Genomic DNA, 230,686 nt, shown 5'->3' with positions numbered 1-230,686 from the left:
GCCAAATGCGGGCACCATCAACAGCCCGTCGCGGTGGAAGCCGAGATCCGCGGTGTCCAGATGTCGCGCCTGGGCAAACAGCACGGCGGTTCCGATCATCAGCGCGATGGCGGTGGCGAACTGGAGCACGACGAGGGTGGCGCGAAGGCGACGACCCGCACGTCCGCCGCCCGATGCTCCCGCCGCGGCCAGGATCGTTCCCGGCTGGAAGCCGGAAAGTACCAGCGCCGGATAGAAGCCGGCAACGAGTCCCAGCAGCACGATCAGCGCGGCCAGCGGCGGCAGCACGGACTCCGCCCCCAAATAGACCAGCCGGAGGTCGGTGCCGCCGAGGGTGTTGACCAGGGGCAGGGCCAATTCGGCCAGTGCCAGCCCGAGCAACCCGGCGAGCGCGGTGGTCGCGATCGCCTCGGTCAGAAACTGCGCGACGAGCATCGGCCGGCTGGCGCCCAGGACCTTGCGCAGCGCCACTTCGCGGGCGCGCAGGCCGGCGCGGGCGGTGGCGAGGTTCACATAGTTGCCGATTGCCACCAGCAGGACGAGGAGGCCGACCAGCCCGAGTGCCGCGACTACCGCGCGATCCTGCTCCTCGCGCAGGTGCATCGAGGCGAGCGGAAGCAATCGGTGCCGCAGCCGCAGCTTGTCCGCCGGTCCGGTGAAGTCCGGATCGGGGTGGCGGCGGTTGAAGCTGGTGATCTGGGGCAGGAATCGTGCGGCCGCGGCTTCGTCGTCGAACCGCAGGAACGTCACCAGCCCCTTGCCCTTGCGGCCGAACATGGGCGTGTCCGGCATGAGGCGGACGAAGATCGTCTGGCGTTGGGTGATCGACTTTGGCAGATCGCGGATCACGGCGCCGACGCGCACCAGCCGCGGCTTGCCATCGACGGCGAACGTCAGCGTGCGACCGATGGCGCCGCTGCCGGGCAGATAGGTGCGCGCGACGCTTTCGGTGATGACGGCGCCGTCGGGCGACCGTAGCGTTGCGGCGGGATCGCCTGCCACAACCGGCAGCGGGAAGAAGGTGAAGTAATTGGGATCGACAAAGCCGATCGGCTCGGCTGCGCTCCCGTTGCCGATCCGCACCGCGGCCTCGTTCGCGGCCAGCCGGGCCCCCTGCAGGCCGGGATTGTCGGCTTGCAATAGCGGTAGCATCTCCCGCCGCGTCGGGATGTTCACCTCCGGCGCGCCGGAGAACTGCATGCTGCGCTGAACGATCCAGGTCCGGTCCCAGCCGGGCAGCGCATGGTCGAACGTCGTCTCGGTGCGGACGAACAGCGCGAGGATCAGGAACACCGCCACGCCCAGCGCCAGCCCGCCGATATTGACGAGCGTGAACAGCTTGTGCCGCGTGAACGAGCGATAGAGGGCCAGCCAGGCGAGGCGGTGCATGGGGTGCCGGTCCTATTCGTAGCGGAGCGCGCGGGCCGGTTCGGCGCGGGCGACGCGCCACGACTGGCCGATGACGGTGGCCACCGCGATCAGCACCGCGATGGCCGAGGCGAGCAGGAAATAGGCCGGCGACAGCCCGATCCGGTCGTCGAAGGTCGAGAGCCAGCGCTGCATCGCCACCCATGCCAGCGGCCAGGCGATCAGGTTGGCGAGCAGCACCGGCCGCAGGAACTTGGCGACCAGCAGCTGGAGCACGTCGCGGGTGGAGGCGCCGAGCGCCTTGCGGATGCCGATCTCCTTGATCCGCCGTGTCGTGTCGAACGCCGCCAGGCCATACAGCCCGATGCAGCCGATCCCGATCGCCAGCACCGCGCCCATGGTGAACAGCCGGGTGCGCTGGGTGTCCTGCTCGTAATAGGCCTTGTAGAGATTTTCCTCGACGGTTCGGCCGTTGAACGGTTCGGCGGGGGCGATGCGCTTCCAGGTCGCTTCGACTGCATCGGCCATTCTCTGCGGGTCGCCCGCGTACCGGAGGGTGACGAAGGCGTCGTTCAAGGGGCGGCTGTCATAGCGGTAGAAGGTGCCGCTGATTGCCTCGCGCGGGCCGCGGAAGCGCAGATCGTCGACGACGCCGATGATCGTCATCGTACCGTTCCCCTCCACCTGCTTGCCGATCGCCTCCTGCGGGCTGCGAAAACCGAGCAGTCCGACCGCGCTGCGATTGATGATGGTGTTGACCGCGCCGGCGCTACCCTTGGGGTGCAGGGCAAGGTCATCGGCGGGGCGTGCCTTGTCGAACAGGCGGCCGGCGATCAGGTGCGCGCCGAAGGTCTCGAAATAGCCTTCGCCAACGCGGATATCCATCAGCGACGGCGATCGAATGCCTTGCATGCCCGGCCGGTTGATCGAGGAAAAGTTGGTGAGGCTCTGATCCCCGGGGGCGTTCTGCGCCAGGGTGAGATGGCTCACGCCCGGCAAGGCCGCCCAGGCCCGCATCAGCGCCCATTTCTGCTCCGGCAGCAGCGCGCCGGTATTCAGCGACCGCACCACATAGAGCCCGTCGCGGCGGAAGCCGAGGTCGGCGGCGCGGACATGGTTTGCCTGTGCCGTCATCACCGTGGTGCCGATCGCGAAGGCGATGGCGATCGCGAACTGGACGATGACCAATCCTGTCCGGAGTCGCGCACCCGCCTTGCCACCGCCGGGCGCGCGAGCCGATGCCAGCACCGCTGCGGGACGGAAGCCAGCCAGTATTGCCGCAGGATACAGACCGGCGATTCCACCCACCAGCAGCACCAGCAAGACCAGCGGCGGAACGATGCTGTCCGTTCCCCAATACCGGATGCCGAGGTTCAGGCCGCCCAGGCTGTTGAGGAAGGGCACGGCCAGTTCGGCGAGGGCAAGGCCGATGAGCGCGGCGATCGCCACGGTCGCCACTGCCTCGATCAAGAACTGGCGTACCAGGGCGCGGCGGGTACCGCCGAGCACCTTGCGCACCGCCACCTCGCGGGCGCGCAGCCCGGCGCGGGCGGTGGCGAGGTTGATGTAGTTGACAATCGCGATCAGCAGCGTGAGCGCGCCGACCGCGCCCAGGGTGGTCACCACCGCGCGGTCGCCGGCGTTGAACAAATGGTGCGCTGTCAGTGGCCGCAGCGACTGTTCCCACTCTCCCTTTTTCATGTTCTCCCCGAACACCCGGCGCTCGGCGAAGCGATTCAATTCGGTTTGGAACGCTCTCGCCGCGGCCGGATCGGGAAAGTGCAGGAAGGTGATGAGCGAGGTGCTGCCCCAGTGATCGAACCACTCGCTCCCGAAGCGCGCGCGGTTCATCGGCACGTAGATGTCGGCGGTGTAGCTTTGGTCCTTGCGATTGTCTGCGATCACGGCGCCAACGCGATAGGTGTAGCTCGTGCCCTCGATGACGAGAGGCAACATGCGGCCGAGCGGCGACTGCGCGCCGAAATAGGCAGTGGCTATCCGCTGGGTGATCACCATGGTGTTGGCATCGGCGAGCGCGCGACTTGGATCGCCGGCGATCACCGGCAGACCCATCAGCTGGAAGTAATTGGGATCGACCGCGACCAGATCCTCACGATTGTTCGCCGTGCCCTGGCGGACAATGGTGGTGAGCGGCCAGAAGCGCGTGCCGCTCAATTGCGGGTAATCGGCGTGGAGATGGTCGAGCTCCGCGCCCATGGTGTAGGGGCTCGGGGTCTCTGGATATCCCTCCATGTGGTAGGTTTCCTGGATCACGTAGAGCTGGTCCGCCCCCGGGATCCAGCGATCGAACCCGGTCTCGAAGCGGACAAACAGATACAGCACCAGGAACACCGCGATCCCCAGCGCCAGACCACCGATGTTGAGCGCGGCGAACAATTTGTGGCGGATGAGCGAGCGGTAGAAGCTGGTCAGCGCCGATGTCATGGCGTCACTCCCGGTTCGCGGGTGTTCGAGAGATGGCGGAGCAGGGCGACGGCGAGGAGCAGCAGCACCAGCACGGTCAGCGCGCGATCGAGCTTCACGCCGCCCGCCGCACGGCGGAGAGGATCCGCCCGTCGAGCATGTGCACCGTGCGCTTGGCGATATCGGCATGGGCGGGCGAGTGGGTGACCATCACGATCGTCGCGCCGTCCGCGTTCAGCCGGGTGAGGATGTCCATCACTTGGGCGCCGTTCTCGGTATCGAGGTTGCCGGTCGGCTCGTCCGCCAGGATCAGCCTGGGCTCTCCGACGATCGCGCGGGCGATGGCGGCGCGCTGCTGCTGGCCGCCCGAAAGCTGGTGCGGATGGTGGTTGCGGCGATGCGCGATGCCGACCCGGTCCATCGCGGCATCGACGCGCTCGCGCTTCTCGCGCGAGGGCATCGAGCGATAGGCGAGCGCCAGCGCGACATTCTCGGCGATGGTCAGCTCGTCGATCAGGTTGAAGCTCTGGAACACGAAGCCGAGCCGGTCGCGGCGGAGCTTGGCGAGCTGCGCCTCGGGGACCTTGGCGATATCCTCGCCCTCGAACAGATAGGCGCCGCTGGTCGGGCGGTCGATCGTGCCGAGGATGTTGAGCAGCGTCGACTTGCCGCAGCCCGAGGGCCCCATGATGGCGAGGAATTCGCCCGCCGCAACGGTGAGGTCGATCTCGGCGAGTGCGGTCGTTTCGACTTCGTCGGAGCGATAGGCGCGGTGGATGGCGTTCAGCTGGATCATGGCGGGCTCCTAGTGGATCAGCAGGGTCTGGTAGGGGGCGTAGGTGGCGAGCGGCGTGGTCACGATGCGGTCGCCGGGGGCGAGGCCGCTGGTGACTTCGACCTGGTCGGGGTTGCGGCGGCCGGTGGTGATCGCCCGCCGCACGGCGCGGCTGTCGCTGGTCAGGACGAAGGCGGTGGTGCCGCCCGCATCGAGCCAGCCGCCCGACGGCGCGACCACGGCGGGCCGATCGGCGCCAAGGGTCAGGCGCACGTCGAGCGTCTGGCCGCGGTTGAGGCCGGTGGGCGCGGTGCCCTGGAAGCCGAGCTCGACCCGAAATCGCCCTTCGGTGACTTGGGGTAGGACCTTGATGACGGTGAGCGGGAGGCTGCGGCCATCGAGATCGGCGACGGCGGTGAGGCCGGTGCGGACGCGGCCGAGATAGAATTGGTCGACGTCCGCCGTCAGTTTCCAGGCCCGCTCGGAATCGACCTGGCCTACCGTGTCGCCGGGCTTGATCATCTGCCCCGGCTGGAGGGTGAAGGCGGTGAGCCGCCCGGCCACCGGCGCCCGCACCACCAGCGCGGCGAGGCCGGCGCGGGTCATGGCGAGGCTCTCGCGCAGCTCCCCGGCGGTGGCGTCGACGCCCGAGGACTGGTCGGCGAGCATCCGCCCCGCCTCGGCGGCGCTGCGGGTGAGCGCGGTCAGACGCGCGCGCTGGTACGTCACTTCCTCGCGCAGCGGGGTGACCGCGGCGGCGGTGACGATCTGCTTGTCGAACAGGATCTGCTTCTGGCGGAGCAGCGCCTCGGCCTTGGCGAGTTCGTTGCGGGCGGACGCGATGTCGCGCTCGGTCTGCTCACGGCTCTGCTGGATCGACAGGCGCTGGCCGCTGATCGAGCTGAGCTGGCCGGCGATGTTGGCCGAGCGGCTGGCGACGTCGAGCGCCAGCGTCGGGTTGGCGAGCCGGGCGAGCGGGGCGCCGGCGGCGACCGACTGGCCGTCGCTGGCGATCAGCACCTCGACCTGGCCGCCGCTGACCGCGGTTACATAGACGGTCTGGAGCGGGGCGACCTGCGCGCGCAGCGGCACATAATCGGCGAACGGCGCGCGGGTGACCGGCGCTGTGCGGATCGCCGCGGCGTCGACTGCGAGGCTGCCCGAGCTCGGCAGGAACCACCAGAGCACGAGCGCGGCGGTGGCGGCGGCGATGCCGAGGCCGATGCGCACGAGCAGCTTGCGGCGGCGCGCATGCGGGCGCTCGATCCGCCGATCCATCGCGGCGCCGTTGGTGTGAAGGGGCGTAACGTCCATGTCCGCCAGTGTACGGCAGTCGAATGTCCGCACCTAAAGTACTGATATTACTGGCCGGATTGGAAAGTGCTGGCGCTTGAACCGAACAGTGTCCAAGCTAGTGTTCGATTCCGAACACTGAACCGGAGCGGTCAAGCCTGTGCCAGCCGAATCGCCGACCATCCTGGTGATTGACGACGATCCCGACATCGTCCGCGCCGCCACCCTGCTGCTGGAGCGCAGCGGCATGCGGGTGCTCGGCGCGGCCGATCCCGACGCCGCCTGGGTGCGCCTGGCCGAGGGGCCGGTCGACGCGATCCTGCTCGACCTCAATTTCGCGCGCGGGCGGACGACGGGCGAGGAGGGCTTCCGGATGCTCGATCGGCTGATCGCGGCTGATCGCAACGCGGTGGTGGTGGTGGTCACCGGCCATAGCGGCATCGCGGTGGCGGTGCAGGCGATGCGCGGTGGGGCCAGCGACTTCGTGATCAAGCCGTGGAGCAACGAGCGGCTGCTTGCCACCGTCGAGCGGGCGGTGGCGCTGCGCCGGGCAAAGCTGGCGGCCGCCCCGGCGCCTTCGGGCGAGGAGGCGCTGCTGCTGCTCGGCGAGGCGCCAGCGATCGAGGCGGCGCGGGGCATCATCGCGCGGGTGGGGCCGACCGATGCGCCTGTGCTGCTCACCGGTCCGGCCGGCAGCGGCAAGACGCTGGCGGCGCAGTTGCTCCACCGCGCCTCGTTGCGTGCCGAACGGCCCTTGGTGGTGCTCGACGCCGCGGTGGCGGACCTTGCGGCGATCGAGGCCCGCGTGGCGGCCGCCGAAGCCGCGACGCTGCTGGTCGAGGCCGTCGACGCGCTTACGCCTGCGCTCCAGCCCGAGCTGGCGCGGCGGCTGGGCGGGCTGCGCGTGCTGGCGACCAGCCGCCTCGACCGGGCGGCGACCCGCGCCGCGCTCACCGATGACCTCCGTTTCCGGCTGAACACGGTGGAGATCGACCTGCCGCCCTTAGCCGAACGCGGCGGCGATGCGCTGCTGCTCGCGCGGCATTTCTGCGCGCTGTACGCCGGACGCCATGCCCAGCCGCTGCGGCCGCTTACCGACGAGGCTGCGCGGGCGATCGCTGCCGATTCCTGGCCCGACGGGGTCCACGGGCTGCGCCAGGCGATCGAGCGGGCGGTCCTGCTCGGCGGCGGCGAGGCGATCGATGTCCCCGCGCTGGGACTGAGCCTGCCCGAGGACACGCTGGAACCGCGGGCGATCAAGGCGGACCTCCATCTGGGGCGGAGCGAAGCGACGTTGGTCGCGGCGGCGCTCAAGCGCCATGCCTTCAACGTCAGCCGCGCGGCGGCCGAACTGGGCCTGACGCGCGCGGCGCTCTACCGGCGGATGGCGAAATATGGGCTGTGAGGCACGGTTATCGCCTGTCGCAGGGGCGAGGCGCCTTTGCAGGGGATGGCGGTCGTGAGCGCGCGGGGCTGGGCGGCGCTGCTCCGTGGCATGTTGCTGCTGCTGGCCGGCGGTGCGTTCGCCGCGGCGTGGAGCGCGGGGCTCTATGCCAGCGCGCTGGTATCGGCACTGGCGGGCCTTTGGGGACTGGTGACGGGGATCGCCGAGGCACAGCGGCCCAAGCTGGTGCCGGTCGCCGCGCCGATGCCGGCGCCCGACCCCGCGCATCGCGAGCGGCGGCTGACTGCACTGCTCGACCTGTCGCCTGCACCGATCGTGACGCTGGACGAGGAGGGCCGGCTCCACGCAATCAACCGCGCCGCGCGGCGGCTGTTCGGGGCGGCCGATCTGATCGCCGATCCGCCGGAGCTGCTCGCCGAGGCGATCGCCGGCGAGGCGTCCGGCCGGGCGGCGACGGTGGCGATCGGCGGGCGCAGCTACGCGCTCACCACCAGCGAGTTCGCGCTGGGCGGCGCGCGCAGCAGGCTCGCCGCGCTGATCGATATCGACGCGGAACTGAAGGCCGCCGAAGCGGCGACGCTGCGCGACCTGGTGCAGGTGCTCAGCCACGAGATCGTCAATGCGCTGACGCCGATCGCCTCGCTCAGCCGTACCGCCGCCGACATGCTGGCGGACGAGGCCCCGGCGCTGCCCGCGATCCGCGATGCGGTGGGCACGGTGGCGCGGCGGTCGGCGGGATTGCAGCGTTTCGGCGAGGCCTATCGCTCGCTGGCGCGGCTGCCGGCGCCGGCCTTTGCGCCGCTCGACCTGCGCGAGCTGGGCGACGATCTGTCGCGGCTGTTCGCGACGCGCTGGCCCGATCTGCCGCTGGTCGTCGACGCGGCGGCGCCGATTCGGCTCCACGGCGATGCCGATCAGCTGAGCGCCGCACTCTGGGCCCTGCTGCAGAACGCTGCCGAGGCGGTGGCGGGACAGACGGGCGGGCAGGTGGAGCTCGCACTGTGGCGGGACGCGCGGTCCGCCTTCTGGCGGGTATCGGACACGGGCCCCGGCGTGGCGGCGGCCGATGTCGCGGCGATCTTCCGGCCGTTCTTCACCACCAAGCCGCAGGGCAGCGGCGTGGGGCTGGCGCTCGCCCGGCAGATCCTGCTCGCGCATGGCGGCGATCTTGCGCTGGGGGAGAGCGATCGCGGCGCGTGCTTCGAGGGTCGGCTGCCGATCGATCCGCGCGGGTGAGCGATGCCGGGGCGGCGGGGCCGCCCCGGCACGCCGGCATCAGAAGTTCACGCGGCCGGTGAGGCGCACGGTGCGGCCATAATCGGTATAGCCGCCGAGCAGGTTGTTCGCGACATATTGCACCTGGGCGCGATCGAGGATGTTGATCCCCTGTAGCGACACCTGGGCGTTGCGGGCGACGCGCAGGCTGATGCTGCCGTCGACCGTGCCGAACGGCTTCTCGTTGATCGCGAGGAAGTCGTTGGTGCCCACCGCCTGCAGCACCTTGCCGCGCCAGCTATAGCTCACCCACGCCTCGAACGGCCCCATCTCGTAGAAGCCGGTGAGGTTGAAGCTGTGCCGCGCAACATTCTCCAGCTGGTCCTTCAGCGTCGGGCTGTAGCTCGCCTTGGTGTCGGTGAGGGTATAGTTGGCCTGGACGCCGAGGCCCTTGAGCGGGCCGGGCAGGAAGGTGAAGGGCTGCTGATAGGCGAGCTCGATGCCCCACACCTTGGCGTTGCCGCCATTGGTGGGCGCGGTGAGCTTGTAGGTGGTGCCGTCGAGGACGAAGTCGGTCACCTGGTTGTACACGAAGGTGCCGATGTCCTTGTAGAACACGCCGGCGATCACCGCGCTTTTCGGCGCGAAGTAATATTCGGCCGTCGCGTCGTACTGCCACGCCTGGTAGCGCTTGAGGTTCGGGTTGCCGCCCACCGCCGTCAGGATCGTGCCCGAGGAGTTGAGCGTCAGCCGCGGCGCGAGCTGGGCGAGCGAGGGCCGGGTGATCACCTTGGCGGCGGCCAGGCGGATCAGCAGGTCCTTCTGCGGCTCGAACACGAGGTTGGCCGAGGGCATTACGTCGTCATAGCTGGTGACGTAGCGCACCGGCAGCGCCGCCTTGCCGTTGTCGGCATAGCCAGAGGACGTCTGGCGGGTATGGGCATAGCGCAGGCCGATATTGCCGCGCACGCCGATGCTGCCGAGCGCCGTCTCCAGCGAGGTCATCGCATAGCCGGTCGTGATGTCTTCGCCGATCTTGTACGAGTTGCGCTGGTCGGCGCGGGTCGGCGTCGGGTTCAGCGTGCCGCTGGTGTCCGACGCGATCCAGAACGGATCGGGATCGGGCTGGAGCCAGGTCTTGGGCAGCGTGCCCGTGGTGCCGCCGAGAAAGTCGTTGAACGGGAAGGCGTTGAAATAGCTCGCGTCGAAATATTTGCCGGTCAGCGTCGTGATGTTGAGGTCGCGGCGACGATAGTCGCGGTCGCGGCTGCGATACTTGCCGCCGAACTCGATCTTGGTGAGCGGGCCGAAAACGAGCGGGCGCTCGATCGAAAGGGCCGCCGCCTTCTCCTTGTCCACCGAGCGCAGTGGACGCCACTCGATGCGGCGGAAGGGCAGCGTGCCGGGCTTGTTGAGATCGGCGTCGTACATGGTGACGTCGGGCATGCGGTCGCCATCGGCGGTCGGCATGACGAGCTTTACCCGGCCGACATCGCCGAGCAGGCGCGTGCGGGTGATCGGGCCGTTGGTGTTGCTGGTCGCCTTGGTGGTGTAGGCGCTCGGGTGGAAGGTCCAGTCGCCGGCGACCAGATCGCCCTTGAAGCCGAGGAACCAGTTCTCGTGCTTCATGTCCGAGATGTCGCGGCTGATCTGGGTACCGGTCGGGCTGATGCCGCCGAACAGCACGCCGTCGCGGATGATCGCGCTGCCGGGGACGAGCTTGGTGTAATCGAGGCCGACCGAGTAGGTCAGCTCGTCATAGCGGTCGTCGAGCCGGGTGTAGAAGCCTTCGAACTCGAGGTTGATCGCGCTGGACGGGCGAAACTGCAGCGCGGCGTTGACCGCGTAGCGCTCGCGATCCTCCTGCTCCAGCGTCGGGCGCACGCCGGTCGCGGCGATCACCGGGCCGCTGTCCTTCTTGCCATCGCCATCGGTGTCGACACCGCCGGGCACGTTGGCCCAGCCGATCTCGGTCAGGCGATCCTGGCGCACGCTGCGCTTGGTATAGGCGGCGGCGATAAGCGCGCCGAAGGTGCCGTCGGCGTTCTTCCAGCTGGCGAGCCCGGAGAAATTCGGATCGACCTTGTTGGCCTTCTCCGAATAGCTGCCCGAGGCCGAGGCGACGACTTTGCCCGCTTCCAGAGCGAGCGGCTTGAAGGTGCGGATGTTGACGGTGCCGCCCATCGCGCCTTCCTCGATATTGGCGGAGGGGCTCTTGATCACGTCGACGCCGGCGATCAGTTCCGACGGGATGGTGTCGAAGCGGAACTGGCGGCCGAACTGGCCGCTGTCGCGGATGTTCTCGTTCACCGCGATCGACTGGCCGTTGAGCGTCGTCACCTGGAACTGCGCGCCGAGGCCGCGGACCTTGACGAACAGGCCCTCGCCGCGATCGCGATCGATCGTCACGCCGGGCACGCGCTGCAGCGCCTCGGCCAGATTCTGGGTGGGGAATTGCGCGATGTCGACCGCCTCGATCGAATCGACGACATTGTCGGCCTTGCGCTTGCGCTGGAGGGCGTTGGCGATCGAATCCGAATAGCTGCCGGTGACGACGATCGCAGTCTCTTCCTGCTGGCCGGGTACCGCATCGGTATCCGTCACCGCCTGCAGGTTTGCCGGCTCGGCGGCAGGCTGGGGCTGGGGTGCGACCGGGCCCCTGACCAGCATTGCGGCGCCGCCGTCATAGCGAACCGCGATCGGCGCGCCGGCGATCAGCCGCTCCAGCGCCGCACGCGGGGTGAGCCGGCCGCGCACCGCCGGCGCCCGGCGTCCGGCGACCAGCGCGGGATCGAACATCACTTCGGCGCCGGTCTGGCGCGACAGGGCACGCAGTGCGTCCGACAGCGGCTGGGCGGGCAGGTTGATAGTGTGCGCGGCCTCGAACGGCTGGGCGCCCGCCACTGCGGGCAGCGCCAGCGCCGACGCGGGCAGCGCTGCGCACATGCAAGACGCGAGCAAGATGGTACGCAGACGATGACGCATTAGGATCCCCCGGTGGTGTGTGGTTGTTTCACCGCTTAGGACACGCGACCACCGCCGGACCGGACTCACAAATTAATATTAATTATCCGGGACAGATGTATGTCGAAATTGTTGCATTTTACTTCGGCATGACGCGGATGACGTCGTCTTCGAACTGGACGCGGACCGGGTAGACCAGCGCAAGACGTTTCAGCGCTGCATCGGGTTCGGTGATACGAAAGCGCCCGGACACCGATAGATGCGCGACCCGCGGGTCGAGCGCGACATGCCGGCCGGTCCGCTCGCGGATCATCGCCACGAGCTCGCCGAGCGGGAGCGCGTCTTCGTCGACCCAGCCTTCGCTCCAGTCGATCGCCGAGCGTGCGCCGAGCTTTTCGAGGATCAGCTCGCTGCCGACCGAGACGCGCGAACCCCGGCTCGCGCGGACGGCGTTGGCGTCGCCGATGCCGCTGGGGTCGATCTCGACGGTGCCGCGGAACACATCGACGGTGGTGCGGCTGCTCCGGTCGCTGATCAGGAACTGGGTGCCGAGCACGCGCACCGTCGCGCGCGGCGCGGTCACGTCGAACGGGCGGTGCGTATCGTGGGCGACATCGAACAGCGCGTTGCCGCGGCGAAGCGTGACATGGCGCCGCCGGGCCTCGAACGCCACGTCGAGCTCGGTGTCCCCGTCCAGGTACAATTTGGTGCCGTCGGGCAAATGGGAGACGAGTCGCTCGCCGGGGCGGGTGACCAGCCGATCGTGGCGCAGCCCTGCGGGCTGGGGGAACAGCGTGGCGAGCAGCTCGGGCGCGATCTGCTGCAAGGCCACCAGCCCGAGCACCAGCGCCATGGCGAAGGCGAGGGCGGGGCGACCGATCGCGCCAATCCCGGCGAGCAAGGGCCGCAAGCGATCGGCCAGCGTCGTCCGCACCGCCGGGGCAGGGGCATGGCGGGGCGCGAGCGCCAGCGCCGCCTCCAGCTCGTCCGAGGCGTAAAGATGGTCGAGCAACTGATATTCAAGCTCGTGCGCCGGGCTGCGGGCGAGCCATTCGCGCAGCGCGATCCGCTCCGCCTCGCGCATTCGACCCGATTGCTCGCGCGCGACCCAATAGGCCGCCTGCGCCTGGATTTCCTCCAGCCGCTCCTCATAGCTGCGGAAGGTGCCGAGCTGGATCACCATGGCGTGTCCCCCTCGATCTTGTGGCGTTCCTGATAGGCCCGCAGATCGGCCAGCGCGCGCACGACATGTTTCTCGACGGCGGCACTCGACAGGTTCAGCGCCGCGCCGATCTCGCGATAGCTCTGGCCTTCCAGCCGGCGGCGGATCAGCACTTCGCGGCGGAGCGGCGGCAGCGCGTCGATCGCCTGTCGGAGCTGGTCGAGCCGATCGGCATCGACCGCCGCGCGTTCCTGGCAGGGGCGCTCATCGACCGGATCGTCGGCCAGCCCGGCGATCAGCCGCGCCTCGCGCCGATGGTGATTGATCAACAGATTGGTGGCGATGCGGGCGAGCAGCGCTTGCGGATGGTCCACCCGCTCGCGGCGGGCGAAATCCACCAGGCGGACGATCGCGTCCTGGGCGATGTCCTCGGCGAGCGCCGGATTGCCGCAGCGGCGACGCAGAAAGGCGACGAGGTGCGCGCGCTCGCTGGCGCCGATCGGTGGCTCGGTGCGGGCTGCCAGCGTCACCGGCATGCGTCTCGTTTCGATCTTCGCCCGTGCCGCACGCCGTTCGCCCCTTGTCGCCCCGGATCGGGCCATAGACAAAGACACGCGGCGGCGTCGAACCCGGACAGGGGCGCGGATGATTTTCCCGCGTCCGAGCCCGGAACGTCCCGCACTACACCGGCAGCGCGGGGCGCAGGTTTCAGATCAGGCCATCAGCACCTTGTCGACGGCGATGCGGAACTTCTCCATGTCCGCCGCCGAGCCGACGGTGACGCGCGACATGCTCGGATAGGCGGTCCAGGAGCGACCGATCTGGACGTTCTGGGCGAGCAGCGCCGCCATCATCTCCTTCGGCGCCTTGCCCTTCCAATCGGTCATGAACATGTTGGCGTTGCTGCCCGGCAGCACCTTGAGTCCGCGGCTCTGGAGATGCGCGATGGTCTTCTCGCGGACCGCGATCATCTCGTCGCGCCGCGCCTTGATCTCGCTGGCGAGCGGGATCGAGGCGGTGCCGCATGCCACCGCCGTCATCGGCAGCATGTTGGTCACCTGGAAACCGTCATAGCGCATCATCTTGTCGTGCAGCGCCGGCGACGCGAAGGTGAGGCCCAGCCGCATGCCCGCCATGCCGAACAGCTTGGAGAAGGTGCGCATCACCAGCACGTCGTCGCGGGCGGCGACCAGCTTGGCGGCATTGGGCGCGTCGGCGAAGTGGATATAGGCCTCGTCGACGACCAGCACCGCGTCCTTGGGCTTGTTCTCCGCCAGCCACACAATGTCGGCGATCGGGGTTAGCGTGCCGGTCGGGTTGTTGGGCGAGCAGACATAATAGAGTCCGGCATTGGGATCGGCCGCCAGCATCGCCTTGACGTCGTGCTGGTATTGCGGCCCGAGCGGTGCCTTGCTCACCTTGGCGCCGATCCAGGCCGCGGTGCGCCAGATCTGCTCGTAGGTGGGATCGGCGGTAACGATGCCGCGCGTCGGCGAGGCGAAGGTGACCGCGGCGCGGTTGAGCGGGTCGCTCGAGCCGGGCCAGGCGCGGATATGGCTGGCGGGCAGCCCTTCCACCGCCGAGACGGCGGCGAACAGCTGCTCGTGCTCGCCATTGGGCTCGTAGCGATTGCCCTCGGTGACGATCTTCATCGCCGCCGCCGCGCCGGCTGGCAGCGGGCCGGTCCAGCATTCGTTCGAGCCGATGCGGACGGCGCCGATCACCGCCTTGGCCGATTGCTGGGCGAAGGCAGGCGCGGCGCGGCTCAGCGCGACGCTGCCACCGAGCAGCGCGGCGATGCGCCCCATGTCGCGGCGCGAATAGCCGCGGCCGCGCAGGTCTTCGGCGATTTCGGGCTTCTTGAGCGTTTCGAGGATGGTCATGTCGTGGGTCTCCCTGTTTTCGATCGAGACGCGCGTCAGAACTTCAGCGCATTGTGGAACATCACCAGCGCGATGACGATGAGGTAAATGCCGAATACCCGTTTCAGCATGGCTGGTTGTAAGGCGTGGGCGGCTGCGACCCCGAGCGGGGCGGTGAGCATCGACATCGAGGCGATGGCCACGGTCGCCGGCAGGTTGACGAAGCCGAGCGAGCCCCAGGGCAGCCCCGGCTCGCGCAGGCCGATGATCGCGAAGCCGATCGCACTGGGCACGGCGATCAGCGTGCCGATGCCGCTGGCGGTGCCCACTGCGCGGTGGATCGAGCGGCCGCACAGGGTCATCACCATGATCGCGATGGTGCCGCCGCCGATGCCGAGCAGCGAGGAGAAGGTGCCGAGCCCCCCGGCGATGGCGACGCGGGTGACGCCCCCCGGCATCTGATCGCTGATCACCCGGTTGCCGAGCTTGGGCACCAGGAAGTTGACCGACATCAGCAGCACGCCGGTGGCGAAGACCATGGTCAGCACGCGGCCGTCGACATGGCTGGCAAGCAGCACGCCGATGCCGTCGCCCAGCACCACCCAGGGCGCCCAGGTCTTGAGGATCTCGAAATCGACCGATCCGCGCTTGTGGTGGCTCAGCACCGATCGGATCGAGGTGATGATGATCGTCGCGGCCGAGGTGCCGATCGCGACATGGGCGTACTGGCTATGCTCGCCGCCGAGCAGCGGCAGCATCAGCAGCAGGGCGGGGACGACGACGAAGCCACCGCCAATGCCGAACACGCCACCGGCGAAACCGGCAGCGAGCCCGGCGACCAGCAGGCCCAGCAAGGGGATCAGCCAGTCCATGGAAGAAATAAGCAAAGGACATCACTCCCGAGTTTTGTTCTCGCACGCAACACGAACCGGCCGGGGCGCGCCGCCCCGGCCGGCAACACGTCAAAATTTCAGGCTGATCCGGCCGTAATAATAGCCGCCGTTGATCCCGTAGGGCGAAATCGAGGGGTAGAGGTTCGACGAATAGCCGCGCGACCCCGCGGCGAGCTGCGCCGAGCGGATGTTCTCGAACGAGCGCTGGGTCGGGTAATGGTTGAACAGGTTGTTGGCGCCGACGGAGAGCTTGAGACCGGCGACGATCTTCACGCTGCCTTCGAGATCGGTGATGAAGGCCGAATTGACCGGAACCTGGAGATCGGCGCCCTTGAGCGGGCTGTTGCCCGGGGTCGATTCCAGCGCATAGACCTTCGAGTAGAAGCTCTCGCGGAAGTTCAGGCTGAACCGACCATATTCCCAGAACGCAGCCAGCGTCGCGCGGAACTTCGGCGTGCTGTTCTCCAGCTCGACGATCGAATAGTTGTTGATCAGCGCTGATTGTGCCGGATTGGCCTTGTTGACGTAGAGCGCCGAGGGCAGCGCGGCGATGTTCTTGACCTTGTTGTCGTTGTAATTGGCCGAAAGTGTCCAGTTCACCTTGCCGACCGGGATGTCCATGTCGTAGCTGGCGACGAAGTCCACGCCGCGCGTGCGCATCTTGGCGCCGTTGACGAAGGTCTGGATCGACACGGTGCCGTCGATGTTGCGCTCGCCATTGACGTCGGTGAGCACATAGCTGGGGATGGTGCCGCCCAGCGCGGTGGCGACGGCGTTGTAGACCGCCTGCTGGTTGTTGGTGTTGAAGGTGTCGGCATTGTAGGCGACGCAGTTGGCCTTGTTCGATCCGGCATAGCCCTGCGGGCAGTATTTGCCGTTGAAGCCGTAGAAGGTGCTCGAGATCAGGATGCGGTTGCGGATCTCGATCCAATAGGCGTCGAGCGTCACGTTGACGCGCGGGCTGGGCGTGAACACGAAGCCGGCGCTGAAGTTGGTCGATTTCTCGGGCTTGAGGCCGCCGAAGCCGAGCGACTTGGCACCGGCCGAGTTGGCGGGGAGCACGCCCGACACGCTGTTCGGGCCGACATTGATCCCCGAATAAAAACCCTCGGCCAGCGTCGGCGCGCGGAAGCCGGTGGAGACCGTGCCGCGGACGGCAATCGCCTTGGTGATGTCGTAGCGGCTGGTGAGCTTGAAGACCGTGGTGTCACCGAAGTCGCTGTAATGCTCGTGGCGGACCGCGCCGTCGACCAGCCAGGCGGCGACCGGCTTCACGCTGATGTCGAGATATTGCGAGAAGTTGGTGCGCGAATGCTGCCCGGCGTCGTTCGGGCTGTACCCGAAGAAGGATTGCGCGCCGCTGCCGTAATAGGAGGCCGGATCGCCCGAGACGATGCCGTAGGTCTCGCGACGATATTCGAGGCCGCCGGCGACGTTGAGCGGATCGGCCAGGCCGATGTCGAACGCGTGGGTCAGATCGAGCGTGTTGCTCCACTGGCTGGCCTTGAAGTCGCCATTGTGGAACTCGGTCGGCGTGAAGCCGGTGTCCTTGTAGAGCGCGGCATTGGCGGAATGCTGCACATAGACCCCGACGAAATCGTCGCCATAGGTGGAGGCGACGTCGAAGGTGGTGCTACCGATCGTGCCGCGGAAGCCGCCGGTGACGGCATAATCGGTTTCGGAGATTGCCTCGAGCGGCTGGAAGCCCATCGGGTAGAAGGGCGTGCCCGCCTTGCTGACGACCACGTCCGGCGTGCGGACATTCTCATAGGCGCGGGCATTCTTGTGGCCGTAGCTGCCGAAGCTGTAGAATTCGAAGCCGCCGAAATCATAGCCAGCATTCACCATCACCGAGCTCTGATCGACCTCGGGATCGCCCAGGATGCGGTTGGTGTATGGGTAATAGGGCAGGTTCTTGATTGCCGGGTAGAGCGTCAGATATTTGGTCGCGTTGGCGTTGCTCCCGAAGACCTGGGGGTTGACGTCGCCGCGGAAACTGAAGCCCTTGTGCTTCTTCTCGGCGGTGATGTTCACCCAGGCATTCTCGATCGGCGCAAAGCCGATATTGCCCGAGAAGGCGTAGGTCTTGCCGCCCTGATCGTAATAGCGGCCGCCGGTTACGTCGAGGACGCCGCCGTGATCGGCCTTTTTCTGGATGATGTTGACGACGCCGGCGATCGCATCGGTGCCGTATTGCGCGGCGGCGCCGTCCTGCAGCACTTCGATATGGTCGATCGAGTCCGGCAGGATGAAGCTGATGTCGGGCGCGGCGCTGCCGCCATAGGGGCCGCCGGCGACCGAGACGTTGGCGGTGCCGTGGCGGCGCTTGCCGTTGAGCAGGATCAGCGTGTGGTTGGGGCTGAGGCCGCGCAGCTTCATCTGCAGGTTGTGCGCCTGAAGATCGCTGCCGAACGCCTGGACCTGGACGCTCGGCAGGTTCTGGGCGAGCGCCTGGATGAGGTCGGGCTGGCCGGTGCGGGAGAGGTCATCGGCGCTCAGCAACTGGATGGGTGCCGGGCTGTCCGCTGCGCGGATGCCGGTAACGCGGGTGCCGGTGACGATGATGTCGCCGCCTTCCTGCGCCGGGCCCCCGCTGTCCTGCGCGAAGGCCGGCGTGGCGGCGAGCGCCAGTGTGATGGCCAGAACCGTGAACGAAGCCGTTTCGCGAAATTGCATTAGCTCATGCCCCCCGAAGGCTGATGGTTGTCGTTTGTCTCGTTCCTCGATGCGGTCTCGTTTTGTCGGTCGTTTTCTGGAGCCCGGTGCCCGCGGACATGGCTTTCCGTTCCCGAAAGCGCGGCAGCGCGAACGGGGAGATGGGTCGACACCGGGGTACGCTTTCAGCCGTGCCCGGAGGCGCGGCCACACGGCATCAGGCCGTGCCGGGGATCAGGCAGCGGCGGCGATGCCAACAACTGGAGCGAACTGGGCCCCTTGGGAGCCGGAAGCATAACGGCGATGTGCACAGGGCATGCCGCCGATCTTTACCGTGCAAATCGATGCGCGAAGTTCCTGTCCGCGATCGCGCTGGATCCCGGATGCGCGCTATCGATTAGTCGAAGAGTCTCGCGCGCCTGCCAGCACAGCGTTGCGCGTCTGCTGGCGAATGTTTGCGCGTCATCGGCGCCCTATCGGCGAAGTGTAAGCGATGGCCGGTCATTTGATCACCCTGTTTCTGATCAATGCACCGATTCGGACATCCAGCCCCTGGTATTTTTTTATGGCTTGTCTGAGGGATGCTATCGGTCGGGCAGGTGATGTCAATGCGCGAACGACGTATGTTGTAACCGATTTGTCGTCGTTATGACACACGGCCCGCTCCATCGCTGGAACGGGCCGTGGCGTAGCTGACGTCGCGTGCGGGATCAGTGCGCGGCGCTGATATCCACCTTGCCGCGCGGCCGCGGCGTGAACCAGATGATGCCGGCCGCGAACACGAAGATGATCGCCGACAGCAGGAAGACATGGGTGGTTGCCAGCGTCAGGCTCTCTTGGCTCACCACGCGTTCCACCGCGGCGCGCACCTGGCCGATCGAGAAACCCTGCGCCGTCAGCGCGCTCATCGTCGGGTCGGTGTTCAGCCGCGAGACGATCTCGCTGCGGGCGATCCGCGAACTGTCGTCCCAGATGCTGGTCGAGACTGAGGTGCCGATCGCGCCCGCCATCGTGCGCAGGAAGCTCATCACGCCTGCCGCCGAGGCGGTCTCCTCCGGCAACACCGATCCCAGCGCCAGCGTGGTCAGCGGGATGAAGAAGAACGGCATGCCGAAGCCCTGCAGGAACTGCGGGAAGGCGAAGGTCCAGAACCCGGCCTGGCTGTTCCAGTAGACGCGCAGCAGCGCGGACAGGCCGAGCCAGAGGATGCCGAACGACACCAGCAACCGCGGATCGACCTTGTTCGAGAGCTTGGCGACCACCGGCGACATGAACACCGCCGCCACGCCCGAAAAGGCGGTGGCATAGCCGGCATAGGTCGCCGTGTAGCCCTGGCTCGACTGGAGCCATTGCGGGATGATCACGGCTGAGGCGAAGAAGGTTGCGAAGGCGAAGGACAACGAGATCACCGACACGGTGAAGCCGCGGTGGCGGAACACCCGCAGATCGACGACCGGATCCTTCGCGGTGATCTCCCAGGCAAGGAAGACGAGAAAGCCGATCCCGGCGATCACGCCCAACCACACGATCGTCGGATCGTTGAACCAGTCATGCTCGCGGCCGAGATCGAGCATGATCTGCAGCGCCGCGATCCACAGCACCAGCAGCCCGAGCCCGCCCTTGTCGACCGAAAGCTTCTCGGTGGGCGTCTCGGCCTTGGTGAGCAGCCGCATCGCGCCGAAGGTGCACAGCGCGGCGACGGGAATGTTGATGAAGAAGATCCAGTGCCACGACCAGTTGTCGCTGATCGTGCCGCCGGCGATCGGCCCCAGGATCGGCGCGACGACGGTGGTCATCGCCCACAGCCCCATCGCCTGGGCATGCTGTTCGGGCTTGAAGATGCGCAGCAGCAGCGTCTGGGTGAGCGGCATCAGCGGGCCGCCGCACAGCCCCTGGCCGATGCGGCAGGCGACCAGCATGCCGAGCGTCGTCGACATGCCGCACAGCACCGAGAAGATGCCGAAGCCGATCATGCCGAAGATGTAGGTACGCACCACGCCGAACCGGCCCGCAAGCCAGCCGGTCAGCGGCACGCACACCGCCTCGGCAACCGCATAGGAGGTGATGATCCAGGTGCCCTGGCTCGACGAAATGCCCAGGCTGCCGGCGATGTGCGGCACCGAAACGTTGGCGATGGTGGTGTCGAGCACCACCATGAAGTTGGTCAACGCCAGCACCACGCCGGCGAGGATCAGCGACGGCCCCTCCAGGAAGCCCCCGCGCTGCGTCTGGCCGTTCATGGCAGGCGTTCCTTACTTCGCCGAGGTATCGATCTCGGCATCCATCGACAGGCCGACGCGCAGCGGGTGCGCCTGCAGTTCCTTCGGATCGAGCGCGACGCGCACCGGCAGGCGCTGGACCACCTTGATCCAGTTGCCGGTCGCGTTCTGCGCCGGGATCAGCGCGAAGGACGAGCCGGTGCCGCCCGAGAAGCCGACGACACGGCCGTGATACTTCACGTCGCCGCCATAGAGGTCGGACTTCAGCTCGACCGGCTGGCCGACCTTGACCTTGGTCAGCTGGCCTTCCTTGAAGTTGGCGTCGACATAGAGCTGGTTGAGCGGCACGATCAGCATCAACTGGGCGCCCGGGGCGACGCGCTGCCCGACCTGCACGTTGCGGCGCGTGACCACACCGTCGAACGGTGCACGGATCACGGTGCGGGCGAGGTCGAGCTTGGCCTGCTCCACCTTGGCGCGCGCGGCGAGCACTTCGGGGGCGGTGTTGGCGTTGGTGCCGCGTACCAGCGCCTCGTTCGCCACCAGCTGGCCGCTCGCCGCCACGCGGGTCGAACTGGCCTGGGCAAGCCCTGCCTTGGCGAGTTCGAGGTTCGCGCGTGCCGCCTGGAAGGCGTTGGTCGCCGAGGTCAGCTCTTCGCCCGAGACCGCGCCGTTGGGCGCGAGCTTCTGGCGACGGGCCAGATCGATGCGGGCCTTCTCGAAATCGGATTGCGCCGCGGCTACCTGCGCCCGGGCACGGGCGATGTCCGCCTCGCGGGCCTGGACCTGCGCGGCCAGCGCTTCGCTCGTCGCCGAGGTCTGGCCGAACTGGCGGGTGGCGCGGGCGAGATCGGCCTCGGCCTGGGCCAGCGCGATGCGGGCGTCGGCGTCGTCGATCTGGACGAGCACGTCGCCCTTCTTCACCGCCTGGGTGTCGGCCACGGCGACGCGCAGCACCTGGCCGCCGGTCATCGGCGTGATGCTAGCGCTGTCGGCGCCGACATAGGCGTTGTCGGTACTCACATAATGGCTGCCGACGGCCATGTAATAGCCGCCATAGCCGAGGCCGGCGAGCAGCACGAGGCCGCCGACGCCGAGCATCAGCCGCTTGCGCAGCGTCTTGCGGTTGCTGTCGTCCGAGGCAACCGCAGCCGGGCCGGGGGAGGGTTCCTTGCGATCGGCGGCGTCGCCGCGCGCAGCGTGGATGGCGGGTTCAGCGTCAGCCATGGGTCTTGACCTCGGAAGCGGCAACCGCCGCATTGTTGGGGGAAAAGCCTCCGCCAAGCGCGCGGACGAGCTGGACGTCGAGCGTGAACGCGCGCGCTTCCAATTCGGCTACGATCTGGCGGTTCTGCAACACCCTCTCCTCGGCGGTCAGAACATCAAGAAACCGCGACAGCCCGCCTTGATAGCGTTGCTGCGCGATGGAATAGGCCTGTTCGGAATCGTCCAGTGCCTGCCGGCTCTGGGCGAGGCGCGTGGCCAGCGCTTTCTGGCTGGTCACCGCATCGGCGACCTGATGATAGGCGGCGGTGACGTTGTTGTCGTAATTGGCGACGGCCTCGTCATAGGTCGCACGGGCGCCGGCATATTGGCCGCGCAGCTCGCCGCCGTGGAAGATCGGCAGGCTGATCGCCGGGCCGGCCTGGAACACGGCTGCGCCATTGCCCTTGACGAGATTGTCGAGCCCGAGCGCACCATAGCCGGCGAGCGCGCTGAGGCGGATCGACGGATAGAAGTTGGCGCGGGCGACCTTGATGCGGCTGGCGGCGGCTTCGACCCGCGCGCGGGCAGCGGCGATGTCCGGGCGGCGGCCGATCAGATCGGTGGTGACATCGGCGGGGATGCCGCGCGCCTCGGTCGGCGCCGTCGGCAGGGCGATGCTGAGCCCGCGATCGGGGCCCTGGCCGAGCAAGGCGGCGATGCGGTTGCGGGTGAGGCCGATATCCTCGTCGATCGCGGCGAGCTGCGCGCGGGCGGCGGGCACGGCGGAGGCGGCCTGCTTCTCCTCGGCGCGCGTCTCGAGCCCATTGGTCACCCGATCGGTGACCAGCTTCTGCGTCGCCAGGCGAACTTCGAGCGCGCGCTCCTGCACGCGGCGATCGGCCGCGAGGCGCGCGAGATCGGCATAGGCGGCGGCGATATTGGTCGACAGCGCAAGGCGCGCCTGCTCCAGCTCGAGGCGCGCGGCCTCGGCCTCGGACGTGGCGGCGGCGAGCTGGGCGCGGGTCTTGCCCCAGATGTCGAGATCGAAGCTCAGGTTCAGCGTGCCATAGCCGATCGTCTGCACGTTCGAGGGAACATTGATCGGCAGGCTGTCGCCGGTGTTGATCTGGTTCGCCGCGGCGGATGCGCTGGCATCGACGCGCGGGAGACGGGCCGCGCCCACCTGCACCGCATAGGCCTGGGCCGAACGCAGGCGCGCGGCGGCGACCGCGAGATCGGGCGCGCCACGGAAAGCCTCATCCATCAACGTGTTGAGCTGCGGATCGTTATAGGCGGTCCACCAGTTGGTGACGGGCCATTGCGCCTGCGCATCGCCGGCCAGCGACTGGCCGGCGGCATAGCTTTTGGCCGCGCGCATTTCGGGTCGCGCGCCCAGGTTGGGCACCGGGGCGCACGCAGCCAGCGCCGAGGCAGCAGCCGCGGACAGCAACAAGGGCGTTGTTGGGAAACGACTCGTCATGGTCAGGAAAAACCGTACTATTGGGTACGAGTTCCAGATGGAGAGCGCTTCCGGCCTTGTCAATAGAAAATCGTACCCTATAGTACGGTTATGGAAATCGTAACCCCCAAATGTGTGGGCAAGCGCGAGGCGCGGAAGCAGGATCGGCGTGCCGCCATTCTCGCCATCGCCAAGCGCCACTTCATGGAGCAGGGCTATGCCGGCGTCTCCATGTCGGCGATCGCCGCCGAACTGGGCGGATCCAAGGGCACATTGTGGAGCTATTTCGCGTCGAAGGAAGAGCTGTTCGATGCGTGCGTGGACGAGGCGACGCGCGATTATCGCGAGCAGGTGATGCAGCTGCTGATCCCTTCGGACAATCTGAAGGCGACCTTATGCGCGTTCATCCGCAGCCTATTGCTGAAGGTTACGTCGCGGGATGCGATCCGGCTGCACCGGGTGATCCATGCCGAGGTCGAGCGCTCGCCGGAGATGGGCGAGATCTTCTTCCGTCGCGGTCCGCAGCGCACCCGCGAGCTGCTGGCCGCGTATCTGCAGGATGCGATGCACAAGGGGCAGCTGCGTACCTCCGACTCGCTTAAGGCCGCGGTCGCGCTGACCAGCCTGTGCATGGGCTCGCAGCAGCGCGCGATGCTCGGGTACCAGTTCAGCGAAGCCGAAATGGAAGAGGAGGCGGATTATATCGTCGATCTCTTCCTGAGGGCCTTTGCACCGGAACCGTCGACCGCTTAGGATTCCCGTGAGGGGAGAAGGGCATGCTGGCAGTGGTTCGGGCGGAACGCCGATCGCGCGGTGCGCTGGCCGCGGCGCTGGCAGCAGCGCTCGCCGGCTGCAGCGCCGAACCGCCCGTGCCGCCGCCGCCGCCGCTCGCCTATGCGGGCCTGCCCGTCAGCGGCAGCCTGGCGGATGCCAAGCGCGGCGGGTTCGACAATTGCATCGAGATGGACGGCGGCCACCTGCGCTGCCGCCGCTCGGGCGTGATGCTGCTCGGCGAGGGGCCGTATGAGGCGGCGCTCGATCTGTCCGGCGGCGACGGGAGCGGCGGGTTCCGCCAGATCACGCTGTGGCATGATCGCGACCAGTCGGCGGTGCTCAAGGTGAGCGAAGCGCTGAAGAAGCAAGGCTGGTCGTTCAGCTACACGGGCGAGGGCGCGCGCGGCGACCAGATGATCCTCGTACGAAAGGGCGAACCGGTGCATTTCTCGATCGACCTCAGCTATTGGGGCAAGCGGCGCGTACGAATCCTGCCGGAATAGAATGATCCAGCCGCCGCGCGCAGCGTGTCACTTCGGCGCGAAACGATTGTCGCTTGGTCGGCAGCGTAATAACCGGTGCGCATGAAGATATCCTGCTTCCGCATCGCCTCGCTCGCCGCGCTGTTGCCGGCGTCCGCCTTTGCTGCGCCTGTCCAGGAGGACGAGGTCGATCCGACCAAGATCGACGTGCGGGACGCGATCGCGTGCCGCCTCGATGCTCCGACCTACAACGGCTTCGCCATGGCCGTGGCCGGCGACGACAAGCTTGCCGCCAAGCTCGGCTGGAAGCCGGTGAAGTCCGGCAATTTCCTGATGAAGGAATATGATTTGCCGGCCCCGATCGTCGTCGCAGGGGCGTACAGCACGCGTCGGATCGCGTTTACCTCCAGCGGCATCTTGGCAATCCTCGACGAGCCTGACCCGCAAGTCGTTGCCCGCAAGGAGAAGATCGAGAATGCGATGGGGTCCGACGGGCTGGTCGATGCGCTGGTCGCCTCGGGCAAGGTGACGCGCGCCCAGGCGGAGGCCGAGATCAAGTTCCGCAAGTTCCTCGGCGAGCGGGTGATCAGCGACATCACCGATCCCGCCGATGGCGATCACTTCCGCGCGCGCACCCGCATTGCGCTCAACGTTTCCAACGTCACCTCGCATCCGGGCAAGACGCTGTACGGCTGCTCGTACAAGATCGACCTGCTCGACAAGGAGGGCAATCCGCTATGATCGGCATGCTGATCGCGCTCGCCGCCGCGGCGATGCCGGCGCAGGAGGGCGCGGATGTGTTCATCGGCACGGTGGAGCGGGAAGGCGGCGCCCTCGTCCTGCGGCGCTGCGACCTCGCCGAGAACCGCTATGCGCTGGTCGAGGCGCCGGGCGGCCATGTGCTGGACGCGCTCCGCAAGGCCAGGCTGCCCGCCTATGGCGAGGTGATCGGGCGCTATGTCGAGGGCAAGGATGGCGGCTCGATCCTGCAGGTCGCGCGGGTCGAGGCGTTGACGCCGGGCAAGAACTGCCATCTGTCGGACGTGCTCGGCGGCTAGCGTCGTACCCCGCCCGCCCACAGTGCCCACCAGCAGAGCAGCGGCTGCAGGAACAGCCGCGGGGCATGATAGGCCCAGCCGAGCCCGGTGCCGGTCGACAGGTCCTGCACCGCGTGCTGGAGGTTCGCCGGGAACACGCACAGCGCGTAGAGTGCCAGCATCACGCCCGCGAGCTTGCGCAGCCGCACGGTCAGCAACGCGAGCGCCCCGGCAATCTCGCATAGCCCGGTGCCCGCGATCACCAGCGCGGGGTAGGGCACCCAGGGTGGCGTGATGTGCAGGAACGGGCGCGGCACCATCAGGTGCAGCACGCCCGCCAGCAGATAGAGGCACGCCAGCGTGATCCGCGCGCGGCGGCGCGATCGTGTCTCGTCTGGCGTGCCCATGCCCTTACGCCTGCTGGAGCAGCCGCTCCTTGGCGATCTTCTCGCGCCACACCAGCGGGCCGGTGTGGTGGACGCTCTCGCCGGTCGCATCCACCGCGACGGTGACCGGCATGTCCTTCACGTCAAACTCGTAGATTGCTTCCATACCGAGATCCGCGAAGCCGACGACGCGCGCGCCCTTGATCGCGCGGGCGACGAGATAGGCCGCACCCCCCACCGCCATCAGATAGGCGGCCTTGTGGTTGCGGATCGCCTCGATCGCCACCGGGCCGCGCTCCGCCTTGCCGACCATCGCGATCAGCCCGGTCTGGGCGAGCATCATCTCGGTGAACTTGTCCATGCGGGTCGCGGTGGTGGGGCCAGCGGGGCCGACCACCTCGTCGCGCACCGGGTCAACCGGGCCGACATAATAGATCACCCGGCCCTTGAAATCGACCGGCAGCTCCTCGCCCCTGGCGAGCATGTCCTGGATGCGCTTGTGCGCGGCGTCGCGGCCGGTGAGCATCTTGCCGTTGAGCAGCAGCCGGTCGCCCGGCTTCCAGCTCGCCACCACCTCGGGGGTGAGCGTGTCGAGATCGACGCGGATCGATTCCTTCGACGGCGCCCACTCCACCTTCGGCCATTCGTCGAGGCTCGGCGGGTCGAGATAGACCGGGCCGCTGCCGTCGAGGCTGAAATGGGCGTGGCGCGTGGCGGCGCAGTTGGGGATCATCGCGATCGGCTTGGAGGCGGCGTGGGTCGGATAGTCGAGGATCTTGACGTCGAGGATCGTCGCCAGCCCGCCCAGGCCCTGCGCGCCGATGCCGAGCGCGTTGACCTTGTCGAAGATCTCGATGCGGAGCTGCTCGATGTCGTTCTGGGGCCCGCGCTGCTTGAGCTGCGCCATGTCGATGTCGCCCATCAGCGACTTCTTGGCGAGCGTCACTGCCTTTTCGGCGGTGCCGCCGATGCCGATGCCGAGCATGCCCGGCGGGCACCAGCCGGCGCCCATCTTCGGGACCATCTCGAGCACCCAGTCGACGATCGAATCGCTCGGGTTGAGCATCGCGAACTTGGACTTGTTCTCGGAGCCGCCGCCCTTGGCCGCGAGCTCGACATGGACATGGTCGCCGGGGACCATCTCGACGTTGAGCACGCACGGGGTATTGTCCTTGGTGTTGACGCGGCTGAATGCCGGATCGCGCAGGATCGAGGCGCGCAGGCGGTTCTCCGGGTGGAGATAGGCGCGGCGTACGCCTTCATCGACCACGTCCTGCAGCGAGCGCTCGCTGTCCAGCACGCACTTCTGGCCCCACTGGATGAAGACGGTGACGATGCCGGTATCCTGGCAGATCGGGCGATGGCCTTCGGCGCACATCCGGCTGTTGGTGAGGATCTGGGCAATGGCGTCCTTGGCGGCAGGCGACTGCTCGGCCTCGTACGCGTCGCCCAGCGCGCGGATATAATCCATCGGGTGGTAGTAGGAGATGTACTGGAGTGCGTCGGCGACGCTCTCGATGAGATCGGCTTCCTTGATGAGGACGGTCATGGATCCTGCCTGCGAACAATGGTGCCCGATGCCGGGCTCGTCGTTCCTCTATAGGCCATTGCCGCGCGGTGCCAGCACGGGCGGGAGATTGCGCGCGATGCGTTGCGGATCGGCAACGAAAAGAAGGCGGGGGATGAAAAAGTGGCGGGCCGCCGATCCCCCAGCGACCCGCCGAGTCGGGGCTCGTCAGGCGTAAGCAGGCTGGAGCGGCATCGCCCTGCGACGACGGGCGGCGGCCCCCACGCCGCCGAAGCCGAGGATCAGCAATGCCCAGCTCGCAGGCTCGGGGACGCCCGACGGCACCGCGTGCGCGCCCTTCGCATCGTACAGCGTGCCCGATGTCGAATGGACGGTGAAGTCGATCGGCCGCCCCTGCGCGTCGACCACCGAGATCGAGGTCAGCTTTACCGTCGAGCCGAATAGGCTCTGCGCATAGGATCCATAGGTACCGGAGAAGGCGGACGTGAACAACGCATAGGTGAAATCGACCCCCTGGCCGAAGGTGACCGGGATCGCATCCGAATAGACCGTGCCGTCGATCGTGAAATCATGTTCGGTGCGGGTGAAGTCGGTAAAACCCGGCGTGTAGGTGGCGTAGAAGCGGCCGGAGTTCGGTCCGCTCAGCTTCGCCGACATCATCGCGTAGACATGGTCGTTGCCAACCTTGTACGACAGCTCCGAAAACGCCTCTGCGGTGCCGGCGGTGTGCATGGCGCCGTCGAGTGCGAAGCCGATCCGGACGAACCCCTTGTCGGCATTCGCCAGGAAGGTCAGCGTGTCGCGAACGAAGGTGGTGCTTTCCGCTTGGTGAAAGTCGAAGTTGTACGGGCCGCCGGTGAGGTTGCTCGAGGACGAAGCGCCTGCGCCGGTATAGCTGGCATGGGCGCTGGCGTCCGCTGTCGCGGTGTTGCCGCTGATCGTCTGGCTGGCGCTGGAAACTGCCGAGGTGGCACCTGCGCCGCTGTTGTTGATCGTTGCACCTTGCAGATGGCACGCTGCATAGCCTTCGGTCGGCAAACCGGCGGTCTTCGAACCGAACCACGCGCCGATATCGGCCTGCGGACCGGAGGTAGCGCAGCCGAACTGCCCCTGGCCGCCCTGGGCGTGGCCGACCACAGTACGCACATGCGATGTCGTACCCGCTTGCGCGGTTGCGGGAAGCAGCGCTGCCACCAGCGCCGGCGCCGCGAAACGACGAAGATCACGCATTAAAACCCCCATTTCAACGAAAGATGTAGCGCGCGCGCAGAGATGATGTCGGCGCGGTGCGGCGCAGTGTTGCGCCCGCAGCCCCGAAGCCGAGGATCAGCAGCGCCCAGCTACCGGGCTCGGGGACGCCGGTGGGCAGGGCATGCGCGCCCTGCGCGTCGTATCTAGTGCCCGACGCCGAGCTGATCGAGAAATCGATCGGCTTGCCCTTCGCGTCCGTCACCGCAATCGAGGTAAGGCGCACCGTCGACCCGAAAGCGCTCTCCGCACCGGACCCGTAGAGGCCGGAAGCGGCAGAGGCGAAGAGGCCGTAGGTCACGTCGACGGACTGCCCGAACGTCACCGGCAGCACCCGTGTGAAGACCGTGCCGTCGATCGAGAAGTCGCTGTTCGACTGGCTGTAGTCCTTGAAGCCCGGGGTATAGTCGGCCCGGAAGTTTGTGCCGCCCTGCTGGCTGATGGTTGCGGACATAGCCGACCAGATGGGACCATTGCCGAACTGGAAGGCGAAGTCGACGAAGGCCTGGCCGGACGGCCCGACATGCATCGTGCCGTCGATCGCAAAGCCGAGCTTGATAAAGCCCTGGTTGCCGCTGGCGTCGACGTTCAGCGTGTCGCTGACGAACGCCACGCCTTCGGCGGTGTGATAGTTGAACTCATAGGGGCCGCCGGTGACGCTGCTCGATGCGGCTGCCCCCATCCTCGTATAATCCGCATGGGCCGAGGCCGCGGCGGTCGCGGTGTTGCCCTTGTCGGTCGAGATGGCGCTGGAGGTGGCGGTGGTCGCCGCCGGGCCGCTGTTGTTGATCGTCGATCCCTGAAGGTGGCAGGTCGCATAGCCTTCGGTAGGAAGGAAGACCGCGGCCGAGAACCAGTTGCGGATGTCGTTTTGCGGACCGGACGTGGCGCAGCCGAAAGGCCCCACGCCGCCGGTGGCGCGCCCGGTTACGGTGCGCACATGCGAGGTCGTGCCGGCCTCGGCCGACGTGGAAAGCAACAATGCGCCAAGCAATGCTGGCGCGACGCGGCGAGGTGTAAGCTGCACCCGGAACCCCCATTCCGATACCGGATGCTCCCCCGCATCCGTTAACCATCTGGTATCGGACTACGACCAGAGGGGCTCCAGAGTCAATCCATAACCAATCCAAAAATCAGGGCGATGCGAAAACGTTCGTCTGCACGAGACCGTCACGCTGTGCGCGGGTCGGCAGGGCGGCCAGCACGCCGTGGCGGGTGGCGGCCAGCGCACCACAGGCAGCGGCGAGACGCAGCGCCTCGGCCGGTGGCGTGCCTTCTGCCAGCGCCGCGACAAGGCCGGCCAGAAAGGCATCGCCGGCGCCGATTCCGTCGATCGCCGCAACCGCGAAACTGGGCTGGAGGATCGGTGCGAGGCCCGGCTGCCACAGCCGTGCATCGCGTTCCCCGGCGGTGACCACCAGCATCTGCACGCCGGCCTGGAAGAGCGCGGTCGCCAATGCCCTTCGATCGGGATCCGGGTCGATGCCGAGGCTCTGCGCCAGCGCATCGGCTTCGGTCTCGTTGACGACCAGCAGATCGGTATCGGCGAGAATCGCCGGCAGGATCGGGCGAAAGGGGGAGGGGTTGAGCACGCGGGTTGCCTGGGGGGCAGCGGCAAAGGCGGCGGCGATCGGGGCATCGCCGATCTCGAACTGGGCGACGACGTAGCGGGCGCGCGCGATCTGCCCGGCGCAGCGGACGACATCCTCGGCGGCGAGGCTGGCGTTCGCCCCCGGATAAACGGCGATCACGGTATCCCCGGCGCGATCGATCAACCCGACGCCGGCACCGCTCCGCCCCGGCATCCGGCACAGCATTGCGGCCGGCAGGTCGTTCGTGGCGAGCACGCCGGCCGCAAGGCCGCCGAACCAGTCGGCGCCGACCGCGAGGAGGCCGTCGACCGCGACGCCCAACCGGCGCAGTGCCACCGCGACGTTCAGCCCCTTGCCGCCAGCCTCGAGCAGAAAGTCGTCGGCCGCCAGCGTCTCGCCCCGCGCCGGCAGGCGGTCGACGCGCACCGAACAGGCGGCGACGAAGCTGGCCAGAACGAAAACCGGACAATCATCGGTTGACCGCGCGTGCCAATCCGGATCAGTGATCATTTTTCATCCCCCCGGCCGGTGACTATATCCGATCGGGCATGGCCACGCGATTCAGGAACGTCTTGCAACAGGGATCAAGCGAAACGTCGGACGCGCACCGTCTCGATATCCCTTCGCTGGCGACATTGCTGCGCATCAGCCGGGAAACCGCGATGCCGGCCTATCGCCAGATCGAGGAACAGGTCGCCGGGCTGATCCAGCGCGGGCGGCTTGCCCCGGGATTCACGCTGCCAGCGGAACGCCAACTGGCCGAGGCCATGGGGTTGAGCCGCGCCACCGTGCAGCAGGCCTATGGCCAGTTGCGGTCGCGCGGGCTGATATCGGGCCATGGCCGCCGCGGCTCGATCGTCGAGGCGGTTCGCCCGGGCAAGCTGGTACCCGGGATGGACCGGCTGCGCGGCTTCACCCAGGAAATGGCGGAGGCGAACCGGGTGCCGTCGACGCGGGTGCTGACCCGCCAGGTGGTCACCGACCGCTCCATGGCATCGCTGTTCGGCTTGTCCTCGCAGGCCAAGTTCCTCCGCCTGGTGCGCGTGCGCCTGGGCGACGACATCCCGATGTCGGTGGAATCGGCGTGGTACAGCCTCGACGCCGCGCCGGTGCTGGCCGACGCCGATGGCAGCGGATCAATCTATCGCGCGATCGCCGAGTCCGGGCTCGAACTAGCCTATTGCGACCAGACGGTGGAGGCGACCTTGCCCTCGGCGCAGGAGCAGGAGATTTTCGGGCTGGGCGGGGCGCAGCCCTGCCTGCTGATCAAGCGGCGCACCCATTTGCGGGGCGGCGCGATGGTGGAATATGTCGAAGGCATGTTCCGCGGCGATCTCTACACCTACCGCCTGCGGCTCGACGCCTGATCAGACGCGCTTCATGGCCTCGGCGGTGATCGCGGGGAGCATACCGAGCGCCGGCCGCGCATACCAATAGCCCTGGTGATAGCGCACGCCCAGCCGCCGCAGCGTCGCGGCCTCGGCGGCGGTCTCGATGCCTTCGGCGATCAGCAGCGTGTCGAGCTCGGCGCACAGCCCGACCATCGCCCGGACGATCGCCTGGCGGCGCGGATCGTCCTCCACCCCGCGGACCAGCTCCATGTCGAGCTTCACTTCGTCGGGCGCAAAGCGCGCGAACCGGTCCAGCCCCGAATGCCCGGCGCCGAAATCGTCGATCGCGACCTTGAAGCCGATCTGCTTGTACGATTCGATGATCGTCGCGACATGCTCGGGTGCGCCCATCTGCTCGTTCTCGGTGAACTCGAAGATCAGCCGGTCGAGCGGCAGGTTCGCCTTGCGCGCGGTCATCAGGGTGAGCTGGATGCAGGCGACCGGCGAATAGACCGCGTTGGGCAGGAAGTTGATCGAGAGACGGGCGCCGGTCGCCATCAGCCCCGCTGCCATCGCGCGTTCGATCGCCTTGACCCGGCAGGCCTGGTCGAAGGCGTAGCGGTTGGTGTCGGTCACCTGCGACAGCACGCCCGCTGCGCCCGATCCGTCGACGCCGCGCACCAGCGCTTCATAGGCGAACGCCGTGCCCGTCTCCGTGTCGACGATCGGCTGGAACGCCATGTCGAACGGGATGTCGAAATCGCTGCCGTCACGGCAGCCGGTACAGATCTTCCGCATCTCCATCCGCTCGCTGGTAGTAGATCGATACTAATATTCCACGAATTCAGGCACGTGCATCTTTGCAGTCGTGCGCAGAATGACATTCTTTCCCGGCTGCGACAAAGCGTTGCTGACGGAAACAACGGAGTCGATGCCGCGACATGATTGCGGCAAGATGCAGCCATATGGATATGCATGCGACGACGAGCGGCTTCGAGCAGCAGGTAAGCCTGCGCCAGCTGCGCTATCTGGTGGCGCTTGCGGAGGAGGCGAGCTTCACCCGCGCGGCGGCGACGGCGGGGGTGAGCCAGCCCTCGCTGTCCCAATCCGTACGGCAGCTGGAAACGGCATTGGGGGCGCCGCTGGTCGAGCGCGGTGCCAGGGTGCTGCTGACGCCGCTCGGGCGTGAGGTGGTAGACCGTGCGCGCCGCATCCTGCTCGAGGTCCGCGATCTCGCCGATCTGCGCGCCGTGGGCGAGGCTGGGCTGCTCGGCACCATAAGGCTTGGGGTCACCCCGACGCTGGGCGCCTATCTGCTGCCCCGGCTCGTGGCGCGGCTGCACCAGCAATTCCACGACCTGCGAGTGCATGTCCGCGAAAACACGCCCGGCCTGCTGGTCGAGGCGCTGGCGGCCGGCCAGCATGACGTGATCCTCGCCCAGCTGCCGCTGCCGGCACCGGGCACCCATGTCGAGCGGCTGTTCCGCGAGCCGCTGCACCTTGCCATGACAGCCGACCATCCACTTGCCGCGCAAGACGCGATCGGCCGCGAGCATCTCGCCGGCCAGGATCTGCTGACGCTGCAGCGCGGCTACCGGCTCGCCGAGCAGACGATCGCCATCGCCGAGGAGGCCGGGGCCCGGGTGCGCACCGACTATGAAGGCACCAGCCTCGACGCGATCCGGCAGATGGCGGGGATGGGCATGGGGCTGGCAGTGCTGCCCGAGCTCTATGTGCGGCAGGAGATCCGTCCGGGCGATGATGTCGTGTCCAGGCCCTTTCGCGGCGGCCGCCACTATCGCGAACTCGGCCTGGTATGGCGCAGCAGCGCGGCGCGGAGCGGCGCCTATCAGCGGCTGGCGCGCGAACTGGTCGCCTGTGTCGAGGCCATAGGGATTTCCTATCGATGATATAGCCGTGCTGCCATTGCTCCAATGACGCGGCGCACGCAGATCAGCGGTTCCAAAGGAGACGCAGCAGCGATGGCGAAGCAGAGGATCGGTTGGGCCCAGGTGCGCGGCTGGCTGGGCGAGGTGATCGGCCCCGATGGCGGCTATCTGCGGCTGGCGATGGTCTATGGCGGCGCGATCAGCCTCTTGTCGCTGGCGACTCCGATTTCGGTACAGTTGCTGATCAACAGCGTCGCCAACCTCGCGCTGCCCGCGCCGCTGTTCACGCTCTCGGCGCTGCTGTTCACGCTGATGCTGATCGTCGTGATCCTCAGCGCATTGCGCGTCCACATCATGGCACTGTTCGAACGGCGGATCTTCGCGCGGACGGTCGCCGAGATCACGATCCGCGCGGTGCATGCCCGCAATCCGTTCTTCGCCGATGCCCGCCGCGCCGACCTGTTCAATCGCTATTTCGATCTGATGACGGTCCAGAAGAGCGTGCCGAGCCTGGTGATCGGCGGCTTCACCATCCTGCTCCAGTCGGCGGTGGGGCTGGTGGTGACGAGCTTCTACCACCCGTTCTTCCTCGCCTTCAACGTCATCCTCATCGCGCTGGTGCTGCTGATCTGGCAGATCTGGTCGCCCGGTGCGATCCGCTCGGCGGTGGCGCTGAGCCATGCCAAGCACGAGGCGGCGCGCTGGCTGGAGGGGCTCGGCACCTCGAACGGCTTCTACAAATCGGCCCGCCACCTCGATTTCGCGATGGATCAGTCGGAGGAGCGCACCGCCGCGTACGTCGCCGCGCATCGCCGCCACTTCCGCTTCAGCTTCGCCCAGACCTGCGCCTATCTGCTGCTCTACGCCACCGCGAGCGCGGCGCTGCTCGCGCTGGGCGGCTGGCTGATCCTGCAGGGGCAGCTGTCGATCGGGCAGCTGGTCGCGGCCGAGCTCATCCTCTCGGGCGTGTTCTACGGCATCGGCCAGCTCGGCACCTATCTGGATGCCTTTTACGACATGGTTGCGGCGTCCGAGGAAGTGTCGCTGCTCTACGCGATCCCGCACGAGACCCATGCGCGCAGCAGCGAGGGACTGGGCAGCGGCGAGGTCCATCTGCGCGGCGTCGAGGCGGGCGACGCGCGCTTCGACCTGACCATCCCGGCCGGCGCGCAACTGGTGGCGGTTGCCGCGCCGACGATGGACCAGCGGCTGGCGCTGCTGCTCAAGCGCAACCAGCAGCCCGATAGGGGGCTGGTGATGGTCGGCGGCGTCGATCTCGAGGGGCTCGACGTCTATCGGCTGCGCTCCGACGTGATCGTGCTCGATCGGCCGACCATCGTCGAGATCAGCATCCGCGGCTATCTGGGGCTGGCCGGCGCGGGCATCCCCGCCGCGCAGGTGCTCGACGTGCTGGCACTGGTCGGCCTCGATCGCCGCATCGGTGAACTTCCCGAAGGACTGGACACGCCGCTTGCTGCCTCGGGCTATCCGCTGTCGATCGGCGAGCTGATGGCGCTGAAGCTGGCCAATGCGCTGCTCGCGCGGCCGCGGGTGCTGCTGCTTGGCACGCTCTACGACCTGATGCCGCCCGAGCGGCTGACGGCGGCGCTCGACGCACTGCGGGCGGCGGGGACGACGGTGCTGCTGTTCACCGGTCGGCCGGAGGCGATCCGCCGCGACGGCTATCTGTGGCTGGGCAAGACCGCCCAGACCCGCTTCGAAACGCTCGATCAACTCGCCGCGGCGCTGCGCGATCAGGAGGCACGCAATGCCCTTCCGGCCTGACCATATCGGCCATTTCCCGACCCTCGCCGCGATGCGCCCGCCGCGGATCGCCCGGGCCATCGCCTGGATGATCGTGATCCTGGTGGTGCTGGCGACGCTCGGCATGGTCTATGTGCCCTGGGTGCAGACCGCGCCCGGGCGCGGGCAGGTGGTGGCACTGGATCCGCATGACCGCGTCCAGTCGATCACCGCGCTGGTGCCCGGAAGGGTCGAGCGCTGGTTCGTCACCGACGGCCAGGCGGTGAAGCGCGGCGACCCGATCGCCAAGGTCTCCGACAACGACCCCGAGCTGCTCTCGCGCCTGGCCGCCGAGCGCGACCAGGTGCTCGCCGAGATCGAGTCGATCCAAAGCGCACGCGCCGTCGCGTCGATCGACGTGAACCGCGCCCGGACGCTGTTCAACGAAGGGCTCGCCGCGCGGCGCGACTATGAACAGGCGCAGATCCGCGTTGCCGATCAGGGCGCCAAGCTTGCGGAATCGCGGGCGAAGCTGAACCGCATCGAAGTGTCGCTCAACCGCCAGGCGACGCAGATCGTCCGGGCGCCGCGCGACGGCCGCATCCAGGGCCTCAACGCCGCCGCGGGCGCCACGTTGGTCAGCGCCGGCACCGAGCTCGCGACGCTCACGCCCGAGGGTACCACCGAACGCGTCGTCGAGCTGATGGTCGATGGCCGCGACATCGCGCTGGTCCGGCCCGGCCGGCGGGTGCGGCTCGAGTTCGAAGGCTGGCCGGCGATCCAGTTCAGCGGCTGGCCCTCGGTGGCCTGGGGCCTGTTCGACGGTCGCGTCCGTTCGGTCGATCCCTCGGCGATGCCCACCGGGCTGTTCCGCGTGCTGGTCGAGCCGATGCCGGGGCGCCCCGCCTGGCCCAGCGACCGCTTTGTGCGGCTGGGCGCGAAGGCGCGCGGCTGGGTGCAGGGCGAGACGGTCTCGGTCGGCTATGAACTGTGGCGCCAGCTCAATGACTTCCCGCTCGAATTCGGCACCGCCGTGAAGGGCGAGGAGAAGAGCATGGATATCTACAAGAAGAAGAGCAAATGATCCGCCTGCTTCTCGGCTGCTGTGCGGCGATGCTGGCTGCGCTCCCGCTTCCCGCCGTCGCGCAATCGGTGCTGACGATGGAGCAGGTGTTGCGGTCCTCGGCCCGGAACGCGCCGCAGATCATCGAGGCGATGGCCAAGCAGCGCCAGGCCGAGGGCAAGGCGCTGAGCGCGGAAGGCGCGTTCGACGTGGTGTTCGACGTCGACGCGCAGGCGCGGCCGTTCGGCTATTATGACGGATCGGTGGTCGAGGCGAAGGCGAGCCGGGCGCTCGATAATAATGGCGGCGGGCTTTATGCCGGCTACCGGCTCTCGCGCGGCAAGTTCCCGGTCTATGAGGACAAGGCCTACACCAACCAGCTCGGCGAGTTTAAAGTCGGCGCGGTGTTCGCGCTGCTGCGGGATCGCGTCACCGACGAGCGTCGGACCAAGCTGCGCCTCGCCGATCAGGATGTCGATATCGCCCGGCTGGAGCGCGAGATGGTGGCGATCGGTGTCCAGCGGCGCGCGATGAGCGCCTATCAGGGCTGGGCCGTCGCGGGTCTGCGGTTGAAGGCCTATCGTGAACTGCTCGCGCTCTCGGAGAAGCGGCGGGCGCAATTGGCCCGCCAGGTCCAGCTTGGGGCGCGGCCGCAGATCCTGATCACCGAGAACGACCAGAATCTCGCGCGCCGTCGCTCGCTGGTGGCGCAGGCCGAGCAGAAACTCGCCGAGGCGGCCAACGCGCTGTCCTTCTTCTGGCGGGACGAGGCCGGCACGCCGCTGGTCCCGGTCGCCGAGCAGCTGCCGGAGGCGCTGCCGGTCCTCGCCGATGCGGCGGCGCGGGCGGGCCCGGTCGTGCGTCCCGATTTGAAGACCGTGCTGGTGCGGATCGACCAGTCGCTCGCGCGGCTGACCCTCGCGCAGAACGACCTCAAGCCCCGGCTCGACGCGCGGGCGGAGCTCGGCAAGGATGTCGGCGCGATCGGGCTGGGCGGACCGTCGCGCACCCCGGCGGAAGCGGTGGTCGGCGTGAAGCTCAGCGTGCCGCTCGAGCGCCGCGCGGCGCGGGGACGCATTGCCGAGGCGCAGGCGGAAATCGACGGCCTGCGCACCCGGCGCCGGATGATCGAGGAGCAGATCGCGATCGAGATCAAGGGGATCGCGATCGGCATCGACGGCGCCGACCGGGTCGCCGACCTTGCCGCGCAGGAGGCCGAACTCGCCGGCAAGATGGCGGCTGCCGAGCAGCGCCGCTTCGACATGGGGGCGAGCGACTTCTTCCTGATCAACCAGCGCGAGGAGAGCGCCACCGATGCGCGGCTGCGCGCGCTGGATGCGCGCTATCAGGCGCTGGTCGCGCGCGCCGATCTGGCGGCGGCAACCGCCGACCGGGCGCTGCTGGGGCTCTAACCCCCGCACACTGTTATGTCTGGAGCGATGCGGGTTTGTTACGGCCGCGACGTCATGTTGCCGAACCGTTAACGAAAGAAGCCCCTTGTACCGTCGGCCGCGTAACTCCGTTTCTGCCTTTCATTCAAAGGCGATCCGTCGATGATCGGGATGATCCTGTTCGTGCCGCCGGTGGCGCCGGCGCTGGCCGGCGCGGTCTGGACCCTGCAGGTGCAGCAGACGGGGCCCGGCACCGCGCAGAGCACGACCCAGGGTGCCGGCGCCGCTACGCCCGGCGAGGAACCGGCGGAGGTGCAGGAAATCGTCGTGTCCGGCCGCCACCATGGCACGCCCAGCGATCCCCTCGAACGGGTGAACGCAATTTCGTTCTCGGCGACACGCCAGATCGACGACGCGGTGACCGCGCCGGCCGCACACGCCTATGGCAAGGTGGTCCCCAAGCCCGTGCGGATGGGCCTGCGCAACTTCTTCAGCAACCTGCGCGAGCCGGTGGTGTTTGCCAATTATCTGCTCCAGCTGAAGCCGGGCAAGGCGATGGAGACGGTGGGGCGCTTCGCCGTCAACACCACGCTGGGCATCGGGGGCACGATCGACGTCGCCAAGCGCTGCCCGTTCAACCTGCCGCTGCGGGACAATCGCTTCTCCGACACGCTCGGCTATTACGGCGTCAAGCCGGGTCCGTTCCTGTTCGTCCCCGTCGCCGGGCCGACGACGGTGCGCGACGTGGTTGGCGGCATGGTCGACTTCTTCGCCTCGCCATTCATGATCGGCGGGCCGTTCCGATCGCGCCCCTATGTGATCAGCGCCGCCGCTATCCGCATCCTCGATCGCCGTGACCAGAAGGAAGCGATGCTCGACACGGTGCACGGCAGCGAGGATCCCTATGCCGCCCGCCGCGACCTGTATCTGGAGCGGCAGCGCGAGCGGGTGCAGGCCCTCCATGGCGAGGGGCCGATGGTGCTCCCGCCGCACCACTGCCGACGAAAGCGGGAAGCGACCACCGGCTAGCCGGTGATCTCCTTGGCGATCTGCCGCACCGTCGCCTGGATCACCCCGCCGCGCTGCGCATCGCCTTTTGCCATCGCAAACCAGGCCGATCGGAGTGGGCCGGCGTGGCGTCGATCGCGTAGCGGGCCGCCTTGCACGATGCGTGCGCGCATACCATCCCCGCCTTCGCGGCGATAACAGGGTGCGTTGGCAGGGTTGCGACGAGGGGTTAAAGCCGGGTACCTGCTTGCCCATCTATCCCTTTGAGATTGCTTATGTCGCCCAGCCAGCGCAGTCGAAAGCCGTCGCTTCCCCTCTATGCGGGGCTCGCCGCCCTGCTGGTGTTGCCGTTCGGCGCCGACACGGTGCTGCCGCTCGGCACCGCAACCTGGGCGGGCTATATCCTGCCGACGGTGATCGCCTATGTCGCCGGGCGGCCGGTGGTGCCGCTGGTCGTCGCGGCGCTGGCGACCTTGCTCAACTTCGCCGGGTTCACATTGGCGCCGCCGGGCGTCGATCCGCAGGTGGTGCTGGTCAACCGCATCCTGGGCAGCTCCGTCATCTGGATCCTGGCCGGAATCGGCTTTGCCTTCGTGCGCAACCGGCTGGCAATCCGGCGCGAGGAGTGGCTGCAATCGGGGCAGGTGGGGCTCGCCCGGGCCGTCGCCGGCGAACTGCCGCTCGACGAACTCGCCACCGCCGCGCTGCGCTTCCTCGCCGACTATAGCGGTGCACAGGCCGGTGCGATCTTCGTGCGCGATCCGAGCGGCGCGGGCTTCCGCCGCCGCGGCACCTATGCGGTGCCCGCTGACGCGCCGCTGCCGGAATGGGTCAAGCCGGGTGAGGGGCTGCTCGGCCAGGCGATCGCCGATCGCCGCCAGTTCGTGCTGGAGCAGGTACCGGAGGGCTATCTCTATTACGGCTCGGGGCTCGGCCAGGCGCAGCCGCGCACGCTGCTGATCGGCGTGACCGAGGCGGACGGCGAGATCAACGGCGTGCTCGAACTCGGCTTTCCCGGCGCGGTCGACCCGCAGGTCCAGGCGCTGCTGGCGCGGATCAGCGGGCAGCTCGGCGTGTCGATCCGTTCGGGCAAGTACCGCGCCCGGCTGCGCGCGCTGCTCGAGGAGACGCAGAAACAGGCCGAGGAACTGCAGGTCCAGAGCGAGGAGCTGCGCGTCAACAATGACGAGCTGGAAGCGCAGAGCCGCCAGCTGCAGGATACCGCCGCACGGCTGGAGGCGCAGCAGACCGCACTCGAGCAGAGCAATGCCGAGCTGGAGGCGCAGACCCGCGCGCTGGAACTGCAGCGCGACGAACTCGCCCGCGCGCAGGGCTCGCTGGAACAGCAGGCCGCCGATCTGGAGCAGGCGAGCCGCTACAAGTCCGAATTCCTCGCCAATATGAGCCACGAGCTGCGCACCCCGCTCAACTCGCTGCTGATCATGGCGCGGCTGCTGGCCGAGAATCGCGCCGGCAACCTCAGCGCCGACCAGGTCCGCCATGCCGAGACGATCGAAACGTCGGGCAACGATCTGCTCACGCTGATCAACGACATTCTCGACATCTCGAAGATCGAGGCGGGCAAGCTGGAACTGCAGCCGCGGCGGATCCGCGTCGCACCGGTGCTCGACAAGCTGAAGGCGGTGTTCGCCGCCTCCGCCACGGCCAAGGGGCTGGCGTTCCGCACCGAGCAGGCGGGCGATGCGCCCGGCGAAATCGAGACCGATCCGCAGCGCCTGGAGCAGGTGCTCAAGAATTTCCTGTCGAACGCGATCAAGTTCACCGCCAAGGGCGAAGTGTCGCTCGGCGTGTCGCGCGGGCCGGACGGCCGGGTCGCGTTCTCGGTGCGCGACACCGGCGTCGGTATTCCGGCCGAGCAGCAGCAGGTGATCTTCGAGGCGTTCCGCCAGGCCGACGGCACCGTCAGCCGCAAGTACGGCGGCACCGGCCTCGGCCTGTCGATCTCGCGCGAGCTGGCGCGGCTGCTCGGCGGCGAGGTGGCGGTGGAGAGCACGCTTGGCGAAGGGAGTGCCTTCACGCTGGTGCTGCCCGAGCGCTATGATCCGGCGATGGTGCAGGCGCCCGCGCCGCTGCCGAGCCCCGCGCCGGTCAAGCCGCAGCCGTCCAACCCCAAGCCGGGCCGGCGCCGAAGCGCCGAGCCGACCGAAGACGATCGCGAGACGCTGTCGGGCGATTCGCGCGTGATCCTGATCGTCGAGGACGATCCGGTGTTCGCGCGCATCCTGTGCGAGATCGCACACGACCAGGGCTTCCAGTGCCTGATCGCGGGCACCGCCGACGAAGGCGCGCTGCTCGCCCGGCAATATGTACCCAACGCGGTAATCCTCGACATGAACCTGCCGGACCATACCGGCCTGTCGGTGCTCGATCGGATCAAGCGCGATGTGCGCACGCGCCACATTCCGGTGCACGTCGTCTCGGTCGACGACGACAGCCAGGCGGCGCTGTCGAGCGGGGCGGTGGGCTATCTGTTCAAGCCGGTGAAGCGCGAGCAGCTGGTCGACATGCTGGAGGGGCTCGAGGCCAGGATGGCGCAGCGGATGCGTCGCGTGCTGGTCGTCGAGGACGACGCGCAGCAGGCGGAGAGCGTCAAGGCACTGCTCGCGTCGCGCGACGTGGAGACGGTGGAGGCGCATTCGGCCGCGCAGACGTTCGAGCTGCTCGGCCGCGACACCTTCGACTGCATGGTGCTCGATCTCAACCTGCCCGACGCCTCCGGCCTCGACCTGCTCGACCGGCTGAGCGAGGACGACAGTGTCGGCTTCCCGCCGGTGATCGTCTATACCGGCCGCGACCTCAGCCAGGACGAGGAATTGCGCCTGCGCAAATATTCCAAGTCGATCATCGTCAAGGGCGCCAAGTCGCCCGAGCGGCTGCTCGACGAGGTGACCTTGTTCCTCCACCAGGTGGTCTCCGAGCTGCCCGAGCCGCAGCAGCAGCTGATCGCCAAGTCGCTCGGCCGCGACGCGGCGCTGGAAGGCCGCGCGATCCTGGTGGTCGAGGATGACATCCGGAACGTTTATGCACTGACGAGCATTTTCGAGCCCCATGGGGTCAAGGTTCGCATCGCCCGCAACGGACGCGAGGCGCTGCACGCGCTGGAGGAGGCCGCGCACAAGCGCGCCGATCCGGTGGATCTGGTGCTGATGGACGTGATGATGCCCGAGATGGACGGCCTCACCGCCACCCGCGAGATCCGCAAGCAGGCCTGGGGCAAGACGCTGCCGATCCTGATGCTCACCGCCAAGGCGATGGCACGCGACCAGCAGGAATGCCTGGACGCAGGCGCCAATGATTATCTCGCCAAGCCGCTCGACATCGATAAGCTGCTCAGCCTGGTGCGGGTGTGGATGCCGCGGTGATCGAAGCGCTTGTCCCGCCGCACGAGGAGATCGAGCTCGACCTGCTGCTCGAAGCGATCTGGCGGCACTATCAGTACGATTTTCGCGGCTATGCACGCGGTTCGCTGCACCGGCGGGTGGAGCGGGCGTGCCAGCGCTTCGGCTGCGCGAGCTTCTCGGCGCTCCAGCACCGGCTGCTGCGCGAGCCGCCGCTGTTCGCGGAACTGATGGGCTTCCTCACCATCCAGGTCAGTGAGATGTTCCGGGACCCTGCCTATTTCCGGGCGCTGCGCGAGCAGGTGGTGCCGCACCTGCGCACCTGGCCCTCGCTCAAGGTGTGGATCGCCGGCTGCGCCAATGGCGAGGAATTCTATTCGCTGGCGATCCTCTTCCGCGAGGAGGGACTGGAGGACCGGACGATCTTCTACTGTACCGACATCAGCCCGGCGGCGCTCGCCAAGGCCGAGGCGGGGATCTTCGACCTGGAACGCGTACCGCAATTTACCGAGAATCACCGGCTATCCGGCGGACGCAGCTCACTTTCCGATTACTATATGGCGGCCTATGGTGGCGCGGTGTTCGACAAGAGTCTCCGTGCCCGCGCCGTGTTCGCGGAACACAGCCTCGCCACCGACCAGGTGTTTGCCGAGGTCCAACTGGTGTCGAGCCGGAACGTGCTGATCTATTTCGATCGTGAGCTGCAGGACCGCGCGCTCGGCCTGTTCGGCGAATCGCTGGTGCGCGGTGGATTCCTTGGCTTGGGCGCGCGGGAGACGCTGCGCTTCTCCCGCTGTTCGGAGGGCTTCGCCGATTTCGACGCCGGCGAGCGCATCTATCGCCGCAACACCGCCGATCTGGTGATGGCCGATGCTTGACCCGGTAAAGGTCCTCGCCGTCGACGACGTGCCCGAAAACCTGATCGCGCTGCAGGCGCTGCTCGCGCAGGAAGGGCTGGAGCTGCTCACCGCCGCCTCGGGCATGGAGGCGCTGGAGCTGCTGCTCGTCCACGACGTCGCGCTGGCGCTGCTCGACGTGCAGATGCCGGGCATGGACGGGTTCGAACTCGCCGAGCTGATGCGCGGGACCGAGCGCACGCGGCGCGTGCCGATCATCTTCCTCACCGCCGTCGCGACCGACGAGCGCCGTCGCTTCCGTGGTTTCGAAACCGGTGCGGTCGATTATCTGCTCAAGCCGGTCGATCCGCAGGTGGTGCGGAACAAGGTGGAGATCTTCGTCGAGCTGGCGCGCCAGCGGCAGGAGATCGCCCGGCAGCGCGATCGCCACGCCGCGGCGCTCGCGCGGCTGAACGCCCATCGCGACAATTCGCCGCTGGCGATCGTCGAGTTCGATGCCGAGCAGCGAATCATCGCCTGGTCGGCGGGGGCCGAGCGGATGTTCGGCTGGCGGATGGCGGAGGTCTCCGGGCTGCGGCCCTCCGAGCTCGAATGGCTCGATGCCGAACCTGCCGCGCTGTTCGACACGATGATGTGCGGGATGATCGACGGCGCGCAGGTGCGCGACATGCGCCAGCTGCGGATGCGCACGGCCGTGGGCGTGACGCTGGACTGCGAAGTCTATGGATCGGCGCTGCTCGGGGCGGACGGCACGCTGCTGTCGGTCAACACCCAGATCCTCGATGTCACCGATCGGGTACGGGCCGAGGAGACGCAGCGCCTGCTGATCGGCGAGCTGAACCACCGGGTGAAGAACACGCTCGCCTCGGTGCAGGCGATCGCCACCCAGACGCTGCGGCACTCCTCCGGCCCCTCGGATTTCGCGCCGACGTTCATCGGACGGATCCATGCACTCGCTCGCGCGCACTCGCTGCTGAGCAGCACCACCTGGCAGGGCGCGAGCCTGGAGGAACTGGTCGAAGGCCAGCTGCAGACGGGCACGATCGATCCCGAACGGTTTGATACCGGTGGACCCGATGTCGAACTGGCGCCGGAGCCGGCGCTGCACCTTGCGCTGGTGCTGCACGAACTCGCGACGAACGCCCACAAATATGGCGCATTGTCGGTGCCGCAGGGCAGGGTGCGGCTGCGCTGGGCGGTGCGCGACGGCGTGCTCGCGCTCGACTGGCAGGAAAGCGGTGGCCCTGCGGTTGCGGCACCCACCCGGCGGGGCTTCGGCACCGCGCTGATCGAGCGCAGCCTGAAGGCCGAAGGCGGCAGCGCGGTGCCAAGCTATGCCGCGGAGGGCGTCGCCTGGACGCTGTCGATCCCCTATGCGAGCGCGGTGCGCCTGCGCGGGGAAGCGGCTTCCACCCGCAAGAGCGTGCCGGTGCTGCGGCCCGGGGACAGCGCGGCGCTGGCCGGCAAGCGCGTGCTGATCATCGAGGACGAGCCGCTGGTCGCGCTCGAGCTAGCGACGATCCTCGCCGATCTCGGCATGGTGGTGGCCGGCATGGCGGCGACGGCGGCCGAGGCGCGGACCCTGATCCTGGCGACGCCCGCCGATGCCGTGCTGCTCGACGGCAACCTGCAAGGTGCGCTGGTCGACGACGTCGCGGCGCTGTTGCAGCAGCAGGAGGTGCCGTTCCTGTTCGTCAGCGGCTATGGCCGCGACCATCTGCCGATCGGGCTCGACGCAGTGACCGTGATCGACAAGCCGTTCGATGCGCGCACGCTCGCCGCCGCGCTGCACCGGTTGCTGATGGCGCCGGCCGCGCCGGCCTAGGCGGAATCGCGGACGATCAGTTCGGGCAGCATCGCGACCGATCCCACTTTCTGCCCGGCGATGCGGGCGAGCAGCAGTTCGACCAGCAGGTCCGCGCCATAGACCACGTCCTGCCGCACCGTGGTGAGCGCGGGCGAGGTGTAGCCAGCGAGCAGGATGTCGTCATAGCCTACCACCGCGACATCGGCCGGCACGCGCAGGCCGCGATCGGCAAAGGCGCGAATCGCGCTCATCGCGATCACGTCGGAGGCGGCAAACACCCCGTCCGGCGCAGGATTGGCGGCGAGATAGGCACCAATCTCGCGATAGGCATTCTCCACCGCCAAGTGGATCGGCACCACCGTTTCCGCGACTTCGCCGAAGTCTCGCACCGCAGCCTGGAAGCCCCGATAGCGATCGGCGAACTCGGGCACCTCCGTCGTGCCCAGAAAGGCCAGCCGCTTGCAGCCGCGCTTGATCAGATGCCGGGCGGCGAGTTCGCCGCCGGTAACATTGTCGGTGCCGACGGTGACCTGGTGCGACTCGAGGCGGGCCGCTCCCCACACCACCATGCGCTCATAGCTTTCGGCGACCCGCTCGATTGCGTCGAACTGGTCCGACTGGCCGATCAGGATGATGCCGTCGACCCGGCCGGACGCGATGATGTCGTCGAGCCAGCGTGGCCCCTGCGGCACCACGCGGGACAGGAACAGATCGTAGCTGCGCTTGGCAAGCGCGTCGGCAAGGCCGCCGAGCAGCCCCATGAAGAACGGGTCGGACAGCGCTTGGTCCACTTCATGGCCCATCGGTACCACCACGCCGATCGCGCCGGTGCGCTGTTTGCGCAGCGCACTGGCGGTCTGGTTCAGGCGAAAGCCGTGCTCCTGCGCGAGCGCGACGATCCGTTCACGCGTGCCACGGGCAACGCGGGGATGGTTGGACAAGGCCCGCGACGCGGTGGAAACCGACACGCCCGCGATCTTTGCCAGTTCGACCAATCCCACTGACTTCAAGTGCTCGCCCCCTGCTCAACTTGTATTGTCAGCGCTGACAGTATCGCGTCTAATCGATTTGGGAAACCTTTACATTGGTTAAGGGCGGTTCCGACCAGCCATCGGTACCATTTTCGATCCTTCCGGCCAGCCTGCGGCGGTAACCGGGCGCATCGGGATCGGTCAGCACGAGGTCGTACCAGCCACCGGTCGCGGTGAGCGCAACCCGGGTCTCGCCCTGGCCGAGCGGGTGCAGCGCGGGGTGGCGGGGCCATGCCGATATCAGCCCCGCCGGCGCCTGCACCACCAGCGCCGGCGCGCCGATGCGGCGCAGCTGCCAGTCTACCTCTCCGGCATGCGCCGGTCCCTGGCCGGCGAAATGGCGGTGGAAGCCATTGGGGCCGAGCAGCCAGAGATCGTAGCGGCCGTCCGCATCCAGCGGCCATTCGGCCTCGATCGTGCCGCCCTGCTTCAGCGTGTAGCGGCGCGGCACCGCGTCCAGCCGAAGCCGATCATAGACCTGCACCACCACCGGCGCACCGGGACATTCGAGCCGAAGCGCGATGCGCTGGGCGTCGAGCGCGGCCTCGTGCACGTCGAGCGCATAGGGCAGGGCGCGGGCGCGGCGAATGCCGGGCTCCTGCGCGGGTGCCTGTCCGGCGGCGTCGGGGGCGCTGGGTTCGGGCTGGCTGGGCAGTGCGGCGGCGCGGGCGGCGAGCGGTCGCGGATCGGGCAGCGCCGGCGCGGCGGGCTTGTTCGGCCTGCGGAAATCGAAGGCGGTGGTGAGGTCGCCGCACACCGCGCGCCGCCAGGCCGAGATATTGGGTTCCTGCACCCCGAATCGCTGCTCGAGTAAGCGGATGACCGAGGTGTGGTCGAACACCTGCGAATTGACCCACCCGCCGCGGCTCCACGGCGAGACGACATAGCAAGGGACGCGCGGACCCAGACCATAGGGGCGGCCGATCAGCTCGGGCCGCTCCGACTTCTCGTCGGCGACGCTCGGGATCTGGTGATAATCGTTGGCGGTATCGATCTGCGACGCGCCGACAAAGGCGCCGGGCGCGTTCGGATCGCGCGACGGCGGCGCGGGCGGGGGGACATGGTCGAAAAAGCCGTCATTCTCGTCGAAATTGACGATCAGCACGGTGCGGGCCCAGACCTTGGGATTGGCGGTCAGCGCATCGATCACCGCGGCGGTATAGGCGGCGCCCTGGGCCGGGCTGGAGGGCCCGGGATGTTCGCTGCTCTTGGCGTCGGCGATGATCCAGGAAACCTGGGGCAGCGTCCCCGCGACGACGTCGGCACGCAGCTGATCGAGCCCATGCGTGGTCAGCGCGCGGTCGTACAGCGGCGATCCCGGCTGCGCCTCGCGATAGGCGGCGAAGCCGACCAGCGGGTTGTCGGTGAAATTGTCCGCCATGTCCTGGTAGATGCGCCAGTCGATCCCGGCGGCCTGCAGGCGCTCGGGATAGGTCGTCCAGCGATAGGAATCGGGATGGCCGCCCTTGGTCGCGAGCTCGTCGTGCGAATTGCCGATCGACGGGCCGCCCAGCGTGCCGGTCGGATCGTTGGTGCCGGTCCACAGGAACAGGCGGTTGGTGTTGGTGCCGGTATGGACCGCGCAGTGATAGGCGTCGCAGATCGTGAAGTTCTCGGCCAGCGCGAACTGGAATTCGAGATCCTCGCGGGTGAAATGGCCCATCGCGCGTTCGGTCTTGGCCGCGGCCCAGCGCTGCATGCGGCCCTGGTCCCAGGCGGCCTGTGCGTCGGGCCAGCTATGCGGCGTGCCTGCCACTCGCATCAGCTCGAAATGCGCCTGGGTCGACAGATGGAAGGGGGCGACCAGTCGCCCGTCGGCGGCTTCCTGCGCCCAGACGCTGCGGCCGCCGGGCAGCGGCACGGTCACCGGATCACCGAACCCGCGCACGCCTTTCATGGTGCCGAAATAATGGTCGAAGCTGCGGTTCTCCTGCATCAGGATCACGACATGCGCGACGTCGGCGATCGTGCCGCTGCGAACATCGGCGGGGATTGCCGCCGCCCGTGCGATCGACGCCGGTAGCGCCGAGGCCGCTGCTGCCTGCGCACCCGCTGCCAGGAAACGCCGCCGTGTCGTCCCGCTCGTCATCTTCGTTCCAGCTCCGTCCCGTGCTTCGATAGGTTCGGGCGGGTGCAGCAGCGGGATGACGGAGCAAATTTTGCCAAATGCGAAAGCCCTGCCGTGCAGGGGGGGGCGATCTGGCCGCCTAGCGCGCGGCCGCCGTCCTGCTCGGCAAGACGCGGGCTGGCACTGCGGCAGAAGAGGACGCTTCGGGCTTTCCGGCGGCTCGTTTGAGGCGCACGGTTCCGCCACGCCATTCCAGCACGCCGTCGCGCCGCATCGCCTGCAGCGTGCGGTTCACGTGCACGCTGGTGAGGCCGAGCGCATCCGCCAGCGTCTCCTGGGTGAGCGGCATCGTGAAACTATCCTGCCCGGCGCACCCGGCCAGGGATAGGCGCTCGTACATCTCGCTCAGCCAGTCGTGGATGCGCTCATAGGCGCTCATCCGGCCGAGGCGGGCGATCTGGCGCAGCAGATATGCCTCGTCCATCGCCGCGCTGGCGGCATAGGCGTCGCGAAGGCCGGCATCCTCGGCGGCAGGCGCGGGGCAGATCACGGAATCGCACAGGGCGGTGACGGTGCTGGAGGCAACCGGTTCGAGGGTACGCGGCTCCTGGAATACATCGCCTGGCACGAGGAAGCTCAGGATCTGTCGACGTCCGTCGCTGAACAGCCGCACGCGCCCCAGCCATCCCGCCAGCACGAGCAGCGGTCCCGTCGTCCGCTGCCCGGCCCGTATCAGGTCACGCGACCCGCGGAGGTGCTGGGACTGCTCCGCTGCCATGCTGACGGCGCGGCGTTCCTCCTCCGACAGCGCAGCGAGCGCGCGAAGACGACGGAGCGCATGCGCGTCTGTTGCGGATAGCAAAGTTGTGAGCATAACCTGAGAGCAACGCCTCATCGGCGCCCAAGTTCAAAACAATGATGCTAATGGAAGTTAGGATCGCAAGATTCGCCTGGGAGTAGAAGCGCGCACTGCACTCCACCGGGAAGTAATGCGAATCTGCTCTGCACATCGAACCGCAGTGGCAACAGGGTCTCGATCAGATATTGCCCAAATCCCGGACGGCGCGTGCCGGCTAGCGCGAGAATGGGGATGCCGCGTTCCTGCCAGAGGAATTGCACCCTGGCGCCGATTTTCTGCCATGCGACGTGCAAGATTTGGTCGGGTCGCGGTTCGCCCAGCACGCCGAACTTGATCGCGTTTGTCGTCAGTTCGTGCAGCACGAGCGCCAGCAGTCGCGCGGCGGCCGGTCGCAGCGACAGCGTGGGCCCCTCTATGACAATACCGGGTGCATTGCCGAACTGGAATGCGCGCAGGTGGTCGCGAACCAGCAGCTCAAGATCCATGGCCCGGCTGCTGCCAGGGGCAACGGCCTGCAATGCCTCCAGGCGACCGGCGCGGTGCGCGCGCGCGTCCTCCGCATTGCCTCCGATCGCATCATGGGCGAGATGATGGTCTTCCACCAGCATGTGCAGCGTCGCGAGCATTTCGCCCGGCTGCAGCGGGGCGGGAGCCTCAGGCGAGGGCCGAGACCACGCGAACGGATCGGGATCGGTCGCGCGAGATCGATATTGTCGGGATCGCGTCAACCGCCACCTTCCTGTCACCGCCGCAAATATCCCCGGATGCCGCGTCCCCGAGGGATGCGGCAGGGAGGGGACGCGACACAGGGAGTGTACCGCGCTTGCTAGTGCTGGAAACTACGGCCCGAGGGTCAGGGTAGATGCAACTCCGGCGAATACCGGGGGGCTTTATTCTGCGGCGGCTTCCAGCAGTGCCCGATCTGTACCTTGTGCGCCCAGGGCGCGGGCGAACCAGGCGAAGCTGCGTTCCAGTCCCACCGCGAGCGGCACGCTGGGTTCCCAGCCGAGCACCGCACGGGCGCGCGAAATGTCCGGCTTGCGGCGCCGCGGGTCGTCGGTAGGCAGCGGATGATATTCAATAGCAGTTTCGGCGCCCGTTAGCCTGGCCACCTGCTCGGCCAAGTCGCCGACCGTGATTTCGTGGGGATTACCGAGGTTTATCGGCTCCATACCAGTGATATCGCTATTCATTAGCAGCGTTAGGCCCCGTACCAGATCGGAGACGTAGCAGAAGCTGCGGGTCTGGTTGCCGTCGCCGTAGAGCGTCAGCGGCTTGCCCGAGAGCGCCTGGACGATGAGGTTGGACACGACCCGCCCGTCGTCGAAATGCATGTGGGGGCCATAGGTGTTGAAGATCCGCGCGACGCGCACTTCCGCGCGCCCGGTGCGGCAGAAGTCGTAGGTGAGCGCCTCGGCGGCCCGTTTTCCTTCGTCGTAACAGGCGCGCGGGCCGGTGCAGTTCACCCAGCCGCGATACTCCTCGCGCTGCGGGTGCATCTCGGGATCGCCATAGACCTCGGAGGTGGAGGTCAGCAGAAACCGCGCGCCTGCCTCGGATGCGAGCCGCAACAGCCGGTCGGTACCAACCACATTGGTTAGCATGGTGTGCTCGGGATCAACCTGATATTGGGGTGGAGACGCCGCGCAGGCGAGGTTGTAGATCTGCTTGAAGCGGTGCGCCCGCTCGCGGATCGTCGCCGGCAGTTCCTCGACGATGTCGCCCAGCACGAACTCGAAGCCGGCGCGCCCCTGCAGCGCCTCCAGATTGGCGAGATTGGAGGTCTGGAGATTGTCCAGGCACACCACCTGCTCGCCGCGGTCGAGCAGTTCGGCGCAGAGATGCGAGCCGATGAAGCCGGCGCCGCCGGCGACGAGGATCAGTGTCTTTTCGTCCTTGGTCTGCATGGGGGCATTGCTCTCCTGGCGCGTGTCGCGGGGCCGCGCTTGTGCTTCGTTCAGATGGGCTTCGAGTTCGGCGGCGCGATGCGTGGCGTCATGGCCTTCGAACAGACGTCGCCGCGCTGCCGTGCCGATCGCTTCCGCATCGCGGTGGAGCGCGGCGATCGCCTCCTCGCTAGTCTCGGCGAGGAGGATCTCGTCGCCGGGCACGAACAGGCTGTCGATGCCCTCCCAGCGGTCCGACAGGATCGGCGTGCCGCACGCCGCTGCCTCGAACAGCCGCACCGAGGGCGACCAGCCAGTCGCGATCATGTCCGCGCGCGTCACGTTCAGCGTCATTCGCGAGGCCGAGTAGAAGCCGGGGTGCTCGGCAGGCGGCAGATGCTCGATCCGCTCGACATTGGCCGGCCAGTCGATCGTCTCGGGATATTGCGGGCCGGCGACCGCGAAGCGCTTGTCCGGGCAGCGGCGCGCGGGTTCGAGCAGGAGCTTTTCCAGCGTCGGCTGGCGATCGGGACTGTAGGTGCCGAGATAGGTGAGGTCCCAGCGCTTCGGCACGTCGAGCGGGCGATAGGCATCGGTGTCGACCGAGCAGTAGAGTGCGCGCGCGGCCGGGCTGCCCAAGTCGCGCTCGAGCCGATCGAGCGTCGGGCCGCCGGTGAAGCTGAGATAGACGTCATAGCCGGGGATCAGCGCGTGCGTCAGATAGTCGCAGTCGCCGCGGCCAAGCTTGGCGAGGGTGACGGGCGTGTCGATGTCGTAAAAGGCGGTGACCCCCTGGGCCGTGGCCTGGACGAACTGTCCCACCGCGATGCCGTCCGGCACATAGGAACCGACCATCACCGCATCGGCCTCGGCGATCGCATCGCGCCACGCGTCGAGGTCGGCGAGCGTGCGATAATATTCCAGCCGGCAGAAATCGGGATCGATCAGGTCGCGGTGCGCGCCGGCGTACCAGGGCACCTCGCGTTCGAGGAACAGCACGTCATGTCCGCGTGCGGCGAACGCCCGGAGCAGCGCGCGGAAGGTGGTGGCATGGCCGTTGCCCCAGGAGGAGCCGAGGCTGAGGCCGAGGACGATCAGCTTCATGCGGCTTTCCTTTCGCGGGGCTTGCGGGACTTGAGGATCGTGTCGACCTGCGCGCCGCGCAGATCATAGCTGTGTTCGGCGAGCACGCGGGCCTTCGCGGCTTCGCCGATCGCGCGGGCGCGCTCGGGGGTGAGCGTGGCGAGATGCTCGGCCACATCCTGCCCGTCGCGCGCGACGAGCACTTCGGCATCGGGCTTGAGGAACAGCTCGATTCCTTCCCAGGCATCGGTGATCAGGCAGGCGGCGGCGCCGGCGGCTTCGAACACGCGGGTGGCGGGGGAGAAGCCGATCGCCGCCATCGAATCGCGCGCGACGTTGAGCACCGCCTGCGGCGTGCAGTTGAAGGCGTTGTGATCGGCGGTACCGACATGGCCGATCGCGCGGACGTTCGCCGGCATCGCCTTGTCGTGCCAGCCATTGCCGCCGAGCAGGAAGCGGCGCTCGGGCGTCAGCGACGCGGCGCGGAGGAAGAATTGCTCGATCCGCGCCTCGCGATCGGGCAGCCGGTTGGCGAGCAGCGCGAGATCGGCGGTGAAGCGCGGGTCGGCGGGCGCGGGGTGGTGCGTCTCAGGATCGAGCGCATTGTAGACGGGGATGCATTCGCGCGCGCCCATTGCGGTGTACGCATCGATCACCGGCGGGCCGCCGCCATAGGTGAGCACCAGATCGATTTCCGGCAGGGTGGCGCGGACCGGATGGGCGGAGTCGTCGCGCATCTCTTCGAGCGTGGCGGCGGCATCGACGTCCCAGAAGATGCGCAGCGCATCGGGGCGGGGGGCGGTGCGCAGTGCCTCGACCAATTCGCGATCGAACACGCCGACGCCGCTCGCCTTCACCACCACATCGGCGTGGTGTGCCTCCGCCAGCACGCTGCGCAGGCCTTGCTCGGTTGCCGGGTAGACTAGCACTTTCGCCCAGGCCGGCGGATCGATGTCCCGGTGCTGCTGGCGTTCGAAGGCATCGGGTTCGTAGAAGGTGATGTCATAGCCGCGCGCGGCCAGCGCCTTGAGGATGCCGCGATAATAGGTCGCGGCACCATTCCAGTAGGAAGAGAGCAGGCTCGATCCGTAGAATGCGATCTTCATGCGGCGTCCTTGGCAAGTTGGGGGCGGGCGAGACCGGCGACGATGGCGAGCAGTTCGTCGACGCGGTGTGCGCAGCTGTGGCGGGTGCGGATCGTCTCGAGGCCGTGTGCGACCAGCGACGCGCGCAGATCGGCATCGTCGCGGAGTGCGGTGAGGTGGCGGCCCATCTCGGCGCCGTCGCGGGCGACCAGATAGTCGGTGCCGGGGCAGAAGAGGTGCTCGGTATCGTCCCAGGGTGCGGAGACGAGCGGGATGCCGCAGGCGAGCGCCTCGAACACGCGGATCGTCGGGATGCCCGGCAGGATCGTCGCATAATAGCGCCGCGGCACATGGACGGTCGCGAGGTGCCGGGCGAAGATCTCCGGCGCGCGGGCATTGGGTGCCCAGCCATGATAGCGTGCACGGTGGCGGGCGAGCATCGCCTTGGCTTCTTCCGGATAGCGGACGCCATAGATGTCGAGCGGCAGGTCGGCCTCGGCAGCGGGGCGGAACAGAAAACGCTCCAGCTCCTCGGTGCGCTCGCCATCGCCCCAATTGCCGATCCAAACCAGACCATCGCGCGCGCCCTCCTGCGCGGGCGGCTGGAAACGGCGCAGGTCGGCGGCCTCGTGCCAGACCCAGACCCGATTGCCCCAGCCCCAGCCGCGATAGACCTCGGCCAGCGTCTCGCCAAAGGCGAGCACGCCGTCATAGTCGTTGAGGTCATAGGCCTGCATCGCCGCGGGTTCGCTGACGGCGCGGTGGTGGGTATCGTGGAACAGCAGGGTGAACTGGCCGCCCATCGCCCGGGCATGGCCGATGCGGGAAACCAATTTGGCATCATTCCATTCGTGGACGATCACCAGATCGGCATCCTCGATCATCTCCGCCGGGGTGCACATCGGGGTGTAGGTGGAGGAGCGGAGCTCCGGATAGGCGGTGCGATAGGCGGCGAGACCGTCCTCGCCATGGTCGCCGAGCAGATTGGCGAGGCTCCAGGCGCCTTCGGGCTCCCACACCTTCACGTCATGGCCGCGGGCGATCAACTCGCTGAGCACCCCGCGCAGGAAATGCGCGTTGCCGTGGTTCCAGCACGAGGAGAGCGAATGGGTGAAATAAACGATCTTCATGCCGCGGCCTTTCCGGCGGGCGCGCGCTCGGCGAGGAGCTGGCGATAAAGGGGGAGCATGGCGTCGGCCATGCGGGTGGGCGTGTAGCGGTGGGCGCGCTCGGCAGCGGCGTCGCCCAGGTTGCGGCGCAGCGCGAGATCGCCGATCAGCCGCTCGATCGCATCGGTATAGGCGGCGGCATCGCGCGGCGGCACGAACAGCGCGACGCCGTCCCAAAGCTCGCGGAGCACCCGGATATCGGCCAGCACCAGCGCGCAGCCGGCCGCGGCGGCTTCGAGCACCGCGAGCCCGAACGGCTCGAAGCTCGCGGCCGAGACGAACACGGGGCGAGCGGCGAGCCGGTGCGCCAGTGCCGAAGGATCCAGTTGGCCGAGCAGATGCAGGTTTTCGAGCTGCACCGTCTCGCCGTGCGGGCCGACGGCGGCGCCGGCGGCGTGGAACGGCACCGAGAGCCTTGCCGCGACCTGATCGAGCAGGGCGGCGCCCTTCACCGAGTCCCACAGCCGCCCGACGGTGAGCACGCAATCCTGGACTGGTTCGTGCTTCGGCGTCACCAGCGGCGCGCGGCCATTGTGCACGACGGTCGGCAGGCGCGGCAGCGCATAGGTGGCGTGGACCACCTCGGCATAGCCGGCGGACGGCGCAACGACGCGATCGGCAGCAAGCAGTCCCTGCTCGGTCAGCGCGCGGTGCCAGGCGAAGTTTGGGTCGAGCGGCACGCCGGCCCGACCATGCTGCCACCAGGTCGAAACGCAGCCATGCGTTACCGCCAGCACTGGCGCGCCGGGATCCGCCGAGGCCGCGAGCGTCGGCATGTTGAGCTGCACCAGATCGACGCCGTGCAGCCGTGCGAGACGGCCAACCTCCGTCCCTGCGGCAAGGACAGGCGCAGGGCCAAGGCTTAGCCAGTCGAGCGGCAGCCCGGTTTCGAGGAAGGTCAGGCCAGGGATCGCCGAGGCTTCTGCCCGTTGGGCGTCGCTCGGGGCCGGGCCGAGCTGGGTGAGCACCGTCTCGACACCGCGATCGGCCAGCGCGCCCGCCAGATCGATGCTGTACTGCCAGACGCCGCCCACCGTGTCGGTGGTGAGCAGCAGCCGCAGCGGCGTGGCGCGCGTCACGAAGCGGCCGCCGCCATGCGTTCGCGCTCCCCCCTGCTGCCCAGCGTCAGGCCGCGCTCTTCGCCGAGCCAGCGGGCAAGCGCGGTCACGCCGTCCTGCCACCCCGTCGGCGTGCCGAGCCCGAGCGCCGCGCGCGCCTTGCGGGTATCGGCGACAAAATAGCGCTGGTCGCCCGCGCGCCAGTCGTCGAAGTGCAGGTCGAGCGGGCGGCCGGTGATCGCCTCGACATGCGCCAGCAGCGTGCGCAGGCTGACCGCATTCGCGGGACCGCCGCCGAGGTTGAACGCCTGGCCCGATACCCGATCGATCTGCCGCCAGGCGGCGATATAGGCGTCGACCGCATCCGATACGTCGAGAATGTCGCGCACCTGGTGGCCGTCGCCATAGAGCGTGATCGGCGCGCCTTCGAGCGCGCGGATCAGGAAATGGGCGACCCAGCCCTGGTCCTCGGTGCCCATCTGGCGCTGGCCATAGATGCAGCTCATCCGCAGCACCGCGGTCGGCAGGCCGTAGCTGCGGGCATAGTCGAGCACATATTGGTCCGCCGCGCCCTTGGAGCAGCCATAGGGCGTGTGGAAATCGAGCGGCCGCGCCTCGCCGATGCCGCGCGCGTGCACCGCGTGGTCGACCGGCTGGTACCCGTTGACGCCCAGCGCGAAGTCGAGATCGGCGAGATCGCCATAGACCTTGTTGGTCGAGGCGAAGATCACCGGCGGCGGGGTCGCCGCGGTGCGCGCGGCCTCCAGCAGCGCAAAGGTGGCGGCGATGTTGACTTCGAAATCGCCGATCGGATCGGTGAGGCTGGTGGTCACCGCCACCTGTGCGGCGAAGTGGAACACCGCGCGGGCAGCGCGCACGGCGTCGGCCAGCTTCGGCGTGTCGCGGATGTCGGCGATGACCGGACGGATGCGGTCGCCGTGGCGCACCTGCAGCCAGGCGAGGTTGCGCTCGACGCCGGGGCGGCGCAGCGCGTCGTAGATCACCACCGTCTCGCCCTGGCGCGCCAGCCGGTCGGCGAGGTTCGAGCCGATAAAGCCGGCGCCCCCGGTGATCAGGATCGGCCGCTCGTCACTGCCGTTCATGCGACCAGGCCCCGCTTCTCGAGTTCGGCGCGCGCTTGGCCCACGCGGTCCTCGGCGGTCTGCTGCTGCACCCAGTCGGCAAGCTCGGCGAGACCGGCCTCGAAATCCTGCCGCGCCTCGAAGCCGAGCTTCTCGCGGGCCATGCTGGTGTCGCAGAAGCAGTGGCGGATATCGCCGACGCGCGACTTGCCGACGATCTCGGGCGTCGCATCGTTGCGGCCCATGGCGCGGGCGAGTGCTTCGGCGACCTGGGTGATCGAGCGATCATTGCCCGATCCGATGTTGAAGGTCTGGCCCGCGGCCTGGGGCAGGGTGAGCGCATCGGCGAAGGCGCGGGCGACGTCGCTGACATGCACGAAGTCGCGGCGCTGCTCGCCATCCTCGAAGATCATCGGGCGCTGGCCGTTGAGCAGTCGCGAGGCGAAGATCGCCAGCACGCCGGTATAGGGGTTCGACAGCGCCTGGCCGGGGCCGTAGACGTTGAACAGCCGCAGGCACGCGGTCTCGATGCCATAGGGCGCGCCCATGATGTGGGTGGTGCGCTCCTGCACATATTTGTTGAGCGCATAGATCGAGGCGAGGCTCGGTCGCTTCCATTCGGGTGTTGCAACCGGTTGCAGCGGGCGACCCTGCGTGTCGAGCGGATTCCACTGCGCCTGACCGTCACGAACGGCGCCGCGCTCGGCATTTTCGACGAGCGCACCGTCCGCGTCGCGGTACAGGCCTTCGCCATAGATGCTCATCGACGACGCGGTGACGACGCGGCGGACGGGCTGGTCGATCAGCCGTTCGAACAGCACCGCGGTGCCGACATCGTTGGCCGAGGTGTAGCGTTCGACTTCGTACATCGACTGGCCGACGCCGACTTCGGCGGCGAGGTGAATCACGCTGTCGACGCCCTGCAGCGCCTGGGCGACCGCATCGCCGTCGCGCACATCGGCGCGGATCAACTCGACATCGGCGGCAAGTGCTTCAGGGCGGGCGCGATCGCCATGGACCTGTTCCAGCATGGAGTCGAGGACGCGAACCTGGTGTCCTCTGCGAAGAAGCTCGGCTGAAACCTGGCACCCGATGAACCCTGCGCCGCCCGTTACGAGCACCTTTTCCGCCATGCCGATCGCTTTCCTGACCTGAAACTAACCTGGGTAAGTCGTTACACATTGATGACTTGCTAGGGACATCGTCTTCCAGTGAAAATAACAGCTTCTTCTTCATCTTGTTCCCGGTGATCGTGACGTAACGACCACATTGATCTAGTTGAATGTTTGAAGATGATGTAGGTTAATTGGAACATTTGTAGCATGGTGGTTGTTACGGAAGCATCTAAGTTGATGCTGATGGGCTGCAAACCTTCTGATGACTGCAAAAGTACATCTGATCCGGCACGGCGCGCATGAGGAAGTCGGCCGGGTGTTGAGCGGGCGTAGTGTGCGATCGCCGCTTTCGGTGGCGGGGCATGCGCAGGCGCAGTGGCTGGCGGCGCATTTCGCGCGCGAGAGCCCGATCGCCGCGATCCATTGCAGCCCGCGCGAGCGGACGCGCGCTACCGCCGAGATCATCGGCAGCCGCATCGGCGTGCGCGCGCAGGTGGTGGAGGCGCTGGACGAAGTCGATTTCGGCGCCTGGACCGGTCGCAGCTTCGATGACCTCGAGCGCGAGCCCGGCTGGCGCGAATGGAACCGGCAGCGCTCCGCGGTCCGGCCGCCCAATGGCGAGCGCATGGCGGAGGCCACCGCCCGCGCCGTCGGCCATCTCGATGCGCTGGTGCAGCGCGGCTGGAACGGCACGCTCCTCTGCGTCAGCCACTGCGACATCATTCGGGGCGTGGTCGCTCATTATCTCGGGCTGGGCCTCGATCGCCTGCTCGCCTTCGACGTCGATCCCGGATCGGTCAGCACGCTGCTGATCGGCACTTGGGGAGCGCGTCTGCTCAAGCTCAACGGGGGACAGGAATGAGAAACCTAGCCACGGCGCACGCTGCGCCGGCGGACGACCTGCGTGCGCGCATCGATGCGCTGGGCCCGTGGTTCCAGAACATCCGTATCCAGGGGCTGGAAACCGCGCCGGACCATTTCCTGGGCGACTATCCCGCGTTCAAGTTCGCGCGCTTCGCCGACGCGCTGCCGGAGGATCTGGAAGGGCGCTCGGTGCTCGATATCGGCTGCAATGCGGGCTTCTATGCCTTCGAGATGAAGCGGCGCGGGGCGGGTGAGGTGCTCGGCATCGACAGCGACGAACGCTATCTGGCGCAGGCCCGCTTCGCCGCCGAGGCGTTGGGCTACGAAGACGTCCGCTTCGAGCAGCGCTCGGTGTACGACGTGGCGGCGCTCGGACGCCGGTTCGACATCGTGATCTTCATGGGCGTGCTCTACCATCTGCGCCATCCCCTGCTGGCGCTGGACCTGATCCGCGAACATGTCGCAGGCGAGTTCATGCTGTTCCAGACGATGCAACAGGGATCGGACGCGGTTGCCGAGGTGCCGGAGGATCATCCCTTCCATATGCCCGGCACCTTCGATCCGCCGGCCTATTTCAACGATGCAGGCTATCCCAAGCTGCACTTCATCGAACGCCAGTTCGCGCATGACTGGACCAACTGGTGGGCGCCCAATGCCGCTGCCAGCCAGGCGATGCTGCGCGCCGCGGGCTTCACGATCGAGGCGAACCCGGAGTCCGAAGTCTATTGGTGCCGCGTCGCCGACGTGCCCTACGCACAATATGGCCCGACCGCCGTCTATCCGGCGAAGGGAGACGTCGCATGATCGAAGCGGCGATGCTCTGGAACGAGCCCAACAACAAGTCGCACTGGGACCCGGTGATCGATCCGGATTGGTCCCTGTTCGCGCAGCATGTCATCGCGGCGGGCAACGCGATCCGCGGGGTGAACCCCAAGCTGCCCCGCGTGCTCGGCGGCATGTCCCCGATCGACCCGCACTGGTTGCAGCGGATGGAGGGGCATGGCGCGCTGGATGCGGTTGACGTGGTGGCGGTGCACGGCTTCCCGCTCGACTGGAACCTGTGGCCGCTCTCCGCCTGGCCGGACAAGATCGCCGAGATCCAGGCGGTCACCGATAAGCCGGTGTGGGTTACCGAGGTGGGCGTCAGCTCGTTCGGTGCCGAGGAAGTGCAGGAGTTCGGACTGCGCCGCACGGTGGAACTGCTGCGCGACAAGGCGGAGCGCGTCTTCTGGTATTCGCTGTTCGACCTGCCGACCAGCTGGGGTGCCGAAACGCGCCATCGCGAGGCGGAAGGCTCGTCCTATTACCGCCATTTCTATCTTGGCCTGATCCGCGAGGATGGCACCCCCAAGCCCGCGCTCGACGTCTATGCCGAGCATGCCGCCGAGGTGGGGCTGATGCAGTGGTTCCACTTCCACGATCCCCGGCTCGACGAGGCGGTGGCGTGGATGAGGCGGCTCGGCACACGCCGCATCCGCACCGGGCTCAGCTGGGCAGACAGCTTCCGAGAGAATGCGGTCGACTGGTTCGATCGACAGATGGAGGCGCTGGCGGATTTCGACGTCACCGTCACCTTCTGCTTTACCCCCGAGCATCTCGGCATCGCGCCGCACCACACCAGCCCCGCGCGCGATCCGCAGGCCTTTGCCGATTTCTGCGCCTGGATGATCGATCGCTATGCCGGCACCGCGACGGTGTCGGCGCCGGTCGCCCCCGTGGCGCTGGCGACCAGCCAGCCTGAGCTCAACCCCTTGCTGTTCAACCGCGACGAGCGTCTCGCCGCCGAGAGGAGGTCCGCCTGATGCTGTCCCCAGACCGCCATGCCATCAATGTCGCGCTCGTGGGGGTCGGCAATTGCGCCAGCTCGCTCGTCCAGGGCATCGAGCATTACCGCGCCGGCGCCAACGACATGGTCGGGCTGATGCACCCGGAACTGGGCGGCTATGCCCCCAGCGACATCCGGGTGGTCGCCGCCTGGGATGTCGACAGCCGCAAGGTGGGGCATGATGTCGCCGAGGCGATCTTCGCCAAGCCGAACTGCACGGCGGTGTTCTGTGACGAGGTGCGACATACCGGCGCCAAGGTGCGGATGGGTAGGGTGCTCGACGGCGTCGCCGATCACATGGCGGACTATGCGCCCGAGCGCACCTTCCTGCTCGGGGACGGCGCGGAGCCCAGCAAGGACGAGATTATCCAGGCGCTGCGCGAGACCAACACGCATGTGCTGATGAACTATCTGCCGGTCGGCTCGCAGGCGGCGACCGAGTTCTATGCGGAGTGCGCCCTCGAGGCCGGGGTGGCGTTCGTCAACAACATCCCCGTGTTCATCGCCAGCAACCCCGAATGGGCGGCGCGGTTCGCGGCCGCGGGGGTGCCGATTATCGGCGACGACATCAAGGCGCAGCTCGGCGCGACCATCGTCCACCGCGTGCTGACCGACCTGTTCCGCAAGCGCGGCGTCAAGCTGGAGCGGACGTATCAGCTCAACACCGGCGGCAACACCGATTTCCTCAACATGCTCAACCGCTCGCGGCTGGCGTCGAAGAAGGAATCGAAGACCGAGGCGGTGCAGTCGGTCGCCGAGGCCCGGCTGGAGGACGCGAACATCCATGTCGGCCCCAGCGACTATGTGGCGTGGCAGAACGACAACAAGATCTGCTTCCTGCGCATGGAAGGCCAGATGTTCGGCGGCGTGCCGATGAACCTGGAACTGCGCCTGTCAGTGGAGGACAGCCCGAACAGCGCCGGGGTCGCGATCGACATGATCCGCTGCGCCAAGTTGGCGCAGGACCGCGGGCTGGGCGGGGCGATCCTTCCGGCAGCGGCGTGGTTCTGCAAGCACCCGCCCGAGCAGATGCCGGACGACGATGCGTACGCGGCGGTGGAAGCGTTCATCGCGGGGGAGTGATTGTGGAAGCCTTGCAAATTCCTCCCCGGTACGGGGAGGGGGACCGCGCTTCGCAGCAGCGTGGTGGAGGGGCCGCCGCGTCAGCGGCGGAACACCCTGCGGTTTCAGCCCGACCGCGCCTGCGGCGCGGCCCCTCCACCATCCGCTACGCGGATGGTCCCCCTCCCCGTACCGGGGAGGAATTTGAGGGACTAGTCGATCCCCTTTTCCTTCCGGCTCTCGTCGAGCGCGTCGAGCACCTGGCCCGGCTCTACATCCGCGTGGATCTCGGCGAAGGCGGGATCGTCCGGCCGGATGTCGAGCTTGTCGGCGATCCGCTCCACCAGCCCGGCCAGCTTGGTCAGCTCATGCTCGGTGAGCAGGCTGACATGCAGGTCAAGGTCGGCGCGGCGATCGGCGACCGCCGCCATGCGGTTCTGGCTGATCAGCACGAAGGTCGAGAGGAAGATCGCCTCCACCGACGCGACCATCGCCAGCGCCACGAAAGTCGGATCGAAGCGCGGCAGCACCGGTAGCACCCCCAGATTCACCGAAATCCAAAGCCCGAAGAGGACCAGATGCAGCACCACGAACGTCATCGATCCCGTGAAGCGGGTGATCCGATCCGCCACCTTGTCACTGAGCGGTGCGCGCAGGGCATCCTCGCGCTGCCGCGCCGTGAGGTCTTCAATGTTCTGGCGGAGCGTGGCGCCCATGCCCTGGCGTGGTTCGATCATCGTTCGACAACATCGCGTCAAATCAATTGGTTGCACGGAGAAAGCGCATGATGCGCGCGGCCATCCTCGAAGGTCCGGAGCAGATCCGGATCGAGACGGCGACGCTCCCCGCGCCGGGCCCGGGCGAGGTGCGCATCCGGCTGGAGGGCTGTGGCGTCTGCGCCTCCAATGTCGAGCCGTGGCAGGGCCAGCCCTGGAGCCAGTTCCCCGGCGATCCCGGCGGGCTCGGCCATGAGGGCTGGGGCGAGATTGACGTGGTGGGCGAGGGCGTCGAGGGGCTGATACCGGGCGACCGGGTCGCCTCGCTCTCCTTCCGCAGCTTCGCCGACTATGACGTCGCCAAGGCCGACATGGTGGTGAAGCTGCCCGACAGCCTCTCCGGCCAGCCCTTTCCCGGCGAGCCTCTGGGCTGCGCCTTCAACATCTTCCGTCGCAGCGACATTCGCGCCGGCCAGACTGTCGCGATCATCGGCATCGGCTTTCTTGGCGCGGTGCTCACGAAATTGGCCAGCGATGCCGGCGCGCGGGTGATCGCGATCTCGCGGCGGCAGGAGTCGCTCGACCTCGCCAAGCACTATGGCGCGGCCGAGACGATCCCGATGGACGACCATTATGCGATCATCGATGCGGTCAAGGCGCTCACCGAAGAGGCCATGTGTGCGCGGGTGATCGAGGCGGTGGGCAAGCAATGGCCGCTCGATCTGGCGGGCGAGTTGGTCGGCTTCGGCGGCAAGCTGGTGGTGGCGGGCTATCATCAGGACGGGCCGCGCCAGGTCAACCTGCAGGGCTGGAACTGGAAGGGCATCGACGTGATCAACGCCCATGAGCGCGACCCCGCGGTGCAGATGCAGGGCCTGCGCGAGGCCGTGGACGCGGTGGCGAACGGGCGGCTCGACCCGGCGCCGCTCTACACGCATCGCTACCCACTGGAAGAACTTGGCGAGGCGCTGGCGGCAACCCGCGACAAGCCCGAGCATTTCGTCAAGGCGCTGGTGATGCTGCGATGAGCCCGCGCGTCGGATTTCTCGGCACCGGCTGGATCGGTCGCCATCGGATGGAGGCGATGCTCGCCACCGGCGCGATCGAGGCCGCCGCCTTTGCCGACCCGTCGCCCGAGGGCGCCGAGCAGGCGCGGGCGCTGGCACCGGATGCGCAGGCGGTCGAGGGGCTGGAGGCGATGCTGGGACTGGGCCTGGACGGCATCGTCATCGCCACGCCCAGCGCGCTCCATGCCGAGCAGAGCATCCGCGCGCTGGAAGCGGGCGTCGCGGTGTTCTGCCAGAAGCCGCTGGGCCGCACCGCCGCCGAGGTGGAGGCGGTGATCGCCGCCGCGCGCACTGCCGACCGGCTGCTCGGGGTGGATCTTTCGTATCGGCATACCGAAGGCATGCGCGCGATCGCCGCGCTGGTGCAGGGCGGGGCGCTCGGCCATGTCTTCGCGGTCGATCTGGTGTTCCACAATGCCTATGGGCCGGACAAGCCGTGGTTTTACGACCCCGCGCAGTCCGGCGGTGGCTGCGTGATCGATCTCGGCGTGCATCTGGTGGACCTGGCCCTGTGGACGCTGGGCTTTCCGGCAGTGGACGGGGTGACGGCGTCGCTGCGCGCGCAGGGGCAGCCGCTCGGCGCGATGCAGGTGGAGGACTATGCTACCGCCGCGTTCCGGGCGGGCGACGCCGATGTGCGGCTCGCCTGTTCGTGGCGGGTGCATGCCGGCACCGATGCGGAGATTTCCGCCGTGTTCTACGGCGCCGAAGGCGGGGCGGCGCTGCGCAACATCGGCGGTAGCTTCTACGACTTCGTGGCGGAGCGGTTCACCGGCACGTCCAAGACTCTGCTGGCCGAGCCCCCGGACGCATGGGGCGGGCGGGCGGCGGCGGCATGGGCGGAGCAACTGGCCCGCTCACCGCGCTTCGATGCGGAAGCCGAGCATTTCGCGCGCTCGGCCGAGGTGCTGGATCGGATCTACGGACGGTAACCTCATTCCCCCTCCCGCTTCTTAAATCCCCCTCCCGCCTGCGGGAGGGGTTAGGGGAGGGTGCGACGTGGAGATTCTTTCTTCACCGGTGCACCCGCTCCACTCACACACCCTCCCCCAGCCCCTCCCGCAAGCGGGAGGGGAGTTGCTGCGCCTAACCCACGTTACTTCAAACAAAAATTGCAACCCGCGCTCGCCCCGGTGGTTACCTTCTGCACCTCCCCAAGTGCAGGAGACTGGATCATGGCCACCCCGCCGAACGATCCCGAGGTGCGCGACGAACAGCGCGACCCCGGCTCGACCGAGACCAACCCCGCCGCCACGTCGACCCCGGCACCCGCCGAGGGCGATGACGATCTTCCCCCGAAACTGCCCGGCTCGCCCCAGGGCTGACCCGCGAACGGAGGCTTTATGGCCGATACGATGAACCCCGTGTCGCAGGACGACGCGCCGCTGAGCACTGCCAACAACCAACGCCAGGCGATTGACGCGGCGACCGATGGCCTGATCGTCCAGCGCGGCGACAAGCTCGTCGCGCGCGCGGTGACGATCAACCGCCCGCGCGCCGAGCTCTACGCCTTCTGGCGCGATTTCAACAACCTGCCCGCGGTGCTGGACAATGTCGTGCGCATCGAGGTGCTCGACCGCGAGCGCAGCCACTGGGTGGTGAAGTCGCCCGGCGGCGGTATCGTGGAATGGGACTCGCGCATTACCGAGGATCGCGACGGCGAACTGATCGCCTGGGCGTCCGAAGAGGGCGCCGACATCCCCAATAGCGGCCGCATCGAGTTTCGCGATGCCGGCAGTCGCGGCACCGTGGTGGTGGCGACGATCAACTATGACCAGCCGTTCGGCACGCTGCACCGCGTGATCTCTCGGATCTTCCAGCGCGAGCCGAAGATGCAGGCGCAGCGCGACCTGCGCCGCTTCAAGCAGCTGATGGAAACCGGCGAAATCGCGACCTCGTCGCGCACCTACAAGCAACTCGAAGAGGAGCGGGGCTGATGCGCGCACTCACTTGGCACGGCAAGCATGACGTCCGCGTCGACACGGTCGACGATCCCGAGATCCTCAACCCGCGCGACGCGATCATCAAGATCACCTCGACCGCGATCTGCGGCTCCGATCTCCATCTGTATGACGGCTTCATCCCCACGATGATGGCCGGCGACATCCTCGGCCATGAATTCATGGGCGAGGTGGTCGAGGTCGGCGCCGGCTCGACGCTCAAGAAGGGGCAGCGCGTGGTGGTGCCGTTCACCATCTCGTGCGGCTCCTGCTACCATTGCGGCAAGCACCAATATTCCGCCTGCGAGAACGGCCTGCCCGCTGACAACCAGGACATCGCGCAGGAGATGTACGGCCAGCCCATGGCCGGGCTGTTCGGCTACAGCCATATGACCGGCGGCTATGCCGGCGGCCAGGCGGAATATGTCCGCGTGCCGTTCAGCGATGTCGGCCCGATCGTGATCCCCGACGGGATCGAGGACGACAAGGTACTGTTCCTGTCGGACATCCTGCCCACCGGCTGGATGGCGGCGGAGAATGCCGAAATCGAGCCAGGCGATACGGTTGCCGTGTGGGGCTGCGGCCCGGTCGGCCTGTTCGCGGTGCAGTCGGCCTTCCTGATGGGCGCCGAGCGCGTCATCGCGATCGACCATTTCCCCCGCCGCCTCGAACTCGCCCGCCGCTTCGGCGCGGAGACGATCAACTTCGAGGAGACTGACACTGCGGCCGCGCTGTTCGAGATGACCGGCGGCATCGGCCCCGATGCGGTGATCGACAGCGTCGGGCTGGAGGCGCACGGCTTCTTCGCCGACAATGTGCTCGACCAGATCAAGAAGTCGACCTTCCTCGGCACCGACCGCATCCACTCGATCCGCCAGGCGATCCTCGCCTGCCGCAAGGGTGGGCGTGTCTCGATGCCGGCCGTGTATGGCGGCTTCGTCGACAAGTTCCCACTCGGCGCGCTGATGGAGAAGGGGCTGACGCTCAAGACCGGCCAGACCCATGTTCAGCACTATATGCCCGCGCTGCTCAACGCGATCCTGGAAGAGAAGATCGATACGACCTTCCTGATCAGCCACATCCTGCCGCTGGAGCAGGCGCCGCAGGGCTACAAGATGTTCCACGACAACCAGAACGAGGTGACCAAGGTCGTGCTGAAGCCCGGCATGGCGCTGGCGGCCGAATAAGCGGAGACACGGAAATGGCAGACAAATTCGCGATCGTGACCGGTGCCTCGAGCGGCATCGGTCTGGAACTTGCGCGGCTCGCGGCCCGCGACGGCTATGACCTGCTGGTGGTGGCGGACACCCCGCTGGTCGACGCCGCAGCCGCGCTGAAGGGCGAGGGCGTCGAGGTGCAATCGGTCGAGACCGACCTGTCGACCATCGAGGGCGTCGACCGGCTGCTGGATGCGGCCGGCGGGCGCCGGGTCGACCTGCTCTGCGCCAATGCCGGCCACGGGCTGGGCGGCGGCTTTCTCGAGCAGGACGTCGCCGAATGGCGCCACGTGATCGACACCAACATCACCGGCACCGCCTATCTGCTGCAGAAGGTGCTGCGTCAGATGCGCGATGCGGGTGAGGGCAAGGTGCTGATCACCGGCTCGATCGCGGGCTGGATCCCCGGCAGCTTCCAGGCGGTGTACAACGGCTCCAAGGCGTTCGTGGACAATTTCGCCGCGGCGATCCGCAACGAACTCAAGGAGGTGAAGGGCATCACCATCACCACCTTGCTCCCGGGCCCGGTCGAGACCGAATTCTTCGAACGCGCCGGCATGATGGACACCAAGGTCGGCCAGAGCGAGAGCAAGTCCGATCCGGCCGATGTCGCCAAGGATGGCTGGACGGCGCTGATGAAGGGCACCGACAACATCGTCTCCGGCCTGTCCAACAAGCTGCAGGTCGCCGGGGCCGGCGTGCTGCCGCAGTCAGTGACCGCCGAACAGCACCGCAAGATTGCCGAGCCCGGCAGCGGGGAAGGCTGACATGCTGTTCCCCTCCCGCTTGCGGGAGGGGAACATATGCTGCGCGGGAGGGGCTACACCGTACCGAGACCTGAAGTTCCGGAAACCGGCCGCTGCGGTGCAGAACGCATCTTGTCGGCCGACCCGCATCCTCCTCTCCAGATTGGCGCTGACCCGAGCAGCGCGGCGGCGGCGCGCGATTGGCAAGCCGCCGGGTTGCTGCCATGGAAATGGCGAACAGGGGAGGAAAAAGGTCATGCGGCTGCGATCGCTTCTTTTTGTACCCGGCGACCGGCCGGAGCGGTTCGACAAGGCGGCGCAGAGCGGCGCCGACGCGCTGATCCTCGACCTCGAGGACTCGGTGGTCGCCGACCGCAAGCCGCTGGCGCGCGATGCGATCGCCGAATGGCTCGCCGCGACGCCGGACACGCCCAGCTTCGTCCGCGTCAACCCGCTCGAAACCCCGGCGCTGGCGGAGGATCTGGCGGCGCTCGCGCCGCTCCGGCCAACCGGGCTGGTGCTGCCCAAGGCGAGCGGCGCCGCCACGATCCGGGCGCTGGTGGCGGCGGTCGCCCAGGCGGGGGCGGTCTGCCCGCCGATCCTGCCGATCGCGACCGAAACCCCGGCCGCGTTGTTCCAGCTCGGCAGCTATGGCGAAGTCGCTGCGCACCTTGCGGGGCTCACCTGGGGCGCCGAGGATCTGCCCGCGGCGATCGGTGCCGCCGGCGCGCGTCAGGCGGACGGCGACTATACCGCGCCCTTCGCGATGGTCCGGTCGCTCGCCCTGTTCGGCGCGCATGCCGCCGGCGTCGCCGCGATCGAGACCGTCTATCCCGACATTGCCGATCGCGAGGGGCTGGAGCGGTACGTCGCCCGCGGGCGCCGCGATGGCTTTACCGGCATGATGGCGATCCATCCGGCGCAGATCGAGGCGATCAACGCCGGGTTTACGCCGAGCGATGAGGAGATCGCCGCCGCACAGGCGATCGTCGCTGCCTTTGCCGCCAATCCGGAAGCGGGGGCGCTGAAGCTGGACGGGCGGATGATCGATCGCCCGCATTTGGAACAGGCGCGGCGCCTGCTCGCCCGCGCCGGCTGAGCCCGTGCGCCCACGGCGCCCCTGCAATCCTTTTCAGTTAGACAAATTGCAGCGCCGCAACGACCTCTTTTGGGGTGTGGCGGTCCAATACAAGTCCATTGCAGGCTGTAACATCGAAAACACACCAGATTACAAAATCAAACCTGTCTAACAGATTTTTGCAACAAACATTGACAATGTTGCGCGCGATGGTAGCGATACCTTCGCGGCGTATGCATCGGGTGTGCGCAGCGAAGAACGTTCCCGGCGAAGGAACGCCGGCAGAGGAGGGGACATGAAGAACGTATCGCGTTCGGCTCTATGGTCGCGCTCAGCATCAATGATGGCTGTCGCTGCTTGCATGGTCATGCCAACGATTGCACAAGCGCAGACCGACAACGTTGCCAGTACGGCGGCGCCCACGCAGGATTCGGGGCAAGGCGAAGAAATCGTCGTCACCGGCATCCGGGCATCCTTGGAGCGGTCCATCGCGATCAAGCGCGAGTCGCCAGGCATCGTCGACGCCATCTCGGCGGAAGACATCGGCAAGTTCCCGGATACCAATCTGGCGGAATCGCTGCAGCGCGTGCCGGGTGTGTCGATCAACCGCACCAACGGCGAAGGTTCGCTGGTCACCGTCCGCGGCTTCGGGCCCGCGTTCAACCTCGTCACGTTGAACGGCCGCCAGCTCGCATCCGCCAACATCTCCGTGGTCGGCGGTGACCAGACCTCCGACCAGGCGCAGGGCACCACGCGCTCGTTCGACTTCTCGAACCTCGCGACCGAAGGCGTGCGTACGCTGGAAGTCTACAAGACGGGCCGCGCCGCGGTGCCGTCGGGCGGCATCGGCGCGACGATCAACGTCGTCACCCGCCGTCCGCTCGACAACGGCAAGCCTGGCCTGAGCGGCAGCCTCGGCGCCAAGGCGGTGTACGACACCAGCGTCGATGGCTGCCTCGATTGCGGATCGAAGGTCACCCCGGAATTCTCGGGCGTGCTGACCTGGAGCGATCCGGAGCAGCGCTTCGGCGTCAACCTGTTCGGCAGCTACCAGAAGCGCAACTTCACGTCGATCGCGGCAACGTCGAACGACTGGAACATCATCCCGTACAGCACCTTCCTGACCGGCGGCTTCGCGCGCAGCGGTGGTGCCTGCACCGGCGCCGCGACGCCGACCTGCACCGTCGTCAAGAACGCGCCGAGCAATCCCAACCAGCTCGTCGCGATTCCGAACGACAGCCGCTACCACTATGCCGAGGGCAGCCGTGAGCGCATCAACGGACAGGCCACGGTGCAGTTCAAGCCGACCGACACGCTGACGCTGACCGCCGATGCGCTGTACGCGCAGAACAAGCAGCGCGAGGAGCGTTCGGACCTGTCGAACTGGTTCAACCGTCCGTTCGACCAGGTCACCTTCGACAGCAACCCGACCGTCGCCACGGCGACCTATCTGCATGAGAGCGGCCTGAAGGACGAGGGATTCGAGGCCCAGTCGCGCGGGCAGAAGAGCCGGATCCAGGACTATGGCCTCAACGCCAAGTGGGAGATCACGCCCACCTTCACACTGAATCTCGACGGCCACATCAGCAAGGCGACAAGCCGTCCGGACAACCCCAATGGCTACAGCTCGACGCTGATGGGCATGGGTGCCAACGTCGTTGCGGACCATTCGGTCACCTATCTGTCGAAGATACCGCAGCAGGACATCACGATCACCTCGGCCGCGCCGCTCAACCTCAACACCGTCGGTTCGTCGATCGGCCGTACGCGCTCCTCGAACCAGGATCAGACGGTCAAGGAAGTTCGGGCGGACTTCGGCTGGGATCTCGGTTCCGGTAGCCGGTTCGATTTCGGCGGCAACTATCGCAAGGTCGAAACCAACCAGAGCTATGTCGAACAGCAGCAGACGCTGGGCGACTGGGGCCTCGCCAATCCGGGCGACGTGCAGCGCCAGGCTCCGGGCGCGCTTCAGGCCTTCTGCCTGATCTGCAAGTTCAAGCAGTTCAATCCGGGATCGGATCCGGACTCGCAGGTGGCCTATCGCGGCAACGCGGCGCAGATCTTCCCGATCATGTCGTCCTATTATGCCGGCCGCGGCAATGCGCTTACGGTCAACAGCCGGCAAGACAACCACGTCAAGGAGGAAATCTGGGCAGCTTATGGCCAGCTGACCTGGAAGGGCGAGATCGGCAACGCACCGGCGCGCCTGGTCGGCGGTCTGCGCTACGAGCACACCAAGTCGCACACGACTTCGCTCACGGCGATTCCGGCCGGGATCGAGTGGGATTCGGATAACGACTTTGTTGTCGTCCTCTCGAACCAGTCCCAGTATCTCAGCGACGGCGGCAGCTACGACAATATCCTGCCGCAGGTCGACTTCCAGGTCGAAGTCCAGCGCAACCTGCTGGCCCGCATCTCGTACAGCAAGACGATCGCGCGGCCGAACTACAACGACCTGTACACCTCGGTGACCGTGTTCGGTCCGCCGCGTCCGACCATCAACGGCGGTATCCCGACGGCGAATACCGGCAACGCACGTCTCCGTCCGCTCGAATCGGACAATTTCGATGCTTCGCTCGAGTGGTATTTCAAGCCGGACAGTTATGTCTCGGCGGCGTTCTTCGACAAGCGCGTGCGCAACTTCCTGGGCAACGGCCAGTACAACTCCACCCTGTTCGGCCTGCGCGACCCCACCTCGGCGGTGGCGGGCAGCCGTTCGGGGGTGGCGCGCGCCGCGCTGCAGGGCATCGGGGCCGACACCAGCGACGAAAATCTGTACGCGATGACGTCGCTGCTGATCGCTGCGAACGGATCGACGTCGACGGCGGTTTCGCAGTTCAGCGCAAACTACAACACCACGACCCGGCAGCTCGATCGCGCCTTCCTGCAGACCCTCAACAACGGTCCGCGGGTCCAGGCCAATGGCGCGGACGCGCTGTGGAATTTCCAGGTTACCCAGCCGATCAACAACAAGGACGCCGAGATCTACGGCGTCGAGCTGGCGGGTGAGTATTTCCTTGGAAAGACCGGCTTCGGCGTTGCTGCGCAGTACACGCTGGTGCGCGGTACCGTCGGCTTCAACATCGGTGCCGATCCGTCGGAGAACCAGTTCGCGCTGGTGGGCCTCAGCGACACCGCCAGCGGTACGCTGATCTACGACAAGAACGGCATCTCGGCGCGCCTCGCCTATAACTGGCGCGGCAAGTCGCTGTCGGGGGTGAACCGCGGGAATTCGCGTAACCCGGAATATACCGCACCGTTCGGCCAGCTCGACTTCAACGTCAGCTACGACATTACGCCGCAGATCGCCGTCAGCTTCGAAGGGATCAACCTTACCAAGGAAAGCGTCCGGACCTATGCCCGCGACGAGAAGCAGCTGTGGTTCGCGCAGGAACTGAATCGCCGCTTCCTGCTCGGCGCACGCTTCAAGTTCTGAGCTACCGCGCATCCGCGCGCGTGGGAGGGGGAGGGTCGCTGCCTTGTGCAGCGGCCCTTTCGCTTGCAGTTGAGGCGGCGGCGGCTTTCCGCCATGTTCCGCCAGGGCGGGCCGCAAGGTCCGGCAATATGGGTGATAGTTGAATGACAAGACCGGTCGCGCTGGACAATGTGCGCCATCAGGACCTGCGTGTGGCGTTTCGCTACGGCACCGAATTCGGCGACAGCGCCAACCAGGTCCTGATCTTCCCGACCGAGTTCGAGGCGGCGCAGCGCGAATTCCCGATCCTGTTCCGCGAGGAGCCGAGCGAGGGCCTGCAGGCGGTGGTGCTCACCGGCCTCGACCGCGACGAGAACCTGTTCTTCGATGGCGAGCGCTGGACCAGCCGCTACGTGCCCGCGCTGCAGCAGCGCGGGCCCTTCTCGATCGGCATTCCCGGCGACGGTGCCGATCCCGACGAGGGGCCGACCGTGCATGTCGACCTCGACGATCCGCGGGTCGGCACGGCGGAGGGCGAATTGCTGTTCCTGCCGCAGGGCGGGGCCAGCCGCTATCTCGAGCATGTGTCGCGCGTGCTCGGCCGCATTCATGCCGGCCTCGGCGCGGCCACGCCGGTCTATGCGATCTTCCAGGAACTGGGGCTGCTCGAGGCCAACGCCATCGAAGTGACGCTGCACGACGAGCAGCGCTACCGGATCGATGGTTTCCAGATGCTGTCGGGCGAGCGGCTGGAGGCGCTGGACATGGCCGGGGTCGAGCGGCTGCATCGCGCCAACCTGCTGGGCCTCGCCCATTTCGCCGCATCCTCGCTCGGCAATATCAGCGCGCTGATCGAGCGTCGGAACACCGCGCGATGAACGTGCTTGCCGGATCGGCGCCGGCGGTGCGGGTGGTGGAGGGAAGCGACCCCAACGCGATCCCGTTCGACCAGTTGCTCGCCGATCAGGCGCCGGTGATCCTGAAGGGTGTCGCATCGGGCTGGCCGCTGGTGCAGGCCGGCCTGCAGTCGGCGGATGCGGCGATGGACCTGCTCCAGCGTTTCGATGCGGGTCGCCCGGTGGTGACCTTTACCGGCGCGCCCGAGATTGCCGGCCGCTTCTTCTATGACGAGACCGTCACCGGCCTCAATTTCCGCAGCCGGCGCGAGCCGCTGGGCGCCTTGCTCGACGCGATGCGGCCGCAGATCGGCAGCGCGGACGCGCCGAGCTTCTATGTCGGCTCGACCGATCTCGACGAGTATCTGCCGGGGTTCCGCGCGGAGAACGACCTGCGGCTCGATCACCCGATGTTCGCGCGGCATCTCGCCAGCATCTGGATCGGCAACCGCACGACCGCGACCTGCCATTACGACATGTCGCACAACCTCGCGGTATGCGCGGTGGGGCGCCGACGTTTCACGCTGTTCCCGCCCGACCAGATCGCCAACCTCTATCCCGGGCCGCTGGAGCCGACGCCGGGCGGGCAGGTGGTCAGCATGGTCGACTTCGCCGCGCCGGATTTCACCCGGCATCCCGGCTTTCGCGAGGCGATGGCCGTTGCGCAGGTGGCCGAGCTGGAGGCCGGCGACCTGCTCTTCTACCCCGCGATGTGGTGGCACCATGTCGAGGCACTGGCCCCGTTCAACGTGCTGGTGAACTATTGGTGGAATACCAGCCCGGCCTGGCTCGACACCCCGCAGCTGACGCTGCTCCACGCGCTGCTCAGCCTGCGCGACCGGCCGGCGCCGGAAAAGGCAGCGTGGAAGGCCCTGTTTGACTATTATGTGTTCGGCGAGGCCGATCGCGCCGCCGCGCATCTGCCGCCGGCGGCGCGGGGGGCGCTGGATCCGATCGATGCCGTGCAGGCGCGGCGGCTGCGCGCGCAGTTGCTCCACAGGCTCAATCGCTAAGGGTTCAACGCCGCGTCGCAGGCGGTCGATGCTGCAGGGCAGCTCGCCGCGATATGGTTAATTCGCCCGACAAGTCGAAGGAATAGCAGGGCAATCCCCCGGAACTTGCTGCGCCGCCGCATGGTTCGACGGCTGCCAGGATGCGCGTCCGCACAATGCGGACGCGCCTGGCGTGTAGTACCCTGTTCAGGAGGAATTGCGGATGATTAAAGGCGCTTTGAGCGCGGCGGCCCTGGTTGCGGGCCTGTCGCTTTCTCCGGTTGCGGCCTCGGCTGCCCCGATCCTCGGCGGCGCGACCGCCATCGACCTTACCGCCACCAGCACCTTCCAGTCGCTCGGCTACGGTATCACCACCTATGGCACGGCAAGCGCGTTCACCGTGGGCAATGATATCGTTGCGACCTTCCTCGTTACCGGCGGCACGCGCGACGATGCGACCAAGGCGCTCGTTGTCGAGCACGCCGGATCCGGTCTGAACTTCACCTCGGGCGCGAACACGCTGAGCATCGGCAATTTCGTGATCGATAGCGCCGCCGGCGTGGTGCGCGGCAGCGCCTCGGCCAACGGGTTCACGCTCGGCAGCAACCTCTCGCTGTTCACGCTGGGCGCCAATTCGGCCCTGGCACTGACCGGCGAGGCGGCCGCCGCGTTCACCACGACGCTGGGCACCCCGGCGCTTGCCGGTGTCACCATCGGCACGGCAAACCCGACCATCGTGTTCGGCCCGAGCGGCGTGCCGGAGCCGGCGAGCTGGGGCCTGATGATCGCAGGGGTCGGCTTTGTCGGCGCTTCGCTGCGTCGGCGCCACGCCCGCTCGGTGCGCCTCGCTGCCGCCTGACCGCATAGCCTCGAAATAAAGAAACGGCCGGGGACCCGCGTTCCCGGCCGTTTTTTGTGGCCGGCGTGTAGCTCTGCCTCTTGCTGCGTGGTCGCAACGGCTCCCGTTGACGCCGCATTTTGACACCGGTATCACGACGCGAGTGCCTGCCGCGCCGGGAGCGGATGGAGGGGCGACGAGCGGAGGCGTGGAAGCGCGGCGTGGGATGCCGCCGTGGGATCGAAAGGGTGCGCGGCGGCCCGTCGCGACGCGGGGAGCATCGGGGGTATCCCGGCAGATCGTCTGTACCCGACTGTACCCTCGCAGCGAGATCAAGATACAGCCGGGCGCCGCTGGGACGACCGGAGGAGAAGGGACGAAGCATTGACGGAACAAGCGACGGCGGATCGGATCGCCAAGGCCTTTGTAGCGGCGCGACGGGCGCGCGAGGGATTCGCCGACTATCCGGGCGCGATGCCCGAGACGCTGGAGGACGCCTATGCCATCCAGGCAAAGGCGATCGCCCTGTACGATGCCCCGATCGCCGGCTGGAAGGTCGGCCGCGTGCCGGATCCGCTTGTCGCGCGCTATGGGGCCAACCGTCTCGCCGGGCCGATCTTTGCCGACAGCGTGGTCTGGGCGCAGGCGGGCGGACCCGCGGAAATGTCGATCTTCCGCAACGGCTTCGGCGCGGCGGAGGCGGAATATCTCGTCCGTCTTGGCGCCTTGCCCTCAGACTTCGACCGTCCTTGGCGCAACGCCGACATCTTGCCCTATGTCGCCGAGATGCGCGTCGGCATCGAAATCGCCAGTTCGCCCTTCGCCGGCATCAACGCGCATGGCCCGGCGGTGACGATTTCCGACTTTGGTAACAACAATGGCCTGCTGATCGGATACGGTATATCTTCTGAAGAGGATTTCCTAAACTGGCCGGTGTCGCTAACGGTCGACGGCGCAGTGGTGGGAACCGGCACCGCGGGTGGCATGCTCGATGGTCCGATCGGTGCCGTGCGATTCCTGTTCGAACGCGCGGCGCAGGGCTTGCCGCTGGCGGAAGGGCAGTGGATCTCTACCGGCGCGGTGACCGGCGTGCACCCGGTTCGGCCGGGCGCGATGGTGGCAGCGGCGTTCGGGGCCGGGCTGCGAGTGGCGTGTACGATCGGGATCGCCTGATCCCGATCGGCGGTTTGGAATGGGAGAGGTGATGGCGAGCAAGGGCGAAGCCGTAGTCAGCGGCGCCGTGGAACGGGTGGGGCGGTATCGCTGGGTGATCTGCGGGCTGCTGTTCGCCGCCACCATCATCAATTACATCGATCGCCAGATGATCGGCGTGCTCAAACCCACGCTGATGGCCGACCTGCACTGGACCGAGCAGGACTTTGCCGGCGTCATCATCTGGTTCCAGTTCGCCTATGCCGTCGGCTATATCCTGTTCGGCAAGATCGTCGACCAGGTCGGCGCGCGGGTCGGCTACACCATCGCCTTCATCGTCTGGCAGGTGGCGCACATCTTCCACGGCGCGGCCCACAACATCACCCAGTTCGCCATTGCCCGCTTCGCGCTGGGCATCGGCGAATCCGGCAACTTCCCTGCCGGCATCAAGGCGGTGACCGAGTGGTTTCCGGCCAAGGAACGCGCCTTCGCGATCGGCGTGTTCAATGCCGGTGCGAACATCGGCGCGGTGCTCACCCCGCTGGTCATTCCGTACATGGTGCTGGCCTGGGGCTGGCGCTCGGCCTTCGTCATCACCGGCGTGGTCAGCTTCGTCTGGTTGATCGCCTGGTGGATGCTCTACCGCACCCCGCGCGAGCACCCCAAGGTCACCGAGGGGGAACTCGCCTGGATCGAGCAGGACCCGGCCGACAAGGTCCAGAAGCTCGGCTATGGCGCGGTGCTCATGAAGCGCGAGACCTGGGCCTATGCGCTCGGCAAGTTCTTCATCGATCCGGTCTGGTGGTTCTTCCTGTTCTGGCTGCCGGGCTATTTGTTCGAGCGCTATCACCTCGATCTCAAGACGTTCGGCCTGCCGCTCGCCGCGATCTACCTGGTGTCGGACATGGGCAGCGTCGCCGGCGGCTGGCTTTCCTCGCGGCTGATGCGCGCTGGCTATAGCGCCAATGTCGCGCGCAAGCTGACGATGCTGGTCTGTGCCTTCGCGGTGCTGCCGGTGCTGTTCGCGGAGTCGCTGACCAGCGTGTGGATGGCGGTCGCCGTGATCGGCATCGCGACTGCGGCCCATCAGGCCTTCTCGGCGAACCTCTATGCCCTGCCGGCCGACATGTTCCCGCGCGGCGCGGTCGGCTCGGTGATCGGCATCGGCGGCACCGTCGGCGCGGTGGGCGGCATCCTGATGTCTTTCTATGCCGGCGAAGTGCTGGCGCGGATCGGCAGCTACTGGCCGCTGTTCGCGGTCGCCGGCAGCGCCTATTTCGTCGCGCTCGCCTGCGTGCATTTCCTGTCGCCGCGGCTCGCCCGAGTCGACATGAGCGCCTGATTTTCCTCTGACGTACCCGGAGTATCCCATGGCCAAGCCGCTGAAGCTCGATCCCGACCGGTTGTTGCCGGCCGAAGAGCGCACCCGCGCGATCGCGCGCGACCTGTACCGGGAGGTGGCGGGCCTGCCGATCATCAGCCCGCACGGCCATACCGATCCGACCTGGTTCTCGACCAATGCCAATTGGTCGAACGCCACCGAGCTGCTGCTCTCGCCGGATCACTATATCTACCGCATGCTCTATTCGCAGGGCGTGTCGCTCGATGCGCTGTGCGTGCCGAGCAAGGCGGGGATGCCCGCCACCGATCCGCGCGCGGCGTGGCGTACCTTTGCCGAGCATCTCTACCTGTTCCGCGGCACGCCCTCGGCGATGTGGCTGGGCCATGTGTTCGGCGAGGTGTTCGGCTTCGACGTCACGCTCGACGGCGAGACCGCCGATTTCTACTACGACACGATCAACGCCAAGCTGGCGAGCGACGATTTCCGCCCGCGCGCGCTGTTCGATCGCTTCAACATCGAGTTCCTCGCCACCACCGAGGGGCCGCAGGACGACCTCTCGCCGCACCATGCGATCCGGGAATCGGGCTGGGGCGGCCGTGTCGTCACCACCTATCGCCCCGATGCGGTGATCGACGTCGAGCACGAGCAGTTCCACGGCGCGCTCAAGATCTTCGCCGAGAAGACCGGCGAGGACGTGTACAGCTGGGAAGGCTATCTCGCCGCGCACCGCAAGCGCCGCGCCGACTTCCGCGCCGCCGGGGCGACCGCGACCGACCATGGCCATCCGACCGCGCGCACCGCGAACCTCAGCAAGGCCGAGGCGGCGGCGCTGTTCGGCAAGATCCTCGGCAGCGACTGGACCCCGGCCGATGCCGAGCTGTTCCGCGCGCAGATGCTGACCGAAATGGCGGCGATGAGCGTCGAGGACGGGATGGTGATGCAGATCCATCCGGGCAGCTTTCGCAACCATAATGGCGGCCTGTTCGCCAGCCATGGCCGCGACAAGGGCGCCGACATCCCGATGGCGACCGATTATGTGCATGGCCTCAAGCCGCTGCTCGATCGCTTCGGCACCTCGACCGAGCTGTCGATCATCCTCTTCACGCTGGACGAGACGGTCTATGCGCGCGAGCTGGCGCCGCTGGCCGGCCATTATCCGTGCCTCAAGCTGGGCCCGGCCTGGTGGTTCCACGACAGCCCCGAGGGCATGCGCCGTTTCCGCGAGCAGGTGACCGAGACGGCGGGCTTCTACAACACCGTCGGCTTCAACGACGATACCCGCGCCTTCCTCTCGATCCCCTCGCGCCACGATGTCGCGCGGCGGATCGACTGCGGCTTCCTCGCCCGGCTGGTCGTCGAAGGGCGGCTGCTCGACTGGGAAGCGGCGGAACTCGCCTTCGAGCTGACGAACGGGCTTGTGCGCAAGGCGTACAAGCTGGATACGGGCGTATAGACACCGGTGGCATAAGCCGCTCGGGACGCCCCAGACGGAGAGAGACTGATGTTCGACCGGACCTATTACGCCACGCATCCGGACATGATGGAGTGCGTGTCGAACGAGGAATTGCGCGATCGCTATCTGATCTCTGGCCTGTTCCGCGAAGGCGAATGCGTGCTCAACTACACCCATGCCGATCGCTTCGTGATCGGCGGGGTGCAGGTGGGCGCCGCGCCGGTGGAACTTCCCGCACAGACCGAGCCGGCATCGGCTGCCGGTCACCCGTTCCTCGAACGGCGCGAGCTGGCGATCGTCAATGTCGGCACGGTCGACGGCACGGTGACGGTCGATGGCGAGGTCTTCACGCTGGGCAACAAGGATTGCCTGTACGTGACGATGGGCGCTCGGGACGTGACCTTTGCGGGCGCGGGCGCGCGCTACTATCTGGCCTCGTGCCCGGCGCACAAGGCGTTCACCACCCGGAAGCTCGGCATCGCCGACGCCAATGCGCTGGAGCGCGGCAGCCTCGAGGAGTCGAACGAGCGGACGATCTACCAGCTCGTCATCCCCGGCGTGTGCGACAGCGCGCAGCTGGTGATGGGCCTTACCGTGCTCAAGCCGGGCAGCGTGTGGAACACCATGCCGCCGCACGTCCATGAACGCCGCAGCGAGATTTATTTCTATTTCGAGCTCGACGATCTCGAAAAGGATCGGGTGATGCACTTCATGGGCGAAGGTGAGGCGACCCGCCACATCGTGATGGCCAATGAGGACGCGGTGATCAGCCCGCCCTGGTCGATCCATATGGGCGCGGGCACCAAGTCCTATGCCTTCATCTGGGCGATGGCCGGCGAGAACCAGGATTATACCGACATGCAGGTGCTGGATATCTGCCAGCTGGCGTGAGCCATCGTTGAGGCCCTCCCGCTTCCTCCTGCGCTCCCCTCCCGCTTGCGGGAGGGGCTGGTGGGAGGGGAGGGTGAAGTTCGGCCTTACATTTTCGGGCCCTCCCCCGACCCCTCCCGCAAGCGGGAGGGGAGCGCAAGGGGCGGGGGCTGGAGAACCTATCATGACCAATCCGTTCGACCTTACCGGCCAGGTGGCCGTCATCACCGGTGCGAATACCGGCATCGGCCAGGGCATCGCGCTCGCGCTTGCCGCGGCCGGCGCGGACATCGCCGCCGTCGGCCGTACGCCCGCCGAGGAAACCGTTCGCAAGGTGCGCGATCTCGGCCGCCGCGCCGAGATAATTTCCGCCGACTTCTCCACGATCGAGCCTGTGCAAAGGGTTGTGGACGAGGCTGTGGATAAGCTGGGGAAAATCGACATCCTGGTCAACAATGCCGGAATCATCCGCCGTGCCGACAGCCTCGATTTTACCGAGGAGGATTGGGACGCGGTGGTCGATACCAATCTGAAGTCGGTATTCTTCCTCTGCCAGACCGCGGGCAGGTTCATGGTCCGTCGCTACGGCGAGACCGGCGAGCGCGGGCGGATCATCAACATCGCCTCGATGCTCACCTTCCAGGGCGGCATCCGCGTTCCGAGCTACACCGCGTCCAAGTCCGGCATCGGCGGCCTCACCAAGCTGCTGGCGAACGAATGGGCGGCCAAGGGCGTGAACGTCAACGCGATCGCGCCGGGCTATATCGCCACCAACAACACCGCGGCCTTGCAGGGCGACGAGACCCGCAACCGCCAGATCCTCGAGCGCATCCCGGCGGGGCGCTGGGGCGATCCGGAGGATCTGGGCGGCGCCGCGGTCTTCCTTGCCTCGCGCGCTTCGGACTATGTGCAGGGCCATGTTCTCGCCGTTGACGGAGGCTGGCTGGCACGATGACGTTCGCTTTCTTTGGGGAAATGATGCTGCGGCTGTCGCCGCCGGGCCGCGAGCTGCTGTTGCAGACGCCGAAGCTCGACGTGGCGATTGCCGGCGCCGAGGCCAATGTCGCGACCGGGCTGGCGTGCCTCGGCCATGACGTGGCGATGATCAGCGCGGTGGCGGCCAATCCGCTGGGCGCGGCGGCGGTGGGCGAGCTTCGCCGGCGCGGCGTCGATACCCGCCATGTGGTGGCCGAAGCCGGGCGGATGGGCCTGTATTTCCTCACGCCCGGGGCGGGGCTGCGCGCGTCCGAGATCGTCTATGATCGCGCCCATTCGGTGTTCGCCGATCGCCCGGCCGAGGCGTGGGACTGGGATGCGCTGCTGGACGGCGTCACCCGGCTGCACCTGTCCGGCATCACGCCGGCGCTGGGGCCGAACACGGCCTCGGCCGCCATTGCCGCGGCCGAAGCGGCAAGCGCGCGCGGCATTTCCGTGTCGTTCGACGGCAATTACCGCGCCAAGCTGTGGGAAGCCTGGGACAGCGATCCGCGCGGCGTGCTCACCCAGCTGATCGGCCATGCCGAGATTCTGTTCGGCAACCACCGCGACATCTCGCTGCTGCTCGGCGAGCAGTTTTCCGGCGACGGCCCCGATCGGCGGCGCGAAGCGGCGGAGGCGGCGTTCGCAGCCTTTCCCAAGCTCCAGCTGATCGCCTCGACCGCGCGGCATGTCGATGATGTCGACAGCCACCGCATCGCGGCGCGCGTCGATACCCGCAACGGCAGCCACCAGACCGAGGAACTGCGCGTCAGCGGCATCGTCGATCGGATCGGCGGCGGCGATGCCTTCGCGGCGGGCGTGCTGCACGGCCTGCTCGAGGGCGGCGATGCCCGCGCCATGGCCGAGGCGGGCCTGGCGCTGACCGCGCTGAAGCACTCGTTGCCCGGCGATGCGAGCCTGTTCACCCGCGCCGACCTCGCCGCCTTCGCCGAGGGCGGGCTGGACGTGCGGCGGTGATCCGCCGGCGCGCGGTGCTGGCGGGCGGACTTGCGCTCACCCTGCCACCGCGCGCCTGGGCGGCCGGCGATCCGGTGGTGGAGGCGCCCGCCGGGCGCTTCACGGGGGGGCGGGACGGGGGCGTCGCCCGCTTTCTTGGCATTCGCTACGGCCGCGCCGAGCGGTTCCGCGCGCCGGTGGCGGTGCCGCGCGCGGCGGCGGCGGCACAGGCCTTCGGGCCGATCTGCCCGCAGCGCGGTCTCAAGGACGAGCCGCAGTCGGAGGACTGCCTGTTCCTCAACATCTGGACGCCCGGCACCGAGCCCGCCGCGCGGCGGCCGGTCATGGTCTATTTCCATGGCGGCGCCTATTCGAACGGCAGCGTCACCGATCCGCTGAACGACGGGGCGACGCTGGCGCGGGCCGAGGATGTGGTGGTGGTGACGGTCAACCACCGGCTCAACGCCTTCGGCTATCTGTATCTTGCCCGGCTCGACCCGCGCTTTCCCGACAGCGGCAATGCGGGCCAGCTCGACCTGGTCCTCGCGCTGCGCTGGGTGCGCGACAACATCGCGGCGTTCGGCGGGGATCCGGCGCGCGTCTTCCTGTTCGGCCAGTCGGGCGGCGGCGCCAAGATCGCCACGCTGATGGGCATGCCCGCCGCCAAGGGCCTGTTCCACAGCGCCGCGACGATGAGCGGCCAGCAAGTCACCGCTTCGGGGCCGCTCAACGCCACCGCCCGGGCGCAGGCGTTCCTGGAGCGGGTCGGGGGCGGGGTGGCGGCCGCCGTCACCGCACCGGTCGACAAACTGGTCGCAGCACAGGATGCGCGCGATCCGATCCTGGGCGGCGGCGTCTATTTCGGGCCGGTGCTCGACATGGCATGGCTGGTGCGCCACCCGTTCTGGCCCGATGCCAATCCGCAATCGCTGGCGATCCCGATGATCCTCGGCAACACCCATGACGAAACCCGCGCCTTCATCGATCCCGCTTCCGAGCGCATCGCCACGCTGACCTGGGACAATCTCGCCGCGCGGATGGCGCCGGACCTCAAGATCGACATCCTGCCCGAATGGGTGGTGGCCCAGTATCGCGCGCACTTCCCGTCGGATACGCCGCAGGCGATCTTCTACCGCGCCACCACCGCCGCGCGCAGCTGGCGGGGGCAGGTGATCGAGGCGGATGCGCGCGCCGCTGCCGGGGCCGGGGCGACCTGGGTCTATCAGGTCGATTTCGCCTCGCCGACACGGCCCGAGCGTGGCGCGCCGCACACCATGGACATCGCGCTTGCCTTCGGCACGCTGGGGGCGCCGGGATCCTTCACGGGCACGGGGCCGGCGGTCCAGCGGCTGAGCCGCCAGGTGATGGGCAGCTTTGCCGCGCTTGCCCGCACCGGCAGGCCCGCGGCGCCGGGGCTGCCGGCATGGGCGCCCTATATGCTGCCCACCCGCGCGACGATGCTGTTCGACGCGACCAGCCGGCTGGTGCACGATCCCCGTGGCTGGGAACGCGCGCTGTTCGCCCGCGTCCCCTATCTCCAGCCGGGGAGCTGAAACATGGCCTTGCCCAGCCCGCTACCCGCCGAGCGCGCGCCTATCGCAATCGTTCGCCGCGCCGTATAGCATCGCGCCATGGAGAAGACGGGAAAGCCCACCATCAACGACGTCGCGCGGCTCGCCGGCGTCTCCAAAAAGACCGTCAGCCGCGTCATCAACCGCTCTCCATTGCTAAACGACGATACCCGCGCCAAGGTGGAGGCAGTGATCGCCGACCTTGGCTATGTGCCGAACGTGCAGGCCCGCGCATTGGCGCTGCGGCGCAATTTCCTGCTCGGGCTGATTCACGACAATCCGAACGCCCAGATGGTGATGAACGTACAGGCGGGCATCCTCGAGGCGATCCGCGACACCGAGTTCGAACTGATCGTGCGGCCGATTGACCGTGGCTCCTCGACCATGCTCGCGGATGTCCGTGCCTTTCTGGAGCGGCAGCGCCTGTACGGCGTGCTGATCCTGCCGCCGGTGTCCGAAAACGACATGCTGGCCGAAGTCTGCCGCGATCTCGGCACCCGCTATGTTCGGATGGGATCGAGCGCGCTCGATGCGCCCGAACATCTCGTCGCCTCCAATGATTGCGACGTGGTGATTGAGGCGGTCAGCCACCTGATCGCGCTCGGGCATCGCCGGATCGGGCTGATCGCGGGGCCGCATGGCTTCCTGTCGGCGCGCGAGCGGCGTCGCGGTTTCGAGCAGGCGCTGGCGCAGGCCGGGATCAAGCTGCCACGCAGCATGATGGCCGACGGGCAATATACCTTCGAAAGCGGGCTGGCCGCGGCCGACCGGCTGCTCGACCTGTCGCCGCGCCCCACGGCAATCTTCGCGTCGAACGACGAAATGGCGGCGGCGACGCTGCATGCGGCGCGCCGGCGGGGGATGAACGTGCCCGAAGATCTTTCGATCATCGGCTTCGACGATACCGCGATCGCCTCGCATATCTGGCCGCCGATGACGACGGTGCACTGGCCGATCATCTCGATGGGCCGATCGGCGGCACTGAAGCTGCTTGCCGACTTCTTCGGGGACGAGCAGGCGGTGGAGGAGCCATCGCTGTTTCCCTCCACGCTGATCCACCGCGCCTCCGTCGCTCCCCCGCGCGCCGACGACTGACCGCCTGTTGCGGGCGTGCCGCATCCGCGCAGATTGTTCGTTTTGCGTCGATGACACCGGTTGACATAGCGGCCAAGCGTGCAACAAATAGCGACAACCAAGCGTGACGCAGCGCTTGTGCCAAGGCGAGCGCAAGATTCGCCAAAGGCGCGGGAGAGGAAGTCGCGACCGAAAGCCTGAATCGAGCCGCGGACATCCTCTGCGCTTCGAGATGCGGTCGCGCATGCACTTTCCCGATCCTTGGTACAGCCGCTGCGGCAGCGCGAGCAACGATACAGGGGAGGGCCAGATGGCAAATTGCGACAATTCGGCGGCGGTGGCGCGGTGCCGCGTGCGGTTCGGTGCATCGCTGGGCGCGATCGGGATGTCGCTCTGGCTGGCGGCCCCCGCCCATGCCCAGGCGCAGCAAGGCAATGCGGTGGCGCGGGCCGATGCCACGCGCGACGCGAGCGTCCAGGAAGAGCCGTCGCCGATCGATCCGCAGACCGGCGAGGAGATCATTGTTACCGGTTTCCGCGCCTCGCTGCAGAACGCGCTCAACCTCAAGCGCCGCTCGAACCAGATCGTCGACGCGATCACTGCCGAGGACATCGCCGATTTCCCCGACGCCAATCTGGCCGAATCGATCCAGCGGCTGCCGGGCATTTCGATCGACCGCGACAATGGCGAGGGCCGGTCAATCACCGTGCGGGGTCTGGGTGGCGATTTCCAGGCGGTGCGGCTGAATGGCGCCGATGCGCAGAATGTTGCCGGCGGCAACCAGTCCGATGCCGGCGCCAACCGCAGCCGCGGCTTCGATTTCAATACCTTCGCCTCCGAGCTGTTCGGCGGGGTGAAGATCACCAAGTCCACCGCGGCGCAGGATGACGAAGGCTCGCTCGGCGCGATCATCGACCTCACCACCGGCCGGCCGCTCGCCTATTCGGGCAATCGCTTCGCGCTGGGCGGCGAGGGCGAGTATCGCGAGAGCGGCAAGACCTGGAACCCGCGCTTCACCGGGCTCGCCTCGGTCAAGCTGACCGACAATTTCGGCGTGCTCGTCTCGGGCGCGTACCAGAAGCAGGAACAGCAGATCGATTCCTACCGCCGCAGCATCGGCGTGTTCGACTATCTGTACCGCAATTCGCAGATCAACGGCGTGACGCCGCCGGTCTATGGCTTCGCCCGGCCGGGCGGCACCGGCGCCACCTTCGGCTCCGATCCGGCCGCCTATGCGCTGCTGGCGCCGAACACGATCATCCCCGGCCTGCCGTCGATCAACCGGCAGAAGCTGAAATACGAGCGGCTGGGCCTGACTGGCACCGCCCAGTGGCAGCCGAGCGAGCGCACCGAGATCATCCTCGACGGCGTCTATTCGAAATACGACCAAGACAGCGAGCTGGCCGGCATCACCCCGATCGGCCTCAACCGCAACGGCACCAACACCCGGGTCACCCAGAACACGCTGCGCGCGGCGGGCACGACCAACGGCTATGCGGATCGCGTCGCCCTCTATCCCAATTGCGTGCAGAGCGCGATCGTCGATTGTGGCCAGCAGCTCAACGGCAGCAGCGTCCTGCCGGGCTATTTCAACAGCTATAATCCCAACAATCTCAGCGCGTTCGACTATTACAACAACACGCGTTCGCCTGGCTATGTCGCCACCACCAACCAGACCGGCTTCTACAACCAGCTGATCGGGCGCCCGAACACGGTGGTACGCGCGGCCAATGTGAACGCCGCTGGGCAGGCCGATTATCTCCAGCTCGACCGGGTCGACTGGCGCAGCTCGATCGACACGCAGAGCGGTTCGACCGAGTTCAAGCAGGCGACGCTCAACCTGCGCCAGGATTTCGGCGACCGCCTGACCATGGAGGGCACGCTCGGCTGGTCCAAGTCGGTGTTCGACGCGACCGGCTATCTCGCCGAGGTCAACGCGATCGACCAGAACGGCTTCGTGTTCGACGAGCGCGGCGGCGGCAAGATGCCGGTGTTCAACCCCGGCTTCAATGTCGCCGATCCCGCCGCCTGGACGCTGGTGAAGGGGCTCTCCACCATCCGCGTGTTCAAGAACCAGGTGACCAACGAATATCGCGTCGGCCGGCTGAACTTCGCGTTCGAGGCCCTGCCGGAGATGACGCTCCGCTTCGGCGGCACCTACAAGAAGTTCAAATATTTCGCCGACCAGCAGCGCCGCGCCCAGTCGATCGAGGCGCTCAACCCGACGCTGGCCGAAGCCAAGCTGAACATCACCGATCTCGGCAGCGTTTATGGCTTCGGCCAGGGGCTGAACGTGCCCGCCGGCACGCCGAGCAGCTTCTTCGCGCCCGAACTCGGCAAGTTCGTGAACGCCTTCGGCATCGACTGCAACTGCGTGAACAAATGGGGCGATTTCCGCGTCGTTCCGGACGGTCGCCAGGGCGGCGGCGTCAACGAGCGCGACGTGTCGGGCTTCTTCCAGGTCGATTATGACCTGACGCTGCTCGGCGGCCCCTTGCGCGGCAATGTCGGCCTGCGCATCGCCAACACCAAGGTCAACGGGCGCGGCAATGTCGGCGGTGCGGATGGCATTCCCGGGGTCGCGGTGGTTGCCAGCAACGAATATTGGGACTGGCTGCCCTCGACCAACATCAACTGGGAAGCGAAGCCCGGCCTGCTGATCCGCTTCGCCGCGGCGAAGGTGATGTCGCGCCCGCAGCTCGCCAGCCTGACACCGGGCACCACCGCCTTCTCGAGCACGCTGGCGGTCAACGGCTCGGCGCCCTCGCTCACCGTGGGCAACCCCTATCTCAACCCGTTCCGGGCGACCAATCTCGATCTCAGCGTCGAGAAATACTTCCGGAACAACGGCCTGATCGCGGTGGCGCTGTTCAAGAAGAATCTCGACAGCTTCCCGCAGCAACTCGCCGGCGAAGCGCCGCTGTCGACCGTGTTCGAACCGGCGATCTACAACCAGATCCTCGCCACGCTCACCGATCCGCTGCTGCGCGACTATACCCAGCGCGGCGGCACCTGGGCGGTGCGCCAGTTCAAGGACGCGCCGGGCGGATCGATCAAGGGCATCGAGGTGAATGTGCAGACCGATTTCTGGTTCCTGCCCGCGCCGTTCGACAAGATGGGCGTCACCGCCAACTACACGCACATCGAATCGAGCCTGAGCTACCTCACCGGCACGGTGCTCGCGACCACCCAGGCCGGCGGCACCGGCACCGCGCAGAACAGCTATGCGAACGCGCCCTTCCTCAACACCTCGCCGGATTCGTTCAACGCGACGCTCTATTACGAGAACGAGCTCTGGTCGCTGCGCTTCTCGGGCGCGTATCGGACGCGCTACGTCAACCGCTTCCCGCTGGCGACCGGCACCTGCTCGGTGGGGACGACCACCAATGCCGGTGCCGCCTGCAATTCGCCCGTGTTCGCGGACTTCGGCTATAACGAGAACCAGTTCAATCTCGACGCGGCGTTCGCGATCAACCTGACCAAGTTCGCCCGTTTCACCCTGGAGGGCCGCAACCTGACCAACCAGCCGCAATACCGGACGATGTATGCCGCCAATCCGGTGTCGCAGATCTATGGCAGCACCGGCCGCATCGTCACTACCGGCGTGCGGCTGAGCTTCTGATGCGCCGCGCCGCCTTGCTCGCGCTGCTGCTGGGAACTGCCGCGCCGGCGGTTGCCCAGCAGCGGCCGGTCCTCGCCTTTCCGGGTGCCGAAGGGGCAGGGGCGCTCTCGCTGGGCGGGCGCGGCGGGAAGGTGCTGTTCGTCACCACACTCAACGACGCCGGACCCGGCAGCCTGCGCGAGGCCGTGGAGACGCCGGGCCCGCGCACCATCCTGTTCCGCGTCTCCGGCACGATCCGGCTGGTCAAGCCGCTGCGCATCCGCGAGGGGCGGGTGACGATCGCCGGCCAGTCGGCGCCGGGCGACGGCATCACGCTGCGCGACCAGCCGCTCGAAGTGGCCGCCGACAATGTGGTGATCCGCTACATCCGCTCGCGGCTGGGTGACGAGAGCCGCACCGAGTCCGATGCGATCTGGATCCTGGCCGGGCATCGCATCATCCTCGACCATGTCTCGGCCAGCTGGTCGGTGGACGAGACGCTGTCCGCCTCGGCCAATTACCGCGAGGCGGGGCAGGGCTTCTGGGATCTGACCGTGCAATGGTCGATCGTCGCGGAGTCGCTCACCCACTCGCTGCACGCCAAGGGGGAACATGGCTATGGCAGCCTGATCCGCGGCGGACGCGGCGCGCGGATCAGCTTCCACCATAATCTCTGGGCCAATCACGAGGCGCGGATGCCGCGACCGGGCAATTACAGCGGGCCGGATGTGGATCCCGAAGGCGCCTTTTTCGACTTCCGCTCCAACGTCTTCTACAATTGGGGCAAGGGCTGGTCGGGCTACAATGCCGACAAGGCGACGCTCGCCCGCTACAACTTTGTCGACAATGCCTATGTGATGGGGCCGCAATCGCAAAAGCCGATCGCCTTACATGAATCGAACACGCTGGCCAAGGCCTGGTTCGCCGGCAACAGCATGAACGGCACTATCCCCGCCGATCCGTGGAGCCTGGTCGACGGCATTTCGCCCGAGGGGTACCATCTCGACGCCCCGGTGCCGATGCCGCCGGTCACCCGCGATCCCGCGCCGCTAGCCTATGATCGCGTGCTGGCCAGTGCAGGTGCTTCCCGGGTGCGCGACAGCGTCGATGCCCGGATCGTCGCAGGCGTTCGCGACCGGAGCGGCCGCCAGATCGACAGCCAGCGCGAGGTCGGCGGCTGGCCCGCGCTCAAGTCCGCGCCCGCGCCCAGGGACAGCGACCATGACGGCATCCCCGATGCCTGGGAGCTGGCGCATGGCCTGAACCCCCATGATCACCGCGACGGCAATGCCGATCGCAACGGCGACGGCTGGACGAACCTGGAGGAATGGCTCGCGGACGCTGCCGCCGGCCGCGGCTAGCGCGCGTCGGGCAATGCACCCGTTTTGAACGGGGACTCAGCGGAAAACGGGCATGTGCGGCAGACACTGCGGAAAAAGAGCGGGGCGGCCGCGAAGGGCCGCCCCGTTATCGCGCATCAGAAGCTGCCGCGCAGGCCGACCAGGAACTGGCGGCCGGGCTTGTACTGGGTGAACGTCGCGTTCGGGAACTGGAAGTAGGAACGCAGTGTCGCGTTGGTGAAGTTGGAGACGTTCACCGTCAGCTGCGGCGCCTTCTTGACCCCGAAGATCTTGTCGAGATCGAAGGCCGAGGAGAAGTCCCAGCTGGTATAGTCGGCATTGAACAGCGCCGCTGCGGGGATGCCGTTCTGCGTATCGCCGCTGCTCTGCGATCCTTCGCGCGAGGTGACCGCGACCCGCAGCATCACCCCGTGGCGCTCATAATAGCCGGTGATGTTGTAGGTGAACGGCGCCACGCCGAAGGCCTTGGCCGGGCCGTCGCTGGTCTGGTCGACGATCGTGGCGTTGGCGTTGAAGCCGAAGCCGCGCACGCCGAACTTCTCGGTGAGGAAGTCGAGCGGCTGCACCCACTGGAATTCCAGCCCGTTGATCTTGAGCTTGTTCGGCACGTTGCTCTGGCTGGTGACCAGCACGCGCGCCGCGCTCGGGCCACCGCGGGAGTCCAATGCGATCCGCTGGGTCGGGTTCAGCGTGTCGTAGGTGATTCCGTACTGCGCCAGCGCCGAGAACGGCACGTCGGTGTTCTGGTTTTGAGTAAAGCCCTCGATCGACTTGCGGAACGCGTTGAAGCTGACCACGCCCTCGCGGCCGATATAATATTCGAAACCGAGATCGATATTGGTCGAGAGATAGGGCTTCAGCGCCGGGTTGCCGATCGTCGCCTGGTCGGCCGAAGGCGCACCGAAGCTGACGCCCGGCAGCTGCGCCGCCGGATCTGGGCGCGTCATCGTCTTCGACGCGGCGAGGCGGACGACCGCATGCGGACTCACGTCATAGGCAAGAGTCGCCGCTGGCAGCCACTGGGTGTAGTTGTTCCGCGTCGATACGATGTTGACGATGTTCGGATAGCGGCTGCCGTCCGGGATCTGGGTGCCGGTTGCCGTGGCATTGCGCGGATCGGCGAGCGAGACGCGGCCTTCGATCGTCTGGATCGTGTTGACGTAGCGGACGCCGAGATTGAAGCGCAGCATGTTGCCGCCAATCAGTTGCTCGCCGTTCACCGTGGCGAAGGCGCTCTTGACCACTTCGCGGATCAGGCCGCCGCTGGCGCCGGTGTTGGAACCGCCGCTTTCCGGCTCATTAGCATGGTAGAGATCGTAGTTGCTGGCCTTGCGGAACGCATCCCAGTCGACCGTCACGAAGCCGGCGGGGCCGGGCTTCAGATAGCTCGGGAACGATGCGTTGGGGATCAGCGAGCCGGCATAGGTGACCGGGCCGCTCATGCCGGTCGTATAGCCGGTGCCAAGGCCGGGATAGGTGGGATAGGCGGACCCGGGCGCCGCGCCCTTCACGTTCAGGCCCTCGCAGGGCGGCTGCAAGTTCGGGCTGGGCAGGTACACGCTGGGGCTGTCGCCGCAGGCGGCGTTCTGCCACGGGCCGGTATTGTCATAGCCACGGATCCGGCGCGACACATCGTCCCAGGCGCCGCCGACCTGCAGGTTCAGCGCGCGATCGCCCCAGGTCAGGTCGCCGCGTACGCCCTTGTTCTTGTTGAGCCGGCGCTCGTCCTGCATGTTGAGGCGGCTGCCGGTGTACCAGCCGAAATTGGCCGGGTTGTTGAGGTCCAGGCTGCTCTTGATGTCCGGGATGCCGCCATTGTTGGTGTAGGTGACGGTGGCACCCTGGCCGAGCGGCGTGGTGGCGCCGACCGTCGGGCTCTCGCGGTGGAAGGTCGAGCGGGCGTAATTGCCCTGGAGGTTCAGCTTCAGCTTGTCGTTGATCGTCCATTCGGCTCCCGGATTGACGCTCCACAGCTCGGTGGTCTCGTAATAGGGGCGGAATTCGTCGAAGAACTGGGTGTTGGCGAAGGTGCCGCTGGTGACGGTGCAGCCCGCGCTGCAATCCGACTTGTCGAACTTCAGGTTGAGCGGGATCGCGGCGCCGTTGCGGCCGATCCAGGCCATGTCCTCGCGGATCAGCTCGTTGTGCTTATAGCCATAGAGACCGTCGATGTAGAAATGCAGCGTGTCCGACGGGCGCCATTCGGCGCTGGCGATCGCGTTGATGCGGTCGCGCGGGCCACGGATATCGGCGATGCGGCCCAGGCGCGGGATCAGGCCGTTGTCGATCTGCTGGGTCGTCGCGCCGGGGTTCTTGGAAAGCAGGAAGGCATTGTCGATCACCGTGCCGGCGACCAGGCCGGCGCCGGCATTGGCGGGCACGGTCGACGGGATCGTCCAGTTGTTGCCGCCATATTGGGTATTGCACGTGTTGCCCGCGCCGCACTGCGCGGCGGTGAGCGATGGGTTGGTATAGCCGATCGTCTCGAAGCCCTTGGTGCGGGTATAGAGTCGCTGGGCGGAGACACCGGCCAGGATGCCGATCGTGTCGTTGTGCCAGCTGCCGATCAGCGAGCCGCGGCCGCCGATCCGCTTCTCGGGCTCCTGGTTCGAGCCCTGCAGGCTATAGGCGATGAACGAATCCGGCCGGTCGAACGGCCGGGCCGAGCGCAGGTCGACATTGCCCGCCGCGCCGCCTTCCAGCAGGTTGGCGGTGTAGCTCTTGTTCACGGTCAGCTTGGTGAACAGGTCGGTCGGGAAGAAGCTGAGGTCGACCGAGCGATCGGTGCCCTGCGCATCGGTGGCGCCCGACGAGGCGACGGCGATCGGCGCGCCGTTCAGGGTGACGTTGGTGAAGTTCGAGCCGAGGCCGCGGATCGCGACATTCACGCCTTCGCCGGTCACGTCGCGGGTGATCGTGATGCCGGGGATGCGATTGAACGATTCGGCGATGTTGGTGTCCGGGAACTTGCCGATGTCCTCGGCGAAGATCGAGTCGGTGAAACCGGTGGCATCGCGCTTGGCGTTGACCGCCTTGGCAAGGCTCTGCCGGTATCCGGTGACGACGATTTCCTGCTCGCCGGTGTTGGGTGCTTCCGTGGCTTGCGGCGCCTGCGGTGCCGTGGTCTGCGCCCAGGCGGCCGGTGCGCAGGCGGCGCTCAACATGGTGGCGCACAGCAAGGTGGCGCGGGCGGCGTGGAAGTTGCGGTGGTGCATGCTCATGGTCAGGTCCCCTCAAATCTCCGGCCCCCGGCCGGTTGTCTTCCTGTTGCAGGCGATACGCGCGCGTCGGGGCATCGCCGCCCTTCCGTGAAGCGCAACGTGCAGGTTCCGATACGTCGTTGGTTCAATATGCTTGGTTCAGGGCGGATCGGCGTGGCAGGCAACGCACGCCCTTGCAGTGGCTATGCCCTGGGTCCGATGCTTGCGTACGCCCATCGCTCCTCTTCCCGCTGCGCGCCGACTTATCCTGCCGGCGTCATGTTAGCGGTATCTTTCACAGGTTGGTCTGGCCGTCAACGGACTTTGGTCAGGCAATGCAGTTTGGCCACGCAGCGCGTTGTTGCGGCAACACTTGGCGCTTTGCTGGAGTCAATTGCCTGCCAATGGACTCCATGTCAGACTGTCCCGCATCCAGTTGGGGGACTGTCATGCGCCACCTTCGCCTTGCGCTTCTACTTGCCGCCGCTGTCGTGCCGCCCGCTGCGGCGCAGACCCAGAAAGCCGATCTGCTCACCCCGCCAAGCGACGCGCGGCACTTCACGATCAGTTCGACGGCCGGCAAGCATGGCGATGTCTGGTCGTGGACGCTGCCGGATGGGCGGATCGCCTATCGCATGTCGATGTCGCTGCGCGGCTGGGTCACCGAAACGGACGAAGTGGTCAGGCTCGGGCCAGACCAGCGGCCGACCGAGCTTGCCGTGCGCGGTTTCACCGACAGCGGCGATGCGACCGAGAATTTCAGCGTCGATCCTGGCGGTATCGCGCACTGGAAAACGGTGGTCGATTCCGGCGAGAAGCCGTTCGGCAGCGCGCGCTACAATAGCTATGGCGGGCCCTGGCTTGCCGGCGAACTCGACATCAATGCGCTGGTTGCGGCGGGTCCCGCAGGGCTCGACCTGCTGCCGAGCGGCCATGCCAGCATCGCCATCGGCGCGCCGGTGGAAATCGATGGACCCGGCGGCAAGAAGGTCGTGAAACTCGCCCAGATCTCGGGCCTCGGCTTTTCGCCGTCGCCGGTCTGGCTCGATGCGCAGAACCATTATTTCGGGTCGGCGGGTGTGCTCGCGCTGCTGCCCGCTGGTTTCGAAGCGGCGGGCCCGAAGCTGAAGGAAATCCAGGACAAGGCGGCGGCGGACATGGTGCGCGAGGTGGCGCATAGCTTCCTCGCGCCGGCCAATCGGACGCCGACGCTGATCGCCCATGTGCTGGTGTTCGACTCGGTCGGCGGGCGTTACTTACCGGATCAGTCGGTACTGATCGCCGACGGCAAGGTCGCCAAGCTCGGCCCCGCGAGCAGCATCCGTGCCGCGAAGGACGTGACCGTGATCGACGGGCATGGCCGGACGCTGCTTCCCGGCCTGTGGGATTCGCACCAGCATGTCGGCGACGACTGGAACCTGCTGCAGAATGTCGCGACCGGCATTACCAATTATCGCAGCCCGGGTTCGTCGATCGAGGATGCACAGAGCATTTTTAAGCGCCGCGCCGCTGGCGATCTGCTGGCGCCCGACGGCAAGGTGTCGGTGATCATCGACAAGAAGGATCCGCTCGCTGCCCAGATGGCCTTGACCGTGTCGTCCGAGGCGGAGGCGATCGCGGCGGTTCGCAAGGTCAAGGCGGCCGGCATGTGGGGGGTGAAGTTCTACACCTCGATGGACCCGGCGTGGATCGCGCCTGCGGCGGCCGAGGCGCACCGGCTGGGGATGCACGTGCATGGCCATGTGCCTGCGCATATGCGGCCGCTCGACGCCGTGCGCGCGGGCTATGACGAGGTCACCCACATCAATTTCATCCTGATGCAGGGGATGCCGCAGGCGGTGGTCGACAAGGCCAATACCGCCGCGCGGCTCGAAGGTCCGGCCCAGTACGGCAAGGACCTGAACCTCGATGCGCCCGAGTGGCGCGCCTTCTATGCCGAGCTCGCCAGGCGCAAGACGATCATCGACCCGACCCTGTCGACCTGGGAGCCGCTGATGACCTCGGACGGCAGCGCGGTGCCGCTCGATTATGCCGCCTATGCGGATATCGCGCCGCCGGCGGTTGCGCGCGGCTGGAAGATCGGCGGTTATCCGCTGTTCGGCGGCCTGACCCGCGATGATTTCCGCAAGAGCTTCGACAAGATGGTCGAGGTGGTTGGGCGGCTGCACCAGGCCGGGGTGCCGATCGTTGCCGGCACCGACGGCTATGGCCTCGAAATCGTTCGCGAGCTCGAGCTGTACGAGAAAGCCGGCCTGACCAATGTCGAGGCGCTGCAGACCGCGACGATCGTTCCCGCGCGGATGGTGGGCATGGCCGATCGGGTCGGGGCGATCGCGCCGGGCAAGACCGCCGATATCCTCCTGGTGGAAGGCGATGTCTCGAAGGACATCGGCAATCTTCGCCATGTCCGCACCGTGTTCCTCGACGGTTATCGGCTCGACGGCGATGCGCTGCGCAAGGCGAGCGGCTTGAGCGGCATGCCGAAGTAACATTTCGTTACGGCACCATTGCGCGATCGGAGCGTTGATCGTGGGATGGCCCATGCTTTCCCCCGCTTGCCCGATCGCGGCATCCGATGGCGCGTTCCGCTGCCGGCGGCGGTCTGGGCCCTCGTGGTGGCGCTGCTGTTTGGCGCGGTGGCGCCCCTCGGCCCGCCGGATACGCTGGTCCATGGCCCGGCCTTCAACCCCGCGACGACCAGCGTGGCGATTGCTGCCAAGCGCGGCGATCAGGGCGTCGGCCTCTGGCAGAGCGCCCGCGGCGGGCGGCAGGATGGCGCTGCGGGTAGCGGCGCCGTGCTCGCCCTGGCGCCGGCGCTCGCCTCGATCCTCGTCCTTCTCGTTCTGCTCCCCGCGTGCACACCGGCCAAGGTGCTGCGCCCGGTCCGCTGCGGCGCGCGCGGCGCACGCTCGCCACCGGGAAGGAGCCGCTAGGCGCCACGTGCGCCTTCAAGCCTGAACTTCGTCTTCGCCGCCACTGCGGCGGTAGAGGAGGGCCTTATGCGTAGAAGAAGAGGCAAGCGGCCGCCCAAGTGGTTTGCCATCGCCGTCTGGTCCGGCATCGCCGGTGCCGCGGCGCTGTTGGCAGCTGCGATCGGCGCGGCCCAGGCCTGACCTGCATCGACACCGGTCGCCTTCAGGCGCGGCCGGTGTCGAACCAGTTTTCCATGTCAAGGAGGATCGATGCCGCATCATGCGCCCCTGATCGCCACCATCGTCGCCGGACTTGTCGTCGCCTTCATTTTCGGCGCGATCGCGCACCGGATCAAAGTTTCGCCCATCGCCGGCTATCTGCTCGCGGGTGTGGCCGTCGGGCCGTTTACGCCCGGCTTCGTCGCCAATTCGGGGCTCGCCAACGAGCTGGCCGAGATCGGCGTGATCCTGCTGATGTTCGGCGTCGGCCTGCACTTCTCGCTGCGCGACCTGATGTCGGTGCGCCGTATCGCCGTGCCCGGCGCGGTGGTGCAGATCGCTGCGGCGACGGCGATGGGCATCGGCCTTGCCACTGTCGCCGGCTGGGGATTGCAGGCCGGCATCGTCTTCGGCCTCTCGTTATCGGTTGCCAGTACGGTGGTACTGCTGCGCGCGCTGCAGGGGCACGATATCGTCCAGACCGAGCGCGGGCGGATCGCGGTCGGCTGGCTGATCGTCGAGGACCTGGCGATGGTGGTGGCGCTGGTGCTGCTGCCGGTGCTGGGCGAAGTGATGAGCGGCGAGGGCGGCGGGTCGCTGCTCCAGCCCTTGCTGTCCACTTTCCTCAAGGTGGCCGGCTTCGTCGCGCTGATGCTGGTGGTCGGCAGGCGGGTGATCCCGTGGACGCTGCAATGGGTGGTCGGCACCGGCTCGCAGGAGCTTTTCCGGCTGGCGGTGCTGGCGATCGCGCTCGGGGTGGCATTCGGCGCGGCGCTGGCGTTCGACGTGTCGTTCGCGCTCGGCGCTTTCTTCGCCGGCATGATCCTCGGCGAAACCTCGCTCAGCCGCCGCGCGACCGAGGAGACGCTGCCGCTGCGTGACGCCTTCGCGGTGCTGTTCTTCGTCTCGGTGGGGATGTTGTTCAATCCCTCGGTGCTGGTCGAGCAGCCGCTGGTGCTGCTGGCGGCGGTGGCGGTCATCCTTATCGGCAAGTCGCTGGCGGCGTACGGGATCGTGCGGCTGTTCGGCTATTCGAACCATACCGGCCTTACGGTGGCAGTGAGCCTCGCCCAGATCGGCGAGTTCTCGTTCATCCTGGCGGGCCTCGGCACCGATCTCGGCTTGATGCCGGCGGCGGCGCGCGATGTGGTGCTGGCGGCGGCGATGCTGTCGATCTTCCTCAACCCGTTCCTGTTCGCCTGGGTCGCCAAGCGCTACGAGGCCGCCGAAGCGGGACGGGAGGCAGTGGCCCCGATCGACCTGCCCAAGGGCCATGTCATCCTGATCGGCTATGGCCGGGTGGGCAAGATGATCGCCGAGGATCTCCAGCAGCACGGCAAGGCCTTCGCGCTGATCGAGGACCAGAACGACATGGCCGAGCAGGCGCGCAAGGCCGGCATCACCGTGGTGGCGGGCAATGCCGTCGATGTGCGCACCCTCGTCGCGGCGCAGATCGGTCAGGCGAGCAAGCTGCTGATCGCCATCCCCGCCGGGTTCGAGGGCGGGGCGATCCTCCAGCATGCCCGCCAGCTGGCGCCGGGCGTGCCGGTGGTGGTCCGGGCCCATTCGGCCGACGAGGTCGCGCACCTCGAAGGCCTGGGGGCCGACGAGGTGGTGATGGGCGAGCGCGAGACCGCCAACCGGATGATCGAGCTCGCCCGCGGGATGCCGGCGGGATCGGATCAGCCGGCGATGAGTGCGGCGTAAGCTGGCAGGCGATGGAGCGTGGCGCCGTTCAGCGCCTCCACCACTGCCAGCCCGTCGAACAGCGCGGGCGGCAGGTCGACCGGCGCCGCCGAGAGGTTGAAGGCGCAGACCAGGCGCGCGTCGCCGGTGCTGCGCGCGAAGACCAGCAGCGCTTCGTCGGCGTGGAGCACCGTCATCGCCCCTTCGACCAGCGCTGCGTGCTGCTTGCGCAGGTCTATCAGCCGGCGGGTCAGCCGGAGCAACGAGGCGGGGTCGCCCTCCTGCACGTCTACCGCGCGGCCGAGATGGTCCGCGCCCAGCGGCAGCCAGGGGCGGGCGACCGAGAAGCCGGCATTGGGGGCATCGGCCACCCATGGCATCGGCGTCCGCGCGCCGTCGCGGCTGAGGGTGAGCGGCCAGTTGGCGATCGCCTCGGGATCCTGCAGGTCCTCGAACCCGATCTCGACCTGGGTGAGGCCCAGTTCCTCGCCATAGTACAGGATCGCATTGCCGCGTAAGGAGAGCAGCAGCAGCATCTTGAGCGCGGCGAAGGCGGCGCGGTGCTCGGGCGCGACCCAGCGCGAGATGGCGCGGGGGGCGTCGTGGTTCTCGAACGCCCAGCTCGGCCAGCCCACGCCCGGCGCCTCGGGCCACTCTGCGACAGCATCGCGGACAAGCGCGGGGGTCAGGCGATCGGCGTAGAGGAAGTTGAAGCCATAGGCGCTGTTCAGGCGGGTCTCGCCGGCGGTGAACAGGTGCATCTCGGCTTCGGGCGCAGGCCCGCCGACTTCGGCGACGGTGAAGCGGCCGGGATAGCGGTCCGCCAGCGCGCGTAGCTTCTCCAGCAGCAGCGGGATGTCGGCATGGCTCTGGTTGTAGAGATGCTGCTGGAAGTCGAACGGGCGGGTGCGCGGGAGCCCCGTGTCCGGCGCGGGCGGGTTATCGCGCAGCTCCGGATCGTGCATGGTGAAGTTGATCGCATCGAGGCGGAAGCCGTCGACGCCGCGATCGAGCCAGAACTTGGCGGTGGCAAGGGTGGCGGCCTGTACTTCGGGATTGTGGAAGTTGAGGTCGGGCTGCTCGCGCAGGAAATTGTGGAGATAATATTGGCCGCGGCGGGCATCCCAGGTCCAGGCCGGGCCGCCGAACACCGATTGCCAGTTGTTGGGCGGGCTGCCGTCGGGCTTGGCATCGGCCCAGACATACCAGTCGGCGCGTGCGTTGGTGCGGCTGGTGCGGCTCTCCCGGAACCAGGCGTGCTGGTCCGAGCTATGCGAATAAACCTGGTCGATCAGAACCTTGAGGCCCAGCGCATGGGCGCGGGCGACCAGCGCGTCGAAGTCGGCGAGGGTACCGAACACGGGATCGACATCGCAGAAATCGGCGATGTCATAGCCGAAGTCCCGCATCGGTGACGTGAAGAAGGGCGAGATCCACACCGCATCCACGCCGAGCGCCGCGACATGATCGAGCCGCGCGGTGATGCCGGGTAGGTCGCCGACGCCGTCGCCGTTCGAGTCTGCGAAGCTGCGCGGATAGATCTGGTAGATCACCGCGCCGCGCCACCAGGGCCGGGTTTCGGTGGAAAGCGCGCGCATTGTCATCAGGTTCACTTGGAGGCTCCGGCCGCGCAGACCGTATAGCCGAACGCGGGAAGGGAAAGGGTGAGGCTGCCGGGGGCAGCGGCATTGGCTGGGCAGGCGCCCGCAAGGGTGCGGAAGGCGGTGGAGCCGGTTTCGACCTGGATGTTGCCGTTCCACGGCGCGGGGCTGGTGTTGAAGGCGATAACGGTCTCGGCGCCGGTCTTGGGGTCGAAGCGCGAGACGGCGAACAGGCCGGGCTTGTCGCTGGCGAAGCGGGTGACCTGGTGGCCGCGGGTGAGCGCCGCGTGGCTGGTGCGAAGCCGAGCAAGCGTGGCGATTTCGCGGAACAGCGGGTGGCTGGGGTTGAAGCTGGGCGTGGCGGTGGTCGCGGCGGTGCCGAGCAGATGGTTGTCGTTGTAGCTGGCCACCTTGCTGCCGAACATGTCCTCGCGGGCATCCTGGTCGTTGCCGTCGCTGACGAAGCCCTGCTCGTCGCCCGAATAGATGGTCGGCACGCCGCGGAGCAGCAGCAGCATCGCCTGAGCCAGTTGTACGCGCTGGAGCAATTCGGCCTGGCTGATCTTCGGATTGGCCTGCTTGAGGAAGGTGGCGACGCGGCCAGCGTCATGGTTGCTGACGAAGGTGGGCAGGCGGTGCGCGGTCTTCTCCCCGCCCTCGTACAGCGCATCTGCTGCGAAGACTTTGGCGAGGCGATCGGTACCCTTGCCGCCCGCAACGTCGATCACCGCTTGGTTGAAGGCGAAGTCGAGCACCGCCGGGAACTTGTCGACGCGGGTGTGCTGGGCGAGCGCAGCCACGTCGGGATCGGCGACCTCGCCGAAGATGTGGAAGTTCGGGATGCCCCTGGCCTTGGCGCGGGCGAGCATCGCGGGGATAAAAACCTGCCAGAATGTCGGGTCCACATGGCGCGCGGTGTCGATGCGGAAGCCGTCGATGCCGAAGCGATCGATCCACTCGCCGAAGATGTCGATCATGCCGGCGACAACGCGCGGATGCTCGGTCATCAGGTCGTCGAGCCCGACGAAATCGCCCATGGTCGAGCTCTCGCCGGCGAAGGTCGAGTTGCCGCGATTGTGGTAATAGATCGGGTCGTTCAGCCAAGCCGGGACCTTCACCTTCTTTTCCGCCTCGGGGACGAAGGGCGTGTAGGCGTAATCGGGCCGGGTCAGCTTGGCGAAATTCGCTACGCTGTGATCGTCGTCGCCGGCGAAGCCGGGGTTGATCGCGGCGCCGGTAACGCCGCCCTTGCGGCTGTAGGGATAGTCGGCGCGGCTGCGATAGCTGCAGTCGCCGCACTCGCGATACTGGATCACGTCCGCGGTGTGGTTCACCACGATGTCCATGTAGACCTTGATGCCGCGCTTGTGGGCGGCGTCGACCAGCGCCTTGAACTCGGTATTGGTGCCGAAATGCGGATCGACCTGGGTAAAATCGGTGATCCAATAGCCGTGATAGCCGGCCGTTTCCTGCCCCTTCGACCCCTGTACCGGCTTGTTCTTGAAGATAGGGCCGACCCAGATCGCGGTGGCACCCAGCGCCCGGATATAGTCGAGCCGGTTCAGCACACCCTTGAGGTCACCGCCATGATAGAAGCCCTTGGACGCGGGATCGAAGCCGGTGACAAGCCGATCACCGGCCAGGCCGCCGCGATCATTGGCGGGATCGCCATTGTCGAAACGGTCCGGGAGGAGGAAGTAGAGTATTTCGTCCTCCGGCAGCCGATCGCGATAGGTCTGCGCCATGGCAGGCGTCGCTGCCAGCGCAGCGGCGAGCAGGGCGAGGGCGGTCTTGCGGATCACGCGGCAATCTCCGTGTCGGCGGCGCCATGCGCGCGGACGAAATCAGGGTGGCTGGGCATCTGCGCGACTTCGCGCGCGTTCAGCTTGGCGATGAGGTCGAGATATTCGGCGATCTGTTCGCGTGGCGGCTGATCGGCGAGCGGGTGGTGTCCCCGTGCAGCGATGCCCTGGCCGACAAGCACTTGCAGCCAGGCGACGGCGCTGAACAGATCGCCCTCGTCGGGCAGGATATCGCCGCTCTCGCGCCACAACGCGATCTTTTCGGCGAGGCCATCGGGGAGCGGAGTCTCGCGGCGTTCGCGCCAGAAGGGCTCGTCGCGATCATTGGCCCAATAATGGAGGATCAGGAAGTCGCGGATCCGCTCCATCTCGTGTGCGGCCTGGCGATTATAGCGGTCGCGCAGCGGGGCGAGGGGGCGGCGGCCGGGCAGCAGCTGGAGCACGCGCTCGATCGCCGACTGGATGAGGTGGATGCTGGTCGATTCGAGCGGTTCGAGGAAACCGCTGGCAAGGCCCAGGGCGATGACATTGCCCGCCCAGCAGACCTCTCGCCGGCCCGCCAGGAAGCGGAGTGGGCGGGGATCGGCCAGCGCGGGCTCGTCCAGCCCTGCGAGCAGCCGGGCAGCGGCTTCGTCGTCCGAGAGATGCCGGCTCGCATAGACGATGCCGTTGCCGGTGCGATGCTGGAGCGGGATGCGCCATTGCCAGCCCGCGCCGTGCGCCGTCGCGCGGGTGTACGGGGGAAAGTCCCGCGCCCGGGCGCTCGGCACCGCCAGCGCGCGGTCGCAGGGTAGCCAACGCGACCAGTCCTGATAGCCGACCCCCATCGCCTCGCCGATCAGCCGCGCGTGGAAGCCGGTGCAATCGAGGAACAGGTCGCCCTCTATCCGGCGGTCGCCCTCAAGGTGCAGCGCCTCGACATGGCCGTCCTCGCCCGCGCGCGCGACGGCTTCGATCCGCCCCTCCTGCCGGACCACGCCGCGCGCCTCGGCGTAGCGGCGCAGAAAGCGGGCGTAGAGGCCGGCGTCGAAATGGAACGCATAGGGCATCTCCGGCAGCATGCGGGCGGTGCGCGCCGGTCCGCGCTGCATCCGGCCGGCAAGCGCGGCGACATTGTTGAGCGCATAGGCGGCGAGCGGCCCGGCCACGCCTTCGGCACGTCCGCGCAGCCAGGTGTGGCGAAAGGCGAGCAGGCCGTTATCGCGCCCGACATCGCCAAAGGCGTGCGTGTAGCGGCCGCTCTTGGTCCAGCCGACGAATTCGATGCCGAGCTTGTAGCTGGCCTGGGTGGCGGCGACGAACGCATCCTCGTCGATGCCGAGGCTCGCGTTGAACATCTGGATCTGCGGGATCGTCGCTTCGCCGACGCCGACCGTGCCGATCGCATCGGATTCGACCAGCGTCACGGTGAAGCCCGGCCCGAGAAAGCGGGCAAGCGCCGCCGCGGCCATCCACCCGGCCGTGCCGCCGCCGGCGACGACGATGCGATATGGTGCTGCGGTTGCCATGGCTCACCCCCTCCGGTGCCGATGGAACGGCCCGGTCCCCGCGCTGAGGACCGGGTCGCCTGACGTCAGAACTTGTACGTGATGCCGAGATAATAATCGCGGCCGTAGCGCTGATATTCGCGCACGAGGCGGGTATCGCCCGCCTCGGTGGTGATGAACGGCGCGTCGGTCAGGTTCTTGGCCTGTGCCAGGATCGCCAGGCCGTGGAGTGGCCCGGACTGGAACTCATAGCCGATCTGGGCATCGAGCACGCCTTCGGACTTGCCGGTGCGGAACTCCGGACTGGCCGAAAGCCCCGCCAGCTCCGCCAGGAAGCTGTCGCGCCAGCGATAGGTCGCGCGCGCCTGGAAGCCGTTCTTCTCGAAATAGGCGGTGCCGGTGGCGATCCACTTGGACTGGCCGGGCAGGGTGACCGGCTGGTTCGGGTTGCTGCCATAGACGACGCGGCTGTCGACATAGGACCCGCTGGCGAACACGCCGAACCCGTCGAGCGCCTTGGCGAACATGCTGAACGGCACCGATGCGGTGGCTTCGACGCCGAGAATGTCGCCGCGGCCGGTATTGTCCGGCGTCTTCACCAGGCCGAACTGCGCGTTCTGCGACCGCACGATCGCCTGCGCCGCTGGGGGCAGGGCGTTGAGCAGCGCCGAGAAGTCGTACAGCGTGCTGTTGTTCGGATCGACGAAGTCGGTGAGGTGCTTGTAGAAGCCCGCCACCGAGAGATAGCCGCCGCCACGCAGATATTTCTCGATCGAGATGTCGATATTGGTCGACTGGTACGGCCGCAGGCGGAAGTTGCCGCCGTCAGAGCTGAACGGGCTGTTCTGCGGCAGGCTGCCCTGGCCAAGCTTCGACAGGTCGACATTCACCGCCTGGGTGATGCGTTCCTGGTCGAGGCGCGGGCGCACCATCGTCTGCGCGGCGCCCATCTTCACATAGAAGGCGGGCATCAGCTCGAGGCTGAACGTCGCGGAGGGCAGGAAGTTGGTGTATTTGGTGTTGTCGCGCACCGGTGCGGTGGTCACCACGCCGCCCTGCAGCGCTGCGATCGCGCCCGACGAGCCCTGGTCGGTATGCACCACCTGCAGGCCCAGCGTGCCCTTGAGCGACTTGCCGCCGACCATGCCGTCGATCGTCAGCTTGGCATAGCCGGTATAGACCTTCTCGGTGACGATATTGTCGCGCACCAGCGAGCCGGGGCGGTTGTCGAACACCGGCCGCAACAGCCCGTAGACCTTGAGCGGATCATAGGTCAGCATCTTCGGCACGCCGAGATAGGCGAGCGCGACCTGCTCGCCGAGCACGGCGTCGGCCGGCACCGCGAAGCTGGTCGGCGTGCCGCTGGCGATCGTGCAGCCGGTGCCCGCGCCCGGCGGGCAGAGGAAATAGGAGGTGTAGCGGCTCTGCTTCTCGCGCCGGCTGAAATTGCCGCCGATTTCCCAGCTCTTGACGATGCTGCCGCTGAACTCGCCGTTAAAGCTGGCACGTAGCGACTTGAGGTCGTCCTCGAAATCCGGGCGGTTGAGGAAGCCCGCCTGCACCACCGACTGGGTGCCGTTATAGCCCCAGCCGCGCGGGTCGGTCAGCTTGATGACGCTGGTGTTGGTATAGTCGAGCGTCGGCACGATGCTGTAGGTGCCGTTCGCCGTCTGGCTGATCTTGATCGTGTCCTTGGCGCCGGTGGTGTTGTAGCCGGTGCCGGAATAGGTCTCGAGCAGGAAGTCGGTGCGGGTGGCGTGGCTCCAGCTGGCGTCGACGACGAAGTGGATGCTGTCGCTCAGCTTGACGTCGTTGTTCCAGCCGAGCGAGATGTTCTCGGCCTTGCGCTGGTTATAGTCGTTGCGCTGAACGGCGACGACGTTGCTCAGCGTGGCGCTGGTCACCAGGCCGTTGGTGACGGTGTAGCCCGGCTGGATGACCGCGCCCGAGCCCCATTGCGGCGCGATCGGGAATTCGATGCCGCGCAGGCGCTGGGTTTCCTCGAAGTGCGAATAGAGTCCGTCGAAGGTCGAGTGGAAATTCTCGCTCGGCTGCCATTCCACCGTCGCCACGCCGCCATAGCGCTTGAGCAGGTTCGACTGCACATAGGGCTTGGCGCCGCCGAGGAACAGGTTGTTGCCGGCGGCGGATTCGTTGGGGAAGCCCCAGGCGGCATAGCGCTCGATCTGGGTCGGCGTGTTCTGCGCGGAGACGCCGATCGCCAAGCCCAGCGTGTCGTTCGCGAACTTGTCGACATAGGTCGCCGAGGCGCGATAGCCGTAGCGGGTGCCGTCCGGATTGAGCTTCTTCTGCTCGTTCATCTGCCCGCGCGCGGCGACGACGAAGGTGCGCTTCGATTGCGCAAGCGGGCGGAGCATGCGCAGGTCCACCGTGCCGGCGATGCCGGCGGCGATCAGCGAGGCATCGGCCGACTTGTAGACGTTGACGTTCTTGAAGAATTCCGAGGGGTACTGGTCGAACTCGACGCCGCGATTGTCGCCCACCGTCACCTGCTCGCGGCCGTTGAGCAGCGTGGTGGAGAAATCGGGGCCGAGGCCGCGGATCGACAGGCGCTGGTCACGGCCTTCGAGGCGCTGCGCGGTGACGCCCGGGATGCGCGCCAGCGAGTCCGCGATCGAGACGTCGGGCAGCTTGCCGATGTCTTCGGAGGAGACCGAGTCGACGATCATCGTGTTGTTGCGCTTGATGTTCGCCGAGCTGGCGAGCGCAGCGCGGAAGCCGGTGACGACGATCGTCTCGCCCGGTCCGCTGTCCTGCGCATCGGCGGCGGGGGTGCCGCTGTCCTGTGCGAAGGCGGTGGTGGCGATGCTGAACGCGATCGCGGCGGCACTGGCGCCAAGCGCGATGCGGGCGGCGCGACGGCCGCGGAAATGGCTGAGCAACGTGTCTCTCCCCAATCTGTCTCTACTGCCGGCTCTTGGTGGCCGGATGGTGCCCGCCCCATGCGGGATGCGCCGGTTCTGCGCAGCGCTGCATTCAATCTTGCAAAAGGGGGTATGGAGGCCAGTCGCTCACATACGTATTCAGGGCCGATCCGGACCCGCCATGGCCATTTGGCACCCCCGCGGCGATTGACGCGACGGTCGTCCTGCGCCCATGCATAATATGCGAAACGGCGACCACGGCCGTACGCCGGGAGGAAGCAGGATGGGCATGCAGCGCAAGCCTACATCATTCGATATCGCGCAACTGGCGGGCGTGTCCCAGCCAACCGTGTCCCGTGCGCTCCGTGGCGAGGCCGGCGTGAATCCGGCGACGCGACTGCGTATCGAGGCGGTGGCGAAGCAGTTGAACTACCGCGTCGACAAGGCTGCTTCCAATCTCCGTACCCGCCATTCCCAGACGCTGGCGCTGCTGTTCTTCGAGGATCCGACCTCGGACGATTCGCTGATCAATCCCTTCTTTCACTCGATGCTCGGGTCCATCATTCGTACCTGTGCCGAGCATAATCATGATCTGCTGATCAGCTTTCAGCAGCTGTCGAGCGACTGGCACACCGATTATGAGGATGCCCGCAAGGCCGACGGGCTGATCCTGCTCGGCTATGGCGATTTCGAGCTGTACCGCACCCGGCTCCAGGCGCTGCAGGATGCGGGGACGCATTTCGTCCGCTGGGGATCGGTGCTGTCCGATGGCGCGGGACTGACCATCGGCTGCGACAATCGCGGCGGCGGCGGCGAGGCGACGCGGCACCTGCTCGGGCTCGGCCGGACGCGAATTGGATTTTTGGGTACGGCCTCGAGCCACTATCCCGAGTTTCACGAGCGCTATTGCGGCCATGCCGCGGCGCTGACGGCGGCCGGCGTGGCGGTCGATCCGGATCTGCAGATCGACGCGATCACGACCGAAGATTCCGGGGCGGCCGCAGCCCAGGCGCTGCTGGACAGCGGCGCGGATTTCGACGCGATCCTCGCGGCGAGCGACCTGATCGCGATCGGCGCGATGCGGGTGCTCCAGGCCGCGGGCAAGCGCATTCCAGAGGATGTTTCGGTGATCGGTTTCGACGATATTCCAGCAGCCAGCTCGGCCAGCCCGCCGCTCACCACCGTGATGCAGGATGCGCGCCTTGCGGGCCGAACGCTGGTCGAGACGCTGATAGGGCGGATCCGCGAAAGGCCCGTCGGCCCGGCATTGCTCCCCACCAGGCTGGTCGTGCGCAAGTCGTGCGGGGCGTGAGGGTGGAGAAGCCGCGCCAGTCCTTCGCGGGGCTGTGGAACATCAGCTTCGGCTTTTTCGGCATCCAGGTCGGCTTCGCGCTGCAGAACGCGAACATGACGCGGATCTTCCAGTCGCTCGGCTCCCGGCTCGACGACGTGCCGGCGCTGTGGGTGGCGGCGCCGCTCACCGGGCTGCTGATGCAGCCGATCATCGGCCATCTCAGCGACAGGACCTGGCTCGGCCGGCTCGGGCGGCGACGGCCCTATTTCCTCGGTGGCGCGATCCTCGCCGCCTGCGCGCTGCTGGTTATGCCTTCGAGTCCGGCCCTGTGGTTCGCCGCCGGGCTCCTGTGGGTGCTCGATGCCTCGCTCAACATCTCGATGGAGCCGTTTCGCGCCTTTGTCGGCGACATGCTGCGCAAGGACCAGCACAGCGCCGGCTATGCGGTGCAGACCGCCTTCATCGGCGCGGGCGCGGTGCTGGGCTCGCTCTTCCCCTGGGCGCTGGAGCATCTCGGCGTCTCCAACGCGGCGGTGGCGCATGGCCCGCCGGATACGGTGCGCTATGCCTTCTGGTTCGGCGGCGCGGCACTGTTCTGCTCGGTGCTTTGGACGGTGCTGACCACGCGCGAATACAGCCCCGCGGAAATGGCGGCGTTCGACGGTCCTCCCGGGGATGACGACGGCGCGGCGGTGCGGCTGCTCGCGGCGCGGCATCCCGCGGCCGGGGTGCCCTGGGTCGTCGCGGGGGCGCTGGTGGTGCTTGCGGTTGCCCGGTTCGCGCTGGAGAAGGAAGTCTATTTGCTGGGCGCGCTGCTGATTGCCTATGGCGTCGCGCAGGCGGTCGCGATCATGCGGGCGCGGGCAGGCAAGGCCAGCATGCTCGGTCATATCGTCGGCGATTTTGCGGGCATGCCGCCGCTGATGAAGCGGCTCGCGCTGGCGCAGTTCTTCAGCTGGTCGGCGCTGTTCATCATGTGGGTCAACACCACGCCGATCGTCGCCGGCGCCTTTTACGGCGCGCCCGATCCGAAGAGCGCCGGCTATCAGCAAGGCGCCAACTGGGTCGACGTGCTGTTCGCCACCTATAACGGTGTCGCGGCAGTGGCGGCGCTCACCCTGCTGCCACTGCTCTCGGCGCGGTTCGGCAAGGCGCGCACGCATATCTTCGGGCTGCTCTGCGGGGCGGCGGGCTTTGCCAGCTTCTTCGTGGTGCGCGATCCCGCGTGGCTGCTCGCCAGCGAGATCGGCATCGGTATCGCCTGGGCCTCGATCCTCGCCATGCCCTATGCGATCCTCGCCTCCAGCCTGCCCCAGGCCAAGCTCGGCATCTATATGGGGCTGTTCAATGTCTTCGTTGTGGTGCCGCAGCTGCTGGTCGCAACGGTGATGGGCTCGATCATGAACCACCTCTTCCCGGGCGAGCCGATCTGGACGATGGCGTTCGCCGCCGCCACGCTGCTGCTCGCTGCGCTGGCGATGCTGCGGGTGGCGGCGCTTTCGCGCGACTGACCTAGCGCTGCGCCTCCAGCGCGCGGCGCAGCGTATCGCGGGCGCGCTGGACCTGTTCGGGGGTGGGTTCGCCCAGCACGCCGCGCGCCGCTTCGGGGATATGCGCGGCGGGGTCGCCGTGGAGCTGGAACACCAGGTGATCGAACATCGCCCGCCAGCCGCGCCGCTGGTCCTCCGGCAGCATCCGCAGCGAGAACAGCGCGTGGAGCAGCGCGTCGTGCGGATTGAGCATGTCGCGCTGCGCCGGGGTCCACCAGTAATTGGCGAACAGGTTCACCGGCTCGAGCGAATCGACCGCGTGCCACCATTGGAACGGGATGTAGATCGCATCGCCCGGGCCGAGCTCGGCCACCTGCGCATGTTCCGCCGCAGCGGCAAAGCGCGGGAAGCGCGCCAGATCGGGTTCGGCGATGTCTACGAAGCTCGTCGGCGTGCCCGCAGGGGTGAGTTCGAGCGGGCTCATATAGAGGTTCGAGACCTGCTCGGGCGGGAACAGCGTGAAGCGCCGGCGCCCTGCGACGACGATGCCGACATTCTCCATCAGGTCGTAGTGCAGCGCCACGCGCAGCGCGTTGCCCAGCCACAGGCGCGGCGCGACATCGGCGTCGACGAGCGCGATCGCATTCTCGTCGGTAAAGCCGGGGAGCAGTTCGGGCGCCGGGATCGACTGCACCGCCATCGCATAGCCGGTCGGCCGCTCCAGCTCGCGCAACAGCCGGTCGAGGAACGGGTCGAGCGGGGAGACGCCGCGCACGAAGTTCATCCCGGTCACGTCGTCGTTGTAAAAGAAGCGCCCCTTGATCGACGGATCGCCGACGATCGCGCCGACCGGCGCGTCATGACTGAAGCGCTTGCAATAGTCGACGATCGCCGTCGGCCCGGTACGCCCCGCCTGCACTGCGGGCCACGCCGCGCCGAGGCCGCGCAGCACCACCGGTTCGCGCGCCGGGCGGATCTCGGCGTCGAAGCGCGCGCGGGTCATCGCGTCCAGTTCGCGCACCGGTTTCGGTGCGGGGAGCGGGCTCACGAAGCTTGCCGTGCGGGCGTCAGGTCGCAGCCGATCTGGCGCAGATAATCGTCCTGCAAGGGCATGGCGTTGGCCGTCTGTTCAATCACTTGAGCGATATGCTTGAGACGCTGGAGCGCCTCCTCGTCTGATAGCAGATCGGCGATCGGATGATAGCCCTGCGGCTCGATGCCCTGGCCGCTCATCACCGAGAGCCAGCTGGTCTCCGTGAACAGCTCCTGATGCTCGCGGAAGATCCGGCCGCTGCTGCGGAACATGGCGAGCTTGTCGCGCAGCCCCTCGGGCGGCGCCAGCATGCGGCAATAGTTCCAGAAGGCGCTGTCGTCGCGCTCGGTGGCCTTGTAGTGCAGCACCAGGAAATCGCGGATGTCGAGATATTCCTGCGCGGTATCGCGGTTGAACCGCTCGATCGCGGTCTGGTCGAAGCTGCGCGTCGGGAACAGCGCCATCAACCGGGCGATGCCCGACTGGACGAGATGGATGCTGGTCGATTCGAGCGGCTCGAGGAAGCCGCCGGCCAGCCCGAGCGCGACGACATTGCCGATCCAGGCGCGGTCGCGGTGCCCGGCGCGGAAGCGGAGTTGGCGCGGCTCGGCCAGCGGCGCACCGTCCAGATTGGCGAGCAGCGTCGCGGCTGCCTCGTCGTCCGAGAGATGTGCGCTCGAATAGACATAGCCGTTGCCGATGCGGTGCTGGAGCGGGATCCGCCACTGCCAGCCGGCGCTGCGCGCGGTGGAGCGGGTGAGCGGCACCCGGTCGCCGCCCAGCGTGCAGGGTACCGCTACCGCGCGGTCGCAGGGGAGCCAGTCGGTCCAGTCGGTGAAGCCGCTGCCCATGGCCCCTTCGATCAGCAGGCCGCGAAAGCCCGAGCAATCGATGAACAGATCGCCGGCGATCTCGGCGCCGGACTCCAGTCTCACCGCAGTGACATGGCCGTTGCCATCGTCCTGCGCGACCGAGACGATCCGCCCTTCGGTACGGCGCACGCCCGAGGCTTCGGCCAGCTTGCGCAGATAGCGGGCATAGAGCGCGGCATCGAACTGGAAGGCATAGCCGATCTTCGACAGCGGCGAATTGGGCTGGTCCGGTCGCGGATGGGCAAAGCGGCCGCGCTGCGCGCCGACAATGCCCAGCGAATAGGCGTCGAGCGGCGTCGGATCGCCGAGCGCGCGCGCCTTCAGCCAGAAATGGTGGAACTCCACCCCCAGCATGTCCAGGCCGTAGAATCCGAACGGGTGGACATAGCGATGCCCGATCCGCGTCCAGTCGACGAATTCGATGCCCAGCTTGTAGGTGGCGTTGGTCTCGCGGACGAATTCGGCCTCGTCGATGCCGAGCATCGTGTTGAACAGCACGATCTGCGGGATCGTCGCCTCCCCGACGCCGACGGTGCCGATCTCGTCCGATTCGACCAGCTCGATCGACAGGCCCGGCAGGCGCCCGGCGATCTTGCCGATCGCGGCGGCTGCCATCCATCCGGCGGTGCCGCCACCGACGATGACGATGCGCTGCAGGCGATCATCGATCATACCGGCGACCCCGGCTGGGCGAAGGGCGCTTCTTCGGTGAAGGAGAAGACCGGCAATGCCTCGGCGGCCGGCGCAGGGGCCGGGGCGGGGCGGGCACCGGGAGCACAATGGGCGAGGAACTCGGCGTGGCTCGGCAGCTTCTGCGCGGTTTCCCAATAGCCGCGGCGCATCTGCTCCAGCGCCTCCGCCACCAGATTCTCGTCGAGCGCATCGGCGGCGGGCTCGTGCGTGCGCGGCACGATATGTTGCCCCAGGCACACCGCTACCCAGCTGGTGTTTGAGAACAGCTCATGGCCGTCGCGGAACAGCCGGCCCTTGCTCTGAAACAGCGCGATCTTGGTCGCGAGGCTCTCCGGTACGTCCATCGTCCGCACCTGGTTCCAGAACGGCGTGTCGGTGCGCGTCGTCGCCTTGTAGTGGAGGATGATGAAGTCGCGAATGTCCTCGTACAGGTCGCGCATCTGGCGGTTATATTCGTTCCGCTCGATCGGATCGAAGCGCTTGTCGGGGAACAGCGCGATCAGCCGGGCGATCCCGCTCTGGATCAGGTGGATGCTGGTCGATTCGAGCGGTTCGAGAAAGCCGCTCGACAGCCCGAGGGCGACGACGTTGCGCGACCAGCTCTCGCGCCGCCGCCCGGTGGTGAAGCGCAGCCGCCGCGGATCGGCCAGCGCCGGTCCTTCCAGCGATGCCATCAGCTGCCGCTCGGCGGTGTCGTCATCGATGAAGTCGCTGCAATAGACATGGCCATTGCCCATCCGGTGCTGCAGCGGGATACGCCATTGCCAGCCGGCGGTGCGCGCCGTGGAACGGGTGAAGGGATCGGGTTCGCGGACGTTTGCGCAGGGCACCGCCACCGCGCGGTCGCACGGCAGCCAGTGCCGCCAGTCCTCATAGCCGGCCTCCAGCGCCTCCTCGATCAGCAGCCCGCGAAAGCCGGAGCAGTCGATGAACAGGTCGCCGGCGACGGTGCGGCCGTCCGCCAGCGTCACCGACTGGACGAAGCCATCCTCGGGGCGCAGCGTGACGCCGTCGATCTTGCCTTCGATGCGGGTGATGCCGCGCGATTCCGCCAGGCGCCGCAGCAGCTTGGCATAAAGTCCCGCATCGAAATGATAAGCGTAGAACAGCTCCCGGATCGGCGACTGGGCGGTTGCCGACGGGCGGGCGAACTTGCCCATCGACGCGGCCACCGCGCTCATCGACCAGGCGGAGATGTCCGGCATCGTCCGCCGGGCGCGCTCGCGCAGGTAGAGCTGGTGGAAATGCACCCCCTGCAGATCCTGCGCGTAATTGCCGAAGGGGTGGAAGTAGCGCTCGCCCAAGCCGCCCCAGTCGACGAACTCGATGCCCAGCTTGAAGGTGCCGCCGGTCTCGGCGAGGAACAGGTTCTCGTCCAGCCCGATCATCTGGTTGAAGCGCAGGATCGGCGGGATCGTCGCCTCGCCGACGCCGACCGTGCCGATCTCGTCGGATTCGATGAGCGTGATGCGGGTGTAGCCGTTGTTGAGAAAGCGGGAAAACGCCGCGGCCGCCATCCAGCCGGCGGTGCCGCCGCCGACGATGACGACGTCGCGGATATTATGCTCGTTCATACAGATGCCTTGCTTGCGCCGCGCGGAAACCGGCGGGCGTGGGGAGGGGGTGGATCGCCTGCGCGATCGCGGTCTGGAATGCGGCCATCGCGCGCGCTGCCTCGGCCGGCGGCACGCTATCGACCAGCGGATCGAGATGCCGCGGCAGCACGCCCTGGCCGAGCAGCACCGCCAGCCAGCTGTCGCGATCGAACGTCTCTTCTTCGTAGAAGGGCAAGCGGCCGCGCGCGCGGAACAGGCGCAGCGTGTGGGCGAGCGAGTCCGGCAGCGGCATTTCGGCCATGTCGCGCCAGAAGGGCTCGTCTCGCCGTGCGGTGACATAGTGGAGGAGCACAAAATCGCGCACCCGCCGTGCCTCGGCGAGCGCCTGGCGATTATATTCGGCGCGTTCGAGCGGGTGGGGTGCGCCGGCAGGCAGCATCGCGATCAGGCGGTCGATCGCGCTATGGGCGAGGTGGAGGTTGCTCCACTCCAGCGGCTCGATGGTCACCGCCGCGTCGCCGATCGCGACGACATTGTGCCGCCAGGGCTCGATCGAGGCGCCGGCGTCGAAGGCGATCGCACCGCCGCGCGCGTTGCCCTCTGCCTCCCGATAGACCGCGCCGCGCTGCATCGCGCCGGTCCATTGCCAGCCCCGCGCGGTGGCGGTCACCTGTTCGAGCACGGGCAGATCGGCGGGGGGCGGCACCAGGTCTTCCAGCACCAGCCGGTCGCAGCGAAGCCAGCCGCGCCAGTCCTCGCGCGGCGCGTCGAGCAAACCATGCAGCAGCGCCGCCGGGCCGGAGCAGTCGGCATAGAGATCCGCCGTCAGCCGGGTGCCGTCGCCGAGCACCACGGCGGCGATACTGCCCACGGCGTCCCGCTCGACGCCCGCCAGCGCGCCTTCCTGGCTGCGCACGCCGACATGGCGCGCGAACGCCACGAGCATCGCGGTGTAGCGCGGCAGGTCGAGGGTGAGCCCTACGCCATGGGCCCCGAACGGCCCATCGCCGTTCGGCAGCACGAAGCGGCCGGCGCGCGCCATCGCCGCAGCTGCGGAGAAGGTGTCGAACGGTGGCGCCGTACCCGCCAGTGCGGCGCGGATCCAGAGCTGGTGGAAGGGGGCGCTGCCCATTCCCTCGCCGTGGCGCGCATAGGCGTGGACATAGTCGGGCTGGCCTTGCACCCAGTCGCGGAACAGCGTGCCGAGCCGATAGGCGCTGCCAGTTCGCAGCACCGTGTCGTCGAGGCCGAGGCCGAGATCGTCGTGAAAGCCGAAGATCGAGGGCAGGGTGGTGGCGATTCGGTCTGCCAGCGCCTCCGCCGGCGGGGCGAGCGGCAGGATCGTCACGTCGAGCAGCGGCACGCGCCGCTTGAGCGCGGCCGCGGTCGACCAGCCGGTCACGCCGCCGCCGACCACCACCACGCGTCGCGGTGCGCTCATGCGGCTGCGGCCATCGCGCAATAGCGGTCGATATAGTGCAGATGCTCGGGCACCTGCGCCACCGTCGCTGCGATCTCGCCGTGCAGCGCTTGCATGCTGCGGGTGAGCATGGTCGCATCGGGCAGGTCGGCGCGCGGGTCATAGCCTTCGGGCTCGATCCCCTGGCCGATATAGACCGCGATCCAGCTCGCATCGAGGAACACGCCCTCGCGATACTTCACCACCCGGCCGGCGCGGCGGAACAGTTCGATCTTCTCGGCGAGGCTGTCCGGCACTGTCATGGTGCGGACATAGTTCCAGAAGTCCGTGTCGGTACGGGTGGTGGCGTGGTAGTGAAGGATCAGGAAGTCGCGGATGCGATCATATTCCATGTCGATCAGCCGATTGAATTCGTCGCGCTCGATCGCGCACTTGGCCGAGTCCGGGAACAGCTCGATCAGCGCGGTGATCGCCTGCTGGACCAGATAGATGCTGGTCGATTCGAGCGGTTCGAGAAAGCCGCTCGCCAGGCCGATCGCGACGCAATTATGGGCCCAGCTGCGCCGCCGCCGGCCGGCGCGGAAGCGCAGCGGGCGTGGATCGGCGAGCGGCGCCCCCTCCACCGCGCCGGTGAGCGCGCGTGCGGCGTCCTCGTCCGTGGTGAAGGCGCTGGCATAGACATAGCCGTTGCCCGTGCGGTGCTGCAGCGGGATCCGCCAGCGCCAGCCCGCCGGCATCGCGATCGCGCTGGTGTAGGGCGTGACCGCGGTCTCCGTCCGGCACGGCATTGCCACCGCGCGATCGGCCGGCAGCCAGTGGTTCCAGTCCTCGAACGGCTCGGCCAGCGCCTCGCCGAGCAGCAACGAGCGGAAGCCCGAGCAGTCGATGAACAGATCGCCCTGGATGGCCTGGCCATCCTCCAGTCGGACGGCCGTGATGTTCCCGCTGGCCCCGTCGCGCAGCACTTCGACGACCTTGCCCTCGGTGCGGCGGGCGCCAAGCCCCTCGGCGATCCGGCGCAGATACGGCGCGAACAGCAGCGCATCGAACTGATAGGCATAGCCATAGGTGGAGGCGAGCTTGTCGGGGTCGGTCGCCGGCAGGTCGAACCGGTTGCCGCGCGCGAGCATGCAGGCATAGGAGAAATGTTCGAGCGGCGGCACCGCCACGCCGGCGCGCCGCAGCCGCGTCCAGTAATGGTGGAAATCGACGTCGCCCTTACCGCGGCCAAAGGTGCCGAACGGGTGGACATAGCTGTCGCCGATCTTCCCCCAGTCGCGAAATTCGATACCCAATTTGAACGTACCGCGGGTCCAGGCCATGAAATCGGCTTCGCGGATGCCGAGCCTTTCGACGAAGCCGCGAATGTGCGGCAACGTTGCCTCTCCGACACCGATCACGCCGATCGCCTCGGACTCGATGAGGTGCAGACTGCAACGCCCCGGCAACAATCGGGCGAGCGCCGCCGCTGCCATCCAGCCCGACGTACCCCCGCCGACGATCACCACGCGTAGACTCGGTCGCCCGGCCATGGCCCATCCTCTCCCTCTCCGCCTTAGGCTTACCAGCATTCCCTGCCGGTCTGTCAAACCCGATCCGTGGGGCTGCCCCAGCGGCCATATGACGCAGCGTTGCAAACGGGTTACACTCGTTTCAGAAAAATTTCTGATCCTGTTAGCGGTCGCATTGCCAAGCTGCGTCCGATCTGGTGTACAAGGCCTGACAACATTGTCGTGACCAACGAGTCACATGCAACTTTGGAGGAGGGGGTCTATGCGATCGGCGTCGCACGCGCGTTTCCGCGATATCAGCAAAATCGGATCTTTCTTGCGCGGGGCCTCGGTCACCGCGCTCTGCGTCGCGGGCATGATGGGCACGGCCCATGCCCAGTCCGCCGCACCGGACCAGCAGGCCCAGGACGGCCAGGGCGCGCAGGATGCGCAGGGTGATCAGGCGGCGATTATCGTCACCGGCATCCGCGCCAGTCTTGCCAATGCGCAGACGATCAAGAAGAATTCGGACACGGTGGTCGACGCGATCACCTCGCAGGACATCGGCGCCCTGCCGGACCGTTCGGTCACCGAGGCGCTGCAGCGCGTGCCGGGCGTCTCGATCAATCGCTTTGCCGGCACCAACGATCCCGATCACTTCTCGGTCGAAGGCTCGGGCGTCGTGGTCCGCGGCCTCAACTTCGTGCGCTCGGAATTCAACGGCCGCGACGCGTTCTCCGCGGGCGTGGGCGGTCAGGCGCTGAACTTCGCCGATGTGCCGGCCGAACTGCTCGGCTCGGTCGAGGTCTACAAGAACGTCACCGCGGCGATGATCGAAGGCGGCCTTGCCGGCACGGTCAACCTCAACACCCGCAAGCCGTTCGACAACAAGGGCTTCCATGTCGCGTTCAGCGGCGAGGCGAATTACGGCGACTTCATCAAGAAGTGGTCGCCGACCGGCTCGTTCCTGATCAGCAACACCTGGGACACGGCCAAGGGCACCTTCGGCCTGCTGGGCAGCGTTTCCTACTCGCGCGTCCGCAGCCGCGCCGACGGCATCCAGATCACCAACTTCCAGACCCGCGACAACACGCTGGTGCCGTTCCAGAACGGAGGCGGCCAGCTCGTCTGCCGCACCCCGCTGCCGGGCAGCACCGATACCACGACGCTGCCCGGCCAGCGGCCGGACGCCGCGGGCAACAATGTCAACGCTCCCTGCGGCGCAGCCTCGACGCCCGGCGCGGACGGCTTCGCCGACCCGCGTTCGATCGCCTATGCGCCGATCGGCGGTCAGTTCCGCACCCAGGATTTCGATCGCAAGCGTGACGGCATCGCCGTCGCCGGACAGTGGGAGTCGACGGACCGCTCGGTGCTGGCGACCGCACAGTTCCTGCGTTCGCACACCACCAATGCCTGGGGCGAGCACACCTTCGAATCCGCGCCGGACCTTTCCGAATATAATACGTTCCCGAAGGGCTGCGTGCAGAACGGCGATGGTCCGCTCTACAACGGCAACACCACGACGCGCGCCGAATGTCCGGTGGGTCAGTTCACCGACTATCAGTATGACAGCACCGGCCTGTTCCAGAAGGGCTACATCACCCTTCCGGGCAGCGGCTGGCGCAACGCCTCCAGCGGCAATGCCGATACCTTCGTGCCGACGGGCGGCGTCCAGCAATCGCTGTCGCGGCGCCAGGTGTATGAGGAGAACACGGTCAACGACTTCGGGTTCAACCTCCAGATCCATCCGAGCGATCGCTGGGACATCAACCTCGACGCCGATTACACGCGCGCCGAGCGGAGCAACCTCGACGTCAGCCTGTTCGGCTCGACCTTCGCCGACGAGGAGGTCGACCTCACCGGCAGCCTGCCCAAGGTTGTGCCGCACAAGCCGCTGACGCTCGCGGCGACCTGGGCTACGCCGAACCCGGCGCTCGTCTCCGCCACCGATTCGCAGTATTTCGCCGACAAGCGCGTGCAGTTCTGGCGGGCGGGTATGGACCATGCCGAAGACAGCGTCGGCCGCGAATATGCCTTCAAGGGCGATTTCAGCTATGCGCTGGGCGACGAAGGCTTCTTTAAGAAGATCAAGTTCGGCGGCCGCTACGCCGATCGCGACCAGACGGTGCGGTACACGACCTATAACTGGGGCGTGATGAGCGAAATCTGGAGCGGCACGGCGCCCGTTTCTATCGCGCAGGCGGGCACCAATCAGGCCAGCTTCTACAACTTCCCGAATTTCTTCCGCGGTCAGACCCCGGGGCCGTCGGGCGCATATTATTACAATGGCGATCTGATCAACGGCTATGATCAGGCGAGCAAGTTCATGCAGGGCATCGCGGCGACCTGGCATTCCGCCAACGGCGCCGGCTCCGCCAATGACTGGCGGCCGCTGGCACAGCGCGCGGACGTGGTGCCGGGCACGATGTATCGGCCGAACGAAATCCAGCGGGTGAAGCAGCAGGATTTCAACGCCTATCTGATGGCGACCTTCGGTGGCGAGGATACCCGGATCGGCCGTATCAGCATTTCGGGTAATGCCGGCGTGCGCTTCGTACGCTCGTATCTCGGCTCCTTCGGCGCATCGCGCATTCCGACCCAGACCGATCTGGGCGTGACCGCGCCGTATCTGACGACGACCGTCAATGGGCAGACGGTCGCCGGCCGCTGCGATCCGGCGGTGCCGGCCGGTTCCCCGCCGGGTACGCCGGCGCGCACCGCGGGCGGCGTCTGCAACCTCGGTGCCGCGGGCTACGCCCAGCTGCAGCAGTTTGCGGGCACGAACGCGACGATCTTCCCGACCCAGGCGAACTTCAGCTACGATTACTTCCTGCCGAGCCTGAACCTCAAGTTCGGCGTCGCCAACGGGCTGCAGCTGCGACTCGCCGCATCCAAGGTGCTGACGCGTCCGGAATCGTCCTATGTCCGCAGCTATCTCGACCTCAGCGTCGACGGGAACGGCAACCTCACCGCCAATGTCGGCAACCCGTTCCTGAAGCCGGCGACGGCGTGGCAGTTCGACGTCACTGCGGAATGGTATTTCTCCAAGGTGGGCTCGCTGACGGCGGACGTGTTCTACAAGGACGTGCAGAACTTCTTCTACCAGTCGACCGGCACGCTGCAGTTCACCAACAACGGCGTGACCTTCCCGGCGCAGACGCGCGGTCCGGCGAACTATAACGGCCACGGCAAGATCAAGGGCTTCGAGGTCGCCTACCAGCAGACCCTCGACTTCCTGCCGAGCTTCCTCTCGGGCCTCGGCGTCAACGCGAACTATTCCTATGTGGATAGCTCGGGCCTGCCCAACACCTTCCTGAACACGGGCAGCGCAGTGAACGTCGGCAGCATCAAGCCGGGCAACCTGCCGCTGGAAGGCCTGTCGAAGCACAATGTCAACGGCACGATCTTCTACGAAAAGGGGCCGATTTCGCTCCGCGCCGCGTATAACTGGCGCTCGAAGTTCCTGCTGACGGCGGCGGACGTGATCTTCCCATACACCTCGATCTACCAGGATGCGTTCGGGCAACTCGATGCCTCGGCGTTCCTCAGCCTGAACAAATATGTGAAGATCGGTGTCCAGGGCGTGAACCTCACCAATTCGGTGACCAAGACGCTCCAGGCCTATCGCGGCGATCCGGCGTACCTCGCGCCGCGCTCGTACTTCATGAACGACCGACGCTTCTCGTTCATCATCCGCGGCAATTTCTAACGATCTGCCCGAATGAAAGCGAAAGGGGGTTCCGACGGTTGCCGCCGGGGCCCCTTTTTTTTCGTGCGGCCGGTTCATCGGCCCCGACGGATCGGTCAAACGGCAGCGTGGATCCGGTTGAGCAGCTGGAGCAGGGTCGCGCGCTCGGCATCGTCCAGGTCGGCGAGCACCGGCAGTTCGGATTCGTGCAGGCGCGCGATCATTTGCGGCAGCTGCGTCTCGCCTTCGGGTGTCAGGTGGAGGGCATGGCTGCGCAGGTCGCGGCCCGGCCGACGCTCGACCAGCCCGCGCTCGACCAGCAGGTTGACCAGCTTCATCGCGCTCGCCCGATTGATCGACAGCGCCCGGCCCAGTGCCGACTGGTCCAGCCCCGGCTGCGCCCGGATCAGCGCCAGCGCCGTCACGCGGGCAGGGGAGATGCCATAGGGCGCCAACGCAGCATGCGCCGCCTCCATCAACCGCAGGCGCGCCATCTGCAGCTGATAGCCGATCAGCGTTTCGAGAGCGTCATCCTGGGAAGCGGCGTGGGTCATCTTGTCCAATCGGTATGCCTGGGATACATTTGCGCAAAATAGGGGATATGCCGCGGCGAGTCGCCGCCTGTTTTAGGAGATTGGCCTTGGAACGCACCTTCAAGCTGTTGATCAATGGCGAGGCCGTGGACGGCGCGTCGCAGTTCGACGTGATCAATCCTGCGACTGCGGAGCCGTTCGCGCGCTGTCCCAAGGCCGATGCCGAACAGCTGAACGCCGCCGTCGCCGCCGCCAAGGCCGCGTTCCCGGCCTGGGCCGCTACGCCGATCGAGGAGCGCGCGGCCAAGGTCGAGGCGGTCGCCGGGCGGCTGCAGGAGCGGCTGAGCGAGTTTGCCAGCCTGCTCACCACCGAGCAGGGCAAGCCGCTCGACCAGGCCACCGGCGAGGTGATGGGCACGGTGTTCACGCTGCGCGCTTTCACCGAGATGCGCCCCGAGACCAAGATGCTGCGCGACGAAGGCGGCAACCGCGTCGTCGAGCATCGCACGCCGCTGGGCGTGGTCGCGGCGATCACGCCGTGGAACTTCCCGATGGTGCTGGCGGCGAACAAGATTGGCCCGGCGCTGGTCGCGGGCAACACCATGGTGCTCAAGCCCGCGCCGACCACGCCGCTCACCACGCTGCTGCTGGGCGAGATCTTCGCCGAGCTGCTGCCGCCGGGCGTGATCAACATCATCTGCGACCAGAACGATCTGGGCGCGCTGCTCACCACCCATCCGGACGTCGCCAAGATCGCCTTCACCGGCTCCACCGCCACCGGCAAGAAGGTGATGGCGAGCGCCGCCGACGGCGTGAAGCGCGTGACGCTGGAGCTGGGCGGCAACGACGCGGCGATCGTGCTCGACGATGTCGAGCCGGCGCTGGCGGCCAAGAAGGTGTTCCAGGGCGCGATGTACAATGCCGGGCAGATCTGCGTGGCGGTGAAGCGTGCCTATGTGCCCGAGGGCATGTATGAGGCATTCTGCGCGGAAATTGCCGAGCTGGCCCGCAACACCGTGGTCGACGACGGCGCCAAGCAGGGTGCCAAGGTGGGCCCCGTGCAGAACGCGATGCAGTTCGAGAAGGTCAAGGCGCTGATCGAGGACGCCAAGCAGCGCGGCACCGTGCTGGCCGGCGGCGACGCGCTCGATCGTCCCGGCTATTTCATCCCGCCGACGATCGTCCGCGATCTCGACGACGATGCCCCCCTGGTGCGCGAGGAGCAGTTCGGCCCGGTGCTGCCGGTGCTGAAATATCGCGATATCGACGAGGTGATCGCCCGCGCCAATGACTCCGAGTACGGCCTGGGCGGCACGATCTGGGGCCGCGACGTGGCGCGCGCGACGGAAGTGGCGATGAAGATCGACAGCGGCACGGTATGGGTGAACCAGCACCTCGCGATCGATCCGCGCATCCCCTTCCGCGGATCGAAGCAGTCGGGGCTGGGCGGCGAGCTCGGCCAGGCGGGGCTGCACGAATATACCCAGGCGCATATCGTAAACGCGGTCGAACTGGAGCCGGCCGCCTGAGCGCGGTAGAGCATTTCACCACCCAGGCGGTGCCGCCCCAGCGGCGGCACCTCTTCTGGCGCGACATCGTCGCCGAGGCCTTTCCGGGCATGACCGCCATCGCCCCGGAAGGCATCCGCGCCGATCTCGCCCGGTGGCACCTGGGGCCGGTGGGCCTCGCCCGGGCGCGGAGTGCGCGGGCGCAGGTGCGGCGCGCGGGCAATCGCGACGGGCATAATCTGCTGCTGCACCTCCAGCGGCGCGGGCGGCTGACGATGCTGCACGGCGACACGGCGGTGTCGGGGGGCATGGGCGACATCCTCGTCGCCGACGACAGCCGGCCCTACGCGATCGACATTTCCGACACCAACGAATGCCTGATCCTGCAGGTGCCGGCCGCGTCGCTCGGCGACGGGATCGGGCTCGGCAATCTGCACGGCCGGCTGTTGTCGGGGCAGGATCCGCATGTCGCCTTCCTCAACCACATGCTGCTCGGGCTGTGGGACCAGCGGGCGATGCTCGGGGATGTCGACGACGGGGTTGGCGAGCTGCTGGTCGATGCCACGCGGCTGGTCTGCCGCCAGCAGCGCGGCGCGCCGTTCGTCGCGGCGGGGGCGGAAACGCCGGTCACCTATGCGCTGCGCCATCTCGATGATCCCGAACTCGGCACCGCCAGCCTGTGCGCCGCGACCGGGCTCAGCCCGCGCGCGGTGCAGAAGGCGTTCCTGCGCGAAACCGGCCTTACGCCCACCGCGTTTATCGCCGACCGGAGACTTTCCCGTGCGGCGGAACTGCTCGTGGCGGAGCCCGGCCGCAGCGTCACCGACATCGCCTTCTCGCTCGGCTTCAGCGACGCGGCCTTTTTCAGCCGCTGCTTTCGTCGGCGCTTCGCCACCAGCCCGCGCGAATGGCGGTGCAGGGGTGCGCGTCCGTCCTGATCGCGGTGCGCACCCGTCCAAGACGGGGCGCCATCCGCGCGCTAGCCTTCTCCGATAAGCGCCGAAATGGCGCGCATCAGGAGAGGAAAATGCGCATTGGTCTCGCCACGGCCCTGCTTGCTTCGGCGGCATGGGCGGCGCCCGTCTGGGCCCAAAGCACCGAACAACCTGCCCAGCCCGAAGCGAAGCAGCAGGACAGCGGCATCGCCGAAATCGTCGTCACCGCGCAGAAGCGGGCGGAAAACGTCCAGGACGTGCCGATCGCCATCTCCGCCTTCGGCGCGGACACGCTGAAGGAGCGCGCGGTCGGCAGCGTCGCCCAGCTCTCGGCGATCGCGCCCAACGTCAATCTGGATGCTGGCACGCCCTTCTCGGGCTCGCCCGCCGTGCTTTCCGCCTATATTCGCGGCATCGGCTCGGATGATTTCGCCTTCAACATCGATCCCGGCGTCGGCCTCTATCTCGACGGCGTCTATCTCGCCCGCACGGTGGGCGCGAACCAGGACCTGATGGATGTCGCCCGGGTCGAGGTGCTGAAGGGACCGCAGGGTACCTTGTTCGGCCGCAACACGATCGGCGGCGCGATCTCGATCGTCACCCGCGATCCCGGCAAGGAATTCCGCGTCCAGGGCGATGTGACCACGGGCAGCTACAAGCGGCTGGGCGCGCGCGGATCGGTCGACATTCCGATCACCGACGGGCTCGGCGCGATCCTCAGCTTCGGGGTGCAGTCGCGCGACGGCTTCCTCGAACGCATTCCCTATCCCGACCAGCGCGCCAACAACACGCCCTCTTACACCGCCTTCTCGGCCGCCGGATACGGCAACTCGACGCGCGAAGGCGGCAACGACAATTGGAACCTGCGCGGCAAGCTGAAATGGGCGCAGGGCGGGCCGCTCACGCTCACCCTGTCCGGCGACTATAGCCGCGACAAGGGCACCAGCGCCAACAAGCTGCTGGGCACCGCCGAGAATGTCCCCGGCAATTTCGCCGGCACGGCCAACCTGCCGGGCACCGGCTTCGATCCCACCGGCACCACCGGGTTCAACTTCGCCGGGCTCTACAATTTCTGCATCGGCGCGACCTCGGCGCAGATCGCCGCCCGGGGCGCCCAGGCACTTTGCGGCACCTCCGGTACGCAGTTCAACCCGCGCTTCCAGGTGCCGAGCTATGCCGGCGTCAATGTCGACGGCAACCCGGCCAACAACCGCCTGCCCTGGGACAGCCGCTATGTCCTTGCCGATCCGGACAAGAGCTATGCCACCGGCAACAGCTTCTCCGACCTCAAGAACTGGGGCTTTTCCGGCGTCATCGACTATGACCTGAGCGACACCATCGCGCTCAAGTCGATCACCGCCTATCGCCAGCTCGACTGGGCCGCCGGGCTCGATGCCGACGGCTCGCCGCTCAACTTCCTCCAGCTCAGCTTCACCATGCACCAGTGGCAGTTCAGCCAGGAAGTGCAGCTGCTCGGCAAGGCGCTCGACAACAAGCTGAACTATGTGCTCGGCGGCTATTATTTCAAGGAAGCCGGCAACCTCCACGATTACGTCACCTTCGCCGAGGGCCAGGTGCAGGTGGACGGCCCCAACCGGCTGGAGACCGCCAACTATGCCGCGTTCGGCCAGGTCGACTATCGCCCGACCGCATGGCTCGGCCTCACCATCGGCGGCCGCTACACCAACGAGAAGAAGCGCTTCGAAGGCGGCCAGCAGGAACTGAACGGCTTCAACTACAAGCTGTTCGGCTGCTCGGATGCCAATGGCAACATCACCCCGAACGGCCCGTTCCCGCTGGCGCCGGTGACCTGCCAGACGGGTCTCGGCTATCCCGATCCCAGCAATCCGGTGCGCGTCTATGTGCCGGGGGTGAACCGCAAGAAGTTCAGCGATTTCTCGCCCAAGTTCGGCGTGCAGCTGCACCCGAACGACAATGTGATGGTCTATGGCAGCTGGTCGCGCGGCTACAAGACCGGCGGCTGGACCACGCGCCTCACCAACCCGCAGGGCAATGTCGCGCCCGACTTCAACGAGGAGACCGCGACGACGACCGAGATCGGCGTGAAGTCGACGCTGCTCGATCGCAAGCTCCAGCTCAACGCCGCCGCCTTCAACACCGAATACAAGGGCATCCAGCTCAACATCCAGATCGGCACCTCGCCGACCATCGCCAATGCCGGCAATGCCCGGATCCGCGGCTTCGAGCTGGAAGCGATCGCGGCGCCGGTGCGCGGCCTCACCGTCAACGCGTCGCTCGGCTATATCGACGCCTATTACACCAGTGTCTCGCCCGCGGCGGCGGCGGTGGGCGGCCCCAACCCGTTCCAGGCCGGTACCGTGGTCGGCGCATCGCTGCCCAAGACGCCGAACTGGAAGACCAACATCGCGCCGCGCTACGAAACCCGCATCGGCAACGGCGCGTCGCTGATCTTCCTCGCCGACTGGAGCCATGCCAGCAGCGTGTGGAACGATACCCAGCGCACCTACATCCTGCGCCGCGGTGCGATCGATCTGGTCAATGCCAGCATCGCCTATCAGGAGCCGCACGACCATTGGACGCTCACCGTCGGCGGCACCAACCTGACCGACAATCGCTATCTGACTTCCGGCGGCTCCAACATCGCCGACGGCACCTTCTTCGGCACCTATAGCCGCCCGCGCGAATGGTATGCGCGCTTCGGCTTCAAGTTCTAACGGGAGCGCATCCATGGACATCCAGGCAGCTGTCACCGAGGCGGCGGGCGGCACCTTCAGCATTGAGACGCTGCGGATCGATGCGCCGGGGCCCAGTCAGGTGCTGGTGCGGATCGTCGCCTGCGGCGTGTGCCATACCGACATGGTGATGCGCGACGGCGCGCTGCCGGTGCCGTTCCCCGCGGTGTTCGGGCATGAGGGCGCGGGCGTGGTCGAGGCGGTGGGGCCGGGGGTGACCGGCCTCGCCCCCGGCGACCATGTGTTGCTCAGCTTCGACAGCTGCGGCGCCTGCTCCGCCTGCCACGATCATCAGCCCGGCTATTGTCCCGAATTCTTCCCGCGCAACTTTCTCGGCGCACTCGGGCCGGATCAGGGCGGATTGTGGCGCGGCGCGGACCGGATCGGCAGCAACATCTTCGGCCAATCCGCCTTCGCCACCCACGCGCTTGCGCATCCGCGCAACGTGGTGAAGGTCGATGCCGACCTGCCGCTCCACCTGCTCGCCCCGCTCGGCTGCGGGATCCAGACCGGTGCGGGGACGGTGCTGGAGACGCTCAAGGTGGCGGCGGGCCAGTCGATCGCGATCTTCGGTGCCGGCGCGGTCGGGCTGGCCGCGGTGATGGCCGCCGCGATCGCCGGTGCCGGCAGGATCGCGCTGCTGGATCGCCACGCGCACCGGCTCGATCTCGGTCGCGAACTGGGGGCGACCGACACCGCTACCAGCCTGGACGCGCTCTCGGCCCCGTTCGACCATATCGTCGACACCACGGGCGTGCCGGCGCTGCTGGGGCAGGCGGTCGACCTGCTCGCGCCGCGCGGTACGCTGGCGCTGGTCGGCGCCTATCCGTCCGATCCCAAGCTTTCCATCGACGCCTCCGCGATCATGAGTGTCGGGCGCAGGATCATCGGCGTGGTGGAAGGCGGCATCGATCCGCAGCGCTTCGTCCCCGAGCTGATCGCGCAGTATCGCGCCGGCCGGCTGCCGATGGAAAAGCTGGTGCGCACCTATCCGTTCGCGGCGATCGATCAGGCGGTCCACGATTCCGAAACCGGCGCCGTCATCAAGCCGGTGCTGCTGATGGAGCAGGGCGCATGACCGACGCCCCGCCGCGGCCCGACGTCGTCGCGCTCCTCGCCTATCTCGCCGAGCACGTCGCCCCGCCGGTCTCGGCGCTGCCGGTGGAGGCGGCGCGGCTGATGATGCGGGCGAACTGCACGGTGGCCGATCTGCCCCCGGTCCCGCTCGCGCGGGTGCAGGACTGGACGGTGCCGGGCCCCGCCGGCCCCCTTGCCGCGCGCCTCTATGATCGCCGGCTTGATCGCATGGCGGGGCCTCTCGTGCTGTTCTTCCACGGCGGCGGCTTCGTGATCGGCGATCTCGGCACCCATCACAGCTTCTGCACCTGGCTTGCCGACGCGCTGGACCTGCCGGTGCTGGCGATCGACTATCGCCTCGCGCCCGAACATCCCTTTCCCGCAGCGGTCGACGATGCGGAGGCCGCGGCACGCTGGATCGCCGATGCACCGGACGTGTTCGGCTTCCGGGTGACCGGCCTGATCCCCTGCGGCGACAGCGCCGGAGGCAATCTGGCGATCGTCACCTCGCAGCAGCTGGCGCTGCGCCCCGCCGCGGTCCCGGTGCAGGCATGCTGGGCGCTGTACCCCTTTGTCGGCGGCGGCAAGGACTGGCCGTCGCACCGGGCGTACGGCAACGGCTATTTCCTCTCTGCCGACGACATGGCCTGGTTCGACGCCCAATATCGGGCGACCAGCGGCGATCCCCGCCACGATTGTCTCAATGGCCCGATTCCGCCGGTGCCGCTGCTCATCCACACCGCCGGCCTCGATCCGCTTCGCGACGCGGGCCGCGCCTATGCCGATCGGGTCGAGCGCGCCGGCGTGCCGGTGCACCGGATCGAGGCGGCCGGCATGATCCATGGCTTCGTCCATTTCCGCCAGGCGCTGCCCTCGGCCCAGCAGGATTGTGCGGCCTTCGCCGCCGCGGCCAAAGCGATGCTGGCCCGTGATCCTCTGCACGGGGACTGAAACCCGCCTCTACCGCCTTCCTTCACCGCTTTCGATCCGGTCGGCGCGTTCGCTATCCTTGCGGGCGCCCTTCGCATTGCCGCGGCTCGCGCGGATTTCGCTGCGGATGCGGTAGGCGCGGGCGGAGCGCTCGTAGCGAAGCGCCTGATCGATATCGGCTTCCGCGCGGGCGAGGTCGCCGCGCATGCGATAGGCAAGCGCGCGGTTGAGATAGGCGGGGGCGAGCGTCGGACGCACGGCGAGCGCGCGATCGAAGGTTGCGATCGCGAGGCGCGTGTCGCCCTTCTCCAGCGCTGCGAGACCGTCGTGTAGCGCGAGGTCGGCCGGGTCTTCTGGGTCGGGCGTGCAGCCCTGGTTCTCCGGACAGGTCGTGCGTGCCCTGGTGTCGCGGCTGGCGACCCGCGCGCCCGTGACGACGATGTCGCTCGTCGCCATCGGCGGGGCGGCTGCCATCGCTACCGGGGGAGGTGCCACGGGTGCTGGGGGCGGTGGTGGGGGTGGTGGCGGCGGCGGCGGCGGTGCAGCTTCGGCCACCGATGCGGGTGCGGCGGGCGGCGCAGAGACCGCTGGTGGCGCGCTTGCAGGGCCAGCGGGGCGGGCCGGGGCAGGCGGCGGCGCCGCCACCGGGGCAGGGGCGGAGCGCCGGCTCGGCGCTTCCGGTCGCGGCATCTCGCTGGGAACCCCGCGCGTCGGCTGCGTGGCCGGTGCTGGCGGCCGGTGTGCGACCCCGCCCGGCACGTCGCGATGGTGCAGCGCCATCGGGATACTGACCACCGCGACGAGCGCAATCGAGGCAGCCGTGCCGACGAATCCGGGGCGCAGCCAGCGGCTGCGCTTTGGCGGCGCGCGCTGCGGCGCGGGTGTTGCCGCTACCCCCTCGAAGCGCGCCATCGCCGCCGTCAGCGCCGCGCGCCGTGCGGCCGGGCGCGGCGGCGGCGGATCGGGCAGATGGCGCTTGAGATCGTCGTCCATCGCGAACTCAGCCAGCCGGGTGCGGGGAGGGTGGGCGTGCCATCCTCCCCGCTATAGCGGCATCGACGCCTCCATCGGAAGCGGCAATGCCATGCGCCGCGCGGTCAGCGTACCAGGGGCGGCAGGGCCTGTGCGCGTTCCGCCTTGCCGACAAGGGCCAGGAATTCGGCGCGATAGCCGAACGGATCACGCCCCTGTGCCCCCGCGGCAATCCGTGCGACGTCGCCATAGCCAAAGTGCCCCGCATAGGTGCCGCCGCGCAGCAGCTCGGCAAAGCCCGCCACCGCGGTGGCAAAGCGCGCATCCTCCGGCGCATCCTCGAACCGGGGCGCGATGCCGCGGGCCGAGATCGGCTGCGCGATCAGCCGGCTCGTGGAAGCCTTGGGCAGCTTGTAGCGGATCTTGACGAAGCCCAGTTCCGCCGGGCTTGCCGCCTGTCGCGGCGCGGCCTCCGGCTTGCCATAGCGCAGCGGATCGGCCGTTTGCGGGCCGCCGACGGGGACCACCTCGTAGAGCGCGGTCACGGTCCGCCCTGCGCCGACGTCGCCGGCATCGACCGCGTCGTTGTTGAAGTCCTCGCGCGCCAGCATCCGCGTCTCATAGCCGATGAGCCGATATTCGGCGATCGCGGCGGGGTTGAACTCCACCTGCACCTTCACGTCGTTGGCGATCGGGAACAGCGACGAACTCGCCTCCGTGACGAGTGTCTTGCGCGCCTCGTTCAACGTGTCGATATACGCGGCGACGCCATTGCCGTTCTGCGCCAGCGTCTGCATCAGCGCGTCGTTATAGTTGCCCATGCCGAAGCCGAGTACCGACAGGTAGATGCCCTTGGTCCGCTCCCGCGCGATATAGCCCTTCAGTTCGTCCTGGCTGGTGATGCCGACGTTGAAATCGCCGTCGGTCGCCAGGATCACGCGGTTGACGCCCTTGGAATCGAAGTCGCGCTCGGCGAGCGCATAGGCCTGCCGGATGCCCTCCGCGCCTGCCGTGCTGCCGCCGGCCTCCAGCTGGTCGAGCGCGCCGAGGATGCGGCCCCGATCGCTGGCCGGCGTCGGTTCGAGCACGGTGCCCGCCTGCCCGGCATAGGCGACGATCGCGACCCGATCGTCCTCGCCGAGGCTGTCGAGCAGCAGGCGCAGCGACTGCTTCACCAGCGGCAGCTTGTTGGGCATCTGCATCGAGCCCGAGGTGTCGATGAGGAACACGAGGTTGGCGCGCGGCCGGCTGGTCCGGGTAAGCTCGTAGCCGCGCACGCCGATGCGGACGATCAGCCTTCCGGGCGCCCAGGGGCTGGGGAAGACGGCGAGGTTGGTGCTGAAGGGCTCCGCCGTGCTGCGGGCGGGCGCGTAGTCGTACGGGAAGTAATTGACCATCTCCTCCGTCCGCACCGAATCGCGCGGCGGCAGCACGCCGCGGTCGAGCGAGGCGCGCAGGAAGGCGTAGGACGCGGTGTCGACGTCGAGCGAGAAGGTGGAGACGGGCGCATCGGCGACGCGCTCGAACGCGTTCTGCTGTACGGCGGTGAAGCGGTCACGACCCGCGACGGCGAACGGCGGCAGTTCGGCGAGCACCGGCGCGCGGTTCCGCGACATCGCCATTGCGATCGGTGCCGGCGGCGGGGGCGGCGGTGCCGGCATTGCCGACGGTGCGGCGATGCGATTGCCGCTCACGACGATGTCCGTCACCGGCGGTGGGGCCGGGTGCGCTTCGGTGCCTGCTGGGCGCGTCGTGTCGGCGCAGGACGCGACGAGCAGGGCGGGAAGGCCGATCGCGGTGAGGACGAAGGGAACGGGGGCAGGGCGGGCGCGGGGCATGGCAATCTCCTCCAAGGACGGGCGGCACATCGGCCACCTGTTCCTTGGACGCCGCATCGCGTGCGATCCTTGGGCGCCCTTGCGCTTTTTTTCAGGTCTTGCCCGACAGGCGCCGGCGTGCCTCATGCATTCGCCACGAAACCGTCGCTTCGGCCACGCCCAGTATCGCCGCGGCTTCGGCATGGGTCAGCTCCTGTCCGGCAACCAGCACCACCGCGTCGCGATAGGCTGCGGGCAGTTTCATCACGGCGCTGCGCACCCACATCGCATCGTGCACGTCGCCATGGTCCGCGCCGCGCCCGATCCCGGCGAGGATCGCAAGCCGCTCGGTCATCCCGCGAAAGGCGCGTCCGCGCCGTCGCGCGTCGCGGCACGCGTTGAAGGTGATCCCGATCAGCCAGGTCGAAAAGCGCGACTCGCCGCGGAAGCTGCCAATCCGGCCGACCAGCGTGCAGCACACGTCCTGCGCGATATCCTCCGCGTCGCTGCGCGAACCGGTGAGTTGCCAGGCGAGCGCGTGGATCCGGTCATAGTGCCGCTCGAGCAGTGTCCCGAGCGCCGCCCGATCTCCCGCGACTGCCGCGCCGACCAGATCGGCATCCGGATCCTCGCCCCGCGCTGCCACGCTTCAGATCGCGCACAGAAAATGCAGGGCACGGCTGAACGTGCTCGCCCGCTCCCGCAAAGATCGTCCCCACGCCATCGCCCGCTGTCTGCCCGATCCCCGCGCGAGACGCCATGGCCTGCGTGCGCGTTCAGCAGGCGACCGACGAGCCGGTCGATGAGGATGTCGGGAATGGCGGCCTCGCTGGAGAGGGCGGCGGTGCGTGCACGGCCGCAGCCGGCACCAAGACGGAACGACGGGGCGACGGTTCCGCGGTCAGGCCATGGCCCCGATCGTGCTGCGGAACCGGGTGAGCGCGATCGCGAAGAACAGGCTGCCGATCGCGATGATCGCCAGGAACTGCGGCCACACCACGTCCAGTCCGGCACCGCGATAGAGGATCGCCTGGGCCATGCGGACGAAATGCGTGGTCGGCGCGATCAGCATCAACGTCTGCACCAGCTCGGGCATGCTCTCGCGCGGGGTCAGCCCGCCGGAGAGCAGCTCGAGCGGCAGCAGCACCAGCATCATCAGCAATCCGAATTGCGGCATCGAACGCGCGATCGTGCCCATGAAGATGCCCATCGAGGTGGTGGCGAACAGGTGCAGCCCGGCACCGGCAAGAAACAGCACGATCGATCCCTGGATCGGCATCTGCAGCACGCCCTGCACCATCACCGTCAGCGAAAAGGCACAGGCGACCAGCACCACCGTCCCCATCGACCAGACCTTGCTCGCCATGATCTCGAACGGCGTCACCGGCATCACCAGCAGATGCTCGACGGTGCCGTGCTCGCGTTCGCGGATCAGCGCCGCGCCGGTCAGGATGATCGACAGCATGGTGACGTTGTTGATCACCTCCATCACCGCGCCGAACCAGCTGCGCGCCAGCGTGGGATTGAAGCGCACCCGCAACGCCAGGTCGACCGGCGGGGGCGGGGTGGCGCGGGTGCCCGTCATGAACTCCTGCGCCTCGGCCTGAACGATCTGCTGGATATAGCCACCGCCGGTGAAGGCCTGAGTCATGCTGGTCGCGTCGATATTGAGCTGCACCGTCGGTCGGCGCCCGGCGAGCAGGTCGCGCTCGAAGTCGGGCGGCAGGTCGAGCGCGAAGGTGTAGCGGCCGATGTCCATGCCATGGTCGACCGCATCGAGCCCGACCATCGCCGGCGGCGTAAAATGCGGCGGGTAGAAGGCTGAGGCGATACGGTTCGACAGCTGCGACTGATCTTCGTCGACGATGGCGATCGGCGCGCGGTAGAGCGTTTCCGGCAGGCCGGTCGCCGCGACCCAGATGCCGAGCGAAAAGGCGTAGAGGATCAGCACCAGCATCATCGGATCGCGCACCAGGCTGCGCAGTTCCTTGATGCCCAGGCGATAGATGTTGGCGAGGTGCCGCATCTCAACGCTCCTGCTTCTTGAGCAGCACGACGCACAGGCCGAGCAGCACCGGCACCGCCGCCGCCAGCGCCAGCAGGTCCTGGGTAAGATCGGCAAAGCCCAGACCCTTGGAAAAGACGCCCCGGCAGATGGTGACGAAATAGGTGGTGGGGAACACATGCCCGATCGCGGCGCCCGCCCCGACCAGCGAGGAGACCGGGTTGATCAGTCCGGAAAACTGGGTGGCGGGGAGGATCGTGCCGATGGCGGTGGCGAAGATCGCCGCGATCTGGCTGCGCATGAAGATCGAGAAGAGCAGCCCGATCGCGGTGGCCGACAGTGCATAGAGCAGGGCGGCCAGCGTCAGCGCGAGCAGGTTGCCGGTCAGCGGCACCCGGAAGATCGTGACCGCCACCCCCACCATCAGCGCATAGTTGAGCATCGCCAGCCCGACATAGGGCAGCTGCTTGCCGAGCAGGAATTCGAGCCGCCCCACCGGGGTGACATAGAAATTGATGATCGATCCCAGTTCCTTCTCGCGCACCACGCTGAGCGCGGTGAGCATCGCCGGGAACAGCAGCAGCAGCACCGGGATCACCGCCGGCGCGATCGCCACCAGGCTGCGCACATCGGGATTGTAGCGGTAGCGCAGCTCGATATCGACCAGCCCGGCGGCGGGGCGCTGGCCCAGCTTGCGCAGCGCGGTCTCCGCCAGCCACTGGGCGTGGAGCGACTGGATATAGCCCTGCGCCGTCTCGCCCCGCTGCGGCATGGCGCCGTCGATCCACACGCCGACCTGCACCGGGATGCCATGTTCGATCCGCTGCGCGAAACCGGGCGGGATCTCCACCGCGACGGTGACGTCGCCGTCGCGCATCCGGTGATCGAGCTGGGCATAGTCGGTGATCGGCGGCCGTTCGACGAAATAGCGCGAGCCGGACAGGTTGAGCGCGTAATTCTGGCTGAGCGCGGTGCCGTCGCGATCGAGCACGGCAAAGGGCAGATGCTCGACATCGAGGCTGATGCCATAGCCCATGATGAACAGCAGCAGCACGCTGCCGACCAGCGCCAGCGTCGCGCGGATCGGATCGCGGCGCAGCTCCAGCGCCTCGCGGCGGACATAGCTCATCATCCGCCGCAGGCTGAAACGGGATGTACCGGCACCGTTTCCGGCCGCGCTTGGCTGGGGGGCGGCAACCGGCGGGGGCGGCGCCGCTTCGCTGTCGGCGCCGGCGGCTTCGCGCAGATAGCCGATGAACGCCGCTTCCAGGCTGGCACTGCCGCGCGCGGCGGCGATGGCCGCCGGCGTGTCGCTCACCAGCACGCGGCCGGCGTGCATCAGCGAGATGCGGTCGCAGCGCTCCGCCTCGTTCATGAAATGGGTGGAGATGAAGATCGTCACGCGATCGTTGCGCGAAAGATCGGCCATGATCTGCCAGAACTGGTCGCGCGCGATCGGATCGACGCCCGAGGTCGGTTCGTCGAGGATCAGCATCTCCGGCTTGTGGATCATCGCCACGGCGAGGCTGAGCCGCTGGCGCTGGCCCAGCGCTAGGGCATCGGGCAGCATGTCGATGATCGCATCCAGCCCGAAGCGCGTCGCGACTTCGGCCACCCGGCCGTCCACCTCGGCATCGGGGACGTGGAACAGCCGGGCGTGCAGATCGAGATTTTGCCGCACGGTCAGTTCGGAATAGAGCGAGAAGGCCTGGCTCATATAGCCGACGCGTTGGCGGGTGGCGATGTCGTTATGGCCGAGGGGGCGGCCGAACAGCCAGGCCTCGCCGGCATCGGCGTCGAGCAACCCGGTCAGCATCTTCATCGTCGTCGACTTGCCGCAGCCGTTCGAGCCGAGAAAGCCGAAGATCTCGCCCCGTTCGATGCGGAAATCGACCTGGTCGACCGCAGTGAAGTCGCCGAACCGCTTGGTCAGCCCGCGTGCCTCGATTGCGACCTCGGCCGCCTCGGTGCTGCGCGGCGGGATCACTACCGGCTGATGGCCGCGTCGCCGCGCCTCGGGCAGCAGCGCGATGAAGGCACGCTCGAGGTCGTGGGTACCGGTGCGGGCATAGAGGTCCGTGGGGGTGCCGGTGGCGAGGATGCGCCCGGCATCCATCGCGACCAGCCAGTCAAAGCGCGACGCCTCTTCCATATAGGCGGTGGCGACCAGCACGCTCATCTGCGGCCGCTCGGCCCGGATGCGATCGATCAGGTCCCAGAACTGCGCACGCGACAGCGGGTCGACGCCGGTAGTCGGTTCGTCGAGCAGGAGAAAATCGGGATCGTGGATCAGCGCGCAGCACAGCCCCAGCTTCTGCTTCATGCCGCCCGAGAGCTTGCCCGCCGGGCGGCTGCGGAACGGCGCGAGGCCGGTGCTTTCGGTCAGTTCGGCGATGCGCCGTTCGCGCTCGGCCGCGTCCTGGCCGAACAGCCGGCCGAAAAAGGCGAGGTTCTCGTCGATCGACAGGGTGGGGTAGAGGTTCTTGCCGAGCCCCTGCGGCATATAGGCGATGCGCGGACAGGTGGCCTGGCGGTGCCGGGGATCTGCCATGTCGCCGCCCAGCACTTCCACCCGGCCCTGCTGGATCGCGCGGGCCCCGGCGACCAGCGAGAACAGGGTCGACTTGCCCACCCCGTCGGGGCCGATCAGCCCGACCATGCCGCCGGCCGGAATGTCCAGGCTGATATCGTCGAGCGCGACCGTGTCGCCATAGCAGAGGCGAACCCCGGTGAGCCGGGCGGCCAGGGCGGCGGTCATTGGCCGACCCGCACCGCGAGCTTGGCCGGCCATGCGGCGTTGGAGTCGATCCGCACATAGGCCATGCCCGGCAGGCCGGTCTTCACCTGGGTGATGTGCTTGTCGAGCAGCTGCGGATCGATCCTCGCCTTCACCCGGAACATCAACTTGCGGCGCTCGCTATCGGTTTCCACCGTCTTCGGCGTGAACTGCGCGACATCGGCGACGAACGAGACCTTCGCCGGGATGACATATTCGGGGGCGGCATCGAGGACGATGCGCACGTCGCTGCCCAGCGCCACCCGCCCGGCCGCCGTCTCCGGCAGGAAGAAGGTCATGTAGACATCGCCGAGATTGACGAGGTTGAGCACGCGGCCGCCGCCGGCGACGACTTCGCCCGCCTGGGCGACGCGATACTGGACACGGCCGCCGGTGGGCGCGCGCAGATCGCTGTCGCGGATATCGGCTTCGATCCGGGCGATGGCAGCGCGCACCGCATCGACATTGGCGCGAGCGCCGACCACCTGGCTGCGCGCCGTGCCGATCGCCGCATCGACCGCCGCCACCTGGGCGCGGGCGGCTTCGACCGCGGCATTGGCGCCTTCGGTCCGGGCGACATCGTCGTCGCGTTCCTGTACCGGCGTGGCGCCTTCACGAGCCAGCGTTTCCGAGCGCCCGAGCCGCTTGCGCGCGGCGACCGCATCCGCCTCGCGCTGGCGGAGCGAGGCCACCGCCGCGGCGCGTTCGCTCTGCCGCTGGGCGACCTGGCTTTGCGCGGTTTCGATCGCGGTGAGCGCCTGGGCGAGCTGGGCATTGGCCTGGTCGCGCTGGGCGATCAGCGTGTCGACATCCATATGGGCGACGACCTGGCCCGCCTTCACGAACGCGCCTTCGTCGACCAGGATGTCGCGGATGCGGCCGGGCGCCTTGGCGGCGACGTCGATCTCGGTGGCTTCGATCCGGCCATTGCCGGCGATGATGCCCGGCGGCAGGTCGGCCGGGCGCAGCCACAGCCACCAGATCAACGCGGCGCCGCCGAGCAACGCGGCGATGCTGCCGATCATGGGCAGGTTGCGGGGCATCTTCATCGTGCTTCCCCTTGCGATTGCGGGTTGTGCTGGGCGGGCAGGGCGGGGGCGAAGCCACCGCCGAGCGCGGCGTAGAGCGCCACGCCGCTGGCGAGATGGGCGCGGCGCAGCTGCACCAGCGCCTGGTCGGTGTCGAACAGCGCGCGCTGCGCATCGAGCACTTCGAGATAGGCCGATCGGCCATTGTCGAAGCGTAGCTGTGCCAGCCGCGCGCGTTCGCGCAGCGTGTCGCGCACGGCTTCGGTCGCGCTGATCTGGCGGGCGAGCTGCTGGCGGCGCACCAGCGCGTCGGAAACGTCGCGGAACGCGCCCTGGATCGCCTTTTCATACTGGGCGACCGCGCCGATCTGGCGCGCGCGCGTGACATCCAGATTGGCCTTCAGCCGGCCGGCATTGAACAGCGGCAGCCGGATCTGCGGCGAGAAGCTCCACACCTGGCTGCCATGATCGAACAGCCCTTCCAGATCGGTACTGGCCCAGCCGAACGCGCCGGTGAGCGCGATATTGGGCAGGAAGGCCGCCCGCGCCGCGCCGATATTCGCCTCGGCGGCGCGCAGCCGATATTCGGCGGCAACGATATCCGGCCGGTCGACGAGGAGCTCCGAGGGCAGCCCCACCGGCAGATCGACCGGCGCGGCGGTGGCGGCCAGCGCCAGCGGGCCTTCGGCGATCGTCACCGGCTGGCCGACCAGCAGCGCCAGCGCGTTGCGATTGACCGCGCGGTCCTGCACCAGCGCTTCCATCGCGACCTGGGCCTGGCCGAGCAATGTTTCGGCCTGGGTGACCTCCAGCCGCGAGCCCGAGCCGACGTCATAGCGCCGTTGCAGGATGTGGAGCGATTGCTCGCGCGTCTCGATCGTGCGGGCGGCAAGCGCGACCCGTTCGCCATATTCGCGTTCGAGCAGATAGCCGTTGGCGACCTGGGCGACCAGATCCGTCGCCACGGCGCGGCGTGCCGCCTCGGTGGCGAGATAGGTGTCGCGGGCGGCTTGGTTGAGCGCGTGCAGCCGGCCCCAGAAATCGATCTCCCAGCCAGCGCTGAGCTGGGCGGTTACCTGCTTCACGTCATAGTCGAGCGTACCCAGCTTCGGCAGGTCCAGTCGTGCCCGGCCGCGGGTGCCGCCGGCGGCGGCATCGAGGCTCGGGTAGAGCGGCGCGCCTTCGATGCGCCACGCGCCGCGCGCTTCGTCCACCCGCGCGGCGGCGCTGCGCAGGTCGCGATTCTGATCGAGGGCGGTGGCGATCAGCCGCCGCAGCTCGGGATCGCGGAAGAAATCCTGCCAGCCGATCCGGGCGATCGACGGCGCGTCGGCATCGGTCCCGGCATACTGCGCCGGGACCGGCGGCACCGGGTGGACCGGCGCGGGGGTGAACGAACAGCCGGCGGCGAGGATCGGCAGCGCGGCGACGCAGGCCAAGGCCCATCGCCTTGGGGCAGCAATGTCATGCTGGGCCATGATTGCCCTTTCCGCTGGAGGGCGGGAGACCCGTCATCGGGGCGGGTCGAGGTGGGGATGTGTCAGGCCGGCTTGGCCGGCGCGGCAGGGGCGGCCGGGGGAATAGTCACGGCGCGTTCGAGCATGGAGAGCCAGGCATCGGGCGCGAAGGCTTCCCGCCACGCCGCCTGCCATTCCGCCAGCGCCTCGCGGGTCTCGGCGGCATGCTGTTCGGCCTTGGCACGCAAGGTATCGGTGACTGCGGTCAGGTGGGCGTGCGCGGAAGCGGTCTTGCCCGCAGCCGCGTCGCCCTGGGGGGTGGTGGCCTGCCCGAATGCGGATTGGCCCGCCTCGGTGGTCGCCGCGATCCAGTCGTGGCCGGCGGCGCGGGTGATCTCCGCGAGGCGCAGTGCGAGCTGGCCATGGGCTCGGGCAAGCGCGACGAATGGATCGATCGGATAGGACATGGACAAACCCCTTGTTCTTGCCTGCCACCGGCACATCCGCGACGGGCAGGCTGCGGCGCGAGATACGCCGCGCCGCAGACCGTACGCTCAAGGTCGGATAGGCTCCTCTGACTGGCCTGGGGATGACGCACCGCAGCGGAAGCGACCATGCGGAACTATACTTACCGGGGTCGTTATTCGCGGCGGTGCTGGCCATGGCGTTCAGCGGTCTGGCCAATTATGATGGCGCGATGACACAGGATTCCAGGGCCGGCGTGGAATGCGCGCTGGCACCGCGCGGCCCCAAGGGAGGACGCCCGACACGCGAAGTCGCCGCCCAGCTCGGCGGCCATATCCTCGAGGTGGCCTTTCGGCAGTTCACCGCCAACGGCGTGGATGGTACCAGCATGGAGGACATCGCCGCCGCGGCGGGTGTTTCCAAGCGCACGCTCTATGCTCGGTTCGGATCGAAGCTGGCGCTGGTGCAGGCGGTGATCGCGCTGGGCGTCGATCGGCAACGGCGACGGATCGTCTCGAGCATTCCTGCCGGGGGTGTCCGCATGCGGCTGGCGGCGGCGCTGCGCAAGCTTCTCGATGCGTCATTGCAGCCGGAGGTGATCGGCCTCACCGAACTGATCCATTGGTTCAACCTGAACACGCGCGATCTGCCCGCGCAGCACCGTTCCTCCGGAGTCGAGCACGCGTTTGAGATGATCGAGGCGATCCTGCTCGAATCGCCGCGTGCCCGCGCGCTTCCGGCCGAGGCGCTACGTTCGGTATCGACGCTGCTGCTCGATCTTGCGGTGACGATTCCGCGCGAACGTATCCTGCGCCGGTACGACATGGAGAACACCCCGGCGGCCAAGGCAGCCTTTATCGAACAGACGCTGGCGCTGCTCGGCGCGGGGATGCCGTATCTCGACGACTGAGCGGTAGAAAGTAAACCGCCTAGTGTCATTACGTAGTGCGAATCCCGCTCTGGCGGGCGAAGCGTGCGGCCTCGATGGCAAGGGAGCACGCGATGACGACGACCGTTGCGACGAAAACCATGGGAGACCCGCTCGACGGGATCGGCGAGACGCTGGACCGCGCGGCGGCGGCCACCATCGCGCAGGCGACGCACGGCCTATCGCCGGGCACGCTGGCCCAGGGCTGGTTCGACTGGGCGTTCCATCTCGCAGTGGCGCCGGGGAAGCAGTTGCAGCTGGGCGCCAAGCTCGCCCGCAAATATACCCGGTTGCTCGACTATGCGGTTCGCCGCGCGCAGGACCCACAGGCGGCGCCGGCGATCGAACCGTTGCCGCAGGACCGCCGCTTCGCCGATCCGGCATGGCGCGAGGCACCGTTCGACCTGCTGGCGCAGGGCTTTCTGCTCAACCAGCAATGGTGGTCCGCCGCCACCACCGGCGTGCGCGGCGTGTCGCGCCACCATGAGGAGATGGTGGAATTCGCCACCCGCCAGATTCTCGACATGGCGGCGCCGACCAACTTCCTGGCGACCAACCCGGTGCTGCAGCGCCGGATCCTCGAGACCGGCGGCCAGTGCCTGGTCGACGGGATGCGGAACCTGATCGAGGATGTGCAGCAGCTCGTCCGCGGCCAGCCGGCGGCGGGACGCGAGCGCTTCCGTCCGGGCCACGAGGTGGCAGTGACGCCGGGCAAGATCGTCTTCCGCAACGCGCTCGCCGAACTGATCCAATATGTCCCGACCACCGAGACGGTGCGGCCGGAGCCGATCCTGATCGTGCCGGCCTGGATCATGAAATACTACATCCTCGACCTGTCGCCGGAAAACTCGCTGGTCCGCTGGCTCACCGGCCAGGGGTTCACCGTGTTCATGCTGTCGTGGCACAATCCCGACGGCGCCGACCGCAATCTCGACATGGATGCCTATCGCCGGATGGGGCCGATGGCGGCGCTCGATGCGATCCAAGCGATCACCGGCGCGGAGAAGGTCCACGCCGCCGGCTATTGCCTGGGCGGTACGCTGCTGTCGATCGCTGCAGCGGCGATGGCGCGCGACGGCGACACGCGGCTGGCGAGCATCAGCCTGTTCGCCGCGCAGACCGAGTTCACCGAGCCCGGCGAGCTGGGCATGTTCATCGACGAGGGCCAGCTCAACCTGCTCGAGAACATGATGTGGAGCCAGGGCTTTCTCGATAGCAGCCAGATGGGCGGGGCGTTCCAGCTGTTGCGATCGAACGACCTGGTCTGGTCGCGGGTGCTCGGCACCTATCTGATGGGCGAGCGCGAGCCGGTGAACGACCTCATGGCGTGGAATGCCGACGGCACGCGCATGCCCTATGCGATGCACACCGAATATCTGCGCCGCCTGTTCCTCGACGACGAACTGGCACGCGGCAAATATTGCGTGGACGGACGGATGGTGACGCTGGCGGCGGTGCACGCGCCGATGTTCGTCGTCGGCACCGAGCGCGACCATGTCGCGCCCTGGCGTTCGGTCCACAAGATCCACCTGCTGAGCCCGGCGGAGATCTGCTTCGTGCTGACCAGCGGCGGCCATAATGCCGGCATCGTCTCCGAACCCGGCCACAAGGGACGGCATTACCGCATGCGCACCCGGCCGCAGGACGGCGGCTATGTCGAGCCCGACGCCTGGGAAGGCATGGCCGAGCCGCACACCGGCTCGTGGTGGACCGCCTGGGGCGAATGGCTGGCGGCGCGATCGGGCGCGCCGGTGCCGCCACCGCCGCTCGGCGCCGCCGACAAGGGCTTCCCCGCGCTGGCCGATGCGCCTGGCGCCTATGTGCTGGAGCAGTGACATGACCGATCCCGCGATGATCGAGAACCGCACCTTCGACGAAATCCGGGTAGGGGACACGGCCAGCATCACCCGCACGCTGACCGAACAGGACATCCAGTTGTTCGCACTGGTTTCCGGCGATGTGAACCCGGCCCATCTCGACGCCGATTTCGCTGCGACCGACATGTTCCACCGAGTGATCGCGCACGGCATGTGGGGCGGCGGGCTGATCTCCGCCGTGCTCGGCACCGAGCTGCCGGGGCCGGGGGCGATCTATCTCGGCCAGTCGCTGCGCTTCTGCCGCCCGGTCGGACTCGGCGACACGATCACCGCTTCGGTGACGGTGACCGAGAAGCGCGATGCCCATCATGGCATCACGCTCGATTGCCGCTGCATCAACCAGGCGGGCGAGGAGGTGATCACCGGCGTGGCCGAGGTCAAGGCGCCGAGCGAGAAGATCCGCCGGCCGCGGGTGGCGCTGCCCGAGGTGCGGCTCCGCGACCATGACGGCTATCGCCGGCTGATCGAGATGACCGCGGGCAGCACCCCCGAGCCGACCGCCGTGGCACATCCCTGCACCGCGGCGGCGCTGATCGCGGCGGTGGAGGCGGCCGAGGCCGGGCTGATCGCGCCGATCCTGGTCGGGCCGCCGGAGAAGATCGCCCATGCCGCGCAGGAAGCGGGCAAGGACATCAGCGGTTACCGGCTCGTCGCGGCCGAGCACAGCCATGATGCCGCCGCCAAGGCCGTGGCGCTGGTCCATGCGGGCGAGGCGCGGCTGCTGATGAAGGGCTCGCTCCACACCGACGAACTGATGGGCGCGGTGGTCCGATCGGCGAGCGGGCTGCGCACCGAGCGGCGGATCAGCCATGCCTATGTGATGGACGTGCCCGGCCATCCGACGCCGCTGATCATCACCGACGCGGCGATCAACATCGCGCCGTCGCTGGAGGAAAAGGCCGATATCGTCCGCAACGCGATCGATCTGGCGCACGGCATCGGCATCGCCTGTCCGCGCGTCGCGATCCTCTGCGCGGTCGAGACGGTGAACCCGGCGATGCCCTCCACGCTCGATGCCGCCGCGCTCTGCAAGATGGCCGATCGCGGCCAGATCAGCGGCGGCGTGCTCGACGGGCCGCTGGCGTTTGACAATGCGATCAGCGAGGCGGCCGCCGCCGAAAAGGGCATCGGCTCGCCGGTGGCCGGCAAGGCCGAGATTTTGCTGGTCCCCGATCTGGAGGCGGGCAACATGCTGGCCAAGCAGCTCACCTTCCTCGGCAGCGCGGATGCGGCCGGGATCGTGCTGGGCGCGCGGGTGCCGATCATCCTCACCAGCCGTGCCGACAGCCTGCGCACCCGGCTCGCGTCGTGCGCGCTGGCGGTGCTGATGGCGCGCGGCGGCAGCGGCGCAGCGCCGGGCGTGCCGCAGGTGCGGCCATGAAGGCGATCGTCAGCCTCAACGCCGGCTCGTCGAGCATAAAGTTCGCGCTCTACGCGCTGACCGGAAACGGCCCGCTCGCGCTGGCGGCGAGCGGCAAGATCGAGAAGATCGGCATCGCCCCGCGGCTGGTGGCGCGGACCAGCGACGGCACGGTGCTGCTCGAACGCGACTGGCCCGATGGCGCGGCGATGACCCATGCCGATCTGCTCGGCGCGCTGTTCGCCTGGTCGGCCGCGTACCCGCTGGAGGGGCGCGAGGTGATCGCGGTCGGCCACCGGGTGGTCCATGGCGGCACCGCTTTCGCCGCGCCGATGCGGGTGGATGCGGCGCTGCTCGACGCGCTGGAGGCGCTGTGCCCGCTGGCGCCGCTGCACCAGCCGCACAATCTCGCTGCGATCCGGGCGATCGCCGCACTCGATCCCGCGCTGCCGCAGGTCGCCTGTTTCGATACCGGCTTCCACCAGGGGCGCCCCGAACTCGCCACGCGGCTGGCCCTGCCGCGCGCGCTGCACGATCAGGGCGTGCGGCGTTACGGCTTTCACGGCCTCTCCTACGAATATGTCGCGCGGCGGCTGGCCGAACTCGACCCTGCACTCGCCGCCGGCCGGGTGATCGTCGCCCATCTCGGCAATGGCGCGAGCCTGTGCGCGATGACCGGCGGGCGCAGCGTCGACACGACGATGGGCTTCACCGCCCTCGACGGTCTGATGATGGGCACGCGCTGCGGCAGCATCGATCCCGGCGTGGTGCTGCATCTGCAGACGCAGCTCGGCATGTCGGCGGCGGCGGTGGAGGCGATGCTCTACCACGACTCCGGGCTGCTCGGCGTCTCCGGCATCTCCAGCGACATGCGCACGCTGGCGGCGAGCCGCGATCCGCGTGCCGAGGAAGCGATCGCGCTGTTCGTATGGCGCGCGGTGCGCGAGATCGGCGCGTTGGCGGCGGTGCTGGGCGGACTGGACGGCATCGTCTTCACCGCCGGCATCGGCGAGAACGACGCCGAGGTGCGCCGCCGGATCTGCGCCGGGATTGCCTGGCTGGGAGTGACGCTCGACGAGGGGGGCAATGTGGCCCACGCGCCGCGGATCAGCCGCCCCGACAGCCGCATCGCCGTCCATATCATCCCGACCGACGAGGAACGCATGATTGCCCTGCACACCCGCGCCGCGCTGGAGGCCTCCGCATGACACCGCTCGTCGATCTGCGCGGCAAGCGCGGGCTCGTTATCGGCATCGCCAATGGCGACAGCATCGCTGCCGGCTGTGCGCGCGCCTTTGCCCGTTGTGGCGCGCGGCTGGGCGCCAGCTATCTCAACGAAAAGGCTAGGCCGTTCGTCGCGCCGGTCGCCGAGGCACTGGGGGTGGAGTGGCTCGCCCCGTGCGACGTGCGCGTGCCGGGCCAGATCGAGGCGCTGTTCGGCGAAGCGGAGCGGCACTGGGGCGGGCTCGACTTCGTGCTCCATTCGATCGCCTTCGCGCCGCGCGACGATCTCCACGGCCGCGTCGTCGATTGCTCCGCCGAGGGCTTCGGGCTGGCGATGGACGTGTCGTGCCACAGCTTCCTGCGCATGGCGAAACTGGCCGAGCCGCTGATGGGGCAGGGCGGCTGCCTGCTCTGCGTGACCTTTTACGGTTCGGAACGGGTGGTCGAGCACTACAACCTGATGGGGCCGGTCAAGGCAGCGCTGGAAAGCGCGACCCGCTATGTCGCCGCCGAACTCGGCCCCAAGGGCATTCGCGCCCATGCGATTTCGCCGGGCCCGATCGCGACGCGCGCGGCGAGCGGAATCGACCGGTTCGACGCGCTGCTCGATCGCGCCGCCGCGCTGGCACCCGAGCACCATCGGGTCGATGTCGATGACGTCGGCGCGCTCGCGGCCTTTCTGGCCAGCGATGCGGCCCGACGGATCACCGGCACAATTGTGCCGGTCGATGGCGGTCAGCATCTGATGGCGTGAGGTCAGGCGGGCTGCAGGATGGACGCAAGAGCAGGTCGCCGATCGGGGCCCAGCGTCGCAACATCCGGCTGCCGGTCCCACAACCAAGATCCACGTCGTACCGCATCACCGCCATCACTTGCTCCGCGTCTCGACACGGATCCCTATGAATCGCCGATCAACTCCTTTGGCAATCCCGAATGTCGATCCGCGCTAGCGAATGGAGCGCAGCCGCCTCACCCGATCGTACCCGTCGCATGGAGCGCCAGCCCGGCCAGCGAGGTGCCCAGCAAGGTCGTGATGACTCCCGCGCGCATCCTGAAGATCGCATAGGCCGCGCCCAAGGCGAGCGCGAGCGCCGCGGGATCGATGCTGTGCAGCACCGGCGCGTCGAACCGGATCGGTCCGAAGGATAGGGGCATGGTCGCGCGAAACAGCGTGTGCAGCGCGAACCAGATCGCGAGATTGAGCACGACGCCGACCACGGCCGCCGTGATCGCCGAGAGGGCGCCCGCGACCGCGACATTGCCGCGCAGCCGCTCGATGAACGGCGCGCCCAGAAAGATCCACAGGAAGCAGGGCACGAACGTCACCCAGGTGGCGAGCAGGCCGCCCAGCGTCCCGGCGAGCAGCGGCGACAGCCCGCCGGCGTCGCGATAGGCGCCCAGGAAGCCCACGAACTGCAGCACCATGATCAGCGGCCCCGGGGTCGTTTCCGCCATGCCGAGGCCGTCGAGCATCTCCTTGGGGCCCAGCCAGTGATAGCCCTGGACCGCCTGTTGCGCGACATAGGCGAGCACGGCATAGGCACCACCGAAGGTGACCGTCGCCATGGTCGAGAAGAAGGTGGCGATCCGGCTGAACACGTTCCCCGGCCCCAGCGCGCCGACCAGCGCAGCGACCGGCACCAGCCATAGCGCCAGCCAGACCAGTGCGGTGCGGAGCGTTTCCCGCCAGCTCGGGCGCGCATGGTCCGGCAGTGCCTCGCCCAGCAGCGTATCCGCATCGGCGACGACATTGTCCTTGGCCCCGCCGTGCCCGCCGCCGCGAAAGGCGGTGCTGCCTCGCCGCGTCGACCCCCAGCCGATCAGACCTGCCCCGAGGATGATGGCGGGGAAGGGGGCACCGACGAAGAAGATCAGCACGAAGGCCGCAGCCGCCAGCAGCCGGGCCGGGCCGCTGCGGAGCGCACGGCTGCCGATCCGAACGACGGCCTGGAGAACCACGGCCAGCACCGCCGCCTTCAGCCCGAAGAACAGTGCCGACACCGCGCCGATCCGCCCATACAGCACGTAGATCCAGCTCAGCGCCATGATCGCCACGGCGCCGGGAAGAACGAACAGCACGCCGGCGACGATGCCGCCCCTGGTCCGGTGCATCAGCCAGCCGATATAGGTGGCGAGCTGCTGCGCCTCCGGGCCGGGCAGCAGCATGCAATAGTTGAGCGCGTGGAGGAAGCGCTGCTCGCCGATCCAGCGCTTCTCGTCGACCAGGATGCGGTGCATCACCGCGATCTGCCCGGCCGGGCCGCCGAACGACAGCATCGCGATCCGCAGCCAGACCCAGAAGGCCTGGTGCAACGTCACCGGCTCCGGCCGAGTGGGAGATACGACCTCGCCCGCTGCCGAGGTCGCGGTCATGCCGGCACCTTCGCGTGCGCGGGCTGGTGCGAGGACCAGTTGTGTTTTTCCTCCTGCGCGTCGCGGCACCAGCGATAGAGCGCGTCATAGACCAGCATGCCGGCCTCCAGTTGCGCATGATCATCGGCATGCGTGCGGGACAGGCCGAGCGAGATCGCCAGCAGGCCTGCGGCCTCGGGGGCGAGATCGAGCCGATCGGTGTCCGCGCCCCGCACGATCGCGGCGAGCCGGGCCAGCGGCGCCTGACCTTCAAGGCCGAACGCCTCCACCATCACGTCGAAGGTGCAGCGTTCGCCGCGATGGCTCCAGAAGACGCGCTCGTCGGCGATGTCGAAGGGCTCGGCCCCGCTCTCGGTGGCGACCCGCAATACGTCTGCGGGCGCCACGAACAGAAAGCGCGCGTCGGGATCGACGAAGCGGCGGATCAGCCAGGGGCAGGCGATGCGATCGACCTTGGGCCGGGCGCGGGTGACCCACCAGGTGCGGCCGTCCGCGTGCCGCGGCGGCAGATGGGCAAGCGACACGGTGGGCCATCCCCCCGCCAGCCACGCCGCGAAGCCGCCTTCGAGCACCTCGGCTGCCAATCCGTCGCTGCGGAGAACGGCCGCCCTGGTTGCGGCCGCACCGCTGCCGTCTTCATCGACGACGACGATGGAAGGTGCGTCGGACCGGCCGTCAGGGTCGTGCGGCAGTGAGAAGGTCGCGCCCGGGATGGTCTCGGAGGGCGCATCGCGCAGGTCGAGGATGCGGGGCGATCCGTGCAGCCCGACCAGGCGTGCGAGCTTTTCCGGAGCGATGGCGTTCGGTGCAGGCATGACGCGTCCCTTGCGTAGTGGTGCCGGACGCGATTCTCTGGCTGACGCCTCGTGGGGAAATCGCCATCCCCATGCGGACCATCAGCCATGTCGCCAAGCCGTTGTCAATCGCCGGTGTCGATCCCGAACGACCGAGCGCCGCGCACCACGCCATCATCGAAGAACATGGCAGCGGGAGGCAATGGCACGCGCGCCCGGCCCCGTCCCCGAACGGCGTGGGAAGGGATGCGTTTCGATCCGTGGCGGTGTTTCGCGAGCAGGTCCGCCGCCAGGCGGCTCAACTGGTTGCGATCGCGCGTCCCGCCGATCAGGAGCGGCAACAGCGCCTGCCCTTCCTCCCATTCGGCAATGTCGGAGTCGGCGTTGATGTGGCCGAGATCGCCGGCATCGAGGAACGCCGCGCCCCTTTGATCGGCGATCTCGCGCGAGCGGTCGATCGTCGCATAGGGATCGTCGCGGCTGGCGACGACGAGCGCCGGAAAGGCGAAGGCGACATCCGGATTGGGGGCAAACCGATCGAGCCGGCGATCGACGTCCTGCTGGTCGACATCGGGCGGCGCCACCAGCAGCGCGCCGCGCACCGAAGGAACCGCGCTCGCCCCCAGCAGCCGGGCCCACCAGGCGACCGCCTGACATCCCAGGCTGTGCGCGACGAGCACGACATCACCGCCGGCCTCATGAACGGCCTGGTCCAGCCGGCTGATCCAGACGTTGCGGATGGGATCGTCCCAGCACCCCAGCTCGACGCGGTAGCAATCTTCCAGGTCGCGTTCCCATTCCGTCTGCCAATGCCGGGCCCCCGAACCATCGATGCCGGGGACGATGAGCAGCTTGATCGGATCTTGTTCGGCGAGCGTCATCATTTGGGCTCCTTGCTTCGCCACCAAGTCGATCCAGCTGAATCGCGAGTCGGCGAAATCTCAGAGTCCTACCATGCCATAAATCCTATCATTGCGATGGGAATTATAGCATGCGTGCAGTGACGGCGTTCGGCGGTTATCCCGCACGATGCATGGACGGCCGCTGCGGTGGACGGGCTTCGCGTAGCGATGCGCACCGGTCGGGTGCATCCATGCGTTCGGGCTGTTCGCGCAGCACCGCATGGCTGCTGGCCCTGATGAAGTTCCGCTCCTCGCTTTAGTGGAATCAGAGTCGCTCGATCACCATGGCGATTCCCTGGCCGCCGCCGATGCACATCGTGATCAGGCCGAGCCTGCCGCCGCTGCGCTCCAGTTCATAGAGCGTCTTGACGGTCAGGATGGCGCCGGTCGCCCCCACGGGATGGCCGAGCGCGATGCCCGAGCCGTTGATGTTGGTACGGGCCTGATCGAAGCCGAGCTGGGACGCGACCGCGCAGGCCTGGGCTGCGAAGGCTTCGTTGGATTCGATCACGTCGATGGCGTCGAGCGCCACGCCCGCCCGTGCCAGGGCGACCGGCACCGCCTGCACCGGCCCCAGCCCCATGACGCCGGGCTCGACGCCGGCATGGCCCCAGCCGAGAATGCGCGCCCAGGGCTTGAGGCCCAGCCGATCGGCCGCAGCGCGCGAGGCGAGCACGACGGCGGCTGCGCCATCGTTGATGCCGGAGGCGTTGCCGGCAGTCACGCTGCCGTCCTTCCGGAACACCGGGCGGAGCCGGGCGAGATCCTCCAGCGAGGTGTCGCCGCGGACATGCTCGTCCGTATCGAACAGCGTCGTCTCGCCGCGCCGGCGGACCGGGACCGGCACGATCTGCGTGGCGAAGCGCCCCTCGGCGATGGCGCGTGCGGCGCGCCGGTGGCTCTCGATCGCCAGCGCATCCTGCGCCTCGCGCGCGATGCCGCATTGCACGGCGACATTTTCCGCCGTCACGCCCATGTGCGATCCTTCGAACGGGTCCGAGAGCGAGCGCGTCAGTGCGTCGAGCATCGCCGCGTCGCCCATTTTGCGGCCGAACCGCAGGTCCGTCACATAAAAGGGCGCCTGGCTCATATTCTCCGCGCCGCCGCCGACCGCGACTTCATATTCGCCCAGCAGGATTCCCTGGGCCGCGGAGACGATCGCCTGCAGGCCCGAGCCGCACAGGCGATTTACCGTCAGCGCGGGGGTGGTTACCGGCACGCCGGCGTTTACCGCGGCGACCCGCGCGATATAGGCGTCGGCGGGCGTGGAGGGAATGACGTTGCCCAGCACGACGTGCCCGACCGTTTCCGGCGCGAGACTGGCGCGCGCCAGCGCTTCGCGGATGACGATTTCGCCGAGCGTGGCGGCCGAGACGTCCTTCAGCGATCCGCCGAAGCTTCCTACCGCAGTCCGCGCACCAGAAATCAAGAAAACATCGCTCATCGTCACGAACTCCCGCATCTGCCGATCGCGCCGAACTGCGCCCGTCGGCCTGGTCCTGCTCGGCACGAGGTCCGCACGCAGGGAGAGCGAGGTCGATGCGCAGCACCGGGCTGTCCTGCCCGGCTATTCCTTCCAAGGGAGGTTCCGGCAATGGAAGCACCTGCGCCATCACGCTTGTGAAGGATCTGCCGCGAGCCGGGTCCGTACGGGTAATCCCGGCTTTCCGGATCGCCCGGGGCGACTCATGGAAGGGGCCGATCGGGGGCGCGATCGGGCGTCTCTGCTGGCGGGGCTTGGCACGCGCAGCGCGCATCACATATGTGGTGACGGCGATGCTGTTGTCCCCGGGGCCGCATAGGGATGTGCATCGCCTGCAGCAAAAGGGACGTAATAGATGGAAGCCAGATCGAAATTGCGATCGGGGCGCATAGATACGGAAGAGGCGCAGCGCCGCCGCGCCCTTTTGCTGGAAACATCCTATGCCGAGTTTCTTCAGCATGGATTTACCGGTGCCAATCTTGACCGGATTGCATCCCGGTGCGGGATCAGCAAGATGACGATCTATCGCCAGATCGGCGACAAGGAGGCGCTGTTCAACCTAGCCTTGTCTGACTCCGTTGTTCAGATCACTTCCAGCTACCAGAAAATCATCGAGGAGGGTGGCAGTCCGCAAGAAACGATTCGCAAGATCGCTCAGATTGGCCGCGAGACCTCCTCTGGAGAGGCAATGGAGATGCTGCGGCTCGGAATCGCTGAGGCTCGCCGGTTTCCGGGGTTGCCAACAAGGATGCTGGAGCGGGTGGAGGAGGTGATGCAGCCACTCGCACTGTACTTGCAGAATATTCTCCCTGGGTCGATTTCATACGAGCATGCGATGCGGCATGCGAAGCTATTCATGACGATGACTACCGGCGGATTTCTGAAATTGCTGGGGTCGCCCGAGGCGGATACGTTCGAATGGGCCGATGATGCGGCCAGTTTGTTCCTCGCGGGCGCTGGAATCGCGAGCGCGCCCGCAAGCTGATGCGCACCGGCACGATGCCCGACCCTTGCCTCGCGCGCTAATTGATACTAACAAGTATCGTAACAAGAAATCGAACCGTAAGGCGAGGGTGTGATGGGCGTTGTCCAGGACCGGGTGCATGTGCCGGCCATCGTGCCAGCGAATGAAAGCGTAGTGCGCAAGACATTTGCGTGCCCGTGTATCTGCGCTTCTTCTTCTCCAATTCCTTTGACGCTGCCCGGCGAGCGAACCGCATATTCTTGATTGCATGATGCAGCTGCCGGAGAACCGCGTTTCGTCTGCGCCGTGCAGCCGCGACTAGGGCCGATGCGACTCCCGCGCTGACGGCACGACGGGCGAGGAAGAAGGCGGAAGCGCCTCCTTTTGGCGACGTCGCGCGACACGCCTCGAGCCGAGCAGCGGCAATCCAACCAATTTTCCGAACCTGAACCGCCTGGTCAGCGCGTGGCTGGGCAGATGGGAGTATGCATGCCTGATTTTCCGATGCTGATCGACGGCGCCCTGGTTGCCGGGGCCGCCGAGCTTCCCGTGCTGAACCCGGCGACCGAACAGGTGGTGGCGGTGGCGGCGCGGGCGGATGCCGCACAGATCGACGCCGCGGTCGCCGCCGCGAAGCGGGCGTTCCCGGCATGGGCCGCCCGTTCCTTTGCCGAACGCGCGGCCGTGATCACCGCGATTGCGGATGCGATCGAGGCCGGCCGCGACGAACTGGCGAGGCTGCTCACGCTCGAGCAGGGCAAGCCGATCCCGCAGGCGCAATGGGAAGTCGCGGGTGCGGTCGGCATGCTGCGCTATTACGCCAGCGTGGAATTGCCCGTGGAGGAAATCGAGGACGGGCCGCAGCGCCGCGTCGAGATTCACCGGCGCCCGCTCGGTGTGGTCGCGGCGATCGTCCCGTGGAACTTCCCGCTGGTGATGGTCGCCACCAAGATCGGCGCGGCGCTGATCACCGGCAACACCGTGGTCGCCAAGCCCGCCGCGACGACGCCGCTGACGACGCTGCGGCTGGGGGCGCTGGTGCGGGATCTGGTGCCCGCCGGCGTGCTCAACATCGTGGCCGATGCCAATGACCTGGGCAATGTGCTGACCGGCCATCCAGACGTGCGCAAAATCTCCTTCACCGGCTCTTCGGCAACCGGCCGCAAGGTCATGGCGACCGCCGCCGACGACCTGAAGCGGATCACCCTGGAACTGGGCGGCAACGACGCCGCGATCGTGTTGAACGATGTCGAGCCCGAAAAGGTCGTGCCGGCGCTGTTCCAGAGCGCGTTCATCAACAGCGGCCAGGTGTGCAGCGCGATCAAGCGGGTTTACGTGGAAAGCGAAGCGTATGACGCGATCGTCGATGGCCTGGCGGCGCTTGCCCGCGACGCGGTGGTCGGCAATGGGCTCGAACAGGGCGTCCAGTTCGGGCCGGTGCAGAATCGGGATCAGTATCGCCGCGTGCGCGCGCTGCTCGACGACGCGCGCGCGCAGGGCACCGTGGTCGCCGGCGGTGACGTTCCCGAAGGGCCTGGCTATTTCATCCCTCTGACGGTGGTTCGCGACATCGAGGATGGCGCGCGCCTCGTCGACGAGGAGCAGTTCGGCCCGGTGCTGCCGGTCATCCGGGTACAGGATGCAGAAGACGCGCTGCGCCGCGCCAACGCCTCGCCCTACGGCTTGGGCGGATCGGTCTGGTCCTCCGATGCCAAGCGGGCGGCCGCCATCGCGGCGCGGCTGGATAGCGGCACCGCCTGGGTCAACAAGCATCTCGATTATGGCCCCACCGTCCAGTTCGGCGGCGCCAAGGCCTCGGGGATCGGCGTCGAATTCGGCGTCGAGGGGCTGCGCGAATTCACCCAGGCCCATGTCGTGAACATCGCGAAATGACGATCGATCCCACTTATCAGGAGGCTGCTGCCATGACCCTTTCTCCCACGCCGACCGCGGAGACCGCCCGATGAAGGCCGCTGTCCTGCGCGAAATCGGCAAGCCGCTGTCAATCGAGGATGTCACCCTCGCCGATGTCGGACCGCGTGAAGTCCGCATCGCCAATCGTGCCGTCGGCGTCTGCCACTCCGATCTGCACTTCGCCGAGGGGGCGGTTCCCTATCCGCTGCCCGCCGTCCTCGGCCATGAGGCGGCCGGCATCGTGCTGGCTGTCGGCTCGGAGGTTCGCTCGGTGAAGCCGGGCGACCATGTCGTCACCTGCCTGTCCGCCTTTTGCGGGCATTGCCCGAATTGCGTCACCGGGCGGCTGGTGAACTGCAATACGGGCGAAACGCTGCGACCGCCCGAGGCGCCGCCGCGGCTCTCGCAGGGCGGGGAAGTGATCCACCAGTTCGTCAACCTGTCCTCCTTCGCCGAGGAGTCGCTGGTGCACGAGAATGCGTGCGTCGCCATCTCGCGTGACATGCCCTTCGATCGCGCCGCGGTGCTCGGCTGCGCGGTGACGACGGGGGCGGGGGCCGCGATCAACACTGCGGGCATCCGGCCCGGGCAGACGGTGGCGGTGATCGGCTGCGGCGGCGTCGGACTGTCGGCGGTCAACGGTGCCGCGCTGGCGGGTGCGGGCCGGATCATCGCGATCGATCGGCAGCCGGCCAAGTGCGAACTCGCGCGCCGGTTCGGCGCCACCGATATCGTCGTCGCATCGGACAATATGGTCGGCGAAGTGCTGGAGATGACCGCCGGCGGCGTGGATCACGCGATCGAGGCGATCGGCTTGCCGCAGACGGTCGCGGCCGCCTTCTACATGCTCCGCGCCGGCGGCACGGCCACCGTGTGCGGGATGATGCCGATGGGCGCCAAGGTCGAGATCGACGGGCTGGCGCTGTTGCAGGAACGCCGCCTGCAGGGTTCGAACATGGGGTCCAACCACTTCCCGGTCGATATCCCGCGCTATGTGCAGTTCTATCTGCAGGGGCGGCTCAAGCTCGACGAGCTCGTCTCGCATCACATCCGGCTCGACGAGATCGAGACCGCCTTCGACGAACTGCGGGGCGGCGCGAGCGCACGATCGGTGATCCTGATGGACTGAGTGGAACGCGCCGGCGCCGGATCAACGACGACAAGCAATCAACAACAAACGATAATATTTGGAGAGTGGGATGCAGAAATGGCTAGGGATGGCCGGCGTCGCGGCCATCGGTATCGCGGGGCCTGCCTTCGGGCAGGACAGCCCGCCGACGCGTGACCCCATCAAGGCGCAGGATGCCGGCCAGGCGTCTGCCGCCCCCCAGAGCGATGGCATCGCCGACATCATCGTCACTGCGCGCAAGACCGAGGAGAAGCTGCAACGGGTGCCGATCACGGTGACGGCGCTCAGTTCGGAAGGAATCCGGCAGCAGACGATCCAGACCACCAACGACGTCCAGTTTCACGTCGCCGGGCTGGTGCAATCGCCGGAGCCGCAGGGCGGGCAGCCGGATTTCGCGATCCGCGGGACCCGCCAGCAGGGCGCCATCGGCAGCCAGGGCGGCGTCGCGGTGTACATGGACTATACCCCGCTGCTGTCCACCAACGCGATCGCCTATTCGACCTATGACATGCAGTCGATCCAGGTGCTGAAGGGGCCGCAAGGCACGCTGTTCGGCAAGAATACCACCGGCGGCGCGATCATCTTCGCGCCGAACAAGCCGACGCAGCAATTCGAAGGCTTTGTTACCGGCAGCTACGGCAACTACAACCGCACCGAACTGACCGGCATGCTGAACGTGCCGCTTACCGAAACGCTGGTCGCGCGCGTCTCCGGCAGCTTTGTCCGCCGCGATGGCTATACCGAGAATGTGGCGACCACCGGAAACGGCCCCTCCAGCCTCGACAACGAGCGCCACGAATCCGGGCGTGCGATCCTGCGCTGGTCGCCGACCGACCGGCTCACCAACGATCTGGTCGCCGAATATACCCATATCCACAACAATCCGATCAAGGGCATCACCGTCGCGGTCGCTGCGCCGTGCACGCTGCTCTATGCCAATTGCGCGTCGGCGCTTGCCGAGCAGCAGAGCCTTGGCGCCAGAAAGGTCGATTTCGTCATCCCGCAGTTCGAACGCTCGCAGAACTGGGGCATCTCCGACACCGCAACCTATGATCTGGGCGCGCTGACGATCCGCAACATCTTCAGCTATCAGCGCAACAAGAACGACGATCTGGAAGACAATGACGGGTTGTCGACGGTACCGGTGCTGAGCGGGGAGAACCATACCCGTGGCCGATCCGTCACCAACGAGCTGGATTTCATCGGCAAGCTGTTCGACGACAAGCTCGATTACACGCTTGGCTTCTATTATTCGGACAGCCGGTTCGACCAGCACTTCAATGTCGGCGTCTTCGATCTGCAGTTCAATGCCGCCGGCGCGGTGACGGGCGGGCTGCCCTCCTATTTCGGCGCTTCGCCATCGATCGCAAACAACACCTTCTACACCCAGCAAAAGGCGGTGTTCGGCCAGCTCAACTACCATGTGACCGACCGGTTCACGATCACCGCGGGCACGCGCTACACGCACGAGCACCAGCGCGCGATCACGCAGCAGTTCATGGGCACGATCTCGCCGACCAACAACGCACTGCGCTGCCAGACGTCGGAATTCTTTGCGAACAATCCGGGGCTCGACAGCGCCGCCTGCGTCGTCCGGCGTGAGCAGGATTTCGATCCCATCACCTGGAACGTCAGCCTCAACTACCAGCTGCAGCCCATGACGCTGCTCTATGCCAGCGTCGGCCGCGGATTCCAGGCGGGCGGCTTCAACACGCAGATTCCGATGTCGCAGTACCAGTCCTACGCGGCCGAGACGGTGACGAGCTACGAGACCGGCCTGAAGTCCGACTGGCATCTCGGCGGGCGGCCGATCCGCACCAACCTCTCGGTGTTCCTGTCCAAATATGACAACCAGCAGCGCGTCATCAACGATACGCTGCCGGGCGGCAGGACGTTTATCGCGACGTTCAACGCGGCGAAATCGACCATTTACGGCGCCGAGTTGGAGGTGAACTATCTGCCGACGCCCGCGCTCGAGCTGTCGGGCTTCTACTCCTATATCCACGCCAAGTACGACAATTTCCTCAGCCCACCGATCGGCGTGAACGGCGGCCAGAACCTTTCCGATTCGGCCATTTCCTCCACGCCCAAGCAGACGCTCAGCGGCACGATCGCGTACAGCCTGGGCGTCGGAGCCGAGGGCAAGATCCGGGGGGCGCTGACCGGCTATTATCGATCGAGCACCTATACCAACGATCTTGTCCAGACTTCCTACACCCGGCTGCCGGGCTACACGCTGCTCAACGCCCGGATCGACGTGCTGAAGCTGGCCCCGGTCGATATCGGGCTGTGGATGAACAACGTCACCAACAAGCTGTACAAGGTGTTCGGCTTCGACACGCTGACCAATGCGCTCGGCTACGCCACCGCCCAATATGGCGCGCCCCGCACGTTCGGCGCGGACGTCACGTTCAAGTTCTGACGGCGTAGGATCCAACACCGAAACGCCGTCCTTGCCCTCCGGGGGGAAGGACGGCGTGGTCGTTCAATCCGCTGCCGCGCCGTCCAGCATCGCCGCGACATCGTCGGGCGAGTCGATCATCAGATCATGTCCGCCCTGCATGCCGACGCACTGCCACGAGGGATCGCGGGCGGTTTCTTCGGCGAATTTGCGGAACAGGCGCGAGTCATAGCCCGAGGCATAGACGTAGATCTTCCGGGCGATCGACTCCCGTCCGCGGACGGACGGCAGACTCTCGGTGAAGGTCAACGGCGGATGCGGCGTCATCTTCGCATCGACCCAGGCCAGGTCCGCTTCGTTGACGTTGAAGGCGGTGGCGGGCAGCGGGCGCAGCGGGCCGGTGCGCATCGCCGCCTCCATATGGGGCCGCGCCGCCGGGTCGGCATAGTCGAGCAGACACTGCCCCGCTTCGGGTTTCAGCGCATCCAGATAGACGATGCTGCGGATGCGCTGCGCCAATTGCTCGGCAACGCCGGTGATCACCATGCCGCCATAGGAGTGCCCGCACAGCACCACGTCCTCCAGATCCTCCCACAGGAGGAGGTTCGCCACGTCCTGGACATGGGTGGAAAGCGTGATGTCCGGGCGCAGCAGGTGCGCGCGATCGGCCAGGCCGGTCAGCGTCGGCGTGAAGACGCGATGGCCGCGCCGTTGCAGCCGATCCGCCACGCGCCGCCAGCACCAGCCGCCATGATAGGCCCCGTGCACGAGCACGATATTGCCAGGTTGCGCCGTCATAGGATTGCTCTCTCCCCCAATATTTCGGAAATCGTCCGGGCCGTGCTCAGAATTTGAAGGAGACGTCGGCGCCGAAGGTTCGCGGTGCGCCATAGACATAGGTGGCGTATCCCGTCGATGTCAGGTTGTCCTGGCCAAGCAGCTTGTACTGCTTGTTCAAGGCATTGTTCATCCAGAAGCCGATGTTGACCGGCAGCACGCCGATCAGATCGATTCGTGCATTGAGCAGCGCATATTGCGGGATGTAGGTATTGTTGTTCTGGAGGATGTCCTGGGTATAGGCCCCGGACCGGTAGTAGCCCGTGGCCGAAAATCTTGCCGATCCGCGGTCGACCGGTGCGGTGTAGCTCGCGGTGATGTTCGCGGTATGTGCGGGCGTCGCTGCGATCGCCAGGCCGGAAAGGTCTTCGCCCGTCTGGAAACCGATCGCGTTGAGCTGGGGCGACCGGAAGCGATCGTAGCGCGCGTGGATATAGGAATAGAATCCGGACAGTTCGACGCGCGTCGCGGGGCGGTAGGTGATCTCCGCCTCGGCGCCATAGTTGGTCGAGGAGGCTGCGTTGAAGGTGGCGATGAAGGTCTGCCCCTGCGGGACGATATAGGTCCCGTTCTCCACGCGCTGCTGATTTTCATATTTGGCGTAGAACAGCGTGAGATTGGTTCGGATCGGGCGTCCGAAAAGCTTCCAGTCCACCTTCGCGCCGGCCTCGTAGTTGTTCACCCGCTCCGGCTTGTACACCTGATAGGCGGGCTCGATCACGCGCAGGTTGATGCCGCCCGCCTGCGCGCCCCGCCCCGCATTGGCGAAGATCAGCGCGGCCGGCGTGATCTGGAAACTGAGCGCGGCATTGTAGGTGAAGAGGTTCGACTGGGTGGCGCCGCGTAGCGTGCAGGTCGCCGGGTCGAACGTCTGGGTTGCGGGGTTGTAGAACAGCGCATTCGCGCAGGCGGGGCTGTTGTCCGTGGGCGAAACCGTGCCGCTATAGGTCTGCCCGGTCACGCGCAGCTTGGCGGAGGAATAGCGGGCGCCTGCGGTGAGGGTCAGGCGATCGGTGAAGTGGTAATTGGCTTGCCCGAACACCGCTTCCTCGCGGGTGCGGAAGGTGTTCCGGATGTTGCTCGGGCTGATGCGCAGGAAGGGCGGCAGACCGCCCGTCGGCGTCAGCGCGAGAACATCGATATGGCTGCCCTGGAAGAAGTTGTTCTGCGAATAAAAGAGTCCGATCGTGTAATCGATCCGGTCAAACAGGCGCTTCCCCTGCAGCGTCAGTTCGTTCGTGTACTGGTGGGTGCGATTGAAATTCGCGATGTTGAGCAGGGGAAGGGGCAGCCCGGCATAGTTCGCATTGTCATTGAACTGGTCGTGGCGATAGCCGAAGACGTTGCGGAGCGTGGGGCCGCCGAGATCGATCGTCGTGGTATTGGTGATGCCCAGATTCCTGGCGTTCTGGTACAGATTTTCGGGCAAATAGGTCTCGCGCGAACCGAGCGCCAATTCGCGCGTGCCCAGCGTCGTGCAATTCGAATAGAGATAGCAGCCGCCGCCAAAGGCGACCAGCTTGCCGGTGTTCGGCGTCTGGTAGACTTTGACATAGTCGACCATCGTCGTGTTGGTGATCGCGTCGACGGGCGACCAGCGGACAATACCGCGTGCCGACCAATGGCGCTCGGCATCGAGGTCCGGCCCTACCAGATTCCTGGTGAAGCCGTCACGATCTACCCAGTTGCCGGAAATCCGCACCGCGAGCCGGTCCGATACCGGCACGTTCAGAAAGCCTTCCATTTCGCTGCGATGATAGTTGCCATAGCCCGCCTTGAGGCCGCCCGCGAGAACGTCCGTGGGGTCATTGGGCAGGAAGATGACGGCGCCGCCGGTGGTGTTCTTTCCGAACAACGTGCCTTGCGGCCCCTTCAGGACCTGCACGTTCTGAAGGTCATAGGCGGCATAGGCGACGGAATAGGTCGACGGGATGGGAACATAGCCGAGATAGGTGGCCACCCCGCCCTGGGAACTGACGACGCCGTTCTGCCGCGCGCCGCGAATGGAGAAATCGGGGGCGCCGCCCTGCGCTTCGGGATTGATCACCACGCCGGGGGCGTAGAACTGGATGTCGGTGACCGTCTGGACTCGCTTCTTCTCCAGATCGTCCCCGGAAATGGCGTTGATGGTGATGGGCACCGTCTGGAGCCGCTCGTCGCTCTTGCGCGCGGTGACGACGATGTCGGTGATGCCGGTATCCGCGGCCGGGCTGTCGGGCTTCTCCGCCGTTTGCGCGGCAGCCGGGGCGGGCAACAGCGCCACGCCGAGGGCATTCAGCGAAATGCCGATGATCCAGTTTTTCATGCTATCCTTCCCAACGATGCGGCTCTTTGCGGCCGCCACCGATCGACCTTGCGGCAGGACGCCGATGGTATCTTGCCCATTTGCGATGGCGATTGTCCGAAACTGCAAGGCCAGCGGCGACGCGGCGGGAGCCTTGTATCGGCGGCGATTTGGAGCATGATCGCGCGTGTGCCTGCGCGAACGGGACCGGCCTGCGCACAGCTGCCGGGCGTGGGACAACGGCACGCGATCCACGACAGGGGGGGAGAGGAAAGGACAATGACCGCACCGTCGCCCCTCGATTCCTGGCTGGCCGCCGCGACGCGAGCAGGCCGCGTGCATGATGTGTTTCGCTGGAGCGAGTCGGTGGTCGCGCTGCAGGCGGACTTTTGGGACGGGCCGACCTTCGTCGCGCCGGCGCCCTCGTTCTTGGTCGTGGGGCATGCGATCCAGGGCGAAGGCGCCGCTCGCGCCACCCGGATACGACCCCGCGAGATCCACGCCTCGGGCTATGACGTGGAATGGGGCGGTTCGCGCGTCAGCGGGCGTTGGACGGCGCAGTTTCTCGCGATCGACAAACACTTTCTCTCGCAGGCGATCGACATCCATTCGGCGGGCCTGATGGCCGACATCCGCATTGCCGAACTGGCCGACGAAAGGCTGCTCGCGTGTCTCGATGCGCTCGCACCGGCGTCTGCCATGGTGCGCGACCCGATCTATGCGGATCATGTTGCGTTCGCGATTTGCCGGCGCCTTGCCGCGCTGTATGGGGCGCCGCGCGAGGAGCAAGGGCGCTACCCGCTCGACCGTGCCAGGGTCGAGGCGTTCATCGAATCGAAGTTGACCGAGCCCGTCTCGACGATCGCAATGGCCGCCGCGCTCGATGTGCCGATCCGCGCGCTGTTTCTATATTTCGAAAGCGTATTCGGCACCTCGCCCAGCCGGTATCTGCGCTCCAGGCGACTTGCCCGCGCGCGTGCCGTTCTGGAGGCGTCGGACATGTCGATCGCGGACATCGCGACGCTCTACTGCTTCTACGATCAGGCCAAGTTCACCCATGCCTTTCGCGAGGTCTACAAGACCACGCCGGCGCGCTATCGCCGGGAGCGACGACCCGACGGGTACCGGGCGGCCCACGATGAATCCGTGCCGTCGCGCATTTCACAACCGCGATAACCCACGCGCCGTCCGATCGGAGGATTGCTCCGGCCGCGACACGCGGCAATGACGAGCGCATGCAGGAATGCGGCGCCGCAGGTGCGCCATTGCGAAGTGAGAAGGAATCCCGATGAAGGTGCTGGTGGCGGTCAAGCGGGTGCTGGATTACAATGTGAAGCCCCGGGTGAAGACCGACGGCAGCGGCGTCGATCTCGCCAACGTCAAGATGAGCATGAACCCCTTTGACGAGATTGCCGTCGAAGAGGCGATCCGGCTGAAGGACAAGGGCGTCACCGAGATCGTGGTGGTGTCGGTGGGCGACGCCAAGGCGCAGGAAACGCTGCGCACGGCGCTGGCAATGGGGGCCGACCGGGCCATCTTGGTGACGAGCGAGGAGGCGGTCGAGCCGCTCGGTGTCGCCAAGATCCTCAAGGCCGTTGCCGAGGAAGAGAAGCCCGACCTGATCATCCTGGGCAAGCAGGCGATCGACGGCGACAACAACCAGACCGGACAGATGCTGGCGGGGCTGCTCGGCGTCGGCCAGGGGACCTTCGCCTCCAAGGTCGAACTGGCGGACGGCAGCGTCACCGTGACCCGCGAAGTCGATGGCGGGCTCGAAACGGAAAAGCTGGTGCTCCCGGCGATCATCACCACCGACCTGCGGCTCAACGAACCGCGCTATGCCTCGCTGCCCAACATCATGAAGGCGAAGTCCAAGCCGCTCGCCCAGAAGACGGCGGCGGACTATGGCGTCGACGTGTCGCCGCGGCTCACCACCCTCGAGGTGCGCGAACCCGCCAAGCGCCAGGCGGGGATCCGGGTCGCGGACGTAGACGCGCTGGTCGGCAAGCTGAAGGCGATGGGCGTCGCCAACTAATCCCGGCCGACTTGGAGAACGAAACAGATGAAGACACTGGTTTGGGTCGAACATGACGGCAGCGCCGTCAAGGACGCCACGCTCGCGGCGGTTGCCGCAGCCGCGCAAATGGGGGCGGTGGACCTCCTGGTGGCCGGGAGCGACGTCCAGGGCGTCGCGCAGCGCGCGGCAGGAATCGTCGGCGTCGGCACGGTGCATGTGGCGGACGATGCCGCCTATGCGCATGCGCTCGCCGAGAACGTAGCGCCGCTCGTCGTCAAGCTGATGGCCGACCACGACGCCTTTGTCGCGCCGGCAACCACCACCGGCAAGAACGTCGCCCCTCGCGTCGCCGCGCTGCTCGACGTCATGCAGATCAGCGACATCCTGTCGGTGGAAGGCGAAGACACGTTCACCCGCCCGATCTACGCCGGCAACGCGATCGCCAAGGTGCGGACCCGCGATGCCAAGAAGGTCATCACCGTGCGCGGTACCGCGTTCGAAAAGGCGGCGGGCGAGGGCGGTACCGCCGTGATCGCGCCCGTCGAGTCGACCGGCGATCAGGGGCTGTCGGTGTTCGAGGGCGCCGAGATCGCCAAGAGCGCGCGGCCCGAACTCACCAGCGCGAAGGTGGTCGTATCGGGCGGCCGGGCGCTCGGTTCGTCCGAACAGTTCCATGCGGTGATCGATCCGCTGGCCGACAAGCTTGGCGCAGGCGTCGGCGCGAGCCGCGCGGCGGTGGACGCCGGCTATGCGCCCAACGACTATCAGGTCGGCCAGACCGGCAAGATCGTCGCACCCGAAGTCTATGTCGCGGTCGGCATCTCCGGCGCGATCCAGCACCTTGCCGGCATGAAGGATTCCAAGACGATCGTCGCGATCAACAAGGACGAGGACGCGCCGATCTTCCAGGTGGCGGACATCGGCCTGGTGGGCGACCTCTTCAAGGTCGTTCCCGAACTCACCGAAAAGCTTTGAAGGATCCAATAGCATGATCACGATCAACGTCGTCCGGCGCGATGGAACGACTGTGCCGGTCCAAGCGAACGAGGACGGGTCGCTGATGGAGGCGATCCGCAATGCGGGCATCGACGAGTTGCTCGCGCTGTGTGGCGGCTGCTGCTCGTGCGCGACCTGCCATGTCCATGTCGAGCCGGGGTTCGAAGCGGCGCTCCCGCCGCTCGGCGACGACGAGAGCGACCTGCTGGACAGCTCGGGGGACCGCGACGAACACTCGCGGCTTTCCTGTCAGATCCCGATCACGGCTGCACTGGACGGCCTGACGGTGCGCGTCGCCGCCGAAGACTGACGCGCCAAAGGCCTCATACCAGGCTGCGTTGATACCGTCTCCTCCAGCCTCTACCCGTCATCCCGGCGAAAGCCGGGATCCATTCGCCTCTCGGTCTCAGCAAGCGCCGATAGCGAGACCGCAATGGACCCCGGCTTTCGCCGGGGTGACGATGTGGAGGACGAAGATAGGTTCTTCTCCGTGCAGGTTGGTATCAGGCCGGTGCCGCGAAATGCGCTGCGGCGCATTTCCGAACAGACTCTCAGGCCTATGGCGCGCCGTCGCGCGCTTCGGCCTGCAGCCCGCGGATCAGCGTTTCGGTCATGCCCCGGGCGACCAGACGAAAGTCGCGGATCGGCCCGTCGATATAATAGCGCGTGATCGCCTGCAGGATCGACGCGGTGGCAAGGCTGGCCTGGCGCGCGTCGAGCGTGGCGTGGAGTTCGCCCGCTGCACGCGCTTCCTCGAACATGCGGTCCAGCAGGCGCCGTATCCGGCGGCTTTCATGATCGATCGTCTCGCGCTGTTCGGCGCTCAGATGCTCGCGCTGTTCGTAATAGGCGTGGCGGTAATCGGCGCGCCGTTCGAGGTCGGTGATGTTCGCCTCGACGAAAAGGCGAATGCGCGCGGCCATCGCGGCCGGGGAGGCGAGGATCCCGTCCAGCCGCTCCGCTGAATCGCGAATGCCGGTCAGGCACACTTCCAGCAGTGCGTCTTCCTTCGACCGGAAGTAATGATAGAGGCTCGCCGGGTTGACTCCGGCGCGCTCCGCCAGCGCCCGCATGCTCGTGCCGTGATAGCCTTCGCGTGCGAACATGGCGGCGGCGACGTCCAGCAGCTCGATACGGCGGGTGGCGGACGGGGGGCGTCCCCGCCCGCGCACCGGCGCCGGTTCAGCGCCGGGGGGCGCCATGGCGTTCATGTCCCGTCAGCTCCATGCCTGCGCGCTCGCACAAGGCGCGCCGCCGATCAAGCTGCGGCGGAGGAGATGCTCCGCCCGGCCGCCGCGGCTGCCTCGCGTGCCACGACGTCGCGCTCCATCAGGCCCGCCAGCCTGCCGAAGCTTTCCTCTGCCTCAGCGACCACCCGTTCGATCACCTCGGCGATCGACGGGATGTCGTGGACCAGCCCGACCGACATGCCCGCGCCGCACTGGCCGTGTTCCAGGTCGCCGGTGTCGCGCGCGAGCGTGCCCATCTTGAGCATCCGCGCCATCCGCATCATCGCGAAGGTCTCCTTGGGGCCCTTGCGCAAGACGTCGGAGAACATCTTGAGATATGGCTGCTCGAGCTCGCGGGCGATCCCGAAGGACTGCAGAAAGATCGAGACCGGGTTCAGCGACTGCTTGCCGTTGTAGATCCGCTCCGGCCCCGGCGTGTTGAGCACGCGGCACATATGCCCGTCGAACTTGTTCGAATAGAGCGTCCGGTCGACGTCGGATTCGACGGCGCGCTGCTTGAAATTGTCGTGGACGACGCCTTCGTTGGTCAGCAGCATCCGCGTGCCCATCGACACGCCCTCCGCACCGAGCGCGAGCGCCCCCACCAGGCCCGCGCCGTTGGCGACGCCGCCCGCCGCGATGATCGGAATGTCGAGCAGCTCGGCGAGCCGCGGGACCAGCACGAACGTCGTGATGTCACCGGCATGGCCGGCGGCCTCGTGTCCGGCGGCGATCACCGCATCGGCGCCGTGTTTCTGCGCGCTGACCGCCAGCTTCACGCTGTTGACCGACGCCATGACCTTGCCGCCATAGGTGCGCGCCCGCTTCACGATCCAGTCGCCGCGGCCCATCGAATAGTTGATGACCGGCACCTCTTCTTCCAGCGCGATCTTCACATTCTCCATCGCGTTCGGCAGCGCAAGCGGCGCGTTGATGCCGAACGGGCGGTCGGTCGCGGCGCGGATGCGGCGAATATCCTCGCGCACCCGCTCGGGCGGGTTCGAGCCGGCGCCGTACACGCCCAGCCCGCCGGCGTTGCACACGGCGATCACCATTTCAGGATAGGCGATGCGGCCCATGCCGGCGTTCAGGATCGGGTGCTGGATGTCGAACAGTTCGGTAATCGCGGTCTTCATGATCCACCTCTCTCGCGGAGCGTTCCGGCGATGCTAGATGACGGACGGAGTCAGCCGTACACCGGCTCCTCCCACCAGGGATAGAAATCGGGCATGTCGCTCGAGACCTTGCACTCGAATTCCGGCAGGCGGCGCTCGATGAAGGACTTCACGCCTTCCTTTGCGTCCGGCGTCCGCCCGCGGGTCGAAATGCCGCGGCTTTCGATCCGGTGCGCGTCCATCGGATCGGGCATGCCCAGCCCCCGCCACAGCATCTGCCGCATCAGCGCGATCGACACCGGCGCGGTGTTCTCGGCGATCTCGCGGCCAATGGCATAGGCCGCCGGCAGCAATTCTTCCGGCGGCACGACCTGGCTGAGCAGCCCCGCCGCCTTGAGCTCGTCGGCCGGGATGATCCGCCCGCTGAAGCTCCACTCCAGCGCCTTGTTGATGCCGACGGCGCGGGGGAGGAACCAGGAGGAGCAGCATTCATGGACGATGCCGCGCCGTGCGTAGACGAAGCCCATCCGCGCCTTCTCGCTGCCGATGCGGATGTCCATCGGCAGCGTCATCGACGCGCCGACGCCGGCGGCCGCGCCGTTGATGGCGGCGATCACTGGTTTCAGGCTGCGGAAGATGCGGAGCGCCACCAGGCCGCCCCCGTCGCGCGACAGGGGATTGCTATAGTCGATGCTGCCGTCCGGGCGGACCGGGCTATGGGCGGGATCCCGGTTCTTGTCGAACACGGCGGCGCCCTTCGAAAAGTCGGCGCCCCCGCAAAACGCCTTGCCCGCTCCGGTAACGACGACGGCGCGGACATCGTCGTCACCGTCGGTCAGGTCGAACGCCGCGATCAGCTCTTCGCGCATCCCGCCGCCCATGGCGTTCAGCACCTCGGGGCGGTTCAGCGTGATCGTCGCGATGTTGTCGTTCACCTCATACAGGATCGTCTCGAAACCCATGCGTATCCGCTCCTCATGCGCTTCTCGCGAATGCGTTCCGCAGCGCCGTTTCCGAGCGATATAGCATTATCCAAACGATCGTTAAAGAAATTATTCGCCCGTTGCCTGGGTGCCCTTCTGTGCGAGGCGCGCGGCGACCACCGTGTCCATTTCCTCCAGGCCGCTGCGCGGCATGTCGAAGCGCGTGCAGTCGTCGATGGCGGCGAGATGGTCGAGGATGTCCTCGCTGGTCGGGGCTTCGCTTCCCGGCTGGCACCAGCCCTGGGTGAGGCCGATGAAGATCCGGGCGAACTTCCCGCCGAGCACCGAGTACATGTTCTGCGACGTGGTGCAGGCGTTGCTGACGAGGTAGCAGGCCATCGCCGCGACCGACTCGGGCGTCATCGCGTCGGCATAGTGCCGGCTCCGCTCGCCCGCCGCCTTCAGGAACGCGCCGTCCGGGCGCTCGGCCAGCGGTGTTCCCCCCAGCCGGCCGCCGCGCGCATTGGGGAAGAGGCAATTGACCGCGATTCCGGCCGGGGCCTCCTGCGCGATGACGTTCATCAGCCCGATCATCGCCGTCTTCGCCGCACCGTAATTGGCCCGGAAGGGATTGCCGAACACGCCGGACTGCGATCCGATCAGCAGCAAGCGGCCATATCCCTGCCGCAGCATCGCGCGGTAGGCGGGCTGGCACACGAAGAACGCGCCCTTCACATGCACGGCCAGCACGGCGTCGATGTCGTCGGCCGAAAGCGCACCGAAGCCCGCATTGCGCTGGTTGCCGGCATTGCTGATGACCGCATCGACGCGCCCGAAGCGCGAAAGCGCGGCATCGATGATGGCCTCGCCGCCGGCCTCGGTCGCGACCGTATCATAGTTGGCGAGGGCGCGGCCGCCGGCCGCCTCGATTTCGCGCACGACGACATCGGCATAATCGGCGGCGGAACCCTGACCGGTCGTGTCGCCGCCCAGATCGTTCACGACCACGGCCGCGCCGCGCCGCGCGAGCTCTTTCGAGAAGGCCGCACCGAGCGCACCGCCGCCGCCGGTGACGACGACGACACGATCGCGGAAGTCGATCGGCGCATGCCCTGCCGCGCCGATCACAGCACGCCCCGCTCTTCCGGAGTTTGAACCGAAGGGTCGAGCCCGAGTTCGCGCAGGACTTCGATCACCGGGCCCTGGGCGGAGGCGACCGCCGGAAAGCCGAGATAGGGCACGCACTGGATCAGCGCTTCCTCGATCTCGCGCGCGGTCAGGCCGTTGCGGATGCCGATGCGCACATGGTTCTTCAGCTCGGAATATTGGCGCGTGGCGATCAGGATCGCGATGACGATAAGGCTGCGCTGTTTCATCTCCAGCCCGGGCCGCGACCAGACGCCGCCGAACGCGAAATCCAGTGCCAGCGCCGAACTCCCGGAAAGAAATCCGCCGGCATCGGCCTGGCTGGCCAGCCGCTGCGCGATCTCTTCGCCCAACATCGCGGTGAAGGTTGCCAGTCCGCTGGCGCGATAGTCCGTCATTCTGCTTCTCTCTCCTGGGTGCACCGGTCACCGTGCCGGCCCTATGTGGCGAAGGACGACGCGCATGCGCAATGCACGCGGCACTCATCAGGCTTGTGATGCCGGAATCGATACGGGCACGACCGCTCCTATGTGATGGCATGGTCGCGGCGGCGAGGGTGCGGCGAACAGGATCCAAGGAGGCAGCATATGACGGCGGAAACCATGCGGGCGATCGTGTTCGACGGTTACGGCGATGCCTCGGTCCTGCGCGAGGCGCGGTTGCCTTGCCCGGTGCCGCAACCCGGGCAGATGCTCGTGCGGGTGTGCGCGATCGGGGTGAACCCGGCCGACGGCAAATGGCGTTCGGGGATGTTCGCCCGCACCCGTCCGCTGCAATTCCCGCAGGTTCCGGGCTACGACGTCGCCGGCGAGGTCGTGTACTCGGAAGACGCGGCGATGCCGCCGGGTACGCGGGTGGCCGCGATGCTCGATGCGCTGGTGCAGGGCGCCTATGCCGAATATGCCGCTGTCGCGCCTAGGTCCGCCGCGCCGATCGCCGATACGCTGTCGTTCGAGGCGGCGGCCACATTGCCGACGCCCGGGCTCACCGGGGTGCAGCTGATCGAGGAGCAGCTCGATGTCCAGCCGGGCGAGACGGTGTTGCTGACGGGCGCAACCGGCGCCGTCGGCCGCTTCGCGCTCCACGCGGCGCGGGCGCGGGGTGCCAGGGTCGTGGCGGCGGTCCGTGCGAAGCATGTCGATACCGCGATTGCGCTGGGCGCAGCGCAGGCGATCGTGCTGGGCGAGCAGCAATGGACCGGCGCGCCGTTCGATCATGTCGCCGATACCGTGGGCGGCGCGCTGGTTGCCGATCTCTGCCGGCACGTGCGGGCCGGCGGGCGGATCCGCACCGTCTCCACCACGCCCATCCCGGCGGAGGGGCTGCCGTGCACGCCCGGCTTTTTCGGCGTGCACGCGGATGCCGATCGGCTCGCCCGGCTGGCCCAGGCAGCGGGTGCCGGCGCGTTGGAGGTGGCGATCGCGGCGCGCTTTCCCTTGGTGCAGGCTGCCGATGCCCAGCGGCTGGTGGATGCCGGATCCGCGGGCGGGAAGGTCGTGCTGATACCCTGATCGGCGCACGCATCAAGAATATGAAATGCGCGGCCGCGCCGGTGCGGTGCGGGCGGCGCATGGTATCACCGGCGCCTGACCCGTTTCCGGAGCATGTGATGACCGATCGTTACGCAAAATACGAACGACTTAGTTTCGACCGCCCGCACCCCAAGGTGCTGCGCATCCGCCTCGACAATGGCAAGATGAATACCGCCGATCATCGGATGCACTGGGAACTGGCGGAGATATGGAACGATCTCGACGCCGATCCCGACGTCAACGCCGCGATCATCACGGGCAACGACCGGTTTTTCTCCGCCGGCGGCGATTTCGCGATGGTGGAAGATCTGATGAACGACCCCGAGGCGCGTGCGCGCGGCTGGAAGGAAGCGCGGGCGATCGTCTACAACCTGATCAACTGCAACAAGCCGGTCGTCAGCGCCATGCGCGGCGTGGCGGTAGGGGCGGGGCTCGTCACCGGCATCCTCGCCGACATTTCGGTGGCGACGAAGGATTGCCGGATCATCGACGGCCATACCCGCCTGGGCGTCGCGGCCGGCGATCATGCGGCGATCATCTGGCCGCTCCTCTGCGGGATGGCGCGCGCCAAATACTGGCTGCTGCTGTGCGATACGCTGCTCGGCGAGCAGGCCGCGGACATCGGTCTGATCTCGCTGGCGGTCGAGGACAGCGAGCTGGACGACAAGGCGGTAGAACTGGCGACGCGGCTCGCCACCGGCGCGCAATCCGCCATCCGCTGGACCAAGCATTCGCTCAACAACTGGCTGCGCCAGATGGGGCCGACCTTCGACGCCAGCCTGGCGCTCGAATTCCTCGGATTTGCAGGCTTCGAGCCGCAGGAGGGGGTGCGTTCCCACCGAGAGAAGCGCAGCCCGGCCTGGCCCGAAACCAGCGCCGTCTGACCTCCCTTAGCAGGAACAAGCCCATGACCTTCAAAACCCCTGCCCAGAAATATCCCGTGCCCGCGCACGTTCCGCCCGAACTGGTCGTCGATTTCGACGCCTACCGTCCGATCACGGGTGACGAGCAATATCATGAGGCATTTCTCGCCGTGCGCGCCAAGGCGCCCGACATCTTCTGGTCGCCGTATAATGGCGGCCATTGGATCCTGACGCGCCGGGATCATCTTTCCGAAGCCTTTGGCGACTATCAGCGGTTTACCTCGACCAAGGGCGCCAGCCTCAACCCGAACCGCCCTCCCGAGGCGCCGAAGCTCGCGCCGATCGAACTCGACCCGCCGGTTCAGCAAAGCTTTCGGAAGCTGTTCGCCTCCGCCTTCATCGTCTCGGCATTGAAGGAGCGCGAGAAGGAGGCGAGGGCGCTGGCGATCGAGCTGATCGACGGCATGAAGCCGCGCGGCGGCTGCGAATTCATCAAGGATTTCGCACAACACCTGCCGATCAAGATCTTCATGCGCATGGTCGATCTCCCCGAAGAGGATCGCCTGACGCTGCTGCCGCTCGCCAATGCGCAGGTCGTCGCCGATGGCCCCAAGGAAGAGACGATCAAGCTGCTGTTCGAATATACCGGACGCCACGTGATGGAACGTGCGGCCCGCCCGGGCCAGGATCTGATCAGCAGGATCGCGACGGCCGAGATCGATGGCCGGCCGATCACGCAGCACGAGGCGATTGGTCTGTCGACGCTGTTGCTGATCGGCGGGCTCGATACGGTCGCATCGATGATGGGGCACATCATGCAGTTCCTTGCCTGCTCGCCGGAGCATCGCCGCCAGCTGATCGAGCAGCCCGCGTTGATCCAGCCGGCTGTCGAGGAATTTCTCCGCCGCTTCGCGCTTACCAACCCGGCACGGGGCGTGGTCGAAGACATCGACTTTCACGGGGTGGAGATGCGCGCAGGCGACCGGGTGCTCCTGTCCACACCCCTTGGTGCGGTCGATCCGGCCGAGTATGTGGATCCGCTGACGGTCGATTTTACCCGCAAGTCGGGCAGCAAGACCACCTTCGGCGCAGGGCCGCATGTCTGCCCCGGCTCGATGCTGGCGCGTCTCGAGCTCAAGATCCTGCTCGAGGAATGGCTGACGCGCATTCCTGACTTCGCGCTCGATCCCGCCGATGCGCCGCGGCTCAAGACCGGCGTCAACGGCAGTTTCGAGCACCTGCCGCTGGTCTGGTGACCGGATAGGAAAGGAGGGCGGGATCGTCTGATCCCGCCCTCTTTCTGTTCTCCGGCCGTCCCAGTTCGCGTCAGCCCGTGGTGCGCGCCTTCACCATGCGGAGCGGGGTGTAGGTCAGCACATGGCTGCCATCCTGCTTGAACACGCGGTTCAGGGTGCGGACCAGGCCACGGTTCGGGCGGCTGCTGCTGCGCCGGCTCTCGATCACCTCGCATTCGGCGTGGATCGTGTCCCCGACAAAGGTGGGGCCCTCGATCTTGAAGTCCATGCCGAGGAACGCAAACCCCGTGTGCTGCATCGTCGACTGGACCAGCAGCCCTTCGATGAAGGTGAACACCATCGCGCCGGGGATCACCTGGCGCTTGATGTCGCTTTCCGCCTTCAGGAATTCGAGGTTGGTGAACAGCACTTCGGTCATGCCGGTGCAGGTCGTGAAGGCCACCAGATCGGCTTCGAACAAGGTCCGGCCGATCGTGCGGAATTTCCGTCCCAGCGGCAGATCCTCATAGGCGCAGCCGAGGCCGATCACCGGATAGTCGTCGTTCGTGTCGTTCATGATCGTGCTTCCTGCTCGCGTCCCAGAATCGTGCGCGCAATCAGGTTGCGCTGGATCTGGTTGGTGCCTTCGATGATCTGCAAGACCTTGGCGTCGCGGAAATACCGTCCGATCGGATATTCCGCCGAGATGCCGGCGGCCCCGAACAGCTGGACGGCGTCCGTCGCGACCTTCATCGCGGTGTCGCTGGAGAAGGTCTTGGCGATCGCCGCGGCCTTGGCCATGGCCTGGCCGGTGATCCCGGCGTCGACCATCGTCGCGGCGCGATAGGTGAGCTGGCGCGCTGCCTCCGTCTGGATCTCCATATCGGCGATCATCCAGCGAATGCCCTGGAAATCGGAGACCGTGCGTCCGAACGCCCGACGCGTGCTGATGAAGTCGGTGGCATGGTCGATGGCGCCCTGGGCCAGTCCGACGCCGCGTGCAGCGACGATCGGGCGCGAACTGTTCAGCGCCTCGACGACGCAGCGGAAGCCATCCCCCTCGGGCCCGATCCGCTGCTCCTCCCCGACGACGACGTTGTCGAGAAACAGCGGGTTCGACGGCACGCCGCGTGCACCGCTCTTGTCTTCCTTGCGGCCGATCTCGAACCCCGGGGTGTCGGTGGGCACGATGAAGAAGTTGATCCCCGCCTTGTCCGCACCGTCGACCTTCGCCGCGACCAGCACGAAGTCCGACTTGGCGGCGTTGGTGCACCAGATCTTGTTGCCGCTGATCCGGTACCCCGCGCCGTCGCGAACGGCGCGGGTCTTGATGCCGGACACGTCCGATCCGGACTGCGATTCGGTCAGCGAGAAGGCGCCGCGCGTCCGACCCGCCGCCAGATCGGGCAGGTAGCGATCCTTCTGCTCCGCCGTGCCGCCGCCGATGATCGCACCGATCGGCAGCCATTGCATGAAGAGGATATAGGCGGTGTTGTAGCAGACCCGCCCCAGTTCCTCGACGGCGACGCAGCCGGACAGCAGGTCGTCCGCCCCGCCATAGCTTTCGGGGAAGGGCAGCAGGAACAGGCCGAGTTCGTTCAGCAGGTCGAACATGTCCTGCGGGTATTCCGCGGTCGCGTCGATTTCGGCAGCCCGGGGGGCCACCTTTTCGCGCGCAACGCGGCGAACGAGATCACGTACCGCGATCTGCTGCTCGCCCAACGCGAACAGGGCATTCATCTGTGTCATGGGAACCGCCCATCAGGCCATTGTGAGACCACCGGAAATACTGATGGTTTGCCCCGTGATGAAGGCCGCGTCGTCGGATAACAGAAATGCGATCATTCCGGCATAATCGTCCGGGCGACCCAGGCGGCGCAGCGGAATCGCCTTGGCGAGACCTTCGGCCAGTCGATCGCCCCCCGGCATGTCCTTGGTGAAGTCGCTGAACAGCGGGGTGTCGGTCGGCCCCGGGCACAGAATGTTCAGGGTCACGCCGTTGCGTGCCAGCTCGCGCGCGAGCGTCTTGGTGAAGGCGATGATGCCGCCCTTGCACGCGGCATAGACCGATTCGCCGGAGGAGCCGACGCGGCCCGCATCGGACGAAATGTTGACGACCCGCCCGAAACCACGCTCGGCCATGCCGCGCACGACGACGTGATGCATCACCAGCGGACCATAGAGGTTGATGCGGATCACCTTGTCCCAGACGGCGGGATCGGTGTCCATGAACAGGCGCGCCGAGTCCCAGCCTGCGACATTGGCGAGGCCCTGAGTCGGCCCGAAGTGCGATTCGAATGCCGCCATGGCGGCTGCGACCTGCTCGCGATCGCTGATGTCGACGCGATAGGCGGCGGCACGATCCGCGCCGATGCTGTCGACGACTTCCTGCGCGCCTGCTTCGTTAAGGTCGAAAATGCCGACCTTCGCGCCCTCTTCCGCGAGACGGATGGCCGCGTCGCGACCGATGCCGCTCGCTCCGCCCGTCAGGATGATCGCCTTCCCTTCCAAACCGCGCATATGCCTTGCTCTCCAAATCGGACGTTGACACCGTCCCTCGGCGGTGTTCATATACATGAACGCTGTTCTGTAAACAGAATTGTGGCCGCGCAGCGGATCCACTGGAACCAGCGTTAGGAGACGGAGGAAACGACATGGACGTTGCCACCCCACGGGTCGCCACTCGCAAGCACCGCATGCCGGAGGTCGTGAAATCGGCCGTCCGCGTGCTCGAGATTCTGGAATATTTCGATCGTCGCCGCGGGGCGGCAACCGTCGGAGACGTGGCGAACGATCTCGGCTATCCGCAGTCGAGCACCTCGGCACTGATGCGCAGCCTGGTGGCCGTCGGCTATCTCAGCTACGATGCGCACGAGCGGGCATTCCTGCCGACCCACCGTCTGCCGCTGCTCGGCTGCTGGCTGGGTGAGCCCTTCTTCCAGGAGGGGCCGGTATTAACGGTCGCGCGCGAGATCGCGGACCGGACCAATTTCGCGGTCGGGATCGCACGGCGCAATGCCAACAAGCTGCAATGGATGACCGCGTGCACGACCACCGACATGTCGGTGGACGACGTGTTCGCCAGCGCGACGTCGCTGCTGCATTCCGCGGTGGGGCTGAGCCTGATGGCATCGCTCGACGACCGGCAGGTCCGTGCCTTGATCCACCGGCTGAATGCGGAAGTTGCCGATCTCGCCGATGTGGTGCCGCCCGCCGAACTGATCGCGCGGATCGCCGACATCCGTCGCGATCGCCACGTGTTCTCGGATGAGGGCGGGACTGCCATGCTGGCGATGACCACCCCGTCCAGCGACGGTGTCGAAAGCGTGTCGATCGCCATCGTCGACCGGTCCGGCCTGCTTGCCGAGCATCTGACCGAAACGATCAGCATCGCGCGTGACTGTATCGCGCGTCTGAACGGCGCTTATCCGCCGCCGGGCACGCTGGCGTTCCGCAATCAGGCCAACCGGCACCGCGCCGTGCTGCCGGTGCTCCACCAGTTGCAGGCCGTCGCCGGCTGAACGGCCCGCGACGGACTCGACCGGCATTCTCAACGCCCGCTGAAGTTCGGCGGGCGCCGCTCGGTCCATGCACTGCGTGCTTCGAGATGGTCCTCCGTCATTGCGCATCGGCTCTGATTGGCTGCTTCCAGATCGAGGGTCGCTGCCAGGTCGTTGCTCTCGGCAAAGTTCAGGTTTCGCTTCATCATGCTCCAAGCGATCAGCGGACCCGCCGCCAGCGTGGATGCGAAGGCCGCTGCTTCCTCCGCCAGGCGCTCGGGCTCGACCAGGCGTGTGACCAGTCCGAGCCGGTCGGCCTCCTCGGCCTTCAGGCGGGGATTGAGGATCAGAAGTTCGCGCGCCTTGGCAGGCCCAACCAGCCGCGCCAGCGTCCAGCTGATTCCGAAATCGCCCGAGAAGCCCACGGCGGCGAAGGCGGTGCCGAACGTCGCCGAGGCTGCGACGATGCGGAAATCGGCCGCCAGCGCCATGCTCATGCCGGCGCCCATCGCAGCACCATTGACGGCTGCCACGATCAACTTCGGGCAACGATGCATCGCCAGCGCAACATGCTGCTTGTGCCGAAGATCCTCGATGCGCTTCTCCAGCGTCCGCTCGGCGCGGCCCGAAAGGTCCTTCACGTCGCCGCCGGCGCAAAATGCCTTGCCGGCGCCGGTCAGGACAATGACGCCGACGTCCGGGTCGCGTCCGAGACGATGGAAGGCCTCGATCAGTTGATCGATCAGCCCATCCGTCAGTGCGTTCATCGAGTCGGGCCGATTCAGCATCAGGGTCACGACCCGGCCGTCCCGCGTCTCGATCAGTTCCGACATATTCGCTCCCGCACCTTCTTGCCGTTTCCTGCGATGTGCCTAGGGGACGTGCACAAGGGCAAGAACCATCTGTCCGTCATCGCGTATGTGCTTTCCGACGTCTTCATATCCGCGATGGCGTGAGAAGCGCGGCTTGCGCATCGAATGTGACATCGTAGAGTTTGGCAACAGAAATCCCGGAGGAATAGGTGCCCCTGGCCGAGCTTCCAGTGCAGGACCATCGTCGGCCGATACAGGACCCACCCCGCAGCGTAGGCAGGGTGCTCAGCGTGCTGGAGACCGTGGCGGATCGCCGCGACGGCATATCGCTGTCGGAACTGGCGCTGCTGGTCGACACGCCCAAGAGCAGCCTGCTCAACATGCTGAAGGGGCTGGTCGCGTCGCAGCATCTGACCGTGCTCAACCAGCGCTATCGCCTAGGCGGGGCAGCCTATCGCATGGCGCACGCGATGCTCGCATCGCGGCCCAGCATGTCGCCGGTGCTGCACGAGGCGATCGAGGAATTGCTGGAGCGCACCGGCGAAACGGCGGTGCTGACCCGTCTCGATCCGGAATCGATGACCGTGACCTATATCGAAGGCGTCGATAGTCGCCAGACGGTGCGGTACAGCGTGTCGCTGGGGTCGAGCCGGCCGCTCTATTGCACCGCCGCGGGCCAGGCGATCCTCGCCTATGAGGAGCCCGCCACGCAGGAACGCTATATCGCGCAGACCGAGTTCCTGCAGCTTACCCCCAATACCCTCACCGATCCGGACCGGTTGCGAGCGAAGCTGGCACGCATCCGCAGCGACGGCTATGCCGTCAGCATCCAGGAGGGCATTTTCGGCGCGGTCGGCATCGCCGCCGCGCTGCCCGGCAACGATGATCTCGACCGGCGCCGCATTGCGCTGCTCGTGGCCGGCCCGACAGGCCGCCTCGACAAGCGGATCGAGGAGGTCTCCCGCGTTCTGACGGAGGTCGCGGAAAAGACTGCCGGGATGCTGCGTTTCGCGCGCTAGGAATCCCTTCGTCTCACCGCGTTTCGCTCTCCACCGGCATCGCCGTCAGCGTCGCGATCTCGGCGTCGGGAACCTGCGCCCAGAAGCGGCTCCAGCTCGGAAAGGCGGCCGGCAGGCGAGGAGCGTTGCGGTCGTGCCCGGGCCAGCCGCGGAACGGTGCGGTGGGGCGTTCGAGCAGGTCCGCCGCATACCAATGGCGTTCGCGGCGGCGGGTGAAGAACCACTCACCGTCGCGGCGCGCATACTCGTCGAAATAGCAGATCGCCATCACGTACCAGCCGCCGCGATCCTCATGCTCCGCGCGGCAATAGACGCGGCCTGCGGCGTGATCGGCATCGACAAAGTCGATGGCGTGGCCGCAGATCTGATGAATCGAGCGGTAGAAGGTGCGGACGCCCGGCTCGATCGTGGTACGTAGTGCCTCTCGGCCCTTGCCTGCCGCGCCGCAGTCGACATCGGCAATGAACAGCGCCAGCCATGCATCGATGTCGCGCGCGTCGATCGCCAGTGCGTAGCGGATCGGCAGTTGCTGGATGGCGAGCTGCGATTCGATCCGGTCGATGCGGGCGGCGAGGTCGGCACCGCTCACGCCAGGCGCTCCAGATTGGCGGGATCGAACGGCAGGAAGTCCCGTTGCTCGATCGCGCGGCGCAGCCATTCCGGATCGTTCAGCAGCGACCGTCCGACTGCCACCAGGTCGAATTCGTCCCGATCGAACCGCTCGACGAGGCTGGGCAGGTTGTTGTCCGACGGCTGGCCGCGATCGATATGCGCGGCGGGCTTGCCGCTTTTGCCCAGGCCGATGCCGCCGACGGTCATCGTTCGGGTGCCGGTCAACGCCTTCACCCAGCCGGCGAGGTTCAGCGGCGATCCCTCGAACAACGGCGTATCGAAGAAGCGCTGGCTGCAATCGAACAGGTCCACGCCGGCATCGGCCAGCGGGCCGAGCAGTTCGGCCAGTTCCGCTGGCGTATCGGCCAGGCGCGCCCGGTAATCCTGCATCTTGAACTGCGAGATCCGCAGCGCGATCGGCACCGATTCGCCTACCGCTGCACGGATCGCGCGGATCACCTCCGCGCCGAACCGGGCCCGCGCCGCCGGGGTGCCTCCCCAGTGATCGGCACGCCGGTTGGTATATTGCCACAGGAAGCTGTCGATCAGATAGCCATGGGCGCCGTGGACGGCGATACCGTCAAAGCCCACCGCCACCGCATTGCGCGCCGACGCCGCATAGGCGGCGATGGCGTCGGCGATCTCCTCCTCGCGCATCGGCGCGGTTTCGGGCAGCGATTGCAGGCGTCGCTCGGGATGGACGGAGATCACGCCGTCGGGCGGACCCCAGATGCCGGACGGGCGCAGGGCTGCCGTGTCCGTCGCATGCGCGCCGGCGAATTCGACGTTCCACATCGGCCCTTGATGCCAGAGCTGGGGCCAGATCGGGCAGCCGGCGGCATGGACCGAATCGACCACGTAGCGCCAGCCGGCGAGCGCGTCCTCTCCGTGCAGGCGCGGGATGCCCGGATTGTCGACCGCGCGGGGATGGTCGACGGAAACGCCCTCGGTGATGATCAGGCCCAGGCCGCCGTCGGCGCGGCGGCGGTAATAGTCGGCAACGTCGCGCGTCGGCACGCCTCCGGCGCAGAAGTAGCGCGACATGGGCGACATCACGACGCGGTTGGCGAGCGTCACGCCGCGAAGCTGCAAGGGGGTCAGCAAGGATTTCAGCATGATATCACCCTATGGGCGGGCGCTCCGCATGGCGAGGCGCGGCGCGTCGATCGGAACGCTCGGGCGCGAAGCATCGCATATCGGATGTCCGAAAGTATCTATGCCGCGGTCGACGGCCGCAGCGGGAGCGCGACTCAAGGCGTTTCCGTGAGAATCGCTTCGAGCGGCACGACGCGCCTGCGGGCCTGCAGCGTGATCGCCAGCGCCGCGCCGATGATGATCGCCGCCCCGACCAATGTGGCGCCGCCGGGGACCTCGCCGAAAAAGGCGAAGCCGAACAGCGACGCGAAGACGATCCGGGTATAATCGATCGGCGCCATGGCGGTGGCCTCGCCCATCGACATGCCCTTGATGTAGCAGGCCTGTGTCACCGTCGACAGCGCCCCCATCAGGCCGAGCAGCACCAGTTCCACGCCGTGCGGCGTCTTCCATTCCAGCGCGGCCGCGGGCGCGGTGAAGAGCACCCCCAGAATCGCCGACCAGGCGAGCAGGGTAAGCTGGCTGTGGTCGCGCGTCATCGACTTGACGCCGATCAGCGCCCAGGCCGCGAGCAGCGCCGCGCCGATCCCCGCTGCAGCGCCCCAGCCGAGGATGGAGTGCGCACTCCAGGGCTGCAGGACAACAACGACGCCGCCAAATCCGACGAGGGTACTGAGCATGCGGCCCGGCGCGACATGCTCGCGCAGGATGAGCATCGCCAGCGGCACCATGAACAGGATGCGCGTGAACGACAACGCGTTCGCCTGCGCCAGCCCAAGCTGCTGGTACGATGTATAGGCGAGGATCAGTGCGAGGCTGCTCGCTGCAGAGCGGCTGAGCATATAGGCTGGGCGCGCCGTGCGCAGCACGCGTCCGGGCGCCGCGAGGATGAAGGGGAGCAGCACCACCAGGCTCACGACCTGGCGACAAAAGGTCTGGACGGCGGGGGGATAGCTGTTCCCCAGGAACTTCACCAGCGACATGGCGAGCGTGAAGGTGATCGCCGCGGCCAGCATCCACATCGCGCCGCGCAGCGTATGGTCCCGCTGCGCAGCTGCCGGCCCGGATGCTGCTTGTGGCGCGGGGGCGCTCACGCGGCCAACAGCGTGCCGTAGCGCTTGCGGTGCCAGCCGGGGCTTCCCCCCTGGTTCACCAGCACCATGGCGCGGCGGAGATACAGGCCGATATCGCTTTCGTCGGCGAAGCCGATGCCGCCGTGGAGCTGGATGCCCTGCCGTGTCACCAGCATCGCCATGTCTCCGGCGCGGGCCTTCGCTCGGGAGACTGCCTGCCGTATCGCATCGCGTTCGCGTCCCGAGTCGAAAGCACGGGCGGCGGCATCCACTGCGGCGCGTGCCAGTTCGATCTGCACGAGCAGATCCGCACAGCGATGCTGCAATGCCTGGAAGCTGCCGATCGCGCGGCCGAATTGCTGGCGCGTTCGCAGATGGTCGAGCGTGATGTCGAACGCGCGCTGGCCGATGCCCAGCAATTCGGCTGCGATGCCCAGACGCAGACGTTCGGCGGTCAATCCGTCGCCCGTCGCCGGGCGCGCCGGCGAGTCGGACATGGCAATGGTGGCGATACTGCGCCCGTCCTGTGCGCCGACGCTGGTCAGTGTGACGTCGCCGGCCTCGACGACCCAGAAGCCGGTATCCGCCAAAATCAGGAACCCGTCGGCGTGGCGCGCCGACAGGACGCCCGTGCAGCGACCGGACAGCCTTCCGCCACGCACCGCGATGTTCCCGCCCAGCGCCGGCAGGTAGAGGCTGTGGCCGGCCAGCACCGCGTCGCGCGCCGCGTCCGGCAGCGCGGCGACGGCGGGAACCGCGGCGACGAAGGGCTCGGGAACCAGGCCGCGCCCCATGATCTCGGCGAGCGCGCAATATTCGCCCATGCCGAGCCCGGCGCCGCCGGCGTCTTCGGGCACCAGCAACGGGATCCAGCCGAGCGCGAGCATTTCCTGCCAGGTCGCCGCATCGAAATCGCGATCACCGAAGCGGAGGCCGCGTATGCGCGACACGTCACCATCGGCGGAAACCACCGCCGAGGCGCTGTCGCGAATCATCTCGATACGGTCGGTACGTTCCTGGTCCATCGCTACTACTCTCCCGCGCTCGCTTCCCTGTTATCGGCATCGCGTGCCGGCGCCACCGGCGCGCGCGCTCGATCACATATGTGCAGTGCGTGCGGGATCGGTTGCCCGGCTCCTGCGAGCGCCATAGCTTGTGACCAAAGGGACGCCCCAGGCGAAGGACCTATTGACCATGCTTACCGCCGTATCCGCCACCTCTCCCGTTCGCGACGATTTCGTGCCGGCGAGCGACTATATCTCGCCGGATTTCGCGCGCCTCGAGCGCGAGCGGCTCTGGACTCGCGCCTGGCAGATGGCCGGGCGCGAGGAGGAGCTCGAAGCGCCAGGCGACTTCATCACCTATGAGATCGCGCACGAGTCGATCACGATCGTGCGGACCGCCGCGGGAGAGCTGAAGGCGTTCTTCAATGTCTGCCCGCACCGGGGGCGCAAGCTGACCAGCGGCTGTGGCCGGATGGGACGGTTCCATTGCAAATATCATGGCTGGAAATGGGACCTGGACGGTCGTTCGGTCGATGTGATCGATCGGGCGGACTGGGACGGCACGCTCGACGATGCGGAGATCGCGCTGGAGCCGGTCCGCGTCGATACGTGGAACGGCTGGGTATTCGTGTGCCCCGACGCGGAGACGCCGCCGCTGCTCGAGTGGCTCGACCCCGCGCCCGAATATCTCGACATGTTCGAGATCGGCAAGATGCGCTATAAATGGCGGCGCCAGGCGGTGCTTCCGGCCAACTGGAAGGTGGCGCTGGAAGCCTTTTCGGAAGGCTATCACGTCCAGACGACGCATCGCCAGTTGCTCGCCTTCACCTCGGATTACACGATCAGCCGCAAGCACGGCCTGCACGGCATGTTCGGCTATGGCCCTGGCCGGCCGCTTGGCCTGCCGTCGCCGCGGCTGGGCGATCCGCCGGCGGATCTGGATGTCCGCGACGCCGTGGTCCGCGTGTTTGAGGAGCTGCTCGAGACGCTCGACACGACGATGACGGAGCACACGCTGCGTGCCGCCAAGCGCCTGCGCGCGGAAATGCCTGCGGACGCCGAGCCGATGGAGGTTGTCCGCGCCTTCATGCGTTTCAACCGCGAGGAGCATGAGGCGGGGGGCGCAGGCTGGCCCGCGGACCTGACCCCGGAGGCGATGGGCAAGGCCGGCACGTCGTGGCACATCTTCCCCAACATGGTCTTCCTCCATGGTCCCTGCCATCTGCTCGGCTATCGCGCACGGCCGAACGGGGATGATCCCGACAGCTGCATCTTCGATGTCTATGCGCTGGAGCGCTATCCGGAGGGCAAGGAGCCCCGCCCGACGCTTTCGGTCCGGCCCGATATCACCAGCATCGCCGACTGGGGCCTGATCCTCACCCAGGACTTCCAGAACATGGCCGATCTCCAGCAGGGCATGAAGAGCCGAGGATTCAAGGGATCGCGGACCAACCCGAAGCAGGAACTGGCGGTTTCCAACTTTCACCGCGCCCTGCACGAGTTCATGGCGTGAAGCAGATGTTCGACGAGGAGGTCGACTTCCTGATCGTGGGCTCCGGCGGCGGCTCGTTCGCCGCGGCGCTGGCGGTCAAGGATGCCGGGAAGACGCCGCTGATACTGGAGAAGACCGACAAGGTCGGCGGCTCGACCGCCATGTCGGGCGGCGTGCTGTGGATCCCGAACAATCCATTGCTGCGGCGTGAGGGGATTCAGGACAGCTTCGAGCGCGGACTGGAATATCTGGCGCAAACCGTCGGCGACGGCGGCAAGGGCGTAACCCCGGCCCGTACCGAGGCCTATCTGCGAACCGGCCCCGAGATGGTCGAGTATCTCGAAGAGAAGGGCGTTCGATTCCGCCGCTTCGACGGCTGGTCCGACTATTATGACGACCGTCCCGGCGGCGCGCCGCGCGGCAGATCGATCGGCATGACGCTGTTCGATACGCGCAAGCTCGGCGAATGGGAGGGGCGGCTGCGCAAGGGGCCGTTCCCGGTCCCCTTCAAGCGGCGCGAAATGCACCGTGTGTCGCTCGCGAAACGGACCTGGGAAGGGCGCCTTGCCGCGCTGGCGCTGGCGTTCCGCATGATGCGGATGCGGATCACCGGCAAGCATCTGGTCAGTGCCGGGACCGCGATTCAGGCGCAGATGCTTTATGCCGCGCTACAGAACGATGTCGACATCCGCACCGAAGCCGGCGTGCAGGAATTCATCCTGTCCGAGGACGGCGGCGTGATCGGTGTCGTCGCTGTGATCGATGGCCAGAGCCGGCGGATCCGTGCACGCGACGGCGTGTTGCTGAACATTGGCGGCTTTGCGCGCAACCAGGCGATGCGCGATCGCTACCACCGCACGCCGACCTCGACCAGCTGGACCAATGCCAATCCCGGCGACACCGGGGAAATGCTGGAACAGGCGATCGCGCTGGGCGCCGACACCGACAATCTCGACAAGGCCGTGTGGATTCCCGGATCCCTGCCGCCCGGTGCCAGCGTGCCGCTGATGCACCCCCAGGATCTGGCCAAGCCGTACATGATGCTGGTGGACGCCAAGGGGGAGCGTTTCTGCAACGAGGCCGGCAGCTACATGGAAACCGGCGAGCGCATGCACGATGTCGTCGAGCGCACCGGCAAGCCGGTCTGGGCCATTCTGGATAGCCGCCACCGCAACAATTACGTCTGGGGCAAGTTCCCGCCGCTGTTGACCCCGCCGAGCTGGTTCGAAAAGGGCTATATGGTCAAAGCGGACAGCCTGGAGGCCCTCGCCGGCAAGATCGGCGTCGATGCCGCTGGCTTGGTCCGCAGTGCGGAACGCATGACCCGCTTCGCCGAGCGCGGCGTGGACGAGGATTTCGCCAAGGGTGCGCGCCATTATGATCGGTTCGGCGGCGACGCCTCGGTGAAGCCCAATCCCTGCCTCGGCGCGATCGATCGTCCACCCTTTTACGCGGTGCAGATGTTTCCTGGCGACGTCGGGACCTATGGCGGTCTCGTGACCGACGAGGACGGCCGCGTGCTCAGGCCCGACGGCACCGCCATTCCGGGTCTCTATGCGACAGGCAATTGCACCGCCTCGGTGACGGGTGGGGTATATCCCGGCGCAGGCGCGTCGATCGCGGCGTCGTTCATCTTCGGCCTGCGTGCGGCACGGCGGGCGATGCGCTTGAATCTATACTAGAATTGCTGATGCTTCCGGCAAATGCCGGGGGCCGTGTGATCGGTCGATCCGCGATGGATGGGCCCAAGGTGACAAGGAACTTCGATGGCTCAACGCCCGCTTTCCGGCATCCGTGTGCTGGATCTCACCCGCGTGCTCGCCGGCCCCCTGACCGCACAGATGCTCGGCGACCTGGGGGCCGAGGTGACCAAGGTCGAGCGTCCCGGCAGCGGCGATGACTCCCGCATTTATGGCGGCCCCTATCTGACCGACGCGGACGGCGCGCAGACGCGGGAGAATGCCTTTTATCTCTCGGCCAATCGCAACAAGAAGTCGGTCACGATCAATATCGCCAAGCACGAGGGGCAGGAACTGATCCGCCGGCTGGCGGCCGATTCCGATGTCCTGCTCGAGAACTACAAGGTCGGCGACCTGAAACGCTACGGGCTAGACTATGAAAGCCTGAAGGCGATCAACCCGCGGCTGATCTATTGCTCGATCACCGGCTATGGCCAGGATGGTCCCTATGCCAAGCGACCGGGCTATGATGCGATCTTCCAGGGCATGGGGGGGCTGATGAGCGTCACCGGGCTGCCCGATGGGGAGGTGGGCGGCGGCCCGATGAAGATGGGGCCGTCGATCGCCGACGTGCTGGCGTCGATGAACGCGCTCTCCGCGGTGCTCGGCGCGCTATACTATCGCGACGGGCAGGGGGGCAGCGGCCAGTATATCGATATCGCGCTGCTCGATTCCGTTGTCGCCGCGATGTCGCATTATGCGCAGATCCACCTCGTCTCCGGCGAGATTCCGGTGCGGCGGGGGACGCAGGGCAATGGCGGCATGCCGGCGGCGATGTTCCCGACGGCGGATCGGCCGATCATGCTGACCGCCGGCAACGAGACGCAATATGTCCGCCTGTGCCACGCCGTCGAGCACCCCGAACTGATCGAGGACGAGCGGTTCCGCACCAATGCCGATCGGGTCCGCAACCGCAACGCGCTGACCGAGGTGTTCAACGCGATCTTCATGGCCCGGCCGCGCGCGGAATGGCTGCAGCGGCTCGACGCGGCCGGCGTGCCGAGCGGGCCGGTAAACGATCTCGGCGAGGTGTTCCAGGACGAACAGGTTCGCCATCGCGGCCTGCGGGTCGATGTCGACCATCCGCTCAGCCCGGCGCTGGGCCTCATCCGCAGCCCGATGCGCTTCTCCGAAACGCCGATTACCGACTATGCGCCGCCACCGATGTTCGGTCAGCACACCGACGAGGTGCTGGAAGCGAAGCTCGGCATCAACGCCGAGCGGCGCGAAGCCCTGCGGGCGGCTGGCGTCATCTGAAGGTGCGCGGCCGGTCAGCGCGCCGATGAGCTTCAACGGCTTTGCCTTGCCGGAGGATCTGGCGATGCTTGCGGATGCCGTCGAGCGCTTCGTTCGCGACGAGATCCGGCCCGTCGAAGCGGCATTGCCGACGGAAGCGCGGCAGATCCCGCACGACCAGCTCGTCGCGTTGCAGCGCCGCGCGCGCGAGGCGGGCTATTGGTGTTTCGACGCGCCGGAGCGCTTCGGCGGCGCGGGGCTGTCGTCGTTCGCCTTTGTCGTGGTGGCGGAACAGGCGAGCAAGCATAAATTCTGCTTTCCGCAGCCGGGCGGCGGCGTCTTCGGGCATCCGCCACCCATCGTGATGTATCAGGCCAATGCGGATCAGATCGCGCGTTGGGTCGTGCCTTCGATCGAGCAGGGCTGGTACGGCTTCACCGGCATCGCCGAGGCGACCGGCGGAAGCGATCCGGTCCGCGCCATTCGGACGAGAGCGGTGCGCGATGGCGAGAGCTGGGTGCTGACCGGCACCAAGATGTGGATCACCCATGCCCAATATGCCCGCTATGGCGTGGTCTATGCCCGCACGGAAGCGGGCATCAGCGCGTTCCTGGTAGAAGCGGGCATGCCGGGACTGGAGGTCGTGCGCGACCTTCCCGTGCTGCGCGACCACTGGCCGTGCGAGCTACGGCTGGAGCAGGTGCGCGTTCCCGGGGAGAATCTGATCGGGACCGATGGCGGCGGCCTTGCGCTCGCCGGCGCCTGGGTGTTGCGGGCGCGGCTGCTCTATGCCGCGCGTGCGATCGGCGTGGCCGAAGAGGCGCTGCGGCTCGGCACCGAATGGGCGCGTGTGCGTGAGGTGTTCGGCAAACCGCTCGCCGCCCAGCAGGCGACCCAGTTCGCGATCGCGGACAGCCGCGCCGCCATCAACGCGGCGCGCTGGCTTACCTGGGAAGCGGCCTGGAAGCACGATCAGGGGGAGGATGCCCGCACCGCCGCCAACATCGCCAAGCTGAAGGCCGTCGAGGCGGCCGGCGCGACGGTCGATCGCATGATCCAGATCATGGGCGCGATGGGGTTGTCGAAGGAACTGCCGCTCGAGGCGTGGCTGCGCGACCTGCGCGTCGCGCGCATCCTGGAAGGTTCGGACGAAATCCTGCGGACCTTCATCGGCAAGGCGGAGATCGGGCTGTTCCGAAAGGGCGTCTGACGGTCGCGGGCGATCGGGTGCTCCGCTGCCGGACGATCCGACCGCGGTCGTCCACATTCATGATGAGGGTGGGGCGGAAGCGGTGTCGCGGTTTTCTTCGCTCCTGTGCCGGGGCATCCCATGCGCGATCTCGTTTTCAAGCAGGAGCATTCCAATGTCCGGTCGTTTCGCAGGCAAGGTGGCCGTGGTCACAGGTGCAGGCCGCAATATCGGGCGCGCACAGGCACTGCTGTTCGCCCGGGAAGGCGCGCGTGTGGTCGTCAACGACCTGGGGGGCGGCCCGAACGGCGACGAATCGGGCGATGCCGGGATCGCGCAGCAGGTTGTCGACGAGATCGTTGCGGCCGGCGGCGAGGCGATGGCGGAAGGCTCGAGCGTCGCCAGCATGGACGGAGGCGCGGCTATCGTCGCCAAGGCGGTGGATACCTGGGGGCGGATCGACATTCTGGTGAACAATGCCGGCATCGTCCGCGCCGGCCGGATCGACCAGCTGACCGAGCAGGACTGGGACCTGGTGCTCGACGTCAGCCTGAAGGGCAGCTTCGCGACGATCCGGGCCGCGGCGCCCGTGTTCATCGCCCAGAAGGGCGGAGTGATCGTCAATACCGGCTCGACCTCCGGCTATGGCCATTACGGGATGAGCAACTATTCCGCCGCCAAGGAAGGGGTGGCGGGGCTGACGCGCACGGTGGCGCGCGACCTCGGCGAATTCGGCGTCCGCTGCAACATGATCCGGCCGATCTCGGCGCAGACGACGACCCGGACCGAAGGCGTGATGTGGACGATCGAGCGTTCGCGCGCGCTGGGGCAGACGTTCAACTGGAACCGCCCCCTCGCCCTGCGCCGCACCATGCCGATGCCCGAGAGCGTCGCCGCGCTCGCCGTGTGGCTGTGCAGCGATGCCGCGGCGCATGTATCCGGGCGCGACTTCTTCGTGCAGGGGGACGAGATCGGCGTCTTTCCGGAGCCGGAGCTGCATCGCGCGATCTTCGCCGCCGACGGCTTCACGCTCGACGCGTTGGATGCGCCCGGCGTCGCCGACTATCTGGTCGGCGATATCGTCAACCGCTTCCTGCCAGGGGCTCGCTGAGCGGCATCCGGCCGCTACATTGGTTTCGAATATCGATCACAGGAGAGAAGCATGACGTCGACGGCCAAGTGGCTCAAGAGCAGCGAAACGCTGCGCTTCGACGTGCGTGACCGCGTGGCATGGATCACGCTGAACCGCCCCGACAAGCGCAACACGCTGAATGCCCAGATGCTCGGCGAACTCCACCAGGCCCTGCTGGAGGCGGACGACCTCGCGGAGGTGAACGTGATCGTCCTCGGTGGCGAGGGCCGCGATTTCTGCGCCGGCTATGACCTGACCGGCAGCTATGGCGGCGGCAAGGATGCCGAGCCCGAATTCGATGCCGACCGCTATCGCGGCCGCTCGACGACGATCGACAATGACTGCTGGCACCTCGAGCGCCAGCAGGCGCTCACCGCGATCCTGCTCGACCTGCACAAGCCGGTCCTCTGCAAGGTGCAGGGCTATTGCCTTGCCGGCGGCACCGATCTCGCGCTCAGCTGCGACCTGGTGATGGCGGCCGACGACGCGAAGATCGGCTTTCCCGCCGCACGGGCCAACGGCACCCCGCCGACCAACATGTGGCTGTACCATCTCGGCCCGCAATGGACGAAGCGCATGCTCTTCACCGGCGACACGCTGCTGGGGCGCGACGCTGCCCGCATCGGCCTGGTGCTCGATTCCTGGCCGGCCGACGAACTCGACGCGGCGGTGGCCGAAATGGCGCGCCGTATCTCCAACGTCGACGCCGAGATCCTTTCGACGCACAAGCGCGCCGTCAATCTCCAGATGGAGCTGATGGGTGCCAAGACGGCGATGCGGCTGACGGCGGAACTCGATGCCCGCGCCCATCTCGCGCAGGGGCCGCGGCGGGTGCAGTTTCGCAAGGATGTCGGCGAAGTCGGGCTGAAGCAGGCGCTGAAGAATCGCGACGAGCCGTTCGGCGACAGCATCGTGACCCTCAACGCCCGGGGGTGAGGGGCGGGGCCCGGCCTAGGAAGCCCCGCGGGCCTCGCGACCGCCGAGGATCGCCATCCCCTCCAGCATCAGCCCATAGCCCAGGCTCCGCCCCATCTCGGCGCGGAGTCGCTCGGTCAGCGCGATGCGCGTGTAGCGCATCGCCTGCGGGGGCAGCGCCGCGAGCCGGCGGGCATGCTCCCACGCCCGCGGCAGCAGCGCATCCGGCGACAGGACCTCGCCGACGATGCCGAGGCGCAGCGCTTCCTGCGCATCGATCTCCTCGCCGGTGAGCAGGAAGTAGCGGCCGCGATTGGGGCCCAGCAGCATCGGCCAGACGCTGTGGACGCCATCGCCGGGCACGACGCCGGCGATCGCATGGGCCTTGTCCGCGAAGCGGGCGGTCTGGGAGGCGAGGACGATATCCGAGAGGACCGCCAGCTCGGCATGGATCAGCGCCGGGCCGTTGACGGCGGCGATCACCGGGACCTCGATCGCCAGCAGATTGTGCAGCATCCGACGCCCTTCGTTGAACAGCGCGTCCCATACCGCCGGCCCCATTTTGGGCATTGCCTCGCCCTGATCGTCATAGCCCTGGCAGAAGCTGTCGCCGGTCCCGGTGAGGATGATCGCTCGCACCTCGCGATCCTGTGCGATGTCGTGGAAGGCGGGGCCCAGCTGGCGGTGCAGGCCGCCCCATGCCGCCCATCGGGCAGGTCCGCCGCGGGTGTGCAGACGCACTTCCAGCACCCCGTCCTCGCGGCGGAAGGCGATGTTGTCATAGCGTTCGAGATAGCCCGTGGTCATACCATGTCTCCGCTGGATCAGGGGTGGGCGGGCGGCACGGCCACCCGCAGCCCATCGAGTGCGCGCGTCAGGTGGATCTGGCAGGACAGCCGCGACGTGGGCGCGACCTGGCGCGCGAAATCGAGCAGTTCGCGTTCCTCGTCGCCGGGCGGGCCGACGCGCGCGAACCAGTCGGGATCGACGATGACATGGCAGGTCGCGCAGCTGCACGCCCCCCCGCATTCCGCCTCGATCCCGGCGATGCCGACCCGCTTGGCCGTCTCCATGACGGTAAGCCCCTCGCGTCCGTCGATGGTGCGGACGGTACCGTCGGGCTCGACGAATGCTATGCTCACCATGCCGTCACGCTGCTCCACTTCCTCCGCTGCTTGCAACCGAGATGGTTCGCCAATGCAAGCCGTGCGTGGCCTGCCGCATGCTCATCAAATATGTGCTAAGGCGCGGAACGCCGCCGTCGCGCGTTAACGCAGCAACGCTCTTCTGCCATCAATCGCGCGATCTAGAGTGTAGCGATGAGGCGATACCGGTATGGCATTGAGGACGCGGATCACGGAGTTGCTCGGCATCGAGCATCCGATCGTGCAGGGCGGCATGCAATCGGTGGGGCTGGCCGAGATGGCAAGCGCGGTATCGAACGCGGGTGCGCTCGGCATGCTGACCGCGCTGACGCAACCCAGCCCTGACGCACTGCGCGACGAGATCGAGCGCTGCCGCAGCATGACCGACCGTCCCTTCGGCGTGAACCTCACCGTGTTTCCGACGATGAACTCGCCCGATTATCGCGGCTATGCCCAGGCGATCATCGATGCCGGTATTCGCGTGGTCGAGACGGCCGGTACGTCCGCCGTTGCCGAACTGTGGGAAATGTTCAAGGCGGCCGACATCCGCATCCTCCACAAGTGCACCTCGGTTCGCCACGCCGTGTCGGCCGAGCGCAAGGGGGTGGACGTCATTTCGATCGACGGTTTCGAATGCGCCGGGCACCCGGGCGAAGACGATGTTCCGGGCCTTGTGCTGATCCCGGCGGCGGCGGATCAGGTGAAGATCCCCATGCTGGCCAGCGGCGGGATCGGCGATGGCCGCGGGCTGGTGGCGGCGCTCGCGCTGGGCGCCGACGGGGTCAATATGGGCACCCGGTTCTGTGCGACGGTGGAAGCGCCGATCCATGACAAGGTGAAGCAGGCGATCCTGGCGAACGACGAACGCGGCACCAACCTGATCCTGCGCAAGTTTCACAACACCGCGCGCGTGGCCAAGAGCGCGGTGTCGGACGAAGTCGTGCGGCGGCTGGCCGCGCCGGAATCGACGTTCCAGGACGTCGCGCCGCTCGTCGCCGGGGCGGCGGGCCGGGTGGTGCTCAAGACCGGCGATCTCGAAGCCGGCGTCTTCTGGGCGAGCATGGTGCAGGGCCTGATCCACGATGTGCCGACCTGCAGCGAACTGGTTGCGCGCATGGTCGCCGAGGCGGAGGCGATCATCGCCGCTCGGCTGGGCCGGTTCATCGGGCAGCCCGTGCCGGCGGCTGTTCGGTGAGCACCGCGCCTGCCGCGGCGCCGCGCCGCGCCGCATCGGTGCTGGTGCTCCGCGACGATCCGTTCGAGGTGCTGATGGTGCGGCGCAACGCACGCCAGTCCTTCGCGTCGGCACTCGTCTTTCCCGGCGGCGCGGTGGAACCCACGGATGCATCGGAGGCGTGGCGCACGCTGGTTGCGCCGGACGACCTCGCCGCCGAGGAGCGGGCCCTGCGGATCGCCGCGCTGCGCGAGGTGCATGAGGAGTGCGGCGTGTTTCTGGGGCCGTTGCCCAAGGCGGCGCCGGCATCGGTGGACTTTCGCGCGCTGGCAGCACAAGCCGGTGCCCCGCTGGCGCTCGATCGGCTGGTAGCTTTCGGCCACTGGATCACGCCCGCGCATCGCGCCAAGCGGTTCGACACGCATTTCTTCCTCGCGCGCATGCCTGCCGGGCAGCAGGCGCGTGCCGATGGGAGCGAGACGGTCGCGCTCGAATGGGTGTCGCCCGCGGCGCTGCTCGATCAGGTCGCGCGGGGCGAGAGCCAGCTGCTGTTTCCGACGCTGATGAACCTGAAGCGCCTGGCCGAGAGCGATTCGGTAGCGGATGCCGTGGACCGTGCGCGGATGCGCAAGCCGTTCACGGTGGAGCCGGTGCTGGTGCCGACCGAGGACGGGATCGAGATCACGATCCCCGAGGAGGCCGGCTATGGCGAAACGCGATTCCGCGTCCCGCCCAGCACGCTCTAATACCAAGGTGCATTGAGGCGGACTCACCATGCCGCACACCGTCATCCCGGCGAAAGCCGGGATCCATTCGCCTCCCGGTCACCGTGAAAGCCGACAGCGAGACCCCAATGGACCCCGGCTTTCGCCGGGGTGACGATATGGGGCAGCGATGGGTCCTCAGCCGCCCTGGGAAGGCCAGCGCAGCGGCAGCGCCTCCACGCCGTTGACGGCACCCGACGCCATGCGCGCGGGTCCCGCCAGCTCGAAGTCCGGAATGCGGCGCAGCCATTCGCGCAGAAACACTTCGATCTCGCGCCGGGCGAGCACGGCACCGGGGCAGGTGTGCGGACCGTTCCCGAACGCGGCATGGGGAATCGGAAACTTGCGGGAGAAGTCGACCGTCAGCGGGTTCGGGACCACCCGGTCGTCCAGCCCGGCGAACAGGTTGGGCGCCTGCACGATGTCGCCCTCGCGCAGCAGCACGTCCTTGTACGCATAGTCCATCGTCACGACGCGACTGGTGTTGGCGACGCCGTGGCGGCGGATCAACTCCTCCACCGCATGCCGGATGAACGGTACATCGTCGATCCGTTCGGCGAGCTGGCGCCGATGATCGGGATTCATCGCGAGGAAGCGCGCGATAAAGCCCAGCATCGAGGCGACGGTGTCCAGGCCGCCGAACAGCAGCAGCAGGCAGATGCTCATCAGATCGGCGCGGGTGATCGGAGCGCCATCGACCTCCGCCTTGATGATCTGCCCGAACAGGTCGTCGCCGGGAGCGGCGATGCGTTCGTCGAGCCTTGCGCTGAGATAGGCGGCCATCTGGCGGTGGGCGTTCGCCCGCTCTTCCTGGGTGCCGCGCGTGGCCTGGTCCGCATAGGGCTGGATCTGGTCGCGATCCGACATCGGCAGGTCGATCAGCCCGAGAAAGACGGTGACGGGCAGGATCTTGGCGAAATCGGTGATGAACTCGCAGTGCCCGGCGTCGGCAAAGCCTTCGATCAGCTCGATCGCGGTCTGGCGGGCGACGCCTTCCAGGCGATCGACCTGCTTGGGCAGGAAGTGCGGCATGATCAGCCGGCGATAGGGCGCATGCTCGGGCGGATCGAGATTGAGCGGCTTGAAATTGGTGGGGGAATAGGGCGCGCCGATGCTCCGCATCGAGAAATGGGCATGGTCGGTCTGCGCGGCCTTGATGTCTTCGAAGCGCGTGAAGATCCAGTGGCCGCCATTGTGCGGGGTCCACACGATGTCGGGCCCGTCCTGCAGGCGTTTCCAGGCGAGGTGCACGTCCTCGTCGCCGTGGACCAGGTTGTAATAGTCAATGTCCACGACGCGATCGGCCGGCACGTTTTCCGGCCTGGGGACGGTGATACGATCCATTACGGGGGTGCGGGTCACGGATCTCTCCTAACAGTTTCGTCGGTAATTTTCGCTGCGCGCTTCAGCGAGGCGGCGGCGATCCGTTCGGCTCGAAGCGCACATGGATATGGTCGGGCACGCGCATCATCGCGCCGCGAAGCTGGGGCGGCGGCATGTCCGGATCGAGCCGGAGACCGGCCAGGCGGTCGAGCACGGCATGCAGCGCCCGTGTCATCTCCACGCGGGCCAGATGCTGGCCGACGCACATGTGCGGCCCGCGGGCGAACGAGAAGTGCGGCTTCTTCGCGCGGAAGATGTCGAACCGGTCCGGTTCGGGCCAGATCGCGGGATCGCGGTTGACGGCGGCGGCGAGCACGAAGACCATCGAACCGGCAGGTACGAACGTGCCGCCGAGTTCCAGGTCGTTGACCGCGGTCCGCATCAGCATGCCTACCGGGCCGTCCCAGCGCAGCGCTTCCTCGATCGCGGCCGGGATCAGTGCGCGGTCCTGGCGGATGGCTTCCAGCTGCTCGGGATTCTGAAGCAGAGCGGTCAGCAGCACGCTGGTGCCGCGATAGGTGGTGTCGCCGGCGGCGTTCATCAGCTGGCGCAGGAACGAGATCAGCACCTCTTCGGGGAGAAACTGGCCCTCAACCTCGGTCAGCGCCAGGCGGGTGATCAGATCGTCGCCCGGTTCCGCGCGGCGCTGATCGACGATCGCCTTGAAATATTCGCCCAGCTTTTCGCCGGCCTCCACCGCCTTGTCCATGTTGACATAGTCGGTCTGCGCGATCGCCAGCTTGTGGAACAGGTCGATATCGTCCTTGGGCAGGGCGAGCTGCTCGTAGATCACGTGGAACGGGTAGAGGTGGGTGAACTGCGCGACGAGGTCGGCGCGGCCGGTCGGCTGGAAGGCGGACATCAGCTGGTCCACCACCGGATCGACGATGGTGTCGCCCCATTGGGTCACATATTGCGGCAGGAAGATCTTCTGGAAGATCCGCCGCCACGGCGTATGGTCGGGCGGGTCCATGATCGTGATCGACTGGCCGAAGGCGCGGCCGAGATTCTCGCCATAGGCCTTGTTCGAGAAGTTGACCGGATCGACCAGGATCTTGCTGGCTTCCTCGAACCCGACCACGCAGAACGACCGCCGGCCGCCAAAGACCTTGTCCGGCAGGCCCACCGCCTCGCGGAAGCTGATCGGATGGACCGGGCCTTCGGCACGCATGCGATGGTAGAGCGGATAGGGATCCTCGTGCCGCCCGAACGACAGGGCGTCGAGCTCCATCGGATTATAGGCCGGATCGTCGAAGTCGCGGATTTTCGGTAGTGTTGCCATGATTTCCTCGCAACGCAGTGCGTTGCCGGGCAACCTACGCCCCGGCGCCGGGCGGCTCAAACGCGGGCGGGTGATATCCCGTCTGTGATAAGGCGCCGGGGACGCAGGTCAGGCGATCTCGAACACCGCGGCGGCGCCCATGCCCCCGCCGACGCACATCGTCGTCACCACGCGCTTGGCGCCGCGCCGCTTGCCCTCGATGAGCGCATGGCCGGCAAGGCGCGAGCCCGACATGCCATAGGGGTGGCCGATCGAAATGGCACCGCCGTCGACGTTGAACCGGTCCTGCGGCAGGCCCAGCGTGTCGCGACAGTAGAGCACCTGGCTGGCGAATGCCTCGTTCAGTTCCCACAGGTCGATATCGGCGATGGTGAGGCCCAGGCGCTCGAGCAGCCTGGGCACCGCCAGCACCGGGCCGATCCCCATCTCGTCGGGCGCGCAGCCTACCGCCTCGAAGCCGCGATAGAGGCCCAGGATCGGCAGGCCGCGCCGGCTCGCCTCGTCCGCGTCCATGACGACGCAGACGCTGGCGCCGTCGGAGAGCTGGCTGGCGTTGCCGGCGGTGACGAAGCCGTTCTCGCGGATCGGCTTCAGCCGCGCGAGATCCTCGATCGTCGTGCCGGGGCGGTTGCCCTCGTCGCGGGTGAGCGTGACTTCTTCCTGGCCGATGATCTGCCCGCTCTTGTCGACCACGTTCTTCACCGCGGTGATGGGGACGATTTCCTCGCTGAGCCGGCCGGCTTCCTGCGCGGCGGCGGTGCGCCGCTGGCTTTCGACGGCATAAGCGTCCTGCGCCTCGCGGGTGATGCCATAGCGACGCGCGACGATGTCGGCCGTGTCGATCATCGGAAGATAGACGTCGGGGCGTTCCGCGGCGAGCCATTCGTCCTCGAAGCGGAAGACGTTCCGGTGCGGCTCGACCAGCGATACCGAGTCGAGGCCGCCGGCGATCATGATGCCGCCTTCGCCGGCGCGGATGCGCTGCGCCGCCATGGCGATCGTCTGCAGGCCCGAGGAGCATTTCCGATCGAGCGACACGCCCGGCACGCTGTCCGGCAGGCCGGCGCGGATGGCGGCCTGGCGCGCGACATTGTTCCCCACCGCACCTTCGATCCGGGCCGCACCCAGCAGCACGTCGCTCACCTCGGCAGGATCGAGCCGCGCCCGTTCGACCGCCGCCTTGATGACATGCGCGGCGAGGGTGGCGCCATGGACGTTGTTCAATGCGCCCCGGAATGCCTTGCCGATGGGCGTGCGGGCGGTAGCGACGATCGCGGCTTCTTTCATGGTCAGATCATCCTGGTGAATGCGTACACCATGCGACTAGGGTCGGCGTGCGCCGCGTGCCAGCCCCGGCGGCGCCCGAACCCGGCCTCGGGCCCGGAGATCGCACTCATGATGATGCCGGCCCCGCCTTTGACGTCGCCCGCGCTGCGGTGAAGGAACGTCCGCGATCGGATCACCCATGTCGAAGGAAAGCGCTGCGAATGAGCGAGGATCTGCGACCGGTACAGGAATGGCAGGCACATCTGGCGGTGGGCAGGCTGATGCTGCAGCGCAGCCGGTCGACCGGGCAATTCGTCTTCTATCCGCGCGTGGCGGCACCCGGCACCGGTGCGCAGGACCTCGACTGGGTGGAAGCATCGGGCCGCGGCACCGTCCACGCGACGACGGTGGTGCGCCGCAAGCCGCCGGAGCCCAGCTACAGCGTGGCGCTGATCGACCTGGCCGAAGGCGTCCGCCTGATGAGCGAGGTGGTCGATATCGCACCCGAGACGGTGACGATCGGCATGCCGGTGCGGGCAAGGATCGATCATGGCGAGGCCGGGTCGCGGCTGGTTTTCGTGGCGGAGTGAAACGATGACGAATGGCTTTCCGCGCGGGCGTGCCGCGATCGTCGGCGCCGCCACTTATGGGATCGGCCGCTGCCCGGGCGTTTCCGCTGTCGACATGGCGGCGCGGGCGTCGCTGATGGCGCTCGACGATGCCGGTCTCACGCTGGCCGACGTCGATGCGATCTACACCTCCGCCCCCTATGAGGTGCTTGGCGGGCTGGAACTGGCCGAATATCTCGGCATCCAGCCGCGGGTGACGGACTGCAACCGCACCGGCGGCTCCGCCTTCGAGATCTATGCGCAGCAGGCGGCACTCGCGCTCGACGCCGGGCTGATCGACTGCGCGCTGATCACCTATGGATCGAACCCCGCGAGCAACCCGCCCGGCGCGGTGGGCATGTCGCGGCAGAGCGTGTGGGAGGCGCCCTATCGCCCGATCGCGCCCGCTTCCTCCTATGCGCTTGCCGCCAGCCGCCACATGCACCTCTATGGCACGACGCGGCGCGATCTCGCGGAGGTCGCGGTGGCGGCGCGGCGCTGGGCGCAGTTGAACCCCGAGGCGGCCGTGCGCGATCCGCTGACGATCGAGGACGTGCTCGGCGCGCGAATGCTCTCCGATCCGCTCAGCGTGCGCGATGCGTGCCTGTTCAACGACGGGGCCGCCGCGATCGTGATGACCCGCGCCGATCGCGCGAAGGACTGCGCGAAGCCGCCGGTCTTCGTGCTCGGCGCCGCCAGCGTCGTCACCCATCGCGAGATCAGTGCGATGCCGGACCTGACGGTCACCGGGGCGGCGATCACCGGTCCGCAGGCCTTCGCGCAGGCGGGCATCGGCATCAGCGACATCGATGTGGTGATGCTCTACGATGCCTTCACGATCACGCCGATCCTGTTCCTGGAAGATCTGGGCTTCTGCGCCAAGGGCGAGGGCGGCCCGTTCGTCGCGAACGGCGCCATCGCGCCCGGCGGGCGGCTGGCGGTCAACACCAATGGCGGCGGCCTGTCCTGCGTCCACCCGGGCATGTACGGCCTGTTCCTGCTGGTGGAGGCGACGCGGCAGCTGCGGGGCGAAGCGGGCGATCGGCAGATCGGCGCGAACATCGCGGTCGCGCACGGCAATGGCGGTGTTCTGTCGAGCCAGGCGACGGTGGTGCTGGGGACGCGGGCGACGCTGTAGCGCGCCCGCGCCCAGATCACCTCATTCGGCCTTGCCGAGAATGGCCTCGACGCGGTTGGTGATGCCGGGGCTCTGCAGCAGCGCGATCTGGCGATCGACCGCGGCTTCGAGATGGGCTTCCAAGCCCGCGCGCAGGTCGGCGCGGTGGAGGTCGACATAGCCTTCGAGCGGGCGGCGCCCCATGGCGGCCAGCTTCTCGACCCGGACCAGCGCGCGGGCCAAGGCACCGTCTTCGCCGGCAACCTCGGCGAGGCCGAGTGCCGCCGCCGCATCGGCGTAGATCCGTTCCTGCTCCTCGAGCATCTTCCACAGCAGGCCGGGCGCCTTCAGCCGCAGCAGCCATTCGCCGCCGGTGCCCGGGATCAGCCCGACCCGGCCCCAGCCCTGGATGCACCAGCCCTTCGGACCGAAGAAACGGCTGTCGCAGGCGAGTGCGATGTCCAGTCCCATCCCCACGCATGCACCGTCCACCGCCGCCACCGTCGGCACGGGAATGGCGATGACCGAGCGGATCATGCCCTGATAGGCGGCATAGACGATCGACTTGCGCTCCTCGGGCGACATTTCCCGACGCGCCACCGCGCCCCGGATGTTGCCGCCGGCGCAGAAGGCGCCGTTGCCGGTGATCACGACCCCGTGGATATCGGGATCGTCCGCGATGTTCGTCAGTGCCGCGGTCAGCTCCCGGCATTCGTCGGGGCCCATCGCGTTGCGCTGCTCCGGCCAGTCCAGGGTTGCCACCACGGCATGCCCGTTGCGTTCGATCCGCACGCCCATCTTCAATATCCTTTGAACTGTGGTGTCCGCTTTTCGCGAAAGGCGCTGGTTCCCTCGGCATAATCCTCGGTGAAGCGCATCTGGGGCGCAATCAGCGCCTCATAATCCATGAAGTCTGCGAGGGAGGGGTCGGACGCGCGATGGAGCAGCCGCTTCATCATGCCCAGGCCGAAGGTCGGGCCGGCGGCGAGTTCCTGCGCGACCACCTCCGCCCGCGCGGCGAGTTGCTCGTCCTCGATCACCTCGCTGACGAGGCCCAGCGACAGCGCTTCCGCCGCGCCGACGAAGCGGCTGGAGAACAGCAGCGATTTCGCGCGCAGCAACCCCATCTGCCGCGTCAGCAGATAGGCCGCGCCGGTATCAGGCACGAGCCCGACCCGCGCATAGGTGAAGGCATAGCGCGCGGTGGAATCGGCAAGCACCTGATCGCAGGCGAGCGCGATGGCGGCACCCAGCCCGATCGCCGCACCGCGGACGAGCGCTACCACCGGCTTTTCCATCTCCCAAAGCCCGCGCACCAGCCGCAGGCCGCCATGCTGCATGCGGCGGCGCGAGGACGGAATGGATTCGCCCTTGAACTGCCCGAGATCGGCACCCGAGCAGAAATGCGCGCCTGTGGCTTCTATCATCAGCACGCGGACGGCCGGATCTGCGGCGGCCTGGTCGACGCGGTCCGCCATCTCCACGCGCATCGTGGCATCGAGCGCATTGCGCCGTTCCGGCCGGTTCATGACGAGCCGCGCAACGCCGCCTTCAACCGAGTATTCGATGGTCATCGCCTATTTCCTGTCCCTGCCGGTTGGCCGTTGGTGGTTCTGCTGCCGATCGGCGGAGCGTAGCAAGCGTCAGGCGGCCGGTTTGGCGACATGGCGAAGCGGGCGGTGATAGGAAGGGTCCTGGCGATCGCGGCTCGGCGGCCCCAGCGCGATGCGGGCCCGGACCGCTTCGGGCACGCGCGTCTCGCCGAAATAGCCCGAATATTCGATGATGCACACGCGGTGCGCGATGCGCCATTCCTCGCCGCGCTTCTCGAACCGGTCGACATAGCGGCCATAGGACAGGGTCGGCGGGCCTTCGCGATTGTCGCCCAGGAACAGATAATAGGTCTCGACGTGCGCGGTGTCCCCGTCGAGGTCGATCGTCGTGTTCGAGATGCAATGGTGGTGGCTGTGCTGCGCATCGCCGTGCCAGCCGATCGCCCAGCGGCAGAAGCTGTCGGGGTCGCCCGCGGCGACGCCGTGCTCGTCCCAGGCATCGTCGTGATAGGCAGAACGCATCAGCGCGACATCGAACCGGTCGACGCCGCGGGTGTAGCGGAGCAGGCATTGTTCGATCTCGAACCGGTCCTTCTGCGCGCGCACGAAGGCAGCGAGGTCGTGCGGTAGCGTCAGGTCGCGCAACGAAACTCTCCCATCAATCGGACGGCATCGTCGGCCTTTGCAGCGGCCGCCGCAATTGCCGCCCCCCGCTTTTCACGAATACGATGAAGTGGGCGGCGCCATGGATTTCGCTGCCCGGCAGGGGCAGAGCGTTCGCCATGGATCTGAGCTTCACCGAGGAAGAGCGCGCCTTCCGCGCCGAAGTCCGGGCGTTTTTCGCATCGGCACTCACGCCGGAACTGCGCGCCAAGATGATCGATCGCGGCCACCTGACCCGCGACGACTATGTCGCCTGGCAGCGCATTCTCTATGCCCAGGGCTGGGCGACGATCAACTGGCCGGTCGAATATGGCGGCATGGGCTGGTCGCCGGCCCAGCGCTACATCTTCCAGGAAGAGATGGCGCTGGCCCATGCGCCCGAGTGGCTGCCGTTCAACATCAACATGATCGGGCCGATCCTGTGCCGCTTCGGCAGCGAGTCGCAGAAGGCGAAGTTCCTGAAGCCGACGGCGAACCTCGACATCTGGTGGTGCCAGGGCTTTTCGGAACCGGGCTCCGGATCCGATCTTGCCAGCCTGAAGACCCGCGCGGTGCGCGAGGGCGACCACTATGTGCTAAACGGGCAGAAGATCTGGACCACCCAGGCGCAATATGCCGACTGGATGTTCCTCCTCGCCCGCACCAATCCCGACGTGAAGAAGCAGCAGGGCATCTCGTTCCTGCTGCTCGACATGAAGACGCCGGGGATCACGGTGCGTCCGATCGGCTCGATCGACGGCGTCGAGGATCTCAACGAGGTGTTCTTCGACGATGTGCGGCTACCGACCGAGAACCTGATCGGCGAGGAGGGCAAGGGCTGGGACTATGCCAAGTTCCTCCTCGGCAACGAGCGCAGCGGCATCGCCCGGATCGGCCTGTCGAAGGAGCGCTTGCTCCAACTGCGGCACCTCCAGGCCGACTTGACCGCCCGCGGCATGCTCGACGCGGCGGAACAGCAGCGGCTGGCGTGGAAACTGGCCGAGGTGGAGGTGGAGCTTCGCGCGCTGGAGCTGACGCAGCTTCGCGTGGTCGCGGCCGATGCGCAGGGGGGCGGGGCCGCCGCGGCGGCGTCGATCCTCAAGATCCGGGGCAGCGAGCTCCAGCAACGCATGACCGAACTGCTGCTGGAATTGGCAGGCCCGGCCGGGCTGGCGGTGCCGTCCGGCTATGGCGAAGGCGATCACCGCGCGGGCGCGCCCGACAGCTGGATCGGCACGGCCGCACCCTTCTATTTCTCCAAGCGCGCGGTTTCGATCTACGGCGGCGCGAACGAGATCCAGAAGAACATTATCGCCAAGAGCGTGTTGGGACTCTGAGAGCATGAACTTCGATCTGAACGACGACCAGCGGCTGCTGGCGGATAGCGTCGGGCGGCTGCTGGCCGAACGCGCCAATTTCGAGACGCGCTCCGCCCTTCTGCGCGACGGTCGTGGCTGGAACCGCGCATTGTGGCGCGACATGGCGGAACTGGGCCTGCTGGGCCTCGGCTTTTCGGCGGAGGACGGCGGACTGGACGGCGGCGGCGTCGAGACGATGATCGTGGCCGAGGCGCTCGGCCGTGCCCTGTCGCTCGAACCCTGGCTGGCGACCACCGTGCTCGCCGGCGGGGCGCTCCGGCGCGGGGCGGATGCGGAGCAGCGCGCCGCGCGCATTCCGGCGATCATCGCAGGGGAACGGACCATGGCGCTCGCCCATGCCGAACCCGGTGCGCCGCGCCACACCCTCGATGCCATCGGTACGGTGGCGCGGGAGGGGGCTGCCGGCTGGACCTTGACCGGCACGAAGATCGCCGTGTTGCACGGCGGCGATGCCGACGAACTGGTCGTCAGCGCCCGGACCGATGCGGGCACGCGCCTGTTCCTGGTCGACGGTGCGGCGGCGGGCGTGTCGCGCGACAGCGTCACTGGATATGACGGCATCCCGGTCGCCACCGTGCGGTTCGACGCGGCGGCGGCCGAGCCGCTCGCAGGCGATGCGGCGAGCGGCGACGTGCTGGCCGCGGTGATCGACGACGCAGTTGCGGCGCTGTGCGCCGAGGCGGTGGGTGCCATGGCCGAGATCATCGATCTGACCAGCGAGTATCTCAAGACGCGGCAGCAGTTCGGCACGCCGCTCGCCGCGTTCCAGGCGCTGCAGCATCGGCTGGTCGACATGCTGATCCAGGTCGAGCTGTCCCGCTCGATGGCGGTGCATGCGGCGCTGTCGGTCGATAGTGCTCCGGCCGCCGAGCGTGCGCTGAACCTGTCCGCCGCGAAGGCCCAGATCGGGCGTGCCGGGCGCATGGTCGGCCAGAACGCCGTGCAACTGCACGGCGCGATCGGCTTCACGGCGGAATACAAGGTTGGCCACCTGTTCAAGCGACTGACCGCGATCGACGCGCTGTTCGGCGATGCCGACCATCATCTGGGGCGCATCGCCGCCGCAGGCAGGCTGCCCGAACTTTCCTGATCCTTTGCGGCATGCGCGGCTTCGCCCCATGGTGAAGCCGCCAGACGAGTGGGGCGGTCCCATGCCGGGGCCGCCCCTTTTTCGTCAGCCCTGTTTCGCCCGGTCCTGCTGCCATTCGGCAAAGCTCGACCCGCTGGCCGCCAGCGTCCTGAGCAGTGCGGCGGGCCGCAGCGACGGGTCTTCCGGCGTGTCCGCGGCAAAGGCGTCCAGCCGCGCGACGATCGCCGCCAGCCCGACCTCGTCGGCCCAGAACATCGGGCCGCCGCCGTGCCGCGGCCAGCCATAGCCGTTCACCCAGACCACATCGATGTCGGAAGCGCGATACGCGATGCCTTCTTCGAGGATGCGGGCGCCCTCGTTGACGAGCGGGAACAGAATCCGCTCGATCATCGCGTCGTTGTCGAAGCGTTGCTGGGCGATGCCGAGCCGGCCCGCAACCTCCGCCACCAGCGCGGCGACGTCGGGATTGTCGGTGCCTTCGCGGGCGCCGGCCTCGTAGCGATAATAGCCCGCTCCCGTCTTCTGGCCGAACCAGCCCTTCTCGCAGATCGCATCGGCGATCGGGAAGGGCGTGCCGCGGCGCTTGCGGATGAACCAGCCGACATCGAGGCCGGACATGTCGGCGATCGCCAGCGGCCCCATCGGGAAGCCGAAGGCCTTGGCCGCCTCGTCGATCTGGCGCGGGGTGGCGCCGCGCTGGAGGAGGCGCTCCACTTCCTGCGAGCGCCGGGCGAGCATGCGGTTGCCGATGAACCCGTCGCAATTGCCCGCCACCACGGGGATCTTGCCGATCGCGCGGCCGGCGGCCATCGCCGTGGCGATCGTCTCCGCCGACGTCCTGGCGCCGCGGACCACCTCGACCAGCTTCATGACGTTCGCCGGGGCGAAGAAGTGCATGCCGACGAAATCCTCGGGGCGTTCGAGCACCTCGGCGATCGCATCGACGTCGAGCGCGGAGGTGTTGGACGACAGGATGGTGCCGGGCGCCGCCGACGCGCCGAGATCGGCGAAGATCTCCCGCTTCACGTCCATGTCTTCGAACACCGCCTCGACGACCAGGTCTGCCGCGGCGGCGGCGGCGCGATCGGTGGCGCCGGAGATCCGCGCCAGCCGTTCGTCCATCGCCGCCTGGGTCATGGAGCCGCGCTTGACCGAGGTGGCGTAGTTCGCGCGCACCCGGTCCAGACCGCGGTCGAGCGCTTCCTGGGTCGTGTCGACCACGGTGACGGGAATGCCCGCGCCGGCGAAGGACATGGCGATGCCGCCGCCCATCGTGCCGGCGCCGATCACCGCGGCGGTGCGCACGCGCCGCGCCTGCACGTCCGCGGGCTGGCCCGGGATCCGCGCGGCTTCGCGCTCGGCGAAGAACAGGTGGCGCAAGGCGCGCGACTGGCTGCCGGCGATCAGCGCATCGATCGTCCGCGCGTCCTTCGCCATGCCTTCGGCGAAGGGAAGGGTGAACGAATCGCGGACCGATTCGACATTGGCGTGCGGGGCTGCCTGGCCGGCGGCGCGGGCGGTCAGCTTGGCAGCCAGCGCGTCGAACGCCGCGGAGTCGGCACGTGCGGCCGCGAGCTTGTCTTCCCGCTCGCTGACGGGAACGAACGGCTTGCCGACGATGGTGCGCGCGAAGGCGATGCCGGCGGCGATCGGGTCCTCGCCGCCGACATGATCGGCGACGCCCAGTTCGAGCGCCCTCGCTGCGGACAGGCGTTCGCCGGACAGGCAGAGCTTCAGCGTCGCTTCCGGGCCGATCAGGCGCGGCAGGCGCTTCGTGCCACCGCCGGCCGCCAGCAGGCCCAGATGGATTTCCGGCAGTCCGACCTGGGCGCGCTCCACCATCACCCGATAGGTGCAGCCAAGCGCGACCTCGAATCCGCCCCCTAGCGCCGTGCCGTGGATCGCGGCGACCGTGGGCTTGCCGCACTGTTCGATCCGCTCGATCGCTTCCTGAAGCCAGGGCTCCTGCCGCGGCTTGCCGAATTCGGTAATGTCGGCACCGGCGAAGAAGGTACGGCCCGCGCAGGCGACCACGATGGCGTGAATGGCGGGATCGGCTGCCAGTTCCGCGCAGGCCTTGACCATGCCGTCCCGCACTGCGTGGCCCAGGGCATTGACCGGCGGATTGTCGACGAGGATGACGCCGATCTCGCCGTCCCGTCGCACCGATACCTTATCGTTGATGCTGCTCATGTCGCTGCCTCGCTTTCTTTGAAGAGGAGTGGGTCTCGGCCCGTCAGCGACAGCGCCTATCGCGCTGGCCCGTGGCGGCAAGGTTGGCGGCCGCGGCAGTGCATCATTTCAGTCTTGTGATGGCTGGCGCGGCATTCTGGCGAACGGGCGGCAATCGCGTAAGGGCTGCGGACAAGGACCACATCGGGAGGCGCGCATGAGCGACATAGCAATCGACAGCCCTATCGAGGGCGTGTGCCGGTTGACCTTCAACCGGCCGGATGCGCTCAACGCGCTCACCTTCGCCATGTACGAAGCGCTGATCGACCAGCTGGAACGCATCCGCTTCGACCACAGGATCCAGGTGGTCGTGCTGACCGGCGCGGGGCGCGGGTTCTGCGCGGGGCACGACCTGCGCGCCGGCGGCAAGCCCGGCTGGGTGGACGAGGATCTCGGCCGCGCCCAGCGCAATCGGGCCACGCTGGCCCGCCTGGGCCAGATCCCGCTGCTGATGCGGGCGCTGCCCCAGCCGATCATCGTCGCGGTGAACGGTGTCGCTGCCGGCGCGGGCTATGCCTTCGCCCTGGCCGGCGATCTCGTTCTCGCCGCGCGCTCCGCCAAGTTCGTCAACGCCTTCCACAATGCCGGCACCGGGCATGAGATGGGGTTCAGCTATCTGCTGCCGCGGGCGATCGGGACCCAGCGTGCGGCGGAGATCCTGCTCACCGGCCGCCCCGTCCTCGCGGAGGAGGCCGCGCAGATCGGCCTCGCCCTGCGCATGGTCGAGGACGCGGAGCTGGAGGCGGAGACGCTGAAGCTGGCGGAGGCGATCATGGTCAACAGCCCGATCGGCATCGCCATCACCAAGCAGAGCATGCACATGAATGCCGATGCCGCGAGCCTGGCGCACGCGATCGAGCTGGAAAATCGCGGGATCTTCACCAGCACCTCGACCGAGGACACCGCGGAGAAGCGCAAGGCGTTCGTGGAGAAGCGAAAGCCGGTCTTCACCGGGCGCTGAGCACGGCGGAAGGCGCGTACCGTTCATATCCCTGATGAGGTGGGGCGCGACGTGGCGTCCCGCGTGCGGGAGGGATACCCTTGGCGGCCAAGGAGGATTGCATGCCGGACTGGAACGCGATGTCGGATGGCGAATTTCGCCGCGCGACGATCGATTTCATCGAAACCTACTGCCCGCCGGAGCTGCGCCATCGCAAGGAGCATCCGCGCTGGGACGAGGCGGCGATATGGTATCACCGCATGTCGGAACATGGCTGGCTCGCGCCGAGCTGGCCGGTGGAACATGGCGGCATGGCGCTGAAGCCTGCCAAATACCTCATCTATCTGGAGGAATGGACGCGGCTTGGCGTGCCCACGATCCTTCCGCAAGGGCCGCTCAACGTCGGCCCGGCGCTGCTGGCCAACGGCACGGCGGAGCAGATCGAGGAATATCTGCCCAAGATCCTCTCGGGCGAGCATCGCTGGTGCCAGGGCTTTTCCGAGCCGGGCGCGGGTTCGGACCTCGCCGGCCTGCGCACCGAGGCGCGGATCGAGGGCGACCAGTTCGTCATCAACGGCCAGAAGATCTGGACGTCCGGAGCGCTCGACGCCAACCACATCTACGTGCTCGCGCGCACCGACAAGAGCGTGCAGAAGCAGAAGGGCATCAGCTTCATCCTGGTCGACATGGACCAGCCGGGCATCACGGTGAAGCCGATCGTCACGGTCAATCACGATACCGATTTCGCCGAAGTGTTCTTCGACGAGGTGCGCGCGCCGCTGAAGAACGTGGTCGGCGGGCTCAACCGCGGGTGGACCGTCGCCAAGTCGCTGCTCGGCTTCGAGCGCATCTTCGCGGGCGCCCCGCATTTCAGCCGGAACGCCGTGGCCCAGGCTGCCGAGATGCTGGCCCTGACCGGCCTCGACCGCGATCCGGTGATGGTCGACCGGCTTGCCGAGCTGAAGCTGGAGGTGGAGGACATCGCCGTCGCCTTCGAGGCGCTGGCGCAGGAAGTACGCAAGGGCCACAGCTTCGGCTTCGAGGTCTCGACCCTGAAGGTCGCCAATACCGAAACGTTCGCGCGCGTGACCGAACTGATGCTCGAAATGGCGGGCGAGCGCGGCGCGTTGTTCGGGGACGTGGATTTCGGCGAGGGATCGTCGAACCTGCTGAAGACCTTCCTCTTTGCGCGCGCGCCGATGATCTATGGCGGCACCGTGCAGATCCACCGCAACATCCTGGCCAAGCAAGTGCTTGGCCTGCCGGGCTGAACCGATGAGCGAGATGACGCAAGACGATACCGATCAGGGCATGATCGCCGAGCTGCGCAACACGGCGGAGCGCGTGGTGGCCGATTCGACCGATCATGCCCGCACCCGCCGCCTGCGCCGCACCGCGCCGGGGTTCGACACCGGACTGGTCGACACCTTTGTCGAGCTCGGCTGGTTCGGCGTGCTCGTGCCCGAGGAGAAGGGCGGGCTGGGCCTGGGCCTCGCCGATATGGCGGTGCTGGTCCGGGTCCTCGAAAAGGGCCTGATCTCCGATCCGCTGTTGCCGATCGCGGTCCTGGGCACGCGCACGCTGGTCCATGCGGAGAACGCCGCGGCCGACGCGCTGCTGGCGGGCGTGATGGAGGGGACGGTCCGTCCCGCCCTGGCGCTCGATTTCGACGAAGCGATCCCGGACGTGCAGCGCGTCGACGGGCGCCTGCACGGGCGATGCGAGGCCGTTGCCGGCGGCGCGGCTGCCACGCATCTGCTTGTCCCCGCGCGGGCGGCGGAGGGGGTTGCCCTGTATGCGGTGCCGGTGGACGCCGCCGGCGTGAAGCAGGCGCAGCGCTGGCGCGCCGACGAGACGCCGGTCGCTCGCGTCACGCTGGACGGGGTTGCCGATGCGACGCTGGTGGCCGAGGCCGACCGGGGGCAGGCGGCCATCGAGGCAGCGATCGACGAGACCCGGCTGGTGGCGGCCGCCGGGCTGGTCGGCCTGTGCGAACAGATGCTCGACATGACGATCGAATATCTGAAGGTTCGCCACCAGTTCGACGCGCCGCTCGGCTCGTTCCAGGCGCTGCAGCACAAAGCCGTCGATCTCTACATCCAGAAGGAAATCGCGGTCGCCACCGCCGCCTATGGCCTGCAGCTCGCGGCACGCGGCGAACGCGCCGCCGGGGCGCTGCGTGCCAAGGGACGAACCAGCGCGGTCGCGAACCGGATCGGTCGCGAGGCGCTGCATCTTCACGGCGCCATCGGCTTCACCGACGAGCATGACATCGGCCTGTACCTCAAACGGGCGCTGACGCTTTCCGCCTGGCTGGGCAATGCCGCCGCGCACCGACGTCGTTACATCCGGATGGGAATGGCCTGAACATGAGCAACGCAGTCACCGGCACCGACACGCTGACCGTGACCCGCGAGGGGCACGTCGCCATCGTCACGCTCAACCGGCCCGAGGCCTTGAACGCGATCGACCGCGATCTCCACCACGCGATCCCGCAGGTGCTGCTGGCGCTGTCGGAGGACCGCGACGTGCGCGCGATCGTCCTGACCGGTGCGGGCCGCGCCTTTTCGGCGGGCGGCGATCTCAAGGCGATGGCAGCGCGCTTCGGCACCGATGCGGGCAGGGACCATGCGATGGGCGTGCCCGGGCTGGCCAGAACGCTGCTCCAGGCGATGTTCGAGGTGGAAACGCCGATCATCGCCGCAGTCAACGGCGATGCGATGGGCCTTGGCGCCACGATCGCGCTTGCCTGTGACGTGAGCGTCATCGCCGAGACCGCGAAGTTCGGCGACACCCATGTCCGGGTCGGCCTCGTGGCGGGCGATGGCGGCGCGGTGATCTGGCCGCTGCTGATCGGCGCCAACCGCGCGAAGGATTTCCTGATGCGCGGGCGCGTGATCGACGGCATCGAAGCCGAGCGGCAGGGCATCTGCAACTATGTCGCCCCCGCCGATCAGGTGCTCGCCCGGGCAAAGGAAATCGCGGAGGAGATCGCACGCCTGCCGCCGCTCTCCGTCCGCTGGACCAAGGCCAGCATCAACAAGGGGATCAAGGCGCAGCTGAATACGGTGTTCGACGTGTCGATCGCCTATGAGGCGCTGACCATGCTGAGCGCCGATCATGGCGAGGCGGTCCGCGCATTGCTGGAACGGCGCAAGCCCGATTTCGGCGGCCTCTGACGGGGCGATCTTCACAAGCGTGATGGGGGGCAGGGCGCCGTTGCCGGTCGCCGGCCACCTGCCATAACCACCGCATGTCCATTCCGGCGGAGACGGGAGTCGAGGTGAGCGAAGCCATCGATCTGGAGGAGTTGCGCAGCGGCATCCGGTCCGTCCTGGACGTCGAGGCGACGAGCGAGCGTATCCATCGCCATTACGACGGCGATACGGGCATCCTCGCGGACCTGAAGCGGATTACCGGTGAGCTCGGCTGGAGCGCGCTCGGCATCCCGGAAGACCATGGCGGGCTGGGCCTCGGCCTGCGCGAGCTGGCGGTGCTGTACCGTGAACTCGGGCGCGGGCCGGTGCCGCTGCCGTTCCTGTCGACTATGATCGTCGCCGACATCGTGGCGCGCGGCGGCACGCCCGAGCAGCAGGCACGGTGGTTGCCGGCGTTCGCTGCCGCCACCTGCTTTGCCGCGCTGGGGCTCGACGGCACCGTAACGCTTTCCGGCGACTGCGTTACGGGCCAGCTCGACATCGTCGTCGACGGCGGCGATGCCGGCGTTCTCCTGGTGCGGGCGGGCGACCGTTATGTGCTGGTTCCGACGGACCAGCCGGGGGTTACCGTCGCGCTGCTTCCGGCGGTCGATCGTACCCGCAGCCTGGCGAGCGTTACCCTGGAGGCGGCGGCGTGCGAGAGCATCGCCGTCGACGCGGATGCCCTGGCCGTCCATGCCGCGCTGGGCGTGGCATCCGACTGTATCGGCGGGGCCGAGGCAATCCTCGAGAAGACGATCGACTATCTGAAGGTGCGGGTGCAGTTCGGCAAGCCGATCGGCGCGTTTCAGGCGTTGAAGCACCGCGTGGCCGACCATCATCTGGCGCTGGAACTGGCGCGGTCGCTGCTGGATACGGCGATCGCGGCGCAGGATGGCGGTGTCGAACCCGCGGCACTGGCGGCGTTGGCGCGGGTGCAGGCGGCCGAAGTCTATGCCGCGATCGCCGACGATGCGGTGCAGCTGCATGGCGGCATCGGCTTCACCTGGGAGCATGATTGCCACCTGTATCTGAAACGCGCGCGGCTGAACGAGATGCTCTACGGCGATGCCGAGCGTCATCTCGATCGCGCCGCCGATCATCTGATGGAGCAGACGGCGTGACGGTCGCAACGACGGAGCGGCGCTTCGAGCCTTTGGCCAAGCTGGGCGACACCGAAGCCTTTCGCGCCGAGGTGCGCGCGTGGCTGGCGGCCACGCTTCCCGCGGACTGGCTCGCCACCATCACCGGCGGCGGCGAACAGGCCTATGTCGATTTTCAGCGCTGGTGGTTCCGCGAACTGATGAAGGTCGGCCTCGCGACCGCCCACTGGCCGAAGGCGTGGGGCGGCGAGGAACTGCCGCTCGAATACCAGGTCGTGATGAACGAGGAGTTCGGCAAGGTCCGCGCGCCGCGGCCGCTGCTGTACACCGTCTCGCTCTATCATCTCCCCGCCACCCTGTTCGCGCATGGCACGCCCGAACAGCGCGATCGGTTTCTGACGGGCGTGCGCGAGCGCGGCGAATTGTGGTGCCAGGGCTTTTCGGAGCCCGGTGCCGGGTCCGACCTCGCGTCGCTGCGCACCCGTGCGGAGCGCAAGGTGAAGCCCGATGGCAGCGTGGTCTATGTCGTCAACGGCCAGAAGGTCTGGTCTTCGTTCGGCATGCATGCCGATTATTACATGCTGCTCGCGCGCACCGATCCGGATGCGCCGAAGAAGCAGGCCGGCATCAGCTTCTTCCTGCTGCCGATGGATACGCCCGGGCTGATCCGGCGCCCCATCCGGCAGATCAACGGCGATGCGGAATTCTGCGAGGTGTTTCTCGACGATGTCGAGATCCCGGCCGAGAATCTGATCGGGCGCGAGAACGAAGGCTGGGCGATCGCCCAGTCGACGCTGTCCGCCGAGCGCGGGCTCATCATCGTCGACCAGGCCCAGCGGATGCAGTTCGTGCTGGAAGGCGTGCTGGCCGATGCACGCGGCGGGAAGCTTGCCTGGTGGCGCGACGTCGACCTGCGGCGGCAGTTCCTGCGGCTCTATGCGCAGGCAGTCGCGGTGCGCGCGCTGGTGGACCGCATGATCGACGAGATCGTGCACAATCCGCACATGGGCACCTCCCCGACGCCGACGCTCGTCAAGCTGAGCTATTCCGAGCTGCTGCGGCGGTACACCACCTTCACTCTCAAGCGAGACGGCCTTGCTGCGCAGGTGGCGCGGCCCAAGGCCCTGGGCGCAGGAAAGCTGACCGAGAATCATATGGACGACTATCTGTCCGCCTATAGCTGGACCATCTCGGGCGGGACCAACGAGGTCCTGAAGAATGTGCTGGCCGAACGCGTGCTGGGTCTGCCGCGATGAAGACGGTAGGGGATCTCCACGAATATAACGCCCGCTACTTCGGGAAGAGCGAGGCGTTCGTCTTCGAAGACCGGCGGCTTACCCACGCATCCTTTCTGGACCGCATCCGCCGCCTTGCCGACGCCTTTTACGCAGCCGGCCTGCGCCGCGGCGACCGGATCGCGGTGCTCGCGCTCAATTGCCTCGAAATCTACGAGATCATGGGGGCCGCCGAACTCGCGGGATTTGCCGCAGTCCCGCTCAATTTCCGTCTCGCCCAGGCGGAGATCGACTATCTCCTCTCCGATATCCAGCCGGCCGCCGTGGTGTGCGAGGCGGACCTGATGCCGCTCGCGGCGACGTTCCGCGCCCAGCGGCCGGACCTTGTCTGGCTGCGGCTGCGCGAGGGTGCCCAGGGCGACGCCACGCAGCATTTCGAGGACTTCCTCAACAGCGGGGCCAGCGAAGGGCCGCCGATCCGCGCCCTGCCGGACGACCTGTGCTATCTGATGTACACCAGCGGCACCACCGGCCGCCCCAAGGGCGCGATGCTCGTCCAGCATGCGGTGCTGGCGGGCGCGGAAATCGGCGCTTCGGAATCGGAAATGGTGAAGGGGGGCACCTGGCTCGTCCACTCGCCGCAGTTTCACATCGGCGGCAACGGGACGCGACTGAGCCAGCAGGTGCGTTCCGGCCGAGTCGTCCTGCACCGCAGCTTCGATCCGGCCCGCGCCCTGCGCGATATCGAGCGGGAGCGCGTGACCGGAACGATGACGGTCGGGACGATGCTGCAGGCCGTGCTCGATGTGGCGGACGATTACGACCTGTCGTCGATGCAGTCCTGGATGGTGGCGGGGGCACCGGCTTCGCCCGAACTGATGCGACGCGCGATCGCGAAGCTCGGCAAGATCTTCATCATCCAGTACGGGATGACCGAAGGCCGCGTATCGGGCCTCTACCGGTACGAAGTCGATCCCGATGCCGGCCCGGACGCGGTGAAGCATCTCCGCTCGGTCGGCCGGCCGGCGCCGCAGGTCGATGTCGAGATTCGCGACGAGGCGGGCAGGGTCTGTCCCCCGAACGTTCCGGGCGAAGTCGTCTTCCGGTCGCCGAACGTGTTTGCAGGCTATTGGAACAATTCGGTCGCGACCGCCGAGTCACTGCGCGACGGCTGGATGCATTCGGGCGACGTCGGCTATGTCGACGAGGACAACTTCCTCTATCTGGTCGACCGCAAGAAGGACATGATCATCTCCGGCGGCGAGAATATCTACAGCCGCGAGGTCGAGGACGCGCTGCACGCCCATCCCGACGTCATCGAGGCGGCGGTGATCGGTGTCCAGGACGAGAAATGGGGCGAGGCGGTCAAGGCCTATGTCGTGCTGGCGGCAGGTGCGGCGCTCTCGGCGGAGCTCGTCATCGAGCATACCCGCACCCGCATCGCCCGCTACAAATGCCCGAAGCATGTCGAATTCGTCGAGGCGCTGCCGAGGATCGCCAACGGCAAGATCGACAAGGTTGCGCTTCGCAGGCGCGAGAAGGAGAGATCGTGATGCATTCCGAGCATCGCGCCGCGCACGATGCGCTCGACCGGCTGGACGATGACGCCTTCAGGGAGGTCGTGCGCGACTGGGTGACACGCGCTTGCCCCGACCATCTGCGATTTCCGGCGAAGCGGCTGCACTTCGCCGAGGTCCGCGAATGGTACATGATCCTGTCGGAAAAGGGCTGGCTCGCCCCCGGCTGGCCGCGCGAGCATGGCGGGATGGGATTGTCGCCCGCGCGCCAGCTGATCCTGATCGACGAATTCGAGCGTCACGGCGCCCCGCGCGTGCCCGACCATGGCATCATCATGCTGGGGCCGTTGCTGATCCGCTACGGCAGCGATGCGCAGCGCGAACGCTTCCTGCCCAAGATCCTGTCCGGCGAGCACATCTGGTGCCAGGGCTATTCGGAGCCGGGCGCGGGATCCGACCTGGCCGCGCTGCGGACCGAGGCGGTGCTCGATGGCGACGAATGGGTCATCAACGGCCAGAAGACTTGGACCACGCTCGCCTCCGACGCGCAGTGGATGTTCCTGCTCGCGCGGACGGACAAGACCGCCAAGAAGCAGGCGGGGATCAGCTTCCTGCTGGTGCCGATGGATGCCCCCGGGGTCACCGTGCGGCCGATCATCAACCTCGAGATGCACGATGAATATTTCGAGGTGTTTTTCGATAACGTGCGGGTTCCGGCGAGCCATCTGGTCGGGGAGGTCAATCGCGGCTGGTCGATGGCGAAGGCGCTGCTCGGCTTCGAGCGGATCTTTTTCGGCAGCCCGAAACAGTCCGCGTTCGCGCTGGAGCGGCTGCGCCACCTCGCGGCGCACTATGGCGTCGCCGAGGATCCGCTGTTCCACGACAAGTTCGTGCGGCTGCACATGGACCTTGCCGACCATTCGGACCTGTTCGAGCGCTTTGCCGACCAGGTCCGGCGCGGCGAACCGCTGGGGTCCGATGTCTCGATGCTGAAGCTGCACCAGACCGACCTGTACCAGCGCATCACGGACCTGATGATCGAGATTGCCGGTACCGATGCCGGCCTGTTCGATCCGGTGGAGGGCGACCGGGCGATCAACCCGGCGGGTTTCTTCATCCAGTCGCGCCCGACGACGATCTATGGCGGCACCAGCGAGATCCAGCGCGGCATCCTGGCGCGGGACGTGCTGGACCTGCCGGCCTGATCGATCGGGGCCCGGTCGTCGGCCGGGGCCCCGCACTTTTCACAACCGGGATATCCAAGCCGCCCCCGGTGGCGACGGGTCCCCAAGCATGGCACTCCTCGCCCTATGGACAACAGATTCTCGCCCGACGCGGCTACCCAGCTCGGCATCTACCGCCGCATGGCGCTCATCAAGGCGAACGACGAGCGCAGCCGCAAGGTGATCCGCTCCGGCCGGCTGGTGATGCCCTATTACAGCCCGCGCGGGCAGGAGGTAATTCCGAGCTGCATCTCCGCCTGCCTGACCGACGACGACTATATCTGCACCATCTATCGCGGCACCCACGACATGCTCGCGAAGGGCGTTCCGCTCCGCGACCTGTGGGCGGAACTCGCAGGCCGCGTTACCGGCACGTGCAAGGGCAAGGGCGGGCCGATGCACATCACCCATCCCGCATCGGGCGTGATGGTGACGACCGGAATTGTCGGATCGTCGATGCCGATCGCCAACGGCCTCGCCTGGGCGGCGCAGCTCAAGGGCGACGGCCGGGTGACGATCGCGAATTTCGGCGACGGCGCCGCCAATATCGGCGCGTTTCACGAATCGCTCAATCTCGCCGCCGTCTGGAAGCTGCCGGTGGTGTTCGTGTGCCAGAACAACGAGTGGGGCGAGCACACCGCCTATGACAAGACCAGCAACGTGCCGGTCGCGGCACGCGGCGGCGCCTATGGCATGCCGGGCGTGCGGGTCGACGGCAACGACGTCTTCGAAATGTATCACGCCGCCCGAACCGCGATCGAGCGCGCGCGCGCCGGGGAAGGGCCGACGCTGATCGAGGCGATGACCTATCGCTTCTTTGGCCACGTCTTCGGCGATGCGGACGGCTATATGGACAAGGATCGCAAGGCCGCGGCGGTCGCCGCCGATCCGGTGCCGCGCTTCCGCACGCACCTGATCGACAGCGGCATCGCCGACGAGGCGCAGCTCGCGGCGATGGAGGCCGAGATCGAGGCCGCGCTCGACGACGCCGTCGACTTCGCGCTGGCTAGCGATTTCCCCGAACCCGTGGAACTGACGCGCGATGTGTTTGGCGAGGAGGTGGCAGCATGAGCCGTGGTGCGGCCCTTGCCGAGGGCAAGTCGAATATCCTGCAGTCCGTCAACGCCGCGCTGGCCGATGCGCTGGCCGAGGACGAAGCGGTGCTGGTGCTGGGTGAGGACATCGGCGACGCGGAGGAGGGCGGCGTCGTCGGCGTGACCCGTGGGCTGTCGACCCGGTTCGGCGAACATCGCGTCCGCACGACGCCGATCTCGGAACAGGCGATCATCGGTGCCGCGATCGGCGCGAGCCTCGCCGGGTTCAAGCCGGTGGCCGAGATCATGCTGATGAACTTCACCACCGTCGCGATGGACATGATCGTCAATCATGCCGCCAAGCTGCGGTTCATGTCGGGCGGCCAGACCAACGTGCCGATCGTCATCCGCACGATGACGGGCACCGGCTTCGGTTCGGGCGGGCAGCATTGCGATTATCTCGAAGCCTGGTTCGCACATACGGCGGGCATCAAGGTGGTCGCGCCCTCCAGCCCGGCCGACGCCTATGGCCTTATGCGCTCGGCGATCGACGACCCCGATCCGGTGCTGTTCATCGAAAACCTGCCGACCTACTGGAACCAGGCGGAGGCCGCGCCGAGCGGCTACCGCGTGCCGATCGGCCGCGCCAAGGTTCTGGCGGAAGGCCGCGACGTCACCATCCTGGCCTATGCGCGCATGATTCAGGAAGCGACGCCGGCGCTGGCGCAACTGGCGGAGGCCGGCATCTCGGCCGAACTGATCGATCTGCGCACCATCGCGCCCTGGGATCGCGAGACGGTGCTGGCGTCGGTCGCCAAGACGCGTCGCCTGCTGATCGTGCACGAGGCGGTGACTCCCTTCGGCGTCGGGGCGGAAATCGCGGCGACCGTCGGCGAGGCATTGTTCGGCCAGCTCGCCGCGCCGGTGAAGCGCCTTGGCGGTGCCTTCTGCCCGGTACCCTTCTCGAAACCCCTCGAAAGCGCTTTCGCGCCGCGAACGGCCGACATCGTTGCGGCCGCCCAGACGCTCGCCGCCCATCTCTGACCGTATTGACCAGGAGAACGAAATGAGCACCGAAGTGCTGCTGCCCAAGATCGGCTTCTCGATGAACGAAGGTCTGCTCGCCGAATGGCTGGTGCCCGATGGCGGCCAGGCCGTCGAAGGCGAGCCGCTCTATGCGCTGGAGAGCGACAAGTCGACGCAGGAAGTCGAATCGCCCGCCTCCGGCACCCTGCGCATCCTGAAGCCGGTCGGCGAGACCTATGAAGTGGGCACCCTGCTCGCGGTCATCGAGTAATGCGCTATCAGTTGCATCTGCATACGCGCCCGGTGCCGGGACGCGAGGAGGAGTATCATCGCTGGTACGACGAGACGCACCTTGCCGATGTGGTCGGCCTGCGCGGCTTCCTCACCGGCGAGCGTTTCGCCCCCGTTCCGCTCGCGCCCGACGCACCGCCGCCGGATACCTATCTCGCAGTATACGAGATCGAAACCGACGATCTGGGCGCCGTGCTGGGCCAGTTGCGCCCCGGCGGGCTGCAGATTTCCGACGCCCTGGATGTCTCGTCGGTGCGGACCGAGGTGTTCCGCAGCCTGACCGAAAAGGTGACGCGCGCATGAGCGACCTGCTGTCCGGACTGGCGCCATGGCCCGCCGCCGATTTCGCCGAGTTCGGCGCGATCGAAGTCAAGAAGCTCGGCCGCATCCAGACGCTGGTGGGATCGTTCCTCGGCCGCAACTGGGTCGCGATTCCGCACGTCACGCATCATGACGAGGCGGACATCACCGATCTGGAGGCGCGCCGCCGCACGCACAATGCCGCCGGCGGGACCAAGCTGACGATCGTGCCGCTGCTCGTGAAGGCGCTGGCCGAAGCGCTGGCCGCGTTCCCGCAGTTCAATGCGTCGCTGGACCCCAAGGCCGGGACGCTGGTCCTGAAGAAATATGTGCATGTCGGCGTGGCGGTAGATACGCCCGGCGGGCTGCTCGTTCCGGTACTCCGCGACTGCGACACCAAGACCGTGAGCGAGATCGCCGGCGAGATCACCGCGCTTTCCGAAAAGGCGCGGACGAAGGGATTGCCGATGAGCGACATGGCCGGCGGGTGCATCACCCTGACGTCGCTCGGCCATATTGGCGGAACCGCCTTCACCCCCATTGTGAACGCGCCGGAGGTGGCCATCCTGGGCGTCACGCGCGCGCGGCCCGTCGCCACGCCCGGCGCGGACGGCGCTGTCGTTTGGCGGGAGATGCTGCCGCTTTCGCTCAGCTACGACCACCGCGTCATCAACGGCGCCGATGCCGCGCGCTTCGTGCGTTTCATTGCCGAGCGGCTCGCCGACCCCGATCTGGTCGCCTGACGACCCAAGGACATAGCATGGCACATTCCAATCGCCTGAACGCCGTCGTCCAGCCCATTCTGGACCGGCTGGTTGCCGAAGGACGCGAGATCGGCATCCAGATTTGCGCCTGGCAGGGCGAGGACCAGATCGTCGACTGCTGGGCGGGGCTGGCCGATGCGGCGAGCGGCAGCAAGGTGGATGCGGACACGCTGTTCAACGTCTTTTCGGTGTCGAAGGCGGTCAGCGCGACGGCGGTGCATCTCCAGGCGGAGCGCGGGCTGATCGACTATGATGCGCCGGTCGCGGACTATTGGCCGGATTTTTCGCAGGCGGGCAAGGGCGACGTCACCGTTCGCCATGTGCTGAGCCACGTCTCCGGCGTGCTGCGCATGCCGCCGGATGTCACGCCGGAACTGATGACCAATTGGGACTGGATGTGCCGGCGGATCGCCGAGATGCCGGGCGTCTATCCGGCCGGCAGCCGTTCCTCCTATCAGTCGATGACCTTCGGCTGGCTGGTGGGCGAGATCGTACGGCGGACCGATCCGAAGCGACGGCCCTTCGGGCAGTTCGTGCGCGAGGAGATCGCCGAGCCGCTGGGCGCGACCGATCTCTGGCTGGGAATACCGGACGGCGTCGAGCCGCGCATCGCGACGCTCGATGCCGTCTCGGTCTATGTCGCGCCGGACGGCAACCTGATGCGCGAGGCGCAGCCCAAGATCGTCGATCTCATGCCCGACCCGTTCGAGCGCCCCTATGTACGCCGGGCGTGCATTCCGGCGGTCGGCGGTATTTTCAATGCCCGCAGCGAGGCGCGCTTCTGGGCGATGCTCGCCAATGGCGGGGAACTGAACGGGGTGCGCCTACTCTCGGCCGATCGGGTGGCAAGCTTCGCCGCGCCGCGCCCGCATTTCGAGGACGCGGATCCGGTGTTCTTCGGGATGGTCGTGCCGATCGCCTGGTCGGGCTATTGGCTGGGGGGGGCGGCGGCGCCGCCGGTATCCGCACCGCGCAACATGCGGGCGCTGTGTCATCCGGGCATGGGCGGATCGATCGGCTGGGCCGATCCCGATCTGAAGCTCGCCGTCGCCTTCTGCCACAACCGCATGTTCGATACCCGCGAGATTGACCAGGACAGCCGCACCCTGATCGGCGACGCGATCCGGGCGGCGTTGTGAGCGACGCCATGGAAAGCTGGGACTATATCATCGCCGGTGCCGGCTCGGCGGGGTGCGTATTGGCCGATCGCCTGTCGGAAAGCGGGCGCAACCGCGTCCTGCTTCTCGAAGCGGGGCCGTCCGACAATCACCCCTTCGTGCACATGCCGAAAGCCTCCGCCAAGCTGTTCGGCGATCCGCGCTATGTCTGGCATTTCCAAACCCAGGGCCATGACGACGTGCCGCCGGAGATGTGGATCCGCGGCAAGATGCTGGGCGGGTCGTCTTCGGTGAACGGCATGATGTATTTCCGGGGGCAGCCCCAGGATTATGACTGCTGGGAAGCGCTCGGCGCGAAGGGGTGGGGCTGGAACGCGATGGCGCCCGCATTTCGGGCGATGGAACGGCATGCCCTGGGCGGCGACGACGTTCGCGGCGGGGATGGCCCCCTCGGCATCTCGGTGGAGCGCGAGCGTACGCCGCTGAGCGAGGCGTTCATCAAGGCCGGCGAGCAGTTGGGCCTGAAGCGCGTCGACGATCTCAACCGGCCCGACCAGGGCGGGGTGGTCGGCTATGCGACACGGACGATCTGGAAGGGGCGGCGGCAAAGTACCGCGCAGACCTTCCTGAAGCGCGCGCGGAATCGGCCCAACCTGCGGATCGTCACGGGCGCGATGGTCGATCGGGTGCTGTTCGACGGCATCCGCGCGAGCGGCGTGCGCGCGATCGTCAACGGGTCACCCACCGATTTCCACACCCAGGGCGAGGTGATCCTGAGCGCCGGCACGCTGATGTCGCCGCAGATCCTCGAGCGCTCCGGTATCGGCGCGGCCGATCGGCTGCGCGATCTGGGGATCGCCGTGCAGGCGGACAGCCCCGGGGTCGGCGAACACATGCTCGAGCATCGTCTGATGATGATGCAGTTCGAGGTCAACGTGCCCTTCAGCCACAATGCGAAGCTGCAGGGGTGGCGGCTGCCGCTGAACGTGCTGCGCTATTATCTGCTGCGGTCCGGGCCGATGGCATCGGGCTATGGCGCGGTCGGCGCGTTCGCCACCGTCCTCCAGGAATCGGCGACGCCGGATATCGAGGTGCTGTACAGTCCTGCCGTCGCCAAGCCCGATGCGAAGGGCGTCTATCGCCCCGACAAGGTGCACAGCGTGCAGTTGTTCGGCTATCCGCTGCGGTCGCGCAGCGAAGGCGCGATCCATATCAGTTCGGCCGATCCCGCGGCGCCGGCGACGATCCGTGCGGGCTATCTCAGCGATCCCTATGACCAGCGGGTGACCGTGGCGATGCACCGGTTCCTGCGCGCATGGATGGCGCGCCCGGCGATCGCCAAGATGGTCGTCGCCGAGCGCGAGACGACGCGCGATCTGGTGCGCGATGAAGACATTCTGGCGGCGTATCGCGCGCGGGGCATGGCCGGATATCACGCCTGCAGCACGTGCCGCATGGGCGACTTCGCCGATGCCGTGCTGGACGAGAAGCTGCGCGTCCGCGGCGTGACGCGCCTGCGGGTGGTCGACGGCTCGATCATGCCGACCATGGTTTCCGCCAATACCAACGGCCCGATCATGGCGAGCGCCTGGCGTGCGGCCGACCTGATCCTGGCCGATACCAACGCCTGATACCAGGCTGCGTTGATACCGACTCCTCCAGCCTCTCCCCGTCATCCCGGCGAAAGCCGGGATCCATTCGCCTCTCGGTCTCAGCAAACGCCGATAGCGAGACCGCAATGGACCCCGGCTTTCGCCGGGGTGACGATGTGGAGGACGAAGATAGGTTCTTTTCCGTGCAGGTTGGTATGAGCGCGTTCTGCCGCGCTACAGCGTGGTGTAGAAGCCGCCGTCGATCGGGATCGTCTGGCCGGAGACGAAGCGAAACTGCTCGCCGGCCAGCGCGACGATTGCCGGCGCGATGTCGATTGCCGGATCGCCCATCCGACGCATCGGAAAGGCGGCGCGGAGCGCCTCCCAGGCTTCTGGATGCAACGCGAAATAGGCCTTGCTCGACTCGCTTTCACTCGAGGGGGAGAAGAGGTTCACGGCGATCGCGTCGTCGCCCCACTCCTTGGCCAGGGCCTTGGCGAAGCCGCGGATCGCGCCCTTGAGCGATGCGTAGATCGGGTTGCTGGCATCGCCGGCGAGGCCGTGGGCCGACGTGATCGCGATCAAGCGCCCGCGCCCGCTCGCCTTGAGTGCCGGATAGGCGGCATGCGCGACCTGATAGCAGCCAGACAGCGTGATCGCGACATGCTGGTCCCATTCGTCGAGCGTGATGTCGTCGAGCGGGCGGGACAGATGCGATTGGCCATGCGCGGCGATCTGGACGACGATGTCGATCCCGCCAAAGGTCGCGACCGTCTCGTCCACCGCCTGGGCGATCGATGCTGGATCGGTGATGTCCCCTTTCAGGAACGCTGCGGTGCCGCCGGCCGCGCGAATCTCCTGGACGAGTGCATCCGGCACGGCGCTGCTGCGCGCGACGAGCGCGACCTTGGCGCCGGCGGCTGCGAAGCTCGTGGCGAGGCCGCGCCCCAGGCCGGATCCCACGCCGGTCAACAGCGCGGTGCGCCCTTCGAGTAGCCGTTCCGTCATGGTGTCATCCAGTCTCCGCCATCGGCGATCAGCGTTTGCCCGGCCAGGGCCAGCCCGGGGTCACCCGCCAGCGCCGTGATCAGCGCGGCGAGCCTCGCCGCGTCGGGCGGGCGGCGGCCATGGCCACCGATATCGAGGCGGCCGAGTTGCGGGACGTCGGCAAGCTGCGGGAGCAAGCGCTCCGCTTTCAGCGCGATCCAGTTGATCGCAATCTCGCTTCCGATCCATTGCCGCGCGGCCGCCTTGACCAGCGTGCGCTGACCTTCCACCGCGGCGCCCAGCGCGGCGAGGCCGGCTACGCCGTTGAGCGGGAACGCCGGTCCCAGGCCGATGATCGCCCCCCGGTTCCCCAGCAGCGCATGCGCAACCTGCAGCGAGATCAGGGTTCGACGCAGCGGCGCCTCGCAGCCATGCCGCCATTGCGCCGTGCCGGTGTCGCGCAGCGGTATCGCGGCGGCGTCCTCCGGCAAATGGCAGTGCAGGACGAGATCGGGGGCGTCCTCGCCCAGCAGCCGGCGGGCGTCGCGTTCGAGCTGCGCCCGGTCGCCGAAATCGGACGCGGGGCTGTGGACGCGCCAACCGGCCGCCTGCAAGGCGCTTTCCAGCCAGGCGATCGCGCAGCCCGATGTCAGCAGCAGTGCCGACTTTTCCTGGGTCGAATGCATGGCGGGAAGGATGGCAGCACGGCTGGCACGCGGCAACGTCGATACCGATCAAGCTCTTAGCCGTCGCATATGTGATGAGCGACAAAGCGATGGCCGTGTCGCTCGCGTCGCGGGAGCGCCGGCAGTAGCGGTGGTGCGATGGTACAATCGCTTCTCCTTCCCATGCAAAGCGCCACGCGCGCCGACCGCTTCGCCGGACGCCCGGCATCGCCGCGCGCGGGTGGGCGCCGATGAAGCGGCTCGACGGGCGCGTCGCGCTGGTGACCGGCGCTGCATCGGGGATCGGCCGGGCGTCGGCGATCGCGCTCGCCGAGGACGGCGCGGCGGTGATGCTGAGCGATATCGCCGCAGCCGGCAGCGACGTCGCGCGCGAGATCGTCGCGGCGGGCGGGCGGGCAGCGTTCTTCCCGGCGGATGCAACCGACGAAGCCCAGGTCGCCGCGCTGGTGCGGCACACGCTGGAAAGCTTCGGGCGGCTCGATTGCGCACACAACAATGTCGGCGTCGGCAGCACCGGGGTATCGGTGGTCGACCAGTCCTGGGAAGACTGGGACCGCACGATCGCGCTGTCGTTGACCTCGACCTGGCTCGGGATGAAGCACCAGATCCCCGCGATGATCGCGGCCGGCGGGGGCGCCATCGTCAACACCGCGTCGATGGCGGGCGTGCGCTATTCGGCGGGCGCCTCGCCGGCCTATTCGGCGGCCAAGGCGGGTGTCGTGCATCTCACCCACTATGCGGCACATGCCCATGCCGCCGACGGGATCCGCGTCAACAGCGTCTCGCCCGGCCTTACCGCCACGGCGATCGTCGCCACGATGTTCACGATCGAGCAGCAGGCCGACATCGCGGCGCAGGGCCAGCTCATCCGCCGCGCGGTGCAGCCGCGGGAAATCGCCGAGGCGGTGGTGTTCCTGTGTTCGGACCGCGCGGCGATGGTGACGGGCGTCAATCTCGAAGTGTGCGGCGGGAAGCGCTGAACGGACGTTCAGAGAAACGCCTTTAGCTGCGCGATGAACCAGTCGAAGCCGTCATGGTGGAGCCAATGGCTTGCGCCTTCCAGGACCTCGATGCGCGCGTTGCGGACGGCATGTGCCCGGATATCGTGCCGGGGATCGGGCGTGTAGCTCGCCGAACCCCATAGCAGCAGCGTGGGACAGGCGATCTTGCTGAGCATCAGCAGAAAATCGTCGTCGCGGCGGTCCTGGGGATGCGCGAGCCGCACCAGATTGTCGAACTTCCACACGAAGCCGCCGTCCTCGGTGCGGCGCAGGCCGTGCGTGGTGAGGTGCAGCGCCTGCTCCATGCGCAGAAAGGGGTTTTCGCGGAGCAAGCGCTCGGCAGCGGCATCGACGGACGGATAGCGGCGTGGCGCCTTCTCCGCGAAGCTGCGTCGCGCGTCGATCCAACTGCGGAGTTCCTCGTCGGCGGGCAACTGGCGCCGGACGAGGTTGGGATGGCCCGTGGTCAGGCCGGACTCGGGCGAGATGCCGAGGCCGTCGATCAGCACCAGCTTGCGCATGCGCTCCGGATAGAGCGCCGCAAAGCCCGCCGATATGCTGCCGCCGGCCGAATGCGCGACGATCGTGACGGGCGCCGTGCAGCGAAGCCGCACCAGCTCGGCGAGATCGTAGATATAGGCTGCGCTGGTGTAGACGCCGTCCGATGCCCATTCGCTGTCGCCATGGCCGCGCGCATCCGGCGCGAGGATGTGCCAGTCGGCGGCGAGGCGCTCGGCCGTCCAGTCCCAGGCCCGGCAATGGTCGCGCGATCCGTGGACGAGGAGCAGCGGCGGCTTGTCCGGCGATCCCCATTCCGCATAGTGAAGGCGAAGCCGCTGCGAGGTGAAATGGCGCGCGCGCGCAGCGTCGCTCATCGCCCTGCGCCCCACGCACGGCGGACGCCGCGCATCCCCTTGCTTGAACATCGCGGTGTCGATCGAACGCGTTCCAACCTGAAGCCCCTTTCGGTTGCGACGGATGCCGTGTGGTGCAGGACCCTCAGGGTAGTTGCTGTCGCGCCGCGTGCCAGAGCCTGCCCGGCATCAGCACATATTCGATACTATCGGCGGGGGCTCAGCACAGCGCCTGCTTGGTGCCATGGTCGATCATGGCAGCCGAGAAGCGGGCGACGCTCGCGGTGTTCACGGCTTCGGTCTGGAAGCGGACTTCGTTGATCAGGAAGATGAAATAGCCATAGGCCAGCGCCCGGACATAGGCCTGCCATGCCGCGTCGAAATCCGGGGCCGCGACGCCTGCATCGCGCAGCGCCGCGAGATAGGTTTCGAGCAGCGGGCCTTCCCAGCGCCTGCGATCGGCCAGGTCGAGCGAAACCGCGATGTGATAGGCGATTTCGAGCGACCAGTTCCCTTTGGCGACCTGCATGTCGAGAAAGCCCGGCGTGCCGTCGGTATCGACATAGAGATTCCCCAGATGCGTGTCGCCGTGGAGGATGCAGCGGTCGGCGGCTCGATCGAGTTCGCCCAGCCGTGCCAGCGCGTGCTGCATCCATTCGCGGTCGTGCAGCGATGCCGACGCCGCCGCGCCGCGCGGCAGGCCGACATATCCTGCCCATATGTCCGGTTCGAGATAGCGCGCCTGATAGGCTGCGCTATGGGTCGAGAAGCGATCGCGCACCCAGTCCCAGCAGCCGCCGGCGGCAAAGTCGGCGGCGTTCCAGCTGCGCGCGTGGTAGCGCGCCAGCGCGCGCAGGCGCGCCGCCGTTGTCTCGAATGACTGGGGACGCAGCGGCGAACAGAAGGTGACGCCCCGCTGGACGAGATCCTCCATGATCACGATCGACTGGTGGCTCGACGGATCGCTTGCGGCGAAAAAGGCGCGGGGCGTGCGCAGTTCGACGAGGGGGGCTACATCGCGATAGGAACGGACCTCGTTCAGGTACATGGCGGCCAGGATCGGGCTGTGCGCCTCGAAGCCGCCCTTCACGATCAGGCGCGACGGCAGCGTGCGCGCATGCGCCGGGTCGCGATATTCGACTTCCACGCGGATCTTGGTTGAGGTGCCGAGCATCACGTCGCGCACCTCGGCGCGGCGCACGACCAGTCCGGGAATGTTGGTCGCAAGCGCCCGGCTCAGCCAGGCGGCATCGATCGCCGCCGGCGTCAGCGGAAGCGGCAAGGCCGCGGTGGGATCTCCATGCAGGGAAACGGGGGGTGGATCAGCGGGCATGCGCTAGGGCTGCCACTGCCGGAGGGGGCCGACAAGGCGAAGCGCCGGGGCGCGGCATTGCGCACAACCGTGATGAAATCCGTCGACCCGATGGCCGGGCCTGCCGTTGCGCGGCACATTGCTGCGGGGGTCCGTCGATGCGCGTCGGACCTGCCCCCCGCGCGAACAGGAAGGCTGGTTCGACATGACCGAAATAGTGGAAGAACCATCCTATTTCACCTTGCCCGGCGAAGGCCTGGAGGCGGTCGGGCCGCAGCCTGTTCCCACGACGATCGACGCACTGACGGCGGGCTGGCTCGCAGACCTGCTCGCGCAGCGCGGCCTTGCGGGCCTGCGCCGTGCGACGCCGTGCGAGTCGATGAACGGCACCGCCACCAAGGCGCGAATGCGGCTCGAATGGGACGATCCTGCGGGCAGGCCGGCGAGCGTGATCGTCAAGGGCGGCTTCTCCGCCCACCGGCTGAAGATGAACTATATCTACGCGCACGAGGCGCGCTTCTTCCGCGAGGTCGCGCCCTTGCTCGATGTCCGGGTTCCCCGCTGCCTCGCGACGGGCGAGGATCCCGGGCAGCGGCAATATCTCTGCGTGCTCGAGGATCTCGACTGCAGCGGTACGCGCTTCCAGCGCGTGGAACGGCCGATCGGCTTCGACACGGCGAAGAGCTATCTCGACGTGCTCGCCCGGCTCCACGCCCGCTTCTGGGACTCGGCCGCGTTGAAACCGGGCGGGCAGTTCGACGGGATCAACCATTGGGAAGCGCTGCCGGCGCTGCCGCGCGGCGCCTATGCGCAGGGACAGCTCGAAGCGGCGGTGTTCGCCCAGTATCTGGACCTGCCGCGCGGACGCGCGCTGCCGCGCATCTTCCACGATAACGGGCGCATGCGTGCCGCGCTGGAGCGCGCCAATCGGCTGGGCCGCGAAGCGCCCTGGTGCATGGTCCATGGCGATTTCCACCTCGGCAATCTCTACCATGACGGCGAGGGCCGGCCGGGCGTGCTCGACTGGCAGACATGGTCGCGCGGCCATTGGGCGCATGACGTGACCTATTTCCTCGTCTCGGCGCTCGACATGCTGGATCGTCGCGCATGGATCGACGCGTTGATGGCCTTCTACCTGGAGCGGCTGGCGGCGCAGGGCGTGCGCAGCGTGCCCGATCATGCGGCGGCGATGGAGGCGTTCCGCGTGCATCTCCCCTATGGCCTGTTCGTGTGGCTCACCAATCCGGTGGCGTTCCAGGCCGAGGCCAACAACGCCGCGGTGGCGCCACGCTTCGCGCTCGCGGCGATCGATCACGGTGCCTATGATGATCTGTGAAGCCTTCCCCAATCTGCGCTCGATCGGCGGCATTCGCGCCCCGGACGGCCGCGTGGTACGCGAAGGCCTGGTCTATCGCTCCGAAGCGCTTCCTGCGCCCCGTGGCGAGGATGCCGCGATCCTGGCAGCGCTCGGCATCGGCGCGCTATTCGATCTGCGCGGCCCGGGGGAGCGGGACGCTGCGCCCAACGACTGGTGGCGCGCGCAGGGCGCCTCGATCGAGGCGATCGATCTCGTCGCCGATGTCCGTCATGCCGGCGATCACTGGCGCGCACTGGTCGAGGATCCGGACGAGGGCGGGCGTGCGATGATGCTGGCGACCTATGCGGCGCTCCCGCTCGCGGTGCTGCCGCATCTCGATCGGCTGTTCACGACGGTCGCCGCGGGGCGGGGGGCGACGCTCGTGCATTGCAGTGCCGGCAAGGATCGCACTGGTGTCGTCATCGCGCTGCTGCTCGCCGCGATCGGGATTGAGCACGGGGAAATCGTCGCGGATTATCTGGAAAGCGGCCGGCGGCGAAACCCGAGGGTGGTCGGCTTTACGCGCGATCTGCTCGCCGCGAGGCTCGGCGCACCACCCTCCGATCGCGCGGTGGAGGCGCTCACCGGCGTCGACGCGCAGTATCTCGATGCCAGCTTTGCGGTGATCCGCGACCGCTACGGCGCAATCGACTCCTATTTAGCCGCAGCGGGGTGGGATTGCGGGCGTCGCGAGACGCTGCGCGCGGTGCTGCTCGCCTGACTCGTCTCCGCCCCATCCTCCTCCCTAGTCGTTGCTTGGGGGAACTGCAGGATGCTCGGCCCATGCGCCGGCGGCGTCGATCGCGCGCAGCATCGGCCGCCGGGCGCTGAACAGCAACAGCGACGAGAGCGGGCCGAAGACCGTCAGCACCGCCGCGATGCTCCACCCGACCATCGCGTCCTCCTTGAAATAGAAGTCGGTGAACAGGGCGGTCATCGATGGCCCCAGTCCGGCACCGAGCAGGTTCGTCACGAGCAGGTAGACCGACGACACCTGCCCGCGAAACTGGTTCGGCGTCGTGAGCGGCAGTGCCGCCGCGATCGCCGCCACGCCGCTTGCCATGAAGATCAGGAACATCGCGACCATCGCGCTCGCAAAGCTGCTGGTTGCCGCCATCAGCACACCCAGGCCCGCGAGGAGGATGCCGATGACGCTGAACAGCTTCATGTGCGCGTCGCGCTGGCCGCGCGCGAACATGCGATCGGCGATATGCCCGAGCAGCAGTAGCCCGCACGGCACCGCGACGATCGAACAGCCGGCGACCCAGTGGCTCGCCGTCGGCATGTCGAGGCCATGGCGGCGTACCAGGAACGTCGGTGCCCAGGCGGCGAAGGCATAGCTGCACAGCACCAGCGCGCCATTGCCGACGAAGAACCTGCCGAAAAAACTCCCCCGCGACCGCAGGAAGCGCAGCGTGGCACCGATCGTCGGCTTCGCGGTTGCCAGCCGGTCGCGCCGCCGCGGCTCGGGAAAGGTGAAGATCAGCGGCGCGAGCAGCAGGGCGGGGATCGCCACCACTACGAAGGTGACCTGCCAAGGCTCGAAATGGCCCAACTGCGTCTCGATTCCGTGCACAGGGACCTTGGAGAGGAGATAGCCGCCCAGTCCCAGCGCCAGGCCCGTGCCGAGCGCGCCGCCCAGGCCGAAGATGCCGAGCGCGAGCCCCAGCCGCTTCTTCGGCATCGAATCCGCCAACAGCGAATAGGCGGCGGGGGAGAGCACCGCCTCACCCGCGCCGACCGCGAAGCGCGAGACGGCCAGATGCCAATATTGCGTCGCCAGCCCGCAGCATGCGGTCGCGATCGACCAGAAGACGACGCCGGCAAATACCAGCGGGCGGCGCGGGAACCGGTCGATCGCCCAGCCGATCGGCAATCCGGCAAGGCAGAAAAACACCGCGAAGGCGAGGCCATAGACCAGGCTCACCTCGAAATCGCTGACCTTCAGCGCCGTCTTGATCGGGCCGATCAGCAGCGCGATGATCTGCCGATCGAGCATCGAGGCGATGTACAGCACGACCAGCGTGGCGAGCGTCCACCAGGCGCGGAATGGCGAAGGATATTGGTCGGACATGGCGGGCAGGTTCCTCTCCACGAAGTGACGCCATCCGCGATTTTCTTATGTTTCGCGGTGACTTGGATCCGGAACGCCAACCCTCCGGCCGGCATCGGATATGCGCCCGCCCCTGCCGCCGCGCGAGCCGGGCGTGGTGGGTGCGCGCCGATGATCACGTGTGTGATCGGGCGCCATCCCCCGCTTGGTTCGGCCGAGCGTGCCGCTACACCGATCGCCCGGTTCGGCATGGCGCAATGCCCCGGGCGTGGCGGCATCGCGCGCCCGGCGGTTCCGCCCGGAACGTCAGCGGTGGAGGAAAAGGTGAGCGAACGCATTGGTTTCGAAGGACGCGTGGCGATCGTCACGGGGGCCGGCAACGGCCTTGGGCGCGAATATGCGCTGGAGCTCGCCCGGCGGGGCGCCAAGCTGGTGGTCAACGATCGCGGCGGTACGGGAAGCGGGCAGGGGGCATCGGGCATGCCCGCCGATCAGGTGGTCGCGGAAATCCGTGCGGCCGGCGGCGAGGCCGTCGCCAGTTATGACAGCGTCGCCACCCGCGCCGGCGGTGCAGCGATCGTCGAGGCGGCGCTCGACGCGTTCGGCGCGGTCGATATCTGCATCAACAATGCCGGGTTCCTGCGCAACGCGCGCTTCGAGGATCTGACCGACGATCAGATCGACGCGATCCTCGACGTGCATCTCAAGGGCGCCTTCTACGTCGCGCAGCCGGCGTATCGCGCGATGCGGCAACGCGGCTATGGCCGGTTTCTGTTCACCGGCTCCGCCTCCGCGATGTTCGGGCATGCCTGGCAGGCCAATTATGCTTCGGCAAAGGGCGGCTTGATGGGGCTCAGCCATGTCGTGGCGATCGAGGGGGCGGCGCATGGCATCACCTCGAACCTGCTGCTGCCTACCGCCGCCTCGCGGCTTGCAGCCGAGATGGACAAGGGCTTCCTGGAGATTCCGTCCTTCGCCAAGGCCGTTGCCGACATGGACCGCGCCGCCGCAGCCGGCGGCCGCACCGAGCCGGCCTATAACAGCCCGCTGGCGCTGTATCTCGTCAGCGAACAGTGCCGGCATACCCATGGCATCTTCACACAGAACAGCGGGCGCTATGCCCAGGTCCGGATCGCCGCCTGCGACGGCTGGGTGGCCCCGATGGCCGATGCGCCGCCGAGCCTGGAAGACATCGCTGCGCATTGGGCGCAGATCTGCGACGCGACCATCACGCACGAGCCGCACACGGTGTACGAGGAGTTCACGGCGGCGAGCTCGGCGGCGCGGCGGCAGGGCGTCCTCTAACGCATGGGCCGCCCCCGAACGGGGGCGGCCCGAGCCGCGTCCGTGCGTCGCACGGCGTTGGCATCGCCGGGGGCGGCATCCCCGCCGCCCCATCGGGTGGGTAGCGTCAGCCGATCAGAAGCGAACTCCCAGTTCCGCACCGAACTGGCGCGGCTGGTTCTGGATGTAGTTGCCGCTGGGTGCCGAGTAGATCGGATAGATCTCGTTGGCGAAGTTGTTCACATAGGCCGAGATGCGCACCGCAGTCGGCCCCACCTTGATCCCGTCCAGCGTGAGGCGGGCATTGCCCTGGTGGCGCTCCAGCGGCCAGACATATTGAGTGAGGGCGATCCGCCCGGTGCCGCGGACGCTGTCGGCGAACGCATAGTCGACATGCGCGTTCAGCGTGATGTTGTCATCCGTGCGCAGCACCGTCCAGTCGATGGACGTGCTGGCCTGGAGCTCCGGGGTGTTCTGCACGGTGTAGATACCGCGTGCCGATGCCGGGAGCGCGGCGTTCGCGGCCAGCAGTTCGGCGGGCAATTTGAACGTCGTGTAGGCGCCGTTGAGGCTGACCGAGAGGTCGCGGTTCGGCCGGATGCCGAGCTCGACCTCGACGCCGCGGACGCGGGTCGTGCCCGGCGTGTTCACCGTATCGACTACCGACGGCGCCGTCAGCGGATTGGGCTGGAAGTTGAGCTGACGGTTGAGGATATCGTTCTGGAACAGCGCCGTGTTGAACGTCAGCTTCCGATCGAGGAACTGGCTCTTGAAGCCGAGCTCGTAGGAGCGCACCGATTCCAGACCGAAGGGAAGGAAATTGGGCGAACGGACGCTGACGCCCCCGGCCTTGTACCCGGTCGCGTACCGCCCATAGACGTTGATGTCCGGCGTCAGGTCGAAGGCGATGGTGCCCATGGGATCGAAGCGCGTCGCGCGGAACGGCGTGCCGATGTTGTTCACCGGCGCACCGTTGTTCAGCGAGCGCAGGAAGTCCTTCTTGTCGTCCGTGTAGCGCAGGCCGCCGGTCAGGTGCAGCCGCCCGTTGGCGAAACTCGGCGACCAAGTCAGCTGGCCATAGCCCGCCAGCGTTCGTGCCTCTGCCGTGATCTGCGTGATGCCGCCCGTTCCCAGCGCGGCTGCTGCTGCCGGACCGCGCAACTGGAACGGGTTGAGCGAGACGAAGCTGGTGTAGCTGGGATTGGTGTAGAGGATGGTGAAGGCGTTCTGACGGGCGTCGGACACGTCTTCGTGATAATAATAGGCACCGAACTGATATTGCAGCGTCTCGGTCGACCCGATCAGCTGCAGTTCCTGGCTGAACGCGCGCGAGCGGACGCCGTTGACGACGGGATTGGATCCGCTGATCGCGTATACCGGCGTCGTTCCCGGAACGCCGAGCGACTGGTTGGCATAGACCGGCTGAATGTTCAGCGAGGCGACCGTCGATCCTGCGGGAACGAGGAACGGGCTGTTCACGAACGCAAAGGCGCCGTCCAGATTGTTGGAGCCACTGAAGTTCAGCTGGCGATATCCGGTGATCGCCTTCAGCTTCAGGCGGTTGGTGACGTCATATTGCGCGGTGAAGGCATGCGCGTCCGTCGTGGTGCGATAGACGTCCTGGTAGAGCCCGGTCCAGGACGTTCCGTTGAAGCTGTGCAGGTCGGGTTCCGCCGTACCGCGCACCGGCGCCAGGAACTGCGGATAGGAAGCGGGCGCGCGCGCACCCGGGTTCGTCAACGAAAAATAATCGTTCGCGACGTGCGTGATCAGATGGGTGTAGGAATAGTCGAAGGTCAGCTTGCTGCTAGGCTTGAAGCGAACCGCGCCGCGCAGGCCCGTGTTGTTCTGATAGCCGAAATTATATTGGTGCGCGACCAGCGGAGCGGGCGCGGTGCCGTTCTTGACATAGCCGTCGACATTGTCGTGAAGCGCGTCGATCTTGATCGAGAAGCCGGCGAATTCCGGCAAGTTCAAATGGCCTATATAGTGGCGATTGCCATAATCGCCGGCGGATACCCGGAGATCGCCGCCAAACACGCCGGTCGGGCGCTTGGTGACGATGCGAATGGCGCCGCCCTCGGCGTTGCGACCGAACAGCGTGCCCTGTGGCCCGCGGAGCACCTCGACGCGTTCGGGATCGGAAAGCGTGTTGCCCGCCGCCTGCGCGCGGCTGACATAGACGTCATCCTCATAGATCGCCACGCCGGGCTCGATCGTCCCCTGGCCGGGGTCCGAGGTGGTCACGCCGCGCAGGTCGAGCACCAGGATCTGCGGATTGCCCGCAAAGGGCTGCACGGAAACGCTGTTGAGCGGCACGCGCGCCAGATCCGCGACGGAGCGGACGCCGCGGTTCTCCAGCTGGCCGGAACCCAGCGCCGAAATCGAGATCGGCACGTTCTGAAGGCGCTCTTCACGACGCTGGGCGGTGACGACGATATCGGCCGGATCGGCGGCGGCCGGGGGCGTCGCGGTCTGCTCGGCGTGCGATGGTGCCGGGGCGGCTGGGGGGACGGTCTGCGCCTGGGCGAGGCTCGACAGGCACACGCCCGTAGCCAGCGTCGCAACGAAAAGGGGGTTCTTCATGGTCTTGCCTCTCCCAACGTCCGCGGCTTGTCTGGCCGTCGGATCAACCGAATGTAAAAAAGCGCTAAATTCTCTCGCGCCGCCTTGTCTCGATGCTCGGTAGGATCGCGTATGGAGGCATCAACGGCGGTGCATTGTGCATGTTCTCGGGTAACGGTCGGCCGCGGCGCGGACAACATCCGTCCTGCGTTCGCCGCGCTTGATCACGTGCATGATGGAAAGGGGCAGCACGCGGTTTTGGCGATAGTGCCGCGAACGGCCGCCCACCGCGTGTCGTCAGGAAACGAGATAGCCGCCATCGACGGCCAGATGCTGGCCGGTGATGTAGGCGGCGGCCGGGCTCGCCAGGAACAGGATGGCGCGGGCCTGCTCCACCGGCTCGGAAAGGCGACGCAGCGGCATGCGGCCGGGCTGCACCATCGGCCCGGCTGGCGGCAACTCGCTCTTCATGCGGGCCGAACCGTCGCTCGCGGTGCCGCCGGGCTGGACCGAATTGACGCGGATGCGGTGCGGCGCAAACTCGATCGCGGCCGCCCGCGTCATCGCATCGACGCCCGCCTTGGCCGAATCATAGTGCATGTTGCTGAAGATCGTCGGTCGCACGGCGCTGACCGACGACACGTTGACGATCGCGCCGCCGTCCGGCTGTTCGCGCATGACGTGGATCGCCCCGCGCATCATCAGGAAGGTGCCCCGGGCCGTGACGGCATGCATCGCGTCCCATTCGGACGCGGGCATCGTCATCGTGTCCGCCTTGCGGCGATACGCCGCCACATTGGCAAGCACGTCGAGCCGCGGCCCCAACAGCCCGGCGGCGCGTTCATAGAGCGCGGCGACCTGCGCCTCGTCGGCGATGTCGCACACCGCCCAGTCCGCGCCAACAGCCTGCGCGGCCGCACGCACGGCATCCTCGTCGATATCGGCGAACAGCACGCGCGCGCCCACCTCGTGGAACAGCGTCGCCGTCGCGCGTCCGATCCCGGACCCCGCGCCGGTCACGATGGCGGTCCTGCCATCCAGGCGGAAGGCGGTTTCTGGTCCCATGGAATCATTCCTTTCTGAAGTGGGCCGGGGCATCACGCGATCGAAAAGCCGCCATCCACGGCGATCGCCTGGCCGTTGATGTATCGACCGGCATCGGAGGCCAGCAGCAGCGCCAGCGGCGCGACATCTTCGGGCTTGCCCTGACCGAGCGGCAATCGTCCCGGATCCATGCCCGGGCCGGTCGGCGGCATCGGGCAGCCTTGCGGGAACGGGTCGGAGCGGATCGCGCCCACCAGGATCGCGTTGGAGAGGATATGGTCCGCGGCAAAATCAAGCGCGAACTGGCGCGTGAGGGCATTGGTCCCCGCGCGCGACGAACCATAGGCGAAGTTGCCGTGCAGGACCGGATGTACCGCGCCGATGGTGGAGAGGTTGATCAGCCGCCCGCCGCGGCCATGCGCGCGCATGACGCGAACCGCCGCCCGCATCAGCAGGAAGGCACCGCGCACATTGACCGCATGGACGCGATCCCATTCGGAAAGATCGAGGCGATCGATCGGCCACGGACCGGCGCGGACCGAGCCGTTCACCAGAATGTCGAGGGCGTCGAGCGGCTCGAACAGGGCAGCGACCGAGGGCTCGTCCAGCACCGGCTCGGCGGCGTGAACGACCGTGGCGCCGGCATCCCGGAACAATGCGGCGATCGCCTGCGGCACCAGGCCGCTGCCGGTCACCAGCGCCAGCTTGCCGTCGAGCGAGAAGGGTGCGGGGGGCATGGACATCCTCGCTCCCTTACACGCGGTTTGCGGTCGCGGCGGCATCCGCCGGCACGTTGCGCCGGTTCATCACGAACATGATGGGGGGCACCCGCGGATGGCACGACGGCGCGCCCGGCTGCATCGCGCGCCCGCCGCCCGACGCGGCCCCGCGCGGTTGAAGCGCGTGGGGCTGTCCTGTTACGGGTTTTCGCCGCTCGATTGTCTGGCAGTGATGGAGGCGGTTGCGGTGCCTGCCGGCGGGCTCCCTGCTTCCGATCCGTTCCGCCCCGCCACGCTTCTGCGGGCGAAAGGTAGACGATGCACGGCCTCTGCCACGGCCTGAACAGGAAGGCGCTTGATATCTTGCCGATGAAGAAGAGGATCGCCGGGCTCACGCTGCTGCCGTTGCTCGCCTGCGCGGTATCCTCATGGGGGAGCGGTGCCCTTGCTGCTCCGGCGGACGGCTGCCGCAGCCGAACCGACGCGGCGCCCTGGGGCCGCTATCCGCTGCGCAGCTGGACACCGGTGCAGACCGCACCCAGATCGCCCAAGCTCGACGAGGACAGCCACGCCACCGCCGGCATGGCAACCGGTGCGCCGTTCCGCGCGCGGCTGGTGCAGGCCTATGGCGTCGACCAGGGCGAGGCGCGCCGGATGGTGGAGATGGTGACGGCGGCGGGCTGCTATCGCGCGTTCCGCGCCGATTCCTTTTCGTCTGCGGACCGCGCGTTCGTCGATGCCGAGATCGCGCGGCATCCCACTGCGCCGGATCCCGCGACCTATGCCACGGTGCTCGAGCCGGGGCAGGTGGAACCGGGAGACCTCGAGGCCGGCAGGATCGGCAAGTACGAGACGCAGCATTTCGTCTTCTGGTACGGCACCAACCCGGCCGGGGAGAGCTACGCATTCGTGCGCGAGAAGGGAGAGGATTGGCAGACCTTCCTGAAGCGCGCCGGCGACTGGGCGGAGCGCGTATGGCACTGGAGCCGCGACCTTACGCGCGCGCCGATGCCCTATGCCGATGCGCCGCCGGGCGATCGCCGCCGCATCGCCATCTATATCTACGGTACCGGCCGCCCCCATGTGCAGGACGGCGACCTGAGCACGCACATTCCCAACGCCTCGCCGGCGATGTGGATGAGCGCGGAGGTGCTCTCGGCGCGGCCGCAGGCCGTCGCGCACGAGTTCGGCCATGTGATCGAATATTATTCGGGCGGGCTGCGCGACACGCCCAGCGCCGGGCCGATCTGGGAATCCACCGCCAACTGGCTCGGCGACCTGCTGGTGCCGGCGGCGACCACCTGGATCGCCAACTATGGCAGCCATCTCAACCGCGGCCCGCTCTGGTCCGATGCGCGCTACGGCGCCTTTCCGTTCATCAACATGCTGTTCGAGGACCGGCGGACGCGCCCGCTGGTGTGGGGCGTCTGGACGCAGAACGCCCGCGCCGCCGGCGGCGCCTCCACCGAGGACTTCGTGCCGACGCTCCTCCGGCTCGGGCGGGCATCGGGCGCCTATCCCCGGGGCATGCACTCCTTCGCCGACGACATGGGCTGGTATGGCGCGCGGCTCGTCACGCTGGACTTCATGAACCAGCGCGCGCTGCTCGACGCCGCCGCCGCCACGCGCTTTCTGTTCGGCGGCACGCGCTGGGCATCGCTGGTTCCCGGCGACCGGCCGGGCCGGTTCGTGCCGCAGCCAGACCAAGTGCTGCACCAGTTCGGCAGCGATCTCGTCCCGCTTGCGGTGACCGGGCATGACACCATGGTGACCGTGCGGCTGACCGGCGGCACGACCGCGAGGGATGCGGCATGGCGCTTCGCGCTGGTGGCGGTGCGCGGCGAGGCGGAGGCGTCCTATTCCCGGCTGGGCGTTGTCGAGGGTACCGGCAGCGCCACCCTTCGCTATCGCGTCCCCGCAGATGCGCGCCTCTATCTGGCGATCACAGCGACGCCCGGCGTGTATGAGTCGCTCGGCTGGCAGGAGCCCGGATCGACGGCAGGCGCGCGCTTCCCCTATGTGGTGGAGATCACCGGCGCGACCCCGCGGCTGAAGGGGGAGGTCGACTGCGCTAAGCCCGAACTGCTGCTCGCGGGGCAGCCGAAGCGCGACTG

At 67.5% G+C, this 230,686-nt stretch carries 187 protein-coding genes (1 of these 187 cut by a window edge); 101 read left to right on the top strand and 86 right to left on the bottom strand.

Annotated elements, in window-relative coordinates:
* From SAZ01S_RS07290 to SAZ01S_RS07275, 4 genes are all read right to left on the bottom strand, one after another.
* A protein-coding gene (locus SAZ01S_RS07290) for an ABC transporter permease (protein WP_084581474.1) crosses the window boundary here: on the bottom strand, window positions 1-1,389 show its 5' portion. 1,020 nt of this gene lie to the left of the window's left edge; only the first 1,389 of its 2,409 coding nucleotides appear in the window; its start codon is at window positions 1,387-1,389; its stop codon lies off the left edge, out of view.
* Between the two features lie 12 nt (window positions 1,390-1,401).
* A complete protein-coding gene (locus tag SAZ01S_RS07285; protein ID WP_084581472.1) occupies window positions 1,402-3,813 on the bottom strand; it encodes an ABC transporter permease in 2,412 nt (803 codons plus the stop codon).
* A gap of 94 nt (window positions 3,814-3,907) precedes the next feature.
* Window positions 3,908-4,588 carry an ABC transporter ATP-binding protein gene (locus SAZ01S_RS07280; RefSeq protein ID WP_084581470.1) on the bottom strand — a complete coding sequence of 227 codons (681 nt, stop codon included), beginning with the start codon at window positions 4,586-4,588 and terminating at the stop codon, window positions 3,908-3,910.
* 9 nt (window positions 4,589-4,597) lie between these two features.
* Entirely contained in the window at window positions 4,598-5,881 is a 1,284-nt protein-coding gene (locus SAZ01S_RS07275; RefSeq protein WP_245824686.1) for an efflux RND transporter periplasmic adaptor subunit, read from the bottom strand.
* Window positions 5,882-6,020: 139 nt separating this feature from the next.
* Here SAZ01S_RS07275 and SAZ01S_RS07270 point away from each other — a divergent pair, with 139 nt between their 5' ends.
* On the top strand, window positions 6,021-7,265 hold the full coding sequence (locus SAZ01S_RS07270; RefSeq protein ID WP_084581468.1) for a sigma-54-dependent transcriptional regulator: 1,245 nt from the start codon (window positions 6,021-6,023) through the stop codon (window positions 7,263-7,265).
* 45 nt (window positions 7,266-7,310) lie between these two features.
* A complete protein-coding gene (locus SAZ01S_RS07265) occupies window positions 7,311-8,501 on the top strand; it encodes a sensor histidine kinase (protein WP_245824684.1) in 1,191 nt (396 codons plus the stop codon).
* A 39-nt stretch (window positions 8,502-8,540) separates the two neighbouring features.
* Here SAZ01S_RS07265 and SAZ01S_RS07260 read toward each other — a convergent pair whose 3' ends face one another.
* The 9 genes from SAZ01S_RS07260 to SAZ01S_RS07220 all read right to left on the bottom strand — a co-directional run bounded on the left by SAZ01S_RS07260 (window position 8,541) and on the right by SAZ01S_RS07220 (window position 22,921).
* Window positions 8,541-11,426 carry a TonB-dependent receptor gene (locus SAZ01S_RS07260; protein WP_245824683.1) on the bottom strand — a complete coding sequence of 962 codons (2,886 nt, stop codon included), beginning with the start codon at window positions 11,424-11,426 and terminating at the stop codon, window positions 8,541-8,543.
* A gap of 157 nt (window positions 11,427-11,583) precedes the next feature.
* Window positions 11,584-12,627: a FecR family protein gene (locus SAZ01S_RS07255; RefSeq protein ID WP_084581464.1), complete on the bottom strand. Its 1,044-nt coding sequence runs from the start codon at window positions 12,625-12,627 to the stop codon at window positions 11,584-11,586.
* Window positions 12,621-13,142, bottom strand: coding sequence for an RNA polymerase sigma factor (locus SAZ01S_RS07250; RefSeq protein WP_139809973.1), 522 nt, complete (start codon window positions 13,140-13,142; stop codon window positions 12,621-12,623). The genes SAZ01S_RS07255 and SAZ01S_RS07250 overlap by 7 nt, the downstream gene beginning before the upstream one ends.
* 177 nt (window positions 13,143-13,319) lie before the next feature.
* Window positions 13,320-14,489: a pyridoxal phosphate-dependent aminotransferase gene (locus SAZ01S_RS07245; protein ID WP_084581462.1), complete on the bottom strand. Its 1,170-nt coding sequence runs from the start codon at window positions 14,487-14,489 to the stop codon at window positions 13,320-13,322.
* Window positions 14,490-14,524: 35 nt separating this feature from the next.
* On the bottom strand, window positions 14,525-15,340 hold the full coding sequence (locus SAZ01S_RS07240; RefSeq protein ID WP_084581460.1) for a sulfite exporter TauE/SafE family protein: 816 nt from the start codon (window positions 15,338-15,340) through the stop codon (window positions 14,525-14,527).
* A 90-nt stretch (window positions 15,341-15,430) separates the two neighbouring features.
* Window positions 15,431-18,037: a TonB-dependent receptor plug domain-containing protein gene (locus tag SAZ01S_RS07235; RefSeq protein ID WP_084581458.1), complete on the bottom strand. Its 2,607-nt coding sequence runs from the start codon at window positions 18,035-18,037 to the stop codon at window positions 15,431-15,433.
* A 689-nt stretch (window positions 18,038-18,726) separates the two neighbouring features.
* Window positions 18,727-20,256, bottom strand: coding sequence for a DHA2 family efflux MFS transporter permease subunit (locus tag SAZ01S_RS07230; RefSeq protein WP_084581456.1), 1,530 nt, complete (start codon window positions 20,254-20,256; stop codon window positions 18,727-18,729).
* A gap of 12 nt (window positions 20,257-20,268) precedes the next feature.
* Window positions 20,269-21,462: an HlyD family secretion protein gene (locus SAZ01S_RS07225; protein WP_084581454.1), complete on the bottom strand. Its 1,194-nt coding sequence runs from the start codon at window positions 21,460-21,462 to the stop codon at window positions 20,269-20,271.
* Complete coding sequence (locus SAZ01S_RS07220; RefSeq protein WP_084581452.1) at window positions 21,455-22,921, bottom strand: efflux transporter outer membrane subunit; 1,467 nt, start codon at window positions 22,919-22,921, stop codon at window positions 21,455-21,457. Before SAZ01S_RS07220 ends, SAZ01S_RS07225 begins: the two co-directional genes overlap by 8 nt.
* Before the next feature lie 90 nt (window positions 22,922-23,011).
* On the opposite strand from SAZ01S_RS07220, the gene SAZ01S_RS07215 reads away from it, so the two are divergent.
* From SAZ01S_RS07215 to SAZ01S_RS07200, 4 genes are all read left to right on the top strand, one after another.
* Window positions 23,012-23,653, top strand: coding sequence for a TetR/AcrR family transcriptional regulator (locus tag SAZ01S_RS07215; RefSeq protein WP_084581450.1), 642 nt, complete (start codon window positions 23,012-23,014; stop codon window positions 23,651-23,653).
* Window positions 23,654-23,676: 23 nt separating this feature from the next.
* Window positions 23,677-24,177 (top strand): hypothetical protein, encoded by a 501-nt coding sequence (locus tag SAZ01S_RS07210; RefSeq protein ID WP_084581448.1) that lies wholly within the window; start codon window positions 23,677-23,679, stop codon window positions 24,175-24,177.
* 81 nt (window positions 24,178-24,258) lie between these two features.
* The gene (locus SAZ01S_RS07205) at window positions 24,259-24,897 is read left to right on the top strand and encodes a hypothetical protein (RefSeq protein ID WP_084581446.1); all 639 of its coding nucleotides are present in this window, start codon (window positions 24,259-24,261) and stop codon (window positions 24,895-24,897) included.
* The gene (locus SAZ01S_RS07200; protein WP_084581444.1) at window positions 24,894-25,214 is read left to right on the top strand and encodes a hypothetical protein; all 321 of its coding nucleotides are present in this window, start codon (window positions 24,894-24,896) and stop codon (window positions 25,212-25,214) included. The genes SAZ01S_RS07205 and SAZ01S_RS07200 overlap by 4 nt, the downstream gene beginning before the upstream one ends.
* Here the strand turns inward: SAZ01S_RS07200 and SAZ01S_RS07195 are convergent.
* From SAZ01S_RS07195 to SAZ01S_RS07175, 5 genes are all read right to left on the bottom strand, one after another.
* Window positions 25,211-25,600, bottom strand: a complete 390-nt coding sequence (locus SAZ01S_RS07195) for a DoxX family protein (RefSeq protein ID WP_084581442.1) — start codon at window positions 25,598-25,600, stop codon at window positions 25,211-25,213. The two genes, SAZ01S_RS07200 and SAZ01S_RS07195, sit on opposite strands and share 4 nt — an antisense overlap.
* A 4-nt stretch (window positions 25,601-25,604) precedes the next feature.
* A complete protein-coding gene (locus tag SAZ01S_RS07190) occupies window positions 25,605-27,128 on the bottom strand; it encodes a fumarate hydratase (RefSeq protein ID WP_084581440.1) in 1,524 nt (507 codons plus the stop codon).
* Window positions 27,129-27,314: 186 nt separating this feature from the next.
* On the bottom strand, window positions 27,315-28,337 hold the full coding sequence (locus SAZ01S_RS24400; protein WP_245824682.1) for a PEPxxWA-CTERM sorting domain-containing protein: 1,023 nt from the start codon (window positions 28,335-28,337) through the stop codon (window positions 27,315-27,317).
* Window positions 28,338-28,350: 13 nt separating this feature from the next.
* Window positions 28,351-29,334 carry a PEPxxWA-CTERM sorting domain-containing protein gene (locus tag SAZ01S_RS07180; RefSeq protein ID WP_245824680.1) on the bottom strand — a complete coding sequence of 328 codons (984 nt, stop codon included), beginning with the start codon at window positions 29,332-29,334 and terminating at the stop codon, window positions 28,351-28,353.
* Window positions 29,335-29,488: 154 nt separating this feature from the next.
* A complete protein-coding gene (locus SAZ01S_RS07175; RefSeq protein ID WP_084581434.1) occupies window positions 29,489-30,457 on the bottom strand; it encodes a PfkB family carbohydrate kinase in 969 nt (322 codons plus the stop codon).
* A 62-nt stretch (window positions 30,458-30,519) separates the two neighbouring features.
* Between SAZ01S_RS07175 and SAZ01S_RS07170 the strand changes: the two genes are divergently transcribed.
* Entirely contained in the window at window positions 30,520-31,314 is a 795-nt protein-coding gene (locus tag SAZ01S_RS07170) for a GntR family transcriptional regulator (protein WP_218018035.1), read from the top strand.
* Here the strand turns inward: SAZ01S_RS07170 and SAZ01S_RS07165 are convergent, their stop codons facing one another.
* Complete coding sequence (locus tag SAZ01S_RS07165) at window positions 31,315-32,076, bottom strand: EAL domain-containing protein (RefSeq protein ID WP_139809972.1); 762 nt, start codon at window positions 32,074-32,076, stop codon at window positions 31,315-31,317.
* A gap of 167 nt (window positions 32,077-32,243) precedes the next feature.
* Between SAZ01S_RS07165 and SAZ01S_RS07160 the strand changes: the two genes are divergently transcribed.
* The 5 genes from SAZ01S_RS07160 (at window position 32,244) to SAZ01S_RS07140 (ending at window position 38,393) form a co-directional block, all read left to right on the top strand.
* Window positions 32,244-33,188: a hydrogen peroxide-inducible genes activator gene (locus tag SAZ01S_RS07160; RefSeq protein WP_084581432.1), complete on the top strand. Its 945-nt coding sequence runs from the start codon at window positions 32,244-32,246 to the stop codon at window positions 33,186-33,188.
* Between the two features lie 72 nt (window positions 33,189-33,260).
* On the top strand, window positions 33,261-34,952 hold the full coding sequence (locus tag SAZ01S_RS07155; protein WP_084581597.1) for an ATP-binding cassette domain-containing protein: 1,692 nt from the start codon (window positions 33,261-33,263) through the stop codon (window positions 34,950-34,952).
* The gene (locus SAZ01S_RS07150) at window positions 34,936-35,994 is read left to right on the top strand and encodes an HlyD family secretion protein (protein WP_084581430.1); all 1,059 of its coding nucleotides are present in this window, start codon (window positions 34,936-34,938) and stop codon (window positions 35,992-35,994) included. The genes SAZ01S_RS07155 and SAZ01S_RS07150 overlap by 17 nt, the downstream gene beginning before the upstream one ends.
* Window positions 35,991-37,385 (top strand): TolC family protein, encoded by a 1,395-nt coding sequence (locus SAZ01S_RS07145; protein ID WP_084581428.1) that lies wholly within the window; start codon window positions 35,991-35,993, stop codon window positions 37,383-37,385. The genes SAZ01S_RS07150 and SAZ01S_RS07145 overlap by 4 nt, the downstream gene beginning before the upstream one ends.
* 141 nt (window positions 37,386-37,526) lie before the next feature.
* Window positions 37,527-38,393: an MlaA family lipoprotein gene (locus SAZ01S_RS07140; protein WP_084581423.1), complete on the top strand. Its 867-nt coding sequence runs from the start codon at window positions 37,527-37,529 to the stop codon at window positions 38,391-38,393.
* Here the strand turns inward: SAZ01S_RS07140 and SAZ01S_RS23970 are convergent.
* Window positions 38,390-38,545: a hypothetical protein gene (locus SAZ01S_RS23970; protein ID WP_167693097.1), complete on the bottom strand. Its 156-nt coding sequence runs from the start codon at window positions 38,543-38,545 to the stop codon at window positions 38,390-38,392. The two genes, SAZ01S_RS07140 and SAZ01S_RS23970, sit on opposite strands and share 4 nt — an antisense overlap.
* Window positions 38,546-38,647: 102 nt before the next feature.
* Here SAZ01S_RS23970 and SAZ01S_RS07135 point away from each other — a divergent pair, with 102 nt between their 5' ends.
* Genes SAZ01S_RS07135 through SAZ01S_RS07125 form a run of 3 tightly spaced genes read left to right on the top strand, consistent with a single transcriptional unit; the run spans window position 38,648 to window position 44,413 of the window.
* Window positions 38,648-41,755 (top strand): response regulator, encoded by a 3,108-nt coding sequence (locus SAZ01S_RS07135; RefSeq protein ID WP_084581421.1) that lies wholly within the window; start codon window positions 38,648-38,650, stop codon window positions 41,753-41,755.
* Window positions 41,740-42,609: a CheR family methyltransferase gene (locus SAZ01S_RS07130; protein ID WP_084581419.1), complete on the top strand. Its 870-nt coding sequence runs from the start codon at window positions 41,740-41,742 to the stop codon at window positions 42,607-42,609. Before SAZ01S_RS07135 ends, SAZ01S_RS07130 begins: the two co-directional genes overlap by 16 nt.
* Window positions 42,602-44,413, top strand: coding sequence for a response regulator (locus tag SAZ01S_RS07125; protein WP_084581417.1), 1,812 nt, complete (start codon window positions 42,602-42,604; stop codon window positions 44,411-44,413). The genes SAZ01S_RS07130 and SAZ01S_RS07125 overlap by 8 nt, the downstream gene beginning before the upstream one ends.
* Here SAZ01S_RS07125 and SAZ01S_RS07120 read toward each other — a convergent pair.
* From SAZ01S_RS07120 to SAZ01S_RS07070, 10 genes are all read right to left on the bottom strand, one after another.
* Window positions 44,410-45,396, bottom strand: coding sequence for a LacI family DNA-binding transcriptional regulator (locus SAZ01S_RS07120; protein WP_084581415.1), 987 nt, complete (start codon window positions 45,394-45,396; stop codon window positions 44,410-44,412). The genes SAZ01S_RS07125 and SAZ01S_RS07120 overlap by 4 nt on opposite strands.
* A 58-nt stretch (window positions 45,397-45,454) precedes the next feature.
* The gene (locus tag SAZ01S_RS07115; RefSeq protein ID WP_084581413.1) at window positions 45,455-47,515 is read right to left on the bottom strand and encodes a phosphocholine-specific phospholipase C; all 2,061 of its coding nucleotides are present in this window, start codon (window positions 47,513-47,515) and stop codon (window positions 45,455-45,457) included.
* Window positions 47,516-47,633: 118 nt separating this feature from the next.
* Window positions 47,634-48,356, bottom strand: a complete 723-nt coding sequence (locus SAZ01S_RS07110) for a Crp/Fnr family transcriptional regulator (RefSeq protein WP_245824677.1) — start codon at window positions 48,354-48,356, stop codon at window positions 47,634-47,636.
* Between the two features lie 59 nt (window positions 48,357-48,415).
* Window positions 48,416-48,979, bottom strand: coding sequence for a sensor histidine kinase family protein (locus tag SAZ01S_RS07105; protein ID WP_084581409.1), 564 nt, complete (start codon window positions 48,977-48,979; stop codon window positions 48,416-48,418).
* A gap of 264 nt (window positions 48,980-49,243) precedes the next feature.
* Complete coding sequence (locus SAZ01S_RS24650; protein ID WP_369688866.1) at window positions 49,244-51,343, bottom strand: bifunctional glycosyltransferase/UDP-glucuronate decarboxylase; 2,100 nt, start codon at window positions 51,341-51,343, stop codon at window positions 49,244-49,246.
* Window positions 51,340-52,428, bottom strand: a complete 1,089-nt coding sequence (locus tag SAZ01S_RS07090; RefSeq protein WP_084581407.1) for a CgeB family protein — start codon at window positions 52,426-52,428, stop codon at window positions 51,340-51,342. The genes SAZ01S_RS24650 and SAZ01S_RS07090 overlap by 4 nt, the downstream gene beginning before the upstream one ends.
* Entirely contained in the window at window positions 52,425-53,537 is a 1,113-nt protein-coding gene (locus SAZ01S_RS07085) for a CgeB family protein (protein ID WP_084581405.1), read from the bottom strand. The genes SAZ01S_RS07090 and SAZ01S_RS07085 overlap by 4 nt, the downstream gene beginning before the upstream one ends.
* On the bottom strand, window positions 53,534-54,655 hold the full coding sequence (locus tag SAZ01S_RS07080) for a glycosyltransferase family 4 protein (RefSeq protein WP_139809971.1): 1,122 nt from the start codon (window positions 54,653-54,655) through the stop codon (window positions 53,534-53,536). The genes SAZ01S_RS07085 and SAZ01S_RS07080 overlap by 4 nt, the downstream gene beginning before the upstream one ends.
* Window positions 54,652-55,737 (bottom strand): NAD-dependent epimerase/dehydratase family protein, encoded by a 1,086-nt coding sequence (locus tag SAZ01S_RS07075; RefSeq protein WP_084581403.1) that lies wholly within the window; start codon window positions 55,735-55,737, stop codon window positions 54,652-54,654. The genes SAZ01S_RS07080 and SAZ01S_RS07075 overlap by 4 nt, the downstream gene beginning before the upstream one ends.
* Window positions 55,734-56,849 (bottom strand): NAD-dependent epimerase/dehydratase family protein, encoded by a 1,116-nt coding sequence (locus tag SAZ01S_RS07070; RefSeq protein ID WP_084581401.1) that lies wholly within the window; start codon window positions 56,847-56,849, stop codon window positions 55,734-55,736. Before SAZ01S_RS07070 ends, SAZ01S_RS07075 begins: the two co-directional genes overlap by 4 nt.
* A 244-nt stretch (window positions 56,850-57,093) precedes the next feature.
* Here SAZ01S_RS07070 and SAZ01S_RS07065 point away from each other — a divergent pair, with 244 nt between their 5' ends.
* From SAZ01S_RS07065 to SAZ01S_RS07050, 4 genes are read left to right on the top strand one after another with little or no spacing between them, the layout of a single operon-like run.
* Window positions 57,094-57,693 (top strand): histidine phosphatase family protein, encoded by a 600-nt coding sequence (locus SAZ01S_RS07065; RefSeq protein WP_084581399.1) that lies wholly within the window; start codon window positions 57,094-57,096, stop codon window positions 57,691-57,693.
* Window positions 57,690-58,499 carry a TIGR04290 family methyltransferase gene (locus SAZ01S_RS07060; RefSeq protein WP_084581397.1) on the top strand — a complete coding sequence of 270 codons (810 nt, stop codon included), beginning with the start codon at window positions 57,690-57,692 and terminating at the stop codon, window positions 58,497-58,499. Before SAZ01S_RS07065 ends, SAZ01S_RS07060 begins: the two co-directional genes overlap by 4 nt.
* Window positions 58,496-59,497 carry a glycosyl hydrolase gene (locus SAZ01S_RS07055; protein WP_084581396.1) on the top strand — a complete coding sequence of 334 codons (1,002 nt, stop codon included), beginning with the start codon at window positions 58,496-58,498 and terminating at the stop codon, window positions 59,495-59,497. Before SAZ01S_RS07060 ends, SAZ01S_RS07055 begins: the two co-directional genes overlap by 4 nt.
* The gene (locus SAZ01S_RS07050; RefSeq protein ID WP_084581394.1) at window positions 59,497-60,603 is read left to right on the top strand and encodes an inositol-3-phosphate synthase; all 1,107 of its coding nucleotides are present in this window, start codon (window positions 59,497-59,499) and stop codon (window positions 60,601-60,603) included. Before SAZ01S_RS07055 ends, SAZ01S_RS07050 begins: the two co-directional genes overlap by 1 nt.
* 191 nt (window positions 60,604-60,794) lie before the next feature.
* Here the strand turns inward: SAZ01S_RS07050 and SAZ01S_RS07045 are convergent, their stop codons facing one another.
* On the bottom strand, window positions 60,795-61,319 hold the full coding sequence (locus SAZ01S_RS07045) for a DUF1003 domain-containing protein (RefSeq protein ID WP_084581392.1): 525 nt from the start codon (window positions 61,317-61,319) through the stop codon (window positions 60,795-60,797).
* A gap of 47 nt (window positions 61,320-61,366) precedes the next feature.
* On the opposite strand from SAZ01S_RS07045, the gene SAZ01S_RS07040 reads away from it, so the two are divergent.
* From SAZ01S_RS07040 to SAZ01S_RS06945, 21 genes are all read left to right on the top strand, one after another.
* The gene (locus SAZ01S_RS07040; protein WP_084581390.1) at window positions 61,367-62,326 is read left to right on the top strand and encodes an MDR/zinc-dependent alcohol dehydrogenase-like family protein; all 960 of its coding nucleotides are present in this window, start codon (window positions 61,367-61,369) and stop codon (window positions 62,324-62,326) included.
* A complete protein-coding gene (locus SAZ01S_RS07035) occupies window positions 62,323-63,297 on the top strand; it encodes a Gfo/Idh/MocA family protein (protein ID WP_084581388.1) in 975 nt (324 codons plus the stop codon). The genes SAZ01S_RS07040 and SAZ01S_RS07035 overlap by 4 nt, the downstream gene beginning before the upstream one ends.
* Before the next feature lie 243 nt (window positions 63,298-63,540).
* Window positions 63,541-63,690, top strand: a complete 150-nt coding sequence (locus SAZ01S_RS23965) for a hypothetical protein (RefSeq protein WP_164521791.1) — start codon at window positions 63,541-63,543, stop codon at window positions 63,688-63,690.
* An 18-nt stretch (window positions 63,691-63,708) separates the two neighbouring features.
* Window positions 63,709-64,302, top strand: coding sequence for an SRPBCC family protein (locus SAZ01S_RS07030; protein WP_245824676.1), 594 nt, complete (start codon window positions 63,709-63,711; stop codon window positions 64,300-64,302).
* On the top strand, window positions 64,302-65,492 hold the full coding sequence (locus SAZ01S_RS07025; protein WP_084581386.1) for a zinc-dependent alcohol dehydrogenase: 1,191 nt from the start codon (window positions 64,302-64,304) through the stop codon (window positions 65,490-65,492). The genes SAZ01S_RS07030 and SAZ01S_RS07025 overlap by 1 nt, the downstream gene beginning before the upstream one ends.
* A gap of 14 nt (window positions 65,493-65,506) precedes the next feature.
* Window positions 65,507-66,289, top strand: a complete 783-nt coding sequence (locus SAZ01S_RS07020; RefSeq protein WP_084581384.1) for an SDR family NAD(P)-dependent oxidoreductase — start codon at window positions 65,507-65,509, stop codon at window positions 66,287-66,289.
* 235 nt (window positions 66,290-66,524) lie between these two features.
* Window positions 66,525-67,367, top strand: a complete 843-nt coding sequence (locus tag SAZ01S_RS07015) for an HpcH/HpaI aldolase/citrate lyase family protein (protein WP_084581382.1) — start codon at window positions 66,525-66,527, stop codon at window positions 67,365-67,367.
* Window positions 67,368-67,641: 274 nt separating this feature from the next.
* Window positions 67,642-70,782: a TonB-dependent receptor gene (locus SAZ01S_RS07010; protein ID WP_084581380.1), complete on the top strand. Its 3,141-nt coding sequence runs from the start codon at window positions 67,642-67,644 to the stop codon at window positions 70,780-70,782.
* A 143-nt stretch (window positions 70,783-70,925) separates the two neighbouring features.
* Complete coding sequence (locus SAZ01S_RS07005; RefSeq protein WP_084581378.1) at window positions 70,926-71,639, top strand: SapC family protein; 714 nt, start codon at window positions 70,926-70,928, stop codon at window positions 71,637-71,639.
* Complete coding sequence (locus tag SAZ01S_RS07000; protein ID WP_084581376.1) at window positions 71,636-72,670, top strand: cupin-like domain-containing protein; 1,035 nt, start codon at window positions 71,636-71,638, stop codon at window positions 72,668-72,670. The genes SAZ01S_RS07005 and SAZ01S_RS07000 overlap by 4 nt, the downstream gene beginning before the upstream one ends.
* 202 nt (window positions 72,671-72,872) lie before the next feature.
* The gene (locus SAZ01S_RS06995; RefSeq protein WP_084581374.1) at window positions 72,873-73,508 is read left to right on the top strand and encodes a PEPxxWA-CTERM sorting domain-containing protein; all 636 of its coding nucleotides are present in this window, start codon (window positions 72,873-72,875) and stop codon (window positions 73,506-73,508) included.
* A gap of 363 nt (window positions 73,509-73,871) precedes the next feature.
* Complete coding sequence (locus SAZ01S_RS06990) at window positions 73,872-74,660, top strand: 2-keto-4-pentenoate hydratase (RefSeq protein ID WP_084581372.1); 789 nt, start codon at window positions 73,872-73,874, stop codon at window positions 74,658-74,660.
* A 31-nt stretch (window positions 74,661-74,691) separates the two neighbouring features.
* Window positions 74,692-75,981 (top strand): MFS transporter, encoded by a 1,290-nt coding sequence (locus SAZ01S_RS06985; protein WP_084581370.1) that lies wholly within the window; start codon window positions 74,692-74,694, stop codon window positions 75,979-75,981.
* Between the two features lie 28 nt (window positions 75,982-76,009).
* The gene (gene uxaC, locus SAZ01S_RS06980) at window positions 76,010-77,434 is read left to right on the top strand and encodes a glucuronate isomerase (RefSeq protein ID WP_084581368.1); all 1,425 of its coding nucleotides are present in this window, start codon (window positions 76,010-76,012) and stop codon (window positions 77,432-77,434) included.
* 48 nt (window positions 77,435-77,482) lie between these two features.
* Window positions 77,483-78,325, top strand: coding sequence for a 5-dehydro-4-deoxy-D-glucuronate isomerase (kduI, locus tag SAZ01S_RS06975; protein ID WP_084581366.1), 843 nt, complete (start codon window positions 77,483-77,485; stop codon window positions 78,323-78,325).
* A gap of 163 nt (window positions 78,326-78,488) precedes the next feature.
* Window positions 78,489-79,259, top strand: coding sequence for a 2-dehydro-3-deoxy-D-gluconate 5-dehydrogenase KduD (gene kduD / locus SAZ01S_RS06970; RefSeq protein WP_084581364.1), 771 nt, complete (start codon window positions 78,489-78,491; stop codon window positions 79,257-79,259).
* Entirely contained in the window at window positions 79,256-80,260 is a 1,005-nt protein-coding gene (locus SAZ01S_RS06965) for a sugar kinase (RefSeq protein WP_084581362.1), read from the top strand. Before kduD ends, SAZ01S_RS06965 begins: the two co-directional genes overlap by 4 nt.
* Window positions 80,257-81,792: a carboxylesterase/lipase family protein gene (locus SAZ01S_RS06960; protein WP_084581360.1), complete on the top strand. Its 1,536-nt coding sequence runs from the start codon at window positions 80,257-80,259 to the stop codon at window positions 81,790-81,792. Before SAZ01S_RS06965 ends, SAZ01S_RS06960 begins: the two co-directional genes overlap by 4 nt.
* 78 nt (window positions 81,793-81,870) lie before the next feature.
* Window positions 81,871-82,905 (top strand): LacI family DNA-binding transcriptional regulator, encoded by a 1,035-nt coding sequence (locus tag SAZ01S_RS06955; protein ID WP_084581358.1) that lies wholly within the window; start codon window positions 81,871-81,873, stop codon window positions 82,903-82,905.
* Between the two features lie 289 nt (window positions 82,906-83,194).
* The gene (locus SAZ01S_RS06950) at window positions 83,195-86,506 is read left to right on the top strand and encodes a TonB-dependent receptor domain-containing protein (protein ID WP_084581589.1); all 3,312 of its coding nucleotides are present in this window, start codon (window positions 83,195-83,197) and stop codon (window positions 86,504-86,506) included.
* Entirely contained in the window at window positions 86,506-87,846 is a 1,341-nt protein-coding gene (locus SAZ01S_RS06945) for a pectate lyase family protein (RefSeq protein WP_084581356.1), read from the top strand. The genes SAZ01S_RS06950 and SAZ01S_RS06945 overlap by 1 nt, the downstream gene beginning before the upstream one ends.
* A 116-nt stretch (window positions 87,847-87,962) precedes the next feature.
* Here the strand turns inward: SAZ01S_RS06945 and SAZ01S_RS06940 are convergent, their stop codons facing one another.
* A complete protein-coding gene (locus tag SAZ01S_RS06940; protein WP_084581587.1) occupies window positions 87,963-91,061 on the bottom strand; it encodes a TonB-dependent receptor in 3,099 nt (1,032 codons plus the stop codon).
* 434 nt (window positions 91,062-91,495) lie between these two features.
* On the opposite strand from SAZ01S_RS06940, the gene SAZ01S_RS06935 reads away from it, so the two are divergent.
* The 3 genes from SAZ01S_RS06935 to SAZ01S_RS06925 all read left to right on the top strand — a co-directional run bounded on the left by SAZ01S_RS06935 (window position 91,496) and on the right by SAZ01S_RS06925 (window position 95,884).
* Complete coding sequence (locus tag SAZ01S_RS06935) at window positions 91,496-93,535, top strand: amidohydrolase family protein (RefSeq protein ID WP_084581354.1); 2,040 nt, start codon at window positions 91,496-91,498, stop codon at window positions 93,533-93,535.
* Window positions 93,536-93,580: 45 nt separating this feature from the next.
* Window positions 93,581-93,979, top strand: a complete 399-nt coding sequence (locus SAZ01S_RS06930; RefSeq protein WP_084581352.1) for a hypothetical protein — start codon at window positions 93,581-93,583, stop codon at window positions 93,977-93,979.
* A gap of 249 nt (window positions 93,980-94,228) precedes the next feature.
* Window positions 94,229-95,884 carry a cation:proton antiporter domain-containing protein gene (locus SAZ01S_RS06925; RefSeq protein WP_084581350.1) on the top strand — a complete coding sequence of 552 codons (1,656 nt, stop codon included), beginning with the start codon at window positions 94,229-94,231 and terminating at the stop codon, window positions 95,882-95,884.
* On the opposite strand, the gene SAZ01S_RS06920 is transcribed toward SAZ01S_RS06925, so the two are convergent.
* The 4 genes from SAZ01S_RS06920 to SAZ01S_RS06905 form a co-directional block, all read right to left on the bottom strand.
* Entirely contained in the window at window positions 95,860-97,467 is a 1,608-nt protein-coding gene (locus SAZ01S_RS06920) for an alpha-glucosidase family protein (RefSeq protein ID WP_084581585.1), read from the bottom strand. The genes SAZ01S_RS06925 and SAZ01S_RS06920 overlap by 25 nt on opposite strands.
* A 5-nt stretch (window positions 97,468-97,472) precedes the next feature.
* A complete protein-coding gene (locus SAZ01S_RS06915) occupies window positions 97,473-99,209 on the bottom strand; it encodes an alpha-amylase family glycosyl hydrolase (protein ID WP_174596098.1) in 1,737 nt (578 codons plus the stop codon).
* 53 nt (window positions 99,210-99,262) lie between these two features.
* Entirely contained in the window at window positions 99,263-100,774 is a 1,512-nt protein-coding gene (locus SAZ01S_RS06910) for a tryptophan halogenase family protein (protein ID WP_084581346.1), read from the bottom strand.
* 65 nt (window positions 100,775-100,839) lie between these two features.
* Window positions 100,840-103,656, bottom strand: a complete 2,817-nt coding sequence (locus tag SAZ01S_RS06905) for a TonB-dependent receptor (protein ID WP_084581344.1) — start codon at window positions 103,654-103,656, stop codon at window positions 100,840-100,842.
* A 265-nt stretch (window positions 103,657-103,921) separates the two neighbouring features.
* Between SAZ01S_RS06905 and SAZ01S_RS06900 the strand changes: the two genes are divergently transcribed.
* Together SAZ01S_RS06900 and SAZ01S_RS06895 are read left to right on the top strand one after the other, a co-directional pair.
* Window positions 103,922-104,950, top strand: coding sequence for a LacI family DNA-binding transcriptional regulator (locus tag SAZ01S_RS06900; protein ID WP_084581342.1), 1,029 nt, complete (start codon window positions 103,922-103,924; stop codon window positions 104,948-104,950).
* A 2-nt stretch (window positions 104,951-104,952) separates the two neighbouring features.
* A complete protein-coding gene (locus tag SAZ01S_RS06895; protein ID WP_084581583.1) occupies window positions 104,953-106,443 on the top strand; it encodes an MFS transporter in 1,491 nt (496 codons plus the stop codon).
* Window position 106,444: 1 nt separating this feature from the next.
* Here the strand turns inward: SAZ01S_RS06895 and SAZ01S_RS06890 are convergent, their stop codons facing one another.
* From SAZ01S_RS06890 to SAZ01S_RS06870, 5 genes are read right to left on the bottom strand one after another with little or no spacing between them, the layout of a single operon-like run.
* A complete protein-coding gene (locus tag SAZ01S_RS06890) occupies window positions 106,445-107,470 on the bottom strand; it encodes a cupin-like domain-containing protein (RefSeq protein WP_245824673.1) in 1,026 nt (341 codons plus the stop codon).
* Window positions 107,467-108,999: a tryptophan halogenase family protein gene (locus tag SAZ01S_RS06885; protein WP_084581340.1), complete on the bottom strand. Its 1,533-nt coding sequence runs from the start codon at window positions 108,997-108,999 to the stop codon at window positions 107,467-107,469. The genes SAZ01S_RS06890 and SAZ01S_RS06885 overlap by 4 nt, the downstream gene beginning before the upstream one ends.
* Window positions 108,996-110,594 carry a tryptophan halogenase family protein gene (locus SAZ01S_RS06880; protein ID WP_084581338.1) on the bottom strand — a complete coding sequence of 533 codons (1,599 nt, stop codon included), beginning with the start codon at window positions 110,592-110,594 and terminating at the stop codon, window positions 108,996-108,998. The genes SAZ01S_RS06885 and SAZ01S_RS06880 overlap by 4 nt, the downstream gene beginning before the upstream one ends.
* Window positions 110,581-112,017 (bottom strand): tryptophan 7-halogenase, encoded by a 1,437-nt coding sequence (locus tag SAZ01S_RS06875; protein ID WP_139809969.1) that lies wholly within the window; start codon window positions 112,015-112,017, stop codon window positions 110,581-110,583. Before SAZ01S_RS06875 ends, SAZ01S_RS06880 begins: the two co-directional genes overlap by 14 nt.
* Entirely contained in the window at window positions 112,014-113,528 is a 1,515-nt protein-coding gene (locus tag SAZ01S_RS06870) for a tryptophan halogenase family protein (RefSeq protein WP_084581335.1), read from the bottom strand. The genes SAZ01S_RS06875 and SAZ01S_RS06870 overlap by 4 nt, the downstream gene beginning before the upstream one ends.
* A 295-nt stretch (window positions 113,529-113,823) precedes the next feature.
* Here SAZ01S_RS06870 and SAZ01S_RS06865 point away from each other — a divergent pair, with 295 nt between their 5' ends.
* Entirely contained in the window at window positions 113,824-117,195 is a 3,372-nt protein-coding gene (locus SAZ01S_RS06865; protein WP_369688865.1) for a TonB-dependent receptor, read from the top strand.
* A gap of 95 nt (window positions 117,196-117,290) precedes the next feature.
* Here the strand turns inward: SAZ01S_RS06865 and SAZ01S_RS06860 are convergent, their stop codons facing one another.
* Entirely contained in the window at window positions 117,291-117,728 is a 438-nt protein-coding gene (locus tag SAZ01S_RS06860; protein ID WP_084581579.1) for a MarR family winged helix-turn-helix transcriptional regulator, read from the bottom strand.
* 86 nt (window positions 117,729-117,814) lie between these two features.
* Here SAZ01S_RS06860 and SAZ01S_RS06855 point away from each other — a divergent pair, with 86 nt between their 5' ends.
* From SAZ01S_RS06855 to SAZ01S_RS06835, 5 genes are all read left to right on the top strand, one after another.
* Window positions 117,815-119,236 carry an aldehyde dehydrogenase family protein gene (locus tag SAZ01S_RS06855; RefSeq protein WP_084581331.1) on the top strand — a complete coding sequence of 474 codons (1,422 nt, stop codon included), beginning with the start codon at window positions 117,815-117,817 and terminating at the stop codon, window positions 119,234-119,236.
* Window positions 119,237-119,265: 29 nt separating this feature from the next.
* Window positions 119,266-120,153 (top strand): AraC family transcriptional regulator, encoded by an 888-nt coding sequence (locus SAZ01S_RS06850; RefSeq protein ID WP_084581329.1) that lies wholly within the window; start codon window positions 119,266-119,268, stop codon window positions 120,151-120,153.
* Between the two features lie 89 nt (window positions 120,154-120,242).
* A complete protein-coding gene (locus SAZ01S_RS06845; protein WP_084581327.1) occupies window positions 120,243-122,846 on the top strand; it encodes a TonB-dependent receptor in 2,604 nt (867 codons plus the stop codon).
* Window positions 122,847-122,859: 13 nt separating this feature from the next.
* Window positions 122,860-123,942: an NAD(P)-dependent alcohol dehydrogenase gene (locus SAZ01S_RS06840; RefSeq protein ID WP_084581325.1), complete on the top strand. Its 1,083-nt coding sequence runs from the start codon at window positions 122,860-122,862 to the stop codon at window positions 123,940-123,942.
* Complete coding sequence (locus SAZ01S_RS06835) at window positions 123,939-124,892, top strand: alpha/beta hydrolase (protein WP_084581324.1); 954 nt, start codon at window positions 123,939-123,941, stop codon at window positions 124,890-124,892. Before SAZ01S_RS06840 ends, SAZ01S_RS06835 begins: the two co-directional genes overlap by 4 nt.
* 9 nt (window positions 124,893-124,901) lie before the next feature.
* Here SAZ01S_RS06835 and SAZ01S_RS06830 read toward each other — a convergent pair whose 3' ends face one another.
* The 8 genes from SAZ01S_RS06830 to SAZ01S_RS06795 form a co-directional block, all read right to left on the bottom strand.
* Window positions 124,902-125,864, bottom strand: coding sequence for a tetratricopeptide repeat protein (locus tag SAZ01S_RS06830; protein WP_084581322.1), 963 nt, complete (start codon window positions 125,862-125,864; stop codon window positions 124,902-124,904).
* Between the two features lie 104 nt (window positions 125,865-125,968).
* Window positions 125,969-127,681, bottom strand: coding sequence for a vWA domain-containing protein (locus SAZ01S_RS06825; protein ID WP_245824671.1), 1,713 nt, complete (start codon window positions 127,679-127,681; stop codon window positions 125,969-125,971).
* A gap of 91 nt (window positions 127,682-127,772) precedes the next feature.
* On the bottom strand, window positions 127,773-128,306 hold the full coding sequence (locus tag SAZ01S_RS06820) for an RNA polymerase sigma factor (RefSeq protein ID WP_084581318.1): 534 nt from the start codon (window positions 128,304-128,306) through the stop codon (window positions 127,773-127,775).
* A 255-nt stretch (window positions 128,307-128,561) separates the two neighbouring features.
* Window positions 128,562-129,686, bottom strand: a complete 1,125-nt coding sequence (locus SAZ01S_RS06815) for an ABC transporter permease (protein WP_084581316.1) — start codon at window positions 129,684-129,686, stop codon at window positions 128,562-128,564.
* Between the two features lies 1 nt (window position 129,687).
* Window positions 129,688-132,423 (bottom strand): ribosome-associated ATPase/putative transporter RbbA, encoded by a 2,736-nt coding sequence (rbbA, locus tag SAZ01S_RS06810; protein WP_084581314.1) that lies wholly within the window; start codon window positions 132,421-132,423, stop codon window positions 129,688-129,690.
* Window positions 132,420-133,490 carry an HlyD family secretion protein gene (locus SAZ01S_RS06805; RefSeq protein WP_084581312.1) on the bottom strand — a complete coding sequence of 357 codons (1,071 nt, stop codon included), beginning with the start codon at window positions 133,488-133,490 and terminating at the stop codon, window positions 132,420-132,422. The genes rbbA and SAZ01S_RS06805 overlap by 4 nt, the downstream gene beginning before the upstream one ends.
* Window positions 133,487-134,908, bottom strand: coding sequence for an efflux transporter outer membrane subunit (locus SAZ01S_RS06800; RefSeq protein ID WP_245824669.1), 1,422 nt, complete (start codon window positions 134,906-134,908; stop codon window positions 133,487-133,489). The genes SAZ01S_RS06805 and SAZ01S_RS06800 overlap by 4 nt, the downstream gene beginning before the upstream one ends.
* A gap of 101 nt (window positions 134,909-135,009) precedes the next feature.
* Window positions 135,010-135,393, bottom strand: a complete 384-nt coding sequence (locus tag SAZ01S_RS06795) for a hypothetical protein (protein WP_084581308.1) — start codon at window positions 135,391-135,393, stop codon at window positions 135,010-135,012.
* Window positions 135,394-135,587: 194 nt separating this feature from the next.
* Between SAZ01S_RS06795 and SAZ01S_RS06790 the strand changes: the two genes are divergently transcribed.
* From SAZ01S_RS06790 to fabI, 5 genes are all read left to right on the top strand, one after another.
* Window positions 135,588-136,301 carry a TetR/AcrR family transcriptional regulator gene (locus SAZ01S_RS06790; RefSeq protein ID WP_167693096.1) on the top strand — a complete coding sequence of 238 codons (714 nt, stop codon included), beginning with the start codon at window positions 135,588-135,590 and terminating at the stop codon, window positions 136,299-136,301.
* 92 nt (window positions 136,302-136,393) lie between these two features.
* Window positions 136,394-138,154, top strand: coding sequence for a PHA/PHB synthase family protein (locus SAZ01S_RS06785; protein ID WP_084581304.1), 1,761 nt, complete (start codon window positions 136,394-136,396; stop codon window positions 138,152-138,154).
* Between the two features lies 1 nt (window position 138,155).
* Window positions 138,156-139,577, top strand: coding sequence for a bifunctional enoyl-CoA hydratase/phosphate acetyltransferase (locus SAZ01S_RS06780; RefSeq protein WP_084581302.1), 1,422 nt, complete (start codon window positions 138,156-138,158; stop codon window positions 139,575-139,577).
* Window positions 139,574-140,764: an acetate/propionate family kinase gene (locus SAZ01S_RS06775; protein WP_084581577.1), complete on the top strand. Its 1,191-nt coding sequence runs from the start codon at window positions 139,574-139,576 to the stop codon at window positions 140,762-140,764. The genes SAZ01S_RS06780 and SAZ01S_RS06775 overlap by 4 nt, the downstream gene beginning before the upstream one ends.
* Entirely contained in the window at window positions 140,761-141,534 is a 774-nt protein-coding gene (fabI, locus tag SAZ01S_RS06770; RefSeq protein ID WP_084581300.1) for an enoyl-ACP reductase FabI, read from the top strand. The genes SAZ01S_RS06775 and fabI overlap by 4 nt, the downstream gene beginning before the upstream one ends.
* Before the next feature lie 215 nt (window positions 141,535-141,749).
* Here the strand turns inward: fabI and chrA are convergent, their stop codons facing one another.
* The 4 genes from chrA to bktB all read right to left on the bottom strand — a co-directional run bounded on the left by chrA (window position 141,750) and on the right by bktB (window position 146,293).
* Window positions 141,750-143,153, bottom strand: coding sequence for a chromate efflux transporter (chrA, locus tag SAZ01S_RS06765; RefSeq protein ID WP_084581298.1), 1,404 nt, complete (start codon window positions 143,151-143,153; stop codon window positions 141,750-141,752).
* Window positions 143,150-143,968 (bottom strand): chromate resistance protein ChrB domain-containing protein, encoded by an 819-nt coding sequence (locus SAZ01S_RS06760; protein ID WP_084581296.1) that lies wholly within the window; start codon window positions 143,966-143,968, stop codon window positions 143,150-143,152. The genes chrA and SAZ01S_RS06760 overlap by 4 nt, the downstream gene beginning before the upstream one ends.
* A gap of 104 nt (window positions 143,969-144,072) precedes the next feature.
* Window positions 144,073-144,831 (bottom strand): RBBP9/YdeN family alpha/beta hydrolase, encoded by a 759-nt coding sequence (locus tag SAZ01S_RS06755; protein ID WP_245824667.1) that lies wholly within the window; start codon window positions 144,829-144,831, stop codon window positions 144,073-144,075.
* A gap of 283 nt (window positions 144,832-145,114) precedes the next feature.
* On the bottom strand, window positions 145,115-146,293 hold the full coding sequence (gene bktB / locus SAZ01S_RS06750; RefSeq protein WP_084581573.1) for a beta-ketothiolase BktB: 1,179 nt from the start codon (window positions 146,291-146,293) through the stop codon (window positions 145,115-145,117).
* Between the two features lie 394 nt (window positions 146,294-146,687).
* Here bktB and SAZ01S_RS06745 point away from each other — a divergent pair, with 394 nt between their 5' ends.
* The 4 genes from SAZ01S_RS06745 (at window position 146,688) to SAZ01S_RS06730 (ending at window position 152,761) form a co-directional block, all read left to right on the top strand.
* The gene (locus SAZ01S_RS06745) at window positions 146,688-147,317 is read left to right on the top strand and encodes a TetR/AcrR family transcriptional regulator (protein WP_084581294.1); all 630 of its coding nucleotides are present in this window, start codon (window positions 146,688-146,690) and stop codon (window positions 147,315-147,317) included.
* 468 nt (window positions 147,318-147,785) lie between these two features.
* Entirely contained in the window at window positions 147,786-149,189 is a 1,404-nt protein-coding gene (locus SAZ01S_RS06740) for an aldehyde dehydrogenase family protein (protein ID WP_084581292.1), read from the top strand.
* Window positions 149,190-149,259: 70 nt separating this feature from the next.
* On the top strand, window positions 149,260-150,339 hold the full coding sequence (locus SAZ01S_RS06735; protein WP_084581290.1) for a Zn-dependent alcohol dehydrogenase: 1,080 nt from the start codon (window positions 149,260-149,262) through the stop codon (window positions 150,337-150,339).
* A 70-nt stretch (window positions 150,340-150,409) separates the two neighbouring features.
* Window positions 150,410-152,761: a TonB-dependent receptor gene (locus tag SAZ01S_RS06730; protein ID WP_084581288.1), complete on the top strand. Its 2,352-nt coding sequence runs from the start codon at window positions 150,410-150,412 to the stop codon at window positions 152,759-152,761.
* Between the two features lie 63 nt (window positions 152,762-152,824).
* On the opposite strand, the gene SAZ01S_RS06725 is transcribed toward SAZ01S_RS06730, so the two are convergent.
* Window positions 152,825-153,538, bottom strand: a complete 714-nt coding sequence (locus tag SAZ01S_RS06725; protein WP_084581286.1) for an alpha/beta fold hydrolase — start codon at window positions 153,536-153,538, stop codon at window positions 152,825-152,827.
* A gap of 46 nt (window positions 153,539-153,584) precedes the next feature.
* Window positions 153,585-155,882 (bottom strand): TonB-dependent receptor, encoded by a 2,298-nt coding sequence (locus SAZ01S_RS06720; RefSeq protein WP_167693095.1) that lies wholly within the window; start codon window positions 155,880-155,882, stop codon window positions 153,585-153,587.
* Between the two features lie 156 nt (window positions 155,883-156,038).
* Here SAZ01S_RS06720 and SAZ01S_RS06715 point away from each other — a divergent pair, with 156 nt between their 5' ends.
* From SAZ01S_RS06715 to SAZ01S_RS06700, 4 genes are all read left to right on the top strand, one after another.
* Window positions 156,039-157,037 (top strand): helix-turn-helix domain-containing protein, encoded by a 999-nt coding sequence (locus SAZ01S_RS06715; RefSeq protein WP_084581571.1) that lies wholly within the window; start codon window positions 156,039-156,041, stop codon window positions 157,035-157,037.
* Window positions 157,038-157,149: 112 nt separating this feature from the next.
* A complete protein-coding gene (locus tag SAZ01S_RS06710) occupies window positions 157,150-157,896 on the top strand; it encodes an electron transfer flavoprotein subunit beta/FixA family protein (protein ID WP_084581282.1) in 747 nt (248 codons plus the stop codon).
* A 27-nt stretch (window positions 157,897-157,923) separates the two neighbouring features.
* Entirely contained in the window at window positions 157,924-158,853 is a 930-nt protein-coding gene (locus SAZ01S_RS06705) for an electron transfer flavoprotein subunit alpha/FixB family protein (RefSeq protein WP_084581280.1), read from the top strand.
* Window positions 158,854-158,866: 13 nt separating this feature from the next.
* Window positions 158,867-159,184, top strand: coding sequence for a 2Fe-2S iron-sulfur cluster-binding protein (locus tag SAZ01S_RS06700; RefSeq protein WP_084581278.1), 318 nt, complete (start codon window positions 158,867-158,869; stop codon window positions 159,182-159,184).
* A gap of 247 nt (window positions 159,185-159,431) precedes the next feature.
* Here the strand turns inward: SAZ01S_RS06700 and SAZ01S_RS06695 are convergent, their stop codons facing one another.
* The 5 genes from SAZ01S_RS06695 to SAZ01S_RS06675 form a co-directional block, all read right to left on the bottom strand.
* Entirely contained in the window at window positions 159,432-160,085 is a 654-nt protein-coding gene (locus SAZ01S_RS06695) for a TetR/AcrR family transcriptional regulator (RefSeq protein ID WP_084581276.1), read from the bottom strand.
* Window positions 160,086-160,132: 47 nt separating this feature from the next.
* The gene (locus SAZ01S_RS06690; RefSeq protein ID WP_084581273.1) at window positions 160,133-161,239 is read right to left on the bottom strand and encodes an NAD(P)H-dependent flavin oxidoreductase; all 1,107 of its coding nucleotides are present in this window, start codon (window positions 161,237-161,239) and stop codon (window positions 160,133-160,135) included.
* A 50-nt stretch (window positions 161,240-161,289) separates the two neighbouring features.
* Window positions 161,290-162,180, bottom strand: a complete 891-nt coding sequence (locus SAZ01S_RS06685) for a crotonase/enoyl-CoA hydratase family protein (RefSeq protein ID WP_084581271.1) — start codon at window positions 162,178-162,180, stop codon at window positions 161,290-161,292.
* 90 nt (window positions 162,181-162,270) lie between these two features.
* Window positions 162,271-163,269 (bottom strand): SDR family NAD(P)-dependent oxidoreductase, encoded by a 999-nt coding sequence (locus SAZ01S_RS06680; RefSeq protein WP_245824665.1) that lies wholly within the window; start codon window positions 163,267-163,269, stop codon window positions 162,271-162,273.
* The gene (locus SAZ01S_RS06675; RefSeq protein WP_084581269.1) at window positions 163,266-163,685 is read right to left on the bottom strand and encodes a carboxymuconolactone decarboxylase family protein; all 420 of its coding nucleotides are present in this window, start codon (window positions 163,683-163,685) and stop codon (window positions 163,266-163,268) included. Before SAZ01S_RS06675 ends, SAZ01S_RS06680 begins: the two co-directional genes overlap by 4 nt.
* 189 nt (window positions 163,686-163,874) lie before the next feature.
* On the opposite strand from SAZ01S_RS06675, the gene SAZ01S_RS06670 reads away from it, so the two are divergent.
* The 3 genes from SAZ01S_RS06670 to SAZ01S_RS06660 all read left to right on the top strand — a co-directional run bounded on the left by SAZ01S_RS06670 (window position 163,875) and on the right by SAZ01S_RS06660 (window position 166,938).
* Complete coding sequence (locus tag SAZ01S_RS06670) at window positions 163,875-164,798, top strand: NADP-dependent oxidoreductase (protein ID WP_245824664.1); 924 nt, start codon at window positions 163,875-163,877, stop codon at window positions 164,796-164,798.
* 98 nt (window positions 164,799-164,896) lie between these two features.
* On the top strand, window positions 164,897-165,703 hold the full coding sequence (locus tag SAZ01S_RS06665; RefSeq protein WP_084581268.1) for an enoyl-CoA hydratase/isomerase family protein: 807 nt from the start codon (window positions 164,897-164,899) through the stop codon (window positions 165,701-165,703).
* Window positions 165,704-165,726: 23 nt separating this feature from the next.
* Window positions 165,727-166,938, top strand: coding sequence for a cytochrome P450 (locus SAZ01S_RS06660; RefSeq protein ID WP_084581267.1), 1,212 nt, complete (start codon window positions 165,727-165,729; stop codon window positions 166,936-166,938).
* Between the two features lie 70 nt (window positions 166,939-167,008).
* On the opposite strand, the gene SAZ01S_RS06655 is transcribed toward SAZ01S_RS06660, so the two are convergent.
* The 3 genes from SAZ01S_RS06655 to SAZ01S_RS06645 are packed head-to-tail and all read right to left on the bottom strand — an operon-like array spanning window position 167,009 to window position 169,488.
* The gene (locus SAZ01S_RS06655) at window positions 167,009-167,494 is read right to left on the bottom strand and encodes a MaoC family dehydratase (RefSeq protein WP_084581266.1); all 486 of its coding nucleotides are present in this window, start codon (window positions 167,492-167,494) and stop codon (window positions 167,009-167,011) included.
* Window positions 167,491-168,666 carry an acyl-CoA dehydrogenase family protein gene (locus SAZ01S_RS06650; RefSeq protein ID WP_218018034.1) on the bottom strand — a complete coding sequence of 392 codons (1,176 nt, stop codon included), beginning with the start codon at window positions 168,664-168,666 and terminating at the stop codon, window positions 167,491-167,493. Before SAZ01S_RS06650 ends, SAZ01S_RS06655 begins: the two co-directional genes overlap by 4 nt.
* A gap of 12 nt (window positions 168,667-168,678) precedes the next feature.
* Window positions 168,679-169,488, bottom strand: coding sequence for an SDR family oxidoreductase (locus SAZ01S_RS06645; RefSeq protein ID WP_245824662.1), 810 nt, complete (start codon window positions 169,486-169,488; stop codon window positions 168,679-168,681).
* An 83-nt stretch (window positions 169,489-169,571) separates the two neighbouring features.
* Here SAZ01S_RS06645 and SAZ01S_RS06640 point away from each other — a divergent pair, with 83 nt between their 5' ends.
* Window positions 169,572-170,438 (top strand): helix-turn-helix domain-containing protein, encoded by an 867-nt coding sequence (locus tag SAZ01S_RS06640; protein ID WP_084581263.1) that lies wholly within the window; start codon window positions 169,572-169,574, stop codon window positions 170,436-170,438.
* Window positions 170,439-170,467: 29 nt separating this feature from the next.
* Here SAZ01S_RS06640 and SAZ01S_RS06635 read toward each other — a convergent pair whose 3' ends face one another.
* A complete protein-coding gene (locus tag SAZ01S_RS06635; protein ID WP_084581262.1) occupies window positions 170,468-171,250 on the bottom strand; it encodes an enoyl-CoA hydratase-related protein in 783 nt (260 codons plus the stop codon).
* Window positions 171,251-171,438: 188 nt separating this feature from the next.
* On the opposite strand from SAZ01S_RS06635, the gene SAZ01S_RS06630 reads away from it, so the two are divergent.
* Window positions 171,439-172,248 (top strand): IclR family transcriptional regulator, encoded by an 810-nt coding sequence (locus SAZ01S_RS06630; protein WP_084581261.1) that lies wholly within the window; start codon window positions 171,439-171,441, stop codon window positions 172,246-172,248.
* A 13-nt stretch (window positions 172,249-172,261) separates the two neighbouring features.
* Here the strand turns inward: SAZ01S_RS06630 and SAZ01S_RS06625 are convergent, their stop codons facing one another.
* From SAZ01S_RS06625 to SAZ01S_RS06610, 4 genes are all read right to left on the bottom strand, one after another.
* Entirely contained in the window at window positions 172,262-172,837 is a 576-nt protein-coding gene (locus SAZ01S_RS06625; RefSeq protein ID WP_084581260.1) for a nuclear transport factor 2 family protein, read from the bottom strand.
* Window positions 172,834-173,976: an oxidoreductase gene (locus SAZ01S_RS06620; protein ID WP_084581259.1), complete on the bottom strand. Its 1,143-nt coding sequence runs from the start codon at window positions 173,974-173,976 to the stop codon at window positions 172,834-172,836. Before SAZ01S_RS06620 ends, SAZ01S_RS06625 begins: the two co-directional genes overlap by 4 nt.
* Window positions 173,977-174,110: 134 nt before the next feature.
* Complete coding sequence (locus SAZ01S_RS06615; protein ID WP_218018033.1) at window positions 174,111-175,049, bottom strand: DMT family transporter; 939 nt, start codon at window positions 175,047-175,049, stop codon at window positions 174,111-174,113.
* Window positions 175,046-176,053 carry an acyl-CoA dehydrogenase family protein gene (locus SAZ01S_RS06610; RefSeq protein WP_084581257.1) on the bottom strand — a complete coding sequence of 336 codons (1,008 nt, stop codon included), beginning with the start codon at window positions 176,051-176,053 and terminating at the stop codon, window positions 175,046-175,048. The genes SAZ01S_RS06615 and SAZ01S_RS06610 overlap by 4 nt, the downstream gene beginning before the upstream one ends.
* Before the next feature lie 169 nt (window positions 176,054-176,222).
* Between SAZ01S_RS06610 and SAZ01S_RS06605 the strand changes: the two genes are divergently transcribed.
* The 6 genes from SAZ01S_RS06605 to SAZ01S_RS06580 all read left to right on the top strand — a co-directional run bounded on the left by SAZ01S_RS06605 (window position 176,223) and on the right by SAZ01S_RS06580 (window position 183,756).
* The gene (locus SAZ01S_RS06605) at window positions 176,223-177,545 is read left to right on the top strand and encodes an aromatic ring-hydroxylating oxygenase subunit alpha (RefSeq protein WP_084581255.1); all 1,323 of its coding nucleotides are present in this window, start codon (window positions 176,223-176,225) and stop codon (window positions 177,543-177,545) included.
* Between the two features lie 5 nt (window positions 177,546-177,550).
* Window positions 177,551-179,206, top strand: coding sequence for an FAD-binding protein (locus SAZ01S_RS06600; protein WP_084581566.1), 1,656 nt, complete (start codon window positions 177,551-177,553; stop codon window positions 179,204-179,206).
* A gap of 84 nt (window positions 179,207-179,290) precedes the next feature.
* On the top strand, window positions 179,291-180,520 hold the full coding sequence (locus tag SAZ01S_RS06595) for a CaiB/BaiF CoA transferase family protein (RefSeq protein WP_084581253.1): 1,230 nt from the start codon (window positions 179,291-179,293) through the stop codon (window positions 180,518-180,520).
* Between the two features lie 25 nt (window positions 180,521-180,545).
* Window positions 180,546-181,709: an acyl-CoA dehydrogenase family protein gene (locus SAZ01S_RS06590; RefSeq protein WP_167693093.1), complete on the top strand. Its 1,164-nt coding sequence runs from the start codon at window positions 180,546-180,548 to the stop codon at window positions 181,707-181,709.
* A gap of 154 nt (window positions 181,710-181,863) precedes the next feature.
* Window positions 181,864-182,799, top strand: a complete 936-nt coding sequence (locus SAZ01S_RS06585) for an SDR family oxidoreductase (protein ID WP_084581249.1) — start codon at window positions 181,864-181,866, stop codon at window positions 182,797-182,799.
* A gap of 51 nt (window positions 182,800-182,850) precedes the next feature.
* A complete protein-coding gene (locus SAZ01S_RS06580) occupies window positions 182,851-183,756 on the top strand; it encodes a crotonase/enoyl-CoA hydratase family protein (protein WP_084581247.1) in 906 nt (301 codons plus the stop codon).
* A gap of 15 nt (window positions 183,757-183,771) precedes the next feature.
* Here SAZ01S_RS06580 and SAZ01S_RS06575 read toward each other — a convergent pair whose 3' ends face one another.
* A complete protein-coding gene (locus tag SAZ01S_RS06575; protein WP_084581245.1) occupies window positions 183,772-184,542 on the bottom strand; it encodes an enoyl-CoA hydratase/isomerase family protein in 771 nt (256 codons plus the stop codon).
* A gap of 17 nt (window positions 184,543-184,559) precedes the next feature.
* Window positions 184,560-184,880 (bottom strand): 2Fe-2S iron-sulfur cluster-binding protein, encoded by a 321-nt coding sequence (locus SAZ01S_RS06570; protein ID WP_084581564.1) that lies wholly within the window; start codon window positions 184,878-184,880, stop codon window positions 184,560-184,562.
* 190 nt (window positions 184,881-185,070) lie between these two features.
* Between SAZ01S_RS06570 and SAZ01S_RS06565 the strand changes: the two genes are divergently transcribed.
* Both SAZ01S_RS06565 and SAZ01S_RS06560 read left to right on the top strand, forming a co-directional pair.
* Window positions 185,071-186,075: an NAD(P)H-dependent flavin oxidoreductase gene (locus SAZ01S_RS06565; protein WP_084581243.1), complete on the top strand. Its 1,005-nt coding sequence runs from the start codon at window positions 185,071-185,073 to the stop codon at window positions 186,073-186,075.
* On the top strand, window positions 186,072-186,800 hold the full coding sequence (locus SAZ01S_RS06560; RefSeq protein WP_167693092.1) for an NUDIX hydrolase: 729 nt from the start codon (window positions 186,072-186,074) through the stop codon (window positions 186,798-186,800). The genes SAZ01S_RS06565 and SAZ01S_RS06560 overlap by 4 nt, the downstream gene beginning before the upstream one ends.
* 156 nt (window positions 186,801-186,956) lie before the next feature.
* On the opposite strand, the gene SAZ01S_RS06555 is transcribed toward SAZ01S_RS06560, so the two are convergent.
* The 3 genes from SAZ01S_RS06555 to SAZ01S_RS06545 form a co-directional block, all read right to left on the bottom strand.
* Complete coding sequence (locus tag SAZ01S_RS06555) at window positions 186,957-188,180, bottom strand: cytochrome P450 (RefSeq protein ID WP_245824660.1); 1,224 nt, start codon at window positions 188,178-188,180, stop codon at window positions 186,957-186,959.
* A gap of 43 nt (window positions 188,181-188,223) precedes the next feature.
* A complete protein-coding gene (locus SAZ01S_RS06550) occupies window positions 188,224-189,483 on the bottom strand; it encodes a cytochrome P450 (protein ID WP_084581562.1) in 1,260 nt (419 codons plus the stop codon).
* 108 nt (window positions 189,484-189,591) lie between these two features.
* Entirely contained in the window at window positions 189,592-190,770 is a 1,179-nt protein-coding gene (locus SAZ01S_RS06545; RefSeq protein ID WP_084581237.1) for an acetyl-CoA C-acyltransferase, read from the bottom strand.
* Window positions 190,771-190,970: 200 nt separating this feature from the next.
* On the opposite strand from SAZ01S_RS06545, the gene SAZ01S_RS06540 reads away from it, so the two are divergent.
* Both SAZ01S_RS06540 and SAZ01S_RS06535 read left to right on the top strand, forming a co-directional pair.
* Window positions 190,971-191,339: a Zn-ribbon domain-containing OB-fold protein gene (locus SAZ01S_RS06540; protein ID WP_084581235.1), complete on the top strand. Its 369-nt coding sequence runs from the start codon at window positions 190,971-190,973 to the stop codon at window positions 191,337-191,339.
* Window positions 191,340-191,343: 4 nt separating this feature from the next.
* Window positions 191,344-192,495: a thiolase family protein gene (locus SAZ01S_RS06535; RefSeq protein ID WP_084581233.1), complete on the top strand. Its 1,152-nt coding sequence runs from the start codon at window positions 191,344-191,346 to the stop codon at window positions 192,493-192,495.
* Between the two features lie 21 nt (window positions 192,496-192,516).
* Here the strand turns inward: SAZ01S_RS06535 and SAZ01S_RS06530 are convergent, their stop codons facing one another.
* The 3 genes from SAZ01S_RS06530 to SAZ01S_RS06520 form a co-directional block, all read right to left on the bottom strand.
* Window positions 192,517-193,272, bottom strand: coding sequence for an enoyl-CoA hydratase/isomerase family protein (locus tag SAZ01S_RS06530; protein ID WP_084581231.1), 756 nt, complete (start codon window positions 193,270-193,272; stop codon window positions 192,517-192,519).
* Between the two features lie 2 nt (window positions 193,273-193,274).
* Complete coding sequence (locus SAZ01S_RS06525; RefSeq protein WP_084581229.1) at window positions 193,275-194,048, bottom strand: enoyl-CoA hydratase/isomerase family protein; 774 nt, start codon at window positions 194,046-194,048, stop codon at window positions 193,275-193,277.
* A gap of 69 nt (window positions 194,049-194,117) precedes the next feature.
* Window positions 194,118-194,672 (bottom strand): nuclear transport factor 2 family protein, encoded by a 555-nt coding sequence (locus SAZ01S_RS06520; protein WP_084581227.1) that lies wholly within the window; start codon window positions 194,670-194,672, stop codon window positions 194,118-194,120.
* Between the two features lie 137 nt (window positions 194,673-194,809).
* On the opposite strand from SAZ01S_RS06520, the gene SAZ01S_RS06515 reads away from it, so the two are divergent.
* Both SAZ01S_RS06515 and SAZ01S_RS06510 read left to right on the top strand, forming a co-directional pair.
* On the top strand, window positions 194,810-196,006 hold the full coding sequence (locus SAZ01S_RS06515; RefSeq protein ID WP_084581225.1) for an acyl-CoA dehydrogenase family protein: 1,197 nt from the start codon (window positions 194,810-194,812) through the stop codon (window positions 196,004-196,006).
* A gap of 4 nt (window positions 196,007-196,010) precedes the next feature.
* Window positions 196,011-197,138 (top strand): acyl-CoA dehydrogenase family protein, encoded by a 1,128-nt coding sequence (locus SAZ01S_RS06510; protein WP_084581223.1) that lies wholly within the window; start codon window positions 196,011-196,013, stop codon window positions 197,136-197,138.
* A gap of 84 nt (window positions 197,139-197,222) precedes the next feature.
* On the opposite strand, the gene SAZ01S_RS06505 is transcribed toward SAZ01S_RS06510, so the two are convergent.
* Complete coding sequence (locus SAZ01S_RS06505; RefSeq protein WP_084581221.1) at window positions 197,223-199,331, bottom strand: 3-hydroxyacyl-CoA dehydrogenase NAD-binding domain-containing protein; 2,109 nt, start codon at window positions 199,329-199,331, stop codon at window positions 197,223-197,225.
* 196 nt (window positions 199,332-199,527) lie between these two features.
* Here SAZ01S_RS06505 and SAZ01S_RS06500 point away from each other — a divergent pair, with 196 nt between their 5' ends.
* The 15 genes from SAZ01S_RS06500 to SAZ01S_RS06430 all read left to right on the top strand — a co-directional run bounded on the left by SAZ01S_RS06500 (window position 199,528) and on the right by SAZ01S_RS06430 (window position 214,749).
* On the top strand, window positions 199,528-200,331 hold the full coding sequence (locus SAZ01S_RS06500) for an enoyl-CoA hydratase/isomerase family protein (protein ID WP_084581219.1): 804 nt from the start codon (window positions 199,528-199,530) through the stop codon (window positions 200,329-200,331).
* Between the two features lie 101 nt (window positions 200,332-200,432).
* Window positions 200,433-201,581 (top strand): acyl-CoA dehydrogenase family protein, encoded by a 1,149-nt coding sequence (locus SAZ01S_RS06495; RefSeq protein WP_084581217.1) that lies wholly within the window; start codon window positions 200,433-200,435, stop codon window positions 201,579-201,581.
* Window positions 201,582-201,585: 4 nt separating this feature from the next.
* Window positions 201,586-202,677: an acyl-CoA dehydrogenase family protein gene (locus SAZ01S_RS06490; protein ID WP_167693091.1), complete on the top strand. Its 1,092-nt coding sequence runs from the start codon at window positions 201,586-201,588 to the stop codon at window positions 202,675-202,677.
* A gap of 2 nt (window positions 202,678-202,679) precedes the next feature.
* Window positions 202,680-203,489: an enoyl-CoA hydratase/isomerase family protein gene (locus SAZ01S_RS06485; RefSeq protein ID WP_084581213.1), complete on the top strand. Its 810-nt coding sequence runs from the start codon at window positions 202,680-202,682 to the stop codon at window positions 203,487-203,489.
* A gap of 104 nt (window positions 203,490-203,593) precedes the next feature.
* Window positions 203,594-204,631 (top strand): acyl-CoA dehydrogenase family protein, encoded by a 1,038-nt coding sequence (locus tag SAZ01S_RS06480; RefSeq protein ID WP_218018031.1) that lies wholly within the window; start codon window positions 203,594-203,596, stop codon window positions 204,629-204,631.
* Entirely contained in the window at window positions 204,628-205,866 is a 1,239-nt protein-coding gene (locus tag SAZ01S_RS06475) for an acyl-CoA dehydrogenase family protein (RefSeq protein WP_167693090.1), read from the top strand. The genes SAZ01S_RS06480 and SAZ01S_RS06475 overlap by 4 nt, the downstream gene beginning before the upstream one ends.
* Window positions 205,863-207,398, top strand: coding sequence for an AMP-binding protein (locus tag SAZ01S_RS06470; protein WP_084581207.1), 1,536 nt, complete (start codon window positions 205,863-205,865; stop codon window positions 207,396-207,398). The genes SAZ01S_RS06475 and SAZ01S_RS06470 overlap by 4 nt, the downstream gene beginning before the upstream one ends.
* A complete protein-coding gene (locus SAZ01S_RS06465) occupies window positions 207,398-208,567 on the top strand; it encodes an acyl-CoA dehydrogenase family protein (RefSeq protein WP_084581205.1) in 1,170 nt (389 codons plus the stop codon). The genes SAZ01S_RS06470 and SAZ01S_RS06465 overlap by 1 nt, the downstream gene beginning before the upstream one ends.
* A 105-nt stretch (window positions 208,568-208,672) precedes the next feature.
* Window positions 208,673-209,656 (top strand): thiamine pyrophosphate-dependent dehydrogenase E1 component subunit alpha, encoded by a 984-nt coding sequence (locus tag SAZ01S_RS06460; RefSeq protein ID WP_084581203.1) that lies wholly within the window; start codon window positions 208,673-208,675, stop codon window positions 209,654-209,656.
* Window positions 209,653-210,663 carry an alpha-ketoacid dehydrogenase subunit beta gene (locus SAZ01S_RS06455; protein WP_084581201.1) on the top strand — a complete coding sequence of 337 codons (1,011 nt, stop codon included), beginning with the start codon at window positions 209,653-209,655 and terminating at the stop codon, window positions 210,661-210,663. The genes SAZ01S_RS06460 and SAZ01S_RS06455 overlap by 4 nt, the downstream gene beginning before the upstream one ends.
* Window positions 210,664-210,685: 22 nt before the next feature.
* Window positions 210,686-210,916, top strand: a complete 231-nt coding sequence (locus SAZ01S_RS06450) for a biotin/lipoyl-containing protein (RefSeq protein ID WP_084581199.1) — start codon at window positions 210,686-210,688, stop codon at window positions 210,914-210,916.
* Between the two features lie 11 nt (window positions 210,917-210,927).
* On the top strand, window positions 210,928-211,239 hold the full coding sequence (locus tag SAZ01S_RS06445; protein ID WP_139809965.1) for a hypothetical protein: 312 nt from the start codon (window positions 210,928-210,930) through the stop codon (window positions 211,237-211,239).
* The gene (locus SAZ01S_RS06440; protein WP_084581195.1) at window positions 211,236-211,979 is read left to right on the top strand and encodes a 2-oxo acid dehydrogenase subunit E2; all 744 of its coding nucleotides are present in this window, start codon (window positions 211,236-211,238) and stop codon (window positions 211,977-211,979) included. The genes SAZ01S_RS06445 and SAZ01S_RS06440 overlap by 4 nt, the downstream gene beginning before the upstream one ends.
* Before the next feature lie 17 nt (window positions 211,980-211,996).
* Complete coding sequence (locus SAZ01S_RS06435; protein ID WP_084581193.1) at window positions 211,997-213,139, top strand: serine hydrolase domain-containing protein; 1,143 nt, start codon at window positions 211,997-211,999, stop codon at window positions 213,137-213,139.
* Entirely contained in the window at window positions 213,136-214,749 is a 1,614-nt protein-coding gene (locus SAZ01S_RS06430) for a GMC family oxidoreductase (RefSeq protein WP_245824658.1), read from the top strand. Before SAZ01S_RS06435 ends, SAZ01S_RS06430 begins: the two co-directional genes overlap by 4 nt.
* 195 nt (window positions 214,750-214,944) lie before the next feature.
* Here SAZ01S_RS06430 and SAZ01S_RS06425 read toward each other — a convergent pair whose 3' ends face one another.
* Complete coding sequence (locus tag SAZ01S_RS06425; protein WP_084581189.1) at window positions 214,945-215,718, bottom strand: SDR family NAD(P)-dependent oxidoreductase; 774 nt, start codon at window positions 215,716-215,718, stop codon at window positions 214,945-214,947.
* The gene (locus tag SAZ01S_RS06420) at window positions 215,715-216,383 is read right to left on the bottom strand and encodes a hypothetical protein (RefSeq protein WP_084581187.1); all 669 of its coding nucleotides are present in this window, start codon (window positions 216,381-216,383) and stop codon (window positions 215,715-215,717) included. The genes SAZ01S_RS06425 and SAZ01S_RS06420 overlap by 4 nt, the downstream gene beginning before the upstream one ends.
* A 230-nt stretch (window positions 216,384-216,613) precedes the next feature.
* Between SAZ01S_RS06420 and SAZ01S_RS06415 the strand changes: the two genes are divergently transcribed.
* Window positions 216,614-217,363, top strand: a complete 750-nt coding sequence (locus SAZ01S_RS06415) for an SDR family NAD(P)-dependent oxidoreductase (protein ID WP_084581185.1) — start codon at window positions 216,614-216,616, stop codon at window positions 217,361-217,363.
* Between the two features lie 8 nt (window positions 217,364-217,371).
* On the opposite strand, the gene SAZ01S_RS06410 is transcribed toward SAZ01S_RS06415, so the two are convergent.
* Both SAZ01S_RS06410 and SAZ01S_RS06405 read right to left on the bottom strand, forming a co-directional pair.
* Window positions 217,372-218,259 carry an alpha/beta fold hydrolase gene (locus tag SAZ01S_RS06410; protein ID WP_084581183.1) on the bottom strand — a complete coding sequence of 296 codons (888 nt, stop codon included), beginning with the start codon at window positions 218,257-218,259 and terminating at the stop codon, window positions 217,372-217,374.
* A gap of 199 nt (window positions 218,260-218,458) precedes the next feature.
* Complete coding sequence (locus SAZ01S_RS06405) at window positions 218,459-219,520, bottom strand: protein kinase family protein (protein WP_245824657.1); 1,062 nt, start codon at window positions 219,518-219,520, stop codon at window positions 218,459-218,461.
* Window positions 219,521-219,755: 235 nt separating this feature from the next.
* On the opposite strand from SAZ01S_RS06405, the gene SAZ01S_RS06400 reads away from it, so the two are divergent.
* Together SAZ01S_RS06400 and SAZ01S_RS06395 are read left to right on the top strand one after the other, a co-directional pair.
* Window positions 219,756-220,886 (top strand): phosphotransferase family protein, encoded by a 1,131-nt coding sequence (locus SAZ01S_RS06400; protein ID WP_139809964.1) that lies wholly within the window; start codon window positions 219,756-219,758, stop codon window positions 220,884-220,886.
* Window positions 220,873-221,628: a tyrosine-protein phosphatase gene (locus tag SAZ01S_RS06395; RefSeq protein ID WP_167693089.1), complete on the top strand. Its 756-nt coding sequence runs from the start codon at window positions 220,873-220,875 to the stop codon at window positions 221,626-221,628. The genes SAZ01S_RS06400 and SAZ01S_RS06395 overlap by 14 nt, the downstream gene beginning before the upstream one ends.
* A gap of 24 nt (window positions 221,629-221,652) precedes the next feature.
* On the opposite strand, the gene SAZ01S_RS06390 is transcribed toward SAZ01S_RS06395, so the two are convergent.
* Window positions 221,653-222,981 carry an MFS transporter gene (locus SAZ01S_RS06390; RefSeq protein ID WP_084581177.1) on the bottom strand — a complete coding sequence of 443 codons (1,329 nt, stop codon included), beginning with the start codon at window positions 222,979-222,981 and terminating at the stop codon, window positions 221,653-221,655.
* A 303-nt stretch (window positions 222,982-223,284) separates the two neighbouring features.
* Between SAZ01S_RS06390 and SAZ01S_RS06385 the strand changes: the two genes are divergently transcribed.
* Window positions 223,285-224,265: an SDR family NAD(P)-dependent oxidoreductase gene (locus tag SAZ01S_RS06385; RefSeq protein ID WP_084581558.1), complete on the top strand. Its 981-nt coding sequence runs from the start codon at window positions 223,285-223,287 to the stop codon at window positions 224,263-224,265.
* Between the two features lie 114 nt (window positions 224,266-224,379).
* Here the strand turns inward: SAZ01S_RS06385 and SAZ01S_RS24560 are convergent, their stop codons facing one another.
* The 3 genes from SAZ01S_RS24560 to SAZ01S_RS06370 form a co-directional block, all read right to left on the bottom strand.
* Window positions 224,380-226,830, bottom strand: coding sequence for a TonB-dependent receptor (locus tag SAZ01S_RS24560; RefSeq protein ID WP_084581175.1), 2,451 nt, complete (start codon window positions 226,828-226,830; stop codon window positions 224,380-224,382).
* Window positions 226,831-227,106: 276 nt separating this feature from the next.
* Window positions 227,107-227,874, bottom strand: a complete 768-nt coding sequence (locus tag SAZ01S_RS06375) for an SDR family NAD(P)-dependent oxidoreductase (RefSeq protein WP_084581174.1) — start codon at window positions 227,872-227,874, stop codon at window positions 227,107-227,109.
* A 32-nt stretch (window positions 227,875-227,906) separates the two neighbouring features.
* The gene (locus tag SAZ01S_RS06370; protein ID WP_218018030.1) at window positions 227,907-228,596 is read right to left on the bottom strand and encodes an SDR family NAD(P)-dependent oxidoreductase; all 690 of its coding nucleotides are present in this window, start codon (window positions 228,594-228,596) and stop codon (window positions 227,907-227,909) included.
* A gap of 345 nt (window positions 228,597-228,941) precedes the next feature.
* Here SAZ01S_RS06370 and SAZ01S_RS06365 point away from each other — a divergent pair.
* Window positions 228,942-230,686, top strand: a 1,745-nt coding sequence (locus SAZ01S_RS06365) for a DUF6055 domain-containing protein (RefSeq protein ID WP_245824655.1), incomplete at its 3' end; no start/stop codon positions are given.

It is taken from the genome of Sphingomonas azotifigens NBRC 15497, from assembly GCF_002091475.1.
GTDB lineage: Bacteria > Pseudomonadota > Alphaproteobacteria > Sphingomonadales > Sphingomonadaceae > Sphingomonas > Sphingomonas azotifigens.
Note: the sequence above shows the minus strand (reverse complement) of the source record. Positions and strands in the feature narration are given on the sequence as shown.

Excerpts from the sequence above, each read along its gene's own strand:
- SAZ01S_RS07285 (WP_084581472.1), bottom strand. The coding sequence starts at position 3,813 with ATGACATCGGCGCTGACCAGCTTCTACCGCTCGCTCATCCGCCACAAA.
- SAZ01S_RS07280 (WP_084581470.1), bottom strand. The coding sequence starts at position 4,588 with ATGATCCAGCTGAACGCCATCCACCGCGCCTATCGCTCCGACGAAGTC.
- SAZ01S_RS07275 (WP_245824686.1), bottom strand. The coding sequence starts at position 5,881 with ATGGACGTTACGCCCCTTCACACCAACGGCGCCGCGATGGATCGGCGG.
- SAZ01S_RS07265 (WP_245824684.1), top strand. The coding sequence starts at position 7,311 with ATGGCGGTCGTGAGCGCGCGGGGCTGGGCGGCGCTGCTCCGTGGCATG.
- SAZ01S_RS07260 (WP_245824683.1), bottom strand. The coding sequence starts at position 11,426 with ATGTGCGCAGCGCTGCCCGCGTCGGCGCTGGCGCTGCCCGCAGTGGCG.
- SAZ01S_RS07255 (WP_084581464.1), bottom strand. The coding sequence starts at position 12,627 with ATGGTGATCCAGCTCGGCACCTTCCGCAGCTATGAGGAGCGGCTGGAG.
- SAZ01S_RS07250 (WP_139809973.1), bottom strand. The coding sequence starts at position 13,142 with ATGCCGGTGACGCTGGCAGCCCGCACCGAGCCACCGATCGGCGCCAGC.
- SAZ01S_RS07245 (WP_084581462.1), bottom strand. The coding sequence starts at position 14,489 with ATGACCATCCTCGAAACGCTCAAGAAGCCCGAAATCGCCGAAGACCTG.
- SAZ01S_RS07240 (WP_084581460.1), bottom strand. The coding sequence starts at position 15,340 with ATGGACTGGCTGATCCCCTTGCTGGGCCTGCTGGTCGCCGGGCTCGCT.
- SAZ01S_RS07235 (WP_084581458.1), bottom strand. The coding sequence starts at position 18,037 with ATGCAATTTCGCGAAACGGCTTCGTTCACGGTTCTGGCCATCACACTG.
- SAZ01S_RS07230 (WP_084581456.1), bottom strand. The coding sequence starts at position 20,256 with ATGAACGGCCAGACGCAGCGCGGGGGCTTCCTGGAGGGGCCGTCGCTG.
- SAZ01S_RS07225 (WP_084581454.1), bottom strand. The coding sequence starts at position 21,462 with ATGGCTGACGCTGAACCCGCCATCCACGCTGCGCGCGGCGACGCCGCC.
- SAZ01S_RS07220 (WP_084581452.1), bottom strand. The coding sequence starts at position 22,921 with ATGACGAGTCGTTTCCCAACAACGCCCTTGTTGCTGTCCGCGGCTGCT.
- SAZ01S_RS07215 (WP_084581450.1), top strand. The coding sequence starts at position 23,012 with ATGGAAATCGTAACCCCCAAATGTGTGGGCAAGCGCGAGGCGCGGAAG.
- SAZ01S_RS07210 (WP_084581448.1), top strand. The coding sequence starts at position 23,677 with ATGCTGGCAGTGGTTCGGGCGGAACGCCGATCGCGCGGTGCGCTGGCC.
- SAZ01S_RS07205 (WP_084581446.1), top strand. The coding sequence starts at position 24,259 with ATGAAGATATCCTGCTTCCGCATCGCCTCGCTCGCCGCGCTGTTGCCG.
- SAZ01S_RS07200 (WP_084581444.1), top strand. The coding sequence starts at position 24,894 with ATGATCGGCATGCTGATCGCGCTCGCCGCCGCGGCGATGCCGGCGCAG.
- SAZ01S_RS07195 (WP_084581442.1), bottom strand. The coding sequence starts at position 25,600 with ATGGGCACGCCAGACGAGACACGATCGCGCCGCCGCGCGCGGATCACG.
- SAZ01S_RS07190 (WP_084581440.1), bottom strand. The coding sequence starts at position 27,128 with ATGACCGTCCTCATCAAGGAAGCCGATCTCATCGAGAGCGTCGCCGAC.
- SAZ01S_RS24400 (WP_245824682.1), bottom strand. The coding sequence starts at position 28,337 with ATGCGTGATCTTCGTCGTTTCGCGGCGCCGGCGCTGGTGGCAGCGCTG.
- SAZ01S_RS07175 (WP_084581434.1), bottom strand. The coding sequence starts at position 30,457 with ATGATCACTGATCCGGATTGGCACGCGCGGTCAACCGATGATTGTCCG.
- SAZ01S_RS07165 (WP_139809972.1), bottom strand. The coding sequence starts at position 32,076 with ATGCGGAAGATCTGTACCGGCTGCCGTGACGGCAGCGATTTCGACATC.
- SAZ01S_RS07160 (WP_084581432.1), top strand. The coding sequence starts at position 32,244 with ATGGATATGCATGCGACGACGAGCGGCTTCGAGCAGCAGGTAAGCCTG.
- SAZ01S_RS07155 (WP_084581597.1), top strand. The coding sequence starts at position 33,261 with ATGGCGAAGCAGAGGATCGGTTGGGCCCAGGTGCGCGGCTGGCTGGGC.
- SAZ01S_RS07150 (WP_084581430.1), top strand. The coding sequence starts at position 34,936 with ATGCCCTTCCGGCCTGACCATATCGGCCATTTCCCGACCCTCGCCGCG.
- SAZ01S_RS07145 (WP_084581428.1), top strand. The coding sequence starts at position 35,991 with ATGATCCGCCTGCTTCTCGGCTGCTGTGCGGCGATGCTGGCTGCGCTC.
- SAZ01S_RS07140 (WP_084581423.1), top strand. The coding sequence starts at position 37,527 with ATGATCGGGATGATCCTGTTCGTGCCGCCGGTGGCGCCGGCGCTGGCC.
- SAZ01S_RS23970 (WP_167693097.1), bottom strand. The coding sequence starts at position 38,545 with ATGCGCGCACGCATCGTGCAAGGCGGCCCGCTACGCGATCGACGCCAC.
- SAZ01S_RS07135 (WP_084581421.1), top strand. The coding sequence starts at position 38,648 with ATGTCGCCCAGCCAGCGCAGTCGAAAGCCGTCGCTTCCCCTCTATGCG.
- SAZ01S_RS07125 (WP_084581417.1), top strand. The coding sequence starts at position 42,602 with ATGCTTGACCCGGTAAAGGTCCTCGCCGTCGACGACGTGCCCGAAAAC.
- SAZ01S_RS07115 (WP_084581413.1), bottom strand. The coding sequence starts at position 47,515 with ATGACGAGCGGGACGACACGGCGGCGTTTCCTGGCAGCGGGTGCGCAG.
- SAZ01S_RS07105 (WP_084581409.1), bottom strand. The coding sequence starts at position 48,979 with ATGCTCGCGACGCTGCACATGCTGGTGGAAGACCATCATCTCGCCCAT.
- SAZ01S_RS24650 (WP_369688866.1), bottom strand. The coding sequence starts at position 51,343 with ATGAAGCTGATCGTCCTCGGCCTCAGCCTCGGCTCCTCCTGGGGCAAC.
- SAZ01S_RS07090 (WP_084581407.1), bottom strand. The coding sequence starts at position 52,428 with ATGAAGATCGCATTCTACGGATCGAGCCTGCTCTCTTCCTACTGGAAT.
- SAZ01S_RS07085 (WP_084581405.1), bottom strand. The coding sequence starts at position 53,537 with ATGAAGATCGTTTATTTCACCCATTCGCTCTCCTCGTGCTGGAACCAC.
- SAZ01S_RS07075 (WP_084581403.1), bottom strand. The coding sequence starts at position 55,737 with ATGAACGGCAGTGACGAGCGGCCGATCCTGATCACCGGGGGCGCCGGC.
- SAZ01S_RS07070 (WP_084581401.1), bottom strand. The coding sequence starts at position 56,849 with ATGGCGGAAAAGGTGCTCGTAACGGGCGGCGCAGGGTTCATCGGGTGC.
- SAZ01S_RS07065 (WP_084581399.1), top strand. The coding sequence starts at position 57,094 with ATGACTGCAAAAGTACATCTGATCCGGCACGGCGCGCATGAGGAAGTC.
- SAZ01S_RS07060 (WP_084581397.1), top strand. The coding sequence starts at position 57,690 with ATGAGAAACCTAGCCACGGCGCACGCTGCGCCGGCGGACGACCTGCGT.
- SAZ01S_RS07055 (WP_084581396.1), top strand. The coding sequence starts at position 58,496 with ATGATCGAAGCGGCGATGCTCTGGAACGAGCCCAACAACAAGTCGCAC.
- SAZ01S_RS07050 (WP_084581394.1), top strand. The coding sequence starts at position 59,497 with ATGCTGTCCCCAGACCGCCATGCCATCAATGTCGCGCTCGTGGGGGTC.
- SAZ01S_RS07045 (WP_084581392.1), bottom strand. The coding sequence starts at position 61,319 with ATGATCGAACCACGCCAGGGCATGGGCGCCACGCTCCGCCAGAACATT.
- SAZ01S_RS07040 (WP_084581390.1), top strand. The coding sequence starts at position 61,367 with ATGATGCGCGCGGCCATCCTCGAAGGTCCGGAGCAGATCCGGATCGAG.
- SAZ01S_RS07035 (WP_084581388.1), top strand. The coding sequence starts at position 62,323 with ATGAGCCCGCGCGTCGGATTTCTCGGCACCGGCTGGATCGGTCGCCAT.
- SAZ01S_RS23965 (WP_164521791.1), top strand. The coding sequence starts at position 63,541 with ATGGCCACCCCGCCGAACGATCCCGAGGTGCGCGACGAACAGCGCGAC.
- SAZ01S_RS07030 (WP_245824676.1), top strand. The coding sequence starts at position 63,709 with ATGGCCGATACGATGAACCCCGTGTCGCAGGACGACGCGCCGCTGAGC.
- SAZ01S_RS07025 (WP_084581386.1), top strand. The coding sequence starts at position 64,302 with ATGCGCGCACTCACTTGGCACGGCAAGCATGACGTCCGCGTCGACACG.
- SAZ01S_RS07020 (WP_084581384.1), top strand. The coding sequence starts at position 65,507 with ATGGCAGACAAATTCGCGATCGTGACCGGTGCCTCGAGCGGCATCGGT.
- SAZ01S_RS07015 (WP_084581382.1), top strand. The coding sequence starts at position 66,525 with ATGCGGCTGCGATCGCTTCTTTTTGTACCCGGCGACCGGCCGGAGCGG.
- SAZ01S_RS07010 (WP_084581380.1), top strand. The coding sequence starts at position 67,642 with ATGAAGAACGTATCGCGTTCGGCTCTATGGTCGCGCTCAGCATCAATG.
- SAZ01S_RS07005 (WP_084581378.1), top strand. The coding sequence starts at position 70,926 with ATGACAAGACCGGTCGCGCTGGACAATGTGCGCCATCAGGACCTGCGT.
- SAZ01S_RS07000 (WP_084581376.1), top strand. The coding sequence starts at position 71,636 with ATGAACGTGCTTGCCGGATCGGCGCCGGCGGTGCGGGTGGTGGAGGGA.
- SAZ01S_RS06995 (WP_084581374.1), top strand. The coding sequence starts at position 72,873 with ATGATTAAAGGCGCTTTGAGCGCGGCGGCCCTGGTTGCGGGCCTGTCG.
- SAZ01S_RS06985 (WP_084581370.1), top strand. The coding sequence starts at position 74,692 with ATGGCGAGCAAGGGCGAAGCCGTAGTCAGCGGCGCCGTGGAACGGGTG.
- uxaC (WP_084581368.1), top strand. The coding sequence starts at position 76,010 with ATGGCCAAGCCGCTGAAGCTCGATCCCGACCGGTTGTTGCCGGCCGAA.
- kduI (WP_084581366.1), top strand. The coding sequence starts at position 77,483 with ATGTTCGACCGGACCTATTACGCCACGCATCCGGACATGATGGAGTGC.
- kduD (WP_084581364.1), top strand. The coding sequence starts at position 78,489 with ATGACCAATCCGTTCGACCTTACCGGCCAGGTGGCCGTCATCACCGGT.
- SAZ01S_RS06965 (WP_084581362.1), top strand. The coding sequence starts at position 79,256 with ATGACGTTCGCTTTCTTTGGGGAAATGATGCTGCGGCTGTCGCCGCCG.
- SAZ01S_RS06955 (WP_084581358.1), top strand. The coding sequence starts at position 81,871 with ATGGAGAAGACGGGAAAGCCCACCATCAACGACGTCGCGCGGCTCGCC.
- SAZ01S_RS06950 (WP_084581589.1), top strand. The coding sequence starts at position 83,195 with ATGGCAAATTGCGACAATTCGGCGGCGGTGGCGCGGTGCCGCGTGCGG.
- SAZ01S_RS06945 (WP_084581356.1), top strand. The coding sequence starts at position 86,506 with ATGCGCCGCGCCGCCTTGCTCGCGCTGCTGCTGGGAACTGCCGCGCCG.
- SAZ01S_RS06940 (WP_084581587.1), bottom strand. The coding sequence starts at position 91,061 with ATGCACCACCGCAACTTCCACGCCGCCCGCGCCACCTTGCTGTGCGCC.
- SAZ01S_RS06935 (WP_084581354.1), top strand. The coding sequence starts at position 91,496 with ATGCGCCACCTTCGCCTTGCGCTTCTACTTGCCGCCGCTGTCGTGCCG.
- SAZ01S_RS06930 (WP_084581352.1), top strand. The coding sequence starts at position 93,581 with ATGGCCCATGCTTTCCCCCGCTTGCCCGATCGCGGCATCCGATGGCGC.
- SAZ01S_RS06925 (WP_084581350.1), top strand. The coding sequence starts at position 94,229 with ATGCCGCATCATGCGCCCCTGATCGCCACCATCGTCGCCGGACTTGTC.
- SAZ01S_RS06920 (WP_084581585.1), bottom strand. The coding sequence starts at position 97,467 with ATGACAATGCGCGCGCTTTCCACCGAAACCCGGCCCTGGTGGCGCGGC.
- SAZ01S_RS06915 (WP_174596098.1), bottom strand. The coding sequence starts at position 99,209 with ATGGCGCAGACCTATCGCGATCGGCTGCCGGAGGACGAAATACTCTAC.
- SAZ01S_RS06910 (WP_084581346.1), bottom strand. The coding sequence starts at position 100,774 with ATGGCAACCGCAGCACCATATCGCATCGTCGTCGCCGGCGGCGGCACG.
- SAZ01S_RS06900 (WP_084581342.1), top strand. The coding sequence starts at position 103,922 with ATGGGCATGCAGCGCAAGCCTACATCATTCGATATCGCGCAACTGGCG.
- SAZ01S_RS06885 (WP_084581340.1), bottom strand. The coding sequence starts at position 108,999 with ATGATCGATGATCGCCTGCAGCGCATCGTCATCGTCGGTGGCGGCACC.
- SAZ01S_RS06880 (WP_084581338.1), bottom strand. The coding sequence starts at position 110,594 with ATGAACGAGCATAATATCCGCGACGTCGTCATCGTCGGCGGCGGCACC.
- SAZ01S_RS06875 (WP_139809969.1), bottom strand. The coding sequence starts at position 112,017 with ATGAGCGCACCGCGACGCGTGGTGGTGGTCGGCGGCGGCGTGACCGGC.
- SAZ01S_RS06870 (WP_084581335.1), bottom strand. The coding sequence starts at position 113,528 with ATGGCCGGGCGACCGAGTCTACGCGTGGTGATCGTCGGCGGGGGTACG.
- SAZ01S_RS06860 (WP_084581579.1), bottom strand. The coding sequence starts at position 117,728 with ATGACCCACGCCGCTTCCCAGGATGACGCTCTCGAAACGCTGATCGGC.
- SAZ01S_RS06845 (WP_084581327.1), top strand. The coding sequence starts at position 120,243 with ATGCGCATTGGTCTCGCCACGGCCCTGCTTGCTTCGGCGGCATGGGCG.
- SAZ01S_RS06840 (WP_084581325.1), top strand. The coding sequence starts at position 122,860 with ATGGACATCCAGGCAGCTGTCACCGAGGCGGCGGGCGGCACCTTCAGC.
- SAZ01S_RS06835 (WP_084581324.1), top strand. The coding sequence starts at position 123,939 with ATGACCGACGCCCCGCCGCGGCCCGACGTCGTCGCGCTCCTCGCCTAT.
- SAZ01S_RS06830 (WP_084581322.1), bottom strand. The coding sequence starts at position 125,864 with ATGGACGACGATCTCAAGCGCCATCTGCCCGATCCGCCGCCGCCGCGC.
- SAZ01S_RS06825 (WP_245824671.1), bottom strand. The coding sequence starts at position 127,681 with ATGCCCCGCGCCCGCCCTGCCCCCGTTCCCTTCGTCCTCACCGCGATC.
- SAZ01S_RS06815 (WP_084581316.1), bottom strand. The coding sequence starts at position 129,686 with ATGCGGCACCTCGCCAACATCTATCGCCTGGGCATCAAGGAACTGCGC.
- rbbA (WP_084581314.1), bottom strand. The coding sequence starts at position 132,423 with ATGACCGCCGCCCTGGCCGCCCGGCTCACCGGGGTTCGCCTCTGCTAT.
- SAZ01S_RS06805 (WP_084581312.1), bottom strand. The coding sequence starts at position 133,490 with ATGAAGATGCCCCGCAACCTGCCCATGATCGGCAGCATCGCCGCGTTG.
- SAZ01S_RS06795 (WP_084581308.1), bottom strand. The coding sequence starts at position 135,393 with ATGTCCTATCCGATCGATCCATTCGTCGCGCTTGCCCGAGCCCATGGC.
- SAZ01S_RS06790 (WP_167693096.1), top strand. The coding sequence starts at position 135,588 with ATGGCGTTCAGCGGTCTGGCCAATTATGATGGCGCGATGACACAGGAT.
- SAZ01S_RS06785 (WP_084581304.1), top strand. The coding sequence starts at position 136,394 with ATGACGACGACCGTTGCGACGAAAACCATGGGAGACCCGCTCGACGGG.
- SAZ01S_RS06780 (WP_084581302.1), top strand. The coding sequence starts at position 138,156 with ATGACCGATCCCGCGATGATCGAGAACCGCACCTTCGACGAAATCCGG.
- SAZ01S_RS06775 (WP_084581577.1), top strand. The coding sequence starts at position 139,574 with ATGAAGGCGATCGTCAGCCTCAACGCCGGCTCGTCGAGCATAAAGTTC.
- fabI (WP_084581300.1), top strand. The coding sequence starts at position 140,761 with ATGACACCGCTCGTCGATCTGCGCGGCAAGCGCGGGCTCGTTATCGGC.
- chrA (WP_084581298.1), bottom strand. The coding sequence starts at position 143,153 with ATGACCGCGACCTCGGCAGCGGGCGAGGTCGTATCTCCCACTCGGCCG.
- SAZ01S_RS06760 (WP_084581296.1), bottom strand. The coding sequence starts at position 143,968 with ATGCCTGCACCGAACGCCATCGCTCCGGAAAAGCTCGCACGCCTGGTC.
- SAZ01S_RS06755 (WP_245824667.1), bottom strand. The coding sequence starts at position 144,831 with ATGATGACGCTCGCCGAACAAGATCCGATCAAGCTGCTCATCGTCCCC.
- bktB (WP_084581573.1), bottom strand. The coding sequence starts at position 146,293 with ATGAGCGATGTTTTCTTGATTTCTGGTGCGCGGACTGCGGTAGGAAGC.
- SAZ01S_RS06745 (WP_084581294.1), top strand. The coding sequence starts at position 146,688 with ATGGAAGCCAGATCGAAATTGCGATCGGGGCGCATAGATACGGAAGAG.
- SAZ01S_RS06740 (WP_084581292.1), top strand. The coding sequence starts at position 147,786 with ATGCCTGATTTTCCGATGCTGATCGACGGCGCCCTGGTTGCCGGGGCC.
- SAZ01S_RS06735 (WP_084581290.1), top strand. The coding sequence starts at position 149,260 with ATGAAGGCCGCTGTCCTGCGCGAAATCGGCAAGCCGCTGTCAATCGAG.
- SAZ01S_RS06730 (WP_084581288.1), top strand. The coding sequence starts at position 150,410 with ATGCAGAAATGGCTAGGGATGGCCGGCGTCGCGGCCATCGGTATCGCG.
- SAZ01S_RS06725 (WP_084581286.1), bottom strand. The coding sequence starts at position 153,538 with ATGACGGCGCAACCTGGCAATATCGTGCTCGTGCACGGGGCCTATCAT.
- SAZ01S_RS06720 (WP_167693095.1), bottom strand. The coding sequence starts at position 155,882 with ATGAAAAACTGGATCATCGGCATTTCGCTGAATGCCCTCGGCGTGGCG.
- SAZ01S_RS06715 (WP_084581571.1), top strand. The coding sequence starts at position 156,039 with ATGATCGCGCGTGTGCCTGCGCGAACGGGACCGGCCTGCGCACAGCTG.
- SAZ01S_RS06710 (WP_084581282.1), top strand. The coding sequence starts at position 157,150 with ATGAAGGTGCTGGTGGCGGTCAAGCGGGTGCTGGATTACAATGTGAAG.
- SAZ01S_RS06705 (WP_084581280.1), top strand. The coding sequence starts at position 157,924 with ATGAAGACACTGGTTTGGGTCGAACATGACGGCAGCGCCGTCAAGGAC.
- SAZ01S_RS06700 (WP_084581278.1), top strand. The coding sequence starts at position 158,867 with ATGATCACGATCAACGTCGTCCGGCGCGATGGAACGACTGTGCCGGTC.
- SAZ01S_RS06695 (WP_084581276.1), bottom strand. The coding sequence starts at position 160,085 with ATGAACGCCATGGCGCCCCCCGGCGCTGAACCGGCGCCGGTGCGCGGG.
- SAZ01S_RS06690 (WP_084581273.1), bottom strand. The coding sequence starts at position 161,239 with ATGAAGACCGCGATTACCGAACTGTTCGACATCCAGCACCCGATCCTG.
- SAZ01S_RS06685 (WP_084581271.1), bottom strand. The coding sequence starts at position 162,180 with ATGGGTTTCGAGACGATCCTGTATGAGGTGAACGACAACATCGCGACG.
- SAZ01S_RS06675 (WP_084581269.1), bottom strand. The coding sequence starts at position 163,685 with ATGACGGACTATCGCGCCAGCGGACTGGCAACCTTCACCGCGATGTTG.
- SAZ01S_RS06670 (WP_245824664.1), top strand. The coding sequence starts at position 163,875 with ATGACGGCGGAAACCATGCGGGCGATCGTGTTCGACGGTTACGGCGAT.
- SAZ01S_RS06665 (WP_084581268.1), top strand. The coding sequence starts at position 164,897 with ATGACCGATCGTTACGCAAAATACGAACGACTTAGTTTCGACCGCCCG.
- SAZ01S_RS06660 (WP_084581267.1), top strand. The coding sequence starts at position 165,727 with ATGACCTTCAAAACCCCTGCCCAGAAATATCCCGTGCCCGCGCACGTT.
- SAZ01S_RS06655 (WP_084581266.1), bottom strand. The coding sequence starts at position 167,494 with ATGAACGACACGAACGACGACTATCCGGTGATCGGCCTCGGCTGCGCC.
- SAZ01S_RS06650 (WP_218018034.1), bottom strand. The coding sequence starts at position 168,666 with ATGACACAGATGAATGCCCTGTTCGCGTTGGGCGAGCAGCAGATCGCG.
- SAZ01S_RS06645 (WP_245824662.1), bottom strand. The coding sequence starts at position 169,488 with ATGAACACCGCCGAGGGACGGTGTCAACGTCCGATTTGGAGAGCAAGG.
- SAZ01S_RS06640 (WP_084581263.1), top strand. The coding sequence starts at position 169,572 with ATGGACGTTGCCACCCCACGGGTCGCCACTCGCAAGCACCGCATGCCG.
- SAZ01S_RS06635 (WP_084581262.1), bottom strand. The coding sequence starts at position 171,250 with ATGTCGGAACTGATCGAGACGCGGGACGGCCGGGTCGTGACCCTGATG.
- SAZ01S_RS06620 (WP_084581259.1), bottom strand. The coding sequence starts at position 173,976 with ATGCTGAAATCCTTGCTGACCCCCTTGCAGCTTCGCGGCGTGACGCTC.
- SAZ01S_RS06610 (WP_084581257.1), bottom strand. The coding sequence starts at position 176,053 with ATGGACCAGGAACGTACCGACCGTATCGAGATGATTCGCGACAGCGCC.
- SAZ01S_RS06605 (WP_084581255.1), top strand. The coding sequence starts at position 176,223 with ATGCTTACCGCCGTATCCGCCACCTCTCCCGTTCGCGACGATTTCGTG.
- SAZ01S_RS06600 (WP_084581566.1), top strand. The coding sequence starts at position 177,551 with ATGTTCGACGAGGAGGTCGACTTCCTGATCGTGGGCTCCGGCGGCGGC.
- SAZ01S_RS06595 (WP_084581253.1), top strand. The coding sequence starts at position 179,291 with ATGGCTCAACGCCCGCTTTCCGGCATCCGTGTGCTGGATCTCACCCGC.
- SAZ01S_RS06590 (WP_167693093.1), top strand. The coding sequence starts at position 180,546 with ATGAGCTTCAACGGCTTTGCCTTGCCGGAGGATCTGGCGATGCTTGCG.
- SAZ01S_RS06585 (WP_084581249.1), top strand. The coding sequence starts at position 181,864 with ATGTCCGGTCGTTTCGCAGGCAAGGTGGCCGTGGTCACAGGTGCAGGC.
- SAZ01S_RS06580 (WP_084581247.1), top strand. The coding sequence starts at position 182,851 with ATGACGTCGACGGCCAAGTGGCTCAAGAGCAGCGAAACGCTGCGCTTC.
- SAZ01S_RS06575 (WP_084581245.1), bottom strand. The coding sequence starts at position 184,542 with ATGACCACGGGCTATCTCGAACGCTATGACAACATCGCCTTCCGCCGC.
- SAZ01S_RS06570 (WP_084581564.1), bottom strand. The coding sequence starts at position 184,880 with ATGGTGAGCATAGCATTCGTCGAGCCCGACGGTACCGTCCGCACCATC.
- SAZ01S_RS06565 (WP_084581243.1), top strand. The coding sequence starts at position 185,071 with ATGGCATTGAGGACGCGGATCACGGAGTTGCTCGGCATCGAGCATCCG.
- SAZ01S_RS06550 (WP_084581562.1), bottom strand. The coding sequence starts at position 189,483 with ATGGCAACACTACCGAAAATCCGCGACTTCGACGATCCGGCCTATAAT.
- SAZ01S_RS06545 (WP_084581237.1), bottom strand. The coding sequence starts at position 190,770 with ATGAAAGAAGCCGCGATCGTCGCTACCGCCCGCACGCCCATCGGCAAG.
- SAZ01S_RS06540 (WP_084581235.1), top strand. The coding sequence starts at position 190,971 with ATGAGCGAGGATCTGCGACCGGTACAGGAATGGCAGGCACATCTGGCG.
- SAZ01S_RS06535 (WP_084581233.1), top strand. The coding sequence starts at position 191,344 with ATGACGAATGGCTTTCCGCGCGGGCGTGCCGCGATCGTCGGCGCCGCC.
- SAZ01S_RS06530 (WP_084581231.1), bottom strand. The coding sequence starts at position 193,272 with ATGGGCGTGCGGATCGAACGCAACGGGCATGCCGTGGTGGCAACCCTG.
- SAZ01S_RS06525 (WP_084581229.1), bottom strand. The coding sequence starts at position 194,048 with ATGACCATCGAATACTCGGTTGAAGGCGGCGTTGCGCGGCTCGTCATG.
- SAZ01S_RS06515 (WP_084581225.1), top strand. The coding sequence starts at position 194,810 with ATGGATCTGAGCTTCACCGAGGAAGAGCGCGCCTTCCGCGCCGAAGTC.
- SAZ01S_RS06510 (WP_084581223.1), top strand. The coding sequence starts at position 196,011 with ATGAACTTCGATCTGAACGACGACCAGCGGCTGCTGGCGGATAGCGTC.
- SAZ01S_RS06505 (WP_084581221.1), bottom strand. The coding sequence starts at position 199,331 with ATGAGCAGCATCAACGATAAGGTATCGGTGCGACGGGACGGCGAGATC.
- SAZ01S_RS06500 (WP_084581219.1), top strand. The coding sequence starts at position 199,528 with ATGAGCGACATAGCAATCGACAGCCCTATCGAGGGCGTGTGCCGGTTG.
- SAZ01S_RS06495 (WP_084581217.1), top strand. The coding sequence starts at position 200,433 with ATGCCGGACTGGAACGCGATGTCGGATGGCGAATTTCGCCGCGCGACG.
- SAZ01S_RS06490 (WP_167693091.1), top strand. The coding sequence starts at position 201,586 with ATGAGCGAGATGACGCAAGACGATACCGATCAGGGCATGATCGCCGAG.
- SAZ01S_RS06485 (WP_084581213.1), top strand. The coding sequence starts at position 202,680 with ATGAGCAACGCAGTCACCGGCACCGACACGCTGACCGTGACCCGCGAG.
- SAZ01S_RS06470 (WP_084581207.1), top strand. The coding sequence starts at position 205,863 with ATGAAGACGGTAGGGGATCTCCACGAATATAACGCCCGCTACTTCGGG.
- SAZ01S_RS06465 (WP_084581205.1), top strand. The coding sequence starts at position 207,398 with ATGCATTCCGAGCATCGCGCCGCGCACGATGCGCTCGACCGGCTGGAC.
- SAZ01S_RS06460 (WP_084581203.1), top strand. The coding sequence starts at position 208,673 with ATGGACAACAGATTCTCGCCCGACGCGGCTACCCAGCTCGGCATCTAC.
- SAZ01S_RS06455 (WP_084581201.1), top strand. The coding sequence starts at position 209,653 with ATGAGCCGTGGTGCGGCCCTTGCCGAGGGCAAGTCGAATATCCTGCAG.
- SAZ01S_RS06450 (WP_084581199.1), top strand. The coding sequence starts at position 210,686 with ATGAGCACCGAAGTGCTGCTGCCCAAGATCGGCTTCTCGATGAACGAA.
- SAZ01S_RS06440 (WP_084581195.1), top strand. The coding sequence starts at position 211,236 with ATGAGCGACCTGCTGTCCGGACTGGCGCCATGGCCCGCCGCCGATTTC.
- SAZ01S_RS06435 (WP_084581193.1), top strand. The coding sequence starts at position 211,997 with ATGGCACATTCCAATCGCCTGAACGCCGTCGTCCAGCCCATTCTGGAC.
- SAZ01S_RS06425 (WP_084581189.1), bottom strand. The coding sequence starts at position 215,718 with ATGACGGAACGGCTACTCGAAGGGCGCACCGCGCTGTTGACCGGCGTG.
- SAZ01S_RS06420 (WP_084581187.1), bottom strand. The coding sequence starts at position 216,383 with ATGCATTCGACCCAGGAAAAGTCGGCACTGCTGCTGACATCGGGCTGC.
- SAZ01S_RS06415 (WP_084581185.1), top strand. The coding sequence starts at position 216,614 with ATGAAGCGGCTCGACGGGCGCGTCGCGCTGGTGACCGGCGCTGCATCG.
- SAZ01S_RS06410 (WP_084581183.1), bottom strand. The coding sequence starts at position 218,259 with ATGAGCGACGCTGCGCGCGCGCGCCATTTCACCTCGCAGCGGCTTCGC.
- SAZ01S_RS06400 (WP_139809964.1), top strand. The coding sequence starts at position 219,756 with ATGACCGAAATAGTGGAAGAACCATCCTATTTCACCTTGCCCGGCGAA.
- SAZ01S_RS06395 (WP_167693089.1), top strand. The coding sequence starts at position 220,873 with ATGATGATCTGTGAAGCCTTCCCCAATCTGCGCTCGATCGGCGGCATT.
- SAZ01S_RS06390 (WP_084581177.1), bottom strand. The coding sequence starts at position 222,981 with ATGTCCGACCAATATCCTTCGCCATTCCGCGCCTGGTGGACGCTCGCC.
- SAZ01S_RS24560 (WP_084581175.1), bottom strand. The coding sequence starts at position 226,830 with ATGAAGAACCCCCTTTTCGTTGCGACGCTGGCTACGGGCGTGTGCCTG.
- SAZ01S_RS06375 (WP_084581174.1), bottom strand. The coding sequence starts at position 227,874 with ATGGGACCAGAAACCGCCTTCCGCCTGGATGGCAGGACCGCCATCGTG.
- SAZ01S_RS06370 (WP_218018030.1), bottom strand. The coding sequence starts at position 228,596 with ATGTCCATGCCCCCCGCACCCTTCTCGCTCGACGGCAAGCTGGCGCTG.